Source organism: Massilia rhizosphaerae (assembly GCF_016093545.1).
GTDB lineage: Bacteria > Pseudomonadota > Gammaproteobacteria > Burkholderiales > Burkholderiaceae_D > Telluria > Telluria rhizosphaerae.
Genome location: NZ_JADKYX010000003.1, coordinates 57079 through 282516 on the forward strand (window position 1 = coordinate 57079; position 225438 = coordinate 282516).

At 66.0% G+C, this 225438-nt stretch carries 211 protein-coding genes and 1 other RNA gene (1 of these 212 only partly in view); 138 read left to right on the plus strand and 74 right to left on the minus strand.

Translation table 11 applies throughout. The annotated features are described in order from the left end of the window. The 6 genes from ISF28_RS05900 to ISF28_RS05925 all read left to right on the plus strand — a co-directional run. Positions 1-387 carry the 3' portion of a GTPase gene (locus ISF28_RS05900; protein ID WP_370663394.1) on the plus strand. Its footprint begins 18 nt before the window's first position, so only the last 387 of its 405 coding nucleotides appear in the window; its start codon lies off the left edge, out of view; its stop codon occupies positions 385-387. Positions 388-560: 173 nt separating this feature from the next. Then, entirely contained in the window at positions 561-818 is a 258-nt protein-coding gene (locus tag ISF28_RS05905) for a BTH_I0359 family protein (protein WP_036235350.1), read from the plus strand. Between the two features lie 137 nt (positions 819-955). Next, the gene (locus tag ISF28_RS05910) at positions 956-1723 is read left to right on the plus strand and encodes a class II glutamine amidotransferase (RefSeq protein ID WP_198116237.1); all 768 of its coding nucleotides are present in this window, start codon (positions 956-958) and stop codon (positions 1721-1723) included. A gap of 89 nt (positions 1724-1812) precedes the next feature. Then, entirely contained in the window at positions 1813-3093 is a 1281-nt protein-coding gene (locus ISF28_RS05915; protein WP_198116238.1) for an EAL and HDOD domain-containing protein, read from the plus strand. Between the two features lie 160 nt (positions 3094-3253). Beyond that, the gene (locus ISF28_RS05920) at positions 3254-4192 is read left to right on the plus strand and encodes an ABC transporter ATP-binding protein (RefSeq protein WP_229518908.1); all 939 of its coding nucleotides are present in this window, start codon (positions 3254-3256) and stop codon (positions 4190-4192) included. A gap of 4 nt (positions 4193-4196) precedes the next feature. Further along, on the plus strand, positions 4197-5477 hold the full coding sequence (locus ISF28_RS05925) for an ABC transporter permease (RefSeq protein ID WP_198116240.1): 1281 nt from the start codon (positions 4197-4199) through the stop codon (positions 5475-5477). Between the two features lie 107 nt (positions 5478-5584). On the opposite strand, the gene metH is transcribed toward ISF28_RS05925, so the two are convergent. Further along, entirely contained in the window at positions 5585-9361 is a 3777-nt protein-coding gene (gene metH / locus ISF28_RS05930; protein WP_198116241.1) for a methionine synthase, read from the minus strand. 327 nt (positions 9362-9688) lie between these two features. Between metH and ISF28_RS05935 the strand changes: the two genes are divergently transcribed. The 4 genes from ISF28_RS05935 (at position 9689) to ISF28_RS05950 (ending at position 11643) form a co-directional block, all read left to right on the plus strand. Then, positions 9689-9922, plus strand: coding sequence for a BrnA antitoxin family protein (locus tag ISF28_RS05935; protein ID WP_198116242.1), 234 nt, complete (start codon positions 9689-9691; stop codon positions 9920-9922). Positions 9923-10240: 318 nt separating this feature from the next. Continuing rightward, positions 10241-10735, plus strand: a complete 495-nt coding sequence (locus tag ISF28_RS05940; RefSeq protein WP_198116243.1) for an Hcp family type VI secretion system effector — start codon at positions 10241-10243, stop codon at positions 10733-10735. Positions 10736-10777: 42 nt separating this feature from the next. Then, positions 10778-11248 carry a BPSL0067 family protein gene (locus tag ISF28_RS05945; protein ID WP_198116244.1) on the plus strand — a complete coding sequence of 157 codons (471 nt, stop codon included), beginning with the start codon at positions 10778-10780 and terminating at the stop codon, positions 11246-11248. Beyond that, on the plus strand, positions 11245-11643 hold the full coding sequence (locus tag ISF28_RS05950) for an STY0301 family protein (protein ID WP_198116245.1): 399 nt from the start codon (positions 11245-11247) through the stop codon (positions 11641-11643). The genes ISF28_RS05945 and ISF28_RS05950 overlap by 4 nt, the downstream gene beginning before the upstream one ends. A 125-nt stretch (positions 11644-11768) precedes the next feature. Here ISF28_RS05950 and fmt read toward each other — a convergent pair whose 3' ends face one another. Both fmt and def read right to left on the minus strand, forming a co-directional pair. Further along, entirely contained in the window at positions 11769-12731 is a 963-nt protein-coding gene (fmt, locus tag ISF28_RS05955) for a methionyl-tRNA formyltransferase (RefSeq protein WP_198116246.1), read from the minus strand. Between the two features lie 2 nt (positions 12732-12733). Continuing rightward, entirely contained in the window at positions 12734-13261 is a 528-nt protein-coding gene (gene def, locus ISF28_RS05960; protein ID WP_198116247.1) for a peptide deformylase, read from the minus strand. Between the two features lie 252 nt (positions 13262-13513). Between def and ISF28_RS05965 the strand changes: the two genes are divergently transcribed. From ISF28_RS05965 to ISF28_RS05980, 4 genes are all read left to right on the plus strand, one after another. Continuing rightward, positions 13514-14632 carry a LysM peptidoglycan-binding domain-containing protein gene (locus tag ISF28_RS05965; protein ID WP_198116248.1) on the plus strand — a complete coding sequence of 373 codons (1119 nt, stop codon included), beginning with the start codon at positions 13514-13516 and terminating at the stop codon, positions 14630-14632. Positions 14633-14639: 7 nt separating this feature from the next. After that, positions 14640-15821, plus strand: a complete 1182-nt coding sequence (gene dprA, locus ISF28_RS05970; RefSeq protein WP_198116249.1) for a DNA-processing protein DprA — start codon at positions 14640-14642, stop codon at positions 15819-15821. 122 nt (positions 15822-15943) lie between these two features. Continuing rightward, positions 15944-16408: a Smg family protein gene (locus ISF28_RS05975; RefSeq protein WP_198116250.1), complete on the plus strand. Its 465-nt coding sequence runs from the start codon at positions 15944-15946 to the stop codon at positions 16406-16408. A 245-nt stretch (positions 16409-16653) separates the two neighbouring features. Further along, a complete protein-coding gene (locus ISF28_RS05980; protein WP_198116251.1) occupies positions 16654-19314 on the plus strand; it encodes a DNA topoisomerase III in 2661 nt (886 codons plus the stop codon). A gap of 121 nt (positions 19315-19435) precedes the next feature. On the opposite strand, the gene ISF28_RS05985 is transcribed toward ISF28_RS05980, so the two are convergent. The 3 genes from ISF28_RS05985 to ISF28_RS05995 are packed head-to-tail and all read right to left on the minus strand — an operon-like array spanning position 19436 to position 24173. Further along, positions 19436-19648, minus strand: coding sequence for an addiction module protein (locus tag ISF28_RS05985; RefSeq protein WP_198116252.1), 213 nt, complete (start codon positions 19646-19648; stop codon positions 19436-19438). A gap of 46 nt (positions 19649-19694) precedes the next feature. Continuing rightward, positions 19695-23276, minus strand: a complete 3582-nt coding sequence (locus tag ISF28_RS05990) for an ABC transporter permease/M1 family aminopeptidase (RefSeq protein ID WP_198116253.1) — start codon at positions 23274-23276, stop codon at positions 19695-19697. 3 nt (positions 23277-23279) lie between these two features. Beyond that, positions 23280-24173: an ABC transporter ATP-binding protein gene (locus tag ISF28_RS05995; RefSeq protein WP_198116254.1), complete on the minus strand. Its 894-nt coding sequence runs from the start codon at positions 24171-24173 to the stop codon at positions 23280-23282. Positions 24174-24391: 218 nt separating this feature from the next. Here ISF28_RS05995 and ISF28_RS06000 point away from each other — a divergent pair, with 218 nt between their 5' ends. Both ISF28_RS06000 and coq7 read left to right on the plus strand, forming a co-directional pair. Next, positions 24392-24844 carry a hypothetical protein gene (locus tag ISF28_RS06000; protein WP_198116255.1) on the plus strand — a complete coding sequence of 151 codons (453 nt, stop codon included), beginning with the start codon at positions 24392-24394 and terminating at the stop codon, positions 24842-24844. A 38-nt stretch (positions 24845-24882) separates the two neighbouring features. After that, on the plus strand, positions 24883-25530 hold the full coding sequence (coq7, locus tag ISF28_RS06005; RefSeq protein WP_198116256.1) for a 2-polyprenyl-3-methyl-6-methoxy-1,4-benzoquinone monooxygenase: 648 nt from the start codon (positions 24883-24885) through the stop codon (positions 25528-25530). 73 nt (positions 25531-25603) lie between these two features. Here the strand turns inward: coq7 and ISF28_RS06010 are convergent, their stop codons facing one another. The 4 genes from ISF28_RS06010 to ISF28_RS06025 all read right to left on the minus strand — a co-directional run bounded on the left by ISF28_RS06010 (position 25604) and on the right by ISF28_RS06025 (position 29449). Continuing rightward, the gene (locus tag ISF28_RS06010) at positions 25604-26026 is read right to left on the minus strand and encodes an OsmC family protein (protein ID WP_198116257.1); all 423 of its coding nucleotides are present in this window, start codon (positions 26024-26026) and stop codon (positions 25604-25606) included. A gap of 83 nt (positions 26027-26109) precedes the next feature. Then, positions 26110-27291: an ABC transporter permease gene (locus tag ISF28_RS06015; RefSeq protein WP_198116258.1), complete on the minus strand. Its 1182-nt coding sequence runs from the start codon at positions 27289-27291 to the stop codon at positions 26110-26112. Further along, on the minus strand, positions 27288-28022 hold the full coding sequence (locus ISF28_RS06020; RefSeq protein WP_198116259.1) for an ABC transporter ATP-binding protein: 735 nt from the start codon (positions 28020-28022) through the stop codon (positions 27288-27290). Before ISF28_RS06020 ends, ISF28_RS06015 begins: the two co-directional genes overlap by 4 nt. A gap of 14 nt (positions 28023-28036) precedes the next feature. After that, positions 28037-29449 (minus strand): alpha/beta hydrolase, encoded by a 1413-nt coding sequence (locus ISF28_RS06025; RefSeq protein WP_229518909.1) that lies wholly within the window; start codon positions 29447-29449, stop codon positions 28037-28039. A 296-nt stretch (positions 29450-29745) separates the two neighbouring features. Between ISF28_RS06025 and rplM the strand changes: the two genes are divergently transcribed. Together rplM and rpsI are read left to right on the plus strand one after the other, a co-directional pair. Beyond that, positions 29746-30174, plus strand: a complete 429-nt coding sequence (rplM, locus tag ISF28_RS06030) for a 50S ribosomal protein L13 (RefSeq protein WP_036235400.1) — start codon at positions 29746-29748, stop codon at positions 30172-30174. 13 nt (positions 30175-30187) lie between these two features. Beyond that, complete coding sequence (rpsI, locus tag ISF28_RS06035; protein WP_028102305.1) at positions 30188-30580, plus strand: 30S ribosomal protein S9; 393 nt, start codon at positions 30188-30190, stop codon at positions 30578-30580. Here the strand turns inward: rpsI and ISF28_RS06040 are convergent. Then, positions 30577-30882 (minus strand): hypothetical protein, encoded by a 306-nt coding sequence (locus ISF28_RS06040; RefSeq protein WP_198116261.1) that lies wholly within the window; start codon positions 30880-30882, stop codon positions 30577-30579. The two genes, rpsI and ISF28_RS06040, sit on opposite strands and share 4 nt — an antisense overlap. A gap of 378 nt (positions 30883-31260) precedes the next feature. On the opposite strand from ISF28_RS06040, the gene ISF28_RS06045 reads away from it, so the two are divergent. The 17 genes from ISF28_RS06045 (at position 31261) to ISF28_RS06125 (ending at position 53734) form a co-directional block, all read left to right on the plus strand. Further along, positions 31261-32112, plus strand: a complete 852-nt coding sequence (locus ISF28_RS06045; RefSeq protein WP_198116262.1) for a hypothetical protein — start codon at positions 31261-31263, stop codon at positions 32110-32112. Continuing rightward, positions 32109-34151 carry an MFS transporter gene (locus ISF28_RS06050; protein WP_198116263.1) on the plus strand — a complete coding sequence of 681 codons (2043 nt, stop codon included), beginning with the start codon at positions 32109-32111 and terminating at the stop codon, positions 34149-34151. The genes ISF28_RS06045 and ISF28_RS06050 overlap by 4 nt, the downstream gene beginning before the upstream one ends. Before the next feature lie 19 nt (positions 34152-34170). Continuing rightward, the gene (locus ISF28_RS06055) at positions 34171-35208 is read left to right on the plus strand and encodes an ABC transporter substrate-binding protein (RefSeq protein WP_198116264.1); all 1038 of its coding nucleotides are present in this window, start codon (positions 34171-34173) and stop codon (positions 35206-35208) included. Positions 35209-35241: 33 nt separating this feature from the next. Then, positions 35242-36264, plus strand: a complete 1023-nt coding sequence (locus ISF28_RS06060; protein ID WP_198116265.1) for a hypothetical protein — start codon at positions 35242-35244, stop codon at positions 36262-36264. Positions 36265-36323: 59 nt separating this feature from the next. Next, a complete protein-coding gene (locus tag ISF28_RS06065) occupies positions 36324-37739 on the plus strand; it encodes a radical SAM/SPASM domain-containing protein (RefSeq protein WP_198116266.1) in 1416 nt (471 codons plus the stop codon). 80 nt (positions 37740-37819) lie between these two features. Continuing rightward, on the plus strand, positions 37820-37978 hold the full coding sequence (locus ISF28_RS06070; protein WP_198116267.1) for a hypothetical protein: 159 nt from the start codon (positions 37820-37822) through the stop codon (positions 37976-37978). Between the two features lie 52 nt (positions 37979-38030). Further along, positions 38031-38186 (plus strand): hypothetical protein, encoded by a 156-nt coding sequence (locus tag ISF28_RS06075; protein WP_198116268.1) that lies wholly within the window; start codon positions 38031-38033, stop codon positions 38184-38186. 127 nt (positions 38187-38313) lie between these two features. Next, positions 38314-39888 carry a TolC family protein gene (locus ISF28_RS06080; protein ID WP_198116269.1) on the plus strand — a complete coding sequence of 525 codons (1575 nt, stop codon included), beginning with the start codon at positions 38314-38316 and terminating at the stop codon, positions 39886-39888. A 13-nt stretch (positions 39889-39901) separates the two neighbouring features. Beyond that, positions 39902-41170 (plus strand): NHLP bacteriocin system secretion protein, encoded by a 1269-nt coding sequence (locus ISF28_RS06085; protein WP_198116270.1) that lies wholly within the window; start codon positions 39902-39904, stop codon positions 41168-41170. 2 nt (positions 41171-41172) lie between these two features. Further along, complete coding sequence (locus ISF28_RS06090) at positions 41173-43386, plus strand: NHLP family bacteriocin export ABC transporter peptidase/permease/ATPase subunit (protein WP_198116271.1); 2214 nt, start codon at positions 41173-41175, stop codon at positions 43384-43386. Continuing rightward, a complete protein-coding gene (locus ISF28_RS06095; RefSeq protein WP_198116272.1) occupies positions 43379-46294 on the plus strand; it encodes an NHLP bacteriocin export ABC transporter permease/ATPase subunit in 2916 nt (971 codons plus the stop codon). The genes ISF28_RS06090 and ISF28_RS06095 overlap by 8 nt, the downstream gene beginning before the upstream one ends. 11 nt (positions 46295-46305) lie before the next feature. After that, the gene (locus ISF28_RS06100; RefSeq protein ID WP_198116273.1) at positions 46306-47613 is read left to right on the plus strand and encodes an ABC transporter substrate-binding protein; all 1308 of its coding nucleotides are present in this window, start codon (positions 46306-46308) and stop codon (positions 47611-47613) included. A gap of 193 nt (positions 47614-47806) precedes the next feature. After that, positions 47807-48844, plus strand: coding sequence for an N-acetyl-gamma-glutamyl-phosphate reductase (gene argC, locus ISF28_RS06105; protein WP_198116274.1), 1038 nt, complete (start codon positions 47807-47809; stop codon positions 48842-48844). A 129-nt stretch (positions 48845-48973) separates the two neighbouring features. Then, on the plus strand, positions 48974-49390 hold the full coding sequence (locus ISF28_RS06110; RefSeq protein WP_198116275.1) for a bactofilin family protein: 417 nt from the start codon (positions 48974-48976) through the stop codon (positions 49388-49390). Positions 49391-49444: 54 nt separating this feature from the next. Continuing rightward, a complete protein-coding gene (gene erpA / locus ISF28_RS06115) occupies positions 49445-49816 on the plus strand; it encodes an iron-sulfur cluster insertion protein ErpA (protein ID WP_198116276.1) in 372 nt (123 codons plus the stop codon). A 227-nt stretch (positions 49817-50043) separates the two neighbouring features. Continuing rightward, positions 50044-51486 carry a family 8 glycosyl hydrolase gene (locus ISF28_RS06120; RefSeq protein WP_198116277.1) on the plus strand — a complete coding sequence of 481 codons (1443 nt, stop codon included), beginning with the start codon at positions 50044-50046 and terminating at the stop codon, positions 51484-51486. 13 nt (positions 51487-51499) lie between these two features. Next, positions 51500-53734, plus strand: a complete 2235-nt coding sequence (locus ISF28_RS06125) for a beta-glucosidase (protein WP_198116278.1) — start codon at positions 51500-51502, stop codon at positions 53732-53734. A gap of 24 nt (positions 53735-53758) precedes the next feature. Here the strand turns inward: ISF28_RS06125 and ISF28_RS06130 are convergent, their stop codons facing one another. From ISF28_RS06130 to ISF28_RS06145, 4 genes are all read right to left on the minus strand, one after another. After that, positions 53759-54661, minus strand: a complete 903-nt coding sequence (locus ISF28_RS06130; RefSeq protein ID WP_198116279.1) for a DUF2145 domain-containing protein — start codon at positions 54659-54661, stop codon at positions 53759-53761. After that, positions 54661-55128: a hypothetical protein gene (locus ISF28_RS06135; protein WP_198116280.1), complete on the minus strand. Its 468-nt coding sequence runs from the start codon at positions 55126-55128 to the stop codon at positions 54661-54663. Before ISF28_RS06135 ends, ISF28_RS06130 begins: the two co-directional genes overlap by 1 nt. Positions 55129-55218: 90 nt before the next feature. Then, positions 55219-56319, minus strand: a complete 1101-nt coding sequence (locus ISF28_RS06140) for an anhydro-N-acetylmuramic acid kinase (protein ID WP_198116281.1) — start codon at positions 56317-56319, stop codon at positions 55219-55221. 76 nt (positions 56320-56395) lie between these two features. Further along, positions 56396-57754 carry a M23 family metallopeptidase gene (locus tag ISF28_RS06145; protein ID WP_198116282.1) on the minus strand — a complete coding sequence of 453 codons (1359 nt, stop codon included), beginning with the start codon at positions 57752-57754 and terminating at the stop codon, positions 56396-56398. 169 nt (positions 57755-57923) lie between these two features. Between ISF28_RS06145 and tyrS the strand changes: the two genes are divergently transcribed. From tyrS to ruvB, 10 genes are all read left to right on the plus strand, one after another. Beyond that, positions 57924-59198: a tyrosine--tRNA ligase gene (tyrS, locus tag ISF28_RS06150; RefSeq protein WP_198116283.1), complete on the plus strand. Its 1275-nt coding sequence runs from the start codon at positions 57924-57926 to the stop codon at positions 59196-59198. Then, positions 59195-59653: a D-aminoacyl-tRNA deacylase gene (dtd, locus tag ISF28_RS06155; RefSeq protein ID WP_198116284.1), complete on the plus strand. Its 459-nt coding sequence runs from the start codon at positions 59195-59197 to the stop codon at positions 59651-59653. Before tyrS ends, dtd begins: the two co-directional genes overlap by 4 nt. Positions 59654-59711: 58 nt before the next feature. Then, entirely contained in the window at positions 59712-60386 is a 675-nt protein-coding gene (locus ISF28_RS06160; RefSeq protein WP_198116285.1) for a YbhB/YbcL family Raf kinase inhibitor-like protein, read from the plus strand. Positions 60387-60391: 5 nt separating this feature from the next. Further along, positions 60392-61066: a histidine phosphatase family protein gene (locus ISF28_RS06165; protein WP_198116286.1), complete on the plus strand. Its 675-nt coding sequence runs from the start codon at positions 60392-60394 to the stop codon at positions 61064-61066. A gap of 131 nt (positions 61067-61197) precedes the next feature. Further along, the gene (gene dusB, locus ISF28_RS06170; protein ID WP_198116287.1) at positions 61198-62220 is read left to right on the plus strand and encodes a tRNA dihydrouridine synthase DusB; all 1023 of its coding nucleotides are present in this window, start codon (positions 61198-61200) and stop codon (positions 62218-62220) included. Positions 62221-62295: 75 nt separating this feature from the next. Then, positions 62296-62529 (plus strand): helix-turn-helix domain-containing protein, encoded by a 234-nt coding sequence (locus ISF28_RS06175; RefSeq protein ID WP_036235444.1) that lies wholly within the window; start codon positions 62296-62298, stop codon positions 62527-62529. Between the two features lie 95 nt (positions 62530-62624). Continuing rightward, on the plus strand, positions 62625-64211 hold the full coding sequence (gene purH / locus ISF28_RS06180) for a bifunctional phosphoribosylaminoimidazolecarboxamide formyltransferase/IMP cyclohydrolase (protein WP_198116288.1): 1587 nt from the start codon (positions 62625-62627) through the stop codon (positions 64209-64211). Positions 64212-64384: 173 nt separating this feature from the next. Beyond that, positions 64385-64930, plus strand: a complete 546-nt coding sequence (ruvC, locus tag ISF28_RS06185; protein WP_198116289.1) for a crossover junction endodeoxyribonuclease RuvC — start codon at positions 64385-64387, stop codon at positions 64928-64930. Positions 64931-64946: 16 nt separating this feature from the next. Beyond that, the gene (gene ruvA, locus ISF28_RS06190; RefSeq protein WP_198116290.1) at positions 64947-65525 is read left to right on the plus strand and encodes a Holliday junction branch migration protein RuvA; all 579 of its coding nucleotides are present in this window, start codon (positions 64947-64949) and stop codon (positions 65523-65525) included. Positions 65526-65626: 101 nt separating this feature from the next. Continuing rightward, on the plus strand, positions 65627-66694 hold the full coding sequence (gene ruvB, locus ISF28_RS06195) for a Holliday junction branch migration DNA helicase RuvB (protein WP_198116291.1): 1068 nt from the start codon (positions 65627-65629) through the stop codon (positions 66692-66694). A 37-nt stretch (positions 66695-66731) separates the two neighbouring features. Here the strand turns inward: ruvB and ISF28_RS06200 are convergent, their stop codons facing one another. The 5 genes from ISF28_RS06200 to ISF28_RS06220 all read right to left on the minus strand — a co-directional run bounded on the left by ISF28_RS06200 (position 66732) and on the right by ISF28_RS06220 (position 73002). Further along, on the minus strand, positions 66732-67139 hold the full coding sequence (locus ISF28_RS06200; RefSeq protein ID WP_198116292.1) for a hypothetical protein: 408 nt from the start codon (positions 67137-67139) through the stop codon (positions 66732-66734). A gap of 140 nt (positions 67140-67279) precedes the next feature. After that, positions 67280-67735: a DUF2147 domain-containing protein gene (locus tag ISF28_RS06205; protein WP_198116293.1), complete on the minus strand. Its 456-nt coding sequence runs from the start codon at positions 67733-67735 to the stop codon at positions 67280-67282. 91 nt (positions 67736-67826) lie between these two features. After that, complete coding sequence (locus ISF28_RS06210) at positions 67827-68363, minus strand: DinB family protein (protein ID WP_229518910.1); 537 nt, start codon at positions 68361-68363, stop codon at positions 67827-67829. 74 nt (positions 68364-68437) lie between these two features. Next, on the minus strand, positions 68438-71236 hold the full coding sequence (locus ISF28_RS06215) for a valine--tRNA ligase (protein ID WP_198116294.1): 2799 nt from the start codon (positions 71234-71236) through the stop codon (positions 68438-68440). A 191-nt stretch (positions 71237-71427) separates the two neighbouring features. Then, a complete protein-coding gene (locus ISF28_RS06220) occupies positions 71428-73002 on the minus strand; it encodes a S8 family serine peptidase (protein WP_229518911.1) in 1575 nt (524 codons plus the stop codon). Between the two features lie 309 nt (positions 73003-73311). On the opposite strand from ISF28_RS06220, the gene ISF28_RS06225 reads away from it, so the two are divergent. The 4 genes from ISF28_RS06225 to ISF28_RS06240 all read left to right on the plus strand — a co-directional run bounded on the left by ISF28_RS06225 (position 73312) and on the right by ISF28_RS06240 (position 78116). Further along, entirely contained in the window at positions 73312-73950 is a 639-nt protein-coding gene (locus tag ISF28_RS06225; protein WP_198116295.1) for an ANTAR domain-containing response regulator, read from the plus strand. Positions 73951-74013: 63 nt separating this feature from the next. Further along, on the plus strand, positions 74014-75120 hold the full coding sequence (locus ISF28_RS06230) for an S-(hydroxymethyl)glutathione dehydrogenase/class III alcohol dehydrogenase (protein ID WP_198116296.1): 1107 nt from the start codon (positions 74014-74016) through the stop codon (positions 75118-75120). Positions 75121-75335: 215 nt separating this feature from the next. After that, positions 75336-75830, plus strand: coding sequence for an outer membrane beta-barrel protein (locus ISF28_RS06235; protein WP_198116297.1), 495 nt, complete (start codon positions 75336-75338; stop codon positions 75828-75830). A gap of 195 nt (positions 75831-76025) precedes the next feature. Continuing rightward, positions 76026-78116: a M13 family metallopeptidase gene (locus ISF28_RS06240; protein ID WP_198116298.1), complete on the plus strand. Its 2091-nt coding sequence runs from the start codon at positions 76026-76028 to the stop codon at positions 78114-78116. A gap of 50 nt (positions 78117-78166) precedes the next feature. Here the strand turns inward: ISF28_RS06240 and ISF28_RS06245 are convergent, their stop codons facing one another. Both ISF28_RS06245 and ISF28_RS06250 read right to left on the minus strand, forming a co-directional pair. After that, positions 78167-78679, minus strand: coding sequence for a hemerythrin domain-containing protein (locus tag ISF28_RS06245; RefSeq protein ID WP_198116299.1), 513 nt, complete (start codon positions 78677-78679; stop codon positions 78167-78169). 167 nt (positions 78680-78846) lie between these two features. Next, a complete protein-coding gene (locus tag ISF28_RS06250; protein WP_198116300.1) occupies positions 78847-79389 on the minus strand; it encodes an SRPBCC family protein in 543 nt (180 codons plus the stop codon). A gap of 232 nt (positions 79390-79621) precedes the next feature. On the opposite strand from ISF28_RS06250, the gene ISF28_RS06255 reads away from it, so the two are divergent. Beyond that, positions 79622-81940, plus strand: a complete 2319-nt coding sequence (locus ISF28_RS06255) for a UvrD-helicase domain-containing protein (protein ID WP_198116301.1) — start codon at positions 79622-79624, stop codon at positions 81938-81940. A 118-nt stretch (positions 81941-82058) separates the two neighbouring features. On the opposite strand, the gene ISF28_RS06260 is transcribed toward ISF28_RS06255, so the two are convergent. The 3 genes from ISF28_RS06260 to ISF28_RS06270 all read right to left on the minus strand — a co-directional run bounded on the left by ISF28_RS06260 (position 82059) and on the right by ISF28_RS06270 (position 84287). Further along, on the minus strand, positions 82059-82826 hold the full coding sequence (locus ISF28_RS06260) for a BPSS1780 family membrane protein (protein WP_198116302.1): 768 nt from the start codon (positions 82824-82826) through the stop codon (positions 82059-82061). Beyond that, positions 82823-83782, minus strand: coding sequence for a homoserine kinase (locus ISF28_RS06265; protein ID WP_198116303.1), 960 nt, complete (start codon positions 83780-83782; stop codon positions 82823-82825). The genes ISF28_RS06260 and ISF28_RS06265 overlap by 4 nt, the downstream gene beginning before the upstream one ends. 61 nt (positions 83783-83843) lie before the next feature. Continuing rightward, positions 83844-84287, minus strand: coding sequence for a DUF2782 domain-containing protein (locus ISF28_RS06270; protein ID WP_198116304.1), 444 nt, complete (start codon positions 84285-84287; stop codon positions 83844-83846). Positions 84288-84461: 174 nt separating this feature from the next. Between ISF28_RS06270 and polA the strand changes: the two genes are divergently transcribed. Continuing rightward, entirely contained in the window at positions 84462-87221 is a 2760-nt protein-coding gene (gene polA / locus ISF28_RS06275) for a DNA polymerase I (protein ID WP_198116305.1), read from the plus strand. Positions 87222-87235: 14 nt separating this feature from the next. Here polA and ISF28_RS06280 read toward each other — a convergent pair whose 3' ends face one another. From ISF28_RS06280 to ISF28_RS06290, 3 genes are read right to left on the minus strand one after another with little or no spacing between them, the layout of a single operon-like run. Beyond that, complete coding sequence (locus ISF28_RS06280) at positions 87236-88021, minus strand: alpha/beta fold hydrolase (protein ID WP_198116306.1); 786 nt, start codon at positions 88019-88021, stop codon at positions 87236-87238. Beyond that, positions 88018-88647 (minus strand): TetR/AcrR family transcriptional regulator, encoded by a 630-nt coding sequence (locus tag ISF28_RS30870; protein WP_198116307.1) that lies wholly within the window; start codon positions 88645-88647, stop codon positions 88018-88020. Before ISF28_RS30870 ends, ISF28_RS06280 begins: the two co-directional genes overlap by 4 nt. A 46-nt stretch (positions 88648-88693) precedes the next feature. Next, positions 88694-89422 carry a PEP-CTERM sorting domain-containing protein gene (locus ISF28_RS06290; RefSeq protein ID WP_198116308.1) on the minus strand — a complete coding sequence of 243 codons (729 nt, stop codon included), beginning with the start codon at positions 89420-89422 and terminating at the stop codon, positions 88694-88696. Between the two features lie 229 nt (positions 89423-89651). On the opposite strand from ISF28_RS06290, the gene ISF28_RS06295 reads away from it, so the two are divergent. After that, a complete protein-coding gene (locus tag ISF28_RS06295) occupies positions 89652-90854 on the plus strand; it encodes a DUF4382 domain-containing protein (protein WP_198116309.1) in 1203 nt (400 codons plus the stop codon). On the opposite strand, the gene ISF28_RS06300 is transcribed toward ISF28_RS06295, so the two are convergent. Next, complete coding sequence (locus tag ISF28_RS06300; protein WP_198116310.1) at positions 90838-91590, minus strand: PEP-CTERM sorting domain-containing protein; 753 nt, start codon at positions 91588-91590, stop codon at positions 90838-90840. The genes ISF28_RS06295 and ISF28_RS06300 overlap by 17 nt on opposite strands. 161 nt (positions 91591-91751) lie before the next feature. Here ISF28_RS06300 and ISF28_RS06305 point away from each other — a divergent pair, with 161 nt between their 5' ends. Together ISF28_RS06305 and ISF28_RS06310 are read left to right on the plus strand one after the other, a co-directional pair. Then, entirely contained in the window at positions 91752-92558 is an 807-nt protein-coding gene (locus tag ISF28_RS06305) for a dienelactone hydrolase family protein (RefSeq protein ID WP_198116311.1), read from the plus strand. A 159-nt stretch (positions 92559-92717) separates the two neighbouring features. After that, complete coding sequence (locus ISF28_RS06310) at positions 92718-93419, plus strand: ZIP family metal transporter (RefSeq protein WP_198116580.1); 702 nt, start codon at positions 92718-92720, stop codon at positions 93417-93419. 5 nt (positions 93420-93424) lie between these two features. Here the strand turns inward: ISF28_RS06310 and ISF28_RS06315 are convergent, their stop codons facing one another. From ISF28_RS06315 to ISF28_RS06325, 3 genes are read right to left on the minus strand one after another with little or no spacing between them, the layout of a single operon-like run. Further along, the gene (locus ISF28_RS06315; RefSeq protein ID WP_198116312.1) at positions 93425-94288 is read right to left on the minus strand and encodes a sulfurtransferase; all 864 of its coding nucleotides are present in this window, start codon (positions 94286-94288) and stop codon (positions 93425-93427) included. 16 nt (positions 94289-94304) lie between these two features. Then, positions 94305-95216 carry a DMT family transporter gene (locus tag ISF28_RS06320; RefSeq protein WP_198116313.1) on the minus strand — a complete coding sequence of 304 codons (912 nt, stop codon included), beginning with the start codon at positions 95214-95216 and terminating at the stop codon, positions 94305-94307. Between the two features lie 13 nt (positions 95217-95229). Beyond that, the gene (locus tag ISF28_RS06325; protein ID WP_198116314.1) at positions 95230-96345 is read right to left on the minus strand and encodes an aromatic ring-hydroxylating oxygenase subunit alpha; all 1116 of its coding nucleotides are present in this window, start codon (positions 96343-96345) and stop codon (positions 95230-95232) included. A 480-nt stretch (positions 96346-96825) separates the two neighbouring features. On the opposite strand from ISF28_RS06325, the gene ISF28_RS06330 reads away from it, so the two are divergent. From ISF28_RS06330 to ISF28_RS06345, 4 genes are all read left to right on the plus strand, one after another. Continuing rightward, entirely contained in the window at positions 96826-97098 is a 273-nt protein-coding gene (locus ISF28_RS06330) for an exodeoxyribonuclease VII small subunit (protein WP_198116581.1), read from the plus strand. Further along, positions 97095-97991: a polyprenyl synthetase family protein gene (locus ISF28_RS06335; RefSeq protein ID WP_198116315.1), complete on the plus strand. Its 897-nt coding sequence runs from the start codon at positions 97095-97097 to the stop codon at positions 97989-97991. Before ISF28_RS06330 ends, ISF28_RS06335 begins: the two co-directional genes overlap by 4 nt. After that, a complete protein-coding gene (dxs, locus tag ISF28_RS06340) occupies positions 97992-99860 on the plus strand; it encodes a 1-deoxy-D-xylulose-5-phosphate synthase (protein ID WP_198116316.1) in 1869 nt (622 codons plus the stop codon). It begins immediately after the preceding gene. A gap of 105 nt (positions 99861-99965) precedes the next feature. Then, on the plus strand, positions 99966-101882 hold the full coding sequence (locus ISF28_RS06345; protein WP_198116317.1) for a PAS domain-containing hybrid sensor histidine kinase/response regulator: 1917 nt from the start codon (positions 99966-99968) through the stop codon (positions 101880-101882). Positions 101883-101891: 9 nt separating this feature from the next. Here the strand turns inward: ISF28_RS06345 and ISF28_RS06350 are convergent, their stop codons facing one another. Both ISF28_RS06350 and ISF28_RS06355 read right to left on the minus strand, forming a co-directional pair. Further along, positions 101892-102908 (minus strand): rhomboid family intramembrane serine protease, encoded by a 1017-nt coding sequence (locus tag ISF28_RS06350; protein WP_198116318.1) that lies wholly within the window; start codon positions 102906-102908, stop codon positions 101892-101894. A gap of 10 nt (positions 102909-102918) precedes the next feature. Then, complete coding sequence (locus ISF28_RS06355; protein WP_198116319.1) at positions 102919-103473, minus strand: cob(I)yrinic acid a,c-diamide adenosyltransferase; 555 nt, start codon at positions 103471-103473, stop codon at positions 102919-102921. Between the two features lie 74 nt (positions 103474-103547). On the opposite strand from ISF28_RS06355, the gene ISF28_RS06360 reads away from it, so the two are divergent. The 6 genes from ISF28_RS06360 to ISF28_RS06385 all read left to right on the plus strand — a co-directional run bounded on the left by ISF28_RS06360 (position 103548) and on the right by ISF28_RS06385 (position 110539). Continuing rightward, on the plus strand, positions 103548-105029 hold the full coding sequence (locus ISF28_RS06360; protein WP_198116320.1) for an FAD-linked oxidase C-terminal domain-containing protein: 1482 nt from the start codon (positions 103548-103550) through the stop codon (positions 105027-105029). Positions 105030-105031: 2 nt separating this feature from the next. Beyond that, positions 105032-106093, plus strand: coding sequence for a glycolate oxidase subunit GlcE (gene glcE / locus ISF28_RS06365; RefSeq protein ID WP_198116321.1), 1062 nt, complete (start codon positions 105032-105034; stop codon positions 106091-106093). A 5-nt stretch (positions 106094-106098) separates the two neighbouring features. Further along, the gene (gene glcF, locus ISF28_RS06370) at positions 106099-107334 is read left to right on the plus strand and encodes a glycolate oxidase subunit GlcF (RefSeq protein ID WP_198116322.1); all 1236 of its coding nucleotides are present in this window, start codon (positions 106099-106101) and stop codon (positions 107332-107334) included. Positions 107335-107374: 40 nt separating this feature from the next. Then, the gene (locus ISF28_RS06375) at positions 107375-107689 is read left to right on the plus strand and encodes a hypothetical protein (RefSeq protein WP_370663395.1); all 315 of its coding nucleotides are present in this window, start codon (positions 107375-107377) and stop codon (positions 107687-107689) included. A 230-nt stretch (positions 107690-107919) separates the two neighbouring features. Beyond that, positions 107920-109440 (plus strand): family 43 glycosylhydrolase, encoded by a 1521-nt coding sequence (locus ISF28_RS06380; protein WP_198116324.1) that lies wholly within the window; start codon positions 107920-107922, stop codon positions 109438-109440. A gap of 94 nt (positions 109441-109534) precedes the next feature. Continuing rightward, the gene (locus ISF28_RS06385) at positions 109535-110539 is read left to right on the plus strand and encodes an alpha/beta hydrolase family protein (RefSeq protein ID WP_198116325.1); all 1005 of its coding nucleotides are present in this window, start codon (positions 109535-109537) and stop codon (positions 110537-110539) included. A 12-nt stretch (positions 110540-110551) separates the two neighbouring features. Here ISF28_RS06385 and ISF28_RS06390 read toward each other — a convergent pair whose 3' ends face one another. The 5 genes from ISF28_RS06390 to ISF28_RS06410 form a co-directional block, all read right to left on the minus strand. Continuing rightward, positions 110552-111034 (minus strand): glutathione peroxidase, encoded by a 483-nt coding sequence (locus ISF28_RS06390; protein ID WP_198116326.1) that lies wholly within the window; start codon positions 111032-111034, stop codon positions 110552-110554. 202 nt (positions 111035-111236) lie between these two features. Continuing rightward, positions 111237-113888: a TonB-dependent receptor gene (locus ISF28_RS06395; protein ID WP_198116327.1), complete on the minus strand. Its 2652-nt coding sequence runs from the start codon at positions 113886-113888 to the stop codon at positions 111237-111239. 349 nt (positions 113889-114237) lie between these two features. Continuing rightward, on the minus strand, positions 114238-117126 hold the full coding sequence (locus ISF28_RS06400; protein WP_198116328.1) for a TonB-dependent receptor: 2889 nt from the start codon (positions 117124-117126) through the stop codon (positions 114238-114240). A gap of 249 nt (positions 117127-117375) precedes the next feature. Further along, on the minus strand, positions 117376-118512 hold the full coding sequence (locus ISF28_RS06405) for a PilT/PilU family type 4a pilus ATPase (RefSeq protein ID WP_198116329.1): 1137 nt from the start codon (positions 118510-118512) through the stop codon (positions 117376-117378). 20 nt (positions 118513-118532) lie between these two features. After that, entirely contained in the window at positions 118533-119576 is a 1044-nt protein-coding gene (locus ISF28_RS06410; RefSeq protein WP_198116330.1) for a type IV pilus twitching motility protein PilT, read from the minus strand. Positions 119577-119638: 62 nt separating this feature from the next. Here ISF28_RS06410 and ISF28_RS06415 point away from each other — a divergent pair, with 62 nt between their 5' ends. Together ISF28_RS06415 and proC are read left to right on the plus strand one after the other, a co-directional pair. After that, positions 119639-120340 carry a YggS family pyridoxal phosphate-dependent enzyme gene (locus ISF28_RS06415; protein WP_198116331.1) on the plus strand — a complete coding sequence of 234 codons (702 nt, stop codon included), beginning with the start codon at positions 119639-119641 and terminating at the stop codon, positions 120338-120340. A gap of 15 nt (positions 120341-120355) precedes the next feature. After that, complete coding sequence (proC, locus tag ISF28_RS06420; protein WP_198116332.1) at positions 120356-121174, plus strand: pyrroline-5-carboxylate reductase; 819 nt, start codon at positions 120356-120358, stop codon at positions 121172-121174. Between the two features lie 18 nt (positions 121175-121192). On the opposite strand, the gene ISF28_RS06425 is transcribed toward proC, so the two are convergent. Beyond that, positions 121193-122926 (minus strand): serine hydrolase, encoded by a 1734-nt coding sequence (locus ISF28_RS06425; RefSeq protein ID WP_198116333.1) that lies wholly within the window; start codon positions 122924-122926, stop codon positions 121193-121195. A 242-nt stretch (positions 122927-123168) separates the two neighbouring features. Continuing rightward, positions 123169-124182, minus strand: coding sequence for a family 43 glycosylhydrolase (locus ISF28_RS06430; RefSeq protein WP_198116334.1), 1014 nt, complete (start codon positions 124180-124182; stop codon positions 123169-123171). A 191-nt stretch (positions 124183-124373) separates the two neighbouring features. Here ISF28_RS06430 and ISF28_RS06435 point away from each other — a divergent pair, with 191 nt between their 5' ends. Genes ISF28_RS06435 through ISF28_RS06445 form a run of 3 tightly spaced genes read left to right on the plus strand, consistent with a single transcriptional unit; the run spans position 124374 to position 126395 of the window. After that, the gene (locus ISF28_RS06435; RefSeq protein ID WP_198116335.1) at positions 124374-124772 is read left to right on the plus strand and encodes a VOC family protein; all 399 of its coding nucleotides are present in this window, start codon (positions 124374-124376) and stop codon (positions 124770-124772) included. A gap of 45 nt (positions 124773-124817) precedes the next feature. Continuing rightward, positions 124818-125045 carry a hypothetical protein gene (locus ISF28_RS06440; RefSeq protein ID WP_198116336.1) on the plus strand — a complete coding sequence of 76 codons (228 nt, stop codon included), beginning with the start codon at positions 124818-124820 and terminating at the stop codon, positions 125043-125045. Further along, a complete protein-coding gene (locus ISF28_RS06445; protein WP_198116337.1) occupies positions 125046-126395 on the plus strand; it encodes an MBL fold metallo-hydrolase in 1350 nt (449 codons plus the stop codon). Positions 126396-126407: 12 nt separating this feature from the next. Here ISF28_RS06445 and ISF28_RS06450 read toward each other — a convergent pair whose 3' ends face one another. Then, positions 126408-127307: an NmrA family NAD(P)-binding protein gene (locus ISF28_RS06450; protein ID WP_198116338.1), complete on the minus strand. Its 900-nt coding sequence runs from the start codon at positions 127305-127307 to the stop codon at positions 126408-126410. Positions 127308-127369: 62 nt separating this feature from the next. On the opposite strand from ISF28_RS06450, the gene ISF28_RS06455 reads away from it, so the two are divergent. Continuing rightward, positions 127370-128308 carry a LysR family transcriptional regulator gene (locus ISF28_RS06455; protein WP_229518912.1) on the plus strand — a complete coding sequence of 313 codons (939 nt, stop codon included), beginning with the start codon at positions 127370-127372 and terminating at the stop codon, positions 128306-128308. A 19-nt stretch (positions 128309-128327) separates the two neighbouring features. Here ISF28_RS06455 and ISF28_RS06460 read toward each other — a convergent pair whose 3' ends face one another. Genes ISF28_RS06460 through ISF28_RS06470 form a run of 3 tightly spaced genes read right to left on the minus strand, consistent with a single transcriptional unit; the run spans position 128328 to position 129323 of the window. Next, positions 128328-128621 (minus strand): YqjK family protein, encoded by a 294-nt coding sequence (locus ISF28_RS06460; RefSeq protein WP_198116339.1) that lies wholly within the window; start codon positions 128619-128621, stop codon positions 128328-128330. Continuing rightward, complete coding sequence (locus tag ISF28_RS06465; protein WP_198116340.1) at positions 128614-129006, minus strand: phage holin family protein; 393 nt, start codon at positions 129004-129006, stop codon at positions 128614-128616. Before ISF28_RS06465 ends, ISF28_RS06460 begins: the two co-directional genes overlap by 8 nt. Continuing rightward, positions 129003-129323 (minus strand): ElaB/YgaM/YqjD family protein, encoded by a 321-nt coding sequence (locus ISF28_RS06470; RefSeq protein WP_036230048.1) that lies wholly within the window; start codon positions 129321-129323, stop codon positions 129003-129005. The genes ISF28_RS06465 and ISF28_RS06470 overlap by 4 nt, the downstream gene beginning before the upstream one ends. Positions 129324-129793: 470 nt before the next feature. Between ISF28_RS06470 and ISF28_RS06475 the strand changes: the two genes are divergently transcribed. Next, a complete protein-coding gene (locus ISF28_RS06475; protein ID WP_370663396.1) occupies positions 129794-130675 on the plus strand; it encodes an RNA-guided endonuclease InsQ/TnpB family protein in 882 nt (293 codons plus the stop codon). Here the strand turns inward: ISF28_RS06475 and ubiA are convergent. After that, on the minus strand, positions 130608-131462 hold the full coding sequence (gene ubiA, locus ISF28_RS06480) for a 4-hydroxybenzoate octaprenyltransferase (RefSeq protein ID WP_198116341.1): 855 nt from the start codon (positions 131460-131462) through the stop codon (positions 130608-130610). The genes ISF28_RS06475 and ubiA overlap by 68 nt on opposite strands. Positions 131463-131627: 165 nt before the next feature. Between ubiA and ISF28_RS06485 the strand changes: the two genes are divergently transcribed. Further along, complete coding sequence (locus ISF28_RS06485; RefSeq protein WP_198116342.1) at positions 131628-132161, plus strand: hypothetical protein; 534 nt, start codon at positions 131628-131630, stop codon at positions 132159-132161. Here the strand turns inward: ISF28_RS06485 and ISF28_RS06490 are convergent. After that, positions 132139-133083 carry a hydrogen peroxide-inducible genes activator gene (locus ISF28_RS06490; RefSeq protein WP_198116343.1) on the minus strand — a complete coding sequence of 315 codons (945 nt, stop codon included), beginning with the start codon at positions 133081-133083 and terminating at the stop codon, positions 132139-132141. The two genes, ISF28_RS06485 and ISF28_RS06490, sit on opposite strands and share 23 nt — an antisense overlap. A gap of 137 nt (positions 133084-133220) precedes the next feature. Between ISF28_RS06490 and ISF28_RS06495 the strand changes: the two genes are divergently transcribed. Both ISF28_RS06495 and rfaE2 read left to right on the plus strand, forming a co-directional pair. Beyond that, positions 133221-134411, plus strand: a complete 1191-nt coding sequence (locus ISF28_RS06495) for a PilT/PilU family type 4a pilus ATPase (RefSeq protein WP_198116344.1) — start codon at positions 133221-133223, stop codon at positions 134409-134411. Between the two features lie 20 nt (positions 134412-134431). After that, positions 134432-134911, plus strand: a complete 480-nt coding sequence (gene rfaE2, locus ISF28_RS06500) for a D-glycero-beta-D-manno-heptose 1-phosphate adenylyltransferase (RefSeq protein ID WP_198116345.1) — start codon at positions 134432-134434, stop codon at positions 134909-134911. A gap of 10 nt (positions 134912-134921) precedes the next feature. On the opposite strand, the gene trmL is transcribed toward rfaE2, so the two are convergent. Both trmL and ISF28_RS06510 read right to left on the minus strand, forming a co-directional pair. Then, positions 134922-135392 (minus strand): tRNA (uridine(34)/cytosine(34)/5-carboxymethylaminomethyluridine(34)-2'-O)-methyltransferase TrmL, encoded by a 471-nt coding sequence (gene trmL / locus ISF28_RS06505; RefSeq protein WP_198116346.1) that lies wholly within the window; start codon positions 135390-135392, stop codon positions 134922-134924. Between the two features lie 14 nt (positions 135393-135406). Continuing rightward, entirely contained in the window at positions 135407-136099 is a 693-nt protein-coding gene (locus ISF28_RS06510; protein ID WP_370663403.1) for a ComF family protein, read from the minus strand. Positions 136100-136235: 136 nt separating this feature from the next. Here ISF28_RS06510 and ISF28_RS06515 point away from each other — a divergent pair, with 136 nt between their 5' ends. The 7 genes from ISF28_RS06515 to ISF28_RS06540 all read left to right on the plus strand — a co-directional run bounded on the left by ISF28_RS06515 (position 136236) and on the right by ISF28_RS06540 (position 142335). Continuing rightward, positions 136236-137120, plus strand: coding sequence for a methyltransferase domain-containing protein (locus ISF28_RS06515; protein ID WP_198116348.1), 885 nt, complete (start codon positions 136236-136238; stop codon positions 137118-137120). A 464-nt stretch (positions 137121-137584) separates the two neighbouring features. Next, positions 137585-138781: a cytochrome c oxidase subunit II gene (gene coxB, locus ISF28_RS06520; protein ID WP_198116349.1), complete on the plus strand. Its 1197-nt coding sequence runs from the start codon at positions 137585-137587 to the stop codon at positions 138779-138781. Between the two features lie 74 nt (positions 138782-138855). Then, a complete protein-coding gene (ctaD, locus tag ISF28_RS06525; protein WP_198116350.1) occupies positions 138856-140451 on the plus strand; it encodes a cytochrome c oxidase subunit I in 1596 nt (531 codons plus the stop codon). Between the two features lie 7 nt (positions 140452-140458). Next, the gene (locus ISF28_RS30375; protein WP_229518913.1) at positions 140459-140581 is read left to right on the plus strand and encodes a cytochrome oxidase small assembly protein; all 123 of its coding nucleotides are present in this window, start codon (positions 140459-140461) and stop codon (positions 140579-140581) included. Between the two features lie 7 nt (positions 140582-140588). Further along, positions 140589-141164: a cytochrome c oxidase assembly protein gene (locus ISF28_RS06530; protein ID WP_198116351.1), complete on the plus strand. Its 576-nt coding sequence runs from the start codon at positions 140589-140591 to the stop codon at positions 141162-141164. A gap of 1 nt (position 141165) precedes the next feature. Further along, positions 141166-141387, plus strand: a complete 222-nt coding sequence (locus ISF28_RS06535) for a DUF2970 domain-containing protein (protein WP_198116352.1) — start codon at positions 141166-141168, stop codon at positions 141385-141387. 90 nt (positions 141388-141477) lie between these two features. Next, complete coding sequence (locus ISF28_RS06540) at positions 141478-142335, plus strand: cytochrome c oxidase subunit 3 (RefSeq protein WP_198116353.1); 858 nt, start codon at positions 141478-141480, stop codon at positions 142333-142335. Between the two features lie 39 nt (positions 142336-142374). Here ISF28_RS06540 and ISF28_RS06545 read toward each other — a convergent pair whose 3' ends face one another. Then, complete coding sequence (locus tag ISF28_RS06545; protein WP_198116354.1) at positions 142375-142578, minus strand: twin transmembrane helix small protein; 204 nt, start codon at positions 142576-142578, stop codon at positions 142375-142377. A 42-nt stretch (positions 142579-142620) separates the two neighbouring features. Between ISF28_RS06545 and ISF28_RS06550 the strand changes: the two genes are divergently transcribed. The 8 genes from ISF28_RS06550 to ISF28_RS06585 all read left to right on the plus strand — a co-directional run bounded on the left by ISF28_RS06550 (position 142621) and on the right by ISF28_RS06585 (position 151090). Next, positions 142621-143358 carry an SURF1 family protein gene (locus ISF28_RS06550; RefSeq protein WP_198116355.1) on the plus strand — a complete coding sequence of 246 codons (738 nt, stop codon included), beginning with the start codon at positions 142621-142623 and terminating at the stop codon, positions 143356-143358. Then, positions 143336-143971 (plus strand): SCO family protein, encoded by a 636-nt coding sequence (locus ISF28_RS06555; RefSeq protein ID WP_370663397.1) that lies wholly within the window; start codon positions 143336-143338, stop codon positions 143969-143971. Before ISF28_RS06550 ends, ISF28_RS06555 begins: the two co-directional genes overlap by 23 nt. A gap of 11 nt (positions 143972-143982) precedes the next feature. Then, positions 143983-145143, plus strand: coding sequence for a COX15/CtaA family protein (locus ISF28_RS06560; protein WP_198116356.1), 1161 nt, complete (start codon positions 143983-143985; stop codon positions 145141-145143). Next, complete coding sequence (gene cyoE / locus ISF28_RS06565) at positions 145140-146045, plus strand: heme o synthase (RefSeq protein WP_198116357.1); 906 nt, start codon at positions 145140-145142, stop codon at positions 146043-146045. Before ISF28_RS06560 ends, cyoE begins: the two co-directional genes overlap by 4 nt. A 2-nt stretch (positions 146046-146047) precedes the next feature. Further along, positions 146048-146650, plus strand: coding sequence for an SCO family protein (locus ISF28_RS06570; RefSeq protein WP_198116584.1), 603 nt, complete (start codon positions 146048-146050; stop codon positions 146648-146650). Next, on the plus strand, positions 146650-147720 hold the full coding sequence (locus ISF28_RS06575) for an AI-2E family transporter (protein WP_198116358.1): 1071 nt from the start codon (positions 146650-146652) through the stop codon (positions 147718-147720). Before ISF28_RS06570 ends, ISF28_RS06575 begins: the two co-directional genes overlap by 1 nt. Positions 147721-147938: 218 nt before the next feature. Continuing rightward, a complete protein-coding gene (locus ISF28_RS06580; RefSeq protein ID WP_198116359.1) occupies positions 147939-150443 on the plus strand; it encodes a cellulose binding domain-containing protein in 2505 nt (834 codons plus the stop codon). 29 nt (positions 150444-150472) lie between these two features. Beyond that, positions 150473-151090, plus strand: a complete 618-nt coding sequence (locus tag ISF28_RS06585; protein WP_198116360.1) for a PEP-CTERM sorting domain-containing protein — start codon at positions 150473-150475, stop codon at positions 151088-151090. A gap of 121 nt (positions 151091-151211) precedes the next feature. On the opposite strand, the gene ISF28_RS06590 is transcribed toward ISF28_RS06585, so the two are convergent. Together ISF28_RS06590 and pdxR are read right to left on the minus strand one after the other, a co-directional pair. Further along, positions 151212-152372: an acyltransferase family protein gene (locus ISF28_RS06590; RefSeq protein WP_198116361.1), complete on the minus strand. Its 1161-nt coding sequence runs from the start codon at positions 152370-152372 to the stop codon at positions 151212-151214. Positions 152373-152417: 45 nt separating this feature from the next. Continuing rightward, the gene (gene pdxR, locus ISF28_RS06595; RefSeq protein ID WP_198116362.1) at positions 152418-153839 is read right to left on the minus strand and encodes a MocR-like pyridoxine biosynthesis transcription factor PdxR; all 1422 of its coding nucleotides are present in this window, start codon (positions 153837-153839) and stop codon (positions 152418-152420) included. 100 nt (positions 153840-153939) lie between these two features. Here pdxR and ISF28_RS06600 point away from each other — a divergent pair, with 100 nt between their 5' ends. The 3 genes from ISF28_RS06600 to ISF28_RS06610 are packed head-to-tail and all read left to right on the plus strand — an operon-like array spanning position 153940 to position 157582. Next, a complete protein-coding gene (locus ISF28_RS06600; protein WP_198116363.1) occupies positions 153940-154968 on the plus strand; it encodes a TlpA family protein disulfide reductase in 1029 nt (342 codons plus the stop codon). Positions 154969-154973: 5 nt separating this feature from the next. After that, positions 154974-156647: a protein-disulfide reductase DsbD gene (gene dsbD, locus ISF28_RS06605; RefSeq protein WP_198116364.1), complete on the plus strand. Its 1674-nt coding sequence runs from the start codon at positions 154974-154976 to the stop codon at positions 156645-156647. Next, a complete protein-coding gene (locus ISF28_RS06610) occupies positions 156644-157582 on the plus strand; it encodes a DMT family transporter (RefSeq protein WP_198116365.1) in 939 nt (312 codons plus the stop codon). The genes dsbD and ISF28_RS06610 overlap by 4 nt, the downstream gene beginning before the upstream one ends. Here the strand turns inward: ISF28_RS06610 and ISF28_RS06615 are convergent. Beyond that, positions 157515-158132 (minus strand): glutathione S-transferase family protein, encoded by a 618-nt coding sequence (locus ISF28_RS06615; RefSeq protein WP_198116366.1) that lies wholly within the window; start codon positions 158130-158132, stop codon positions 157515-157517. The two genes, ISF28_RS06610 and ISF28_RS06615, sit on opposite strands and share 68 nt — an antisense overlap. An 83-nt stretch (positions 158133-158215) precedes the next feature. Between ISF28_RS06615 and ISF28_RS06620 the strand changes: the two genes are divergently transcribed. Continuing rightward, entirely contained in the window at positions 158216-159040 is an 825-nt protein-coding gene (locus ISF28_RS06620) for an AraC family transcriptional regulator (RefSeq protein WP_198116367.1), read from the plus strand. A gap of 23 nt (positions 159041-159063) precedes the next feature. Continuing rightward, positions 159064-159921 (plus strand): CPBP family intramembrane glutamic endopeptidase, encoded by an 858-nt coding sequence (locus ISF28_RS06625; RefSeq protein ID WP_198116368.1) that lies wholly within the window; start codon positions 159064-159066, stop codon positions 159919-159921. Between the two features lie 28 nt (positions 159922-159949). Here ISF28_RS06625 and ISF28_RS06630 read toward each other — a convergent pair whose 3' ends face one another. From ISF28_RS06630 to ISF28_RS06640, 3 genes are all read right to left on the minus strand, one after another. Further along, a complete protein-coding gene (locus ISF28_RS06630; protein ID WP_198116369.1) occupies positions 159950-162307 on the minus strand; it encodes an NHL domain-containing protein in 2358 nt (785 codons plus the stop codon). Between the two features lie 121 nt (positions 162308-162428). Then, positions 162429-163775: a hemolysin family protein gene (locus ISF28_RS06635; protein WP_198116370.1), complete on the minus strand. Its 1347-nt coding sequence runs from the start codon at positions 163773-163775 to the stop codon at positions 162429-162431. Between the two features lie 46 nt (positions 163776-163821). Next, the gene (locus tag ISF28_RS06640) at positions 163822-164733 is read right to left on the minus strand and encodes a LysR family transcriptional regulator (protein ID WP_198116371.1); all 912 of its coding nucleotides are present in this window, start codon (positions 164731-164733) and stop codon (positions 163822-163824) included. Positions 164734-164855: 122 nt separating this feature from the next. On the opposite strand from ISF28_RS06640, the gene ISF28_RS06645 reads away from it, so the two are divergent. From ISF28_RS06645 to ISF28_RS06675, 7 genes are all read left to right on the plus strand, one after another. Beyond that, positions 164856-165926, plus strand: coding sequence for a DUF475 domain-containing protein (locus ISF28_RS06645; protein ID WP_198116372.1), 1071 nt, complete (start codon positions 164856-164858; stop codon positions 165924-165926). Between the two features lie 35 nt (positions 165927-165961). After that, positions 165962-166537, plus strand: a complete 576-nt coding sequence (locus tag ISF28_RS06650) for a TerD family protein (RefSeq protein WP_198116373.1) — start codon at positions 165962-165964, stop codon at positions 166535-166537. Between the two features lie 32 nt (positions 166538-166569). Next, positions 166570-167265 carry a TIGR00266 family protein gene (locus ISF28_RS06655; protein ID WP_198116374.1) on the plus strand — a complete coding sequence of 232 codons (696 nt, stop codon included), beginning with the start codon at positions 166570-166572 and terminating at the stop codon, positions 167263-167265. A 22-nt stretch (positions 167266-167287) separates the two neighbouring features. Further along, positions 167288-167869: a TerD family protein gene (locus tag ISF28_RS06660; RefSeq protein ID WP_198116375.1), complete on the plus strand. Its 582-nt coding sequence runs from the start codon at positions 167288-167290 to the stop codon at positions 167867-167869. A 168-nt stretch (positions 167870-168037) separates the two neighbouring features. Then, on the plus strand, positions 168038-168430 hold the full coding sequence (locus tag ISF28_RS06665) for a GntR family transcriptional regulator (protein WP_198116376.1): 393 nt from the start codon (positions 168038-168040) through the stop codon (positions 168428-168430). Beyond that, entirely contained in the window at positions 168427-169299 is an 873-nt protein-coding gene (locus ISF28_RS06670; protein WP_198116377.1) for an ABC transporter ATP-binding protein, read from the plus strand. Before ISF28_RS06665 ends, ISF28_RS06670 begins: the two co-directional genes overlap by 4 nt. Next, entirely contained in the window at positions 169296-170723 is a 1428-nt protein-coding gene (locus tag ISF28_RS06675; protein WP_198116378.1) for a hypothetical protein, read from the plus strand. The genes ISF28_RS06670 and ISF28_RS06675 overlap by 4 nt, the downstream gene beginning before the upstream one ends. Here ISF28_RS06675 and ggt read toward each other — a convergent pair whose 3' ends face one another. From ggt to ISF28_RS06690, 3 genes are all read right to left on the minus strand, one after another. Next, positions 170724-172478 carry a gamma-glutamyltransferase gene (ggt, locus tag ISF28_RS06680; RefSeq protein WP_198116379.1) on the minus strand — a complete coding sequence of 585 codons (1755 nt, stop codon included), beginning with the start codon at positions 172476-172478 and terminating at the stop codon, positions 170724-170726. Between the two features lie 34 nt (positions 172479-172512). Further along, complete coding sequence (locus tag ISF28_RS06685) at positions 172513-172908, minus strand: hypothetical protein (RefSeq protein ID WP_198116380.1); 396 nt, start codon at positions 172906-172908, stop codon at positions 172513-172515. A gap of 69 nt (positions 172909-172977) precedes the next feature. Then, positions 172978-173574, minus strand: a complete 597-nt coding sequence (locus ISF28_RS06690) for a glutathione S-transferase (protein WP_198116381.1) — start codon at positions 173572-173574, stop codon at positions 172978-172980. A gap of 137 nt (positions 173575-173711) precedes the next feature. Between ISF28_RS06690 and ISF28_RS06695 the strand changes: the two genes are divergently transcribed. From ISF28_RS06695 to ISF28_RS06700, 3 genes are read left to right on the plus strand one after another with little or no spacing between them, the layout of a single operon-like run. Further along, positions 173712-174923: an acyltransferase family protein gene (locus ISF28_RS06695; RefSeq protein ID WP_198116382.1), complete on the plus strand. Its 1212-nt coding sequence runs from the start codon at positions 173712-173714 to the stop codon at positions 174921-174923. Between the two features lie 44 nt (positions 174924-174967). Beyond that, entirely contained in the window at positions 174968-175084 is a 117-nt protein-coding gene (locus ISF28_RS31370; RefSeq protein ID WP_441295205.1) for a hypothetical protein, read from the plus strand. A 50-nt stretch (positions 175085-175134) separates the two neighbouring features. After that, entirely contained in the window at positions 175135-175638 is a 504-nt protein-coding gene (locus ISF28_RS06700) for a nucleotidyltransferase family protein (RefSeq protein WP_229518914.1), read from the plus strand. A 280-nt stretch (positions 175639-175918) separates the two neighbouring features. On the opposite strand, the gene rpoH is transcribed toward ISF28_RS06700, so the two are convergent. The 5 genes from rpoH to ftsY form a co-directional block, all read right to left on the minus strand. Beyond that, positions 175919-176809: an RNA polymerase sigma factor RpoH gene (rpoH, locus tag ISF28_RS06705; RefSeq protein WP_198116384.1), complete on the minus strand. Its 891-nt coding sequence runs from the start codon at positions 176807-176809 to the stop codon at positions 175919-175921. 444 nt (positions 176810-177253) lie between these two features. Then, positions 177254-177898 carry a hypothetical protein gene (locus ISF28_RS06710; protein WP_198116385.1) on the minus strand — a complete coding sequence of 215 codons (645 nt, stop codon included), beginning with the start codon at positions 177896-177898 and terminating at the stop codon, positions 177254-177256. A gap of 191 nt (positions 177899-178089) precedes the next feature. Next, positions 178090-179010, minus strand: coding sequence for a permease-like cell division protein FtsX (gene ftsX / locus ISF28_RS06715; RefSeq protein ID WP_198116386.1), 921 nt, complete (start codon positions 179008-179010; stop codon positions 178090-178092). Next, a complete protein-coding gene (locus ISF28_RS06720) occupies positions 179007-179672 on the minus strand; it encodes a cell division ATP-binding protein FtsE (RefSeq protein WP_198116387.1) in 666 nt (221 codons plus the stop codon). The genes ftsX and ISF28_RS06720 overlap by 4 nt, the downstream gene beginning before the upstream one ends. 7 nt (positions 179673-179679) lie before the next feature. Beyond that, the gene (gene ftsY, locus ISF28_RS06725; protein WP_198116388.1) at positions 179680-180852 is read right to left on the minus strand and encodes a signal recognition particle-docking protein FtsY; all 1173 of its coding nucleotides are present in this window, start codon (positions 180850-180852) and stop codon (positions 179680-179682) included. Positions 180853-181108: 256 nt separating this feature from the next. Between ftsY and ISF28_RS06730 the strand changes: the two genes are divergently transcribed. Then, positions 181109-181315: a hypothetical protein gene (locus ISF28_RS06730; RefSeq protein ID WP_198116389.1), complete on the plus strand. Its 207-nt coding sequence runs from the start codon at positions 181109-181111 to the stop codon at positions 181313-181315. Positions 181316-181381: 66 nt separating this feature from the next. After that, entirely contained in the window at positions 181382-182083 is a 702-nt protein-coding gene (locus ISF28_RS06735) for a YjjG family noncanonical pyrimidine nucleotidase (RefSeq protein WP_198116390.1), read from the plus strand. 3 nt (positions 182084-182086) lie between these two features. Here ISF28_RS06735 and ISF28_RS06740 read toward each other — a convergent pair whose 3' ends face one another. Beyond that, positions 182087-183796 carry a thiamine pyrophosphate-binding protein gene (locus ISF28_RS06740; protein WP_198116391.1) on the minus strand — a complete coding sequence of 570 codons (1710 nt, stop codon included), beginning with the start codon at positions 183794-183796 and terminating at the stop codon, positions 182087-182089. 124 nt (positions 183797-183920) lie between these two features. On the opposite strand from ISF28_RS06740, the gene rnpB reads away from it, so the two are divergent. The 3 genes from rnpB to ISF28_RS06755 all read left to right on the plus strand — a co-directional run bounded on the left by rnpB (position 183921) and on the right by ISF28_RS06755 (position 186366). After that, positions 183921-184260, plus strand: an RNA gene (rnpB, locus tag ISF28_RS06745) — RNase P RNA component class A. Positions 184261-184288: 28 nt separating this feature from the next. After that, the gene (gene glpK, locus ISF28_RS06750; RefSeq protein ID WP_198116392.1) at positions 184289-185782 is read left to right on the plus strand and encodes a glycerol kinase GlpK; all 1494 of its coding nucleotides are present in this window, start codon (positions 184289-184291) and stop codon (positions 185780-185782) included. Positions 185783-185862: 80 nt separating this feature from the next. After that, complete coding sequence (locus ISF28_RS06755; RefSeq protein ID WP_198116393.1) at positions 185863-186366, plus strand: hypothetical protein; 504 nt, start codon at positions 185863-185865, stop codon at positions 186364-186366. A 6-nt stretch (positions 186367-186372) separates the two neighbouring features. On the opposite strand, the gene ISF28_RS06760 is transcribed toward ISF28_RS06755, so the two are convergent. Beyond that, complete coding sequence (locus tag ISF28_RS06760; protein WP_198116394.1) at positions 186373-186705, minus strand: hypothetical protein; 333 nt, start codon at positions 186703-186705, stop codon at positions 186373-186375. A gap of 48 nt (positions 186706-186753) precedes the next feature. Between ISF28_RS06760 and ISF28_RS06765 the strand changes: the two genes are divergently transcribed. Next, entirely contained in the window at positions 186754-187245 is a 492-nt protein-coding gene (locus ISF28_RS06765) for a hypothetical protein (protein ID WP_198116395.1), read from the plus strand. A 122-nt stretch (positions 187246-187367) separates the two neighbouring features. Next, on the plus strand, positions 187368-189065 hold the full coding sequence (locus tag ISF28_RS06770) for a methyl-accepting chemotaxis protein (protein WP_198116396.1): 1698 nt from the start codon (positions 187368-187370) through the stop codon (positions 189063-189065). A gap of 114 nt (positions 189066-189179) precedes the next feature. Here ISF28_RS06770 and ISF28_RS06775 read toward each other — a convergent pair whose 3' ends face one another. The 4 genes from ISF28_RS06775 to ISF28_RS06790 all read right to left on the minus strand — a co-directional run bounded on the left by ISF28_RS06775 (position 189180) and on the right by ISF28_RS06790 (position 192347). After that, a complete protein-coding gene (locus tag ISF28_RS06775; RefSeq protein ID WP_198116397.1) occupies positions 189180-189911 on the minus strand; it encodes a DUF1700 domain-containing protein in 732 nt (243 codons plus the stop codon). After that, positions 189908-190222 carry a PadR family transcriptional regulator gene (locus ISF28_RS06780; RefSeq protein ID WP_198116398.1) on the minus strand — a complete coding sequence of 105 codons (315 nt, stop codon included), beginning with the start codon at positions 190220-190222 and terminating at the stop codon, positions 189908-189910. The genes ISF28_RS06775 and ISF28_RS06780 overlap by 4 nt, the downstream gene beginning before the upstream one ends. A 271-nt stretch (positions 190223-190493) precedes the next feature. Then, positions 190494-190835 (minus strand): rhodanese-like domain-containing protein, encoded by a 342-nt coding sequence (locus tag ISF28_RS06785; protein WP_198116399.1) that lies wholly within the window; start codon positions 190833-190835, stop codon positions 190494-190496. 87 nt (positions 190836-190922) lie between these two features. Then, positions 190923-192347: an alpha/beta hydrolase family protein gene (locus tag ISF28_RS06790; RefSeq protein ID WP_198116400.1), complete on the minus strand. Its 1425-nt coding sequence runs from the start codon at positions 192345-192347 to the stop codon at positions 190923-190925. 179 nt (positions 192348-192526) lie between these two features. On the opposite strand from ISF28_RS06790, the gene ISF28_RS06795 reads away from it, so the two are divergent. Then, entirely contained in the window at positions 192527-192841 is a 315-nt protein-coding gene (locus ISF28_RS06795; RefSeq protein ID WP_198116401.1) for an autorepressor SdpR family transcription factor, read from the plus strand. Beyond that, positions 192838-193251, plus strand: a complete 414-nt coding sequence (locus ISF28_RS06800; protein WP_198116402.1) for a hypothetical protein — start codon at positions 192838-192840, stop codon at positions 193249-193251. Before ISF28_RS06795 ends, ISF28_RS06800 begins: the two co-directional genes overlap by 4 nt. Positions 193252-193311: 60 nt before the next feature. Here the strand turns inward: ISF28_RS06800 and ISF28_RS06805 are convergent, their stop codons facing one another. Further along, complete coding sequence (locus ISF28_RS06805; protein ID WP_198116403.1) at positions 193312-194262, minus strand: AAA family ATPase; 951 nt, start codon at positions 194260-194262, stop codon at positions 193312-193314. A gap of 475 nt (positions 194263-194737) precedes the next feature. Here ISF28_RS06805 and mraZ point away from each other — a divergent pair, with 475 nt between their 5' ends. From mraZ to lpxC, 18 genes are all read left to right on the plus strand, one after another. After that, complete coding sequence (gene mraZ / locus ISF28_RS06810) at positions 194738-195166, plus strand: division/cell wall cluster transcriptional repressor MraZ (RefSeq protein WP_198116404.1); 429 nt, start codon at positions 194738-194740, stop codon at positions 195164-195166. Positions 195167-195178: 12 nt separating this feature from the next. Further along, positions 195179-196138: a 16S rRNA (cytosine(1402)-N(4))-methyltransferase RsmH gene (gene rsmH, locus ISF28_RS06815; protein WP_198116405.1), complete on the plus strand. Its 960-nt coding sequence runs from the start codon at positions 195179-195181 to the stop codon at positions 196136-196138. Then, positions 196135-196407 (plus strand): cell division protein FtsL, encoded by a 273-nt coding sequence (ftsL, locus tag ISF28_RS06820; protein ID WP_198116406.1) that lies wholly within the window; start codon positions 196135-196137, stop codon positions 196405-196407. Before rsmH ends, ftsL begins: the two co-directional genes overlap by 4 nt. Continuing rightward, a complete protein-coding gene (locus ISF28_RS06825) occupies positions 196404-198173 on the plus strand; it encodes a peptidoglycan D,D-transpeptidase FtsI family protein (RefSeq protein WP_198116407.1) in 1770 nt (589 codons plus the stop codon). Before ftsL ends, ISF28_RS06825 begins: the two co-directional genes overlap by 4 nt. Beyond that, on the plus strand, positions 198173-199705 hold the full coding sequence (locus tag ISF28_RS06830; protein WP_198116408.1) for a UDP-N-acetylmuramoyl-L-alanyl-D-glutamate--2,6-diaminopimelate ligase: 1533 nt from the start codon (positions 198173-198175) through the stop codon (positions 199703-199705). Before ISF28_RS06825 ends, ISF28_RS06830 begins: the two co-directional genes overlap by 1 nt. Positions 199706-199707: 2 nt before the next feature. Next, the gene (locus tag ISF28_RS06835; RefSeq protein WP_198116585.1) at positions 199708-201096 is read left to right on the plus strand and encodes a UDP-N-acetylmuramoyl-tripeptide--D-alanyl-D-alanine ligase; all 1389 of its coding nucleotides are present in this window, start codon (positions 199708-199710) and stop codon (positions 201094-201096) included. Between the two features lie 4 nt (positions 201097-201100). Beyond that, positions 201101-202270: a phospho-N-acetylmuramoyl-pentapeptide-transferase gene (mraY, locus tag ISF28_RS06840; RefSeq protein WP_198116409.1), complete on the plus strand. Its 1170-nt coding sequence runs from the start codon at positions 201101-201103 to the stop codon at positions 202268-202270. A 10-nt stretch (positions 202271-202280) separates the two neighbouring features. Further along, a complete protein-coding gene (gene murD / locus ISF28_RS06845) occupies positions 202281-203777 on the plus strand; it encodes a UDP-N-acetylmuramoyl-L-alanine--D-glutamate ligase (protein ID WP_198116410.1) in 1497 nt (498 codons plus the stop codon). Further along, positions 203777-205003 (plus strand): putative lipid II flippase FtsW, encoded by a 1227-nt coding sequence (gene ftsW, locus ISF28_RS06850; protein ID WP_198116411.1) that lies wholly within the window; start codon positions 203777-203779, stop codon positions 205001-205003. Before murD ends, ftsW begins: the two co-directional genes overlap by 1 nt. Continuing rightward, a complete protein-coding gene (gene murG / locus ISF28_RS06855) occupies positions 205000-206094 on the plus strand; it encodes an undecaprenyldiphospho-muramoylpentapeptide beta-N-acetylglucosaminyltransferase (protein WP_229518916.1) in 1095 nt (364 codons plus the stop codon). The genes ftsW and murG overlap by 4 nt, the downstream gene beginning before the upstream one ends. Continuing rightward, complete coding sequence (murC, locus tag ISF28_RS06860) at positions 206091-207488, plus strand: UDP-N-acetylmuramate--L-alanine ligase (RefSeq protein ID WP_198116412.1); 1398 nt, start codon at positions 206091-206093, stop codon at positions 207486-207488. Before murG ends, murC begins: the two co-directional genes overlap by 4 nt. Before the next feature lie 11 nt (positions 207489-207499). Beyond that, a complete protein-coding gene (locus ISF28_RS06865) occupies positions 207500-208468 on the plus strand; it encodes a D-alanine--D-alanine ligase (RefSeq protein WP_198116413.1) in 969 nt (322 codons plus the stop codon). 37 nt (positions 208469-208505) lie between these two features. Then, positions 208506-209333 carry a cell division protein FtsQ/DivIB gene (locus tag ISF28_RS06870; RefSeq protein ID WP_198116414.1) on the plus strand — a complete coding sequence of 276 codons (828 nt, stop codon included), beginning with the start codon at positions 208506-208508 and terminating at the stop codon, positions 209331-209333. Between the two features lie 21 nt (positions 209334-209354). Further along, the gene (ftsA, locus tag ISF28_RS06875) at positions 209355-210587 is read left to right on the plus strand and encodes a cell division protein FtsA (RefSeq protein WP_052233471.1); all 1233 of its coding nucleotides are present in this window, start codon (positions 209355-209357) and stop codon (positions 210585-210587) included. A gap of 206 nt (positions 210588-210793) precedes the next feature. Then, on the plus strand, positions 210794-211996 hold the full coding sequence (gene ftsZ, locus ISF28_RS06880) for a cell division protein FtsZ (RefSeq protein ID WP_198116415.1): 1203 nt from the start codon (positions 210794-210796) through the stop codon (positions 211994-211996). Between the two features lie 351 nt (positions 211997-212347). Next, positions 212348-212851 carry a peroxiredoxin gene (locus ISF28_RS06885; RefSeq protein WP_198116416.1) on the plus strand — a complete coding sequence of 168 codons (504 nt, stop codon included), beginning with the start codon at positions 212348-212350 and terminating at the stop codon, positions 212849-212851. A 45-nt stretch (positions 212852-212896) separates the two neighbouring features. Continuing rightward, positions 212897-213739, plus strand: coding sequence for a DMT family transporter (locus tag ISF28_RS06890; protein WP_198116587.1), 843 nt, complete (start codon positions 212897-212899; stop codon positions 213737-213739). 72 nt (positions 213740-213811) lie between these two features. Further along, entirely contained in the window at positions 213812-214747 is a 936-nt protein-coding gene (gene lpxC, locus ISF28_RS06895) for a UDP-3-O-acyl-N-acetylglucosamine deacetylase (protein ID WP_198116417.1), read from the plus strand. Between the two features lie 87 nt (positions 214748-214834). Here lpxC and ISF28_RS06900 read toward each other — a convergent pair whose 3' ends face one another. Beyond that, positions 214835-215332: a DciA family protein gene (locus ISF28_RS06900; protein ID WP_198116418.1), complete on the minus strand. Its 498-nt coding sequence runs from the start codon at positions 215330-215332 to the stop codon at positions 214835-214837. Positions 215333-215575: 243 nt separating this feature from the next. Between ISF28_RS06900 and secA the strand changes: the two genes are divergently transcribed. After that, positions 215576-218359, plus strand: a complete 2784-nt coding sequence (secA, locus tag ISF28_RS06905; protein WP_198116419.1) for a preprotein translocase subunit SecA — start codon at positions 215576-215578, stop codon at positions 218357-218359. Positions 218360-218730: 371 nt separating this feature from the next. Beyond that, positions 218731-219504, plus strand: coding sequence for a COG4705 family protein (locus ISF28_RS06910; protein ID WP_198116420.1), 774 nt, complete (start codon positions 218731-218733; stop codon positions 219502-219504). 10 nt (positions 219505-219514) lie between these two features. Here the strand turns inward: ISF28_RS06910 and ISF28_RS06915 are convergent, their stop codons facing one another. Together ISF28_RS06915 and ISF28_RS06920 are read right to left on the minus strand one after the other, a co-directional pair. After that, a complete protein-coding gene (locus ISF28_RS06915; protein WP_198116421.1) occupies positions 219515-220525 on the minus strand; it encodes a MerR family transcriptional regulator in 1011 nt (336 codons plus the stop codon). A 40-nt stretch (positions 220526-220565) separates the two neighbouring features. Further along, positions 220566-221642 carry an AI-2E family transporter gene (locus ISF28_RS06920; RefSeq protein ID WP_198116422.1) on the minus strand — a complete coding sequence of 359 codons (1077 nt, stop codon included), beginning with the start codon at positions 221640-221642 and terminating at the stop codon, positions 220566-220568. A gap of 180 nt (positions 221643-221822) precedes the next feature. Here ISF28_RS06920 and argJ point away from each other — a divergent pair, with 180 nt between their 5' ends. The 5 genes from argJ to ISF28_RS06945 all read left to right on the plus strand — a co-directional run bounded on the left by argJ (position 221823) and on the right by ISF28_RS06945 (position 225365). Continuing rightward, the gene (gene argJ, locus ISF28_RS06925) at positions 221823-223061 is read left to right on the plus strand and encodes a bifunctional glutamate N-acetyltransferase/amino-acid acetyltransferase ArgJ (protein ID WP_198116423.1); all 1239 of its coding nucleotides are present in this window, start codon (positions 221823-221825) and stop codon (positions 223059-223061) included. A 6-nt stretch (positions 223062-223067) separates the two neighbouring features. Continuing rightward, positions 223068-223979, plus strand: coding sequence for an ATP-binding protein (locus tag ISF28_RS06930; RefSeq protein ID WP_198116424.1), 912 nt, complete (start codon positions 223068-223070; stop codon positions 223977-223979). After that, positions 223972-224385 carry an NUDIX domain-containing protein gene (locus tag ISF28_RS06935; protein WP_198116425.1) on the plus strand — a complete coding sequence of 138 codons (414 nt, stop codon included), beginning with the start codon at positions 223972-223974 and terminating at the stop codon, positions 224383-224385. The genes ISF28_RS06930 and ISF28_RS06935 overlap by 8 nt, the downstream gene beginning before the upstream one ends. Positions 224386-224562: 177 nt before the next feature. Further along, positions 224563-224775: a hypothetical protein gene (locus ISF28_RS06940; RefSeq protein ID WP_198116426.1), complete on the plus strand. Its 213-nt coding sequence runs from the start codon at positions 224563-224565 to the stop codon at positions 224773-224775. Positions 224776-224786: 11 nt separating this feature from the next. Beyond that, on the plus strand, positions 224787-225365 hold the full coding sequence (locus tag ISF28_RS06945; RefSeq protein WP_198116427.1) for a hypothetical protein: 579 nt from the start codon (positions 224787-224789) through the stop codon (positions 225363-225365). Positions 225366-225438 lie beyond the last annotated feature (73 nt).

The window sequence follows — 225438 nt, forward strand, 5'->3', positions numbered from 1 at the left end:
GGCGCGGCGGGTGCGGGCGACGCCCGCACCGCGCTGACCCTCGTCACCGGCCCCAGCGCCGGGTTGCGTGAAGCGGCGATCGCCGCCCACCTTTCCGATTCGCATGAAACCGGCGCGCAGGCCATCATCCTCGAAGGCCTCGCGTCCGGACTTTCCCCGCTCGCCGACTTGCCACCCGACCAGACCGTTGCGCGAATCGCGCCCGGATGCCTGTGCTGCACCGGAAATCTGGTTTTGCGTGTAACATTGAATCGCCTGCTGCGCCAGCGACCCCGCCGGATCTTCGTCGGCGTCGCCGACAGCGGGCATCTTGATCAGTTGCGATCGTGGTTGCAGTCCGAGCCATACGATCAGCTGTTACGGCTGACTTCCGACCTGAAGGCCTGAATCTTCCGCAGCGTGTTGATGTAAATCGTAACAAGTTGTAGAGGTTCTTGAATTCGGTTCCAGTGGCCCCACCTCTTCATTGAAGGGGAAAGAACGTGGAAAGGCTGTGCACAATGCGCCGTCCGCCGCCGGGCGGCAGCCTTGCACCCATCTGATCGAGTGAAGGAGTCATCATGAACATGATCTATAACAGCGAGCAGTACAGCGTTGTCGAATTTGGCGTCGATCACAACCTCGAAGCCCTGCGCTTCGGCGGCTACGAGATCGTCGACAAATCCGGCCGGCGCGAGGCTTTCATCGGCGGCAAACTGGCGCAAGCGTTCCGGCGTGACGTCAACAACCTGATCGCGAGCGAACCGACCATGGAGGAAATCGACGATTTCCTGGGCTCCTACGATACCCTCATGAGCCAACCGGTCGTCCTGCACTGATCTTTCCCCGGCCGGACAGCCTGTCCGGCCAGCGCGCCTGCGTGACGCGGCCCCGTTCCGGGCTGGCGACGCAGGGCCCCCATCCTTCCCGCATTTCCAGGCACATCTCATGGTAAGGTTCATGGTAAGCTTGACCCATGTGTCAGCTTCTTGCCATGAATTGCAATGTCCCCACCGACATTGTCTTCAGTTTCACGGGCTTCGCTCACCGCGGCGGACGCACCGACACGCACCATGACGGCTGGGGCATCGCCTTCTTCGAGGGCGCCGGCGTGCGCCATTTCGTCGATCACCAGGCCGCCGTCGCGTCGCCGATCGCCGAGCTGATCAAGCATTACCCGATCAAGTCGCTGAACGTCATCGCCCACATCCGCAAGGCCACGCAGGGCCGGGTGGCGCTGGAAAACTGTCATCCGTTCGTGCGCGAGATGTGGGGCCGCTACTGGGTCTTCGCCCACAACGGCGACCTCAAGGCGTTCGACCCCGTCCTCGACGGGCCTTACCGTCCGGTCGGCAGCACCGACAGCGAACGCGCGTTCTGCTTCCTGCTGCAGCAATTGCGCGACCGTTTCGGCGACCACCCTCCCGCCATGCCCGTGCTGCGCGCCGCGATCGCCGACCTCGTCGCCGTCATCGCCCGCCACGGCACGTTCAACATGATGCTGTCGGACGGCACGGCGCTGTTCGCGCATTGCTCGACGAAGCTGTGCTACGTCGTGCGCCAGTATCCGTTCGCCGCCGCCTGCCTCGCCGACGAAGACCTGTCCGTCGACTTTTCCCAGGTGACGACGCCCAACGACCGCGTCGCCATCATCGTGACGACCCCGCTGACGACCAACGAGACGTGGACGGATTTTGCGCCGGGCGAACTGAAAGTCTTCGTGGACGGCCTGCCGCAGCCGTGAGAAGTTTTTACAAGAAATCATTTTCAAATAGTCACCAAGCGGCCGAATGCGTTAAAGTAAGCACGTTCCATTGCTAGACAGAGTCCGTGATGACCGATACCGCCGCGAGCCTGGACCACGCGAACTACCCCTTGCGCGTGCGTGACTTCTATTTGGGGCGCCAGCCGGTGCTCGACCGCAACCAGGCCTTGTACGGCTACGAGCTCCTGTTCCGCAGCGCGCGCCAGGGCGAGGCCGACGAGACCGGCCTGTCCGCGACGGCCGCCGTGATCGCCCATGCGGCCCAGCTGGGGCTCGCGCGCGCGATCGGCGACGCCGCCTGCTTCCTGAACGTGGACGCCGAAGTCCTCGCCAGCGACATCTTCGCTTTCCTGCCGCGCGACCGCACGGTGCTCGAGATCGTGTCGTCCGTCGTGCCCGACGACGCCCTGCTGGCGCGCATGCGCGAACTCGCGGGCCACGGTTTTCGCTTCGCGCTGGACGGCATCGAGGGCGACAGCCTGCGCCTGCAGCGCCTGCTGCCGCTGGCCGGCTTCGTCAAGCTGGACCTGCGCAGCGTGCCCCCGACGCAGCTGCCGAACCTCGTGCGCCGGCTGCACGGCATGGAAAAGACCGTGGTCGCGGAAAAGGTCGAGACGGAGGGCGCCTACCAGGCCGCCATGGACCTCGGCTTCGATTACTTCCAGGGCTATTATTTCGCGCGCCCGTCCGTGCTGGGCGGCCGCAAGCTGTCGCCGTCGCAGCTGGCCGTGGTCGACCTGATGAACCTCGTGATGTCGGACGCGGACAATACCGACATCGAACGCACCGTCAAGCGCGACGTGACGCTCGCGCTGAACCTGCTGCGCCTCGTGAACACGCCGGCCGTGGGCGCGGCCCAGCGCATCGATTCCGTCAGCCAGGCACTGCTCGTGCTGGGCCGGCGCCAGCTGCAGCGCTGGCTGCAGATCATGCTGTACGCCGAACCGGCGACGCGCGGCCACAACCAGACGCCCTTGCTGATGCTGGCCACGACGCGCGGCCGCCTGATGGAATTGCTGGCCCAGCGCCTGCGCCCCGGCCAGCGCGCGGTGGCGGACGTCGCCTTCACGGTCGGCATCATGTCGCTGATGGATGCCCTGTTCGGCATTCCGATGGCCGACATCGTCGAGCAGGTCCCCGTCAGCGACGACGTGCGCCAGGCCCTCATCGGCCGCGCCGGCTTCTTCGGCGAGCTGCTCAAGCTGTCCGAGAGCATCGAGCAGGCCGACGAGGGCACGGAACTCGTGCTGCCCACGCTGAAGGAATTGCAGATCTCGGGCGACGACATGATCGAGCTGGAGATGTCGGCATTCCAATGGAGCGATTCCGTCGTCCGCTACGCCATCTGAAGGGGGCTCGCCTGACCAGCTGCGCGTTGCAGCTGCGGTCTGCGATGCTCGCCGTACGCGAGTACGGCTGCGCTTCTCGACCGCATCTGCCGCCGCTCGCTATGGTCATGCGATGCCCCCGATACGTTCCGTGTCTTCTATTTTTTTAAAGAGGGGACTCATGTCGGTGTTGTTGCGTGTTGAAGGACTGATCAAATCGTACGGCACCCGCCGCGCCGTGGATGGCGTGTCGTTCCAGGTGCTGGCCGGCCAGACCGTCGGCCTGCTCGGGCCGAACGGGGCGGGCAAGTCGACCATCGTTTCCATGGTGTGCGGGCTGCTCCGGCCCGACGCCGGCCAGGTGCTGCTGGACGGCCAGTCCGTCACGACGGGCGCGGCAAGCGTCAAGCGCCGCATCGGCCTCGTGCCGCAGGACCTCGCGCTGTACGAGGATCTGTCGGCGCACGAGAACCTGCGCCTGTTCGGCGCCCTGTACGGCCTCAAGGGCCAGGCGCTGAACGAGCGCATCGCACGCGTGCTGGGCCTCGTGAACCTCGTCGACCGCGCACGCGACAAGCCGGCCACGTTCTCCGGCGGGATGAAGCGCCGGCTGAACATCGCGGCCGCGCTGCTGCACGATCCGGACCTGCTGATCCTCGACGAGCCCACGGTCGGCGTCGACCCGCAGAGCCGCAACGCCATCTTCGACACGCTCGAAGCGCTGCAGGCGCAGGGCCGCGCGCTGATCTACACGAGCCATTACATGGAAGAGGTGGAGCGCCTGGCCGACCATATCGTCATCATCGACCACGGCAAGGTACTGGCCGACGACAGCCCGGCCGCGCTGCACCGCAAGCTCGCCGCGAAGGCCTTGCTGCGCGTGGAACTGGCGGAACCGGCGGGCCCCGTCCTGCTCGACGCGCTGCGGTCGCAGGCCGGCGTGACGGCCCTCGCGAGCGCGGGCGCGGCCCTCGACATCGGCCTGACGGACAACGCCGACGCCGTGCCGCTGCTCGGCTGGCTGCAAGGACAGGGCCAGCGCCCGGTGCACTTCGCGACCGCGCGCGCCAGCCTCGAAGACATCTTCCTCGACCTGACCGGCCGCACGCTGCGCGACTGAGCCGATGAACACGACCGCCTTTTTCGCCCTGGTCCGCAAGGACCTCATCCTCTACATCTCCGACAGGCGCGCGCTGCTGATGCACCTCGTGCTGCCCATCGTGATCGCCGCGTTCTTCGGTTCCGTGTTCGGCGGCGGCAGCGCAAAGGGCGGCGGCATCGACGTGGCCCTCGTCCAGCAGGACACGAGCGACGCCGGCAACCGCATCGCGGCGGGCCTTGCGGCCGACCCGAACCTGCACGTGACGCCGATGGACCTGGCGCACGCCAGGGACGCCGTGCGCAAGGGCAGCCAGGCCGTCGCCATCGTGCTGCCGGCCGGCTTTGCCGAGGCGGCCGGCACCGCCATGTTCTCGAACCAGGACAAGCCGGCCATCGGCCTGCTGTACGACCCGTCGCAACCGGCCGTGCTGGCGATGGTGAAAGGCATGCTGACGCAGCAGGTGATGCAGGTCGTGAGCAGCGAGATGTTCGGCGGGCCGATGGGCAGGAAGCTCACCGACCGCAGCCTGCAGCGGCTCGACGCGGAGCACGTCGACGATCCGGCGCTGCGCGACATGCTCGTCGCGGTGCGCAAGTACGAAGCGCAGCCGCGCAAGGAGAACACGGGCGGCGATGCACCGCATGGCCTGGCGATGCCGTTCACGACGCACGACGAGGGCCTCGCGAGCGGCCCCGTCGCCCAGGGCTACAACCCGTACGCGCACTCGTTCGCGGGCATGGGCGTGCAGTTCATCCTGTTCATGGGCGTGAACATGGGGATCGGCATGCTGCTGACGCGCCGCAGCGGCGTGTGGGACCGCCTGCTCGCCGCGCCCGTCACGCTGACCCAGGTGGTGCTGGCGCGCGGCGTCTCGGCGGCCATCATCGCCTTCTGCCTCTTGTGCGCCATCTTCGTCGTGGCGGCGCTGGGGTTCCACGTGCAGGTGAGCAGCGTGCCGGGCTTCATCCTCATGGCGGCCGGCTTCGGCGCGCTCACGGCCGCCTTCGGCCTGCTCATCGCGGCGTTCGGCAAGACGCCGGAAGCGGCGCGCGGCATCGCGATGTTCGCGACCTTGATCCTCGTGATGCTGGGCGGAGCCTGGGTGCCGTCGTTCATGTTCCCCGCCTGGGTGCAGCAGGTGACGCTCGTCGTGCCCACGCGCTGGGCCATCGCGGGCCTGGATGACGTGACGTGGCGCGGCCTGGGGCTGCCGGCGGCGCTGCCCGCCGTGGCCGTGCTGCTCGGGTTTGCGCTGCTCTTCACCGTCGCCGCCGTGTGGCGGTTCCGGCGTGAGCAGGCTTGATGCGTGGTGGGCGCGGGGCGCCCACCCTACGTCTCTTCACCGCCGCCGTGTGGCGGTTCCGCAGAGAGCAACCGTAGGATGGGCGGCCCTCCGCCCACCATGCATCTTTAGAGGTTGGGCGCGAGATACCGTTCCAGCTCGTCCCTGGCCATGCCGCGGCGCTTGGCCATGTCGTCGAGCTGGTCCTGGCCGATCTTGCCGACCACGAAGTACTTCGATTCCGGGTGCGAGAAGTAGAAGCCCGACACGGCGGCGCCCGGATACATCGCGAACGACTCCGTCAATTCCATCCCGATCTCGTCGGCCTGCAGCGTCTTGAACAGCTCGGCCTTGACGGTGTGCTCCGGGCACGCCGGATAGCCCGGGGCCGGACGGATGCCGACGTATTCTTCCTTGATCAGCGCCTCGTTCGACAAGGACTCTCCCGCCGCATAGCCCCACAGGTCCGTGCGCACGCGCTCGTGCATGTACTCGGCGAAGGCTTCGGCCAGGCGGTCGGCCAGGGCCTTCACCATGATCGACGAGTAGTCGTCGCCCGCGGCCTCGAAGCGCTTCTCGATCTTCTCGGCGCCGATGCCGGCCGTGACGGCGAACATGCCGATGTAGTCGGCCACGCCGGACGATTTCGGCGCGATGAAGTCTGCCAGGCATTGGTTCGGACGCTGCACGCCGTCGACGACGGGTTTCACCCCTTGCTGGCGCAGGCCGTAATACGTGAAGGCGACTTCGCTGCGCGTGTCGTCCGTGTAGATCTCGATGTCGTCGTCGTTCACGCTGTTCGCCGGGAGCAGGGCGATGGCGCCGTTCGCCGTCAGCCAGCGGCCGTCGATGATCTTCTTGAGCAGCGCCTGGCCTTCCTCGAAGACCTTGGTCGCCGCTTCGCCGACCACCTCGTCCGTCAGGATCGCCGGATACGGCCCGGCCAGGTCCCACGTCTGGAAGAACGGACCCCAGTCGATGTAGCGGGCGAGGGTCGCCAGGTCGACGTTCTTGAAGACGCGGCGGCCGACGAATTTCGGCTTCACGGGCGCGAACGCCAGCTGCGCCTTGTTGGCGCGCGCCTGCTCCAGGCTCACCATCGGCAGCGCCTTCTTGTTCGCGTGCTGTTCGCGGATGCGCACGTAGTCGTCGGCGATCTCGGCGACGTAGTCGTCGCGGGTCTCCGCCGTCACGAGCGACTGGCCCACCGACACGGACCGCGACGCGTCCGGCACGTACACGACCGGGCCTTCGTAATGCGGCGCGATCTTGACGGCCGTGTGCGCGCGGCTCGTCGTCGCGCCGCCGATCAACAGCGGGATGCGGCGGTCGCGGAACCACGGATCGCGCTGCATCTCGCGCGCGACGTGGGCCATCTCTTCGAGCGACGGCGTGATCAGGCCGGACAGGCCGATGATGTCCGCATTTTCTTCCTTGGCCTTCGCGAGGATCTCGGACGCGGGCACCATCACCCCCATGTTGACGATCTCGAAGTTATTGCATTGCAGGACCACGGACACGATGTTCTTGCCGATGTCGTGCACGTCGCCCTTGACGGTGGCGATCACCATCTTGCCCTTCGGTTTCGCGACGATGCCCGTGCGTGCTTCCTCGGCCGCCTTCTCTTCCTCGATGAACGGGATCAGGTGGGCCACGGCCTGCTTCATCACGCGCGCCGATTTCACCACCTGGGGCAGGAACATCTTGCCCTGGCCGAACAGGTCGCCGACGACGTTCATGCCGTCCATCAGCGGGCCTTCGATTACCTGGATCGGGCGGCCGCCCTCATTGGCAATTTGCTGGCGCGCTTCCTCGGTGTCCTCGACGATCCACTGCGTGATGCCGTGCACCAGCGCGTGCGCGAGACGCTTGCCGACGGGCGCGTTGCGCCATTCCAGGTTCTGTTCCTGCCTGGCGCCACCGGATTTTAAAGTGCCGGCGAATTCGATCATGCGCTCCGTCGCGTCCTCGCGGCGGTTCAGCACGACGTCTTCCACGCGCTCGCGCAATTCGGGGGAGAGGTCGTCGTACACGCCCACCATGCCCGCGTTGACGATACCCATCGTCATGCCGGCCTTGATCGCGTGGTACAGGAACACGGTGTGGATCGCCTCGCGGGCCGGGTCGTTGCCGCGGAACGAGAACGACACGTTCGACACGCCGCCCGACACCTTCGCGTACGGCAGGTGCTCGCGGATCCAGCGCGTGGCGTTGATGAAGTCGACGGCGTAGTTGTTGTGCTCTTCGATGCCCGTCGCGATGGCGAAGATGTTCGGGTCGAAGATGATGTCTTCCGGCGGGAAGCCGACCTTCTGCACGAGCGTGTCGTAGGCGCGCTTGCAGATCTCGATCTTGCGCTCGAACGTGTCGGCCTGGCCCTTCTCGTCGAAGGCCATCACGATCACGGCCGCGCCGTAGCGGCGGCACAAGGCGGCCTGGCGCAGGAATTCCTCCTCGCCTTCCTTCATGGAGATCGAGTTGACGATGGCCTTGCCCTGCACGCATTTCAGGCCCGCCTCGATCACGCTCCACTTCGACGAGTCGATCATGATCGGCACGCGCGAGATGTCCGGCTCCGACGCGATCAGGTTCAGGAAGCGCGTCATCGCGGCCTGCGAATCGAGCATCGCCTCGTCCATGTTGATGTCGATGACCTGGGCGCCGTTCTCGACCTGCTGGCGCGCGACGGACAGCGCCTCGTCGAACTGTTCGTTCAGGATCATGCGCGCGAACGCCTTCGAACCCGTGACGTTGGTGCGCTCGCCCACGTTGACGAACAGCGACGTGTCGTCGACGACGAACGGCTCCAGGCCGGACAGGCGCAGCGCGACGGGAATCTCGGGGACGACGCGCGGCGGGCAATCGGCCAGCAGTTCGCCGATGGCCTGGATGTGTTCCGGCGTCGTGCCGCAGCAGCCGCCGGCGACGTTGACGAAGCCGGCGTCCGCGAATTCGCGCAGCAGCGCGGACGTGTCCGACGGCAGTTCGTCGAAACCGGTATCGCTCATCGGATTGGGCAGGCCCGCGTTCGGGTAGATGCAGACGAAAGTGTCGGCGATTTGCGACAGCTCTTCGGCGTACGGGCGCATCAGGGCTGCGCCCAGCGCGCAGTTCAGGCCGATCGTCAGCGGCTTCGCGTGGCGCACGGAATTCCAGAACGCGGACACCGTCTGGCCCGACAGGATGCGGCCGGACGCGTCGGTGACGGTGCCGGAGATCATCAGCGGCAGGCGCGGCGTCCCGGGATGCTCGGTGAAATACTGGTCGATGGCGAACAGCGCGGCCTTGCAGTTCAAGGTGTCGAAGATGGTCTCGACGAGCAGCAGGTCGACGCCGCCCTCGACGAGCGCATCGACTTGTTCGTAATACGCCGTCACGAGCTGGTCGAACGTGACGTTGCGGGCTGCCGGGTCGTTCACGTCCGGAGAAATCGACGCGGTCTTCGGCGTCGGGCCGAGCGCGCCGGCGGCGTAGCGGGGCTTGTCCGGCGTCGAATACTTCACGCATGCGGCGCTCGCGAGCTTCGCGGCCTGCACGTTCATCTCGCGCACGAGGTGCGCCATGTGATAGTCGTCCTGGGCGACGCTGGTGGCGCCGAACGTGTTCGTCTCGATGATGTCGGCGCCGGCGGCCAGGTAGCGCTCGTGGATTTCCTGGATGATCTGCGGCTGCGTCAGATTCAGCAATTCATTATTGCCCTTGACGAACAGTTCACGCGCGGCGCTGGCGGCCGGCGCCGCGAAATCGGCAAAACGGCCGTCCGGGCCGCCCCGGTAGGCCTGCTCGTCCAGTTTGTATTGCTGGATGATCGTCCCCATCGCGCCGTCCAGGATCATGATGCGGCGCGCGAGCGTTTCGCGCAGCTGGGCTTCGACGGGGGAGGGGGCGTGGACGGCGGTGATCATCGTTGGCTTTCCTGAGGTCTGCTGGAGGTCAATGTGAGGCGGGTCTGTGATTATACCGTTACTGGCCGAGTTTGTTCCCGGCGCGGCCGGAGGGCCACGGTTCAGTCAAAAAAGGTCGTCCATGTAAAGACGTTTGTAACGCACTGTATCAAACGTAGGATTGTTACATTGGGATACAAATTGCAGCCTATTAGCAATTTCCCGGATACATACAGGGGTGACAATTAACTTCGTGGAACCGCCGCTGGCGCGGTTTCATGATTGAAATGAGTCCAATCAACGGAATGCGCGGACCGTCGCTCCGCCGCCAAAATGGGAAGAATCGCAATGAATAAAGAATACGTACCCGAGTGGGACCAGCCGGCAGCTCGCACCGAAGAGGGTGTTCCGGCCAAGACTCACGCGGTCGCCGGCGTGAAACAGATCGTCACGATCCGCCTGGACGTGGACATGCTGGAATGGTTCAAGTCGGCCGGTCCGGGCTACCAGACCCGCATCAACCAGGTGCTGCGTGAATACATGGAAGCGAATCGCGTGCGTGCTCAAGGCGAGCAGCACTGATTCCTTCTCGTGATCGATGGTCGGGGCACGGCGCCCCGCGGGCCTTGGGCCTGATGCCGGAACGGTATGCCATCGCGGGCAACGATCCCCGCCACCCAACTCGATAAGCGAAACGGAAAACAGAAGGGCATCACCCGGCGCGAACCGGCTGATGCCCTTCTTTATGACCCAAAATTCAGCAGGACACTGCAGACCAGCAATGAGGCAAGCGCCGGCGACGTGCCTCCTTGACCCACAGCCCGCCACGCGTTGACCACCGCTAAGTTGTCGTAAACCCAATTCTGCGAAGATGCCTCCTCACCCACAATAGAGGCTAACATGGCAATGGACGCATACCTACAGATTGGAGACATTAAGGGCGATTCGACCGACGACAAACACAAGTCCTGGATCGAAGTCTCTAACGTCGACTGGAACGTAACCCAGCCGCGCGCATCGACTGTTTCGACGGCTGGGGGCCACACGAGTGCCAGGGCGGACCTGTCCGAGATCGGCTTCACGAAACTGGCCGACATCGCGTCCCCGCTCTTGTTCCAGCACTGCGCGATGGGCAAGACCATTCCCAAGGCTGTCTTCGAGTTTTACCGCGCCGATGGTGACGGCAAGCCGATCTGCTACTTCAAGCTGGAACTGGAGAACGTGATGATCTCGACGTTCCACCCCAACAGCGGCAACGGCGGCATCATCAGGGAATCGGTTCATCTGGCATACGCCAAAATCAAGGCCACGTACACCCAGCAGAAGATCGCCGGCGGCGCAGGCGGTAGCACTTCTGGCGGCTGGGATGCCGCCGCGAATAAGGTCTACGCCTGACAGGAGGTTGCCATGCCTCACCCAGTTGTCTACCCTGGAGACTTGGATGAACTGATCAAGAGGTGGGAAGCGCAAAGATCCAAGGACTGGTACGAGCACAATCCGCTGACGTTTATAGCAAATGGGCAATGCGCTCGGCTTCCACAAGAGCTGACAAGCGTCGGTAACACCAAGAGGTGGCGACCGGGCGCGCGCGTTGTCGATGTGGCGAAGACTCTCAGGCCCGGCACGGTGATCGCCAACTTCAAGCTGATCGACGGCGAGCTAAAGTACCCCAACGAGCATCACTACCACGCCGCGATTTTCGTGAGGGGCGAAGGTTACAGTGTCGCCACCGGGATGCCGAGCCAGATCATCGTTTTCGACCAGTGGGTCGGCGCAACGCCAACTCTATCGCACACACCAGGCACACGCCTCATCCGCACCTGGACCGAGGAAACTATGAGAGCGCGGCACCAGCGGTTTTATCCCTGTGACAACGCCAACGAATTTTATGTCGTCGAGGTGCCATGAAGAGCCTCTTGTTTATCGCCCTTGCCCTGCCCTGCGCGACCGTCGACGCTCAGGTCTACAAGTGCCCCCAGTTCCACCCCGACAAGGACCATTCAGATGCTCCATTAACGGGCGCCAGAATCATGTGGGGCGAGAAGCACGGCAATGGGTGGCTGGCGGGTGTTGACAGCACGCGCGTCAAGGGCGGTCTCGACAGTCATTATGACTTTGGGGACCGCGGCTGGCTCGTCTGCGTGTATGACTTCAGGAAACGCTCTGAACGCAAAAGGCCGGAGGATGCCGAGTGGTGGATACAGCTAGACCCGAAGCTGAGCCAGTGTAACCTGCAGGTCAGGGATGCGAAGCCGGGCAACACGGGCAAGAGCACGGCGTCAGTAACAGCTCTCTGCAAATGACGCCGCGCACCGACCTCATCGCCGCCAGTCAGGTTGACACCGTCGTTATCCTGCTTCCGGCCATCACCTGGCTGGAAGTGTTCGCGAGTTGCTTCACGCAACTAGTGCGAACACAGCCTTCTTTATTACTGCGTCGCTTTTTGGGCGAACGCGAGCCCGTCGAACGAAAAGCCTTTCAAGAACTCGCCCGCCGCCAGGCGCTTGCCGCCCGGTTTTTGCAATTCCGTCAAGCGCAGCGCGCCCGTGCCGCAGGCCACGATGATGCCCTCGGCATCGGCCTGCAGCACCTGGCCCGGCTGGCCCTTGCCGTCGACCAGCTGTGCGTTCCAGATCTTGACCGTCGTCGCGCCCGCCTGGCCATGTGCGCCCGGGAACGGGTTGAAGGCGCGCACCTTGCGCGCCAGCTCCACGGCCGGCAGCGACCAGTCCAGCTTCGCTTCTTCCTTGCCGATCTTGGCGGCATACGTGACGCCGTCTTCCGGCTGCGGCACGGCTTCCAGCCGTCCTGCCTCCATCGCGCGCAGCGCGGCGACGATCATGCGGCCGCCGAGGACCGCCAGCTTGTCGTGCAGGCTGCCGGTCGTGTCCGTGTCGGCGATGGCGATGCGTTCGATGAGCAGCATGGGGCCCGTGTCCAGGCCTTCTTCCATTTCCATGATGGTGACGCCCGTCTCCGCATCGCCCGCTTCGATCGCGCGGTGGACGGGGGCGGCGCCGCGCCAGCGGGGCAGGATGGAGCCGTGGATATTGATGCAGGGCCTGACGTCCAAGGTGGAGCGGGGCAGGATCAGGCCGTACGCGGCCACGACCATCACGTCGTAGTCCGTCGCGAGCAGGCGCTCGTGCGCGGCTTTCGCTTCGCTCGCACGCTGCGGATCCTTCGCATCCATGCGCAGCGACAGCGGCTGCAGCACGTCGATCCCGTGCGCGACGGCGACCTGTTTCACGGCGGACGCCTGCAACTGCATGCCGCGGCCGGCCGGGCGGTCCGGCTGGGTCAGCACCAGCGGCACCGTAAAGCCCGCGTCCAGCAGGGCGCGCAGCGCGACGGCGGCGAATTCCGGGGTGCCCGCGAAAACGATCTTCATACTCATGCGCGGCGGGCGGACGAACGCTGCATGTCGCGCTCTTCCTTCTGCAGCTTCGTCTTGATGCGGTTGCGTTTCAGCGGCGACAAATATTCCACGAAGACCTTGCCCAACAAATGGTCCAGTTCGTGCTGGATGCACACGGCCAGCAGGCCGTCGGCGTCGAGCTCGAACGGCTTGTTGAACTGGTCGACGGCGCGCACCTTGACGCGCGCCGGACGCTCGACGCCGTCGTAGATGCCCGGCACCGACAGGCAGCCTTCGTCATAGACCTGTTTTTCCGGGCTGGCCCAGACGATTTCCGGATTGACGAAGACCAGCAGGTTGTCCTTGGTCTCGGTCACGTCGATGACGACGATGCGCTCGTGCACGTCGACCTGCGTGGCGGCCAGGCCCACGCCCGGCGCCTCGTACATGGTTTCGGCCATGTCCGCCACCAGTTTGTGGAGGCGCTCGCCGAATTCGGTGACCGGCTTGGCGACCTTGTGCAGGCGCGGGTCGGGGTAGCGGAGGATGTTCAGTAAGGCCATGGCTGTGTGTTCTAAGTCAGTCAATAATCGGTATATTGGGTTGCGCGGGCATAAACGCAACACGCCGCCCCCGCTGCCGGGTGCGGTTTGTCTTGCTAGTTCAGGGATTTCTCGGCAGAATTTGATTCAGTAAGGCAACTATCGCGACCCTTCATGATCCGCTGCGCGGTCGAAGAGTCGTCTGGTTCCTGCGTTGTTGCCGGCCGAGGTGGCGTCGCACCCGTGTCGATACGGCACTTTACGGACTCTCCAATGAAAAATTTTAGCACAGGCGCTGCCCGGTCGCTCGCGATCCGCGCCGCCGCCGCCGCCACGTTTGCCGTCGTCGCGGCCACTCCCGCCCGGGCCGCCGCCCCCTGCACGTTCCGCCCGAACGCGCCCGACCAGCACGTCGTCGTCAAGGGCGATACCTTGTGGGACATTTCCGGCGCCTTCCTCGAGCATCCGTGGTGCTGGCCCCAGGTCTGGGGCATGAACCGCGACGAGATCCACAATCCGCACTGGATCTATCCGGGGCAGACCATCTATTTCGACCGGGTTCACGGCCGCCTCACCTTGGACAAGCCGGGCGCTGCCGCCGCGGACGCCGGCGCGCCGCCCCTCGTGCGCCTGTCCCCGCAACTGCGGACGGAAAACCTGGACGAGAACAATGCCGTGCCCGCGATTCCCCCCGGCGCGATCGAACCGTTCCTGACCCAGCCGCTCGTCGTCGAACAGCAGACGCTGGCCAATGCGGCCCGCATCGTCGCGGCGCCGGAAGACCGGCTGTACTTGGGCGAAGGCGACCGCATCTACGTGCGCGGCCAGCTCGACGGGGCGGCCAGCTTCCAGGTCTTCCGTCCGGGCAAGGAACTGGTCGATCCGGACACCAACAAGGTCGTGGCGCACGAGGCGTCGTATATCGGCACGGCACGTCTCGTGAAGGCAGCGGGGCCGGGTTCGGACGTCCACACCTTCGTCGTCACCCGTTCCGTGAAGGAAATGGGCGTCGGCGACCGCCTGCTGCCGATGCCGCCCACGCCGCTGCGCAACTACGTCCCGCACGCGCCCGCGCGGCCGGTGACGGCGCGCGTGATGGCGCTGCCCTCGGAATCGAACTATGCGTCGCAGAACCAGGTCGTGACTGTCAACCGGGGCACGCTTGACGGACTCGATGTCGGCGCCGTGCTGCAGCTTTATCATCTGGGGCAGACCGTGACGGACCCGGAAAGCAAAGGTTTCCTCGGGTTCGGCAAGGCCAAACTGAGGCTCCCGGACGAGCAATACGGCGAACTGTTCATCTTCCGGGTTTTCGGCCACGTCGCGTACGGCCTGGTCATGCACGTGACGGCGCCGGTGCAGATCGGCGACGTCGCAAAATCACCGGAGTAGATCCACCGTGCAGGACACGGACCCCATCCCAGCGCCTGCACCTCCCTCCCTCGCCCCGGCGCGGCTGGCTGCGTGGCTGCGCCTGGAGCGCAGCGCCGGCATCGGCCCGCGCACGGCGGCCACCTTGCTGGACGCCTTCGGCAGCCTTGATGCCGTGTTCGCCGCCGACTTTCCCGCATTGGCCGCCCACGTGAGCCCGGCGCAGGCGCACGCCCTGCTGCAGCCGCCGTCCGAGGCCACGCTGCGCCTGCTGGACGCCACGCTGGCCTGGCTCGACGCGCCCGGCCGCCACGTCCTCGCGCTGGGCGAACCCGGTTATCCCGACCTGCTGTCCCGCATCCCCGACCCGCCGTTGCTCCTCTATATTAGAGGGCAGGCCCGGTTGCTGGACGGCCCGGCGCTCGCCATCGTCGGCAGCCGCAATGCCAGCGCGCAGGGCAGGGCGAACGCGGAGGCGTTCGCGGAGGCGTTGTCGGGTGCCGGCCTGTGCATCGTGTCCGGCCTGGCGCTGGGCATCGACGCCGCCGCGCACGAGGGTGCGCTGCGCCGCTGCGGCGGAACCGTCGCCGTCGTCGGCACGGGCCCCGACCAGGCTTACCCGCCCCGCAACCGCGCCCTGTGCGAGCGCATCGCGGCGGACGGCTGCATCGTCAGCGAATACCCCGTCGGCACGCCCCCGCTGCCGGGCAATTTCCCCAAACGAAACCGGATCATCAGCGGCCTCGCGGCCGGCGTGCTCGTCGTCGAGGCGGCGGCGCAGTCCGGCTCGCTGATCACGGCACGGCAGGCGGCCGAGCAGGGGCGCGACGTGTTCGCGATTCCGGGCTCGATCCACGCGACCCTGGCCAAGGGCTGCCACGCGCTGATCCGCGAGGGCGCCAAGCTCGTCGACACGGCCCAGCACGTGCTGGAAGCCCTCGCCCAGTCGCCGTTGCTGGCGCTGCAGGCGGCCCGCTTACCCGCCCCAGATATTTCGTTAACGGATATCAAGATCGATAACGGCCCCGGCAGCGATGCCGACGCCGCGTTGCTGGACGGCCTCGGCCACGACCCCGTCGAGCCGGACGTATTGCTGGCCCGGCTCGGCTGGAGCCCGGGAGAACTCAGCGCCCGTCTGCTCGTGCTGGAGCTGGCGGGGCGTGTCGAGCGGCTGCCCGGCGGCCTCGTGCAGCGCATAGTTATGCGATAATGAGCGGAAATAAAGTTGGCGAACCCGATAAGGCCGATAAACAACGATGATGTTTCCGGGCGGTAGTGGAGCACGTGACGCACTTGTGCCGCGAGGCGCTTCGCTGCTACAGTAGCGTCACCATGTTCGACATCCTAGTCTATCTCTACGAGACGTATTACCGTCCCGATGCCTGCCCCGAGCCGGCCGCCCTGGCACGCAAGCTGTCCGCCGTCGGTTTCGACGATGTCGAAATTTCCGAAGCGCTGGACTGGCTGAACGGCCTGACGGAAATGGCCGGGACCACCAACCCCGCCCTCGAATCGAGCGGCACGCGCTTCTACATCGCCCAGGAAGTCGATACGCTCGGCACCGCCGCCGTCGGCTTCATCCAGTTCCTCGAACTGGCCGGCCTGTTGACCGCGTCGCAGCGCGAGATCGTCATCGAACGCGCGCTGGCGCTGGACGAGTCGCCCGTCACCCTGGGCAAGCTCAAGATCATCGTCCTGATGCTGCTGTGGAGCCAGGGCAAGGAACCGGACGCGCTGATGTTCGACGATCTGTTCGGGGCGGACGAGGAAGATGCCGCGCCGCGCCTGCTGCATTGAGTACAATGCCGTCATGAAGATGAAAACGGGGCCGCGGCCCCGTTTTTTCTTGCGGTAGAGCAAGATCAAGCGTATTTTTCGTAGCACGATGGCCGGGTTGGCGCAAAGCGCACGCAGGCACAGGCTACTTGCGGATTGCGCGGCAACCCGCTTATCATTGGCCGCTATCTGCCAATTGTTACCAATAAGCTAAGAACAAGACAATAAGCGTCCGGCTTATCGAGCCGTCCGCGTCTAGGAACCATATGACCAAAGCCCTCATCATCGCCGAAAAGCCCTCCGTGGCGAACGACATCGCCAAGGCGCTCGGCGGCTTTACCAAGCACGATGAGTATTTCGAATCCGACGACTACGTCCTGTCGTCCGCCGTCGGCCACCTGCTCGAGATCGCGGTGCCCGAGGAATACGACGTCAAGCGCGGCAAATGGAGTTTTACGCACCTGCCGATGATTCCGCCTTACTTCGCGCTGAATCCGATCGCGAAGACCGAGTCGCGCCTCAAAGTGCTGAACAAGCTGATCAAGCGCAAGGATGTCGACACCCTGATCAACGCATGCGACGCGGGCCGCGAAGGTGAACTGATCTTCCGCCTGATCGCCCAGAACGCCAAGGCCAAGCAGACCGTCAAGCGCCTGTGGCTGCAATCGATGACGCCGAACGCCATCCGCGACGGCTTCGCCCACCTGCGCACCGACCAGGAGATGCTGCCGCTGGCCGACGCCGCGCGCTGCCGTTCCGAAGCGGACTGGCTGATCGGCATCAACGGCACCCGCGCGATGACCGCCTTCAACTCGAAGGAAGGCGGCTTCTACCTGACGACCGTCGGCCGCGTGCAGACGCCGACCCTGTCGATCGTCGTCGAGCGCGAAGAGAAGATCAAGAAATTCGTGCCGCGCGATTACTGGGAAGTGCGCGCGGAATTCCGCTGCGCCGCCGGCGTGTACGAAGGCCGCTGGCTCGACACGGGTTTCAAGAAGGACGAGAACGACCCCGAGAAGCGCGCCGAGCGCCTGTGGGCCAAGGCGGCCGCCGACGCCATCGTCGCCGCTTGCGCGGGTAAGCTGGGCAAGGTCACCGAGGAATCGAAACCGACGACGTCGATGGCGCCCGCGCTGTTCGACCTCACGTCGCTGCAGCGCGAGGCCAATGGCCGCTTCGGCTTCTCGGCCAAGAATACGCTGGGCCTGGCCCAGGCGTTGTACGAAAAACACAAGGTGCTGACCTATCCCCGTACGGATTCGCGCGCGCTGCCGGAAGACTACCTGAGCACGGTCAAGTCCACGCTGGAAGTGTTGAAGGGCAATTCGAACTATCTGCCGTTCGCCAAGCAGATCCTGGACAAGGGCTGGGTCAAGCCGAACAAGCGCATCTTCGACAACAGCAAGATCTCGGACCACTTCGCCATCATCCCGACCGGCGTCGTGCCGAAGAACCTGTCCGAGCCGGAACAGAAGCTGTACGACCTCGTCACGCGCCGCTTCATGGCCGTGTTCTTCCCGGCCGCGGAATTCCTCGTGACGACGCGCTTCACGGAAGTGGAAGGCCACCAGTTCAAGACCGAGGGCAAGGTGATGACCAACCCCGGCTGGCTGGCCGTGTACGGCAAGGACACGACGGGCGACGACAAGGACGGCGCCAGCCTCGTGCCGGTGGCGAAGGGCGAGCAGGTGCACACGGACAAGGTCACGGCCAACGGCCTCGTCACCAAGCCGCCCGCGCGCTACAACGAAGCGACCCTGCTGTCGGCGATGGAAGGCGCCGGCAAGCTGGTCGATTCCGACGAGTTGCGCGACGCCATGGCCGGCAAGGGCCTCGGCACGCCGGCCACGCGCGCCGCCATCATCGAAGGCTTGCTGACGGAAAAATATCTGCTGCGCGAAGGGCGGGAGATGATCCCGACCGCCAAGGCGTTCCAGCTAATGACGCTGCTGCGCGGCCTGGGCGTCAACGAATTGACGGCGCCGGAACTGACGGGCGAATGGGAATACAAGCTGTCGCAGATGGAAAAGGGGCAGATGTCGCGTGAAGAGTTCATGCGCGAAATCGCCGAGATGACCCAGATCATCGTCAAGCGCGCCAAGGAATACAACAACGACACGATCCCGGGCGAGTACGCCACCTTGAAGACGCCATGCCCGAACTGCGGCGGCGTCGTCAAGGAAAACTACCGCCGCTTCGCCTGCACGAAGTGCGAATTCTCGATGAGCAAGGTGCCGGGCGGGCGCCAGTTCGAGATCGAGGAAGTCGAGGAGTTGCTGGAGAAACGCACGATCGGTCCGCTGCAGGGCTTCCGCTCGAAGATGGGCCGGCCGTTCGCCGCGATCCTGCGCATCGTGCGCGACGAGGACATCCACAACTACAAGCTGGAATTCGACTTCGGCCAGGACCAGGACGAGGGCGAGGATGGCGAGGGCGTCGACTTCACGGGCCAGACGCCGCTCGGCCCTTGCCCGAAATGCAACGGCAAGGTCTACGAGATGGGCCTGGCCTATGTCTGCGAACACACGGTGGCCAAGCCCAAGACCTGCGATTTCCGCAGCAGCCGCATCATCCTGCAGCAGGAGATCCTGCCCGAGCAGATGGCCAAGCTGCTGAACGAGGGCAAGACGGACCTGCTGCCGGGCTTTGTCTCGCAGCGCACCCGCCGCCCGTTCAAGGCCTTCCTCGTGCGCGGCAAGGACGGCAAGATCAGCTTCGAGTTCGAGGAGCGCAAGGCCAAGCCGGGCGCCAAGGCCAAGGAGCCGGCCGAGGAAGGGGACAGCGGCGCGGAAGCCGCCGCCGCCAAGCCGGCCGCGCGCAAGGCCGCGGCGAAACCTGCGGCCAAGGCAGCCGCCAAGACCGTCGCCGCCAAGAAGGCGCCGGCCAAGCGCGCCACGGCGAGCAAGAAGGCGATCGCCGGCGAATGAGCCGCATTGCGTCGTCCCCGCCGCCGCGGGGATGACGCGCCTCAAGCGCGTACCGTTATCGGAGCATAAAAAAAACCGCGACCCTTCCGGCATCGCGGTTTTTTTTACATTCACTGGCGAACTATTCGCGCCAGTCCTCCTGCAGTGCCCGGATGGCCGCTTCGCCATTGCGGATCGCCTTCACGCGGCGCACGATTTCGTTGCGCCAGGCCTCGTCGGCATCCTGGTCGCCGTCGTCGCTGTCCACCATCAGCAAACGCAACAGCTCATGCCTGTCATCGGGGGACAATTGCTGGATCTGGGCAGCCAATTCGGCGACCGTGGCGTTGGACATGTAGTCTCTCCTAGCAGAGTATTGTGACCAGATCATAACGTGAAGTTCAGTGCATGTCGACAGGCTGCATATTGTCTGTTGGCTTCTTGTCGATCAGCTTGTTGTCGGGGTCGATGCCGGCCCGCGCCGGACGGCCGTCGACCACCAGCACGACGCGCTGGTCGGCCTGGGTCACGAGCCGGCGTTCGCGTGCGAGCGGGTTGCCGTCCTGGTCATCCACGCCGAATTCGATGTAGTCGCGCAGGGGCACGGCCAGTTCCTCGCCGTGGTCGCCGGCGCGCACCTTGCCGGCCGTGGCGCGGATCTCGACCTCGTACTTGCCGTCCGGCCGGCGGTGCGCCGTCGCGCTGTCGGCGTGGTTTTCGTACAGGACGATGGACTCGAACAGGTCGTCGATCAGGTAGGCCTTGTCCGGCGGCGTGACGGCGCGCAGGCGCTCGACCAGGGTCGACACGGTCGGATACGGCGGCCCCTTGAACGCATATTCCAGCAGCAGGCCGTGCAGCACGCCGTCGACCGCGTCCTCGCCCACCAGGTCCTGCAGCAGGTACATCGCGAGGCTGCCCTTGTGGTAGTGGATGTAGCTCTGGTTTTCGTTCTGCGCGAGCGGCAGCTCCTTCTTGTTCTCGCGCGCGCGGCCCATCAGGTATTCCTCGAGGTCGTAGCGCAGGAAGCGCCGCATCTTGCCTGGCCCCAGCGTGGTCTTCATCGCCATCAGCGCCGTGTATTCCGCGAGGCTTTCCGACAGCACGGTCGCGCCGCGCATGTCGGCGCCGACGAGCTGGTGCGCCCACCACTGGTGGCCCACCTCGTGCGCGCTGACGTAGTACGGGTAATCGATGTCCTTGCGCGAGTCGGGATCGACCTTGGCGATGAAGCCGGCGCTTTCCGAGAACGGGATCGTGCCCGGCGCCGCCTGCGCGTACGCCGCGTAGCGGGGAAACTCCGCGATGCGCAGCTCGCGGTTCTGGTAGGGGCTGAAATGCTTCGAGCCGTATTTGAGCGCCGCCTTGGCGCCGCGGATCATGCGGTCGACGTTGAAGGCGTGACCGGGCTGGTAATAGACGTCGATCGTCACGTCCTGCCAGCGGTCGTGGCGCACTTCGTAGCGGGCCGACTGGAACGTGTAGAAATCCAGCATGGGTTTGTCGGCCTTGTAATGGAACCAGCGCCGGCCGCCGCTCATCCACTCCTGTTGCAGCGTGCCCGGCGCGACGACCGTCTGGTCCGGGCTCGTGCTGACGACGGCGTCGAAGCGGATCCAGTCGGCGTCGTTGGCGAGGTAGCTGTTGGCGCGCGCCTTCTCGTCGTCGCGCGCGGCCATGGGTTCGCGGGGCGCGAGGCCGTGGCGCTTGCGGTCGCGGTCGTCCTCCAGCTCGAACGTGCGCTGGTAGCCGACGTGCGGCAGCATCTCGTTGGTGAAGAAGGTGCCGTTGCCGACGACGGCCGTGTCGCGGCCCAGGCCCAGGACGCCGCCGGGGGCGTCCAGCAGGTCGAATTCCAGCGCCACGCGCGCACCCGGTTGCAGGGGCGACGCCAGCAGGTAGCGATAAAAGCCGTGCTGCGGATCGGCGCGCAGCAGCCGCGCCGGCTGGGAGAAGCGGGGACGGAGTTCCGGGCCGGGTTTCTGGAACAGGATGACGTCGCGGATCGGGGCGCCCGTGCGGTTTTCCAGCTGGTAGAAGCCGTGCACCTTCAGCGTGCGGGAGCCGGGGTAGATGTCCACCTGCAGGCCGACGTCCGCGATGCGCGGCTGCGGCAGTGGCGCGTAGCGCTTGTAGCGCAGCTCGTAGTCGGCGCGGACCTGCTCCTTGTGCCATGCGGTCTGGTAGGCGCCCAGGTGCACGAGGTTGTACCACAGCAGGGCGCCGCTGGCGGCGAAGATCAGGATGCCGGCCGCGAAACCGCCCAGCACTCCGGGCGTCAGGCGCCGGCGCGCCAGCTGCAGGCGTTCGGCGAAGGTATCGCTCACGCCGCGCGGCCACAGCACGAGCGCGGCGGTGAACAGGACGATGGCCGCGCCGCCCCAGTAGACTTGCAGCGCGCGCTGCAGCGGCAGGTAGTGGCCGAAGCCGTTCATGGCCGAATAGGTCACGTCCGGCAGCGCGCCGTACACGAGCATCGGGTGATCCAGGCCGAAGCCGCCGAGGAACAGCGTGGCCACGTAATAGACCACCAGCGCGAAATAGGCGAGGTATTTGTGGTTCAGGATGGCCTGGGCGGCGATCGCCAGCACGGCCAGCAGCACGTAGCGGGGCAGCAGGATGCCGAACAGCGTGAAGAGGTACAGGCCCGGCTCCAGCGTCACGTAGCCGTGCGCCAGCTGGATGCCCATGCCGCACACCATCGCGGCCACCAGCAGCAGGATCTGCAGGCCGACGAGGGCGATGGTCTTGGCCGCCAGCGGCAGCCAGCTGGGCACGGGCAGCGCGTCCAGCATCTGGGCCATGCGCGCCTCGCGCTCGCGCCACACCATCTCGCCCGCATAGAACGTCGTGACGACCAGCAGGAACAGCGCGAACACGTCGCGGATCAGCTCCAGCACCATGTACGTGACGGGGTAGGTTTTCGTGCCGTACATCGAGCCCATGTCGAGCGAGCTGACGATGAGGGTCAGCATGCCGGCCAGGACGATCACGGCGAAATAGACGTTCTTGACGGATTCCCGGAACGCGAGCCAGCTCGATTTCGCCAGCAGCACGGCGAGGCTGCGCGCGGCGAAGTCGGGCGTCTCGTGCAGGTCGGCGGCGGCCGGTGCCGCTTGCGGCGCGGCCTGGGCATCGGGCCGCGCCTGGCCGCGCCGGCTCGCGGGCGCGGACACGAAGCTGAAGCGCCAGTAGCCGAGCAGCAGGACGACGAGCGAGAACGCCGACCAGATCGCGCGGTTGACCAGGTAGACGCCGGCGAACGGGACCTGCAGCGTGTTGCGCTCCGTGAGGCTCCAGTATTCGGTGAGGCGGATCAGCGCCGTCGTGCCGAACGGGTCGATCAGCGCCGCCAGCGTCTTGTAGTCGAGGTCGCGCGCCAGCGACGGGGCGACGATGTAACCGATCAGCATGACGACGCTGGCCACGTACACGGGCAGCATGCGCCGGGTGAGCGCCGCGAGCACGAAGAAGATGGCGCCGAAGATGAACAGGTTCGGCAGCAGCGTGAGGAAGTAGGGGCGCAGGTAGCCCGTCACCGAATACGGGCCGAGGCGCCCCGCGTCGATGCCGGGCAGCGCGGCGCCCAGCAGGGTGCCGAACAGCAGCGACGAGAACACGACGGCCAGCGTGGCCAGCGCGCCGAGGAAGCGGCCGAACACGTAGGCGTATTTCGGGATCGGGGCGCTGAAGAAGAAGTGGTGCATCTCGTATTCGAAGTCCTGCTGCACCGAGCGTCCCGTCATCGCGGCGACGACGATCACGCCGAGGGAACCGAGGAAGGCCACGCTCAGCGCGATCTGGCGCGGCGCGTTGATCAGCACGCGGCCGCCGAACGACACGAAGGCTTCCTTGAACACGCCGCCCGCGGCCGCCATCCACAGCAGGGCCAGCGCGAAGAAGGCGAAGAAATACACCCACGTCGACAGCAGCTTGAGGCGCTGCCGGGCCTCGAAACCGGCGATGGCGAGGAGCGCGCCCATGAATCAGCAGTTCCCGGCCAGGTCGTTGTGGCGGCCGGCGATGGTGGCGAAGTAGACGTCTTCCAGGGTCGGATGGATCGGCTCGAAGTCGTCGCCGGGATAGCGGTCGGCGGCCACGTGGATCAGGGTGCGGCCGGACAGCAGGCGCGTGGAGATGACGGTGTGGCGCTTCTGGAAGGCGGGCAGGTCCGCCTTGTTCACGACGCGCGCCCAGATCTTGCCCTCGATGCCTTCGATGAGGCGGGCCGGCTCGCCGCACAGCAGCACGTGGCCCTTGTTGATGATCGCCATGTTGGCGCACAGGTCGGCCACGTCGGACACGATGTGCGTGGACAGGATCACGGTCTTGTCCTCGCCGATGTCGGACAGCAGGTTGTGGAAGCGCACGCGTTCCTGCGGGTCGAGGCCGGCCGTCGGTTCGTCGACGATGATCAGTTGCGGATCGCCGAGCAGCGCCTGGGCGATGCCGAAGCGCTGGCGCATGCCGCCGGAAAAGGTGCCCAGTTTCTCGTTGCGCACCTCGAACAGATTGGTCTGCTGCAGCAGGGCGTCGACGACTTCGCGCCGGCGGTGGCGCTGCGACAGGCCTTTCAATTGCGCGAAATGGTCGAGCAGTTCGTAGGCGGTCACTTTCGGGTAGACGCCGAAGTCCTGCGGCAGATAGCCCAGCAGGCGGCGCACTTCGTCCTGTTCGTCGAGCACGTCGATGTCGTCCAGGAAGACGGAACCGCTGTCGCACTCCTGCAAGGTGGCGAGGATCCGCATCAGGGTCGACTTGCCGGCGCCGTTCGGGCCCAGCAGGCCGAACATTCCCGGCGGGATGCTCAGCGTGACCCCGTCCAGCGCGACCACGCCATTGGCATAGGTCTTGGACAAGTTGCGGATCTGTAATTCCATGGGCACTCCCGTTGCGTGTGACAATGCACGTATTTCATGACTGTTGCATTGTATTAAAAACGAGACGAAGCGGCAGCAGCCGTGCGACACACCGCGTTTTCACAAGTCCAGAGTGCAGAAAAGCGGGAGCAGGATGCAGGCCAGCATACGGTACGGCATGCTTTCTGTCCAGTTTGGCAACATTGCCGATGCTGTCGAGACGGGCGCATAATGGCCGCATGGATACGCTCATCAAGGACAAGATCCTGGCCGTCACGCGCCAGGGCCGCACCCGGGCCGAATCGACGGACTGGTTCCGCGTCACCGTCGGCCTGGTCTACCTGGCCGGGTTGATGACGAAGGAAGCCATCGATTTCAAGACGGTGGACCGCGACTTCAACCGCTTCATCTACCACACGATCGGCGCCGGCCACACGATCACGAGCATCCTGCAATTCATGAGCGGCCGGCGGGTCCTGCCGGTGGTGCAGTCCGAGCGCTTCATCGCGGCTTTTACCGGCGCCTGCCCCGACGTGCCGGCCGATTCGATCCCGTTCCTGCTGGAGCTGAACCTGGGCGTCGCGAAGAACATCTCGAAGCTGGAAGTGGAGGGGCCGCTGCACGACTGGCTGGAGGCGCGCAAACGCGCCCAGAAAACGCGCGAGGAAGGGCCGGCGGACGAAGGCATATAATTCGGCTTATCGAACAACATGCTGAAAAGGCCTTTTTCATGAGTACCGCATCCCGCATCCTCCATCCCCTCGACCACTTCATCGTCGGCGTCGACAAGGCGTTGCGCGTCGTGGGGGGCGTGGCGAAGGCCGGGCGGCCGAATCCGGGCATCTCGGCCCCCGACTGCGAACTGAACGCCCAGGAACAGCGCCATAGCGCCGGCCTGATGCGCGTGAACCACGTGGGCGAAGTGTGCGCCCAGGCCCTGTACGATTCCCAGGGCCGGCGCGCGTCGACGCAAGCCATGCGCGCCCAGTTCGAACAATCCGGCCGCGAGGAAGAAGATCACCTGGCCTGGACGGCCGAGCGCCTGGCCGAGCTGGGCTCGCAGCCGAGCCTATTGAATCCGCTGTGGTATGTGGGCGCCTATGCGCTGGGGACGGTCGCGTCGCGCCTGGGCGACGCCGTCAGCCTCGGCTTCGTCGTGGAGACGGAGCGCCAAGTGGAAGCGCACCTGAACAGCCACCTCGACCGCTTGCCGCCGCAGGACGCGAAATCGCGCGCGATCGTCACCCGGATGCGCGACGACGAGATCGAACACGGCGCCAAGGCCGAGGCGATGGGCGCCGCCGAGATGCCGTTGCCCGTGAAGGCGGCGATGCGCGCCATGGCCAAGGTGATGACCACGGCGGCGTATTACATTTGATCGTAACGCCGCGGGCACGGCGGCGCGGCCGTAGGGTGGGCGGCCCTCCGCCCACCATGCGTCGCCACGAAAATCAGCCCTCGACGATCTCGAACGAATGCGTGATCTCGGCCGTCTTGGCCAGCATGATCGACGCCGAGCAGTACTTGTCGTGCGACAGGTTCACCGCGCGCTCGACGGTGGCCGGCTTGAGGTTGCGGCCCGTGACGGTGAAGTGGAAGTGGATCTTGGTGAACACCTTCGGATCCGTCTCGGCGCGCTCGGCCTTCAGCGTGACCTCGCAGCCGCGCACGTCCTCGCGGCTGCGCTTGAGGATCAGCACGATGTCGAACGCGGTGCAGCCGCCGGCACCCAGCAGCACCATTTCCATCGGGCGCGGCGCCAGGTTGTGGCCGCCGCCTTCGGGCGCGCCATCCATGTTGACCAGGTGGCCGGAGCCGGTCTCGGCCCGGAAACTCATCCCGGACGGTCCGTTCCAGCTGACTTTGACTTCCATCGATTTCTCCGCGTTGGTTGGTAGTGAAGACATCCATTCTAAGCCAGCGGGGCGCGCCGCGCTGACGCGGGTTCATTCCCCATTCAGACGGCCAGCACGTAGCGCTCGCTCTTCATGCGCCACGCGGCGAACGCGACGGCCGCCCAGGCTGCGGCGGCGGAGCACAGGAACGTCAGCACGAACGGCAGGAAGCCGATGTCGCCGCCCCTCGCAGTTTCGCGCAGCAGGGTCTGGTTCGACAGCATGGGCACGAGGTACATCCACGACGCCGTCTTCAGCTGCAGCATCGACACGGCGAGCCCCGGCAGCATCGGCACCAGCATCACGATCGACAGCACGCTCTGCGCTTCCTTGAACGAGCGCGCGTTCATCGCCACCGCGATCTGCATGCCGGCCGCGCACAGCGACAGCGGCACGGACGCCAGGCAGACGAGCAGCAGCCGGCCCCAGCCCACGCGCCACGTCATGCCGATTTCTTCCAGCGGCATCCACGACAGGATCGCGTGCGCCAGCATCAGCTCCAGCGTGATGCCGACGATGGCGAGCGCCGCCGCCGCGAGCCATTTGCCGGTGACGAGTTCCCACGTGCGTATGGGTTGCGCCATCAGCACTTCGAGCGAACGGCGTTCGCGCTCGCCCGCCGTCGAATCGACCGCCGCCGACAGGCCGCAGATGAACGCGGGGAAGAACAGGAAGCCGAGGATGCCGCCGATGATGCCGGCCGAGCGCGCGGCCGTCGTGCCCGTGTCGTAGCGCTGCACCTGCACGGGCGACAGCGTCGCCGGCGACACGCCGTGCGCCAGCAGGCGCGCGCTGGCGACGTTGGCGCCGTACGCGTTCAGCACGTCCTCGACGTCGCGCCGGCCGTCCTGCTCCGTCGACGAGTCGTACCACAGCTCGATGCGGGCCGGCCGCATCGCTTCGTAGTCGCGCGCGTACTTGGGGGGCAGGCGCAGCACGGCGGCGGCTTTCCTTGCGCGCAGCAGCTCGCCGATCGCGGCTTCGTCCAGCGGCGGCGTGGCGTGGATGGTGACGTTCTTCTGCTTCAGCTGGGCCATCAAGGTGGGCGCCTGCGCGCCGCCGATCACGGCCAGCACGATGCCTTCGCGCTCGGGCTTCGTCGCGCGGTCGATCCACTGGTGCAGCAGCACGCCCAGCAGCACCGGGTACATCAGGGTGAACAGGGCCAGCAGGCCGAGCGAGCGCTTGTCGCGCAGCGATTCGCGCAACTCTTTCTTGAACACGACGAGGAACTTGGCGCTCATGCGACGATCCCTTCGTCCGTGCCGACGAGGCGCACGAAGGCGTCCTCCAGGTTGGCGATGCCCGTGCGCCGGCACAGGTCGGCCGGCGTGCCCTGCGCCACCGTGTGGCCCTGGGCGATGACGATGACGTCGTCGCACAAGTGGCTCACCTCCTGCATCACGTGGGTGGCCATCACGACGCAGCAGCCTTGCTCCCGCAGCGCGGACAGCGCGTGGCGCACGGCGCGGGTGCTCATCACGTCCAGACCGCGCGTGGGTTCGTCCAGTAACAGGTGGCGCGGACGGTGCAGCAGCGCGCGCGCGAGCGCCACCTTGATGCGCTGGCCCTGCGAAAAGCCCTTGCTGCGGCGTTCCAGGATGTCGTCCATCGCGAGCATCTCCGACACCTCGTCGATGCGCGCGCGCAGCAGCCGTTTCTCCATGCCGTTCAGCTCCCCGAAATACGTGAGATATTCGCGCGTCGACAGGCGCTCGTACAGCCCGAACTGATCGGTCAGGAAGCCGATGTTGGCGCGCACGGCGAGCGGATCGCGTTCCGGGTCGACGCCGTCCACCAGGATGGTGCCGTGGTCGCGTTTCAGCATGGCGACGAGGGTGCGCAGCAGCGTGGTCTTGCCGGCGCCGTTGGGTCCCAGCAGCGCGGTGATCTGGCCGTCGCGCGCCGTGAAGCTGACGCCTCCCAGCGCCTTGACGGTGCCGAACTGTTTGCGGACTTCGTGTGCTTCGATCATATGCGGACCTGGGTTCAGGGTTGCGGCCCGGCGGCGCCGAGCTGGAAGGTCGGGGCCGGGATCTCGTTCAGGCAGGCGCCGTCGATTTTTGTTTCCGGCCGGTCGAGGAAGGCGCGCAGCAGGCGCGGCGCGCAGCCCAGTTGCGAGACGCCGTGGCCGACGTTGGGGGCCGTCAGCAGCTGGACATGGTCCATGAAGCGGGCGGCGTCGCGGGCGCGGTGCGGCGGCGTGACGGGGTCGAGCGCGCCGGACAGCAGCAGCACGGGCGCGGCGATGCGCGTGGGCGCGGCGTACGGCACGGCCGGCACGTTCATCGTGCGGCACAGCCCGCGCAGGCGCTCGCCCAGGGTGCGCGTGAGCGGGCTGGCGTCGGCGGCCGCCAGCGCGGGCGTAAAACGCGGCATGTCCTCGGCGCAGACGACGGCCAGGTGCAGCAAGGTGGCGGGCGAACCCTCGGCGGCGAAGTCCGCGGCCAGGTTGCGGCGCGCGACGAACGGTTGCCAGTGGCCCGCGCTGGCGCTGTGCACGAGGAAGGGCAGGCGGCGTGCGTCGGCGGGCGAATACAGCATGTTGCGCACGGTGTCGAGCAGGCGCGCGCTCGTCATCGTGACGTCTTCCTCGCGCGCGGTGCGCGGATCCGCCAGGTGCAGCGTCAGCGGGCCGGCATCGAGTTTCGCGACGAGGGCGTCGAACTCCGCGCGCAGGTGCGGATAGGCGCGGGCGCAGGCGGCGTCCCTGGCGCATTGCGCGAACAATTGGTCGAGCGCGGCCTGGGCGTCGCGGCCGCCGGCCGGGATCACCTGGTCGGGCGCGGCCACGGCGTCGAGCGTCAGCGTGCGCACGCCGGCGGGGTACGCGCGCGCATAGGCCTGCGCGAGGCGGGTGCCGTACGATCCGCCCCACAGATTGATCTTCCCGTAGTCCAGCGCGCGGCGCACCGACTCGATGTCGCGCGCGGCGGCGGCCGTCGTGTAGGCGGCGAACGGTGCCTTGCTGGCCGCGATGCAGCGGCGCATGGCGGCGTCGACGTCCGCGTCGCTGAGCTGCGCATCCTCGTCGGCGTCGGACGGGCAGTCGAGCTTGCCGGACAACCCGGTGCCGCGCTGGTCGATGAACACGATGTCGCGCGTGGCGCGCACGCGCCGGAACGCGGTGGACAGCAGGGGCAGCACATCGCTGCCGGCCTCGCCGGGACCGCCGGCCAGCACGAACAGCGGATCCGGCCGCGCCCCCTGGCGCAGGGCGGGGGCGATCGTCACGTGCAGGTTGAGGGTGGCGGGCTTGCCGGGTTCGAGCGCGACGGGCAGGGTCAGGCAGCGCAGGGCTTCCTCGACGCCGGGCAGGTGGCAGCTGCGCGTGGCCGCCGGCGCCGCGGCGGCCGGCACGCCGGCCGCCAGCAGTGCGCCCAGGAGCAGGATGGATTTCAACGAGCGGTCTCCTCTTCGATGCGGATCATAGTAATTTGTCATCGATTCCACGGTCAATCAAAAGTTGCAGAATGGAACGACTCTGCGTGGGAGTCTAGGCCGGGTGATTCTCATGGGAATTGAGTTGCCTCCACCCCAGTGCGCTGGGGCAGGCGGCTTGACTGTCGGGTATGGAATCGGATATAGTCGTGGGCTTTCCATTTGCTCGGGAAAAGACAATAAGGCAGAGTCCGCGAAGTCGTACCGCCCGCGGAACCACCATTCGAGCATTAATTCCCTATACATAGGAAGTCAACATGAAAACTTTTTCCGCTAAGGGCCATGAAGTCCAGCGCGATTGGTACGTGATTGACGCGACGGACAAAGTCCTCGGACGTGTTGCCAGCGAAGTGGCACTCCGACTGCGCGGCAAACACAAGCCGGAATTCACTCCGCACGTCGATACCGGCGACTTCATCGTCGTCGTCAACGCAGGCAAGCTGCGCGTGACCGGCACGAAGGCCAACGACAAGAAGTACTACCGTCACTCGGGCTACCCGGGCGGTATCTACGAAACCAACTTCCTGAAAATGCAACAGCGTTTCCCGGGCCGCGCCCTGGAAAAAGCCGTCAAAGGCATGCTGCCGAAGGGCCCGCTGGGCTACGCAATGATCAAGAAGCTGAAAGTGTATGCGGAAGCCACGCACCCGCACGCTGCCCAGCAACCCAAAGCACTCGAAATCTAAGTAAGGAACTGACATGATCGGTAACTACAACTACGGCACCGGCCGTCGCAAGAGTGCAGTGGCCCGTGTGTTCATCAAGGCTGGCACCGGCCAGATCATCGTGAACGGCAAACCGGCCGCCGAATACTTCTCGCGCGAAACCGGCCTGATGGTCATCCGTCAACCGCTGGAACTGACCGGCAACGTCGAGCGTTTCGACATCAAGGTCAACGTGCATGGCGGCGGCGAGTCCGGCCAGGCAGGTGCAGTGCGTCACGGCATCACCCGCGCACTGATCGACTACGACGCAGGCCTGAAGGGCGACCTGGCACGTGCCGGTTTCGTCACCCGCGACGCCCGTGAAGTCGAGCGTAAGAAAGTTGGTCTGCGCAAAGCACGTCGCGCAAAGCAATTCTCGAAGCGTTAATTCATCGCTGCAGCGGCGCCATCCGGCGCTGCGCGCAAAAGACCGCCAGCCGCAAGGCCTGGCGGTTTTTTTTCGCCATGCGCATCGATCGATGCGTGATAAAAGGAGAGAATTGCGGTCGATCCGAATCTCGCTCTCCTTTTCATTTCAGTTGGCCGCGCAATGCGGCATCCCGGGCAGGCAGCGGCCGCCGCTCCCGAATAATCCCCCGTTTTTGCCAGTGCAGTATTTGAATCGATGCGGGCGGCATTTCGTATTCGGCCTGTATTTTCATTCGCAGCGCATTGAATGAATGTTCTCATTCAATATTTTCTGCAGGGTGCATATTCAACAGTGTTTTCGTCATGCAATATAAATATTTTACATTCGTTTCGGGTATTTTTTATACGACATGGATAAAAGTCTTCTTGTCTATATAAATAAACATCTTGAAAATCAATGACTTATTTAACTGTGACATGCACTGTTAAGCAAATTATTTGTTCTTAGTCAATAGCTTTATTACAAAATTTTACTGTTGACGTCATCTTGTCATCTGCATATTCTTTTTCGCAACAAAGCAGTTCATGCAGTTCCGGCTGAAAATCGTACCGAGCATCGCAAGGTGATTTTTCGATTGTGACCGAGTGAATGCGCGGGCCTAAGGTAAAGCAGTTCCACGTTCGTGACTGGTGAAGCTTATGGCCGTTGATAATAATTCCGAGAACAAGAACGGTATTGCCAGGATGCCTTCCGGCGTCCTGTGGCTACGAATCGGCGGACTGCTGGTATTGGTGATCGCCGCGGTTCTCGTCCTGATTTCCTTCCTCAATTATTCGAATTACCGGAAAACCTATATCGAGTCGAATCTAACTCGTTACCTGGTGCTGGCCAAGGACGTGCGCCAGGGGATCGTGTCCGATCTGAACATCGGTCTGCATCCGTCCGAAGACCTATACCTGATGCCGGCGCTGACCGAAATGGCGCGCCGTTACGACGGCATCCGCTACATCGGGGTCGTCGACGAGAGCGGCCGGCCGATCAGTCAGGGCGATTTCCCGGCCCTGCCGGCGCAAGCGTGGAAAGACAAGATCGCGGCCACGGCGACCGACACCTACTGGCGGTCGAGCGACGCCCAGGCATACCAGATCGGGCTGACGTTCACGAACAATTTCGATCTCAAGGCGGGCGCCGTCGTGATCGGCTACGACCGCCAGCGCATCGAGCGCGCCGTCGACGACATGATGCGCAAAATGTGCGTGGATGCCGTCAAGGTCCTGATCCTGTTGACGGCGCTGGCGCTGGCGGGCGTGTACTTCCTGACCCGCAGGTTTTCGGCCGAGCTGGTCCAGGTCGGCGCGACGCTCGACGCCATGTTCGACGCCGCCGAACCGCCGTTCGTCGCCGACCACATGCTCGGCGAGGACGTGGCCGGGAACATCAACGAATTCTCCGCGATGACCCACCGGGTCGTGCGCGAGATCGCGCGGTTGGAGCAGGAATTGCTGCCGCCGGGCGGTCCGGGCGCCGCTGCGGCGGAGGGCCGCGCATGAAGAAGCTGCAATTGCGCCTGGTGGTCCTGGTCACCACGATGCTCGCGCTGTCGGCGCTGCTGCTGTCTTGGTTCGCGCTGCGCCATTTCCGGGAAGAGTTGCCACCGCAGATGGCACTCACGGTGACCGCCGTCAGCCACTCGGCCGCCGGCGTTCTGGAAAAAGCCTACGAGTACGGCGTGCCGCTCGACAAGATGGTCGGCACTGTGGAATTCCTGGATGCGGTCCGCAAGGACAATCCCGACATCGCCTACATCCTCGTCAGCGACGCGCGCGACCGCATCCTGTTCCAGAGCGGTTACGCCGACCTGGCCGACCGTCCCGACCTCGAACTCGACCGCCGCACCAGCAGCGACGTCACGACCGCGGCCTTCGGCAATTATTACGACACGAGCGTGCCGCTGGTCTTCAAGCACCAGTGGGTCGGCACGCTGCATCTGGGCCAGGCGTCGGCGCTGGCCCGTCACAAGATGCAGGACGTGGCGTGGGACGTCGTCACGGTCCTCGTCGTGGCCAGCCTGATCGCGATCGAATTGCTGCGCTTCGTGCTGACCTTCGTCATCGCGACCCCGGCCGCCGTCACCCGCGATTTCCTGGCCCGCGTGCGGCAGGGCGATTTCAGCGCCTACCTGCCGGACGACCGCCTGGGCGGCATCGGCCAACTGAGCGCGCGCCTGAACGCCATCGTGGCCCGCATCAACGAACGCTATCGCGCGCTGCAGGCCCATGCCATCGATGCGGCCAGCGGCCCGGGCGAGCGGATCGCCACGCGCCTGGCGGGCTACCGCTTCCATGCGGCGGGCGAGCGCACCACGTTGTACGCGGCCGCGGTCGACCATATCCGCTGGCCGTTCTTCCTGCTGATCTTTGCCGATTCGTTGTCGCTGTCCTTCTTTCCGGTCTTCGTCGGCCATTTCTACTCGCCCAGTTTCGGCATGGCGAAGAGCGTCGTCGTGGGCTTGCCGATTTCGATCTTCATGTTCACGTGGGCGTTGTCGATGCCCTGGGCCGGCAGCCTGAGCGACCGTGTCGGCCACCGCAAGGCGTTCATCGTCGGCGCGGCGATCACCACGGCCGGCCTGGTGCTGACCGCCAATGCCCATTCGCTCTGGGACCTGCTGGCCTGGCGCTCGGTGACGGCGCTCGGCTACGGCCTCGTGTTCATCACCTCGCAGAGCTACGTCACCAACAACACGCCGGCGCACCAGCGCACCCGCGGCATGGCCGTGTTCCTGTCGAGCTTCTTTGCCGGTTCGCTGGCCGGCTCGGCCATCGGCGGCATTCTTGCCGACCGGCTGGGCCACCAGGCGACGATCCTGTTCTCCGGTGCCCTCAGCGCCGCGGCCGCGCTGTTCGTGCTGCGCTTCCTGCGCGCGAATCCGCACCAGGGCCCCGTCAAGAAAAAGCTGACGCTCCGCGATTTCAAGCTGCTGTTGCAGAACAAGAAGTTCGTCGCGATCACCTTCCTGGCCGCGATACCCGCCAAGATCGCGCTGACCGGCTTCCTGTACTACTCGGTGCCGCTGTACCTGAAACTGCTCGGCAATAACCAGTCGACCACCGGACGCATCATGATGGCGTATGGACTCGCGATCATCGCCCTGTCGCCGTTCGTGGCGAAGCTGGCCGACCGGGTCGGCAAGCTCGGCTGGTTCATCAGCGTGGGCGGCTATTCGTCGGCGCTCGCCATGTTCATCGTCTATTACTTCGAGTCGACCGCGGGACTGCTGGTCAGCGTCACCCTGCTCGGCGTCGCCCATGCGATCGGCGTGTCGCCCCAGATGCCGCTGATCAGCGACCTGTGCAAGGACGTGGTGCGGGAAGTGGGCGCGGGCACCGTCACCGGCATCTTCCGGCTCATCGAACGGCTCGGCAACGTGCTGGGACCGCTCATCTCCGGCCTCCTGATTTCGCAGTTCGGCTTCAACGGCGCCTTCCTGGGGATCGGGCTGCTCTGCCTGACCTGCGTCACGTGCTTCAGCGCGATGTTTTATTGGTTCGGCCGCAGCGGCGCACGGTCCGCTTCCACCGGTCGGTAACGCAAGAAAGGAAATGATGATGCTGCTTCGTAGCTTTCTCCTGGCGATGTGCTTCCTGTCCGCCGTGCTTCCGACCGCGCAGGCCGCGCAGTCGACGGCCAGGCACGCCAAACCGTTCAAGGTCATGATGATCCTGTATCGCGGCGCGACCGATGCCGAGAAGGGCTTCATGGATTACTTCAAGCGCCGCAACATCCCGGTCGACTACGTCATTCGCGATGCCCAGGCCGACGGCAGCAAGGTCGCCGATTTCGTGCGCGAGGCGCGCGAGCTCAAGCCCGATCTCATCTACACCTTCGGCACCACGGTCACCGCCGAAGTCGTCGGGCTGGAAGGGCATGTCGACCCGGCGCGCAACATCACCGACATCCCGGTCGTATTCGATATCGTCGCCGATCCGGTGGGCGCCGGCCTGGTCAGCAATCTGAAGTCGTCGGGCCGCAACCTGACGGGCGCCTCGCACCTGGTGCCGCTGCCGGCGCAGATGAATGCGCTCGAAAGCATGCGCAAGGTCCAGAGCCTGGGCGTGATCTACACGCAGGAAAAGCAGTCCACGCTGGCGGTCCAGGAATTGCAGGCGATGGCGCCCAAGTACGGCATGTCGATCAAGCTGTCGCCGGTCGTGCTGGATATCCGCAGCAAGCCGACGCCGGAAGGCATCGTCGCCGCCATGGATGCCCTGATCGCGAAGAAGCCGGAATTCATCTACATCCCGTCCGATTCGTTCCTGATCAAGAACGCCAACATCGTCGTGCGCGCCGCGCAGGCGGCCCGCATCCCCGTGTTCGCCGCGACGGAAGCGCCGATCCGCAACGACGGCGCGCTGCTGGGCGTCGTCAGCACCTATTTCAATGTCGGCGAACTGGCCGCCTACAAGGCCGAGCAGATCCTCGTCAAGAAGACGCCGCCTTCGCAATTGCCGGTCGAATCGCTGAACCGCTTCACCTACCTGGTGAACATGGGGTCGGCCAAGAAGCTGGGGGTGTATCCGCCGCTGTCGGTGGTCAAGCTGGCGGAATTGATTGCGCCGCTCGATACGACGGATGCGCGCGAATAAGCGGTAGTTTCATTAAAAAGACGAGAGGACGACATGGCAAATCCGAAGACGTTCGACTTGATCGCCGAGCAGTTGCAAGGCGTACGACAGGCGCCCGATCCGTTCCAGCGACAGCATATATTCCATTCGATCCTGGCGTATTGCGGCCAGCAGGAGAACGCGGCGGGACGGATGGACATGATGTACCGGTTCAGCGAATGCCAACGGGCGCTGGGCAATATGCTGCGCGGGAACCTGATGCTTGCCAACGACTTGATCGGTGCGATCGACAGGACGCCGCTGGCGTTGTCGTCGACGGCGGCGCGGTCGGCCATGGACGCCATCCATGCCGCGATGGTCGCGTACAAGCATTACGCCTTGCGCGATTACGCCGCGGCGCACGCCTTGCTCGACCGTGGCCGGGCGGCGTTCGGCGCATTGTTCGAGGACGGGTTCCCGCGCGCGGCACTGGCGCTGATCGACCTGGAGCTGAACGCCATCCGCGTCGATGTCGCCGCCGGGCAGACGGCGCGCGCCGTGGCGCGGGCCGTCGAGACCCTGCAACTGCTGTACCGCGGGCATGGGCGTCTCGCGCGCTTCGACATCGATTGGTCGGCCACGCTGTCGCAAGCGGAATCCGCGTCCATCAGTCATTTCTTTACCGATGCGCTGTTGTCCAAGTTGATCGGCACCGACGAGCGCGAGCACATTCAGGCGTTGTTCGCCGGCCTGTGCGCCGACACTGCGGACTGGGAGCGGAGCGACCTGCGCGCGGCCTTCGGCCATTACGAACGACTGTTGAATGGGCGTTCGTCCGATGCGCTGGACCGTGAATTCGTCGTAGGCGGCGCGCTGGCCGGATTGCCGTCGTCGCTCCAGTACCTGATCGTCTTCGCGATGCTGGCCGGCGCCCCGCATGCGGCCAGTCCGGCGGCCATGGCGGACATCCGGCGGTATTTCGACGACCGCCCGGAAATCGGCAAGTTGCGCCTGTGCGCATGGTACGACGAACGCACGCTCTCCGCTGGACAGGGCGGGACGGACCACGCGGCGCCGGGCATCCCCGCACTGGCGTGAGCGCGGCGCAAAAAAATATCCGGGCCGGCAGGCAAGCGGTCATTTTCCGAGAAAGAGCCATGAATAATAGATACAAGCTGTCTTCGTACGTGGTGGTGACGGACCTGATCGACGCGAATACGTCGTCCGACCCGTGGCGCATCGTCTACGCGACCCGGACCGGCAGGACGATGAAGCTGAAGGACCGGATTTATCGCCATCTCGTCGCCGGCGACTTCGCCCGGATCAGCGAATCGACGCTGATCGAATTGATGAGCCTCGAAGTGATCGTCCGCGCGGACGAGGACGAGTTCGAGGAAGTCCTGCGCCAGAACATCGCCGCGCTCGAGAATTCGAAGACGCTCGACGTGACGATCCAGCCGACCGCCAATTGCCAGCTCGGGTGCACGTATTGCGGCCAGGTGCACCAGAAGAAGAACGTCGATACCGAGACGAGCGTGAAGATCACCGATCGCATCTGCGGCAATCTGGTGCGCGGACAGTACGAGGCATTGTCCGTCGAGTGGTTCGGCGGCGAACCCCTGATGGCCTTCAGCGAGATCCTCAGGATGAGCGATCGCCTGATCGGCTTCTGCGCCGACAAAGGCATCCGCTACGACGCCCGGATGATCACCAATGGCCTGAGTTTCAAGCCGGCCGTGTTCCAGCAGCTGCTGGAAAAACAGGTCACGCATTTCCAGATCACGCTGGACGGGCTGGGGAAAACCCATGACCTCATGCGCATCACGAAAGAGGGCGCCAAGACGTTCGACATCATCCTCAAGAACATCGTCGACGTCACCAGCCTGCCCGAATACATGGAGCGGCGCTGCAGCATCCTCGTCCGGATCAACGTCAACGAGCGCAGCGTCAAGACGCTGTTCAAGCTGATCGACCTGCTGGCCTCGCACGGCCTGCAGCACAAGCGCGTGCGGATCGACTTCGCGCCCATCGTCGACTGGGGTGGCAATAACGCGCAGAAGGACAGCCTGACGGCGGACGGCTTCGGCGTGGCCGAGATCGACTGGATGATGTACGCGATCAAGAAGGGCTTCACGTTCGGCCGCGTCGTCCCGAACAAGAAGATCGGGCCGTGCATGGTCGTCAAGCCGGATTCCGAAGTCTACGACGCGGGCGGGAACATCTATCCCTGCTACGAATATCCGTACACGCCGAAGTACGAAACGCCGGAATACCGGATCGGGCACGTGGACAGCATCGATACCGTGCGCAACGCGGATGCCGTCACGAAGAACTGGTTCACCGATATCAAGGGCGACATCTCGCCGTGCAAGCGCTGCAACCTGTTCCCGGTCTGCGGCGGCGGCTGTCCGAAGCAGTGGTACAACGGCGACGTCGCCTGCCCTTCGTACAAGTACAACATCGAGGACAAGCTGGTGCTCGATTACCTGATCAACAAAAAGGGATTCGTCGAGCGCTACCGGGACAATCCGGCCCAGGATCCGGCCCAGGATCCGGCGCGCACCGCGGCGTAGTCCGACATCGTTTTGCAGGAGACCGGGCACGCCCGACGTCATAAAACTATGGGCGTTTATCCATATTAATCGGAGCAATCATGACCAATCCCAATCTGAGCGATGTCCTGAGCAATACCGAGCAACAGGATCAGGCCAACGAAGTGTCGAAAGACGATGAAATCAGCACCGACGAGCTGGACGACCTGGCCGGCGGCGTGATGGCCGACTGCAAGGCGATGGCCTGCGGCGTCTTCTGACGACGTCCCGCGCCGCCGATTGGCACGCAACTTTTAGCAAGGGAAAGCACATATGAGCAATAGCAATTTGACCGACGAACTGGCCAAGGTCCAGCAGGACCAGGCCACCGAAGCGACCCAGGACGAGGAAATCGATACGGAGGCCCTGGACGACGTGGCCGGCGGCCTGATGGACAAGTGCAGTGCGATGGCCTGCGGCGTGTTCTGACGGCGAGCCTTGCGACGACTGCGTGGGCGGAAACGGCCACGCAGTCCGGCCGGCAGGCATGCCGGCCATCGCCCGGCTTAGGCGGCCGGTCGCGATACCGGGACCACCACGATGACAGGCAGGAAGCATGGGAATTCGCAGCATTGCACGGGCACTGGGTGTGGTCGGCGCGGGGCTGGTCATGTGCCTGCAGGCGCAGGCGCAGACGGCCGGTGCGGCGCGCCTGTCGCTGGCGGAGGCGTTGCGCCTGGCGCTCAACCGTAATCCGGACATCCGCGCCAGCGCCGAACAGATCGGCGTCGCACGGGGACAATACCTGCAGCAGCGCGGCCAGTTCGACACCCTGCTTGCCTCCGGCGTCAACTATGACCGCTCGATCACGCCGTATGTCGACACCAGCCTGCCAGTGAGCGCGTTCGGACAAACCCATCTGACATCCACCGGATACCGGGCCGGCGTCAGCCAGCTGCTGCGCAACGGCATGAGCGTGTCCGGCGCCCTGGATGCGGCATCGGTCGACGGCACCGCTGCCGGCGCGGCGCCGGGACCGCGCCAGAACGCGGTCAAGCTCGATCTGACCTTGACGGTGCCGCTGCTGAACGGACGGGGCAGCGAAGTGACCACGGCGGCGGAAGAGGCCGCACGGCTGACGGTCCTCGCCACCGGATACGCCCTGCGCGACCGCGCCGCGCTGACCCTGTACGACACGATGCTCGCCTACTGGGATTACCTGGAAAAGGTGGAGCTCGAACGGGTCGCGCTCAGTACCGCCGAGCGCAGCGCGGCACTGCGCGAATCGACCCGGCGCCTGGTCGAGGCATCGGAAAAGCCGCGGGCCGACCTCGTGCTGCTGGACGCGGACTATGCCGACAAGCAGGCGTCGCTCGAGGCGGCGCGACTGGCGCGCGCCGACGCGAAGACCGACCTCGGGCGCCTGCTGGGACTGGACGTGCGGGCGATCGACGCGCTCGGGGAGCCGGCCGACGTCTTTCCCAAGCCGCTCGACGCGCCGCTGGCCGACGTGGCGACGTTGTCCGCCCAGGCCATCGAGCGGCGTCCCGACATGCGCGCGCTCGCGCTGCAGCTGGATGCCGAGCAGCGCCAGGTGCGCGCGGCCGGCAATGCGCGCCTGCCCGTGCTGAACCTCGACATGGGGGTGCAGTACCTGAAAGTGTCCCAGGGCGGCACGCGCTACGGCTTCATCGACGCGCCCGGCCGCATCCAGTCCGCGCCGACCGTGTACGCGCGGCTGAATTTCCAGTTCCCGGTCCAGAACCATGCCGCCGACGGCCTCCTGCTCGAGCGTTCCTCGCTCCTGACGCAACTGGAGATCCGGCGGCGCGACCAGGCGATCGGCGTCGCGAGCGGGGTCGGGCGCGCGCTGCGCGCGCTGGCGTCCAACGCGCAGCAGCTGCGCAGCGCGCGCGACAGCCTGGTGTTGTACGAGACCGCCGTCAAGCAGGAGATCGTCAAGCAGCGCAACGGCATCTCGACCCTGATCGACGTGATCAATACCGAGGCCAGGTTCGTCAGCGCCCGGATCAACCTGTTGCAGGTGCAGCTGGCGTATGCGAAGGCGCTGGCGCGGCTGCGTTACGAAACCGGCACCCTGGTGCCGGCGCCGGCCGGCGACGACAGCCTGGGCAACCTGACGCTCGACGTCGCCGCGCTGACCGGTCCGGGCCCGTTGCTCGCGCATTAACCATCGACCCATCATGGAAAAACAAGGATTGTTCAGGCAGGTCGCGGTCAACCGGCTGTCCTCGCCCGAGGAGCTCGACAACCTGCTGCAGGTGACGTCGCCGCGCGGCTGGATCGCCCTGGCCGGCATCGGCCTGCTGGTCGTCACCGCCGTCGTGTGGTCGATCGGCGGGCGCATTCCGACCAAGCTGGTGGCCCAGCAGTGCATCCTGGTCAAGAACGGCGGCGTCAAGCTGTTGACGAGTGCCGCCAGCGGCAGGCTGTCCGACCTGGCCGTGGAGGCCGGCGACCGCGTCACGCGCGGACAGATCATCGGCCGGCTCGAGCAGTACGACCAGCTGGAGAAGGTCAGCGCCGCCGAGGCGCGCATGGAAGAAGCGCGGCACCGCTACGACCAGGCCGTCGCCCTCGCGACCCAGGCCGAGGCGCTGCGCGCGGCCACCATGACCCAGCAGGCGCAGAACCTGGTCCACCAGATCGCGGCGGCGCGGGAGCGCAGCCGGCTGCTCAAGGAACGCATCGAGACCCAGTCCTCGCTGTACGACCAGGGCCTGATCACCAAGCAGACCCTGATCTCGTCGCAGCTCGAGCTGGCCGCGGTCCGGCTCGAGATCGAAACGACGCAGGGCCAGGCCAAGCAGCTCGACGTCACGCGCCTCGAAGCGAAGAAGCAGAGCGAAACCGAGTTGACCCAGTTGAAGAACCAGCTCGACGAGGCGGGACGCAACGTCGCCGAGCTGCTGCGCGACACCAAGAGCTTCGCCGCCATCGTCAGCCCCTACACCGGCAAGGTGGTGGAGGTGAAGGCGGCGGAGGGCCAGCTGGTCGACCGCGGCACGCACTTGATCAGCGTCGAGCCGACCGGCGTCGACGTCAACGAACTCGAAGCCTACGTCTACCTGCCCGCGTCCGAAGGCAAGAAGGTGGCGGGCGGCATGCGCGTGGAAGTCAGCCCGAGCACGGCCAAGCGCGAGGAATTCGGCTTCATGCCGGCCTTCGTCGCGTCGGTGGCCGACTATCCGTCCACCGACCAGGGCTTGATGCGGGTGTTCGGCAACGACAAGCTCGTACAGCAGCTGTCCGGCACCCTGGCGCCGATCCAGATCGTGGCCGCGCTCAAGTCCTCGGCCACCAATCCGAGCCGCTACGAGTGGTCGACGCGCGACGGCCCGCCGTTCACGCTGCAAAGCGGCACGTCGTGCTCGGCCAGCATCACCTTGTCGGAGCAGCGGCCGATCGAGCTGGTGATCCCGGTGCTGCGCAAATTCGTCGGCATGGATTGAGCATGGCGGCGTTCCGACCCATCGCTTCCGCCGCGGCCTGGCTGCGCAAGGCGCGCGGGGGCGCCGGCACGGTCCGGCGCGCCGGCTCCCCCGCGATCCTGCAGATGGAGGCCGTCGAATGCGGCGCGGCCTCGCTGGCGATGATCCTCGCGTACTACGGCAAGTTCCTGCCGCTCGAGCAGCTGCGCGTGGACTGCGGCGTGTCGCGCGACGGCAGCAAGGCCAGCAACATCGTCAAGGCCGCGCGCAAGCACGGCCTCGTCGCGCGCGGCCTGCGCAAGGAACCGGCCGACCTGCGCACGATGCGCCTGCCCATGATCGTCTTCTGGAACTTCAACCACTTCGTCGTCGTGGACGGCTTCGACGGCGACGTCGTGCTGCTGAACGACCCGGCGATGGGCCGGCGCCGCATCGACCCGGACGAATTCGATCAGTCGTTCACGGGGATCGTGCTGGCGTTCGAGCCGGGCCCCGATTTCGTCCCGTCCGGGCAGCCGCGCAGCCTGGCCGACGCGCTGCGCCGCCGGCTGGCGGGCAGCGGCACGGCGCTGCTGTTCCTCGTGCTGGCGGGGCTGGCCCTCGTGCTGCCGGGGATGGTGATCCCGGTGTTCACGTCGGTGTTCATCGACCGCGTGCTGGTCGGCGGGCTGACCGGCTGGGAAGGGCCGCTCGTGGGCGGCATGCTGGCCACCGCGCTGCTGGTCGCCGGTCTCACGTGGCTGCAGAAACACTACCTGCTCAAGCTCGAGACGCGGATCTCGCTGTCGACGTCGGCGCGCTTCTTCTGGCACGTGCTGCGCCTGCCGGTGGCGTTTTACCAGCAGCGCTCGGCGGGCGACATCGGCGCGCGCGTGGGCATCGCCGACCGGGTCGCGAACATCCTGTCGGAGGACGTGGTGGCCGGCGTCCTCGGGGTCGTCACGGCCGCGTTCTTCGCCGCGATCATGATGTTCTACGACGTCGCGATGAGCCTCCTGACGATAGGCATCGCCGGCATCAACGTGCTGGTGCTGCGCTGGGTGTCGGAGAAGCGCATCGAGTTGAACCAGAAAATGGCGATCGACCGCGGCAAGGTGATCGGCACGTCGATGAACGGCCTGATGCTGATCGAGACCCTGAAGGCGTCCGGCGCCGAGTCCGACTTCTTCAGCCGTTGGGCCGGCTACCAGGCGCGCCTGACCAATTCCACGCAGGAGGTGAGCCGCACCTCGATCGCGCTCGACCTGCTGCCCAAGTTCCTGACTGCGACCAACGCCGCGCTGGTGCTGGGCATCGGCGGCGCGCGCGTGATGGCGGGCGACATGACCATCGGCATACTGGTCGCGTTCCAGGCGCTCGTCGCCAGCTTCGTCACGCCGGTCAACGCCCTGGTCGCGCTGGGTGGCAAGATCCAGGGGTTCCAGGGCGACATGGACCGGCTCGACGACGTGATGAGCCAGCCGAGCGAGGACATCGCCAAGAGCGAACGCGCCGGCGAGACGCTGCAGGCGGCCAAGCTGGAAGGGCACCTGGAACTGCGCAACGTCACCTTCGGCTACAGCCGGCTCGAGGCGCCGCTGCTGGAAGACTTCAGCATGACGCTCAAGCCCGGCCAGCGCATCGCACTGGTCGGCGGGTCCGGGTGCGGCAAGTCGACCATCTCGAAGCTGGTGGTGGGCCTGTACGAGCCGTGGGAAGGCGACATCCTGTTCGACGGCAAGCCCCGCGACGCCTGGCCGCGGCGCCAGCTGCTCAATTCGATGGCGGCGGTCGACCAGGACATCGCGCTGTTCTCGGGCACGATCCGCGACAACCTCTCGATGTGGGACGACACGGTGTCCCAGACCGTGATGGTGAGCGCGGCCAAGGACGCCTGCGTGCACGACGTGATCTCGGCGCGGCCCGGCGGCTACGACAGCCCGGTCGCGGAAGGCGGCGCCAACTTCAGCGGCGGCCAGCGCCAGCGCCTGGAGATCGCGCGTGCGCTGACGTCCAATCCGCGCCTGCTGGTGCTCGACGAAGCCACCAGCGCGCTCGATCCGCTGACCGAGAAGACCGTCGACGCCAACCTGCGCCGGCGCGGCTGCAGCTGCCTGGTCGTGGCGCACCGCCTGAGCGCGGTGCGCGACTGCGACGAGATCATCGTGCTGGACAAGGGCAAGGTGGTCGAGCGCGGGACGCACCAGGACCTGCTCGAATTGAACGGCAAGTATGCGAGGTTGATTGCGAATGAGTGAGAGCGAAAGCGCCGCCCTGCACGAACGGTTGCCGCGGCTGGGCGCGCCCGGCGCGCGCGGCGCCGTCCACCTGGTGCGGTCGAACGAGGCCGCGTGGTTCGTCGAGCGCGGCGGCGTCGACGTGTTCCTCGTCGCGGCCGACGGCGCCGCGCCGGCCGGCGCGCGGCGCTACCTGTTCTCGGTGGCGGCGGGCCAGATCCTGGCCTTCCCGGCGATCGACGCCGCCGGTCCCGAAGTGCTGGCCGTCGTGCCGGCGCCGGACACGCACTACCACGTGATGCCGCGCGCGGCGCTGCTGGAGGCGCTCGCCGCCACGCCGTTCGGGGTGACCGTGACGGCCTTGCTCGACCAGCTGGTCGCCAATATCGGCGCCGGCCTGCAGCGGCGCGTGCCGCCGGACAGCCTGACCCTGCGCGCCGGCGACCGCCACGCGGCGTCCGCGGGCGGGCTGACGCTGGCGCCGGAAACGCACGGGATCTGGGTCGAGCTGGAACGGGGCGAGGGCATGCTCGCCGAGTATTGCGCGCTGGCGCCCGGCCTGCCGCTGCCGGTGCCGCCGGGCACCCACGTGACCTTGGCCGCCGACGGCGCGCTGGCCAGCTGCGCCAGCGCCACGCTGGCCGCGCGCGCCGGCGTGGCGGCCTTGCTGGACGGCGCCGAGCGCCTGTTCCTCGTCCTGTTCGAGGCCGCGATCCGGCAGAAGCGCCGCGAGGAAGCGGAGGAGCTGAACCGGCTGCAGGCCAGGAGCGCGACCGGCAGCCGCCTGATGGCCGATGCGCTGGCCGGCCTGGCCGCGCTGTTCGGCGCCGCGTCGGATAACATCGGCGGCGCCGGCGGCGACCGCGTGCTGGCGGCCTGCCGCATCATCGGCGCGGTGCAGGACATCGCGTTCAAGGCGCCGCCGCCGCCGGCCGATCCGGGCGCGCGGCGCAACCTGGTCAAGGAGATCGCGCAGACGTCGAGCGTACGCACCCGCAACGTGGTGTTGAAGGGCGCGTGGTGGACGCACGACAACGGCCCGCTGCTCGCGCAAGTGGCGGCCAGCCGCGAGCCGCTCGCGCTGCTGCCGTCGCGCGCCGGCGGCTACGAGGCGGTCGATCCGGCCGACGGCACGCGCTGCAAGGTCGACCGCGAATTCGCCGACACGCTGGGTCCCTTCGCGGTGATGTTCTATTCCGGCCTGCCGGCGCGGCGGCTCGGCCTGGGCGACATCCTCCGCTTCCTGGCGCGGGGACGCGAACGGGATCTCGCCACGGTGGCGGGGATCGCCCTGGCCAGCGCGCTGCTCGGGATGGCGATCCCGCTGGCCAGCGGCCACCTGTTCGACAGCGTGTTCCCGGCCGCCGACCACGTCCAGATGATCCAGCTGGTCGTCATCCTGTTCATCGCCAGCCTGGTGACCTTGCTGTTCGAGGCCACGCGGGCGCTGGCGATGCTGCGCATCGAAGGCAAGGCCAGCACCGACCTGCAGGCGGCGATCTGGGACCGGGTGCTGGGCTTGCCGGTGCCGTTCTTCCGCAGCTACTCGGCGGGCGACCTGGCGACGCGGATCAACGGCGTCAACGAGATCCGGCAGATCCTGTCGGGGACCATGATCACCACCCTGGTCAGCAGCCTGTTCTCGTTGCTGAACGTGTTCCTGCTGTTTTACTACAGCGTGCGCCTCGCCTTCGTCGCGCTGGCGCTGGTCGCGGCGGCCGTCGCGTTCAACGTGGCGATCGGCCGCGCGCGCAGCCGGCTGGCCGGCGCCGGCGGGGAGCAGGCGGGCAGGGTGGCCGGCCTGGTGCTCGAATACCTGAGCGGCATCGCCAAGCTGCACATCACGGGCTCGGAGTCGCGCGCGTTCGCCAACTGGGCCGCCGCGTTCGCCGTCCAGAAACGCTGCGCGGTGCGCATCGGCGGATTGAACATCGCCGGCGGCGTGTTCTCCGCCGCGTTCCCGGTGACGGCCAGCGCCGCCATCTTCGCCTGCCTCGCGGCCACCCTCGGCGCCGGCGCCGGGAGCCGGCTGTCGACCGGCGACTTCATCGCCTTCAACGCCGCCTGGACCATTTTCCTCGGCGCCGCGCTGGCGCTGGCGCAGACGGGGATCGACCTGCAGACGATCCGCGCCACCTACGAGCGCACCAAGCCGTTCCTCGAGACCGTGCCGGAAGTCGACCCGGCCAAGCCGCACCCGGGCCAGCTTGCCGGCGCCATCGAATTGAGCAACGTCCGCTTCGCCTACGCGCCGGACGCGCCGCCCGTCCTCGACGATGTCTCGCTCGCCATCAAGCCCGGGGAATTCGTCGCGCTGGTCGGGTCGTCCGGCTCGGGCAAGTCGACCTTGCTGCGCCTGATGCTCGGCTTCGAGCGGCCGACGAGCGGCGGCGTGTACTACGACGGCCACAACCTGGACGAGGTCGACGTCGGCGCCGTGCGGCGCCAGCTCGGCGTGGTCCTGCAAAGCGGGCGCCTGATGAGCGGCGACATCTACAGCAACATCGTCGGCTCGACGGGCCTGACCCTGGACGACGCGTGGGAAGCGGCCGCCGCGTGCGGACTCGATCAAGACATCAAGGCCATGCCGATGGGGATGCATTCGCTGGTGAGCGACGGCGGCGGCACGCTGTCGGGCGGGCAGCGCCAGCGGCTCCTGATCGCGCGGGCGATCGTCAACAAGCCGCGCATCGTCTTCTTCGACGAGGCCACCAGCGCGCTGGACAACCAGAGCCAGGCCATCGTCAGCGCCAGCATGGACAAGCTGCGCGCGACGCGGGTCGTGATCGCGCACCGGCTCAGCACGATCATCAACGCCGACCGCATCTTCGTGCTGGACAAGGGCCGCATCGTGCAGGCGGGCGCCTACGCCGAACTGCTGGCACGGGACGGCCTGTTCGCGGAGCTGGCGAAACGCCAGATGGTATGAGGACAAACACGATGAAAGCCTGGATACTGATCTTCGCGGCCCTGCTGACGCTGGCCTCCTGCGACAGCGACACGCCGGCCCGGCAGCGCGCGCACCACCTGGCGGACAGCACGGGCCCCGTGACCGTCGCCGTGGCCTGGCCGCTCAAGCTGGGCAAGGCGTCGCTCGCGCAAGGCGTCGATCTGGCCGTGGAAGAGATCAACCACGAAGGCGGCGTGTTGAACGGGCGGCCGCTCAAGATCCTGTACAAGGACGATGCCTCGTCGCTGAGCAAGGGCCGCCTCGTGGCGCAGGAAATCGCCGACGATCTCGACGTGGCGGCCGTGATCGGCCACCTGAACACCTACATCACCGTGCCGGCGTCGCAGATCTACGAACGGGCGGGCCTCGTCATGATCACGCCGGGCGCGAGCGGCCAGAAGCTCACGGAGCGGGGGGCGAAGCTGGTCTTCCGCAGCCTGCCGGGCAATCGCGACCAGGGCCGCCAGATCGGCGACTACGCTGCCGCCCAGGGCTATAAAAGCGTGGCGATCTACTACATCAAGAACGATTACGGGATCGACCTGGCGAACTATTTCGAACAGCGCGCCCACGAGCTGGGCATCACGATCGCGGACCGCCGTTCCTACAACATGGGGGGCGACAACCATGCGGCCCTGCTGGCGGAATGGGCGGCATTCCTGAAGACGGATGCCGTGTTCCTGTGCGGCTCGCTGCCGGAAAGCGCCGAGATCCTGCGCGACGCGCGCGCGGCCGGCCTCAAGGTGCCCGTGTTCGGCGCCGCCGGCCTCGATTCGCCGGACTTGATCCGCCTGGGCGGCGACAGCGTCGAAGGCACGGTCGTCTTTGCGCTGTTCAATGCCGGCGACCCGCGGCCGGAAGCACGCGCGTTCAGCGCGCGGTTCCGCCAGCGATTCGGCACGGAGCCGGACAGCACGGCCGCCCAGGGCTATGACGCGGTGCGGCTGCTGGCGCACGCGATGAAGCAGGCCGGCAGCATCGTGCCCGCGAAAGTGGCCGCGGCGCTGCGCGGCACGCGCGATTACCGCGGCGTCACCGGCGTCAGCACCTTCAGCGCAACGGGCGACCCCGTGTCGAAACCGCTGGCCAAGGTCATCGTCAAGGGCGGCCGCTTCGTCTACTTCGAAAACAGCCCGCCAGCCGCCGGCACCGGTAGCCAATCCGGGTCGGCAAATTCGGGGTCAGAGCACATTTTCTCGAAAATTCGGGGTCAGAGCGTCATTTTTCCTGGTCGCGAAACCGCGTTTCGTCCGTCCGCCCGCGTGCGGGATAGCGGGTCGTTCTCTGCGGTGCGGTGATACGTTCGCTCCCTCGGTGCAATTTCCATGAAATGTGCTCTGACCCCGAATTTCCAGAAAATTGTGCTCTGACCCCGAATTGCTGGTGAGGCGCGCTCTGCGGTCGTCATGCGGCTATGCAGCACGCCTCTTGGCAGCCTGCTAAAATTGTGGGCTCGTACAAAACGCATTCATTTACTGAGGGGAAACAGACATGATCAAAGTTGGCATCGTTGGCGGCACCGGCTACACGGGCGTGGAATTGCTGCGTCTGCTCGCTGCCCACCCCGAGGCGCAACTGACCGCCATCACGTCGCGCAAGGAAGACGGCCTGCCCGTCGCCGACATGTTTCCCTCGCTGCGCGGCCACGTCGACATCGCGTTCTCGAGCCCGGACAAGGCCGACCTGAAGCAGTGCGACGTCGTGTTCTTCGCGACCCCGCACGGCGTCGCCATGGCCCAGGCGCCCGAGCTGATCGCCGCCGGCGTCAAGGTGATCGACCTGGCCGCCGACTTCCGCCTGAAGGACCAGGCCACGTTCGAGAAGTGGTACAAGATCCCGCACAGCGCCCCGGAGCTGCTGGAAGAGGCCGTGTACGGCCTGCCGGAACTGAACCGTGACGACATCAAGAAGGCGCGCCTGATCGCCAACCCGGGCTGCTATCCGACCACGATGCAGCTGGGGTTCTATCCGCTGCTGAAGGCGGGCATCGTCGACGCCGGCAACCTGATCGCCGACAGCAAGTCGGGCGTGTCGGGCGCCGGCCGCAAGGCCGAGATCGGCACGCTGTTCTCGGAAGCCAGCGACAATTTCAAGGCCTACGGCGTGCACGGCCACCGTCACACGCCGGAGACGTCGGCCCAGCTGCAGCGCTACACGGACCAGAAAGTCGGCCTGATCTTCACGCCGCACCTCGTGCCGATGATCCGCGGCATGCATTCGACCCTGTACGCGCGCCTCACCCAGGACATCACGAACGAGGCCCTGCAAGCGCTGTTCGAAGAGCAGTACAAGGACGCGGACTTCGTCGACGTCATGCCGTTCGGCTCGCACCCGGAAACCCGGTCCACGCGCGGCTCGAACATGCTGCGCATCGCGCTGCACCGTCCGGACAACGGCAACACGGTCGTCGTCCTCGTCGTGCAGGACAACCTGGTCAAGGGCGCGTCCGGCCAGGCCGTGCAGTGCATGAACCTCATGTTCGGCTTGCCGGAAAGCACCGGCCTGAAGCAGATCGCGTTGCTGCCGTAAGGATCGTCCGGCCCCCGGACCGCTCACCCCCTTGACCACAAGATACAGATCAAGGCGATAAGCGTTGGCAACGGTACATTGACTGTTGGACAGGGTGACGTTTGGTCACGCAACGCACGGGGGACAATCATGTTCGGTCGTAACGCAAAAAGCGAAATCGATAGCCTGATCGGTATATCCGCACGCATCGAAGGGGATCTGGTGTTCACCGGCGGTCTGCGCATCGACGGTGAGGTGCACGGCAACGTCGTTGCCGCGGACGGCAACGACAGCGTGTTGATCGTTTCCGAGCACGCGCGCATCGAAGGCGAGGTGCGCTGCGCCAACCTGGTCGTCAACGGCTATATCGCGGGGATGGTATATTCGTCCGAACTCCTTGAATTGCAGCCGAAAGGCCGCATACATGGGGATGTCCATTACCGCCTGCTGGAAATGCACGGCGGCGCCCTCGTCACCGGCAAGCTGACGCATCAGCCCGACGTTGCCGTGAGCGCCCCGGAACCCGTTTTCCACCTCGGCGTGGCGGCCGAAGGGGCTTCAGCATGACTGGCGCCAACGGTCTATAATGGACGAAATCCGAATCCAATCAGGAGTTTATCCATGAATGCAGTCGCCGACGTGCAAAACGCACAAGACACGATCCCCGCGCCCATCAACTTCACCGACAGCGCTGCCCAGAAGGTTGCCCAACTGATCGAGGAAGAAGGCAATCCCGACCTGAAACTGCGCGTGTTCGTGCAGGGCGGCGGTTGCTCGGGTTTCCAGTACGGCTTCACCTTCGACGAGATCGTGAACGATGACGACACGACGATGGAAAAGAACGGCGTCACCCTGCTGATCGACTCGATGAGCTACCAGTACCTGGTCGGCGCCGAGATCGACTACAAGGACGACCTCGAAGGCGCCCAGTTCGTCATCAAGAACCCGAACGCACAGTCGACCTGCGGCTGCGGTTCGTCGTTCTCCGCATAAGCGTCAGCGCCCTTTGGCGCCCTTGGCGCCTCGACACCGAAAACCGCCCCGGCATGCCCGGGGCGTTTTTTTTGCGTCGGCAAAAGTGTTGGATGCTGCCGTAATGACAATCTAAACAATGGCTTATAGGCAATCGGCCGTAGTACACTGACCGCGCCGACGGCCGTCCGCCCAGCGCGGACGTGGCGGCAAGGAGACACACAAACCGATAAGACGAGAGAAAAACAATGTCGAGGGCACCCATCCTGCTCGGCGGTGTTACCGCTATCATCCTCGCCTGGGCCGGTGCCGCCCAGGCGCAGACGTCGCCCGCCGCGTCCGCCACGGCGCGCGTCGACGATGGTGCCGGCGCCTACCGCACGCAGCACTACCGCAACTTGTTCGCCGAACGCCTGGGCCTGAGCCCGCAAGAGACCCATGCGCGGATCGAGCATGCGTTCCAGCAACTCTTTCACGGCGACGGCCAGGAACAGCGCGTCTACTTCGAAACGGGGGCCAACGAGAACGGCCCGCTCGCCTACGTCACGGACTGGGCCAACAACGACGTCCGCACGGAGGGCATGAGCTACGCCATGATGATTGCCGTGCAGCTCGGCAAGAAGCGCGAATTCGACGCGCTGTGGAACTGGTCGAAAACGTATATGTTGACGACCGATCCCGCCAACCCGTCGCGCGGCTATTTTGCGTGGTCGATGAACACGGACGGCACGCCGCGCGCCACCGGCGCCGCCCCGGACGGCGAGGAATACTATGCGATGGCCCTGTACTTCGCCGCGCGCCGCTGGGGCAACGGCAAGGGCATCTACGACTACCAGCGCGAAGGGGACACCATCCTGCGCGGCATGCGCCACCATCCGGTCGTGACGGGCCTGCCGCCGTTCCGCATCCATCCGAACGACCCGCCATTCGTCGAGCCGGACACGCCCTGGCCCAGCCCCAACAGCCGACGAGAGCAGGCGGCGGCCGACAAGGCCGGCAAGCCGTGGCCGCCGCACCGTCCGCGCCGCGAACCCCGCGCCGTGACCGTCGGCCCCATGGTCGACGAGGCGCATGCGATGGTCCGCTTCGTGCCCGAGACGTTCATTCCCGGCACCGATCCGTCTTATCACCTGCCCGCGTTCTACGAGCTGTGGGCGCGCTGGGGCCCGCGCGAGGACCGCGCGTTCTGGGCCCGCGCCGCCGGCGCCAGCCGCGACTTCTTCGTGCAGACGGCCGACCCCGCGACGGGCCTCGGCCCCGACCGCGCCGGCTTCGACGGCACGCCGTTGAAGAACTGGGACGGCAGCCCCGGCACGTTCGGCTACGATAGCTGGCGTACGATCAGCAACTGGTCGGTCGACCGCAGCTGGTGGAACAAGGACCCGCGCCAGCAGGCGCTGTCCGACCGCGTCCAGCATTTCCTGGCGTCGCAGGGCGTGGACCGCTTCGCCGACCGCTACACCTTGGACGGCAAGCCGCTGTCGGATCGCCACTCGACCGGCATGCTGGCCGCGGCCGCCGTCGGCAGCCTGGCGGCCACGCCGGGACAGGTGGCCGACGACTTCCTGCGCGCGCTGTGGAATACGCCCGTGCCGAGCGGCGAGCAGCGCTACTTCGACGGTATGCTGTATTTGATGAGCATGATGCACCTGGGCGGCGAATTCCGCGTGATCGATACAAACCACAAATAACAAGGAGATAAGCATGATGAAGCAAACGACCGTGGCGGTTCTTCTCGCCTGCGCTGCAATGGGTGCGCAGGCGGCCCAGGAGCGAGCCTGGCTGGACAAATCGAAATCCGCCGACGAGCGCGCGCGCGCGGCCGTCGCCGCCATGACGCTCGACGAAAAGCTGCTGCTGATCGTCAGCTACACCGACAAGAAAGACGTGGCGAAGCAGCCGGACGACATCGTGCCGCCGGCGATCAAGGCCGACGTCGCGGCGCACCACATCGAGGGCTCGGCCGGCTACGTGCCCGGCATCCCGCGCCTCGGCATCCCGCCGCAATGGCAGACCGACGCGTCGATCGGCGTGCGCGTGAGCGGCATGGAACGCACGGCGCTGCCGTCGTCGCTGGCGACGGCGGCCAGCTTCGACCCGGCCGTGTCGCAGGCGGGCGGACGCATGATCGCCGACGAGGCGCGCGCGTCCGGCTTCAACACCTTCCTGGCCGGCGGCGCGAACCTGGCGCGCGAGCCGCGCAACGGCCGCAACTTCGAATACGTGGGCGAGGATCCGCTGCTGGCCGGCCGCATGGCCGCGGGCCTCGTGAACGGCATCCAGTCGCGCCACATGGTGTCGACGATGAAGCACTTCGCCATCAACGACCAGGAAAGCCAGCGCACGACGATCGACGTCACGATCGCGCCCGAGGCCATGCGCCAGTCGGACCTGCTCGCGTTCGAGATCCTCGACGAGCTGGCGAAGCCGGGCTCCGTCATGTGCTCGTACAACCTCGTGAACGGCCGCTGGGCGTGCGAGAACGAATACCTGCTGAACAAGACGCTGAAGCAGGACTGGAAATTCAAGGGTTACGTGATGGCCGACTGGGGCGCCGTCCACTCGACGGCGGACGCGGCGAACTTCGGCCTCGACCAGTTCACGGGCTACCCGTGCTGCAACCACCACGGCCCGTTCTACTCGGCAAAAAATTTTAAAGCGGCGATGGCCAAGGGCGAAGTCTCGATGCAGCGGCTGGACGACATGGCGCAGCGCATCCTGTGGCCGCTGTTCCGGACCGGCGCGTTCGACGACCCGCCCAAGACCGGCAAGATCGATTTCGCCGCGCACGCCGCCGTGTCGCAGCGCGCGGCCGAGGAATCGCTCGTGCTGCTCAAGAACGACAACAACCTGCTGCCGCTCGCGCAGGTGAAATCCGTCGCCGTCATCGGCGGCCATGCGGACAAGGGCGTGCTCGCCGGCGGCGGTTCGTCCGGCGTCACGCCCGTCGGCGGCAATCCCGTGCCGAACGTGGAACCGAAGACCTGGCCGGGCCCCGTCGTCTACATGCCGTCGTCGCCGCTGGCCGCGCTCAAGGCCGAGCTGCCGGCAGCGAAGATCGGTTACGCGAGCGGCGCCGACATCGATGCGGCCGTCGCGCTGGCGAAGCGGTCCGACGTCGCCGTCGTGTTCGTGACGCAGTGGTTGGGCGAGGGCTTCGACGGCAAGCTGGAACTGGACGGCAACCAGGACGCGCTCGTCGCCGCCGTCGCGCGCGCGAACCCGAAGACGGTCGTCGTCGTGGAATCGGGCGGCGCAGTATTGATGCCGTGGCTCCCCCAGGTGCCGGCCGTGCTGGAAGCGTTCTATCCCGGCATCCGCGGGGGCCAGGCCATCGCGCGCATCCTGACGGGCAAGGTCAATCCGTCGGGGCACCTGCCGATCAGCTTTCCCGCATCGAACGCGCAGCTGGCGCACGCGGAGATTCCGGGCTTCGGCCGCCCGGACGGCATCCCCGTCCACATCACGTACGACGAAGGCGCCGCGATCGGCTACAAGTGGTACGACGCGAAAGGGTATAAACCGTTGTTCGCGTTCGGCCACGGCCTGAGCTACACGAATTTCGCGGTCGCCGAACCGAAGGCGCACGTGGCGAACGGCGTGCTCACGGTCGGCGCCGCGCTGCGCAACACGGGCCGTCTGGCCGGCAAGGGCGTCGTGCAGGTGTACGTCGCGCCGGCGGACGCGAAGGCGTCAGGGTGGGAGGCGCCGAAACGCCTCGTCGCGTTCCAGAAGCTCGAGCTGCAGCCGGGCGCCGCGAACGCGTTCACGCAGGCCGTCGATCCGCGCCTGCTGGCCACGTACGAAGTCGCGGACAACAGCTGGCACGTACGCGCGGGCACGTATCGCGTGCTGTTCGGGCAGGCGGCGGACGACCTGCCGGTGGCCGTCGACGTGACGCTGCCGGACATGGTCTGGAGCGCCGTCCACAAGGAGTGACGGCCTGGCTGGACCTGGCTGGAATCAGGGCGCGAGGGCGATCACTTCGTCGCCCGGCAGCGGGTCGCACCGGGCGCCGAGCGGCTCCCAGCCGCGGTGCACGACGATGCGGCGCTCGTCGTGGCACAGCTCCACGCGGCGCGTCCGCGGCGCTTCCTTCCTGACGAATGCCTCGATCGTCGTCGGCACGCTGATGTGCAGCGCGAGCGCGTAGACGTCGTCGAGCGGGTGGTCGCCCACGTGCACGAGGGGCACGAACTGGCCGGCGAACATCGTCCAGTGCGACGGGATCCGGACGGGCGTGGCCGCATAGCCTTGCGCGCGCAGCCACGCCTGCGCGCGGGCGCGCGGGGCATTCGAGCCGGCGAGGTGTCCCCACGCGAACGCGAGCAGCTCAGCCACCCACTGGTTGCAGTTCTGGTAGCGCGTGCCGAAGGCGTAGGCGTTCGCGCTGTAGCGCTCGCCCAGCAGCGCCAGGGCCAGGGGTTTGTCCAGGGCCGTCCGTTCGAGCTGCGCGCTGTCCTGCCCGGGCGGGAACAGCAGCGCGACGTGGCCGTGGGCCGGGTTGTCGGCGCCGAGCACGAAGCCGGACATGCCCTGGTCGAACAGGCGCGGACGCGATTCGTCGCACGCGTAGTACAGCTGGCGCACGGCCCACGGGCCGCCGGGGCCGTCCTTCAGGGCGATGCCGGCGTGCGAATACAGGAGGCCGAACCGGGACAGGTCCAGGCCCGCGCGCGCCACGAGGGCGACATTGCTGCCCGAACGCGCCAGTTCGTCCTTGACGGCGGCCGCGAAGCGCAGCACGCGGTCCTGGGCCGCGGCCGTGACCTTGTCGGCGCGGTCGCAGAACGTCGGTATGCCGGCCCACGCGCCCGCGCTCGCAAAGAACAGCAGCGCGGCCGCGACGAGCCCGCGGCACGTCATCAGATCGTGACCTTGCGCGAAGCCAGTTCGCGATACCAGTCGTCCTGCAGCGCGAGGAAGAAGGGCTTTTGCGTGTCGCCGTACGCGAATTCGTAGCCGTACACGCGCTCGCTCACCTGCACGATGTCGCCTTTGCCGACGCGGCGGTCGGCCAGCGCGCGGTCGGGCACGTCGACCCAGAATTCGGTGGCGGCGTCGCCGGCGGCGGCGCGCAGCGTGACGCGCGTGGTGCCCGCCTTGGCCGGGGCCTGGGCGACGTCGATCACGCGGTACGGACCCGCGGCCACGTGTTTCTTGTCGCCGTTCGAGCTGTTGCTGGACCCGCCGAGCGAATCGGAGATGCTGCCCGACGAGGCCGAGCCCGCGCTCGAGGCGGACGAGGCGAGGCTGTCGGCGTGGGCGGGGACGGACATGGCGGCCGCGGCGAGGGCCAGGGCGAGCGCGCGGGTGAGGGTGGTGAAGGTCATGAGGGTCTTTCTTAAGCGAATTGGGTAGTCACCATGGTACAAGTGCGGCGTCCCGCTGAGAAGACGGCCGTGGTTTTGCCGCAAACCGGGTCACGCCGGATACAGCGCGCCCAGGATGCGCGGCCCCGCGGCGCCCGTCACGGCCGGCAAGTTGCCCGGCTGGCGGCGCAGGAAGCGGTAGCCCAGCCAGGCGAAGGCGAGGGCTTCCACGCGGTTCGGCGCGACGCCCAGCGTCTCCGTCGACGTGACCGGGATGTTACCGCCGAGCGCGGCCGCGATGTCGCGCAGCAGCACGGCATTGTACGCGCCGCCGCCGCACACGTAGACGGCCTGCGCCGGCCGCGCGGCCGTCTCGGCCTGGATGGCGCGCGCGATCGAGACAGCCGTCAGCCGCGTCAGGGTCGCTTGCACGTCGGCCGGATCGAGACCGGGGCGCCGGGCCAGATGCGCATCGAGCCAGCCGGCGTGGAACAGGTCGCGGCCCGTGCTCTTGGGCGGCGGCTGGCGGAAGTACGGCTCGTCCAGCAGGAGGTCGAGCAGGGGCGCGTCGACCGTGCCGGTGGCGGCCCAGGCGCCGTCCTGGTCGTACGGGAGGCCGCGGTGGCGCGCGATCCACAAATCCATCAGCACGTTGCCGGGGCCGGTGTCGTAGCCGTGCACGCGGCCGTCGCCGTGCAGCACGCTGATGTTGCCGATGCCGCCGATGTTGACGACGACGCGCACCTGGCCGCGTTTGCCGAAGCGCGCTTCGTGAAAGGCGGGCACGAGCGGCGCGCCCTGGCCGCCGGCGGCCACGTCGCGGCTGCGGAAGTCGGCGATGACGTCGATGCCGGTAAGCTCGGCCAGCAGCGCGGGATTATTGGTCTGGCGCGTAAAACCCAGTTCGGGGCGGTGGCGGATCGTCTGGCCGTGCACGGCGACGGCGCGCACCGGGCCGGGGGCGGCCGCGGCCAGCGTGCGGGCGCACTCGGCGTAGCAGTGGGCGAGCGCATTGGCGGCGAGCGCTTCGCGTTCCAGTTCGTTTGCGCTGGCGGCCTGCAAGGCCATCAGCTCGGCGCGCAGGTCGGCCGGGAACGGCGTGAAGGCGGCGTCCAGGGTGCGCATGCCGCGACCCGAAAAGTCGGCCAGCACGCCGTCGACGCCGTCCAGGCTCGTGCCGGACATCAGGCCGATATAAAGAGTGGATGCCATGGTCGTTTCCAGTCCTGAAAAGCAAAACGCCTTGCAGGCATGCCGTGCAAGGCGTTCGTAAAACGAAACGGATCGATCAGCGTGCGGCCATCGCGTTACCGGCCGGCGACAGCAGGGAGAAGCGGTGCGACATCTCGGCGGCGGCCATCCGGAAGCGGGTCAATTCGCCCGGCGACAGCGGCTGTTGCTGCAGGTTCTTGAGTGCCATCGGGTCGGTGGCGTGGCCGCCGATGCGGAATTCGTAGTGCAGGTGCGGGCCCGTCGCCCAGCCCGTCGCACCCACGTAGCCGATCACGTCGCCCTGCGCCACTTTCTGGCCGCGGTGCAGGCCGCTGGCGAAGCGGCTCATGTGGCCGTAGGCGGTGCTGTAGTTGGACCAGTGCTTGAGCACGACGATGTTGCCGTAGCCGTTCTGGGTGCCGACGAACTGGACGACGCCGTCGCCGGCCGCCTTGATCGGGGTGCCCAGCGGCGCCGCGAAGTCGACGCCTTCGTGCTTCTTCCACACGCCGAACACGGGGTGCAGACGCATCGAGAAGCCCGACGAGATGCGGTTGAACGCCACCGGCGACTTGAGGAATGCCCGCTTCAGCGACTTGCCGTCCAGGCTGTAGTAACCGCCCTGGTGGGTGACGGGGTCTTCGTACCAGACGGACTGGTAGGCGACGCCGCGGTTGACGAATTCGCCGGCCAGGATGCGGCCCGTGCGCACCATCTCGCCATCCAGCCAGTACGTTTCGTAGACCACGTTGAAACGGTCGCCGCGCTTCAGGTCGGAGCGGAAGTCGATGTTCGTCGAGAACATCTCGACGATCTGGTTGACGATGGAATCGGGGATCTGGCTGCCGTCGCTGGCATCGTCGGTGGCGGCGTACAGCGAGCTCGTGATGTTACGCGAACGCATCTCGACACGGCGCTCGAGCTGGGCCGGTGCCGCGTCGGAGACGAACTTGTCGCCCTTGCGCGTCACGGTGACCGTCTTGTACTGGTCCTTGTCGGCGATCGTCGCGTGCAGGCTCAGCAGCAGGCCGTTCTCGTCCGTTTCGGCCTGGATGCGCTTGCCGGTCTTGAGCGAGAGGATGGAGCGGGCGACCTTGTCGGAGCGGACGAAGGCCTGGGCTTGCTGGTCTTCGATGCCGAGACGGGTGAACACGGAGCCCAGCGAGTCGCCGCGGCGGATGCGTTCTTCGTGGATGAATTGCTGCTGGTCTTGCTGGAGGGCCGCGATCTGATCTGCCAGGTTCGGCAGTTGCAGGTCTTGCGCGACCGATTTGACCGGCAGATCGGATGCGTCCGGCGCGATCGGTGCGACTGCGGTGGCGCCGAAGGCGCACAGTGCCAGGGCTGCAGCACCCCCGGCGACGATGCGGGTTTTGCGGCTCGTTTCAGCCAGGCCAAACCAGCGCTTGCCGGTGATTTTCTGTATTGGGTTCATGCAATCAGTTAAAATTTACCGCTTGAACAGCCCAAGACCACGTGATTTTTTGTCGTTATTAGTTCTTGTTGTCGTTGAAACTTTTCGTGCGGCAAGATTGACGGGATCGCGAATTATATCAAAATACCGGGTCTTACAACCGCTTTAGTCCTTTTCCTACAAGATTTTTATGACTTCTCCAGAAATTTCTGGTAATGCAAAAACAGCAACGCCAGCAGCCGGCCCGGCACTCCTGCCCCTGAGCGATGCCGTCCAGGAAGCCCTCGCCATCACGAAACGCGGCGTGGACGAGCTGCTGATCGAAAGCGAGTTTGCCCAGAAACTGGCCCGCTCGGAACAGAGCGGCGTACCGCTGCGCATCAAGCTGGGCCTGGATCCGACCGCGCCCGACCTGCACCTCGGCCACACTGTCGTGCTGAACAAGCTGCGCCAACTGCAGGACCTGGGCCACCAGGTGATCTTCCTGATCGGCGATTTCACGTCGATGATCGGCGACCCGTCGGGCCGCAACGCCACCCGTCCGCCGCTGACCCGCGAGCAGGTCGAGGCCAATGCCGCCACGTATTTCAAGCAGGCGTCGCTCGTGCTCGACCCGGCGCGCACGGAAATCCGCTACAACTCCGAATGGTGCGACGCTTTGGGCGCGCGCGGCATGATCCAGCTCGCATCGCGTTACACCGTCGCTCGCATGATGGAGCGCGACGACTTTACCAAGCGCTACAAGAGTGGGACTCCGATCTCGGTTCATGAGTTCCTCTATCCGTTGATGCAGGGCTACGATTCCGTCGCTTTGAAAGCGGACCTTGAGCTAGGTGGAACGGACCAGAAATTTAATCTGCTGGTGGGTCGCGAGTTGCAGAAAGACTACGGCCAGGAGCCGCAGTGCATCCTCACGATGCCGCTGCTGGAAGGCCTGGACGGCGTCGAAAAGATGTCCAAGTCCAAGAACAACTACATCGGCATCACGGAACCGGCCAACACGATGTTCGGCAAGTTGATGAGCATCTCGGACGTCATGATGTGGAAGTACTACGAGCTGCTGTCGTTCCGCTCGCTCCAGGACCTGGCCGCGCTGAAGGCGGAAGTCGAAGGCGGCCGCAACCCGCGCGACGCCAAGGTCGCGCTGGCCCAGGAAATCGTGGCCCGCTTCCACTCGCAGCAGGCGGCCGAGGATGCGCTGGCCGACTTCGTCAACCGCTCCAAGGGCGGCATCCCGGACGACGTGCCGGAAGTGGCCGTGTCCGGCGCGCCGCTGGGCCTGCCGCAACTGCTGCGCCAGACCGGCTTGTGCGCGTCCAGCTCGGAAGCCATGCGCATGATCGACCAGGGCGGCGTGCGCATCGACGGCACCGTCGTCGCCGACAAGGCGCTGCAAGTGCAGGCCGGCACCTTCGTGCTGCAGGTGGGCAAGCGCAAGTTCGCCCGCGTGACCTTGAGCGCATGATCGGCCTGCTGCAACGGGTCAGCGAGGCCAGCGTCACCGTCGACGGCGAGATCACGGGGGCCATCGGGCGCGGCCTGATGGTGCTCGTGTGCGCGGAAAAGGGTGATACCGAGCGCGAGGCCGACGCGCTGCTCGCGAAGCTGCTGGCCTACCGCGTGTTTTCCGACGACGCCGGCAAGATGAACCGCAGCGTGACGGACGTGGCGGGCGGCCTGTTGCTCGTGCCGCAGTTCACGCTGGCGGCCGACACCCGCTCCGGCACCCGGCCTTCGTTCTCGCCGGCGGCCGCGCCGGACGACGGGCGCCGGCTGTTCGACCATGTCGTGCGCCAGGCGCGCGAGCGTCACGGTATCGTCGAAACGGGGCGTTTCGGCGCCGACATGAAGGTGGCGCTGATCAATGACGGACCGGTGACGTTCTGGCTACGTATTGATCCACCCCGTGTCGCGACGTGAAAATGGAAACCGCGGGCCGCAGCGGCGGTCAGACGGCGAGATGGCAGGGAGACATAACATGAAGATCTGGAGCGATTCCTTTACCGAGGGCGACATGATCCCGCCCCGATGCGCGTTTGCCGAGATGGACCCCGGCTCGCACATCAAGCTGTCGAACAACCGCAGCCCCCACATTGCCTGGGACGACGTGCCGGCCGGCACGCAGTCGCTGGTGCTGCTCGTGCACGACCTCGACGTGCCGACGGACGGCAGCGACGTGAACCAGGAAGGCCGGACCGTTTCCGACACGCTGCCGCGTACGGATTTCTATCACTGGTCGCTGGTCGACATTCCCGTCTGCCTGAAATCGTTCGCCGAGGGCATGTTCTCGGACATGGTCACGCCGGGCGGCAAGAGCGGGCCGCTCGTGCCGTTTACGATCAAGAACGGCACGGAACACCAGCTGCGCCACGGCATCAACGATTACACGGGCTGGTTCGCGAACGATCCCGACATGGCGGGCGAATACTACGGCTACGATGGCCCGTGCCCGCCGTGGAACGACGAGCGCGTCCATACCTACGTCTTTACGCTGTATGCGCTCGACATCCCGCGCCTGCCGCTGGAGGGCCGCTTCACCGGCAAGGAGGCGCGCCTGGCCATCACGGGGCACATCCTGGACGAGGCGAAAATCTTCGGCGTGTATTCGCTCAATCCCGACGTGGCGGGCAATCTGATCGGCCAGCCTTCCTGACCCGCATGACGATAACGACCGCATCCGCACGACCCACCGACATCCTCCTGATCCGCCATGGCGAAACGGCCTGGAACGCCGAACGCCGCCTGCAGGGTCATCTCGACATTCCGCTCAACGACGAGGGCGAGCGCCAGGCCGCGCTGCTGGCGGGCGCGCTGGCGACGGAATCCATCGACGTGCTCGTCGCCAGCGACTTGCGGCGCGCGCGCCAGACGGCCCAGGCCGTGGCCGACCTGCGCGGCCTGGCGCTGGACATCGAACCGGCGCTGCGCGAGCGCGGCTACGGCGGTTTCGAAGGTTTGCTGTACAGCGAAATCGAGCAGCGCTTCCCGCGCGAATTCGCCGCCTGGCAGGCGCGCGACGTCGACGCGCAACTGCCGCCGGGCCGCAACGTGGGGGAGAGCTTCCGCACCTTCTTCGACCGCGCCACGGGCGCCATCCTGGCGCTGGCGGCGGCGCATGCGGGCAAGACCGTCGCGCTCGTCGCGCATGGCGGCGTGCTGGAATGCGCCTACCGGCTGGCGCGCGGGCTGCCGCTGGAAACGCCGCGCGATTTCAAGGTCTTTAACGCCAGCATCAACCGCTTCCGCTTCGATCCGGCCGCCGGCGGCCTCGTCTTGCACAGCTGGGGCGAGGTGGATCACCTGCGTCCGGCCGTGCTGGACGAGCTGCCTTGACCGCATGCTGGTGGGAATGGCAAGTGTTTTTCTGGTGCGTGCGCAACAACTTGGCAAAAAAATGTGCTGATAAATTGAGCAGCGCTTCGGGTAAAATAGCGAGTTCCCGTCGCTTCCCGTGATTTTCTGCCGTGCAAATTGGTCCCTATACGCTGCGTAACAATGTCTTCGTCGCCCCGATGGCCGGGGTGACCGACCGTCCGTTCCGCCAACTGTGCAAGAAGCTGGGCGCGGGCTATGCGGTGTCCGAGATGGCGGCGTCGAACCCGCGCCTGTGGGCCAGCGAAAAATCGTCGCGCCGCACGGACCACGAAGGCGAGATGGAGCCGAAAGCCGTGCAGATCGCCGGCGCCGACCCGCACGACCTGGCCGAATGCGCGAAGTTCAACGTCGAGCGCGGCGCCCAGATCATCGACATCAACATGGGGTGCCCCGTCAAGAAGGTGTGCAACAACTGGTGCGGCTCCGCGCTGCTGCAGCACGAAGACCTCGTGCAGCGCATCCTGGAGGCCGTCGTGAACGCCGTCGACGTGCCCGTCACCCTGAAATTCCGCACCGGCTGGGATCGCCAGAACAAGAACGCGCTGACCATCGCCCGGATGGCCGAGGCCGCCGGCATCGCCATGCTGACCCTGCACGGCCGCACCCGCGCCGACGGCTACAAGGGGGACGCCGAGTACGACACCATCGCCGCCGTCAAGGCCGCGGTGAAGATTCCCGTCGTGGCCAACGGCGACATCACGACGCCGGACAAGGCGAAGTTCGTGCTCGACCATACGGGCGCGGATGCCGTCATGATCGGCCGCGCCGCCCAGGGTCGTCCCTGGATCTGTCGCGAAATCGATTACTTCCTGCGCACGGGCGCCTACCTGCCGCCGCCGCTCGTGGACGAGGTGCGCGCACTGATGAACGAACACCTGCCCGCCCACTACGCCTTCTACGGCGAATACCTGGGCGTGCGCACGGCGCGCAAGCATATCGGCTGGTATGTCGAGGACTTGCCCGGCGGCGAAGAATTCCGCCAGCGCATGAACCGTCTGGAATCGACGGCCGAACAATTGGCGGCTGTCGATGCGTTTTTTAAATCGCAACACCGGTACGGCGAGCGGTTACAATACCGGCCCGCACATGCAGATACTGCGATTGCCGCCTAAAAAATAGTCAAAATAACAAGAGCGTCGGAGACAAACGCTGCCACAAGCAGCATTCAACCAGGATGAAGCAGCAACATGAGTAAAGAAAGTATCCAGGAAGTCGTTCAGAAAAGCCTCGAAGACTATTTCAACGACCTGGGCGAGCAGAAACCGACGAATATCTACGACATGATGCTCCTGACCGTCGAAAAGCCGATCCTGCAGGTGGTGATGACGCGGGCGGAAGGCAATCAGTCGCATGCGGCCCAGATGCTGGGCATTAATCGCAATACATTGCGCAAGAAGTTGCAGGAGCACGGGCTGCTGTAAGCCGCCGGCGGAGGGGCCGGGGCGTGCAGGCGTGCGTCGGCCCTTTGTCCGGCGTGCGCGAGCCCGTCCAGATTTTTTTTCAACAGGCCACTCCCATGATCAAACAAGCACTCATCTCCGTTTCCGACAAGACCGGCGTCCTCGATTTCGCCCGTGCGCTGTCCGCCCTCGGCGTGAACATCCTGTCCACCGGCGGCACCGCCAAACTGCTGCAAGACAACGGCGTGCCGGTGACCGAAGTCGCCGACTACACCGGCTTCCCGGAAATGCTCGATGGCCGCGTCAAGACGCTGCATCCCAAGGTCCACGGCGGCATCCTGGCCCGCCGCGACTTCCCGGAGCACGTTGCCAAGCTGGAAGAGCACGGCATCCCGGAGATCGACATGGTGGTGGTCAACCTGTATCCGTTCCAGGCGACCGTGGCCAAAGAGCAATGCTCGCTGGAAGACGCGATCGAGAACATCGATATCGGCGGCCCGACCATGCTGCGCTCGGCCGCCAAGAACCATCGCGACGTCGTCGTCATCGTCGACCCGGCCGACTACGGTCCGGTGCTGGCCGAGATGAAGGGCACGGGTGAGACGGCCGGCAGCGTCGGCTATGAAACCAAGTTCCGCCTGGCCAAGAAAGTCTTCGCCCACACGGCGCAATACGACGCGGCCATCACGAACTACCTGACGAGCCTGGGCCCGGACAAGGACCACGCGAACCGCGCCGCCTACCCGCAGACGCTGAACCTGCACTTCGAAAAAGTCCAGGACATGCGCTACGGCGAAAACCCGCACCAGACGGCCGCGTTCTACCGCGACCTCGTGCCGGCCGCCGGCAGCCTGGCCAACTACCGCCAGCTGCAGGGCAAGGAACTGTCGTACAACAACATCGCCGACGCGGACGCCGCGTGGGAATGCGTCAAGTCGATGGGCGGCTTCAGCCTGCCGGCCGGCTGCGTGATCATCAAGCACGCCAACCCGTGCGGCGTGGCCATCGGCGCCGACGCCCTGGACGCTTACCAGCGCGCCCTCAAGACGGACCCGACGTCGGCCTTCGGCGGCATCATCGCCTTCAACGTCCCGGTCGATGGCCCGGCGGCGGAAGCCATCTCCAAGCTGTTCGTGGAAGTCCTGATCGCCCCGGCGTTCACCGCGGAAGCGCTGCAGATCATGTCCGCCAAGCAGAACGTGCGCGTGCTGGAAATCGCCCTCGGCGACGGCATGAACGTCTACGACGTGAAGCGCGTGGGCGGCGGCCTGCTGGTGCAGTCGCCGGACGCCAAGAACGTGGGCATTGGCGACCTGCGTGTCGTCACCAAGAAGCAGCCGACCCCGCAGCAGCTGCAGGACCTGATGTTCGCCTGGCGCGTCGCCAAGTTCGTCAAGTCGAACGCGATCGTGTTCTGCGCCGACGGCATGACCCTCGGCGTAGGCGCCGGCCAGATGAGCCGCATCGATTCCGCGCGCATCGCGTCGATCAAGGCGCAGAACGCCGGCCTGTCGCTGGTGGGCTCGGCCGTGGCGTCGGATGCGTTCTTCCCGTTCCGCGACGGTCTCGACGTCGTCGTCGACGCGGGCGCGACGTGCGTCATCCACCCGGGCGGTTCGATGCGCGACCAGGAAGTGATCGACGCGGCGGATGAGCGTGGTGTGGTCATGCTCTATACTGGGACGCGTCACTTCCGTCATTGATTTGCGATTGGTGGGCGCGGGGCGCCCACCCTACGGCCAGCGACAGTTCGTAGGGTGGGCACCCCGTGCCCACCGTATGCATGCCGACCACCGGCGTGGCGGTTTTGGCATTGACCTGTGTTTTTGCACAGTATTTTTCCCACGAAACACCCTCGCCGGTATAACATTCGATAATGATTATTCTCGGCATCGACCCCGGCCTGCGCACGACAGGGTTCGGCGTCATCGAAAAACAAGGCAACCGGCTGCGCTACATCGCGTCCGGCACCATCAAGACGGGCAGCGAAGGTGCGTTGCCGCCGCGCCTGAAAGTGATCCTGGCCGGCGTGAGCGAAATTATCGCCACCTACCAGCCGGCCTGCGCGGCCATCGAAAAAGTCTTCGTCAACGTCAATCCGCAATCCACGCTGCTGCTGGGCCAGGCGCGCGGCGCCGCGATTACGGCCCTCGTCGGCGCCGACCTCGAGGTGGCGGAGTACACGCCCACGCAAGTGAAACAGGCCGTCGTCGGCACCGGCAAGGCCGTCAAGGCGCAGGTCCAGGACATGGTCGCGCGCCTCCTCAAGCTGCCGGGCCTGCCGGGCACGGACGCGGCCGATGCGCTCGGCATTGCCATCTGCCACGCCAACAGCCATGATGCGCTGGCATTGATGGGCGGGCTCGCACCTGGCAATCCGAAGAAGCCGACGCTGCACATGAAGCGCGGCCGCCTCGTCTAATTACTGAAAGGTCACCATGATCGGTCGTCTCTCCGGAGTCCTGCTGGAAAAGAACCCGCCGCAAGTGCTCGTCGATTGCCAAGGTGTCGGCTATGAGGTCGACGTGCCGATGAGCACGTTCTACAACCTGCCGCACACGGGCGAGCGCGTCACCCTGTTCACGCACTACGTCGTGCGCGAGGATGCGCACCTGCTGTTCGGCTTCGGGTCGGCCAACGAGCGGGCCGTGTTCCGCCAGCTGATCAAGATCACCGGCGTCGGCGCGCGCACGGCGCTGGCGATCCTGTCCGGCATGACGGTGGCCGATCTCGCCCAGGCCGTGACCTTGCAGGAAAGCGGCCGCCTGATCAAGGTGCCGGGCATCGGCAAGAAGACGGCCGAGCGCCTGCTGCTGGAACTGAAGGGCAAACTGGGGGCCGACATCGGCGCCGTGGCCGGCGCCCCGCGCGACGATGCGCAGGCAGACGTGCTCAATGCGCTGCTGGCTTTGGGGTATTCTGACAAGGAAGCCCTCGTCGCGATCAAGAATATGCCGGCCGGGACCAATGTGTCCGACGGCATCAAGTTCGCGTTGAAGGCGCTCTCGAAGGCATGATTTTCGTGGCTGGACGCAGTGGTGGGCACGGGGTGCCCACCCTACGCAATAATCGGCCGTAGGGTGGGCACCCCGTGCCCACCGATTCATCAGTTAACGTTATGAGCATCCAGACCGACAATTTCACCGAACAGCGCATTATCGACGCCGCGCCGGCCTCGCCCAACGAGGAGGCGATCGAGCGCGCGCTGCGTCCCAAGCATCTGGACGAATACGTCGGCCAGGAAAAGATCCGCGACCAGCTCGAAATCTTCATTCACGCGGCCAGAAAGCGCCGCGAAGCGCTCGACCATACGCTGCTGTTCGGCCCGCCGGGCCTGGGCAAGACGACGCTCGCGCACATCATCGCGCGCGAGATGGGCGTCAACCTGCGCCAGACGTCCGGCCCCGTGCTGGAGCGCCCCGGCGACCTGGCCGCGCTGCTGACGAACCTGGAAGCGAACGACGTCCTGTTCATCGACGAGATCCACCGTCTGTCGCCGGTGGTCGAGGAGATCCTGTACCCGGCGCTGGAAGACTACCAGATCGACATCATGATCGGCGAAGGCCCGGCCGCGCGGTCCGTGAAGCTCGACCTGCAGCCGTTCACGCTCGTCGGCGCCACCACGCGCGCGGGCATGCTGACGAATCCGCTGCGCGACCGCTTCGGCATCGTCGCCCGGCTGGAGTTCTACAACGTCGAGGAACTGACGAAGATCGTCGCGCGCAGCGCCGCGCTGCTGGAAGCGCCGATCGACGAGGCGGGCGCGCGCGAAGTCGCCCGGCGCGCGCGCGGCACGCCCCGCATCGCCAACCGCCTGCTGCGCCGCGTGCGCGATTACGCGGAAGTGAAGGGCAACGGCGAGATCACTCAGGACATGGCGGACCGGGCGCTGCGCATGCTGGACGTGGACACGGTCGGCTTCGACGTGATGGACAGGAAGCTCCTGGAAGCGGTGCTGTTCAAGTTCGCCGGCGGGCCGGTCGGCATCGGCAACCTGGCCGCCGCCATCGGCGAAGCGGCGGACACCATCGAGGACGTGCTGGAACCGTTCCTGATCCAGCAGGGCTATCTGCAGCGCACGCCGCGCGGCCGCATCGCGACGCCGCAGGCCTACAGGCATTTCGGCATCGCCGCGCCGCGCATCAGCCCGACCGGCGATCTGTGGGACAACCTGCCCCCGGCATGACGTTTGTCGTGAAAAAAACGACGGCGTAATGCGCCGTTCAGGACAGCGCCGGCTCGGAGCGGTCGCGCTTGCGCATGGGGCGCTGGCGGCGGTCGGGGATGGCGGGGAAGACGAAGCCGATGAACATCAGCACGGAGGCCGCGAGCAGCAGGCCGCCGCACCACAACATCTCTTCCTGGTGACGCGTCCACAGGATGGCGAGGCTGAGCGCCATCGGCAGCATCAGCAGGAGGCCGCCCAGCGCGCGCAATGGGATCGACCGGCGCATGCGGGATGCCAGCAGGGCGATGTACAGGAAGCTTCCCGAGATCAAGCCGATGCCGAACAGGCCGCCCAGTACGGGCCAGCCGGGCAGGCCCCGGGTGCTGATGTCGGACAGGACCAGCGCAGGCACCATCGGGATGGCGATGGCGATCAGGAAAGACAGGAACCGCAGGAAAATCATGCGCATACCTCCAAGCGGTTCTGGATTGCGGATCGATAAGTCATGCAGCGCCATGTCCGGTGAATGAACTATTCACCAGATTAGCATAGCGCCACCGGATCTGGCGCGCACAATACGCAAACGTTGTCTTTACAATTGTCCTATTCCTGGCGTAGCCAGACTTGCGAGCGGCCGAACATCGGCACGCCGACATAGCCCCGTACTTCGATCTTCCGGCCGCCTTCGTGGACGCTCAGTTTGCTCTTGTAAACCTTGCCGTTCTTGGGGTCGAGGATCTCGCCGCCCGTGTACTCGTCGCCGTCCTTCCTGAGCCCGGAGAGGATCGTCATGCCGATGATCGGCTGGTCCTTGCGCGCATCCCGGCACGAGGTGCATTTCGGATTCTGGTCCTGGTCGGGAGTGCGGAACAGTTTTTCGATCTTGCCCTGCAGTTCGCCCTGGTTCTCCGTGATGCGGATCAAGGCGGTCGGCTTGCCGGAAGCGTCGTCGATGGTCTTCCACAAGCCGACCGGCGAGGCGTCCTGGGCCCAGGCAAGCGGGGTGGCGAGGGCGGTGGCGAAGGCCGCGAGGGCGGCGGCGCGGATCAGGGGGCGCATAGTGTCTCCTTATTGGATTATCGGTGTCGTGTTCTCCCAGTGTAGCAAACTGCACGGTCGTGCGGTAAACGTCGGCATCCCTGTGGCCGCGTCACGCCACGTCCGGCAGCAACAGCAGGATATCCGTCGGCCCGACGTCGACGCCCAGTTGCGAGAACAAGGTCGTGGCCTGGCCCCGGTGGTGCGTCTGGTGGTTGAACACGTGCAGCAGGACGTCGCCCAGCAGTTTCGTGCTGGCGACGCCCTTGATCGACGTCCAGCTGAACGGCTCTTCCAGCTGCGCCGGCCGGACTTCGGCGGCGAAGGCGATGATGGCCGCGTCCAGCTTCGCGCGCATCGCCTGCAGCTCGTCCAGGGTGGCGCACAGGTACTGGTCCAGCGACGTCGGCCGCGGCAAGTCGTCCAGGCAGCGCAGCGACGTGAAGCCGGGCCGGTTGGCACCGATGCGCTTGAACCAGATGAGGTCCGCGATCACGATGTGGACGAGCGTCCCGAACACGGAACCGAAGAACGCGCCGCGGTCTTCGTGCAGCCGGTCCGCCGGCAAGGTGGCGGCCGCGTCGTACAACTTGCGGTTCATCCATTGGTTGTAGGCGGCCAGATGGGCAAAGTGGGAAGTCATGGTCATTCGGGCTCCGATAAAAAAACGCGCCGGTGTGAACCGGCGCGTCGTTCAGGGTGCGCAGGGCAGTGCGCGCGGCATCAGGCCGGCGGCAGCTTGGCGAACTGCTCGTTCAGCTTGGACAGGGTGGCGCTGAAGTTTTCCAGGCGCTCGCGTTCCTGGGCGACGACGGCCGCCGGTGCGCGGGCGACGAAGCTTTCGCTGGACAGCTTGGCCGTAGCCTTGCCGATCTCGCCTTCGATGCGCGCGATCTCCTTTTTCAGGCGTTCGCGTTCGGCGGCGACGTCGATCTCCACCTTCAGCATCAGCTTCGTCGTGCCGACGATGGCGACGGCGGCCGGCGAATCCGGCAGCGCGTCGACGATCTGCACTTCCGACAGCTTGGCCAGCAGCGCGACGTACGGTGCGAAGCCGGCGGCGGCAGCGCGGTCTGCGTCGTTCGCCGGCTCGACGATCAGCGGCACGCGCACGGACGGCGCCAGCTTCATTTCGCCGCGCAGGTTGCGGGTGGCGTCGGTGACCTTCTTGAACTGCTCCATCCAGGCTTCCGCGTCCGGGTCGATCAGCGACTCGTCGGCGATCGGGTAGGGCTGCAGCATGATCGTGTCGCCCGTTTTACCCGCCAGCGGCGCGACGGCCTGCCACAACGCTTCCGTGACGAACGGGATGATCGGATGCGCGAGACGCAGCACGACTTCCAGCACGCGCAGCAGCGTGTGGCGGGTGGCGCGTTGCTGCGCTTCCGTGCCTTGCTGGACCTGCACCTTGGCCAGCTCCAGGTACCAGTCGCAGTACTCGTCCCACACGAAGCTGTAGATGCTGTTCGCGATGTTGTCGAAGCGGTAGTCTTCGAAGCCCTTCGCCACGTCCAGTTCGACGCGGTTCAGGCGCGAGATGATCCAGCGGTCGGCTGGCGAGTAATCGGCGGCGCCCGGCTTGCCGCAGTCCTTGCCTTCCGTGTTCATCAGCACGAAGCGGGTGGCGTTCCACAGCTTGTTGCAGAAGTTGCGGTAGCCTTCGCAGCGGCCCAGGTCGAAGTTGATGTTGCGGCCCAGCGAGGCGTAGCTCGCCATCGTGAAGCGCACGGCGTCCGTGCCGAACGCCGGGATCCCGTCCGGGAATTCCTTGCGCGTCGCTTTCTCGATCTTCGGCGCGCTGCGCGGGTCCATCAGGCCCGTGGTGCGCTTGGCGACGAGCGCGTCGATGCTGATGCCGTCGATCAGGTCGATCGGGTCGAGCGTGTTGCCCTTCGACTTGGACATCTTCTGGCCCGTCGAATCGCGCACGAGGCCGTGCACGTACACGGTCTTGAACGGGACCTTGCCGGTGAAGTGCGCCGTCATCATGACCATGCGCGCGACCCAGAAGAAGATGATGTCGAAGCCGGTGACGAGCACGGAAGAGGGCAGGAACAGGTCCATGTCCTTCGTCTGTTCCGGCCAGCCGACCGTCGAGAACGGGACGAGCGCGGACGAGAACCACGTGTCGAGCACGTCGTCGTCGCGTTTCAGTTCGCCGTTGACGCCGGCCGCCTTGGCCTTCTGCTGCGCGTCTTCCTCGTTGCGGGCGACGACGACTTCGCCGTTCGGACCGTACCAGGCCGGGATGCGGTGGCCCCACCACAGCTGACGCGAGATGCACCAGTCCTGGATGTTGTTCAGCCACTGGTTGTACGTGGTCGTCCAGTTCTCCGGGACGAACTTGATCTCGCCGCTCGCGACTTTGTCGAGCGCCACTTCGGTGATCGATTTGCCCGGATTGTGCGTGCCTTCCGGCGCCGGCTTGCTCATCGCGACGAACCACTGGTCGGTCAGCATCGGCTCGATGATGACGCCCGTGCGGTCGCCGCGCGGCACCATCAGCTTGTGCGGTTTCACCTGTTCCAGCAGGCCTTGCGCTTCCAGGTCGGCGACGATCTTCTTGCGCGCGACGAAGCGATCGAGGCCGCGGTAGGCTTCCGGCGCGTCGTCGACGATTTTCGCCTCTAACGTCATGATGCTCGGCATGGCGAGGTTGTGGCGCTGGCCGACGGCGTAGTCGTTGAAATCGTGCGCCGGCGTGATCTTCACGCAGCCGGTGCCGAACGCTTTGTCGACGTAGGTGTCGGCGATGACGGGGATCTCGCGGCCGACCAGGGGCAGCGTGAGCATCTTGCCGTGCAGGTGCGCATAGCGTTCGTCGGTCGGGTCGACGGCGACGGCGACGTCGCCCAGCATCGTTTCCGGACGCGTCGTCGCGACCGTCAGGTGGCCGCTGCCGTCCGCCAGCGGATAGCGGATGTACCACATCGAACCGTCTTCTTCCTGCGAATCGACTTCGAGGTCGGAGACGGCCGTGCCCAGCACCGGGTCCCAGTTGACGAGGCGCTTGCCGCGATAGATCAGGCCTTGTTCGAACAGGCGCACGAAGACTTCGGTGACGGTTTTCGAGCGCGGCTCGTCCATCGTGAAGTATTCGCGCGCCCAGTCGGCGGAGGCGCCCAGGCGCCGCATCTGGCCCGTGATCGTGCTGCCCGATTTTTCCTTCCACTCCCACACCTTCTCGACGAAGGCTGCGCGGCCCAGGTCGTGGCGCGAGACTTTTTGCGCGTCGAGCTGGCGCTCCACGACGATCTGCGTGGCGATGCCGGCGTGGTCGGTGCCCGGGATCCACGCCGTGTTAAAGCCACGCATGCGGTAGTAGCGGGTCAGGCCATCCATGACGGTCTGGTTGAAGGCGTGCCCCATGTGCAGGGTGCCCGTCACGTTCGGCGGCGGCAGCTGGATGCTGAACGACGGCTTCCCGTCGTCCATGGAGGCGGCGAAGTAACCGCGCTGTTCCCATTCCGTGCGCCAGAATTGTTCGATGTCGGCTGGCTCGAAAGACTTGGCTAATTCCATGATGTGGCTGTGATGGCGTGATTTGCGAAAACGATCATTATAGATGACGGCGTGTAGGGTGGACGGGTTTCCCGTCCACGCGTTCATGCGCCGGTTGAACGCGTGGACGGCGAGCCGTCCACCCTACCCGTGACGCGGCCGTTAACGAAAAAGGGCGCGGCAGCGCCCTTTGCCGTACGAGCGGCCGTGGATTACTTGCCGCAGCCCAGCGCCCTGATGCGATCGTATGCCGCCTTGGCCTGCACGAGACCGTAGCCGTACCTGGTGTCGCGGCCGGCCGCGCCCAGGTCGAGCGCGCTGTTGTCCAGCGACGTGCGGATCTGGGCGCCCGTGCAGCTCGGGAAGTAGCTCCACACCAGCGCGGCGACGGCCGACACGTGCGGCGTCGCCATCGACGTGCCGTCGAAGTAGGCGTAGTTCGACGCCTTCACGGTCACCGTCGCGCTCTGCCCCAGCTGGGTCTTCATCGCGGCGCCGTCCGTGTCGGATGCGGTCAGCGACGGGATCGTCGTCACGGTCGTGCCCAGCGTGCCGCTGAAGCTGCCGGCCACGTTGTTGTAGACGATGGCGCCTACGCCGCCGCTGTTCTGGCAGTTGGTGACCTTGGTCGCGAAGTCGATCGTGCCGCGCTGGATCAGGCAGATCTTGCCGGAGACGGTCGTGTCGACCGTGTCGCCGATGCCGAAGTCGGCCAGCGGCGCGGTCGCGGTCTTGACGGGCGAGCCGTCCATCGCCGACGACGCATAGTTGGTCGAGCCGACCGTCAGCGCCGTGTCGACGCCGGTGCCCATCGGGACGGTGGACAGCACGGACACGCCCGGTCCCGCGATCTCGACGTCCTTGTTGTATTGCGAGAACGAGGCGACGACCTTGTTCTCGTCCACGGCCGCCACCGACATCACGCTGCCGTAGCCGGCCGGGTACGACGTCTTCGAATTGCCGTCGTTGCCGGCCGCGGCGATCGACAGCACGCCCTTGGTCTGCAGGCTGTCGAAGGCGCGCTGCTCGGTGATGCTGCGCGCGCCGCCGCCCAGCGACATCGTGATGACGTTGGCCCCCGCCGCGCCGCACTTGTTGGCCGCGTTGGCCAAGGTCGACGAGTAGGTCCACGCGCCGTCCTGGCCGAACACTTTCACGATGTGCAGCTTGAGCTGCTTGTTCGGATTCACGCCGACGACGCCGAGGCCGTTGTCGACGGCCGCGATGGTGCCGAACACGTGGGTGCCGTGGTGGGTCTCGTCCGTGTACCACCAGCCGGTGCCGGAATCGTATTCGCCGGTGACGTTGGCGCCGTTGTCCTTCAGGTCTTCATGGCTGAAGTCGACGCCCGAGTCGATGATGCAGATCTTGCGGTTGCTCGCATTCGCATCCGATAACTGGTCGGCCTGCACGAGCTTGATCCCGTACGGGACCAGCTGTCCGGTCGTGTACGGCACGCCGGTGGAGGGCGTCGTCAGCGCGAACGGCTTGCGGATGACGTCTTCCTCGACGTACTCGACGTTCGGATTGTGCTGCAGGCCGGCCAGCGCGGCCGTCGGCACTTCGATCGCCATCGCGTTCATGTTGAAGATGTCCAGCTTGACCGCCCCCCTGGCGGCCGCGACGGCGGACTTGACGTTGGCGGCCGTTCCCGGCTTGAATGCGACGATCACGCGGGTGGTGCCGGGCGCGGCCGACGCACTGCCCGCAAACGCGACGGCAAGGGCCGCCACGCACAGGCCGAGGGCCGGGATCATCGTCGATGCGCGAGTGTGTTTCTGATTCATCGGTGTCTTCTCCGTTTAGGGTATCGTTTCGCAGCTGGCCTTGTGGGCCGCATGCTTGTGGTAAATGCTCCTCGAACAACCGAACCATCTCGCTGCCCAGATCGGGCAGCGCGGTTCAGTTTATTTTGGGAACTTATACATATGCAATTGCATTTCAATCGTGCGCGCCCCGTGTTGCGCTCGCATCGCAATGGCGTTGCGCCATCACGGAAATTGTGAATTTATTTGACGAGGCTGCTTGTCAGTGTGATATATTTTTGGCGCGCCGCAGCGGGCGCGTTCCCCCTCATCGCAGCGAGAACCATCACAATGAGCGCGCACCTTCCGCCCCGCCGCCTGATCCTGCTCGTCGACGACGATCCTCTCCTGCTCGACTACCTGGCGACCGTGCTGGGCCATGCCGGCTACGACACCCTGGCCGCCGCGTCGGCTGCGGAAGCCTTGCAGCGCGTGGCCGAACGCGAAGCCGACATCGCGCTGGCGCTGCTCGACGTCAGCATGCCCGGCATGTCCGGCCTCGACCTGGCGCGCCGCCTCAAGGACCATACATCGGTCGCCTTCATGTTCCTGTCGTCCGTCGACGATGCCGAAACGGCCCGCCAGGCGGCCAGCCACGGCGCCGTCGGCTTCGTCGTCAAGCCGGTCGATGCGACGCGGCTGCTGCCGGCCTTCGAGTCCGCGCTCGCGCGCGCGGACGAGATCCGCCAGCTGCGCCGCACGGAAGCGAACCTGAACGCCGCGCTGGCGGCGGGCAGGGAGACGAGCCTGGCCGTGGGCCTCCTGATGACGCGCTTCCAGACCGACCGCAACACGGCGTTCGAGGTGCTGCGCGACCACGCCCGGTCGAGCCGGCGCAAGGTCAACGAAGTCGCCGACCAGCTTGTCGCTGCCGAGGAATTGCTCAACAGCCTGCATGGGGCGTTCGCGGCGCGCTTGAAAGGGAAGTAGGCTGCCGCCCGCGGCTTGGTATCATGCCGAACTTTCTTTCATCATTTTCCGGGGACAGACACCATGAAAACCAAGGCTGCGATCGCTTGGCAGGCAGGGAAACCGCTGACGATCGAAGAGGTCGAGCTCGAGGGCCCGAAGGCCGGCGAAGTGCTGGTCGAAGTCAAGGCGACGGGCATCTGCCATACGGACTGGTACACGTTGTCCGGCGCCGACCCGGAAGGCATCTTTCCGGCCATCCTGGGCCATGAGGGCGCGGGCGTCGTCGTCGACGTCGGCCCCGGCGTGACCAGCCTGCGCAAGGATGACCACGTCATCCCGCTGTACACGCCGGAATGCCGCCAGTGCAAGTTCTGCCTGTCGCAGAAGACCAATCTGTGCCAGGCCATCCGCGCCACGCAGGGCCGCGGCCTGATGCCGGATGCGACGTCGCGCTTCTCGCTGGACGGCAAGCCCATCTATCACTACATGGGGACGTCGACCTTTTCGAACTACATCGTGGTGCCGGAAATCGCGCTGGCGAAAGTCCGTTCGGACGCGCCATTCGACAAGATCTGCTACATCGGCTGCGGCGTGACGACCGGCATCGGCGCCGTCATCTTCACGGCGAAGGTGGAGGCGGGCGCGAACGTCGTCGTGTTCGGCCTGGGCGGCATCGGCCTGAACGTGATCCAGGCGGCGAAGATGGTCGGCGCCGACAAGATCATCGGCGTGGACATCAACCCGGGCCGCGAGGACATGGCGCGCAAGTTCGGCATGACCCACTTCGTCAATCCGAAAGAGGTCGAGAACGTCGTCGACACCATCGTCCAGCTGACGGACGGCGGCGCGGATTACTCGTTCGAATGCATCGGCAATGTGCAGACGATGCGCCAGGCGCTGGAGTGCTGCCACAAGGGCTGGGGCCAGTCCATCATCATCGGTGTGGCGGAAGCGGGCAAGGAGATTGCGACGCGTCCGTTCCAGCTGGTCACGGGCCGCGTGTGGAAGGGTTCCGCGTTCGGCGGCGCGCGCGGCCGCACGGACGTGCCGAAGATCGTCGACTGGTACATGGAAAACAAGATCAACATCGACGACCTGATCACGCATCACCTGACGCTCGAGCAGATCAACGACGGCTTCGACCTCATGAAGAAGGGCGAGTCGATCCGCTCCGTCGTCGTGTACTGAGTCCGCCGTTTCCGCGGCGCCGTGCGGCGCCGTGCGGCGCCGCTTGTCGCTCATCCCGCTATCGTCTTCCGAATCGCAATACGCAGAAGTCTAGAACAAACTTCCTAGATAAAATTTTCTAGGAAGTTCATATTGCGTCACGAAAGGCACAGTCGGCGCCGAAGGCATAAGTTGTTTCTTGTATAATTTCTAGCCCTCAAAGATCGGAAATTTTTATGTTCAAGAAACTCGCAATCGCCGCCACCCTGGCACTGGCGGCATCCTTGTCGTTCGCGGCCGCACCGACCGGCTATTACGGCGGCCTGGACGTCGGCTCCGCCAAGATCGACAACTTCAAGGACAGCAAAGCCGGCGCCGGCGGCTTCCTGGGCTACGGCTTCAACCGTTTCGTCGCGATCGAGCTGGGCTATCGCCAACTCGGCAGCTGGAACATCGGCGGCGCCGACGTGACCGCCACGCAAGCGCACGTTTCCGTCGTCGGCTTCTTTCCGCTGGCCCCGCAATTCGATATCTACGGCCGCCTCGGCTATAACTCGCTGCGCGCCAAAGCGTCGTATGGCGGTTTCTCGTACGGCGACGATACCAATGGCGGCCTGTATGGCGTCGGCCTGAACTACGACTTCACCCCGACCGTTTCCGGTCGTGCCGAAGTGCAGAAGCCGTCCAGCGATTCGACCTATTACGGCGTCGGTATCGTCGTTAAATTCTGATCGGTGCGCCGGCGTGCCCGGCAGCGATCATGGCGGCATATGTTCCGGAAACGGAATATATGCCGTTTTTATTGATGGAATGCCGAAGCCTATTCGGCTGCGGACGCTGCGATAGCAGGTGTCTATTGCTGCGCCAATTCGTGTGTGGCACGATGCCGAATCGACCTTTGACATTCTATCAATCCGGAACCCCGCATGCGCCCAGTCCGCCTAGCAATTCTCCTGGCTTTTGCCGGCACCACGTTCCTGGCCAAGGCCCAGGAGCATCCCGCCGCGGCCGCGCCGGCCGCCGACCGTCCCGCCACGTCCTTCCCGTACACGCCCGGCCTGGACGTGAATTCGATGGACCGTACTGCCGACCCGTGCGTCGACTTTTACCGGTATGCCTGCGGCGGCTGGATCAAGAACAACCCGATCCCGGCCGACCAGGCGCGCTGGTCGGTGTACGGCAAGCTGGCGCTGGACAACCGCCGCTACCTGTGGGGCATCCTCGACGACCTGGCCAAGCGCCAGGACGGCCGCAACGCGAACCAGCAAAAGATCGGCGACTACTTCGGGGCCTGCATGGACGAGAAAGCGATCGAAGCGCGCGGCGCCGCGCCGTTGACGCCATACTTCGACGAGATCGCGACCTTGCACTCGATGCGCGACCTGCCGCGCGTGCTCGCGCGCCTGCAACTGGCGCTGGCCGACCGGGGCCTGTTCTTCGGCTTTTCGTCGAGCCAGGACTTCGCCGATTCCTCGCGCGTGATCGCGTTCGCCGTCGCCGGCGGCCTGGGCCTGCCGGACCGCGATTCGTACCTGAAGACGGACGCCAAGTCGAAGGCCATCCGCGCCAAGTACGTCACCCACATCGCGAACACGTTCAAGCTGCTGGGCGACGCGCCCGCGCAAGCACAGCGCAACGCCGAGCGCGTGATGCAGATGGAAACGACGCTCGCCAAGGCATCGCTGTCGACCGTCGACAAGCGCGATCCGTACAAGCTGTTTCATAAAGTCGACGCGCAAGGCCTGCAGGCGCTGACGCCGGGCTTCGACTGGCACGCCTACCTGGACGCGCTGGGCGAGGGCGGCTTGACGACGTTCAACGTGACGGAGCCCGCGTTCTTCAAGGCGCTCGGCAAGATGTGGAAGACGAGCGGCGTCGACGCCACGCGCACCTATTTGCGCTGGCAGGTGGCGCGCAATCTGTCGCCGATGCTGGCGTCGAATTTCGACAACGAACACTTCGATTTCTTCAGCAAGACGTTGCGCGGCGTGCAGCAGCAGCAACCGCGCTGGAAGCGTTGCGTGGCGCTCGTCGACCACCAACTGGGCGAGGCGCTGGGCCAGGAATTCGTCAGCCGCGCATTCTCGCCCGCGCTGAAGGAGAAAGCGTTGCACATGACGCGCCAGATCGAAGACGCGATGAAGAAGGACATCGACGAACTCGACTGGATGAGCGCGGAAACGAAGCAGCAGGCGCAAAAGAAGCTGGCCGCCATCGTCAACAAGATCGGCTACCCGGACAAGTGGCGCGACTACAGCGCCTACGTCGTCAAGCCGGGCGACTTCGCCGGCAACGTCGAGCGCGGCAACGAATTCGAGGCGCGCCGCCAGCTCGCCAAGATCGGCAAGCCGCTGGACCGCACGGAATGGGGCATGACGCCGCCGACGGTGAACGCCTATTTCGACCCGCAGATGAACGACATCAACTTCCCGGCCGGCGTGCTGCAGCCGCCGCTGTTCGACCCGAAGATGGACGACGCGCCCAACTACGGCAACACGGGCGGCACCATCGGCCACGAACTCACGCATGCCTTCGACGACGAGGGCCGGCAGTTCGACGCCAACGGCAACCTCAAGGACTGGTGGACGAAGAAGGACGCCAAGGCGTTCGAGGAACGGGCCCAGTGCATCGTCGACCAGTACGCGCAATACACGGTCGTCGACGACATCAAGATCAACAGCAAGCTGACCTTGGGCGAAGACGTCGCCGACCTGGGCGGCCTGATTCTCGGCTGGATGGCGTGGCAGACGGAGATGGCCAGCATGCCGGAGAAAGCCCAGCCGCAGCCATTGCGCGACGGCTTGACGCCGGAACAGCGCTTCTTTGTCGGTTACGCGCAATGGGCCTGCGAAAACGATCGCCCGGAAAACCTGCGCGTGAACGCGATGACGGACCCGCACTCGCCGGGCCGCTACCGCGTCAACGGGCTGATGGTGAACATGCCGCAATTCCAGCAGGCGTTCCAGTGCAAGGCGGGGCAGCCGATGGTGAAGGAGAAGCGCTGCCGCGTGTGGTGATGACACAGCGCCGCTCCCCCGGGTGGCGCGGTCGTCTGGGCCGGCCGCGTTCAGTGCCGTGCCGCCCGGTCGCTGAGCTGCGCCTGCATGTGCACGAGATTCGCCTCGAAGGCCTGCATCTCCAGGCCGAGCGCCGTCAGGTCGAGTGCCGCCTGCTTGAGTTCCGGGAACAGCTGCGTTTCTTCCTGGCGGATGTGGCTCAGGACGGCGTCTATCAATTCGCGCACCAAGGGCTCGGCGCGGGCCTCGTCCATCGATATGCCTTGCAGCGTGGCCAGCAGGTCGTCGACGGCGAGGTGGTCTTCCTCGTAGCGGGCGATCAGGTTCGGGTCGACCCGGCGCACGCCCGGATAAAACACGCCTTCCTCGAGGCGCGAATGCATGTGGATGGCCTGGATCAGCTGGGTTGCCGCCTGCTTCTTGACGTCGGCGCTTTGGGTGTTCTTGTATTTGTCGGCGAGCTTGCGGACCAGGTCGTGGTCGCGCAGCAGGGCCTGGACTGGATTGTCGACCGGGAACGCGTCATGCGCTCCCGGTCTCACGGGGTCGGCTGTGGTTGCCATGGGAGTCCTCCTCAACGGTTGTCCGGCATATTCCGATATGCCGTCAGGATTTCATCCTACACCCCGTCATCCGTGCGGCATGTTCGCCAACGCACCCAAGGCCAACGGTAACGTCCGCTTCAAAAAAAACGCCGCCTCCGTGGGCGGCGTTCGTGCGGCGGATGGCGTCAATGCTGGGAGATGCTGCCGCGCCATGCGCCCGTTTCCTTGCCGCGTTTCTCGAGCATGTCCTTGAACTTCTGCAGGTTGCCGCGGGCTTCCAGGCGCACGGCGCCGAGGGCGTCGCCGATCTTCTCGGCCGGGCCTTCCGGCTGGTAATCCATCTGCAGCGTGACGCGGGTGACGTCGTCGGACAGCTTGTGGAACGTCACCACGCCGCCGTTCGGGACACCGCTCGTGCTGCGCCACGCGATGCGCTTGTCCGGCACCTGTTCCGTGATCTCGGCATCCCATTCCTTTTCCTCGCCGGCCACGTTGGCCTTCCAGTGCAGGCGCTTGTCGTCCAGCTGGCGGACTTCATGCACGCTGCCCATGAATTGCGGGAAATCCTCGAACTGGGTCCACTGGTTGTAGGCGGACCGCACGGGGACGTTGACCTCGATGGTTTCGACGATCGACGAGTCCATGCCCGATTTATTGCCTTTGAGTTTTTTCGACAGCATCATGCCGCCGACGGCCAGCGCGGCGACCGTCACTACACGGTTCAGCATTTTTCCCTCCTTATCCCAGAGCGTTCGGTTGCGATACACAAAAAACCAATCTGTCGCTAAAACTACGTGAAAAGCGTTCATCATGGCGCCCGCGAGCCGTGCGGAAACATTGAAAGTTCCGTAATTTATCTTGCGCAGGGTCGTCCCGCGACTGTTGTGATACTGTATATATATTCAGTAAAAATGCCGCCGCGGCGATGCCGAGGGCGGGTCGCGACGTTATAATGCCCGAATGAATCTCCTCGACAATCTGAACCCCGAACAACTGGCTGCCGTCACGCTGCCGTCCCAGAGCGCCCTCATTCTCGCGGGCGCCGGGTCCGGCAAGACGCGGGTGCTGACGACCCGTATCGCCTGGCTGATCCAGACCGGGCAGGTGTCGCCGGCCGGCATCATGGCCGTGACTTTCACCAACAAGGCCGCCAAGGAGATGCTCACGCGCCTGTCGGCGATGCTGCCGGTGAACACGCGCGGCATGTGGATCGGCACGTTCCACGGCCTGTGCAACCGCCTGCTGCGCACGCATCACCGCGACGCGGCGCTGCCGCAGACGTTCCAGATCCTCGATTCGCAGGACCAGCTGTCGATGATCAAGCGCATGCTCAAGGCCCTGAACGTCGACGACGAGAAGTACCCGGCGAAGGACTTGATGTACTTCATCAACAACGCCAAGGAGCGGGGCCAGCGCGCGCACGAGGTCGAAGCGTACGACCACGTCCAGCGGCGCATGGCCGAGCTGTACGATTTCTATGACCAGCAATGCCAGCGCGAAGGCGTCGTCGACTTCGCCGAGCTGCTGCTGCGCTCGTACGAACTGCTGCAGCGCAACCACCCGCTGCGCCAGCATTACCAGATGCGCTTCCGTCACATCCTCGTCGACGAGTTCCAGGACACCAACGACCTGCAATACAACCTGCTGAAACTGCTGGCCGGCCACGGCGAGCCGCGCGGCGGCGCCATCTTCGCCGTCGGCGACGACGACCAGAGCATCTACGCGTTCCGCGGCGCCAACGTGGGCAATATGCAGGCGTTCGAGCGCGACTTCGAAGTCAAGAATCTCATCAAGCTGGAGCAGAACTACCGCTCGCACGGCAACATCCTCGACAGCGCCAACCACCTCATCTCGAACAACGCCAAGCGCCTCGGCAAGAACCTGCGCACGGATGCGGGGCAGGGCGAGCCGGTGCGCATCTACGAGGCGTCGTCCGACCTCGAAGAGGCGCAGTGGATCATCGACGAAGCCAAGAGCCTGATGGCGGAGGGCGTGAGCAAGAGCGAGATCGCCGTGCTGTACCGGTCCAACGCGCAGAGCCGCGTGATCGAGCACGCGCTGTTCGCGGCCGGCCTGCCGTACACGGTGTACGGCGGCCTGCGCTACTTCCAGCGCGCCGAGGTCAAGCACGCCATCGCCTACCTGCAGCTGATGGACAACCCGCACAACGATTCCGCGTTCCTGCGCGTCGTGAATTTCCCCACGCGCGGCATCGGTGCCCGCTCGATCGAGCAGTTGCAGATGGCGGCGGAATCCTATCGCGTGTCGCTGTACGCCGCGGTGCCCTACATGACGGGCAAGGCCGGCACGGCGCTCGGCAACTTCGTCAAGCTGATCGAGAGCGCGCGTTTCGAGACGCAGCAGTTGCCGCTGCCGGAAATGGTGCGCGTCGTGCTCGAGCGCAGCACCCTGCTGGCGCACTATGGCAACGAGAAAGAGGGCCAGGAGCGCATCGAGAACTTGCAGCAGATGGTCGGCGCCGCCACCCAGTTCGTGCAGGAAGAAGGCTTCGGCACGCACGCACCGGCGCACCTCGGCCCGCAGGCGCAGGCCGCGAGCGGCACGGCGATCGTCGACGGCGACGGTGTCGACGTGCTCGACGCGGACGCGCCGCTGTCGGCCGTGATGTCGCCGTTGTCGGCCTTCCTCGCGCACGCGTCGCTGGAGGCGGGCGACGCCCAGGCGCAGGCCGGGCAGGAAGCGCTGCAGCTCATGACCGTGCACTCGGCCAAGGGCCTGGAGTTCGACGCCGTGTTCATCACGGGCCTGGAAGAAGGGTTATTCCCGCACGAGAGCAGCGCCCGCGAGATGGATGGCGTCGACGAGGAGCGCCGCCTGATGTACGTGGCGATCACGCGCGCGCGCCAGCGCTTGTACATGAGCTTCACGCAGCAGCGCATGCTGCACGGCCAGACCCGCTTCAACATGAAGTCGCGCTTCTTCGACGAGCTGCCGGAACACGCGCTGAAATGGCTGACGCCGCGCGTGCAGACGAACTGGTTCGCCGGCCGCAAGTCGACGACGGCGTGGGACGACGCCGTTTTCCGCGAAGGCGGCAGCGACAACCAGATCGCCAAGCAGATCGCGCAGAAGTCGAGCAGCGGCAACGGCACCGGGTGGCGCATCGGCGAGTCGGTGAGTCACGCGCGCTTCGGCGAGGGCGTGATCGTCAACATCGAGGGCGGCGCGGGCAGCGCGCGCGCCCAGATCAATTTTGGCGCGGCGGGGATGAAGGTGCTCGACCTGTCGGTGGCAAAGTTGGAGCGGGTGGGACGATGACCGGTCGTAGGGTGGGCGGGGGGGGGTGATGCCGGGGGCATTGCCCCCGCCCACGCGAACGCCAAACATGACGCATACGTCACGCGTGGGCACGGGGTGCCCACCCTACCGCCGAACATCACGCCGGCTGCGGCGCCTCGTCGACCGGCTTGCCGAAGATGGTGCGGTAGCCCGCATACATCGCACACTGCAGCAGCAGCACGAACAGGAAGATCAGCCACATGAGCACGACCCGCCCCAGCGTGGCGTCGCCGAACAGCAGGGTGGCCACGATGCACACGCCGAAGAAGATGGCGAACCAGGCCGCCAGCAGCACGAGGAACGGGCGCGCCGTGCGGACGACGGCGAAGAAGCTGTAGAACGTGGCCTTGCCCGGCCCCATGTGCTTCCAGTAGGTGAGCGGCGCGGCGAAGCACAGCGTCACCAGCACGGCCACGTCCAGCAGGAACACCCCGAACAAGGCCAGCATGTGCGACGTCTGGATGTCAGGCGGCGTCGACGTGTCGGGCCGGGGCATCATCTGCACCAGCACCTCGGGCGGGATCGCCAGGCGCGTGACGACCATCATCAGCAGCGACACGCCCAGGTAGACGAGTCCCAGCTTGCACAGCGCGGCCAGCGCCGGCCGGCGGAAGCCCGTCAGCAGCACGGCCGGGGTGACCCGGTCGCCGTTCTCGATCATCAGGCAGGCCTGCATGAAGGCCATCGAGAACGACGGAATCAGCACGACCGCAAGTACCGAACCCAAAATCGGCACGGCCGACAGGCCGATGCTGAACAGGATGTTGGCGAACAGGAGCGTCGTCAGGGCGGCGGGCTGTTTGCGGAACAGGCCGATGCCTTGCTTCAGCCACTCCCATCCGGTACGTGCGGGTAAATCGTTCATGCTGTGAGGTCGGGGGCGCCGTGTGCGATGCGTTCGCGCAGGACTCGTTCGAAGTGGGTGGGATCGTGCGGGGTCAGCATCTCGGCCTCGCGCGGACGGTAGAAATCATACAGGCGCGACAGCCAGAAGCGCAGCGCCGCGGCGCGCAGCATCGGCAACCATGCGGCCCGGTCGGCGGCCGTGAACGGTCGAACCGCGTGATAGGCGCGCGTCAGCGCCAGGACGCGCGCGTCGTCGAGGCGGCCGCTGTCCAGGTCGATGCACCAGTCGTTGACGGTGACGGCCAGGTCGAACAGCCACGTGTCGCAGCCCGCGAAATAAAAATCGAAGCAGCCGGACAGGCGTTCGCCGACGAACATCACGTTGTTGCGGAACAGGTCGGCGTGGACGGGGCCGCGTTCCAGTTGCGCATACGTGCTGCCTGCCGCGAAGTCGCGCTGGAATGCCAGTTCCGATTGCAGCAGCGCGGCCGTCCCGGCATCGAGCCAGGGCAGCACCTTCGGCACCGTCTCGACCCACCAGTCCAGCCCGCGCAGATTCGGCTGGGACAGGGGAAAGTCGCGGCCGGCCAGGTGCATCTTCGCCAGCATCGTGCCCACTTCGGCGCAATGCACGGGTTGCGGGTCCATTTGCGAGCTGCCGTCGAGCTTGCTGACGATGGCGGCCGGCTTGCCGTGCAGCGCCACCACCAGCTCGCCCGCGTCGTTCGGCACGGGCGCGGGTACGGGAATGCCGCGCTCGGCCAGATGGCGCATCAGCTTCACGTAGAAGGGCAATTGCTCGAAGTCGAGGTTTTCGAAGATGGTGAGGACGTATTCGCCGCGTTCCGTCGTCAGGAAGAAATTACTGTTTTCGATGCCGCTCGGGATACCCTTGAGCGCGACGGCTTTACCAAGAGGAAACTGCTTGATCCACTGGGAGAGGTCATCCAGCGTGACCGGGGTGAAGACTGCCATTGTGTAAGAAAGAAAAGTCGCTGTAGCGGCCACGCTCGGCGGCCGGTCCTGTTGACGGCTGTTACTTCTTCTCGGGCGCGGCGGTAGCCGGCATGGGAGGAGGAGGCGGCGCGTCGGCCGTCGTCGGGGCGTTGGTACCGGATTCGCTCGTGGCTTTCCGCTTGCCCGACAGGTCGAACTCACCCACCTTCCACTGCGGCGCGCGGATCGAATTCGTCTGCGCGTTGCCGGGCTGGGTGTTCGGTTTCATGTAGTAATGGCTGCCACCGGGCGTGGTGACTTCGACTTCGGTGACCTGGCCGCCACTCCGCGTTTCCTTGATCTGGGTGCCGCGCTTGGGCGGAATATTGGTCGCCGGAATGTCGCTGCCCGGTTCGATACGCTCGAGCTTGGGCGGCGCCGGGCTGGGCGTCGGCTGCGTGGCCGATTGCTGGGCCGCGGCCAATCCGGCATGAAAAGCCAGGAACAGCGCGAGGGGGGCGAGGCGGGAAGAGGTACGCGGCATGATGATCACCTTTGTCGTTTAGTCCATTGTAACAAACAGCGCCACTTCCCTGTGAAAAGTGTGGTTGGATCCCCATATTCCGGACATCGCCCGCTCATCTTTTTTCCACTCCCGATTCTGCGATAATGGCGCACGTTTCGCCGTGCCGCCGCGGCCCACTTTCGATTCTGCCCTATGGACAATACCCTGCTTCTCGTCGACGGTTCCAGCTATCTCTATCGCGCCTTCCACGCGCTGCCCGACCTGCGCAGCCCGGACGGCTACCCGACCGGCGCGATGCACGGCATGGTCAACATGCTGCGCCGCCTGCGCGCGGACTTCCCGGCCGCCTACATCGCCTGCGTGTTCGACGCCAAGGGCAAGACGTTCCGCGACGACCTGTACCCGGAATACAAGGCGACGCGCGCGTCGATGCCGGAAGACCTGGCCAAGCAGATCGAGCCGATCCACGAAGTCGTGCGCCACATGGGATGGCCGATCCTGATGGTGGAGGGCGTCGAAGCGGACGACGTCATCGGCACCCTGGCCGCGCAGGCGACGGCGCGCGGCCTCTCTACCGTCGTCTCGACGGGCGACAAGGACCTCGCCCAGCTCGTGAACGACAAGGTCATGCTGATCAACACGATGAGCAACGAGAAGCTCGACGAAGCGGGCGTGCTGGCCAAGTTCGGCGTGCCGCCGAACCGCATCATCGACTACCTGACCCTGATCGGCGACACCGTCGACAACGTCCCCGGCGTCACCAAGTGCGGCCCGAAGACGGCCGTCAAATGGCTCACCCTGCACGGGTCGCTGGACGGCGTGATCGAAAACGCCCACGCCATCACGGGCGCCGTCGGCGAGAACCTGCGCGCCGCGCTGGAGTGGCTGCCGAAGGGCCGTGAACTGATCACGGTGAAGACGGACTGCGACCTGGTGGGCCACGTCGTGTCGATCGAGGAAACCCTCATCGGCCGCCCGGAAGACAAGGAGGCGCTGCGCGACTTCTTCCAGCGCTACGGCTTCAAGACCATGCTGCGCGAGATCGGACCGGGCAACGCGGCCAAGTACGGCACGCCCGGCGCGCCGGCTCCCGCGCTCAACTCGCCGGAAGGCGCGGCCGGCACGCAGCCCGGCATGCCGATCATCAAAGGCGAGTACGAGACCGTCACGACGATGGAAGACTTCGAGCGCTGGCTGGCCCTGATCGACAAGGCCGCGCTGACGTCGGTCGACACGGAGACGACGTCGCTCGATCCGATGACGGCCGAGATGGTCGGCATCTCGCTGTCGGTGGAGGAAGGCAAGGGCGCGTACATTCCGCTGGCGCACCGCTACGCCGGCGTGCCCGCGCAGCTGAACCGCGAGGAAGTCCTCGCGCGCATGAAGCCGTGGCTGGAAAACCCGGACAAGCCCAAGCTGGGACAGAACCTCAAGTACGACAGCCACATCTTCGAAAACCACGGCGTGAAACTGCGCGGCATCGTGCACGACACCTTGCTGCAGTCGTACGTGTTCGAATCGCACAAGCCGCACGACATGGACACGATGGCGCTGCGCCACCTGGGCTATACGACGATCCCGTACGTCGACGTGTGCGGCAAGGGCGCGAACCAGATCTGCTTCGACCAGGTCGAGCTGGAGCGAGCGACCGAGTACGCGGCCGAGGATTCCGACATCACCCTGCGCCTGCACCACGCCATGGTCAAGCACGTCGAAAGCGACGAGGGCCTGAACTTCATCTACCGCAAGATCGAGCTGCCCACGTCCGTCGTGCTGCAGAAGATCGAGCGCAACGGCGTGCTGATCGACGCCGATAAACTGGCCGCGCAGTCGAACGAACTGGCCGCGCGCATCATGGAACTGGAGCAGCAGGCGTACGAGCTGGCCGGCGGCCCGTTCAACCTCGGGTCGCCCAAGCAGATCGGCGAGATCTTCTTCGGCAAGCTGCAGCTCCCCGTCATCAAGAAGACGGCGACCGGCGCGCCGTCGACGGACGAGGAAGTCCTGCAAAAGCTGGCCGAGGACTACCCGCTGCCGAAGATCCTGCTGGAGCACCGCGGGCTGTCGAAACTGAAGTCGACATACACCGACAAGCTGCCGAAGATGGTCAATGCGCGCACGGGCCGCGTGCACACGAATTACGCGCAGGCCGTGGCGATCACGGGCCGCCTCGCGTCCAACGATCCGAACCTGCAGAACATCCCCGTGCGCACCGCCGAGGGCCGCCGCATCCGCGAAGCATTCGTGGCGCCGCAAGGCAGCGTGATCGTGTCGGCCGACTATTCGCAGATCGAGCTGCGCATCATGGCCCACATCTCGGAAGACGAGGCGATGCTGCGCGCGTTCGCGGCCGGCGAGGACATCCACCGCGCCACCGCCGCCGAGATCTTCGGCGTGCAACCCGAGGAGGTGCAGAGCGAGCAGCGGCGCTACGCGAAGGTCATCAACTTCGGTCTGATCTACGGGATGAGCGCGTTCGGCCTCGCGCAGAACCTGGGCATCGAGCGGGGCGCGGCCAGCAACTACATCGAGCGCTACTTCCAGCGCTTCGCGGGCGTCAAGCGCTACATGGACGAGACCCGGCTGCTCGCCAAGGAGCGCGGCTATGTCGAGACGGTGTTCGGCCGGCGCCTGTGGCTCCCGGAGATCAATTCGCCGAACGGCCCGCGCCGCGCCGGCGCCGAACGCGCCGCGATCAACGCGCCGATGCAGGGCACGGCGGCGGACCTGATCAAGCTGGCGATGATCGCCGTGCAGGACTGGATCGAGAAGGACGCCCTGCGCACCCGCATGGTCATGCAGGTGCACGACGAACTGGTGCTGGAAGTGCCGCAGGACGAGCTCGAACTCGTCAAGCGGAAGCTGCCGGAACTGATGGGCGGCGTGGCCACGCTCAAGGTGCCGCTCGTGGCCGAAACCGGTGTGGGCGCGAACTGGGAAGAGGCCCATTAAGTAGGGCGCACACCCTACTCGAGGAATTCGTCGGCCAGCCGCGCCACGGCCGTCGTGCCCAGGATGTCGTAATGCGTCTTCCCGGGCACGATGGCCAGGCGCGCGGCGGCGCGCAGCGAGCCGTCCAGGCCCGCGTCGCGCTGCCCGCCGCCGAGGGCCTGGTAGCACTCGGTGATGTGGTCCAGCGTGACCGCGTCGGCATCCGCGAACACCAGCATCGTCCGCGCCCCGATCGCGCCGGCCTGCGGCGTCCAGTCGTAATCGCGGCTTTGCAGCTCGCCCATCTTGCGCAGCGACGTCTCCCAGTTCACTTCCGGGTACAGCGCGGCCAGCGGCGACCTGGCCAGCTGCGCGCCGATTTGCGCTGCGTTCACGTCCATGTGGTCGAAGGCCGTGCGCACTTCCGGATAGAAGCCGGCGCGCTTGAACGGCGCGCTGACGACGATCAGCCGGTCGACGACGTCCGGATGGCGGATCGCCGTCTGCAGCGCGACGCCGCCGCCGAACGAATAGCCCAGCAGGTCGGCCTTGCCCAGGTCGAGTGCGCGGATCACGGCCGCCACGTCGTCCGCCAGCGTTTCGAAGCGCAGCGGGCGGTCCACGTCCGGCGTGTGGCCGTGGCCCTGCAGGTGGATGGCGATCACGCGGCGGCCGGCGGCCAGCGCGGCGATGTTCGGGCCGAACGCTTCGCTCGCCATGATCCCTCCATGCAGCAGCACGAGCGGCTTGCCGGCGCCTTGTTCTTCCACGTGGATCTGCATGCCATTGACGGTGACGCGTTGCTGTTTGCTGGTGTTCATGACGGCTCCTTGGGTGAGTGAGGTGAGGGGAAATTTCCGAACAGGTGGACGAGGTAGCGGTGCAAGTGGCGCAGGCTCTCCACGGCCACCTGCGGATCCTGCTGCGATTTCGCGAGCACGAAGCTACCCTGGATGACGGCCTGGATGTGCAAAGCCAGGCTTTCCGGCGACCAGTCGGCGTCGGGCACCAGCGCGGCGCGGGCGGCGCGGATGTCCGGCACGAGGGTCGCGGCATGGTCGCGGATGTGCGTGCCGCCGGCCGCCGCCAGGCCGGGGTGGGTGGCGAACGTCTCCTGCGACACCATGCCGAGCAGGCAGGTGAAGTCGGCCAGCTCGCCCGCGATCATCCGCGCGCGGAATTCCACGTAGCCGAGCAGGCGCGCGAGCGGCGTCGGCGCGGTGTGGTAGGGCGCGTTGGCGAACAGTGCGTCGGCCCGGTCGGCGAAGCGTTGCGCGGCGGCGTGGGCCAGGTCTTCCTTCGTCTTGAAGTGGTGGAAAAAGCTGCCCTTGGTGACGCCGGCCGCCGCGCACACGTCGTCCACGCGGGTGGCTTCGTAGCCGCGCGTGCGGATCAGGGTGACGGCTGCGTCGAGCAGCTTGTTGCGTGAATCGCTGTGCGGTGCCATGTGTTTCTCCATACCGACTGGTTGGTATGGAGAATACACGGCCATATTATGTTGTCAAACATATCTTGCGGCGCCGCCGCGCCCAACCGGCGACGAGCGCGAGGCCGCCGGCCAGCATGGCGGCGGGCGCGGGTTCCGGCACCGGCGGCGCATAGACATTGGCCGTCGTGCCGGCGAGGAAGGTGACGGTGCCCTGGGCCACGTCGGCGCCGGATATCGTGCTCACCGACAGCGTGGCATGGCGGGTGCCGGTGTCGATGGACACCATGTCCTCGGAGCCGGGCGTGCCGAATATCGCGCTGAACAGGTCCCCGCTCGCGCCGGCGACTTCGTCCGGGCCGGCTGAAGCCGACAGCGACGCATCGATGCCAAAGATGACTTCCGTGTGCGGCGACAGCGTGAAGAACAGCGTGTGCGCGGACTGGGCGCTGACGGTGCCGATGAGCGTGTCGAGACTGAGGCTGGTCGAATCGTACTGCACGTTGAAGTGCCCGAAGCCGTCCGCCGTGTCGTAGTTGGCCGTGCCGAACGTGTTGAGGCCCGCATAGCCGGTGATGGTGTCCTGGTTGTACAGCGTGCCGAAGGCGTAGGCGTAATAGCTGGTCAGGTTGAGCGACGGCGCGATGCCGTCGTCGGGCGCCAGGTCCACGAGCCGGTAATGGAAATCGGCGAGCGCGGCGTTGGCCGTGGCCTCGGCTCGCGCCGGTCCGGATGCCATGCCGCACATGGCAAGGACGACGAGCAGGACCGCCGTGATGGATGAGTTGACACGCATTGGTTTCTCCCGCGCGGCGTTATGCCGCATGGGTTACTGTAAATGCCCGCATTCTCAGCCGTTTTGATCGTGCTCTACCCATCCGGCATGACGATTCCTTTGTGCAACAACAAAGTGCTAAAGGTGTAAGCAAAGGTTTCAATGTGCGTTGGCTAACATAAAAGTTTCCAGCCGGAACGTATATTGACATCACCGCCCCACATCGGCGTCATTTCAAAAAGGTACGATCATGAACAAGACCCTCCATCAAATCGGGCTGCTCGCCGGCAGCGCCATCACCGCCGTGTCCCTCGTCGCCTGTGGCGGCGGCGGGGGCGGAAGCGGCACCGGGACGACGCCGACGACCACGGCCGGCACCCTGAGCGTCGCGCTGACCGACGCCCCGGCCTGCGGTTTCGACGCCGTCAACGTCACCGTCAACAAGGTCCGCGTCAACGCCAGCGCCAGCGCGAGCGACACGGACGCGGGCTGGACCGACATCACGCTGAATCCGGCCAGGAAGATCAATCTGCTGAACCTGACCAATGGCGTGCTCGACAGCCTGGGCCAGACGGCGCTGCCCGCCGGCCATTACTCGCAACTGCGCCTCGTGCTGGATGCGAACGCCAACACCGTCGTGCCGACGGGCGGCACCGAACAGCCGCTGACGACGCCGAGCGCCATCCAGAGCGGCATCAAGCTGAACAATGAATTCGACGTCGCGGCGGGCCAGCAGGTCGACCTCGTGCTCGACTTCAACGCCTGCAAGTCGGTCGTCACGCAAGGCAATGGCCGTTACCTGCTGAAACCCGTCGTGAAAGTGGTGCCGACGGCGGCCGTCGGGATTTCCGGCGTCGTCGCGACGACGCTGCTGGGCAGCCATGTGACCGTGTCGGCGCAGCAGAACGGCGTCGTGATCGGCTCGACCGTACCGAATGCGACGACGGGCGAATTCTTCTTGTCGCACCTTGCTACGGGTAACTACGACGTCGTGATCACGGCCGACGGCCATGCGGCCGGCGTGGTCGGCGCCGTGCCGGTGGCGGCCAGCGGCAGCACCGTGCTGAGCACGGCCACTGCGCCGCTCGACCTGCCCGTCAGCACGATGGGCTCGATCGCGGGCACCGTGACCTTGCCGGCGAACGCCACCGAGGCGGCCTATGTGTCGGCGAAACAGACGTTCGCGGCGGGTCCGACCGTGACCGTCAAGTATGCGGGTGCCGATATCTCGACCGGCGCCTACACGATCGCGAATCTGCCGATCGCGGCGCCCCAGTACGCGGCCTACAGCGCGACCTTGCCCTTGACCTTCGCGGCGGCCACGACCGTCCTGCCGGGCGCCGGCAAGTACCGCGTCGAGGCGGCCGGCACGGGCTACACGACCAAGGCCATCGACCTGGTCGACATCTCGACGGGCAATGCGACCAAGGTCGACTTCACGCTGACGCCGTAAGCGTCCGCGCCCGCCGCCGCCGGCGCGCCGCCCCGGCGACCAGCACCAGGCCGCCGCCGAGCATGGCGACGGCCGGCGGCTCCGGCACCGGCGGCGTGAAGGATTCGGACGAGGCGCTCGTCCGGATGCTCAGCGTGCCGGTGGTTGCCGCGTCGCCCGCGTTCGCGACGGCGGACAGCACGCCGGATTCGTCGCCCAGGTACGTGTAATCGACTGCGTCGAAGCGCGTGCCGTGGCTGATGAAGGGCGTCGTGATTTCCCCGTGCAGGCCGGCCTCGGCATACGTGAACCCGTGCACAGGCTGGGCGCTCACGGCGGCGTCGGCGGAAAAGATGACGCGCGTGTGCGGCGACAAATCGAACTGCAAGTCGAGCCGGGTCCCGGAACGGGCCGAATACGCCTCCGCGTCGGCCGCCGAGCTCGAACTGTAGTCGGGCGCCAGTGTCGCGCTGCCGCTGCCGTAGGCGTTCTCGACGTGAATCTTTCCGAAGGTATTGGTCGACGCCTGCGTCGTGGGATAGGAAAACGATCCCAGGTACAGGTCTGTTTCTCCATAAATATCGGTCAGCGTGAGCGTCAGGGACGGCGTCACGCCGTCGGCCGGGGCGAGGTCGACCAGTTCATATCCAAAGTTCTCGATGCCGGCGCTGCTGTGCGCCTGTGCCCGCGCCGCGCCCGCCGCCAGCAGCAGAAGGGCTGCGCACGCGCCGGTCCGGATCGATCGTGCGGTTGCCATGTGAATCTCCTTGACGATGCGCCTACTCTGCGCGCCTTCTTGCGAGGTCGGTTTGTGCGCGGTCAAAAAGGCGGGAAGACGTTTGTGCTTGGTAACGGCAAGCGTGTCGCGGACGGCGCTGCTAAGATAGCAGGCCTGTCATCAGCGAACGAAAGAGGGACATGAACGACAACGCAAGCGGTTTTGCGGCGGCTGCCCAGCCCATCGCGGCCCAGTCCGTCATCCGCACGGATACCGCGGGCCTGGCCGACGGCCTGGTCAAGCTGACGGTCGGCGGCCAGGAAGTGCCGGTCTATTACGCCCGCCCGGCCGGGCAGGACAAGCGCCCCGTGATGATCGTCGTGTCCGAGATCTTCGGCCTGCACGAGCACATCGCCGATGTGGCGCGCCGCTTCGCGAAACAGGGTTATCTGGCGCTGGCGCCCGATTTCTTCGTGCGCCAGGGCGACCCGTCGATCCTGCCCGACATGGCGACGATCATGGCGCAGATCATCCGCAAGGTGCCGGACGCGCAGGTGATGGGCGACATCGACGCCTGCATGGCCTGGGCCGCCGACAACGGCGGCGACGTCGACCGGCTCGGCGTCAACGGCTTTTGCTGGGGCGGGCGCATGACGTGGCTGTACGCGGCGCACAACCCGCGCGTGAAAGCGGCCGTGGCGTGGTACGGCAAGCTGGTGGCCGATCCGAATCCGCCCCGCCAGCCGCGCCATCCCATCGACGTCGCGCCGACGCTCACCGTGCCCGTGCTCGGCCTGTACGGCGCGAAGGACGCCGGCATTCCGCTGGCGACGGTCGAACGGATGACGGCCGCGCTGGGCACGGGCCCGAGCGATTCCGCGATCGTCGTCTACCCGGACGCCGGCCACGCCTTCCACGCCGACTACCGCCCGAGCTACAACGCAAAGGATGCCCGCGACGGCTTCGCCCGCGCGCTGGCCTGGTTCCGCGAACACGGCGCCGGCTGACGCCGCCGCGCCGGGAGGTTACAATCTCCGGTTTGCGTCCGGCGGCGTGCGCATGCACGCGCTCCAAGAACAACAAGAGGCTTTTAAATCGACCCGATTCTCATTTCCATCCTGCTGGCCACCGGCCTGGCGGGCGTGGTCAGCATCACGGCCGCCGCGGTGTTTTCCTTTGCGCTGCTGGCGAAAGTCGTCGAGCGCATGGTCAGCCTGTCGGTCGGCATCATGCTGTCGACGTCGCTGCTGCACGCGCTGCCGGAAGCCTTCGAGTCGAAGGCCGACACGCATGCGCTGTTCGCCACCCTGCTGGGCGGCCTGCTCGCGTTCTTCCTGCTGGAGAAGGCGGCCCTGCTGCGCCATTCGCACCACCACGAGGGCGACGGGCACCATCACGCGCACGGCCACGACGCCATGCAGGCGGGCCGCGCCGGCTGGATGATCCTGATCGGCGACGGCATGCACAACTTCACGGACGGCATCCTGATCGCGGCGGCCTTTCTCGCCAATCCGCAACTGGGGATCGTCACGGGTGTGGCCATCATCGCCCACGAGATTCCGCAGGAGATCGGCGACTTCATCGTGCTGCTGAACGCCGGTTTCTCGCGCGTGCGTGCCTACGTGTTCAATCTGTTGTGCAGCCTCCTGGCCGTGCTGGGCGGGGTGCTTGGGTATGCGACCTTGGACCGCGCCAGCAACCTGATTCCCTACGTGCTGGTGTTCGCGTCGTCCGGCTTCATCTACATCGCGGTGAGCGACCTGATGCCGCAGATGCAGCGCCGCGCCACCGTGCGCGAATCCATCCCGCAGGTGCTCTTGATCGGGCTCGGCGTCGTCATCGTGCTGTTGCTGACGCACGGCCACTGACCGCGTTATGTGGCGCCAGTCGCCACCGCGCGTTTCGGGTCGGAGGTCCACTCGCTCCACGATCCCGGATACAGCGCCGCCCCCGGCATCCCCGCCACTTCCAGCGCCAGCAGGTTGTGGCACGCGGTCACGCCGGAACCGCATTGCATGATGGCGTCCTTCGGATCGCCCACCGCCACGCCCAGTTCCGCCTTGAGTTGATCCGGCGCCTTGAAGCGGCCGTCGGCCTGCAGATTGTCCTTGAAGAAGCGGTTCTTCGCGCCCGGGATGTGGCCGCCGACGGGGTCGATGGTCTCGTTCTCGCCGCGGAAGCGGTCCGGCGCGCGCGCGTCGACGACGGTCTTGCCGCCGTGTTCCACGTTGTGCAGCACCGCGGCCACGTCCACCGTCGTCACGAGGGCGGGGCGCGCGGCGATGTGGCCGCGCGCGCGCGGGGCCGGCACGTCGGTGGCGACGGGCTGCCCGGCCGCCTGCCACGCGGGCAGGCCGCCATCCAGCACGGCGACCGCATCATGGCCGACCCAACGCAGCATCCACCACAGGCGCGCGCAATACATGCCGCCGTGCGCGTCGTAGGCGACGACCTGGGTGTCGTCGTTCACGCCCCAGCCGCGCAGCAGCTCGATGAACGCGTCCTTGTCGGGCAGCGGATGGCGGCCGCGGAAGTTCCCGGCCGCGTCGCGCTTGGCGCCCGACAGTTCCGTCTCCATGTCGGCGAACACGGCGCCCGGGATGTGGCCGGCGGCATAGGCTTCACGGCCGGCGGCGAGGTTCATGAGGTCGTGGCGGCAGTCGACGACGACCCAGGTCGGGTCGTTGACGTGCGCTGCCAGTGCGGCGGATTCGATCAGGGTCGTGTACGTGGACATCTGCGGGGGCTCCTCGTTATTCGCTGGCGATGGGGTCGGTTTCCTTGACGACGGCGCCGCGCGCCGTGCGCGTCGTATTGTAGAACGTCGCGGCGATTCCCGAGGCGAGGATCACGCCCATGCCCAGCCACACGTGCCAGTCGAACGTGTCTTTCCACAGGATCATCCCCCACAGGCTGGAAAAGATGATGCCCGTGTACTGCAGGTTGGCGACGACGAGCACCTTGCCGATGCGGTAGGCGCGCGTCATCGCGATCTGGGCGAACAGGCCGAAGGCGGCGATCCCCAGCAGCAGGGCCTGGCCGTGCCACGATTGCGAGCGGAAGGTGTTCATGCCGTTGCCCAGCAGCGAGCCGACGAGGCCGGCGATGCCCATCGTGACGGAAAAATAGAACACGACGCGGTATTCCGGTTCGCCCATCTGGCCCAGGCGGCGCACCTGCAGATAGGCCATCGCGGCGATCACGGACGAGGCGATGGCGACGACGCCGCCCACCCACTCATGGGTTTCGACGGCCGGCCGCAGCACGAGCGTCACGCCGACGAAGCTCATCGTGATGGCGAGGGCCAGCGGCCACTCGGGCAAGCCCTTGCCGCGCCACCAGCCGATGAAGAACATGTACGTGGCGAGCCAGATCGGCGCCATGTAGTTGAGGGTGACGGCCGTCGCCAGCGGCAGCTTCGCGATCGCGTAGAACCACAGCCACAGCGACAGGACGCCGACGACGCTGCGCCAGAGGTGTTCTTTCGGGAAGGACGTCTTGAACGATCCGCCCTGGAGGCGGATCATCGGCAGCAGCATCAGGCTGCCGATGAAACCCCGGTACATCACGATTTCCGAGGTCGAGTAGAGCGAGGAAGCCAGCTTCACGCACGCGCCCATGGCGGCGAACAGGAAGCTGGCGCACAACATCCAGAGTGGCGCCATCAGAGAACAACCATCACATCCCCGGAGGAATATTGTCGAGCTTGCTGCGATACCACTCGTGGAAATGCTGCATGCCGTCTTCCATCGGCGACTGGTACGGACCCGCCTCGGTGACGCCGCGCTCCATCAGCGCCTTGCGGCCGGCGTCCATGCGCAGGCCGATCTCGTCGTCCTCGACGCACGTTTCCATGTAGGCGGCGCGCTCCGCTTCGACGAATTCGCGCTCGAACAGGACGATTTCTTCCGGATAGTAGAACTCGACCACGTTGCGCGTCTTCTGCGGACCCATGGGCCACAGCGTGGACACGACGAGCACGTTCGGATACCACTCGACCATGATGTTCGGATACAGCGTGAGCCAGATCGCGCCGTATTTCGGTACCTGGCCGTTGTTGAACTTCAGGACCTGTTCCTGCCATTTCCGGTACGCGGGCGAGCCGGACTTCTGCAGGCCGCGGTGCACGCCCACGGTCTGGACGCTGTAGTCCGGCCCGAATTCCCAGCGCAGGTCGTCGCAGCTGACGAAGTTGCCCAGGCCCGGGTGGAACGGCTCGACGTGGTAATCCTCCAGGTAGACTTCGATGAAGGTCTTCCAGTTGTAGTCGCAGTCGTGCACCTCGACGTGGTCGAACATATAGCCCGAGAAATCCAGGTCTTTGGTCACGGACAGCTTGGCGAGCTTGTCCATCACGTCGTAGCCGTTCTGCTCGAACAGCAGGCCGTTCCAGTTCTGCAGCGGCGTCCTGGACAGGTTCAGGCAAGGCGTGTCCGCGAAATGCGGCGCGCCGATCAGTTCGCCCTTGAGGTCGTAGGTCCAGCGGTGCAGGGGGCAGACGATGTTCTTGGCATTGCCGCGCCCATTGAACATCAGCGCCTGGCGGTGGCGGCAGACGTTCGACAGCAGTTCGATGCCTTGCGCATTGCGCACCAGCATGCGGCCCTCGTTCTCCGATTTCAGGGTCGCGAAATCGCCCGCCTCGGGCACCATCAACTCATGCCCGACGTAGCGGGGGCCCTTGAGAAACAATTGCTGCAATTCGCGCTGCAGCAGCGCGTTGTCGAAGTAAACATTTACCGGAAGCTGGGCGAGCGAACGCGCCAGCTTGGCGTGGGTAGCCAGATCGGACATCCCAACCCCCCTTTTACACAATATTCAGCCAAAGAAGAGAAAGAATCCGAGAACAGTATTTTGTTTGGAGCGTCGACCAACCTGCTGCGCGTTGCATTGTCGGTTTGCGATGCTCACCGTACTGATGTACGGTTGCGCTTCTCAACCAACACTGCGGCCGCTCGCGACGGTTGTTCTCGCTCCATAAAGAGCGGAATACGGTATTTCGGAGACAGAACCGGAGATTATAGCCTGTAACGAGCTCTACAGTCCCGGACCTGCTCGCGGTTGTGGTACATGAATGTTCAAAAATTGCCTAAACGGCATCGTTTTCATGAATCCCGAGGCGCTTTGCGATAAAATGTATCCTTGCTTGCAAGCTGGCGGCGACGAGCGCACCCTTCGTGTCGAAGCAGGATTGTTTAGAATAAGCGATTAGACTGGCGCGCCGTGCACAGGTTGCGCGTGGTGCTGCCCGGCCCCGAATCGATCAAACTCATTATGCCAAATAAAACAAACGCGGAGAGCGCCGCAGCGGCGGCGCCCGCGCAGCCGCCGGAATCCTTCGAGCAGGCGATGGCCGAACTGGCCCAACTCGTGACGCAAATGGAAAGTGGGCAATTGCCCCTGGAAGCTTCGGTTGCCGCGTATGCACGTGGTTCCGAGCTCGTACGCTATTGTGCTGCCCAGCTGGAAAAGGTCGAATCCCATGTGAAGGTCCTGGAAGGCGAGATGCTGAAGCCGTTCAGCGCCGACGGCGAGGACGACGTATGAGCGCGCCCCAGGCGTTCCCGGCCTGGATGAAGGCCGTGCAGGCGGACGCCGAGTCCGCCCTCGACCGCTTCCTGCCGCCGGCAAGCCAGGTGCCGGCCAAGCTGCACGAAGCAATGCGCTACACGGTGCTCGGCGGCGGCAAGCGCGTGCGCCCGCTGCTCGTGCACGCGAGCGGCGCCCTGTTCGGCGCGGAATCCGACGCGCTGGCGCGCAGCGCCTGCGCCGTCGAAATGATCCACGCCTATTCGCTCGTGCACGACGACATGCCGTGCATGGACGACGACGCCCTGCGCCGCGGCAAGCCGACCGTGCACGTGGCGTATGACGAAGCGACGGCGCTGCTCGTCGGCGACGCGCTGCAGGCCCAGGCCTTCGAGGTGCTGGCCGCAACGACCACCGTGCCGCCCATCCGCCTCGTGCACATGGTGCGGCTGCTGGCCGAGGCGGCCGGTTCGGCCGGCATGTGCGGCGGCCAGGCGATCGACCTGGACAGCGTCGGCATCAGCCTCACGCTCGAGCAACTGGAGCGCATGCACCAGCTCAAGACCGGCGCCATGCTGCGCGTGTCCGTGCTGCTGGGCGCCCTGGCCGGGCGCGACCTCGCGTCGCACGAGCTGGAAGCGCTGGGCGCGTACGCGCGCGCGATCGGCCTCGCGTTCCAGGTCGTGGACGACGTCCTCGATGCGACCGAGGACTCGGCCACGCTGGGCAAGACGGCCGGCAAGGACGCGGCCGACAACAAGCCGACCTATGTGTCGATTCTGGGGCTGGAGCCGTCCAGGGCGCTGGCCGAACAACTGCGGCGGCAGGCGCACGACGCGCTGGCGCCGTTCGGAGAACAAGCACTGCGGCTGCGCGAGATCGCGGACCTGATCGTGCAGCGGAAGGCATAAATGAAACTGCTAGATACCATCAACGACCCGGCCGACCTGCGCAAGCTCCCGCGCACCCAGCTCACGCCGCTGGCCCACGAGCTGCGCCAGTTCCTGCTCGATTCCGTGTCCAAGACGGGCGGCCACCTGTCGTCCAACCTCGGCACCGTCGAGCTGACGATCGCGCTGCACTACGTGTTCAACACGCCGGAAGACCGCATCGTGTGGGACGTGGGCCACCAGACGTATTCGCACAAGATCCTCACGGGCCGGCGCGCGCGCATGCCCACCTTGCGCCAGCTGAACGGCCTGTCCGGCTTCCCCAAGCGCGACGAGAGCGAATACGACACGTTCGGCACGGCGCACTCGTCGACGTCGATCTCGGCCGCCCTCGGCATGGCGCAGGCCGCGAAGATCAAGGGCGAAAAGCGCAAGGCCATCGCCGTCATCGGCGACGGCTCCATGACCGCGGGCATGGCGTTCGAGGCGCTGAACAATGCGGGCGTCGAGGACGACGTCGACCTGCTCGTCGTCCTGAACGACAACGACATGTCGATCTCGCCGCCGGTCGGCGCGTTGAACCGCTACCTGGCGCGCCTGATGTCGGGCCAGTTCTACGCGGCCGCCAAGAACGTCGGCAAGACCATGCTGCCCGGACCCATGCTGGAACTGGCGAAGAAGCTGGAAGAGCATGCGAAGGGCATGGTGGTCCCGGCCACGATGTTCGAGGAATTCGGCTTCAACTACATCGGCCCCATCGACGGCCACGACCTCGATTCGCTGATCCCGACGCTGGAAAACATCAAGCGCCTGAAGGGTCCGCAATTCCTGCACGTCGTGACGAAGAAGGGGCAGGGCTACAAGCTGGCCGAGGCCGAACCGGTCCTGTACCACGGCACCGGCAAGTTCAACCCGAGCGAAGGCTACAAGCCGGCCAAGGCGTCGAAGATCACGTACACCGAGGTGTTCGGCGACTGGCTGTGCGACATGGCGTCGGTGGATAAACGCCTGGTCGGCATCACGCCGGCGATGCGCGAAGGCTCGGGCATGGTGCGCTTCAACCAGGAATACCCGGACCGTTACTTCGACGTCGGCATCGCCGAGCAGCATTCCGTGACGTTCGCGGGCGGCTTGGCAACGGAAGGCATGAAACCCGTCGTCGCCATCTACTCGACGTTCCTGCAGCGCGGCTACGACCAACTGATCCACGACGTGGCGCTGCAGAACCTGGACGTGACGTTCGCGCTGGACCGCGCGGGCCTCGTCGGCGCCGACGGCGCCACGCACGCCGGCAACTACGACATCGCCTACCTGCGCTGCATCCCGAACATGGTCGTGATGGCGCCGTCGGACGAGAACGAGTGCCGCAAGATGCTGACGACCGCGTACCGCTACCCGGGCCCGGCCGCCGTGCGCTATCCGCGCGGCGCCGGCGTCGGCGCGGCCATCGACCCGGCGCTCGACGTCCTCGAGATCGGCAAGGGCATCGTCCGCCGCGAAGGCACGGGCGTCGCGATCCTCGCCTTCGGCTCGATGGTGGCGCCGAGCCTTGCCGCCGCCGAGGGCCTGAACGCGACCGTCGCCGACATGCGCTTCGTGAAGCCGCTGGACGTCGACCTGGTCCGGCAGCTGGCGCAGGACCACGACTACCTGGTGACCGTGGAAGAGGGCTGCACGATGGGCGGCGCCGGTTCCGCCGTCGCCGAGGCGCTGGCGGCCGAAGGGATCGTCAAGCCCCTGTTGATCCTGGGCCTGCCGGACCGCTTCATCGACCATGGCGATCCGGCGCTGCTGCTGGCGTCGGTCGGCCTGGATGCGCACGGCATCGGCAAGTCCATCCGCGAACGCTTCGGCGTCGGCGAACCGCGGCTGGTGGTCAACAATAACTGACCTTGGGCGCAGCCGATTCGGGCGCTTCATGCGCTTCGAATCGGCCGCCGCGTTTATGGGCGGCATCCTATAATGTCGTTTCGTCCATTACAGGAAGCACGACCCATGCTTTCTCCCGCCCTGTTCGAAGCCGTATTCAACAGTTCCCCGATCGGGCACTACCTGCTGTCGCCCACGCCGGAGGCGATCATCCTCGCCGTCAACGATACCTTCCTCGCGGCCTCCGGCCGCAAGCGCGAGGAACTGGTCGGCCGCAGCCTGTTCGAGGCCTTCCCGCGCAACCCCGACGATCCGGCCGACACCGGCGAAACGGACTTGCGGCGCTCCCTCGCCCGCGTCGTCGAAACGGGCCTGCCGGACCGGCTGCCGGCCCAGCGCTATCCGATCCCCGTGACCCTGCCGAACGGCGAGCCCGGTTTCGAGGAGCGGTTCTGGAGCGCCGTCAGCACGCCGATCTTCGCCGCGGACGGCAGTCTCCTGTGCATCTCGCACACGACCAACGACGTGACGGAGCAGGTGCGCTCGGAGGCGGCGCTGCGCGACAGCGAGGTGCGCTACCGGGCGCTGACGAATGCGACGGCGGACGTCGTGTACCGCATGAGCCCCGACTGGAGCCAGTTGCGCCAGCTCGATGGCCGCGGCTACCTCAAGGACACGTCCGACGCGAGCCGCTACTGGATCGACGACTACATCCCGGCGCAAGACCAGGAACGGATCCACCAGGCGATCGCCGCGGCGATCCGCGCCAAGGCCGTGTTCGAGCTCGAACACCGCGTGCGCCGCCTCGACGGCAGCGTGGGCTGGACGTATTCGCGGGCCGTGCCGATGCTCGACGCGCGCGGCGAGATCCACGAGTGGATCGGCGCCGCCAGCGACATCACGGAGCGCAAGCTGGCCGAGGAAAAGCTGCGGGAGTCGGACCGCCGCAAGGACGAATTCCTCGCGATGCTGGCGCACGAGCTGAGGAATCCGCTGGCGCCGATCGGCGCGGCGGCCGCGCTGCTGCAGCGCGCGCGGCTGGACGAGGGCCTCGTGCGCAAGACGAGCCAGATCATCGGGCGCCAGGTGGCCCACATGACGGAACTGATCGACGACCTGCTGGACGTTTCGCGCGTGACCCGCGGCCAGGTCGAACTGGACGAGGCGGCGCTGGACATGCGCGAGATCGTGACGGACGCGGTGGAACAGGTCATGCCGCTCGTCCGCGCGCGCGGCCAGCAGCTGGACGTGGACGTGCCGGCGCACGACATGCCGGTGATGGGCGACAAGAAGCGCCTCGTGCAGGTGCTCGCGAACCTCCTCAACAACGCTGCCAAATACACGCAGGAGGGTGGCCGGCTGCACCTGCGCGCCCGCCTGCGCGACGGCGCGGTGACCGTCGACGTGGTCGACAACGGCATCGGCATGGCGCCGGAGCTGGCGGCGCGGGCGTTCGACCTGTTCGCGCAGGCCGAGCGCACGTCCGACCGCGCGTCCGGCGGACTTGGACTGGGACTGGCGCTCGTCAAGAGCCTCGTCGAGCTGCACGGCGGCACCGTGACGTGCGCCAGCGACGGACCGGGCCGGGGCAGCCGCTTCACGGTGACCCTGCCGCGCCGCGCGGCGCCGGCCGCTCCGGCGGCCCCGCGGCACGACACGCGGGCGGCGGCGTCGGACGGCGGCGTCTCCATCATGGTCGTGGACGACAACGTCGACGCGGCCTCGACCCTCGCCATGTTGCTGGAAGCGTCGGGGCACCGCGTGATGGTCGAGCACGAGCCGCTGCACGCGCTCGAGCGCGCCCGCAAGGAGCAGCCCCGGGTCTGCCTGCTCGATATCGGCCTGCCCGGCATGGACGGCTACGAGCTGGCGCGGCATCTGCGCGCGCAGCCGGAAACGTCGCGCGCGCTGCTCGTCGCCATCACCGGCTATGGCCAGGACAGCGACCGACTGCTCGCCACCGAGGCCGGATTCGACCGGCACCTCGTCAAGCCGATCGATCTCGATACCCTGCAGGCCGCGCTGGCCGGCCTGCCCGGATGACGCCGTCGATCACGCGTTCCTGCGCTCCGCCGGCACGTGCAGCGAGCGCGCCAGCAAATGACCGGCCAGCCACCCGCCGGCCAGGCCGCCGATGTGCGCCGCGTTGTCCGTGTGGGGATATAAAAAGCCCGCCGCCAGGTTGAACACCAAAAACGGCAGCAGCGAGCCGCGCAGGTCCTGCACGACGGTGGGTGGCACGCCGCTGTTCTCGCGCTGCATGAAGGCGAACAGCCCGCCCACGATGCCGAAGATCGCGCCGGACGCGCCCACGCTGTTCACGTGCGCGTTCCACATCACGCTGGCGACGCTGCCGCACACGCCGGCGATCATGTACAGCGCGGTGAAGCGCAGGCTGCCGAACAGGCGCTCCACCAACTGGCCCACCTGCCACAGGGCGAGCATGTTGAACGCGAGGTGCAGGATGCTCCCGTGCAGGAACAGCGACGTGACGAGGCGCCACCACTGGCCGTGCAAGGTCAGGCGGCCCACGTTCGAGCCCCATTCGACCAGTTGCACCGAGCGCAGCATCGCGTCGTAGTGCGAATTCCAGCCCCAGCCCAGCATCGATCCCATCGCCCCGCCGGGCAGGCTGCGGCGCACGAGCCACATGAGGAAGTAGATGCCGATGTTGAGCGCCAGCAGGGTCCACAGCACGGGCGTGGACGGGCTCCAGTAATCGATGCGGTCGTGGAATTCGTTGCGCTCCGCATGGGCGATCACGAAGGCTTCCGTGCGGCGCGCCGGCAGCAGGGCGGCGATCTGCTGCGCCGTCGCCGCGTCCGGCGCGGCAAAGCCGACCTGCAGGTTTTCGCGCACGCCCAGCACGTGGAAGGTCACGTTCGCGCCGTCCGTGTGGACGTTGACGATGTCGACCATGCGCAGCCGGTGCTCCGCGCGCGCGGCCAGGCGGAACGTACGGTGGATCTTGCCGCGCACGAGCACGAAGTCCGGTTCGACGACGACCCGGCCGTTGCTTTGGAAGTGGAATGAATTCGCGTGGAAGCGGACGTCGAAGGTTGCCGTCATCCGCGCTCCGTCAGGTGCGCTTGCGTTCGTGCTGCCACAGCACGTCCGTGCCGCCCGCGTGGCGGTTCAGCACGCGCGCCAGCACGAACATCAGGTCCGACAGGCGATTGACGTACTGGCGCGGTTCCGCATTGATCGTTTCCGTCTTCGACAGCGCGACGATGGCGCGCTCGGCGCGGCGGCACACGGTGCGGCACACGTGCGCGAGCGACGCGGCGCGCGAGCCGGCCGGCAGGATGAATTCCTTCAGCACCGGCAGGTCCGCATTGTATTTCTCGAGGAGGGCGTCGAGGCGCGCCACCTGCTCGGTCTTGATCAGCTGGTAGCCGGGGATGCACAGCTCGCCGCCCAGGTCGAACAGGTCGTGCTGCACGGTGACGAGTTCCTCGCGCAGGTCGGCCGGCAGGTCTTCGCACAGCAGCAGGCCGACGAAGGAATTCAGTTCGTCGACGTCGCCCAGCGCCGCGATGCGCGCGCTGTCTTTACCGGTGCGGCTGCCGTCGCCCAGGCCGGTGCTGCCGTCGTCGCCCGTGCGGGTCGCGATCTTCGAAAGTCGATTGCCCATGCTGATATCCTGCCCATGAAAAAAGATAGGCGGAGCATACGCCAAATCCCGGGGATTGTGCTTACAATCGCCTTATGATGCCCCCGATTGCAGTCGACCCCGAGCGTAGGCGGCAAGTCGCCGCCGCCCTGCGCGCCGTGCTCCCCGAGCGCGCCGTCCTCGCCGATCCCGAAGACACCCGTCCCTACGAATGCGACGGCCTGGCCGCCTACCGCCAGCTGCCGCTGGTGGTGACCTTGCCCGACGACGAGGCGCAGGTGCTCGCCATCCTCGAGGTGTGCCGCAAACTGAACGTGCCCATCGTGCCGCGCGGCGCGGGCACGGGCCTGTCCGGCGGCGCGCAGCCGCTGGCGGACGGCGTCGTGATCTCGACCGCGCGTTTGAACCGCATCCTGCGCGTGGACGAATACGCGCGCACGGCCGTCGTGCAGCCGGGCGTGCGCAACCTCGCCATCTCGGAAGCGGCCGCGCCGTTCGACCTGTACTACGCGCCGGACCCGTCGTCGCAGATCGCCTGTACGATCGGCGGCAACGTGGCCGAGAACTCGGGCGGCGTGCATTGCCTGAAGTACGGCCTCACCGTGCACAATGTGCTGCGCGTGCGCGTCTGCACGATCGAAGGCGACGTCATCGAGCTCGGCGGCAACGCGCTGGACGCGCCCGGCCTCGACCTGCTGGCCGTGTTCATCGGCTCGGAAGGCATGCTGGGCATCGTGACGGAAGTGACCGTCAAACTCGTGCCCAAGCCCGCGCAGGCCCAGGTGATCATGGCGTCGTTCGACGACGTGGCGACGGGCGGCAATGCCGTCGCGAGCGTGATCGCGGCCGGCATCATCCCGGCCGGCCTGGAGATGATGGACCGCACGTCGTCGCGCATGGTCGAACCGTTCGTGAAAGCCGGCTACGACCTCGACGCCGCCGCCATTTTGCTGTGCGAGGCGGACGGCACGGCGCTCGAAGTGGCGGAGGAAATCGCGCGCATGACGGAGGTGCTGCGCGATGCGGGCGCCAGCGCGATCGCGGTGTCGCAAAGCGAGGCCGAGCGCCTGCGCTTCTGGTCCGGCCGCAAGAACGCGTTCCCGGCCGCGGGCCGCATCTCGCCCGACTACTACTGCATGGACGGGACCATCCCGCGCAAGCAGCTCGCCCACGTGCTGGCGCGCATCGAGGAGATGGAGACGACGTTCGGCCTGCGCTGCGCGAACGTGTTTCACGCGGGCGACGGCAATATGCACCCGCTGATCCTGTTCGACGCCAACCGGCCGGGCGAGCTGGATCGCGCGGAAGCGTTCGGCGCCGCCATCCTCGCGCTGTGCGTGGAAGTGGGCGGCACCATCACGGGCGAACACGGCGTGGGCGTGGAAAAGATCGATTCGATGTGCGTGCAGTTCGGTGCGCGCGAACTCGACGCCTTCTTCGCCGTCAAGCGCGCGTTCGACCCAAGCATGCTCCTGAATCCCAACAAGGCCATTCCCACCTTGAACCGCTGCGCGGAACTGGGCCGCATGCGCGTGTCCGGCGGCGCGCTGCCGTTTGCCCATCTGCCGCGATTTTGATCATGCAGGATATCGTCGAACACTTCCGGGACCACGTGCGCGCCGCCGCCCGCGACCAACGCGCCTTGCGCATCCGCGGCGGCGGCACCAAGGATTGGTATGGGCAGCGGCTCGAGGGCGACGTCCTCGACACGCGCGGCCATGCCGGGGTTGTCGACTACGAGCCGACGGAACTCGTGATCACGGCGCGCTGCGGCACGCCGCTCGCCGACGTGGAAGCGCTGCTCGCGCGGCAGGGACAGATGCTGGCGTTCGAACCGCCGCATTTCGGCGCCGGCGCGACGCTGGGCGGCGCCATCGCGGCCGGCCTGTCCGGCCCCCGCCGCGCGGCCAGCGGCGCCGCGCGCGACTTCGTCCTCGGCTGCACTCGGCTGGACGGCAAGGGCGACGTGTTGCGCTTCGGCGGCCAGGTGATGAAGAACGTGGCCGGCTACGACGTGTCGCGCCTGCTGGCCGGATCGCTCGGCACGCTGGGCCTGCTGCTGGACGTCTCCGTGAAAGTGCTGCCGCGCGCGCCGCGCGAGGCGACGCTCGTGTTCGACGGCGTGGCCGAGGTGGACGCCATCCGCCGCCTGAACGAATGGGGCGGCCGGCCGTTGCCCGTGTCCGCGAGCTGCTGGCACGACGGCGTGCTGGCGCTGCGGCTGTCCGGCGCCAATGCGGCCGTCGACGCGGCCATCCGCGCGCTGGGCGGCGCCGTGATGCCGGGCTGCGCGCGCTTCTGGGCCGGCCTGCGCGAGCAGCGGCATGGTTTTTTTGACGGTGACATGCCGTTGTGGCGCCTGTCCGTGCCGTCGACCGTCGGCGCCATCGTGCTCGGGAGCCCGCAACTGATCGAGTGGGGCGGCGCGCAGCGCTGGCTGCGCGCGCCGGGCGATGCCGCGACGGCGCAGCGCATCCGCGCGACCGTCGCCGCCACAGGTGGCCACGCGACGCTGTTCCGTGGCGGCGACAAGGGCGTCGGCGTGTTCCAGCCGCTGGCGCCCGCCGTCGCGCGCATCCACGCGCGCCTGAAGGCCGGGTTCGATCCGGCCGGCATCTTCAACCCCGGCCGGATGTATTAAGAACCATGCAAACGAATCTCGCCGATTTCATCAAGGGCACGCGCGAGGGCGACGAGGCCGAGACGATCCTGCGCGCCTGCGTGCACTGCGGCTTCTGCACCGCCACGTGTCCGACGTATCAGCTGCTGGGCGACGAGCTGGATGGCCCGCGCGGCCGCATCTACCTGATCAAGCAGGTGCTGGAAGGGGAGACGCCGACGCGCAAGACGCAGCTGCACCTGGACCGCTGCCTCACGTGCCGCAACTGCGAAACCACGTGCCCGTCCGGCGTGAAGTACGGGCGTCTCGTCGACATCGGGCGCAAGGTGGTCGAAGCGCGCGTGCCCCGTCCGTTCGCCGACAGGGTCAAGCGCACGACCCTGAAGGCGTTCCTGCCGCGCGCCGGCCTGTTCAAGCCCGCGTTCGAGCTCGGGCAGATGGTACGGCCGCTGCTCCCGCCCGCGTTGCGGGACAAGCTGCAACCCGTGCCCGCGCCCGGCCGCCGGCCCACGCGCGAGCACGCGCGCAAGATGCTCGTGCTTGGCGGCTGCGTGCAGCCGGCGATGGCGCCGAACATCAATGCGGCGACGGCGCGCGTGCTCGACGCGCTGGGCATCCAGCTCGTGTCCGCGCCGCGTGCCGGCTGCTGCGGCGCCGTGCGCTTCCACATGAACGACCAGGACGGCGGCCTGGCCGACATGCGCCGCAACGTCGACGCGTGGTGGCCGTACGTCGAGAGCGGCGAGGTCGAGGCCATCGTGATGACGGCGTCCGGCTGCGGCGTGACGGTCAAGGATTATGGCCACCTGCTCGCGCACGACGATGCGTATGCGGACAAGGCCGCGCGCATCGCGGCGCTGACGAAGGACTTGTCGGAAGTGATGTGCGACGTCGAAGACGAGATCGCGCGGCTGCTGGCGGGCCGCATCCGCGAGCGTGTCGCGTTCCACCCGCCATGCACCCTGCAGCACGGCCAGCAGATCCGCGGCAAGGTCGAGGGCGTGCTGCGCGCGGCGGGCGTCGACGTCGTGCTTTGCGCGGAGAGCCATTTGTGCTGCGGTTCGGCCGGCACCTATTCGGTGCTGCATCCGCACATCGCGCACGCGCTGCGCGACCGCAAGCTGGCCAACCTCGAGGCGACGGGCGCGCAAGAATACGTCTCGGCCAACGTCGGCTGCATCGCGCATCTGCAGTCGGGAACGGCGACGCCCGTGACGCACTGGATCGAGCTCGTCGACCGCGCGCTGGCGGGCGTGCCGTGATAGCATCGGCGCCCCGTTTCAAGATTCGATGGAGTTGCCCGTGAGTTTCGTGTTTCGGCTGATATCCCAGGACGAGGATGCGGCGCCGTCCGTCGCCTTCCAGGACAGCATCAGTCCGGGCTATGTACCGCTGTGGGAAGAGGTCGGCGTGTACGATGCCTTGTACAACAGCGACGGCCGCGAGGCGCGCGACATTTCGCGTGCGGTCGCGTATGGCGTGGACCGCATCGCCGACGACGAATCGCTGGGCCGCCTGCTGCCGTCGTCGTGCCGGCAGGAGGAAGCGTTGCGCTTCCTGGAAAACGTCCACCGCGGCTGCACGATCCACGCGTCGGCGCGCGTCGAGACGCGCTGACCCACGCCGACCCGCGCTCGATATCGAATCGGATATGGCGCACGACATAAATACGATTAGTGCGTCCCGTTGCCGCTGAGTAGACTGCAAGTGCAGTCAATACCCGCCGCCAGTGCGGGAATCGCCAACGACAACGGAGATTACATGAAGAACGCCACATTGGCCGGCGCGCGCGCTCCGATTGCCCTGGCAATCGCGCAATGGTTCATCACCTTTTCAGTGGAGACTCCATGAAACGTCTATTTTCATGCCTCGTCATGCTGGCCGGCCTGGCCGGCGCGGCGCTGTCGGCGCAGGCCGCCATCACCGTCAACACGAGCGTGCAGTACAAGATCAAGAACGTCAACAGTGGGCTGGTGCTGGGGATCGACGGCGCCAGCCAGGCCGCGGGCGCTAAAGTGATCCAGTGGACCGACAACGGCACGGCCGACCACCTGTGGCACTTCATGCCGATGGGGAATGGGCAGTACAACATCGAGAACATGCTGACGCACCAGGTGCTGGGCGTGGCCAGCGCCTCCACCGCCGACGGCGCGCAGATCGTGCAATGGGCCGACAACGGCACGTCCGATCACCTGTGGACCGTCACGCAGGCCGCGGACGGGAACTTCCTGATCCAGAACGTCAACAGCGGCAAGTACCTGGAAGTGTACATGGCGAGCACGTCGACCGCGGCCACCATCGACCAGTGGGGGCTGACCAACTGCGCGTGCCAGGAATGGCAGCTGGTGAACACCAAGGTGAGCCCGTATCCGGCACCACGCGCCGTCGCCGGCAACGGCATCTACGTGCACGATCCGTTCATGCTGCGCGACGGCAGCGGCAAGTACTGGCTGTACGGTTCGCACCAGACGGTGGCCACGTCGACCGACGGCACCAACTTCACGATGTACACCAACTGCACCAGCGCGCAGATGGGCGGCTATGCGCCGAACTGCCCGTCGATCGGCCCGGACTTCAGTTCCTGGAGCGGCCTGCAGACGCCGAAGGGCTGGAACAACGGCGCCAACACGGACGTGTGGGCGCCCAGCATGCTGGTCTCGAACGGCACGTATTACCAGTACTATTCGATTCCCTACCTGCCCAGCAGCGGGGCGGAAGCGGTGATCGGCGTGGCGACCAGCTCGTCGCCGGCCGGTCCGTGGACCGACAAGGGTTTCGTCACCAAGTCGTGGACCAGCACGACCACGCAGCCGGCGTCCGGCTTCTGGGCCACCACCGACAACGCCATCGACCCCGCGCCGTTCAAGGACGCCAGCGGCAACTGGTGGATGGCCTGGGGTTCGTGGAGCGACGGCACGCACCTGATGCAGCTGGACCCGAGCACCGGCCTGCAATCGAAGACGAATACCACCGTGGTCACGCTGGCCCGGCGCGGCAATCCGTCGGCGGGCGAGGAAGGACCGTTCATCTACTACTACAACGGCTACTACTATTACTTCGCGCCGATTAACCTCTGCTGCAACGGCACGACCAGCACCTATCGCACCATCGTGGGCCGCTCCACCAGCGTGACCGGGCCTTACGTGGACCGCGGCGGCGTCGCGCTGACGGCCGGCGGCGGCACCATCCTGCTCAGCACCCACGGCAATATCATCGGCCCGGGCGGCGGCAGCGTGTTCACCGACGCCGGCAACAACAACGCGCCGACCTATGTGTACCACTACTACGACGGCAACAACGGCGGCCGCGCCACGCTGGGCATCAACACGCTCGGCTTCACCGCGGACGGCTGGCCCTACGTCAAGTAAAGCTTGAAGGCAGGCACTTCGCGTTGCACGAGATAGTCTGCCGTGCGCCGGTTCGTGCGATGATCGCGGCTTCGATCCACTTTGAAGGCCGCGCATGAACCGACGCATCCAGCAATTCCTCGCATTCGCTTGCGGCATCCTGCTCGCCATCCCGGCGATCCGCGCCGCGCCCGCCGAGCGGCAGGAAGCGCTGGCACTCGGCAAGGCGGCCGCCGTGCGCTTCACGCTGCCGCGCGCCGGCGCGCCGGATGTCCGCTACGTCATCTCCAAGCCTGCGCACAAGGCGCCGCTCGTGCTGTTCGTGCAGGGATCGGGCTGCATCCCGCCCTTCGTCGGCCTGGGCACGCCGCACCGTTACTCGACCGTCTTCGGCTTCGTGCCGCTGGCGCAGCAGGGCGCCTACGCCGTGATGGTGGTCGACAAGCCGTTCCAGCCGGATGCGCCCCCGCAGGGACAGCCGGGCGTGGCGACGGCATGCCCGGCCGCGTTCAACGCTTATTTTTCCTACGACAGCTGGCTGGCCGCATTGCGCGACGCACTGCGCCATGCGCTCGCATTGCCCTGGGTCGACGACAGCCGCGTGCTGGTGTTCGGCGTGTCGGAAGGCGCGGCGATGGCGGCCGGCCTCGCGCGCACGGTGCCGGCCGTGACACACGTGGCGCTGGTCGGCGGCACCGGCACGAGCCAGCTGTTCGACTTCGCAGCCAATGCCTACCGCGCCGGGAACAGCGACGACGACACGCTGGCGCGCCTCGCGGACGTCGACGCGACCGTCGACGCCATCAACGCCGATCCGCGCAGCACCGGCAAATTCGCGTGGGGCCACACCTACCTGCGCTGGAGCACCTTCTTCGCGCAGGCACCCGGCGAGAACCTCGTCCAGTCGAAGGCGCGCGTCTACCTGGCCAGCGGCATGCGGGACGACAGCGTGCCGATCCTGTCGACCGAGGTCGCGTACGCGCGCCTGCGCGCGCTCGGGCGCGACGTCACGTTCCGGCGCGTGCGGCGCGCGGGCCACGCGCTGGTGCCGGAAGGCGGCACGATGGCGGACGTGCAGAAGGACTACGACGCCATCATGGCGTGGTTCGACCGGCGCTGAGCGGCTGCCGGCTTACTGCTGCAACGCCTTCTCGATATCGCCCGCGATGTCTTCCGGTTTGGTCTGCGGCGCATAGCGGTGCAGGACCGTGCCGTCGCGGTCGACGAGGAATTTGGTGAAGTTCCACTTGATGCCTTCCGTGCCCAGCACGCCCGGCGCCGCTTTTTTCAGGTGCTGGAACAGCGGATGGGCGGCATCGCCGTTGACGTCGACCTTGGCGAACATCGGGAACGAGACGCCGTAGTTCTTTTCGCAGAACGCGCCGATCTCCGCCTCGCTGCCCGGTTCCTGGCCGCCGAACTGGTTGCAGGGGAAGCCCAGCACTTCCAGGCCGCGCGCGTGCAGCTCGCGGTACAGCGATTCGAGGCCCTGGTATTGCGGCGTGAAGCCGCATTTGCTGGCGGTATTGGCGATGAGGAGGACCTTGCCGCGGTACCGGGCCAGGTCGACCGGCTTGCCGTCGAGGGAAGTGGCCTGGAAGTCGAACACGTTCATGAGAGGCTCCTGTCAGCTGCGTGAATCCGGAGGCGACAGTGTAAGGCAAAGGCGCGCGGCATGCAGCCGTTGCGGGCCGCCGGACGGTGGATGAAAAAACGCCCTGCGCGGGGCAGGGCGTCGAAAGGTTCGCGCCGACTGGCGGCGGCGCGAACCGGGAGACGCCCGGGGCGGCCGCCCCGGGGCATCGATGGAGAGACGGTCAGTACTTCCAGTTCAGCGACAGGCCGACGGTGCGGTCGTAGCGGCGGGTGTCGCGCGGGTACAGGTTCTGGTCGTTCCAGTAGTCCACGTACTTGTAGTTCAGCAGGTTCGTGCCGGTCAGGGTGACCGACAGGTCCGGCGTGATCTTGTAGCTGAGCGAACCGTCCAGCGTCGACATCGGCGCGGCGATCAGGTTCATCGCCGGCGACGTGCCCGCGTTGCCCGGACGGTCGCCGTACGTCTGCACGAACTTCGAACGCCAGTTGTACGCGAGGCGGGCCGACACACCATACTTTTCGTACAGGGCGACGAGGTTGTAGGCGTTCTTCGACAGGCCCGGGAACGTCAGGGTCGGAACCGAGGAGCCGCCCGATTCCGTGATGCCGCCTTCCATGTAGGTGTAGTTGGCTTCCATGCCGAAGCCGCCCAGCCAGCCCGGCAGCTTGTCGAAGAACTGGCGGTACGAGAATTCCAGACCCTGCAGGTGGCCCTTGTCCGTGTTGAACGGACGGGTGGTGTCGTAGTTCACGCCCTGGTAGGTCTCCGGCACGGCCTTGTACAGGATGTAGCCGTCGAAGTTGTGGCGGAACGCGGCGACGCTGACCATGCCGGTCGGTGCGAAATACCATTCCAGCGAGGTGTCGAAGTTCACACCCTTGATCGGCTTCAGGTTCGGGTTGCCGCCGGATGCCGTCGCCTGGACCGTCGTGCCGTTCGAGTTCACGTACGCGGTGCCCGGGTTCAGCTGGGCGAAGTCCGGACGGGCCAGCGTCTTGCCGTAGGCGAAGCGGGCCAGCAGGTCGCGGCGCAGGTGCGCGGTGAAGTTGGCGCTCGGCAGCACGTCGGTATGGCTGGTGCTGACCGGCGTGTCGACGTAGTTGCCGTTCACGACGTTCTTGCCGGTCAGGTCGGAGTCGGTCTTGGTCACGCGCACGCCCACCACGCCGTCCACCGGCACCTTGGCGAGGTCGAAGCCGACGCGCGATTTCAGGTAGACCGCGTAGTTCTTCTCGGTCTCCTTGAAGAACGATCCCGGATCCAGTGCCTTGGCGGCCGAGTTGCCGGTGACGGCCTGGCGCACGGTGCCCGTGCTGTCGAGCATGAAGCTGGCGCACGGCGTGTACCAGTTCTGCGTGCCGTAGTTGACCGACGTCGACGGCACCGTGCAGGCCATCGCCGGCAGGGTCGAGGCCTTCACGTTGGCCGGGGCGGGCACGCTGCCTTCGAACGACTTGATCGATTCGGCCGAACGGTTGGACGCGCGCACGCCGGCCGTGAAGTCCTTGAAGAAGCCGTCGCTGTCCGGGGTGTAGGTCGCGTCGGCGCGGAAGTCGGTCGAGCTGCCCTTGTCGTTGCCGTAGCGGTCGAACAGCTGGAACAACGTCGCGTTGTTCGCGCTGCCCATGTCGATGCCGCCGTAGCGCATGAACGACGAGCCGTCGACGTTGGTCTTCACGAAGACGTCGGGCACGTTCATCAAGGTGTCGAGGATCGGGTTGCGCCAGTCGTAGTGCGACGTGGTCTGCGCGATCTCGGCGTTGGCGCGCAGGTTTTCGTTCACGCGCCACTTGCCGCCGACGGCGTATTGCGACGTCCGGTTCTCGGAGGCGCGCGCCTGCGTCGACAGGATGGTGTTGGCGTTCTTCGACGTCAGCGTGTCGAGCTGGTTGGTGCCGGGGATCTTGGTGCCCTTGATGCCGGCGCCGTCCGCCCACCACGGCAGGCCGACGAAGAAGTCGGTCTCGTCGCGGTTCTGGTAGTGCGAGGCCAGGCCTTCCGCATACAGTTCGACGTCGCGGTTCGGACGGTACTGGAAGGCGAAGTTGGCGCCGGTGCGCTTGCGCTGGCCGTAGATGGCTTCGATGCCGACCAGGTCCGGGCCGGTCAGGTTGGGTAGCAGCCAGTCCTTCTGGATCGGGAAGGTGTTGAAGTCGCGCTCTTCCCAGAAGTGGTCCTTGACGAACGACACGCCGACCAGCGCGCCGAATTCGCCGGCGGCCGTCTTCCAGCGGTTCGAGTACATCGCGCTGCCTTCCGGATCGGTCTTGCCGGCCTTGTCCTTGTTGCGCATGCCGACGTTGACGGACGCCGTCTGGCCCTTGAAGTCGAACGGACGGTTGGTGCGCACGTCGACCACGCCGGCGATGCCGCCTTCGATCTGGTCGGCGGCCTGCGATTTGTAGACGTCCACGCGCTGCAGCATGGTCGACGGGATGTCGGCCAGCTGGATGTAGCGGCCCGTGGTCGTGAACATTTCGCGGCCGTTGAGCATCGTGGCGATGCCCGGCAGGCCGCGGATCAGCACGGAGTTCGCTTCGCCGGCGTCGCGGCGCACCTGGATGCCGGACACGCGGGCGATCGTCTCGGCCACGTTCGTGTCCGGGAATTTGCCGATGTCGTCGGCGACGATCGAGTCGACGATGTTGTCGGCATCCTCCTTGATCTTCTGGGCGCTCTGGGCGGCGCGGCGCAAGCCGGTCACGACGACGACGCTGTCCGGCTTGGCGGCGTCACCGGCTGGTGCGGCGTCCTGCGCGAAGGCCGGGACGGCGGCCAGCAGGCCGGCGCCGGTCAGGGCGAGGACGCTCAATTTCAGTTGGAGAGGGGGGATGGCCGTGTTCCGGCGGCCTTTGGGGGTACGAGTAGACATATTGTCTCCTGAGAAAGTTATTGTTATGCCGAGCACTGAAACCCATCTTATGGACGAGTAGCCTAAACAATCCAATGACTTTTTCCCGGACTTTGATATCGATTTTCGTATGAAAAGCGCTAACATTCGTGGCGCTCATAGGGCTAATGCAATCGATTCCGTATTGAGGTAGCGCAAATTCTAGATTTTGAGCGTGGTTGCCGGACAACGGTGGGGGCGGGCGAATCGATCCGCAGGTGTCGCGCGTTGGCCGGCACTCGGCATCCACGAGTGAAATGAAAAAGGGCGCTGCCGGTGTGAACCGGGCAACGCCCTGTGTGGCTAACGGGGGCTTCTTGACCGCCGGGGATTACATCTTCCAGCGCAAGGCAGCCGAGACCGAACGTCCGATCTGGAGCGTACCGAAATTGCTCACCTGCGCATTACCCGCATCGCCGAAGTGGTAGTACTGCTGCTGCATTTCGTTGGTCAAGTTGACGCCGCTGATATCGACCGACATGTTGTCGTTGATTTTGTAGGAGACTTGCATGTCCACGCTCTTTTCCGGATGTCGCCAGATACCGATCGGATTTGCAAACAAGGCGGCTTCGTTGGCGGCCAGGAAGCCGGAGCGCCAGACATAGGACAGGCGCGCGCTGACCGGGCCCTTTTCGTAAGCCAGGGTGGCGTTGTAGGAGTGGTTGGACACGCCGAAGAACGGTGTCTCGAGCTGGGAGACGATGACGCCGGCATCATTGGCGTCGGGCACGTTCTGCGACGAGGTGAGCTGCGTATAGCTGCCCTGGACGCCCAGACCGTTCAGCGCGCTCGGCAGCCACTTCGGGAAGTAGATAAAGCCGAGCTCGGCGCCACTGATCGTGCCGTTGGAGGCGTTGACCGGCGAGTTGATGACGTAGTCATAGCCGTTCGTATGGTCGCCGCCCGAGGTCGAGTTGCGGAACGGGTCGTTCGCCGGATCGACGTGAACCCTGTGACGCAAGCCCACGACCAGGCCGTCGATCTTGCGCTTGAACAGCGTGCCGTAGAGTGCGCTGTCCTTCTGGAAATACCACTCGGCCGTCAGGTCGAGGTTCTTGGAGCGCGTCGGTTTCAGGTCCGGGTTGCCGCCGCTGCCCGAGCCATAACCCACCTTCGACACGTCGTCACCGAGTTGCAGGACAGGATTCAGGTCACCGAAGTTCGGGCGGCGCAGGGTTTCACCATAGTTGGCGCGCAGCACGACGTCCCGGGATGGGTCGTAAATCAGGGTCATGCTGGGCAGGACCTTGTGGGTCGACTTGCTGGCAGTGGTCGGCGTGACCGCCTTGGTGGTGGCATCGACCTTATAGAAGGTCATGCCGGTATTGACCTTGACGTAGCGCACACCGAAATTGCCGCGCAGGCGATGGCCGAACAGTTCGTTCTGGGTATTCCCCATCAGGAAAAGGTTGGTCGTCTTTTCATCGACCTCGAACGTCTTCTGCAGGCTCAGTTTGTCCGTCGTCAGGAAGTTCGGATCGGCCGCGTTATAGAGCGAACGCCAGTCGTCGATGTGGTCGCGGATGTAGTAGGCATTGGGCTCCACCCATGAGCGCGGAACGTCCGAGATGTCCGTGCCGAAGTTCGAGTTGTTGGAGGCATACCCCGAACCCAGCGAGGCAAGGTTGCGGCCCAAGTAGGCCGATTGCGTCCGGTTGGCCTCCGACGCCTTGCGGTCGTCGAAGCGCACGCCGAACTGGAGCGTCTGCAGCGCACCCCAGTCGGCATCGTAGACGCCCGACAGATTGGCCGTCGCGGCGCTGCCCTTGTTGCGGTTGGCGTTATCGTAGAACTGCGCAACGTTCCACTTGGACGGGTCGGTCAGGTCGGCATCGTTGTTGAAATGGAACGACGTGTTGTTGCTGCCGTCATTGAAGTTGACGTTGATGGACGGTGCAACGCGATCGATCCGGGTGGCCGTGAATTCCGAGTGATAGGTGCTGGTCTGGTACGACAGGTCACCGTCCAGCTTCAGATTGTCGCCCACGAACCACTTGCCGTTCAGGGCATAAACGTAGGAATCGGTTGCCGACGTGGTGTAGTCGCCGCTGTTGAAGCCATAGACGCTACCGACCGTACGGCTCTTGATGACGTTCGTTCCCGGGTACGTGGTAATCGATCCCGCAGGGTCGTTGCCGAGCGCCCCCCACCAGTCGACGAAGCTGAACAGCAAGCGGTTGAAGGACTTGTCGCGATAGCCGTTGTACATCGATTCGAAGGTGTAGACCGAATCGCTGTTCGGTTTCCACTGCAAGGCGATATTGGCGGCAGGACGCTTGCGCTCGCCGTGAACGTCGCTCTGGAAAACGGCGTCACGCGACAGGTAATACGGATAGGCCTTGCCGTCGAAATTCAGCGTCGAACCCGCTGCCATCGGCAGGCCGGTATGGGTACCAGGCGTCCAGATATTGTTGTCGAAGATGCGCTGCAAGGGCGTGTAGCCTTGGGGATCTTCGGCGGCATTGGGGCTGACGAACGGCACCATGGCACCCGGCGTCACGCTTTCATTGCGGTAGCTCGTCTTGGTGTCCGCCAGATTGACCAGGGCGCCGAATTCGCCGGCGCCGGTTTTCCAGCGGTTGCTCAACATGGCGCTGAGCTGCGGGTTCGCCTTTTTCGCGGGATCGAGATAGGTTTCACGCGCCGACAGCGAAACTTGCTTGCCCTTGAAATCGAACGGCCGCAGCGACTTGACGTCGACCTGGCCTGCGATTCCGGTTTCCAGCTGGCTGGCGTCGCGCGTCTTGTAGACGTCGATCTGGCGCACCAGGGTCGAGGGAATGTCCTGAAGCGCGACCTGCGTGCCGGACGCGGTAAAAATATTGCGGCCGTTCCAGGTCGTTTCGACGTCGGGCAGACCGCGGATGGACAAGGTGCCGACTTCGCCGCCGGCGCGGTTGGTGACCTGGATACCCGTGACGCGCTGCAGCGCTTCGACGACGTTGTTGTCGGGCAGCTTGCCGATGTCTTCGGCAACGACCGATTCCACGACCTGGTCGTTGGTGCGCTTGATCGCCAGGCTCTTGATCAGCGATGCCCTGACGCCTGTGACGACGACAACGTTATCGCTCTTGGCGGCGTCACCGGATGCCGCGGCGTCCTGCGCCAGGGCCGGGACGGCGGCCAACAGGCCGGCGCCGATCAGGGCGAGGACGCTCAATTTCAGTTGAAGCGGGGGCTGGGCCGTGTTCCGGCGGCCATTGGGGGCATGAATCGACATGTGGTCTCCTGAGAAAGTTATTGTTATGCCTGGCACTGGTTACCATCTTATGGACGAGTAGCCAGAACAATCCAATGATTTTTTCCCGGAGTGCGATATCGATTTTGACATTGACAGCGCTAACATCGTTCGCGCTCAGAGATTTATGCAATCGATATCGTGTTGAGATTGCGCAAACTTTGGATTTTGAACGTGGTTGCGTGACAACGACGGGGAGGTTGTTGTTGTTCGGCTGCCACGCATTGGAGATCAAACGAGACCGAGCGATTCCGTGCCCGCCGAGAAATCGCGGTTCTTCGCGTGCTTGCTGTTGAGCTTGATGTTGAGACGCAGGTCGTTCACGGAGTCCGCGTTGCGCAGCGCGTCCTCGTAGGTGATCTTGTCGGCCTCGTACAGGTCGAACAGGGCCTGGTCGAAGGTCTGCATGCCCAGCTCGCGCGACTTCTTCATGATCTCCTTGATCTCGTGGACTTCGCCCTTGAAGATCAGGTCCGAGATCAGCGGCGAATTCAGCATGATCTCCATCGCCACCACGCGGCCCTTCGCTTCCTTCTTCGGAATCAGGCGTTGTGAGATCAGGCCCTTCAGGTTCAGCGACAAGTCCATCAGGAGCTGCTGGCGGCGCTCTTCCGGGAAGAAGTTGATGATGCGGTCCAGCGCCTGGTTCGAGCTGTTGGCGTGCAGGGTGGCCAGGCACAGGTGGCCCGTCTCGGCGAACGCGATCGCGTGTTCCATCGTGTCGCGGTCGCGGATCTCGCCGATCTGGATCACGTCCGGCGCCTGGCGCAGGGAGTTCTTCAGCGCGGCCTCGAAGCTGTCCGTGTCGACGCCGACCTCGCGCTGCGTGATCACGCAGTTCTTGTGCGGGTGGACGAATTCGACCGGGTCTTCGATCGTGATGATGTGGCCGTGGCTGTTCTCGTTGCGGTAGCCGACCATCGTCGCGAGCGTCGTCGATTTGCCGGAGCCCGTGGCGCCGACCATGATCACGAGGCCGCGCTTGGTCATGATCACATCCTTCAGCACTTCCGGCAGGTCGAGGTCCTCGAACTTCGGGATCGTCGTCGTGATCACGCGCAGCACCATGCCCACGGCGCCCATCTGCATGAAGGCGGAGACGCGGAAGCGTCCCAGGTCGCCCGGGCTGATGGCGAAGTTGGCTTCCTTCGTCAGCTCGAAGCCGGCCGCCTGCTTGTCGTTCATGATGGCGCGCGCGAGGTCGGACGTGTGCGAGGCCGTCAGGGCCTGGCTCGAGACGGGCGTCATGCGCCCGTCGATCTTCATCGCGGGCGGGAAGCCGGACGTGATGAACAGGTCGGAACCGCCCTTGCTGACCATCAGGCGCAGCAGGTCGAACATGAATTTGGAGGCCTGGTCGCGTTCCATCGTCGTGGTCTTTTCGAGGATTAGCCGGGGAAGTTTTCCGGGATCTTGGCGGCGGCGCGCGCGGCTGCGGGCGAGATCACGTTGCGGCGCACGAGGTCCGTCAGGTTCTGGTCCAGCGTCTGCATGCCGACGTTGGAACCGGTCTGGATCGACGAATACATCTGCGCGATCTTCGCTTCGCGGATCAGGTTGCGGATCGCCGGCGTGCCGATCATGATCTCGTGCGCGGCCACGCGGCCGGAACCGTCCTTGGTCTTCAACAGCGTCTGCGAGATCACGGCCTGCAGCGATTCCGACAGCATCGCGCGCACCATCTCCTTTTCCTCGGCGGGGAACACGTCGACGATACGGTCGATCGTCTTCGCGGCCGACGACGTGTGCAGCGTGCCGAACACGAGGTGGCCCGTCTCGGCGGCGGACAGCGCCAGGCGGATCGTCTCCAGGTCGCGCAGCTCGCCGACGAGGATCGCGTCCGGGTCTTCGCGCAGCGCCGAGCGCAGCGCGTTGTTGAAGGACAGCGTGTGCGGGCCCACTTCGCGCTGGTTGATCAGGCACTTCTTCGATTCGTGCACGAACTCGATCGGGTCCTCGATGGTGAGGATGTGGCCGTATTCGTTTTCGTTCAGGTGGTTGATCATCGCGGCGAGCGTCGTCGACTTGCCGGAGCCGGTCGGACCCGTCACCAGCACGAGGCCGCGCGGCTTCATCGCCAGTTCGGTGAAGATCTTCGGCGCGTTCAGCTCTTCCAGCGAGAGGATCTTCGACGGGATCGTCCGCATCACGGCGGCGGCGCCGCGTTCCTGGTTGTAGGCGTTGACGCGGAAGCGCGCGAGGCCGGGGATCGCGAACGAGAAGTCGCACTCCAGCATCTCTTCGTACTGCTTGCGCTGGCCGTCGTTCATGATGTCATAGATCATGCCGTGCACGTCCTTGTGCTCCAGCGGCGGCAGGTTGATGCGGCGCACGTCGCCGTGCACGCGGATCATCGGCGGCAGGCCGGCCGACAGGTGCAGGTCCGAGGCTTTGTTCTTTACGGAGAAGGCCAAGAGTTCCGAAATGTCCATTTATAATCCTTGGGCTTTGCAGCACGTGTCTAACCGAAAAATATTTCCTGTAGAAAACCATTATGTCCACAATCGCAGCCAACTTGCAAGCTGTCGAAGCGACAATCCAGGCCGCCTGCGAGGCCGCGCAACGCCCCCGTTCCACGGTCCAGTTGCTGGCGGTTTCAAAGACGTTTCCCGCGGACGCCGTGCTGGAAGCGATCGATGCGGGCCAGCGCGCGTTCGGCGAAAACTATGTGCAGGAAGGCGTCGACAAGATCGCCGCTGTGGCAAAAGCGCGACCGCACGCGGTGTTGGAGTGGCATTTCATAGGACCAATCCAGAGCAACAAGACGCGCCCCATCGCGTCCAGCTTCCAGTGGGTGCACACGGTCGATCGCCTGAAGATCGCGCAGCGCCTGTCCGAGCAGCGCCCGCCAGAACTGGGCCCGCTCGACATCTGCCTGCAAGTGAACATCAGCGGCGAAGCCACCAAAAGTGGCGTGAAGCCGGAGGAGCTGGAGGGCCTGGCCAGGGCCGTCGTCCAGCTGCCGAACCTGCGCCTGCGCGGGCTGATGGCGATCCCGGAGCCGCAGGCCGATCCGGCCCTGCAGCGCGCCCCGTTCGCGCGCCTGCGCGCGCTCGCGCAGGACCTCGGCCGCGCCGGCATCCAGCTCGACACGCTGTCGATGGGCATGTCGGGCGACCTGGAATCGGCCGTGCTCGAAGGCGCGACCATCGTACGCATCGGCAGCGCGATCTTCGGCGCGCGCCACTACGAATAACCATCAAGGATACGCATGAAGATCAGTTTCATCGGCGGCGGCAACATGGCCACCGCCCTCATCGCCGGCCTGGCCGGCAAGGTCGCGCAAGCCGCGGACATCCACGTCGTCGATCCGAACGCGGAAGCGCTCGAGCGCCTGCGCACGCAGTACGGCGTGACGACGTCGCCCGACATCGGCGCGGCCGTCGCCGCCAGCGACGTCATCGTGCTCGCCGTGAAGCCGCAGCAGATGCGCGACGTCGCGGTCCACCTGCAATCGCAGTTGGCGAACCAGCCGCTGCTGTTGTCGATCGCGGCCGGCATCCGCGGCGCCGACCTGTCGCGCTGGCTCGGCGGCTACGGCGCCATCGTGCGCACGATGCCGAACACGCCGGCATTGATTGGCCAGGGCATCACGGGGATGGTGGCGATGGCCGGCGTCGGCGCTGCGCAAAAGGACGCCGCCGACAGCATCATGCGCGCAGTCGGCCAGACCGTGTGGCTCGACGAAGAGAGCCTGATCGATCCGGTGACGGCGGTGTCGGGCAGCGGTCCGGCCTATGTGTTCTACTTCCTCGAGGCGATGGAACAGGCGGCCGTCGAACTGGGCCTGTCCGCGGAGCAGGGCAAGGCGCTCGCGCTGGCCACGTTCACGGGCGCGGCCCAGCTGGCGGCGGAGTCCAGCGAACCGGTCGACGTGCTGCGCCAGCGCGTGACGTCGAAGGGCGGCACGACGCACGCGGCCATCACCAGCATGGAGGCCGCCGGCGTCAAGCAGGCGATCGTCGCGGCGATGAAGGCGGCCGCCGCGCGCGGGCGCGAGCTGGGCGACGAAATGGGGCGCGACGCCTGAGGGCCGGCGCGCCTTGCGTCACGGTCGGCCTGAACCTGCCGCGGTCACCGGCTTTGCCGCCAGGTCGACCCGGGTGAACTTCAGGTTGCGCGCTCTTGCGGTGCCCAGCGTGAAACCGGTGCAGCCATCCTGCGCATTGCACTGGTATTGGATGGTGCCGAAGCCGGTCTCATAGGGGCCCGCGCCGTTAAAGCCGAGTACGACCGTGCCGCCCGGGTAGGTCAGCACGACGTCGCCGTCCTTGCCGTCGACCGTGTACAGCACGTGCAACTCGTCGCTATAGAATTCGCCTTCGAGACGCTTCAACTCGTCCCCGCGCGGTATCGGACGCGGGCCACGCTTCGCCGGCAAGTCGCGCCCGCCCCGGTGCAGGACGCCGCCCGCGACCACGCCGTCCTTGCCGGGTGCGTCGAAAGTGAACTGCGCGTCGGTCGCCCTGGCGAAGAAATCCCGTTTGCCGTAGGCGAATGCCCGGATCCTGGGCTGCCCAACGCCCATCGCCATCAACCGGCCGTCCTCCTTGGTGAAGACGATGCCCGCTTGCGGGGACAGGGCGTAATAGCCGACCAGCGCGTCCAGCTGCGCCGGATCGAGAGCGATTTCCTTGAACACCTTGGCGGGCACCGCGGGCGCGGCCGGTTCCGCGCCGGGTACGTTGTCGAGATACATGTCGGCGATGCGCCTGACGGCCTCGTAGATGTTCACGTCGGACGCGTTGGCGAGCACCACGACCGACAAATGCTGGTCCGGGAAGCGCGACAGCAAGGCGCCGTAGCCGCTGATCATGCCGCTATGCTCGACCAGCCGCAAGCCACGGTAAGTGTAGACGAACAGGCCCGATGCGTAGTCGTTCGGTTTGCCGTCATTGAACACGCCGGTTGCCTGCATCTGCCTGACCACGTCCATGCCGCCGACGCGCCCATCGTAGAAATTGCGGTCCCATAGGGCCAGGTCGCCCGCCGTCGTCAACACGCCGCCGTCGCCGACCGTGGAAATGTCGACGGACACGTATCGATAGCCGCCGCCGTCGGCGGGTTGGTACGATGACGCGCGTCCGGACACCAGATTGCCGTAGCCATGCTGGAACAGCGTGTGCTTCATGCCGAGCGGTTCGAAGATGCGTTCGCGCGCAAACTCGGGCAGCGGTTTGCCGGACACGCGTTTCACGATCTGCGCGAGCAGCATGTAACCGGTGTTGCAGTAGTCCCATTCCTGGCCGGGGTCGAAGTTGAGCGCGCGTTGGCGCTTGACGAGGGCCAGGGCCATGTCCTCGGTGATGACGTCGTCGATACGCAAGCCGGCCATCTCTACCATCGACAGGTAGTCGCGCAGACCGCTGGTGTGGTGCAGCAGATGGCGGATGGTGATGGTCTTGCCGAAGTCGGGCACTTCCGGCAGGTATTTGTGGATGTCGTCGTCGAGCGACAGCTTGCCGGCCTGCGCCAGCAGGTGAATGGCAAACGCGGTGAACTGCTTGGACATCGAGCCGATGAAGAATTCGGTGGCGGGCGACATGGGCATGCGGCGCTCGATGTCGGCCATGCCATAACTTTTCGTGAACAGGACCTTGCCGTCGCGGATCACCTCGACCACGGCGCCCGGCGTGTCCGGGCGGTTCCAGTTGGCGAACAGCGCATCGATCTGCCGTTCCGGCGACGGGGATGGGTGCGAGGTGACCGCCGTGGCCGCAGCGGCCGTTTCCGCCTGCGGCAAGATGGCCAGCGCGGCCGCGAATAACACGATTCGATGCATGGGGTCTCCCGTACGTAATTCAGCGATTCGTCATGGGACTTCGCGTCGGCTCACCCGACAGTTGTCAGTATGGCAGATATTGAACCCGTTGCTTCCATTTTGTGGAAATTATTTTTCCATCAAAAGGAAGCTATATGTTCCATGCATCGGTATGTGCGTGCGGCCGACAGCATCATGCGCGCCGTCGGCCAGACCGCTTGCGGCAGGCAGCCGCGGATCGCGCTGGCCGCGACGCCCGAGCGTCAGGGCGACGGCGGCGCCAGCCGGAACGCGACATCCTTGTCGCGATCGGCGCCGAGCCAGCCGTCCTTGAACACCAGCTCCGCCACCTGGATGACCGTGCGCTGGTTCCAACGTGGGTCCGTGGCCGCTTCGGGCTCGTTTCCCTGGTGGACGAAATAGTAGATGAATGCGCGGTCGCCATCGACGACGACGTCCGCGTGCTGTCCCTTGGCGCGGTCGGTCGCATGGTGGCCCGGTTCGCCCAGGATGTAGCCTGGCTGCTCCGTCCAGTGGGTCGCATCGTCGGACCGCAGCACCATCAGGCCCTTCCACACGTCGACGACCATCCAGTAATACCCCTTGAAGCGGAACACCTTCGGTCCCTCGCCATGGGTGGGATTGACCGGTTCGTCGCTCGTCTTCTTCCACGTGCGCAGGTCCCGGCTGTCGGCGGCGAGGATGCGGCTGCCGGCGCGCTCGTCCTTGTACCACATGCGGTAGCCCGGTCCGATCTTGATGACGGTCGGGTCGATCATGCGGCCGGTGTCCAGCTTGACGGTGCTCTCGCACTCCCATTTGGACAGGTCGGTGCTGGTCAGGTGCACGATGCGGCCGTCCGCCCCGGGGCCGCCCCACCGGTGGAAGATGCCCGGCACGACCGTCAGCCACATGTGGTACGTGCCGTTTTCGTACAGGATCTCGGGCGCCCAGGACGTCACGTCCGTGCACGCCTTGGGAAAATCGGCCGTGCCCTGGTAGCGCCAATGCACGCCGTCCGGGGACGCGGCGATCCCGATGGCCGTGCCGTGAACCCATGCGACGTCTTTCGGATCGGGCAGCTTCAGGGTTGCCCGGCGATTCGTATAAAACATCTTCCACAGTTTGGCGGCGCGGTCGTACACGATGGATACGTCCGCCGCGCCGTCGAACACCGGGTCGCGGTACAGTGGTTTGGGCGCCGTGTCGGCGGCATATGCCCAGCTCGACAGGGCCAGCGGCACCGCAATGGCCAGGGTAGTGAGGATGGATTTCATAGGGTCTCCAGTGGGTTTCGCACGTCGGCGCAATGATTTGTTCCGAGATCATAGCAAGTTTGAGATATCGATAACAAAAATGGCTGGCCTACCGCAAATTTTTTTTCGCGCGCGTGTCGAATCCGCGCGCCGTCGATCGTCGTCAGAATGCAGGACCCGTCATCCCAACCAACATTCGACACGAGGACATCATGAACAAGCAGATCATCTTCAACCTGCCGGTCAAGGACCTGGACAAATCGAAAGCCTTCTTCGCCGCGCTCGGCTTCGGCTTCAACCCGGCGTTCAGCAACGAGAGTTCGGCGTTCATGGACGTCGTCGACGGCACGCTCCACGTCATGCTGATGACGGAAGCCTTTTTCAACTCGTTCACGAACAAGCCCGTCGTGCACGCCAAGGAGGCCAACGAAGTCATCATCTGCCTGAGCTGCGAGAGCCGGGACGAAGTGGACAGCCTGATCGCCAAGGCCACCGCGGCCGGCGCCCGCATCCCGCATCCGCCGGAAGACCACGACATCATGTACGACCAGGGGTTCGAGGATCTCGACGGCCACCTGTGGAACCTTGTCTGGATGGCGCCCCAGGCCTGATGCGGCCGGAATGGTAGGATAGCGGTCCGCAACAAGGAGGACGCCATGACCGTATTCGCCATGCCCGTATTCGACGCCACCGTCATCTACGACGGCAAGGAGCTGTTCAAGGGCCAGGGGGCCGCGCGCGGCTGGGCCGAGAAGCTGGCCAAGGAAATCGAGACCGACGTCACGGTCGAGAAGATCGGCACCGGCTGGGCGCTGTGCGCCCGGCTGGACGGCGCCGATTGCCGCTGGGGCATCCTGGGCCAGCGGCTCAAGCGGCTGGACTGAATGGCCGCGCTGACGGTCTCGCGCATCCTGCACGCGGGCTATGTGTTCGAGTGCGACGGTACGCGCATCGCCTTCGATACCATCTTCGAAAACCCGTTCAGCCGCAACTGCCACGCCTTCCCTGACGTGCGGTTCGACGCGGCGCGGATCCGGCAGCAGCGCTTCGACGCGGTGTTCATCTCGCACTTCCACGACGACCACTGCTCGCTCGAGAGCCTGGACCTGCTGGACCGCGCCACGCCGCTGTACCTCTACTGCCTGTTTGACGAGCTGTTCGACATGGTGCGCCAGCTCGGCTTCACGCGCGTGCACGCGCTGCGCCTGGACGAGCCGGTGGACGTCGGCCCGTTCCACGTCGTGCCGCGCGAAGCGATGGATGCGGACGTCGATTCGATGTTCCAGATCCGCGCCGCCGGGCTGAACGTGCTGAACGTGGTCGATTCCTGGATCGACGACGCAGCGCTCGCGCGGCTGGTCGCGCAGAAGCCGTGGGACCTGGTTTTGTGGCCGTTCCAGACCATGCGCGAAATCGAAGTGCTGGCCCCGTCGCGCGCCGCGCCCGCGCCGCCCGCGTTGCCGGAAGACTGGTTGACCCAGCTGCGCGCGCTGGCGCCGCGCCACGTCGTGCCGAGCTCCTGCCAGTTCGCGCTCGAGCCGTGGTCGTGGTACAACCGCGCGTTCTTCCCGATTTCGTATGCGCGGTTCGCGCAGGAAGTCGAGGCGGCGCTGCCGCAGGCGCGGGTGATGCGCATGGATCCGTCGGTGTCGATGCGGCTCGATGCCGACGGGCTGCATCCGGCGCCGCCGCTCGACTGGGTGATCCCCGTCGGCCCGCAGGACGTCGACTACGGCTATGCCGGCAATGCCGATGCGCCGCCCACGAGCGAGATCGCGCGCCATTTTCCGGCGCTGACGGACGCCCAATGGACGCGCGTGCTGGACTACTGCCGCACCGGCCTGGCGGACGTCTACGCGGACCTCGATGCGGCCGGCGACTATTTCGACGAGCCCCGCGTGTGGCAATTGTCGCTCTACGATCACGCGGGCGCGGTCACGTGCTTCCGCTACCGGCTGGAACCGGGCGGCGCGGCACGCGTCGGCGACGACGGCGGCCCGCTGGGCTGGACCACCGACATCCCCGCCATCAAGCTGTACGCGGCGTTGGCGCTGGGCGAGTCGCTGACGTCGATGTACATGCGGATCAACGATGCCGTGTTCGACGCCGCCACGGAACGCGAGCTGGCGGAGGCCGACGTGGTGGACGACCCACTGATCCGCTGCCTGTTCAGCGAAGGCTTCGGCGCCTACCAGCGGGCGCAGTTGCGGCGCCTGCAGGGCCTTGCGGACTGAACGACGTTCAGTTCAGGACGTGCGCCGCGCGAGGCCGGCGATGACGTGCTCCAGCGGCGTCGTGCCGGCCCGTTCGACCGCGCAGGGATCGCTCTTCATGTCGATGTGCGGGCCGTTGAGGCCGCGCGTCATTTCCGTGAAACCGGCCAGCGCGGCCGGCGAGAAACCGGCATCCGCCAGCGCGTCCGGCCACGCCGCTTCCGGCACGACGGCCACGTCGACGGGGCGTCCGACCGTGGCCGCGACGATGGCCGCGACGTCGTTCGGGGTGTAACCCCTGGGGCCGGAAAGCGTGACGATGCGGTTCCCTGTCCATGCGTCCTGCAGCAACGCGGCCGCGGCGCTGCCGACGTCCGCCGTCGCCACCATCGGGATGGGACGCCGCGCCGGCGCCAGGAACGACGGCAAGGTGCCGCTCTGCACGGCGTGGCCGACCAGCGGCGTCCAGTTCTCCATGAAATAGGCCGCGCGCAGGAAGGTGGCGGGAATGCCCGTGTCTTCCAGGCGCTGCTCGAACGTCCGGTTCATCCCGATCCATCCCGTCCCGCTCGTGCGATCGGCGCCCACCGAGGACAGCGCGACGAGCTTGGGCACCTGAGCCGCGACCGCCGCGCGCGCCGTCGTGGATGCAATCAAGCCGGCGTGCTCGAACAGGTCGTCGCGCCCGTAGTGCTGCGGACAGACGACGTAGGCGCCGCGGGCGCGGCCGAGCGCGCTGGTCATCGCGTCCGGATCGGTGAGGTCGGCGACGGCGACGTCGGCGCCGCGTGCGGCCCACGGGCGGCCCTGGGTCGGGTCGCGCACGACGACGCGCACGGGGCGGCCGGCGCGCAACAATGTATCGGCCGCGGCGGCGCCGGTGCGGCCGGTCACGCCGAACACGACGTAGGGGAGAGGCGAGGAAGCAGTCATGGCAAAATCTCCTGTCAAGTTGAAGGAGAAGCGTGCATCATTGGCGGACATGCATCAATGACATGAAAGTCATAGCCAACATGCGTCAAGTGGATTTGTCTGCCGTCGACCTCAATCTGTTGAAACTGTTCGAGGCACTCGTGCGCGAGCGCAGCGTCACCCAGGCGGGCCTGCGCCTGGGCTTGAGCCAGCCGGCCGCCAGCCGCGCGCTGGGACGGCTGCGCAACATGCTGGGCGACCGCCTCGTCGTGCGCGGCAAGCTCGGGCTGGAGTTGACGCCGCGCGGCGAAGCGCTGGTGGGGCCGGTGGCACGGCTGCTGGACGATGCCCGCGGCCTCGTGGCGCCGGCCATCTTCGATCCGGCCTCGGCGACGGGGCGCATCACGATCGCCGCGCATGACCACCTGAGCCTCGTGGTCCTGGCCGGCCTGGTCGCCCGCCTCGAGCGACAGGCGCCGGCGCTCAGCCTCCACATCGCGCAACCCGCCGGGGACAACGTGCGGCTCGTCGAGCAGGGGCTGGTGGATCTCGCGTTGGGCATCTTCGCGGACCTGCCGGGCAGCCTCTATCGGCGCGGCCTGTACACCGATCGCTACGTGTGCATCGCGCGGGCCGGCCATCCCTGCGTGGCGGCGGGCCTCGGCCTGGAACGGTATGTGAGCCTGCGCCACGTCGCCGTGACGATTTCCGGCCTGGGGGAGAGTGCGGTCGACACCGCGTTGTCGGCACTGGGGCTCACCCGCCGCGTCGCGCTGCGCGTGCCCCACTTCATTGCCGGCGCGATGCTGGTGGCCGACAGCGACATGATGCTCACCTTGCCGAGCCACCTGGCGCGCCGGCTGGCGGACAAGCTGCCGATCGTGCTTTTGGACTTGCCGCTGCAGGTCGCGCCGTTGGCGCCGGCCATGATCTGGCACGAGCGCTTCCAGGGCGACCCTGCCCATGCGTGGGTCAGGCAACAGTTGGTGGACGTCGTCGCGGCGTTCGAACCGGCCGGGTGAAGCCGGCCGGCGCTCCGCTTCAGCGCCGCAGCTGCGCCACGACGCCGAGCGCGCCGCGCGCCATCTTCCACACGGACAGCGCTGACGTGGCCAGGCCGGCCAGGCGCTTGCGGCGCATGAGGACGAGCCCCAGCGCGGCGCCGGCCGCGCCCAGCACGACCTTGCGGTTGGCGGCGACGACGCCGGCCAGCGGCAGCCCGGCCAGGGCCCTGGATGGCCGCAGCGCGTCCAGCTCGTAGGCCAGGCCCACGCGCTGCTCGGCGCATTGCTCGATCAGCGCGGCGCGGCGCGCGGCGAAGTTGGACTTATTCATCGGCCGCTCCCGTGCGATGCGCCGCCGCGTGACGCAGATAGTCGATGTCGTTGCGCAGCTCGGCCAGCGTGGACGACAGCAGCGGCGCCTCCGCGTTCATGCTGGCGCGTACCTTCATGAGGATGATGGCGGCCGCCGCGCCGAACAGGACGGCCATGCCGCCGACGGCCTGCAGGCGGTAGGTGTCCCAGAAGAGGGCGATGACGAACAGCGCGGCCAGCAGCAGGGCGCCGGCCGCCAGGAACACGGCCAGCAGGGTCCACGCGAGGTGGCCCAGCAGGCGGCGTGCGTCTTCCTGGAATTCGACGGCGGCCAGTTCCAGGCGCGTGCCGGCCATGGCGACGAGCGTCGCCGCGATGCGTCCCGCCGTCGCGAGGAACGTCATTTACGGGCGATCAGCATGCCGATCACGACGCCGACGGCGGTGCCGAGGCCGACGGCCTTCCATGGGTTTTCCTTCACGTATTCGTCGGTGGCCTTGGCGGCGACCTTGGCTTTTTCGACGGCGGCTTCTTCCAGGCGGACGATGTCTTCCTTGGCCTTGACCAGGGTGCGCTCGAACTTCACCTTGGCGGCCTTGAACTCTTCGCCGGTCAGGTGGCCGCTGTGGCGCAGCCAGGCTTCCGCGTCCTGGATGACGGTCTTCAGGTCGGACAGCAACTGGTCGCGGGCACCGGTCTGGGTCGGGATTTTTTCCATCATGGGTTGAACCTCTCGTTATCTGATGTTTCGATTATGTTACGAACAATACTATCTGGCAGCGCGTAAAACCCCTTCCTTCAGGGCGGGGATATAAGCGCGGGGAGGCAACGCGTCCCTTGCTTTTCTTGCCACCGCTGATAAACTGTTCATCCATACAGTATCCGGTTGCGCAAGACGATGGGCAAGTCAACGGAACGGAAGGCGGTGCGCGTGCTTCGGCTAAGGCTGAAGGACAAGCACGCGCGCATTCTGTGCGAAAAAGCCTACTGGGTCAATCAAGTCTGGAACTATTCAAACGAGCTTTCGTACAAGGTCTGGGAGCGCGAGAGAAAATTCCTGTCCGGGTATGACTTCGCCAAGTACACGAAGGGCGCCAGCAAAGCCGGCATTCCGCTCCACTCCCAGACCATCCGGGCAATCTCCGAAGAATACGCCATCCGGCGCAAGCAGGCTGGCAAGGTAAAGCTGCGGTGGAGGAAGTCTACCGGCGCACGGCGATTGCTCGGCTGGATCCCGTTCAAGGCCTCGGCGCTCAGTACCGTAATGGCCGGCTATGGATGTCGGGCATCGATACGCCGCTTGGACTCTGGGACAGCCATGGACTCGGCGGCTACGAGCTTGGGGCTGGCAACCTTGCCGAGGATTCCCGCGGCCGCTGGTACATCAATATCTGCGCCACGCCCAAGGTCAAGCCGATGCAGCAACTGCAACTGTTCAATGACACGGTTGGCGTCGACCTGGGTCTGAAGGATTTCGCTGCCACCAGCGATGGCGCCGTGATCGAGACGCAGCAGGTGTATCGCGCGCTGGAAGAGAAGCTTGGCATTGCCCAGCGTGCAAACAAGAAAGCCCGGGTGAAGGCGATCCATGCGAAGATCGCCAATCGCCGCAAGGATTTTCACCACAAACTCAGCCGCAAGCTGGTTCACAGCTACGCGGCGATTTTCATTGGCAATGTGAACGCATCAGCCCTCGCTAAGACACGGATGGCAAAATCCGTGCTGGACGCCGGCTGGTCGCAGTTCCGAACCCAGGTGCGGTACAAGAGCGATGACGCTGGCAACTGGTTCGATGAGGTCAATGAAGCGTTTTCAACCGTGACCTGTTCTGCATGCGGTGCACGCAGCGGCCCTGGCGGGCTGAAAGAGTTGCGAATAAGGGAATGGACCTGTCCGGATTGCGGCGCGAAACACCATCGCGATGTCAACTCCGGCAAGAACATCGCCGCGGCGGGACGTCGTCGCCTGGAAGCAGGAATCCTCGTCCTTTGGGGCGGGGAGGACGTCAACCTAATGCATAGTCTAGCGCGACGCCAGCAAACACGGCCGCACCCAACCAGTTGTTATGGTTGAAGGCGGCAAAGCATTTCATGCGGTCGCGGCCGCGGATCAGCGTGTAGTGCCAGGCCGCCATCCCGGCCGCCACCGCGATGCCGGCCACGAACCACCCGCGTAGGCCCAGCATCCAGCCGCAGGCGAGGTCGATGCCGAGCGCCGCCGCGTAGCACACCATGATGGCGAATACGTCGTAGCGGCCGAACGTGATGGCCGACGTGCGGATGCCGATCCTGAGGTCGTCGTCGCGGTCGACCATCGCGTATTCCGTGTCGTACGCCACCGACCAGAACACGTTCGCGGCCAGCAGCCACCATGCGACGGCCGGCACGCGGTCCTGCACGGCGGCGAACGCCATCGGGATGCCGAAGCCGAACGCGATGCCGAGGTAGGCCTGCGGGATCGCGAAGAAGCGCTTGAAATACGGGTAGCTGCCGGCCACGATCACGGCCACGACGGACAGCTCCTTCGTCAGCGTGTTGAGCGGCAGGATCAGGAGGAACGAGACGAGCGCCAGCACGGCCGCCACCATCAGCGCTTCCCAGCCCTTGATGCGCCCGCTCGTGAGCGGACGGTCGACCGTGCGCTTGACGTGGCGGTCGAAGTCGCGGTCGGCGTAGTCGTTGATCGCGCAGCCGGCGGACCGCATCAGCGCCGTGCCGACGACGAAGATGGCGAGGACCCGCGGGTCCGGATGGCCGCCAGAGGCCATCCATAACGCCCACAGCGTGGGCCACAGCAGCAGCAGGATGCCGATCGGCTTGTGGGCCCGGACCAGGCGGAAATAGAGCGCCAGCTTGTTCATTGTGCGTGGTGATTGAATATCTGCAAGGTCAGGATTGTAGCCTGTCGGGGCGCGCCCGGCGGTACGGCGCCGATCGCGGGAACCGATCGCGCCTGCGTCGACGATGCACAAGGCATGGGAGGCGGGCGCGATTTACGCTGCCGCTTTCGACTAAGGAGATCTCGTATGCAGTTCGCAACCATGGTGGTGCTGGCCGGAATCGGACTCGGTTGTTGTACGTGCGCGCACGCCGGCGGGCAGGAGGAGCAGGAAGGGTGGACGGAAGCGCAGTCGCTGCGCGAACTTCCCGCCGGCATCCAGGCCCTGCTGGGCGTGGGACTCGGCGCGGACGGCATCGCGGACCGGGGCGAGGATTTCAACGAAGGCGAGTTGGGCGCCGACAACATGCCGATGCGCCGCTTCGCGCTCGGCGTCGTGAACGGCGACACCGCCCTCGTCGCCGTGGAACAGGGCGGACGTACCTATGCCGTGCGCGCCGTCGAATTCAGGCAGGCCGGCGCGACGTGGGACGCGGTCCGCTGCGCGCCGATGAGCGAATTGCCGCGCCGCGGCGTGGAACTGGCCGACGTCTTCGACGGGCGCCATGGCGGGCATCCCGGGCCGTGCCGGGACTTCGGCATGCGGCTGGCTGCGCCGATCGGCGCGGCGCCGGCCGGCCCGGCCGTCCAGGCGCGCGTCAGGCCTCGGCCTGGAGCGTGACCATGTCGACGCCGGGCAGTCCGCAATCGGCCACGGCCTTGACGACGGCATCGATGGCGGCCCGGCGCGTAAAACTCTTGCGCCACACGATCACGATGCGGCGCGACGGCGCCGGATCCTTGAACGGGACGAAGGTCAGCATGCCGTTCGGATCCTTCATGTCCGGCACCGACGCGCGCGGCAGCACGGTCAGACCGATGCCGCTCGCGACCATGTGGCGGATCGTTTCCAGCGACGACCCTTCGAACGTGCGCTGCATGCCATTGCCCGGCGAGGACGAGAAGCGCGCCATCTCCGGGCAGACTTCCAGCACCTGGTCGCGGAAGCAGTGCCCCGTGCCCAGCAGCAGCATCGTCTCGCTCTTGAGGTCTTCCGCCGCGATGTCCGTGCGGGTGGTCCACGGGTGGTGCTTCGGCATGGCGACGACGAACGGTTCGTCGTACAGCGGCTGCACGGCCATGCCGTGTTCCGGCAGCGGCAGGGCCATGATGGCGGCGTCCAGCTCGCCCTGGCGCAGCATGTCGAGCAGCTTGACCGTGAAGTTTTCCTGCAACACCAGCGGCATCTGCGGCACGTGCTCGATCAGGTTTTTCACGAGCGGCGGCAACAGGTACGGGCCGACCGTGTAGATCACGCCCAGGCGCAGCGGGCCCGCCAGCGGGTCCTTGTTCTGCTTGGCCAGTTCCTTGATGGCGGCCGTCTGCTCGAGCACGCGCTCGGCCTGCGCGACGATCTGCGCCCCCAGCGGCGTGACGGACACTTCCGAGCCGCCCCGTTCGAACAGCGTCACGCCGAGTTCGTCTTCGAGCTTCTTGATGGCGACGGACAGCGTGGGCTGGGCGACGAAACAGGCTTCGGCCGCATGCCCGAAGTGGCGGGCGCGCGCGACGGCGACGATGTATTTCAGTTCGGTCAGTGTCATGGGATCTTTCTTGCCTGCCGTGTTCTGGGAGACACGTTTGCCTAGGTTTTAAGCAGTCTGGCACTATTTTACCGGTAAAGCCATGGATATAATGGCCGGGCTGGCGATGTTGCCGAGCGTTAATAAAGAGGCATCCCATGTCTTCGACCTTCGGCCCGGCGGAAGCCCAGGCCTATATGCACAAGCTGCTCACGGTGATGAATCACCAGGGCGGCTCCGACTTGTTCATCTCGGCCGATTTCCCGCCGAGCATGAAGCATCAGGGCGCCATGAAGCCCCTGAGCAACCAGCGCCTGACGGGCGAGGTCACGCGCGCACTGGCCCTGTCCCTGATGAATGAGCGGCAACGCGCCGAGTTCGAGGCGGAGATGGAGTGCAATTTCGCCATCTCCCTGCCCGGCGTGTGTCGTTTTCGCGTCAACGTGTTCGTGCAGCAGCAGAGCGTGGGCATGGTCGTGCGTACGATTGCGTCGGAAATCCCGAACTTCGAAAAACTCGACTTGCCCGAGGTGTTGAAGGACGTCGTGATGACGAAGCGGGGCCTCGTGCTCGTCGTCGGCGGCACGGGGTCCGGCAAGTCGACGACGCTGGCGGCGATGATCGATTACCGCAACAGCAACTCGGCCGGCCACATCATCACGGTCGAGGACCCCGTCGAATACGTCCACAAGAACAAGAGCTGCCTCATCACGCACCGCGAGGTCGGCGTCGACACGCTGTCCTGGCACAACGCGCTGAAGAATACGCTGCGCCAGGCGCCGGACGTGATCCTCATCGGCGAGATCCGCGACACGGAAACGATGGAACACGCGATCGCGTTCGCCGAGACGGGCCACCTATGCCTGGGGACGCTGCACGCGAACAATGCGAACCAGACGATGGACCGCATCATCAACTTCTTCCCGGAAGAGCGGCGCAACCAGTTGCTGATGGACCTGTCGTCGAACCTGCGCGCCATCGTGTCGCAGCGCCTCGTCCGCACCGAAGACGGCAAGGGCCGCAAGGCCGCCATCGAGATCCTGCTGAACACGCCGACCATTGGCGAGATGATCCTGAAAGGCAATTTTCAGAGCATCAAGGAGATCATGCAGAAGTCGCGCGAACTGGGCATGTGCACGTTCGACCAGGCGTTGTTCGAGCTCTACAACAAGGGCTATATCAGCTACGACGAAGCGATCCGCAACGCCGATTCCGCGAACGGCCTGCGCCTGCAGATCAAGCTGTCGGGCGAGCGGAAGGCGCCGGGGGAGGGCGGCGCCGCGGCGAAACCGGCCGAGCTGTCGATGCTGATCGAGGAGCCGGAAGAGGAACCGCCGGCCGCGGGTTAGCGCGGGTTAGAATGCACGCCATGCCACACTTCGAACAAAAACTCTGCACCCGCGCCACCCTGCCGCAACGCATCGCCGACCTGCCGCAACCCGTCGTGTTGACGAACGGCGTGTTCGACATCCTGCACCGCGGCCACGTCACTTACCTGGCCCAGGCCCGCGAACTGGGCGCGTCGCTCGTCGTCGCCGTCAACACGGACGCCTCCGTGAAACGCCTGGGCAAAGGCGACGACCGCCCCCTGAATACGCTGGCCGACCGCATGGCCGTGCTGGCCGCGCTGGAATCCGTCAGCCTCGTCGTGGAATTCGACGAGGACACGGCGCTGGAAGTGGTGCAGGAAGCCCGCCCCGGCATCTACGCGAAGGGCGGCGACTACGTCATGAGCGAGATCCCGGAAGGGAAGGCCGTGATCGCCTACGGCGGCAAGGCCGTCGCCATCGATTTCGCGCACGACCGCTCGACGACGAAGCTCGTCGCGAAGATCCGCCAGTTCGGCTGACCCTTCACAGTCACACCCCGCCCGCGAACCCGTTCTGGCGCCACGCCTCGTAGACGACGACGGCCACCGTGTTCGACAGGTTCAGGCTGCGGTTGTCGGGCATCATCGGCAGGCGGATGCGCTGGGCCGGCGGGAACGATTCGCGCAAGGCCGGGTCGAGGCCGCGCGATTCGGCGCCGAACACGAACACGTCGCCGGGACGGAATGCGGCGCTCGCAAACGGCGACGAGCCGTGCGTCGTCATGGCGAACATCCGGGCCGGATCGGGCCTGGCGTCGGCCAGGAAAGCGTCCCAGTTCTTGTGCACCTTCATCGTGGCGTAATCGTGGTAGTCGAGGCCGGCGCGGCGCATCTTGGCGTCGTCCAGCGGAAAGCCGAGCGGCTCGATCAGGTGCAGCTGCGCCCCCGTGTTCGCGCACAGGCGGATGACGTTGCCCGTGTTGGGCGGGATCTCGGGTTCGACCAGTACGACGTGAAACAAATGACTCTCCTAGATTAATGGGGCGGCGTGCGCGCGAACACGAAATTGGTCACGCGCGCCGCGCCGAAGCGCTTGAACGTGGCGGCCAGCTCGCCCAGGGTGTGGCCGCTCGTCATGACGTCGTCGACGAGGCCCACATGGCGTCCCTCGACGAGGTCCGGGTCCGCCACCGCGAACGCGCCGCGCACGTTGTCCGCGCGCACGCTGGGGGCCACGCCGGACTGGGCTCTCGTGTCGAGCGTGCGCAGCGCCAGCGCCGGATGACATGCTACCCCGAGTGCCGCCGCCAGTGGCCGCGCGATTTCCAGCGCCTGGTTGAAGCCGCGCTCGACGAGCCGGTTGGGCCCCAGCGGCACGGGGCACAGCAGGTCGGGCAGCGGCAGGGCGGCCGTGGCCAGCGCGGCGTCGCGGATCCGGCGCGCGAACCAGGGCGCGAGCGCGAGGCGGGCGCCGAATTTTAATTGAAGAACGAGCTGGTCGAGCGGAATCGCGTAGTCGACGGCGGCGACGGTGGCGTCGAAGGCGGGTGGGAACGCCAGGCACGCGCCGCAGGCCGGGGCCGCGACGCTCTCGGCCGACAGAGGGAGAGGATTGGCGCAGCGCCCGCAACGCGCCTGCCGCGGTCGCGCATAGGCCTCCCGGCACGCCGCGCACACGACGTCGTCGCACCCGCCCCCGCACAGGGCGCAGATGGACGGCATCAGCACGCGCAACAATGCTCGTGGCCAATGTCGCAGAGATGGATAAGGCGACGTCATCGTGATTTCTACCCATCATGTACACTCCCGCCATTATCCCATTCACCCGCAGTCGACCATGGTTTCGCCCCAAGCTCCCTCCAAGATGAGTGCCCCGATCGATCCGATCCGCGTGCGCCAGCTGTTTTCCGACCCCGGCCGGGTCGCCCCGTCCGATTTCCTGCGGCGCGAAATCGCCAGCCGCATGTTCGACCGCCTGACACTCGTCAAGACGGCGCCGCGCCAGGTGCTGGATGCCGGCTGCGGCACGGGCGCCGACGTCGCCGAGCTGCAGAAGCGCTATCCGGCCGCGCAAGTGCTGGGCCTGGATGCCGTCCCGGCCATGCTCGCCGCGGCCGGGGCCGCCACGCAGGCGCCCCGTTCCCTGCTCAGTCGTTTGCTCCCGGCCAAAGCCGGCATCGATCTCGTTTGCGCGGACTTCGGTAACCTGCCGTTCGGGCCGAACTCGCTCGACCTGGTCTGGTCGAACCTGGCATTGCACTGGCATCCCCAGCCCGACCACGTGTTCGCCGAGTGGCGCCGCGTGTTGCGCGTGGATGGCTTGCTGATGTTCTCGACCTTCGGGCCGGACACGTTCCGCGAACTGCGTGCCGCGTTCGCGGCAATGGACGAGACCCCGCACACGCTGCCTTTCGTCGACATGCACGATTTCGGCGACCAGCTCGTGGAAGCGGGGTTCACGACGCCCGTCATGGACATGGAACAGATCACGGTCACGTACGACAGCGCGGACAAATTGCTGGCCGACGTGCGCGCCTTCGGCGGCAACCCGCTGGTCACGCGCCGCCGCGGCCTCGTCGGCCGGGCGGCGTGGCAGCGCATGCGCGACGCGCTGGAGGCGGGACGCCGGGCGGACGGCAAGCTGGGATTGACGTTCGAGATCATTTACGGCCACGCATTCCGGCCCGCGCCGAAAACGACGGCCGCAGGCGAGGCAATCATCCGGTTCCAGCCGCCGAAGCCCCGTTGAACGCCGTCGTACCGGGCCGCCGCGTTCCGTATGCAGCAGGTCGTCGATCGCGGTAATTTTCCTTGAATAAAAATTACCGATTTCAGTATAATCAAGTCACTTTTCTCGACTGGATCAAAAAAAGCGCTAAAAAATTTCTCATGAAGGCGTAGAGTCGAAGGGTATTCCGACAGACGAGGTTTGTCGGCGTACCTGGAGGTTGGAGCATCACCCGGGGAGGTCGGGCAGCGTACCTGGCGTCCCCCGCAAGCAAAGATTGAAGTCATCGTCCATCCAGGGTGCCAGACGGTACCCGGCCGGGCGGTGTCGAGTCCCGAAGCGTCCGCCGACGCGACGGGAAGTGGTTGCGTTTAGTTTAAAAAGGATTTCGGAACGGAAGTTGTCTTCCGTGGCCTCCTCCATGGTCACCCAGGAGGGTCGCTTCCGTTCAAGAAATTTCTCTTCTAAAGGTGGTTGGGGACAACATGACATATGCAAATCGATTCAAAGCGTCGATGCTCGGTCTCGCGGTAGCGGCGGCCAGCATCCCGGTAATGGCGGAGCCCGGCCCCGTCGTGACGGGCCGTCCGGAGGCGCTTCAGCTGAACCTGCAACAGCCCGTCACGGGCATCGCGGCCTATATCTACAGCCTGCACAACTGGATGATGCTGGTCTGCCTGATCATCTTCATCGCCGTGTTCGGCGTCATGTTTTACTCGGTGTTCAAGCACCGCAAGTCCCTCGGCCACAAACCGGCCACCTTCCACGAATCCACGACGGTCGAAATCGCCTGGACCATCGTACCGTTCCTGATCGTCATCGGCATGGCCCTGCCGGCCACGCACGCCGTCGTGCAGATGAAGGACACGTCGAACCCCGACCTCACCATCAAGGTCACCGGCATGCAGTGGAAATGGGGCTACGACTACCTGAAGGGCGAGGGGGAGGGCATCTCGTTCCTGTCGAACCTCGCCACGCCGCGCACGGAGGTGGGCGAACCGGGTGTCGCGCCGACCGAGAAGCGCTCCGAGAACTACCTGCTCGAAGTCGACAATCCCGTCGTCGTGCCGGTCAATAAAAAGATCCGTCTCGTGCTGACCGCCAACGACGTGATCCACTCGTGGACCATCCCCGCCTTCGCCGTCAAGCAGGACGCCATCCCCGGCTTCGTGCGCGACACGTGGTTCAAGGCCGAGCAGATCGGCACCTACCGCGGCAGCTGCGTCGAACTGTGCGGCAAGGAACACGCGTTCATGCCGATCGTCGTGAAGGTCGTGTCGAACGAGGACTACACCGCCTGGGTCAACGGCGAGAAGAAACGCATGGCCGCGCTGGCCGACGACCCGAACAAGGTCTGGACCCTCGACGAGCTCAAGTCGAAGGGCGAAAAAGTCTTCGCGTCCAACTGCGTGGCGTGCCACCAGGCCAACGGCCAGGGCGTGCCCGGTGCCTTCGCTCCGCTGGTCGGTTCGCCGGTCGTGCTGGGGCCGAAGGCCGAACAGATCGCCGTGCTGCTGAACGGCAAGCACAGCGGCAAGTATCCGTCGGCGATGCCGTCGTGGAAGCAATTGTCGGATACCGAGATCGCTTCCGTCATCACCTTTACCCGCAACAACTGGACCAACAAGGCGGAGGAGAACATCGTCCAGCCGTCCGAGGTCCTGGCTGCGCGCGGCAAATAAGGCAGACAAGGCTCAACAAGCGTTTGGATTCAAGGGACACGGCCCTTGTTGTCCCGCACGACTAGGATACTGACATGACTTCCAGCACGATCGATCACACTCACGACCACGGCCACGACCATTCGCACGACCACCCGGTCGGCCTGCGCCGCTGGCTTTTCGCCACCAACCACAAGGACATCGGTACGCTGTACCTGTGGTTCGCGTTCACCATGCTGCTCTCGGGCGGCGTGCTGGCGCTGATGATCCGCACCGAGCTGTTCCAGCCCGGCCTGCAGTTCTTCCGCCCCGAATTCTTCAACCAGCTAACCACCATGCACGGCATCGTGATGGTGTTCGGCGCGATCATGCCCGCGTTCGTCGGCTTCGCCAACTGGATGATCCCGCTGCAGATCGGCGCATCCGACATGGCGTTCGCGCGCATGAACAACTTCTCGTTCTGGCTGCTGCCGCCGGCCGCCCTCCTGCTCGCCACGTCGTTCTTCGTGCCGGGCGGCGCCACCGCGGCCGGCTGGACCCTGTACGCGCCGCTGTCGACGCAGATGGGCCCGGGCATGGACATGGCGATCTTCGCCCTGCACATCATGGGCGCGTCGTCGATCATGGGCTCGATCAACATCATCGTCACCATCCTGAACATGCGCGCGCCGGGCCTCACGCTCATGAAGATGCCGATGTTCTGCTGGACCTGGCTGATCACGGCCTACCTGCTGATCGCCGTGATGCCCGTGCTGGCCGGCGCCATCACGATGACCCTGACCGACCGCCACTTCGGCACGTCGTTCTTCAACGCCGCCGGCGGCGGCGACCCGGTCATGTACCAGCACATCTTCTGGTTCTTCGGCCACCCCGAGGTCTACATCATGATCCTGCCGGCGTTCGGCATCGTCTCGCAGATCATCCCGGCCTTCGCCCGCAAGCCCCTGTTCGGCTACGCGTCGATGGTGTACGCGACGGCGTCGATCGCGATCCTGTCGTTCATCGTCTGGGCCCACCACATGTTCACCACCGGCATGCCGGTGACGAGCCAGCTGTTCTTCATGTACGCCACCATGCTGATCGCGGTGCCGACCGGCGTGAAGGTGTTCAACTGGGTCGCCACGATGTGGCGCGGTTCGATGACGTTCGAGACCCCGATGCTGTTCGCCGTCGGCTTCATCTTCGTGTTCACGATGGGCGGCTTCACGGGCCTGATCCTGGCCGTCACGCCGATCGACATCCAGATGCAGGACACGTACTACGTCGTCGCCCACTTCCACTACGTGCTGGTGGCCGGCTCGCTGTTCGCCCTGTTCGCCGGCTTCTACTACTGGAGCCCGAAATGGACCGGCCACATGTACCCTGAACTGCGCGGCAAGATCCACTTCTGGAACTCGCTGGTCTGGTTCAACGTCACGTTCTTCCCGATGCACTTCCTGGGCCTGGCCGGCATGCCGCGCCGCTATGCCGACTACAACGTGCAGTTCACCGACTTCAACCAGGTCGTGTCGATCGGCGCGTTCCTGTTCGGCCTGACCCAGGTGTACTTCCTGCTCTTCGTCGTGGTGCCGACCATCCGCGGCGGCAAGAAGGCCGAAGCGAAGCCGTGGGAAGGCGCGGAAGGCCTCGAGTGGACCGTGCCGAGCCCGGCGCCGTTCCACACCTTCGAGACCCCGCCGGTCGTGAAGTGAGACGGCGATGAACCCCACCGATCGTTCGCAGCAGATGAGGAAGGCCAACCTGCGCACGGCCCTGTGGCTGGCCGGGCTGGCGCTGTTCTTCTTCGTGGCGCTGTTCGTCAAACACCTGTGGCTGAATTGAGCGCGCCATGTCGACGGAAACGAATGCGGGCCGCCACGAGGAAAGCGGCCGCCTGCAGCTGAACAAGACGACGCTCACCAAGCTGCTGGTGGTGGCGGCCCTCATGTTCGGCTTCGGCTATGCCATGGTGCCGATCTACCGCCAGGTGTGCGAAGTCCTGGGCCTCAACGTGCTCACGCAAAAGGACGGCACCGTGGTGGCGCCGGCCAACACCCAGGTGGACAAGACGCGCACGATCACCATCGTCCTGGACGGCAACGCCCAGGGACCGTGGCGCTTCCGCCCGGTCCAGCGCAGCATCGACGTGCATCCGGGCGAGATGGCGACCGTCCTGTACGAAGTCGTGAACACGCAGGCGCGCACCGTGACGGCGCAAGCCATCCCGAGTTACGCGCCGCAGTCGGCCGCGCCGTTCTTCAAGAAGGTCGAATGCTTCTGTTTCAAGCAGCAGGTGTTGAAACCGAACGAGGCGCGCCAGATGCCGGTCGTGTTCTTCATCGATCCGAAATTGCCGCGCGAAGTGAAGGACATCACGCTGTCGTACACGTTCTTCGAAGTCGGCACCGTGACGGCACAGAAATGACATGACAAACGACGACGATCCGCAACACCGTCCGCCCGCGAGTTTCGGCACCACGATGAAGGCCGTGTTCTGGTCCTTCTTCGGCGTGCGCAAGCGCCGCGACTACGAGCACGACGCGGCCAACCTGAACCCCATCCACGTGATCCTGGGCGGGCTGATCGGGGTGGCGGTGTTCATCGGGATCCTGATCCTGGTGGTGCGGATGGTCGTGGCCAAGGGCTGAAAGCTGGAAGCCAAACATTTATAAGCAACACGAAAGCAGGGAAGCGCAGCAACCCGGAATTCGAAACAATGCTTGATTGAGGAGATATACATGAGTTCGCCCCATACCGCGCCTTACTATTTCGTCCCCGGCCCCTCCAGGTGGCCGCTGGCCGCCGGCCTCTCGATGCTGTGCACGATGGCCGGCGCCTCCGGCTGGGTCAATGGCGCCGCCTGGGGACCGGGCGTGTGCGTGGCCGGCATCGTCTCGATGCTGATCGTGCTGTACAACTGGTTCGGCGACGCCATCGGCGAGTCGGAATCGGGCAAGTACAACGAGCGCATCGACCTGTCCTACCGCTGGTCGATGAGCTGGTTCATCTTTTCCGAGGTGATGTTCTTCGGCGCCTTCTTCGGCGCGCTGTTCTATGCGCGCACGATCTCGATGCCGTGGTTGTCCGACCTGGACCACAAGATCATCTGGCCGGATTATTCGGGCCACTGGGGCAACGTCGGCCCGGCCGGCACCGTCGAGCAGTTCTCCACGATGGGTCCGTTCCCGATCCCGACCATCAACACGGCACTGCTGTTGAGCTCGGGCGTGACCCTGACCATCGCCCACCACGCGCTGCGCGCCGGCCACCGCGCCCGCACGGCGCTGTTCCTGTTCGTGACGATCCTGCTGGGCGCCACCTTCATGGGCTTCCAGGCGTACGAATACCACCACGCGTACACCGAACTGAACCTGAAGCTGAGCTCGGGCATCTACGGCTCGACGTTCTTCATGCTCACGGGCTTCCACGGCTTCCACGTGACGATGGGCGCGATCATGCTGTCCGTCGTGCTGTACCGCGTGTTGCGCGGCCACTTCACGCCGGAACACCATTTCGCCTTCGAAGGTGCCGCGTGGTACTGGCACTTCGTCGACGTCGTGTGGCTGGGCCTGTACGTGGTCGTGTACTGGTTGTAAACATGACCGCCGGCCCCGGTACCGCCGGGGCCGGCGTGTTCAAAAGTGCAGTCCCTTCGGCTGGATCCACCCCATCTTGTACGAAAACAGCACGAACAGGAACAAGGTGATCGACAGCCCGACCCGCATCGCCAGCGCCTGCACGGTGCGGTTGCTGCGGCCCTTGTCGCGCATCAGGAAGAAGAGGGCGGACGCGAGGCTGCCGATGATGAGCACGAAGGCGATGGCGACGACGATTTTCATGGGCGGCCGGTAGTGTGGTTGTCAGGGATGTACGACTATTGTATGCGACTGCGCTTCCGTTTTAGAACCATTCCTTTCCTGGCGACGGTCGTGCTCGTGGCGCTCGGGATCGCGCTGGGGAACTGGCAGGTGCGCCGCGCCGCGGAAAAGACGGAGCTGCAGGCCCGGCTCGCCCAGCGTTCGGCCCTGCCGCCGCTCGTGCTGGACGGGAAGCCCGTCGATCCCGCCGCCGTCGAATATCGCCACGTCATTGTGACCGGGGAATTCGTCCCCAACTGGCCGCTATTCCTCGACAACCGGCCGCTCGAGGGCCGCACCGGATTCGTTTTGCTGATGCCGTTTACAATAGCGGGTACCGGCCAGGTGGTCCTCGTCGAGCGCGGCTGGGTCCCGCGCGATCCGGCCGTGCACGATCGCGTGCCGCACGTGGCCGCGCCGCCGGGCCGCACGACCGTCGAAGGCGTGGCCGTGCTGCATCCGGCGCGCGTGATGGAACTCGGCAAGGCGCCGCCGCCGACGCCCGGCGCCATCGTCCAGAACGTCGATCCGGCCGGCTTCGCCCGGGCCAGCGGCCTGGCCGTGCTGCCCGTGGTGGTCGAGCAGACGAGCGCCGACGCCCCGACGGCCGCGGCCGTGGAACCCGTCCGCAACTGGCCCGGCCCCGCCGTCGACGTCGACCGCCACAAGGGCTATGCCTTCCAGTGGTATGCATTGGCGACGATGGCCTTCCTATTTTTTGTGATCACAGGATTTCGCAGTGGAACCAAACAAGCTGGCTGACGCAGCCGCAATCCCCGACGGAGCCGCCCAGCGCAAGCGCGGCCGCTGGACGCTGTGGCTGGTCGTGGCCGTGTGCGCGGCGCCGGTCATCGCGTCGTACGTCACCTTCTACGTCATCAAGCCCGAAAAGCGCAACAACTACGGCACGCTGATCGACCAGCGCGCCCACCCGGTCCCGGCCATGGCCACGACGACGCTGGACGGCCGCCCGCAGGCGCTGGAGCAGTTCAAGGGCAAGTGGGTGATGTTGATGACGGGGCCGGGGGCCTGTCCCGACACGTGCCGCAAGCAATTGTTCGCCATGCGCCAGCTGCGCCTGATGCAGGGCAAGGAGGCGGACCGCATCGAGCGCGTCTGGCTCATCACGGACAAGGAGCCGCTCGACACCCTGGTCATCCGCGAATACGACGGCACCCACATGCTGCGCGCCGACGCCGCGACGGTGGCGGCCTGGCTGCCCGCCGACGCCGGCACGACGCCGGACGACCATATCTACATGATCGATCCGCTGGGCCACCTGATGATGCGCTTCCCCAAGGACCCGCAGCTGCAGCAAGTGCGTAAGGTCTACAAGGACATCTACAAGCTGTTGAAGGCGTCGTCGATCGGCTGAGGGCGGGGATCATGGAAGTTTCGAACGTCATCCTGCTGGCCCTGACCGGCATCCTGGCGGCCAGCGTGCCGCTCGCGCTCGTGTGGACGGCGACCGGCACCAACAAATACCGCAAGCTGGCGTGGGTGATCGCCTTCTTCACGTTCGACCTGATCGTGTTCGGCGGCTTCACCCGCCTGACGGATTCCGGTCTCGGCTGCCCCGACTGGCCCGGCTGCTACGGCCAGGCCAACCCGTTCCTCGCGCACGAGCACATCGCCGCGGCCGAGGCGCTGATGCCCACCGGTCCCGTGACGACAATGAAAGCGTGGATCGAGATGATCCACCGCTTCCTCGCGATGGGCATCGGCGTCATGATCATCGGCCTGATGACCGCGTCGTGGCTGGAATGGCGCCGCGCGCGGGCACACGGCGGCAAACCGGCGCACAGTCCTGTGCTGCCGACCGTCATGTTCCTGTGGGTGTGCGTGCAGGGCGCGTTCGGCGCCTGGACCGTCACCATGAAGCTGCAGCCGGTCATCGTCACCCTGCACCTGCTGTTCGGCCTGACCCTGCTGGCGCTGGCCGTCTGGCTGGGCGGCCGCGAAGACAACCTGGCCGCGCCGCCATCCCCGGCCGCGCCGGCGCCCGTGCTGCGCAGGCTGCGCAGGCTGGCATGGCTGTCGGGCGCCGTGCTGCTGCTGCAACTGGCGCTGGGCGGGTGGGTGAGTACCAATTACGCGACACTGGCCTGCAGCGATTTCCCGCTCTGTCATGGACAAATTGTCCCAGAGATGGATTGGCAACACGGCTTCACCTTGTGGCGTGCGCTGGGCAAGACGGCCGCCGGGCATTATCTGCCGTTCCCGGCGCTGACGGCCATCCACTGGGCGCACCGCAACTTCGCGCTCGTCGTCGTCCTCGTGCTGGGCTGCACGGCCTGGCGCGCGTGGCGCCTGCCGGGCTTGCACGGCACGGCGCGCAACCTCGCGCTGGTGCTTGCCGCACAGGCAACGACGGGCATCGCGACGGTATTTTTGAACTTTCCGTTGCCGATCGCCGTGCTGCACAACGCGGGGGCGGCGGGACTCGTCCTTTTGGTGACCATGTTAAACTACAAGGTACAGTATCAATTCGAGCTGGCGCTGCGCAGTCCACGACGTGAGGCGGCAACGTCCGCGAGCCACCCATGATTACGCAAACCGCCATTCACAAACCGCCCAGCCGGGTCGCACAGTACTGGTCGCTGACCAAGCCGCGCGTCACGCAACTGGCCGTCTTCTGCGCCGTGATCGGCATGTTCCTCGCCACCGACGGCTTTCCCGGCTGGCACGTGCTCGTCTGGGGCACGATCGGCATCTGGCTGCTGGCCGGCGCCGCGTTCGCCGTCAACTGCCTGATCGAGGCCGAAGTCGACGCCCGCATGGCCCGCACGGCGCGCCGCGCCACGGCGATGGGCGAGCTGTCGCCCACGCAGGTCCTGATCTTCTCCGCCATCATCGGCGGCGCCGGCATGGGCATCCTGTACACGATGATCAATCCGCTGACGATGTGGCTGACGTTCGTCACCTTCGTCGGCTATGCCCTCATCTACACGGTCCTCCTGAAGCCGAACACGCCGCAGAACATCGTCATCGGCGGCCTCTCCGGCGCGATGCCGCCGGCCCTGGGGTGGGCCGCCGTCGCGGGCGAGGTGCCGATGCAGGCATGGCTGCTCGTGCTGATCATCTTCGTCTGGACCCCGCCGCATTTCTGGGCGTTGGCCATGTACCGCCGCGACGACTACGTCCGCTCCGGCCTGCCGATGCTGCCCGTCACGCACGGCATGAAGTACACGGGCCAGCAGGTCTGGCTGTATTCCGTCGCGCTCGCGGCATGCACCCTGTTCCCGTTCGCCGTCGGCATGAGCGGCGTCGTGTACCTGGCGGCGGCCGTCGTGCTGAACGGCGTGTTCCTGCGCTACGGCTGGCTGATCCACAAGCACTACAGCGACCAGGTCGCGCGCAAGGCCTTCGCCTGGTCCATCGTCTACCTGTCGCTGCTGTTCGCGGCCCTGCTCGTCGACCACTACGTGAAACAATACCTGCCCGTCTGATGATGAAAAAACTGCTGCCCGTCCTCGTCGCCGCCTGCGCGCTGACCGTCTCCCTCGCCGCCTGCGACAAGCTGCCGGGCAAGCCGAAGGTCTCGTTCCAGAACACGGACGTCACCGGCCTCGATTACGCGAAGGGTTTCGCGTTGACGGACCACACGGGCAAGCCGCGCACCCTGGCCGACTTCAAGGGCAAGGTCGTCGTCGTCTTCTTCGGCTACACGCAATGCCCGGACGTGTGCCCGACGACGATGGCGGAGATGGCGTCCGTGATGCAGAAACTGGGTCCGCTGGCCGACCAGGTGCAGGTCCTGTTCATCACCCTCGACCCCGAGCGCGACACCCAGCAGCTGCTGGCCAGTTACGTCCCGGCCTTCGACAAGCGCTTCATCGGCCTGCGCGGCACGCCTGAACAGACGGCGAAGACGGCCAAGGAATTCAAGGTGTTCTACGCCAAGGTGCCGGGCACGGACCCGGGCAGTTACACGATCGACCACACGGCCGGCAGCTACGTCTTCGACCGCGACGGCCGCCTGCGCCTGTTCATCCGCCACGGCCAGGGACCCGATCCCATCGTGCACGATCTCCGCCAGCTGTTATCCTCCTGATGGACAAGCGGCCGGGCCGAAACTATACCCGCGCCGGCGCGGTCGTCCTGCTGACCCTCGGCTGCCTCTACGTCCTGCAACCCTTCCTGGCCGCGATCCTGTTCGCGGCCGCCGTCGTCATCTCGTCCTGGCCCCTGTACCAGAAACTGCTGCTGCGCCTGCGCGGCCGGCGCACGCCCGCCGCGCTCACGATGACGCTGAGCCTGACGCTGCTCGTGATCATCCCGCTGGCGCTCGTCGCGTACAACCTCGCGGACAACGTGGCGTCGTCGTTCGACCAGATCCGCGCCGCGCTGGACCAGGGCGAGCTGCTGCCGCCCGCGTGGGTGCGCGACATCCCGCTCGTCGGCGACCAGCTGGACAACTACCTGCGCCAGCTGGTCGCGAGCCGCGAGCGCATGATGGAACTGGCGCAGCGCATGGTCGAACCGGCGCGGCACGCGCTGCTGTCCGGCGGCATGATGCTGGGGGCGGGCGTCGCGCAGATGAGTCTCGCCGCCTTCGTCAGCTTCTTTTTCTACCGTGACGGCGAGGCGCTGCTGGCCGTCATCCAGGCCGCCATGCGCCGCGTCATGGACGAGGAGGCGGCGTCCGTCACGGAGATCGTCAGCCAGACCGTGCGCGGCGTGATGTATGGTCTGCTCGGCACCGCGCTGGCGCAGGCGCTCGTCGCCGCGCTGGGCTTCGCCATCGCGGGCGTGCCCGCGGTGCCGCTCTTGTCCGTGCTCGTGTTCGTGTCTTCCCTGATCCCGGTCGGGCCCCCGATCGTGTGGGGCGGGGCCGCGATCTGGCTGTTCGCGCAGGGCGCGACGGGATGGGGCATCTTCATGCTCGTGTGGGGCTTCTTCCTGATCAGCGGCGTCGACAACGTCGTGCGCCCGATGCTGATCAGCCGCGGCTCCAGCCTGCCGTTCCTGCTCACGCTGCTGGGCGTGCTGGGCGGCGTGATCGCGTTCGGCTTCGTCGGCATGTTCATCGGTCCCACCCTGCTCGCGGTGGGCTATTCGCTGATGAGCGGGTGGACCCATACGAAGGATCCGATCGTCAGGCAGAACGGCGACGGCGCCTGACCCAAAGCCGAACACGGCGGCCGCAAAGCGGATAGCTTTGGATAGATTTCCTTATGGAAATGATCTGACATATTTCATTAATCACACTAATGATTAATGGACTATTAACGCGTGCATCGTACTTACATAATCGTTTCCACTCATAAAGTGACTCAGCTCCCTCGTGGTCGACGAGAGGAACAGGCTGGGATCTTCTCGAACTAAAAACGGAGACAACGATGCATTTGAAAAAGGCGCTGGCCCTGACGCTGGGTCTGCTGTTCTCGCTGGGCGCGAACGCCGAAACATATCATTGGGATAACGTCGCAATGGGCGGCGCTGGTTATGTCATCGGTGTCGTCCCGAGCAAGCTCGAGCGCGGCGTGGTCTATGCCCGCACCGACGTCGGCGGTTCCTACCGCTGGGATGCCCAGAACAGCCGCTGGATCCCGCTGACGGACTGGATCAGCGAGAGCGATACCGGCCTGATGGGCGTGGAGTCGATCGCGGTCGACCCGCGCAACCCGGGTACCGTCTACATGCTTGCAGGTACCAGCTACTTCAGCAACGGCAAGACCGTGATCATGCGCTCGACCGACTATGGCCAGCATTTCGACCTGGTCGACGTGACGTCCCAGTTCAAGGCCCACGGCAATGGCATGGGCCGCGAGAACGGCGAAAAACTGCAGGTCGACCCGGGCTCGAGCAACGTCCTGTTCGTCGGTACGCGCGACAACGGCCTGTTCAAGAGCGTCGATTCGGGCCAGACCTGGACCCACGTGTCCGGGCTGGACGTGGGCTCGACGGCCAACGGCAACGGCATCAGCTTCGTGCTCCTCGATCCGACCAGTGTCAGCGGCGGCACGGCCAAGCGCATCTTCGTCGGCGTGTCGCGTTACGGTTCGGTCGGACCGAACCTGTACATGAGCAAGGACGGCGGCGTCACCTTCGCCCCGGTCGCGGGTGCGCCGACGGACCTGATGCCGCAACGCGCGGCAATGACGCCCAAGGGCCGCCTGTACCTGACCTACGCCAACGGCGCCGGACCGCACGGCCTGAACGACAGCGAACCGATGACCAAGGGCCGGGTCTTGGAATACAACATCATCGGCGGCGCCTGGACCAACATCACGCCGCTCGGCATGGATAACGCGTGGGGCGGCATCAGCGTCGACCCGAAAAATCCGAAACACCTGATCACGACGACCAACAACACGTACCGGTTGCAGCAGCAGCAACTGGGCACCTACGGCGACCACATTTTCACTTCCTACGACGCGGGCCGCTCCTGGGTCGACCTGATGCAACGCGGCTTCGAGATCGACCCGAACGGCATCGACTGGGTCAAGTACTCGTCGATCCACTGGGCCGGCGACGTCGAGTTCGACCCCTTCGATTCGAAGACCGCATGGGTGATCTCGGGTAACGGCGTGTTCAAGACGAGCGACATCGATGCGACCCTGAGCACCTGGAAGTTCGACGTGCACGGCATCGAAGAGAGCGTCCCGACCGCCGTCGAGAGCATTCCGGGCGGCCCGCTGGTGTCGACCATCGGCGACTATGACGGCTTCGTCCACACCGATCCGGCCCAGTACGGCATCCGCAATTCCCCGGGCGCTGGCTCGAACACCGGCCTCGCAGTGGCGGCGCAGGCAACGCATGTGATTGCGCGGGCCGCTTGGGACAAGATCTATGTCTCGACCGATACGGGCGCGAGCTGGCAAGCGGCGCCGTCCATGAACGGCAATTTCGGCAGGCTGGCCCTGTCGGCCGACGGCTCCGTGCTGCTGCACAGCCCGGCAGGCTCGACCACGACGTACCGTTCGACCGACTTCGGCACCAACTGGACGCCGGTGGCCGGCCTGTCCGTGAAGGACGCCTACCCGGTCGCCGACAAGGTCAACCCGGCCAAGTTCTACGTCTACGACCGGGCGAGCGGCCAAATGCTGGTCAGCACCGATGGCGGCGAGTCGTTCACCGCGAAAGCCAGCCTGCCGGTGGGCGGCAACAGCCTCGTGCGCGCCACGCCCGGCATCGAGGGCGACGTGTGGGCCTGCCTCGATTCCCGAGGACTCTCCCATTCGACCGACTCGGGCGCCACCTTCACCAACGTGGACGGGATCAGCTCCTGCGGCGCCGTAGGCCTTGGCAAGGAAGCGCCCGGCGCCACCTATCCGACCCTCTACATGTGGGGCACGGTGGGCGCGTCGCGTGGCCTGTTGCGTTCGATCGACAAGGGCGCGCACTGGGATCGCGTCAACGACGACGCCCACCAGTATGGCGGCGCGATTCAAGGCTGGGTCAACGGCGACATGAATACCTACGGCACGGTCTACATGAGCACCAACAGCCGCGGCATCGCCTACGGCAAGATCGATGAGAACGGCGAAGTGCAAGTGGTTCCGCAAGTTCCGGTCAAGCCGGCGCCCACCGCCGTGTGCACGTATCAACTCAGCAGCACCTGGTGGGGCGGTGGCATCGCCACCGTCTCGATCACCAACGAGGGCAACGACACCCTGCACGGCTGGCAGGTGTCCTGGACCTACAGCGACGGATCGTATGTGTCGGGCAGCGCCTGGAACGGCGTCGTGACGGGCAGCGCGCCGACGTTCACCGGTTCGGACGGCGGTGGCTGGAACAAGGACATCGCTCCGGGCGGGACCGCCTCGTTCGGCTTCGTCGTCGCAGGCCAGGACGCGCTGAACGCGAACGTCCCGACCGTGACCGGCGACATCTGCAAATAACGAACCCCGACACAGCAAAGGACCGCATCATGAAAAAGACTCTGTTCGCACTGATCGCCAGCGCCAGCCTGATGCTGGCCGGCGCCGCCAACGCCGGTGTCATCGGCTTCGAGGACGTGGCTACCGACGGCGACTTCGCCAGCCTGAGCGATATCAATCCGTACGCCGGCCTGACCTTCAGCGACGACTGGTATGCCGGCGACAACACCATCGACGGTTACGGCAACGGCGCCCACGGCGGCACGCACTTCGCCGTGAACGGCTTCGGCAGCGACGGCGCCACCATCAGCAGCGCGACGCCGTTCGATTTCGGCGGCGCGTGGTTCGCGGCGCCGGTCGGCGCCGCCGACAAGGCGTCGTCGATCACCATCTCCGCCTTTGACGCCGGCAACAACCTGATCGGCACGACGGGCCCGGTCGCGATCGGTGACGCCTACGTGTGGGCGGCCGCGGCATTCAACAACGTGTCGTCGCTGACCATCACGCGCGACACCGGCTGGTATGTCATGGACGACTTCACCACCGTCGCTTCCGCTCCGCCCAGCGGCACGGTGCCCGAACCGGCGAACCCGCTGCTGCTGGGCGCCGGTGCGTTCGCCCTGGTCCTGGGCCGGGTGCGCCGCAAGGCGTCTGCCTCGGCGGCGTGACGCCGGACCGCCCGCCGCGAGCGGGTCGCGGGCTGGCCCGCGTTGCTCGCGGTGGGCTATTCGCTGATGAACGGGTGGACTCACACGCGGGACCCGATCGTCAGGCAGGACGGCGACGGGTCTAACCCATCGGAACCGCGTCCGCCGGCGCGGGCCGCGCGTCCGATGTCGCGGCGGATCGTGCGGCCCATGCCGCCGTCCAGCGCGCCCGCAACCGCATGAACGGCGTCTCCACGCAGCGGTACAGCACCCAGCCGCCGCCGATGCCCGCGGCCATGACGGCGGCCACGGTCGCCGGCGCGTTGGCGTCGACGTGCAGCCGGTCCAGCTGCGGGCGCAGCGCCATGAAGATCGGCTTGTGGGCGAGGTAGACGGCGTACGACCACAGCGCGAGCTGCGACGCGCCGGGAATGCGCACGCGGTTCAACACGCAATGCGGCGCGAGGGCCGCGCACGTCAGCAGGCCGAAACCGAGCGCCAGCAGCGAGTAGCCGAACGTGGACGTGACGAGCGTCGCCGGCCAGTCGAGGTGGATGCACGCGAGGATGCCGATGCTCAGCGCAAACCCGGCCGCGCACAGCGCGTTCGCGTGGCGCAGCAGGCGCGCGAACGCGCCGGGATGAACATTGCGCAGCAGGGCGATGGCGACGCCGGGCAGCAGTTCGTCGGCGCGGCAGAAGCTCGAATAATAGACCTCGGCCATGAACGCATCGTGTCCATGCAGCGCGAACGCCGCGGCGCGCGTGGCCATGCCCGCCCCGATGGCGCCGGCCAGCAGGCCCCACGTCAGCCGGACGGGGAAGCCGATGCGGGCCAGCGCCACGACGACGAGGGGCAGCAGCAGGTAGAACTGCTCCTCGATGCACAGCGACCACGAATGCGAGAACGTCTGGCCGTAGGCGAGCCCGAAATTCTGGGTGAACGTGAGGAAGCGCCACGCCGCCGGCATGCTCGCGCCGCCGAGCGGCGGGCCGGGGAACAGCAGGTAGACGGCCAGCACGACGTAGTAATTGGGCAGCGTGCGCAGCAGGCGGCGCATGAAGAAGACCTTCAGCGACAAGGCTTCGCCGCGCGCGGCCGGCGCCAGCAACTGGTTGCCGATCAGGTAGCCGCTCAGCACGAAGAACAGGTCGACGCCGGCCCAGCCGACCTTGCCGAGGATGCCGAATGTGGCGTGGCCGCTCACGAAACCCGAGTAGTGCGTCATGAGGACGAGGACGATAGCGGCGGCGCGCAGCAGGTCGAGGCCGCACAGGCGCGGCGTGGAGACGGGTTCGGTCATGCGATGTCCGGCAGATTGAAATAGGAGCGGTGGCGGCCCGTCATTCTAGCCGTCCGCCGCGGCCGGTGGAACCGGCACGGCATCGCGCAGCAGTCCGGCGAGCAGCGCGCATGCGGCCTGCGCCTGCGCGGGCGCCACGTTCGTCACGCCCAGCAGCAGGCCGCCGGGGCCAGACGATCCCGGCGCGCGCCACCACGACAGCGGCGACGGCGCCAGGCCGGCCCCGCGCGCCCGTGCGGCCAGCGCGGCATCGTCCACGCCGTCCGCCAGCGGCAGCAGCACGGACAGGCCGGCTTCCGCGTGGGGCAGGCCCAGGCCGCGCAGGGCGGCGTCCAGCGCGGCGCGGCGTTCCGCATACACGCGCTTCATGTGGCGCAGGTGGCGCAGGTAGTGGCCGTCGCGCAGGAATTCCTCGATGGCGAACTGGATCGCGGGCGCCGGCGCCGCCGCGCCGACGTCGGCCACCTCCGCGACGGCGGGCGCCAGCGCGGGCGGGACGACGAGGAAGGCGACGCGCAGGGCCGGGCTGATCGTCTTGCTGAAGGTCCCGATGTGCAGCACGCGCCCGGCGCGGTCGCGCGCGGCCAATGCCGGCGTCGCGCGGCCCTGCAGCTGCAGCTCGCCCAGGTAGTCGTCCTCGACGATCCAGGCGCCGCGCGCGGCGGCCCAGTCGAGCAGGGCGTGCCGGCGCGCCAGCGATAACGTCATGCCGAGCGGCGCCTGCTGCCCCGGCGTGACGACGGCGAGCAGCGCATCGGGCGCGCGCGCCACGCCGGCCGCCACGTCCAGGCCTTCCGCGTCGATCGGCACCGGCGCCGGCGTCACGCCGTAGTGCAGCAGCACGTCGCGCGCCGACGCGTAGCCGGGATCCTCGACCCACGCCGTGCGCCCATCCAGCCGCAAGGCGCGCAGCGCGAGGCCGAGGGCCGCCGCGTAGCCGTTGGCGACGAACACCTGGGACGGGTGGCAGGCGATGCCGCGCGCGATGCCGAGGTAGGCGGCGATGGCCCCGCGCAGCACGGGTTCGCCGCGCGGATCCGGATAGGCCAGCGGCTGCGCGGCCGCCGCGCGCGCCGCCCGGCCCATGATGCGCGACCACGTCTTGAACGGGAACACGTCCTGGCCCGGCACGCCGACCTGGAACGGGACCGGCGCCACGCGCCGCGCCGGTGCCGTGGCCGGGCGTTCGGCGGCGGGTGCCGTGCGCGCGGGCAGGGCCTGGCGGGCCACGCGCGTGCCGGCCGCGCCGGCCGTGACGATGAGCTGCTGGTCGCGCAGGCTGTCGTAGGCGGCGCGCACGGTGCCGCGCGCCACGCCCAGCTGCGCGGCGAGGTCGTGCCAGGACGGCAGCCGGGCGCCGGGCGCGAGCCGGCCGTCGTGGATGGCGGCGCCGATCGCGGCGGCGATCTGGCCGGCGACCGGCGTGCGGGCGCTGCGGTCGATGCGGATGGAAAGGTCGTGGTCCATGCGTGAATGGTACAGGGATTCATGCAATTCTTGCGTCTTTTGCCTGATCCAAGCGGTGGCTACGATGAAAGCATCATCGACCAGTCACACGAAGGATCCCATGACCCTCCCACGCATCATCGCCGTCGCCGTCGCCGTCGTCGCGTTCTCAAGCAGCGTGGCCAGCGCGGCCGACGACGGCGCCGCGCGCGCCGCCCGCGCCGGCCAACCGCTGATCGGCCAACCCGCGCCCGCCGCCGTCCTGCGCACCCTCGACGGCGGCACCATCGACCTCGCGGCCAAGTACGGCCGCAAGCCCGTCTACCTCAAGTTCTGGGCCACGTGGTGCGTGCCGTGCCGCGAACAGATGCCCGGTTTCGAACGCATCTACCAGCAATACGGCAAGCGCATCGACGTCGTCGCCGTCAACGTGGGCTTCAGCGACACGGAAGCCGACGTGCGCGCCTACCGCACCCGCCACGGCCTCACGATGCCGATCGCGCTCGACGACGGCAGCCTCGGACGCCGCCTGAACCTGCGCGTGACGCCGCAGCACGTGCTGATCGGCGCGGACGGCCGCATCGCCTACGTCGGCCACCTGGACGACGCGGCCCTGCACGCGGCGCTGGACCGCATCGCCGCCGCGCGGCCGGCTGGCGCGCAACCGGTCGCGCTGGCGCCGCAGGCCGCCGCGCCGCGCGTGTTCCGCGTCGGCGACAAGGTCGACGGCGTCGACCTGGCGACCCTGGACGGCACGACGGCCGCCATCGGCACGGCCGGCAGGCCGCGCGCGCTGGTGTTCTTCTCGCCGTGGTGCGAGACCTATCTGCGTGCCAGCCGCCCGGCCACCGCGCAGGCGTGCCGCCGCGTGCGCGGGGACGCCACGCGTCTCGCGAAAAACGGCAACGTGGACTGGCTCGCCGTCGCCGCGCCGCTGTGGACGTCGCCCGCCGAACTGGCCGGCTACGGCAAGACGCATCCGGGCACGCCGCCGCTGGCGCTCGACCGCGACGGCGCGGCGTTCGCCGCCTTCGGCATCCATGCGATCCCCAGTGTCGTGCTGTTCGACGCCCGGGGCCGCGTGGCGCGCGTGCTGGGGCCGCAGGACCGGGGCCTGGACCAGGCGCTGCGCGCCATCGCCACGCGGTGACCGCCATGCTGCGCTTCTTGTCCTGGTTCGTGCGCGCCGCGTTGCTGGCCGCGCTGGCGGTGCCCGCCTTCGCCGCACCCGACGTCCTCGATCCGGAGGACGCCTTCCGCATCACGGCCGCGCTGGCCGACGACCACACGGTGGCCATCACGGCCCGCATCGCGCCCGGCTATGCCTTGTACCGCGAACGCTTCGGCTTTGCCGCCACCGGCGCGACGCTGGGCGCGCCGCAGTTCCCGCCGGGATTGCGCAAACACGATCCCACGCAGGGGCGCGACGTCGAGGTGTACCACGACCGCGTGACCGTCCGCGTGCCGGTGCGGGCGAACGGGCCGTTCACGCTCGCGGTCCGCTCGCAGGGCTGCGCCGACGCCGGCCTGTGCTACCTGCCGCAGGATACGACGTTCGCCTTGGGCGCCGCCGCGGCACCCGCGCCGCAGCCGGCCGCGCAGGACCGCATCGGCCGCGCGCTGGATGGCGCCCGCCTGGTCGTGATCGTCCCGCTGTTCCTCGCGCTCGGCCTGGGACTCGCGTTCACGCCGTGCATGCTGCCGATGGTGCCGATCCTGTCCGCGCTCGTCGTCGGCGACGGCAGCGGCGGACAGCGCAAGCGTGGCCTCGCGCTGTCCGCCTCGTACGCGCTCGGCATGGCCCTGACCTACACGGCGCTGGGCGTGGCGGCCGGGCTGGCCGGCGAGTCCATCGCCGGCGCGCTGCAGACGCCGTGGGTGCTGGTCACGTTCGGCGCCGTGCTGGCGCTGCTCGCGCTGTCGATGTTCGGGCTGTACGACCTGCAGCTGCCGGCCGCGCTGCAGGGGCGCCTGGGCGAGGCCGCCAACCGCCGCCCGGCCGGCAGGCTGGCGGGCACGTTCGCGGCCGGCGCCGTGTCCGCGCTGATCCTCGGGCCGTGCGTCGCGCCGCCGCTGGCCGGGGTGCTCGTGTGGATCGGCCGCACGCGCGACGCGCTGCTCGGCGGCGTGGCCCTGTTCGCGCTGGCGGCGGGCATGAGCGTGCCGCTGCTCGTCTTCGGCACGTCGGCCGGCCGCCTGCTGCCGCGGGCCGGCGCGTGGATGGTGGCCGTGAAGATCCTGTTCGGCGTCGTGCTGCTCGCCACCGGCTGGTGGATCGTCGCGCCGCTGCTGCCGGCGCGCGTCGCCGCGGCCGGCTGGACGCTGCTCGCCATCGGGTATGCGCTGTACCTGCTGCGCGGCGGCCGCTGGGCGCGCCATGCGGCGCTGGCCCTCGCGCTGGCGGCGGCGTGGCCGTTGACGTCGGCGTTCAAGGCGCCGGCTGCGGACGGCCCGCGCTTCGCCCCCGTCGCCACGACGGCCGCGCTGGACGCCGCGCTGGCGGGCGGGCAGCCGGTGCTGCTCGATTTTTATGCCGACTGGTGCGTCGCCTGCCGCGAGATGGAAGCGCGTACGTTCAGCGTGCCGGCCGTGCAGGCGAGGCTCGCGGGCGTCCGGCTGCTGCGCGCCGACGTCACGGCCGCCGGCCCGGCCGAGCGCGCGCTGCTCAAGCGCTTCGGCCTGTTCGGCCCTCCGGCCGTGCTGCTGTTCGACGGCCGCGGACGCGAGCTCGCGGATGCGCGCGTCATCGGCTTCCAGGACGCGCCGGCCTTCCTGCACACGCTGGACCGGTTGGCCGCAAATCACCCATCCACGAGGACCACACCATGAAGAAAACCGACCTGGCCTGCCTGACTGCGCTGGCCGCGCTGTGGGGCGCATCGTATCCGTTCATGCGCGTGTGCGCCGGCGAATTCGGCGCCATGACGCTGGCCGGCGCCCGCGCCGCGATCGCCGCCGTGCTGTTGATGCCGCTGCTGGCGACGGCGCGCGATGGCGGCCTGCGCGCGCTGCGCCGGCACTGGAAGCCGGTGCTGCTCGTGGGCGTGACGAATTCCGCGCTGCCGTTCGTGCTGTTCGCGCTGGCGGCCCTTGGCATCAACGCGAGCCTGTCCGCCATCTTCAACGCGGCCACGCCGCTGTACGCCGCCGTCATCGGCCGCGTGTGGCTGGGCGAAGCGATAGTCCGCGTGCGCGCCGCCGGGCTCGCGCTGGGGTTCTGCGGCGTGCTGTGGCTCGTGGCGGAAGGCGCCAGTTTCAAGCCGGGCGCCAGCGCCGTCGCGACGGGATGGGCCGTGCTGGCATGCGTGGCGGCGACGATGCTGTACGCGTTTTCCGCCCACTTCAGCAAGCGCTATCTGGCCGCCGTGCCGCCGCTGGCCGTCGCCGCCGGCAGCCAGTTGTCCGCCGCGCTCGTGCTGGCGCCGGCCGCGCTGGCCCTGCATCCGCACGCGCTGCCGTCGGCCCGGGCCTGGGCCGCGCTGCTGTGCCTGGGCGTGGGCTGCACGGCGCTCGCCTACGTGTTGTTCTTCCGCCTGATCGCCCGCGTGGGCGCGGCGAAGACGATGGCCGTGCCGTTCCTCGTGCCCGCGTTCGGCGTGCTGTGGGGCGTGCTGTTCCTCGGCGAGACTTTCACGGCCGCGATGGCGGCCGGCAGCGCCCTGATCGTGCTGGGGACGGCGCTGGCGACCGGCCTCGTCAACCCTGCGCGGCGGCCAGCGCCGCATCCGCTTGCGCGGCCCGGCGCGCGGCCGGACGCGCACTGACGCGCTCGATGTAGGCCATCACTTCGGGCAGTTCCGGCACCAGCTTGAACATCGTGGCCCAGCCGAGAGCCGTGCCCCACAGGACGTCGGCGGCGGAAAAGCGCTCGCCCAGCAGCCACGGGCCGGCGCGTAGTTGCGCCGTCAGCGTGGCGAGCATCGTGTCGTAGTCGCCGTACGGGCACATCATCGGCGGCGTGGGCTCGCGCTTCATGGCCAGGTCGGTGATCGCCGGCTCGAACGACGAGCCGTAGAACGTCAGCCAGCGCAGATAGGGGCCGCGCAGCGGGTCGTGCGGCGCCGGCGCCAGGCCCGCCTCGGGGAACAGGTCGGCCAGGTAGATGAAGACGGCCGGCTGCTCCGTGACGAGGGCGTCGCCGTGGCGGACGGCGGGCACCTTGCCCATCGGGTTGACGGCCAGGTAATCGGGCGCGCGCTGCTCGTTCTTCTTGAGGTTGAGCACGTGCAGGTCGTAGGGCACGCCGAGTTCTTCGAGCAGGATGCGGGCCGCGCCGGAGCGGGAGTTCGGCGCGTGGAACAGGGTCAGGTTCATGGGATCCTCGTGATGACGATGAACCGACAGCTTAGGCGGCGTGGTGGGCGCGGTCTTGTAAAAACGCGCGCTACAATGGTCGGATGAACAACCCTCCCACCGTCACGGCCCGCGCCAAGGGCGTCGTCGCGCCGGCCCTCGCCGGCAAGATGTTCCGCCTCGGGCGCTATCTGCCGCAGTCCGACCTGGCGCCTTTCCTCGACCATTACTGGATCGTCGAATGGGACTTGCAGGGACGCCCGCCGTACACGCAGCGCACCTTGCCTTACCCGTGCGTGCATGTCGTGTTCGACCGCGCCCGCACGGGCATCTGGGGCTTGACGACGGGCTCGTTCGATTACGAACTGAAGGATGCCGGCAAGGTGTGCGGCGTGCGCTTCCGGCCCGGCGCGTTCCGCGCCTTCCTCGGCCGGCCGCTGCACACGATCACGGACCAGGTGCTGCCCGTGTCCGCGGTCTTCCCGTGGGACGAGGCGGCGGCGCAGGACGCCGTGCTGGACACGCTTGATGACGCCGCGATGATCGAGGCGGCCGCCGCGCTGCTGCGCCCCCATCTGCCCGCGCCCGATCCGCAGGTCGACAGGATCGCGGCCATCCTGCAGGCGGTGGAGTCGACGCCCGGCCTGACGCAGGTGGAGGCGCTGGCCGACCAGGCACGCATCAGCGTGCGCAGCCTGCAACTGCTGTTCAGCGAGTACGTGGGCGTGAGCCCGAAATGGGTGATCCGGCGCTTCCGCCTGCACGAGGCGGCGGACCGGCTGGCGACGGGCGCCGACGTCGACCTGGCCGCGCTGGCGCAGGGGCTCGGCTATTTCGACCAGGCCCATTTCACGTCGGACTTCCGCCGCCTGGTGGGCAAGTCGCCGGGGCGGTATCGCGAGGAAGCCAGGCAGGCAGCGGGGACTTGAATCGTCGGAGACATGAGAAGGACATGACCCGCTGGCTCCGCAAGCACCCGATCACGGGCTTTCTTCTGCTCACCTTTGTCGCCTCTTACCTGATCGGCACACCGCTCTTGATGGCTTACTTGGCGTGGGCCCCCGCGCAACCACCCATCCTGCGAACCTACCTCTCACGCGTATTCGTCGTCTACGGCCCGGGATGCGCATCGCTCCTCATGACGTTCGCGTGTCATGGACGCGGAGGCGTCGTGCTGTTGCTGAAGCGCCTGATCCCTCGCGTCTCCGACCTGCCTTGGGCACTGCTGATCCTTGCGGCTGGATTCGGGAGCGCTGCCTTGGCACTGAAAAGTTCTGGGGCGTTCACCGCTCAGTTCGCCGAGGCAATCGGTGCCGCCGGCGGTTTATTGGCCGGGCATTTTGCCCTGCAAATCCTGGTCATCGCCGTAGGTGAGGAACTCGGGTGGCGGGGATGGCTTTTACCGCGATTGCTCGAACGGGTATCTCGCCTGCGAGCCACCCTGATCGTTGCCGCTGCATGGGGGTTTTGGCATGGCCCGCTTCTATTCTCCGGCATGAGCGCCGCCGCGCTCTTCTTGGGCTCGACGCTTGGTTTGTCGTTTCTGTTTACCTGGATCTGGTCGCACAGGGGCGAGCGCCTCTTTCTCGTCGTGGTGACGCATGCAACGGTGAACACCCCCCTGTTTTTCTGGGAGCAGTTGGCCACGCAACAGGGCTGGGACCCGGGCGTGGCGTCTTCCGCGTGGCGCGTGCTGGAATGGATGTATGTCCTGGCAGGATGTGGACTCGTGGCATTCACCAGGCTTTGGTGGCTCCAGCGAGTCCCTCCGGACATGAGCGCGCCGTGCGACGGTTCGATGACGAATTGAAGGACGTGACCGAGTGTGCGGCCGCCGTCTACTGCACGATGCGCAGCACGGCATTCTCGCTTATGACATACACGACACCGTCCGCGCCGACCGTCATCGCATCGACCGGCCCCAGGCTGCCCGGCGCGCCCAGCCGCACCCCGTACCGGCCCGGCGTACCGGCGACGATCGTGTCGGTGCCGGCCGGCGTGATCTTGTGCACCGAATACCAGTTCGGCGTTTCGTGCCAGGCCACGTACAGGTTGCCGGTCCGATCCAGCGCGCTCGCGACGACGCGCGCGCCGGCCGTGGCGGACAGCTGGCGCACGACGGTCGACGTGCCGTCGGCCTGCACCTTCGTCACCTCGCCGAGGTACGAGACGTACCAGTTGCTGCCGTCGGCGGCGGCGAGGCCCGGCAAGCGCTGACCGGCCGGCAGCGTCGTGACGGCGCCGGCCGGGGTGATCTTGCGGACGTAACCGGTGGAGCCCGACCCGACGCCGCCCGGCACGGCATCCAGCAGAAGCAGGTTGCCGAGCGCATCGCCGACGAGGGCCGAGATCGAATAGAAGCTTGCCTGCGCCCCCGTGCCGTCGCCGATCGGGGCCTGGCTGCCGCCGCCCGCCAGGAACGTCAGGCTGCCGTCCGCGTTGACGCGGCTGACGACGCGCTGCGACACGACCGCCGCGCTGCCGCCGAACGCCAGGCCGCCGAGGTACAGCCGCGCGTCGGCGAGGCCCGTCGTCTGCGGCGCCAGGGTGCTGACGTTGCCTGCCGCCGTGACCTGGCGGATGCGGTCGTTCTCGCGCACGTAGAAGTTGCCCTGTGCGTCGGCCGCCAGGTCGTACGTCGACACCGCCGCAAACGGGTGCGTGGCCGCGCGCGGATCGTAGGTGCTGACGACGAACCGGGCGGCGGCGCCGGCGCCGTCCGCGTTGTCGACGGAAGGCGCGCGGCCGGCGACCGTGCTCACGGTGCCGTCGGGCGCGATGCGGCGGATCGTCACGTTGTCGGTGTCCGCGACGTAGAGATTGCCGGCCGCATCGAGCGCCAGGTTGCTCATCCTGCCGTTCGGGCTCGCCAGCGGATCCTTGCTCGTGTCCTTGCAGAAGGTGGCCGCCGTGCCGGCGCCGTCGTTGCTGCCGCGGCGGTCCGGCTGGCCGGCGAGGGTGGTCACCTGGCCGTCGGGCGCGACCTTGAGGATCCGGCATCCGGCCTGCGTGTAGGTGACGTAGAGGTTGCCGGCCTGGTCGACCGCGATGCCGTCGTTGCCGGCATAGGACGCGGCGATGGTGGCGTCGCCCTTGAGCGCACGGCTCGTCACGGCGCCGGCGGGCGTGACCACGCGCACGCGCGAGTCGTCGAGCACCTGCAGGTTGCCGTTGGCGTCGAGCGCCAGCGCGGCGATGCCGGCGAAGCTGGCGCCGCTGCCGGCGCCGTCCTTGGGATTGCCCGCCGCATCCGTGCCGGCGCCGCCGGCGACGGTCGTGACGGCGCCCTGCGGCGAGATCTTGCGCAGGAAGCTGGACTCGCCCACGTAGACGTTGCCGTCGGCGTCGGCGGCGAGTGCCTTGATTTGCGTGAACCGCGCCGCGCCGCCCGCGGCGTCGACTTCCCCGATCTCCGTGGCGGAGCCGGCGAACAGGCTGCGCTGGCCGCCGGGCGCCGTCCGGTAGACCGCCGACCCGTCCGACTCGTACAGGTTGCCGCCCTTGTCGAAGGCGACGGCGACGGTACTCGTCAGCGGGGCCGCCGTGACGGTGCCGATGTCGCCGGTGGCCACGTCCACGGTCCGCAACGCGAGGTTGCCGGACACCGCGGGCCGGTAACCGTCCCACGCCAGCGTGCCCGTATTGTCGGCAACGTACAGTTGCCCGGCCGGACTCATGGCGATGCGCAGCGGGTACGCGAGGCGCCCGCCGGCGCCGTCCACATTGCCCGGACCGCCGAGCGTGCCGGCCAGCACGGACAGTCCCTGCGCCGGCGGCAGCGCCGCGGTCACGCTCACGGTCGCCTTGTTGCTCGTCACGGTGCCGCCGGCGTTCTTGACGACGACGGCGAACGCGGCGCCGTCATCGCTCGCCTGGGCGGCGGCCAGCGTGTACGTGTCCGCCGTCGCCCCGGCGATATCCTTGCCGTCGCGCTGCCACTGGTAAGACAGGCTGTCGCCGCTGGCCTTCACGGTGAAGGTGGCGGACTGGCCGGCGGTCACGGTCTGCGCGACCGGCTGCGCCGTGATCGTGGGCGCCTGGGCCACGGGCACGGTCGGGGACGACCCGCCTCCGGCCGCCGTGCCGCTGCCGCCGCCGCCGCCGCCGCAGGCGGACAGCAGCAGCGCGGCAACCACGGCCGCGGTCTCGCGGGTACGGGGATAGGCCCTGCCGTTCTTTCCGGTGATCTTGTCCAAAACTTCTCCTTCGCGCGGCGTCTGCCAATGGGTGAGTGATCGATTGGCAAGCAGAATAGCAAAAAGGAGGGTGTGGAAAGTTCACAATTTTCCACACGACCGGCCGCCGGGCCGATCGACGTCAGTCGAGTTCGTCCTCGTCCGCCCCGCGCTCCAGCTGCGGAATGACTTTCACGAGCAGGATGCGCGGCCCGTTGGTCTTCTTGACGACGACGTCGAATTTCGGGAATTCGATGCGCTGGCCCTGCTTGGGGATGTCCCCCAGCTTGGCCATCAGGAGGCCGCCGACGGATTCCACTTCGTCCAGGCCCATCTCTTCGTTGTTGATGTCGATGCCGAGCACGCGCTCGAGCGAGACGATCGGCAGGCTCGCCTTGCCGATATAGGTGCCGTCGCCCTGCGGCAGCCAGTCGTTTTCGTTGAGGCGGAATTCGTCGCGGATCTCGCCGACGATGGCGCCCAGCAGGTTGTCCAGCGTGATGAAGCCGACCGGGCGCTTGCCCTTTTCGCCGATCAGCGCGAAGTGCGGGGCGCCGCCGCGAAAGCGCCGGAACAATTCGATCGCGGGCGTGCGCGCCGAGATCAGGTCGACGGGGCGCAGGTATTCCGTCAGGTCGTCGATCTCCTTGCCCGACTGCTCGGCGAAGAACAAGTCCTTCAGGTGGATCACGCCCAGCACCTCCTCGCCGTCCTCGTCGAAATACGGGTAGCGCGAGAAGCGGTTGCGGCGCATCGTGTCGAGGTTCTGTTCCAGCGTGCGGTTCGCGTACAACGCGCTTACCTCGTTAATCGGCCGCATCAGGTCGGCCACCGTGTGCTGGGAAAACTCCAGCGACTGCGCGAGGATGTGGCGCTCGTCGTGCGTGAAGCGCTCGCCCGGCGTGCCCGTGCTGGTGCGCAGGATCAGCTTCAATTCGTCGTTCGAATAATGCGTCTCGTGGCCGCCCACGCCGGACAGGCCCGCGACGCGCAGCACCAGGTTGGCGCTTTCGTTGAGCAGCCAGATGGCCGGGTACATGGTCCAGTAAAAGCCGTACAGCGGCACGGCGCTCCACAAGCCCACCGCTTCCGGCACGCGGATCGCCAGCGATTTCGGCGCCAGCTCGCCCACGACGATGTGCAGGAACGAGATCACGCTGAACGCGACGACGAACGACACGCCGTGGATGATCTGCGGGTTGGTGATGCCGACCAGCGCGAACACGGGTTCCATCAGCTTCGCGAACGCCGGTTCGCCCACCCAGCCGAGGCCCAGCGACGCGAGCGTGATGCCCAGCTGGCAGGCGGAGAGATAGGCGTCCAGCTGGCCGTGGACCTTGAACAGGATGCGTCCGCGCAGGCCGCCCGTCTTGGCGATGGCGCGCACGCGCGTCTTGCGCAGGGTGACGATGCCGAATTCGGCCGCCACGAAGAAGCCGTTCAGCGCCACCAGCAGCAGCGCGAGAACGACGAGTAATACGTTTTGCATAAAAAGTCAGTGTGTTCAAAAGGCCAAGCCTGGACCATTGTAACGGTCAGCCCGCCACCGCGGTCTTTTGCGACGCCGCGAGGATGGCCTCGACCGCGGGATGCATGATCTTGCGGTCGCTCGAGATCATGTAGAACTGTTCGCGCACGCTGGGCACCAGCCCGACGCGCACGGCGCCGAACTGCTCGGCCACGTCGTCCGCCAGCGCGGCGGGCGCGAAGAACAGGCCCAGGCCGCGCCGGCCGAACGTGTTGAGGAGGGCGTTGTCCTCGAACTCGCCCACCACGTCCGGCCGCACGTTGTGCTGCACGAACCATTCGTCGATCTTGCTGCGCAGGGCATTATTACGTGCCGGCAGCAGGAACGGCGCGCCGTTCAAATTCTTCGGGAAACCGTCACCCGCGCCGCCGTACTGCTCCGCCAGCGCGGCCGTGCCCACGACCACCATCTCGCTGTCGAACAGCTGGTGGCTGAACACCTTCAACGTGGCGCCGGCGCGCACCTCGCGGTCCGTCAGCACGACGTCCAGCTTGTGCAGCGCGAGGTCGGCCAGCAGCGCCTCGAACTGGTCTTCGTAGCAGACGATGCGCACCGGCCGGTCCATGCGCGTCACCGCTTCCAGCATGCGGTAGGCGGACAGCTTCGGCAGCGAGTCCGAGATGCCCACGGTGAGACGGGTGCGGCCGCTGTCGAATTCGTTCAGCGCTTCCTGCATCTGCTCGCCCAGCAGGAAGATCTGGTCGGCATAGCCCAGCGCCAGCCGGCCCGCTTCCGTCAGCACGAGACGCCGGCCCTGCTGTGCGAACAGCGTCTTGCCCAGCGATTGTTCCAGCAGGGTGAGTTGCGAGCTGACCGTCTGCACGGCGAGTCCCAGCCGCTCGGCGGCACGCGTGATGCCCCCTTCGTTGGCCACGACCCAGAAGTAATACAGGTGGCGGAAATTGATGTCGGTTTTCATTATCACGTGAATAACGCAGATTTTTACGAAGTAATTCTCAAATTATCTTCGCTTTTTCGATTGGATCATCCCCTCTACACTGCGTCTTGTCAACAACATACATCCCGAGAGGGGAGAAGAGAATGAAGCATTTCAGGATGTCTTTTATCGTCACGGCCGTGTGCCTGCTGGGCTCGGCGTGGTGGGGCTACTCGCATGCCGGCCTGGCCGGCGCGCTGACGGCCATGGGTATTGCCGCGATCCTCGCGGTGATGGAAGTGTCGCTGTCGTTCGACAACGCGGTGGTCAACGCCTCCGTGCTGAAGACCTGGGATCCGTTCTGGAAAAAGCTGTTCCTGGGCGTGGGCATCATCATCGCCGTGTTCGGCATGCGGCTGCTGTTTCCGCTCGTGATCGTCGCGGTGGCGGCCAATCTTGGGCTGATGGACGTGTGGCACATGGCGTTGCAGGACCCCAAGCAGTACTCGATGCACCTGACGAACCACCACGCGGAAGTGGCGGCGTTCGGCGGCATGTTCCTGCTGCTGGTCTTCCTGAACTTCCTGTTCGATGAAGAGAAGGAGCACCACTGGCTCGGCCACTTCGAAGAGAAGCTCGGATCGCTCGGCAAGGTGTCGTCGATCTCGGTGATGATCGCGATCGGCGCGCTGATGGCCAGCCTGTCGCTGGTGGCGGAAGGGCAGAAGATGGTCGTGCTGATGTCGGGCCTGTGGGGCATCCTGATCTACGTCGGCGTGGACGTGCTGTCGAACATGCTGGAGAAGTCGGAAGAGGGCGGCGGCGACGTCGGCGAGATGGTCAAGCGCGGCGGTATCGGCGGCTTCTTGTACCTGGAAGTGTTGGATGCGTCGTTCAGTTTCGACGGCGTGATCGGCGCCTTCGCGATCACCAACGACGTCGTGATCATCATGCTGGGCCTGGCCATCGGCGCGATGTTCGTGCGTTCGCTGACGGTGTACCTGGTGGAAAAGGGCACGCTCGACCAGTTCGTGTACCTGGAACACGGCGCGCACTACGCGATCGGCATCCTGGCGTTGATCATGCTGGCCAGTATGAAGTTCCACGTGCCGGAGCTCGTGACGGGTCTCGCGGGTGTCGCCTTCATCGGCGCCTCGGTGTGGTCGTCGATCCGGTATCGCAGGAAGCAGGAAGCGTTGGGTGTGAGCGGCAAAGCGCTGGCTCACGTCGAATGATCGAAGCAGTACTTTTAACCTGAAGGAGAACCATCATGGCAATCAGCTTGCAAAAAGGCGGTAACGTCAACCTGTCGAAAGAAGCACCGGGCCTGTCCAGCCTGAAACTGGGCCTCGGCTGGGACGTGCGCGCCACCGATGGCGCGGCGTTCGACCTGGACGGCGTCGCGTTCCTGCTGAACCAGTCGGGCAAGGTCCGCTCGGACGCCGACTTCATTTTCTACAACAACGCCAAGTCGGCCGACGGTTCGGTGGTGCACTCGGGCGACAACCGCACCGGCGCCGGCGAAGGCGACGACGAGAGCATCAGCATCGATCTCACCAAGGTGCCGGCCGACATCGACCGCGTGGTGCTGGCCGTGACGATCCACGAGGGCGACACGCGCCGCCAGAACTTCGGCCAGGTGAGCCGCGCGTTCATCCGCTGCGTGAACGGCGCGAACGACGGCGAGATCGCCCGCTACGATTTGTCCGAAGACGGTTCGACCGAATCGGCCATGATCTTCGGCGAGGTGTATCGTAACGGCGCCGACTGGAAATTCCGCGCGGTGGGCCAGGGCTTCAACGGCGGCCTCGGCCCCCTCGCCAAGAACTACGGCGTAAGCGTTTGAACTAACAATGCCGGCCTGAAAGGAAGTCAACAATGCCAGTGTTTACCGTGACCGGGGACGTCGATCCCTTCCTGCACGTGTCGCTCAAGCGGGGCGAGACCATCTATTGCGAGTCGGATGCGATGGTCATGATGGAATCGACGCTCGACCTCAAGGGCAAGATGAAGGGGGGCCTGGGCAGCGCGCTGATGCGTACCTTCGCCAACGGCGAGTCGTTCTTCCAGCAGCACATCGAAGCGACCCGCGGCGACGGCGACTGCCTGCTGTCGCCCACGCTGCCGGGCGCCATGCAGGTGGTCGACTGCGGCCCGAACCAGTACATCATCAGCGACGGCGCGTTCGTCGCGGCCGGTTCCGGCGTCGACCTGCGCGTGCGCACCCAGAGCCTGGGCAACGCGCTGTTCGCCCAGAGCGGCGGCTTTTTCGTGACCGAGACCTCGGGCAGCGGACAGGTCGTCGTGTCGGGCTTCGGCTCGATGAGCATGCTGGACGTGGAACCGGGCAAGGACGCGATCATCGACAACTCGCACGTCGTCGCCTGGGACAGCACCCTGCACTACGAGATCTCGATCACGACCGGCACCAGCGGCGGCTTCCTGGGTAACCTGATCAACAGCCAGACCAGCGGCGAGGGCATCGTCCTGCGCTTCTCCGGTCGCGGCAAGATTTACGTCTGTTCCCGCAACCGCGCCGCGTTCAAGGCCTGGATGCAGGCGCCCGGGCGCTGACGTTTTACAAGGAGTCTGAAAAATGGCAGTCAATTTGCAGAAGGGCCAGAAGATCTCGCTGGAGAAGGAAGCCGGCGGCGCGCTGTCGCGCGTGACGATGGGCCTCGGCTGGGACGTGGCGAAGTCGGGCGGTTTCTTCGGCTTCGGCGCGAAGAGCCAGCCGATCGACCTGGATGCGTCCGTCGTGATGTTCGACGAGGCGAACCGCCCGGTCGACGTGGTCTGGTTCCGTCAACTGAAAAGCCGCGACGGCAGCATCACGCACACGGGCGACAACCGCACGGGTGCCGGCGACGGCGACGACGAACAGATCATCGTCGACCTGCGCACGGTCCCGGCGGACGTGAAGTCGCTCGTCTTTACCGTCAACAGCTTCACGGGCCAGAATTTCTCGACGGTGCAGAACGCGTTCTGCCGGATCTTCGATACGAACAGCGGCAAGGAAATCGCGCGCTACGACTTGTCCGTGCAGGGCTCGCACACGGCCCAGATCATGGCCAAGCTGTACCGCCATAACGGCGAGTGGAAGATGCATGCGATCGGCGAGAACGCCGCCGGCCGCACGTTCGACGATCTGATGCCGCTGATCGTGCCGCACCTGTAATTCGTTTTTTGTCGTCCCCGCGGACCCGTCTCCGTCCGCGGACCCAACGTGGGCGGCTTGGCGCCCACGCCCTTTGACGGCCTCTCGCGAGGCCGTCTTTTTTGCAAAACCACTTGACCCCGCCGGCGTTTCGCCATACTGTATTACTTAATTAATACAGTAGACACCATGCCCACCCACACCGCCAATCTGTTTTCGATCGCGACCGGATCGCCGGAACCGATCTACCGCCAGCTCGTCGAGCAGGTGCGCCGCCTCGCGGCCGGCGGCCAGCTCCAGCCCGGCGACGGGATGCCGTCCGTGCGCGAGATCGCCCAGGCGCTGGCGCTGAATCCGATGACCGTCTCGAAGGCGTACGGCCTGCTGGAGATGGAAGGCGTGCTCGCGCGCCGGCGCGGGCTCGGCATGGTGGTGGCCGACTCGGCACCGGCCCGGCCGGCCGACCGCGCCGATCTGCTCCGTCCCACGCTCGAGCGCGCGGCCCTGGAGGCGCGCCAGCTCGAGCTCGATACCGACACCGTCCTGTCCCTGTTCGCAACCATCCTGAAGGAAAACCAATGAGTGCCCCCATCGTTCGCATGTCTTCTGTCACCAAGTATTTCGGCAGCCAGCGGGTGCTCGAGGGGCTCGACTGGCGGATCGTGCCGGGCCAGGTGATCGGCCTGTTGGGCCGCAACGGCGCCGGCAAGTCCACGCTGCTCGAGTGCATGCTCGGGCTGCGCGAGGCCGACGCCGGCAGCGTCGCGCTGTTCGGCGAGGACGTGGCCGCGCTGTCGGATGAAGCGCGCGGCCGCATCGGCTATGTTCCGCAGCGGACGGACCTGTTCGACTGGCTCACGCCCGTGCAAATGTTCGACTACTTCCGCGCGATGTACCCGCGCTGGAACCAGGCCAAGGTCGAGGGCCTGCTGTCGCGCTGGGACTTCGGCCCGCTGCTGCGCAACAAGCCGATCAAGCGGCTGTCCGGCGGCGAGCAGCAGAGATTGGCCATCATCCGCGCGCTGGCGCACGAGCCGGAACTGCTGATCCTCGACGAACCCGTGTCCGCGCTCGACCCCGTCGGCCGGCGCGAATTCCTGCGCGAGCTGGTGGACCAGGTGATCGATCGCGGGACGACGGTCGTGTTCTCGACGCACATCCTGTCCGACCTGGAGCGCGTCGCGTTCGACCTCGCGTTCCTCAAGTGCGGCCGCATCGCCCTGCAGGGCCAGACGGACGCGCTGCTGGAGGGCGCGCGCCGCGTCGTCGTGCCGATGAACGTGCTGCCGGGCGCGCCGCTGGCGGGGGAAGTGCGGCGCCGCCAGGAGGGCGCGGTGACCAGCGTGATCGTGCAGGCGCCGGGCGACGACGTCGCGCGTCTCGCGCGCGAGCCCGGCGTGCGCGTGGAGGCGATGACGCTGGAAGACCTGTTCATCGAGGTGACGCAATGAACGCCGCCCTGCAAGACTATCGCCTCATCTGGCGCGCGGCGATCCTGCACCGCGATCAAGCGGCGATGCGCACGCTGTACCTGGTGGCCGGCGCCGTGGTCGCCTGCGGCGTCATCGTGGCCGTCCTGGGCGACCTGCCCGTACTGCAAGCGCTGCGGCTCATGACGGCCGTCGCCTTCATGGCGGCGGCGTTCATCTGGACGTTCATGTTCGTGCCCGGCGCCGTCCGCCTGAATTCGCCCATCAACGCCTGGCTGATGCCGCGCCAGCGCCGCCGCGTGCTGCAGATGACGGCAGCGTACTGGCTCGTCGCCACGCTCGGCATCGCGTTTGGCCTGGGCAATTGGTCCGCGCTGCCGTTCGTCGAGTTCGGCATGGTGGCAGCGACGCTGGTGAGGGCGGGGAACAGATATGTCCCGTTCCTGCTCATGGTGGTCGGCAACTCGCCTTGGCTGACGCGTACCGTGCTGCCGCCGGCGTGGATCGAATGGATGACGGGCAGCGCCGCCGTCTGGACCACGAGCATCCTGATGCTGCCCGCCGCGGCGTGGGGCCTGCGCTGGCTGTATCCGGCCGGCGGCGATGCCCACCTGGCGCGGCGCCCGGGCCAGATCAAGCGCATTGACCACTTCGCTTTCTCCAGCGAGGACAGGCCGCCCGCACCCGAAGGCGTGATCTGGAAAGGCAGCCTGTCGCTCTACCGCGCCGCGCTGCGCCGCGACCTGCGCCGCGCCGATCCGGGGGCCATGCTGATGCACGCGCTGGGACCGATGGCGCACTGGACCGCCTTTGCGGGCGGCATCGCCATCATCCTGGTCTGCGGCGTCGTCATGCAAATTGTGTTGGGCCGGCCGCATGGCGCCGCCGTGCCAGCGCTTGCCGACCGGGTGCCGATCTTCGGCCCGGCCTTGATGGCACTGGCCATCGCATTCAGCACGGCCCAGTACGGCCAGCAACTGCGCCGCACGCGGGGCGAGCAGGCATTGCTGCGCTTGACGCCGTTGGCCGGCGATGCCGCGCTGCTGAACCGGCGCCTCGCCGCACGCCTGGTGGTCCAGGCCCTGTGCTTCTGGGGGCTGCTGACCGTGGCCGCTGTGGGCGTGACACTGCCTTTCGCCGCCGGCCCGGAGGCGCTGCTGCGCCAGCTGGCCCTGTGCTGCGTGGCCGGCCAGGTGGCGATGATGGGGCTGCTGGGCGATTATGCGGGCGATCGCGGCGGCTGGAACTGGATGCTGGGATTGCGCGCCGCCGCCTACGTCCTCGTGCAGGCGCTCGTCGCCATGGGCCTGGGCCAATTCACCGGCACGACGGCGTGGCCGTGGCTGGTCGAAATCCCGCTGATCGTGTGCGCCGTGCAGTTGCGGCTCGCTTGGCGCCGCATGCTGGCCGCGCCGCCGGCCTTCCCGGCGGGGCGCATGGATTGATCAGTGGCCGCGCTTTTGCACGAGCGCCGTGCCGATGCCGTGGCGGTGGCCTTCGCTGACGGCCGTCACGGTGCCGTCCGGGTTGAACACGATGGCGTTGGCGGCGCCGATCTCCTCGGGGTTCGCTTCCCACTTGTGGCCGAATTTTTCCAGCGCCTTTGCTTCAGGCGTGCCGGGGAAGCCCGGTTCAACCGACGTCTCGGCGGTGTTCCGTTGCGACAGGCGCGGCGCGTCGATCGCCTGGTCCATCGGCATGCCGAGATCGACGTAGTTGACGATCGTCTGCAGCACCGTCGTGATGATCGTGGCGCCGCCCGGACTGCCGATCGTGAAGGCGGGCTTGCCGTCCTTGAACGCGATCGTCGGCGCCATGCTGCTGCGCGGACGCTTGCCCGCTTCGGGGATGTTCGGTGCCGGACCGGTGAAGTCGAAGTCCGTCAATTCGTTGTTGAGCAAGAAGCCGTAGCCCGGCACGACGATGCCGCTGCCGCCCCATGATTCGATCGTGAACGTGTAGGCGACGACGTTGCCCCATTTGTCGGACACCGTCAGGTGCGTCGTGTGCGTGCCCTCGCGCATGATCATGTCCTGCTGCGGGCGCAGCGGGAAGCTCTTGTCGTTCTCGTACAGGAAGGCGTCGCCGGCCGGGACGACGCCGGCCGCGCGGTCGGGATGGATCAGCGAGCGGCGCTGCGCCGCGAACTGCTTCGACAGCATGCCGTCGATGGGCGCGTCGACGTATTCCGGATCGGCCACGTAGGCGTTGCGGTCGGCGAAGGCGAGGCGGCTCGCTTCCAGGTACAGGTGTTCCACGTTCGCGCGCGGCATGGATTTCAGGTCGAACCCTTCCAGGATGTTGAGCGCCTCGGCCACCGTCACGCCGCCGCTGCTGGGCGGCGGCATGCCGTAGATGTCGTAGCCGCGGTAGGTCGAGCGGATCGGCTGGCGGATGCGCGCCTCGTAGTTCGCGAGGTCCGCGAGCGTCATCGTGCCGGGCCGGACCTGGACGCCCGCGGTGACGGGCGGGCGGTTGACGGCGGCGACGACGGCCTGCGCCAGCTGGCCTTCGTAGAACACCTTGTAGCCTTTCGCCGCCAGCTCGCGGTAGGCCTTGGCGAGGTCCGGGTTCTTGACGATCGTCCCGGTCGGCAGGGCCTTGCCGTTGCGGAGATACAGCCGGCTCGTCGTGTCGAACATGCCGAATTTCTTCTCGTTCCCGACGATCAGCTTGTGCATCGTCGCGCTGACGGGGAAGCCTGTCGTCGCGACCTGGATCGCGGGCGCCAGCACCTGCTTGAGCGACATCGTGCCGTAGCGCTCCAGCGCCTCGTGCCAGCCGCGCACGGTGCCCGGCACGCCGACCGACGCGCCGCTGGCGACGGCCGTGTCGAAGTCGATCGGCTTACCGTTGTCCAGGAAGACGGACGGGGTGAACGACGCGGGCGCCGTCTCGCGGTGGTCGATCGTGATCATGCGCTTGTCCTTGGCGAGGTAGATCACCATGAAGCCGCCGCCGCCGATGCCACAGCTGAACGGATCGGTGACGCCCAGCGTGGCCGCCGCCGCGACGGCCGCGTCGATGGCGTTGCCGCCCCGGTTGAGGATCGCGAGCGCGGACGCCGACGCCTTTGCGCTGATCGTGGCGACGGCGCCGCCGGTGCCGGTGGCGACCGGGGGCTGCGCGAGCGCGAGCGGCGGCGCGAGGACGATGGAGAGGATCAACCCGCAGGTGAGGGCTTTGACGGAAGTGGTCATGGCAGGCGCAGGGAGTGGAGGTTCGGGACGGCGCTCATCGGGTAATGACCTTGAGCGTGACGGGAATGACGTCGCCCGGCCGCAGTGTTCCGGCCGCGCGCGCGGGCGGGATCGTGGCCGTGTCGAGGACGACGCGGGCGCCGTGCAGCGACGCCGGCGTGGCCGCCGGCCGGTCGGGGCCGAGCGTGAATTCTTCGACGCCGTCCGGGCCGTCGACGAGGAAGCGGAAGATCAGCCGCCCGGCCCAGACGCACTGCGTGTTCGCGGGGCAGCGGCTGTCGCTGAAACTGTCGTACTTGAGCACGACGCCGCGCGCCAGCGTCACGCTCTGTGCGGGCCGGAGCGGATACACGCCGTCGTGCAGCGGCGCGGCGGCGCAGCCGGCCAGGATAGTCGTCAGCAGCATGGCGAGCGCGCGCGGCAGCCTCATGGAGCGTCCTCGATTGGCGTTTGGCCCATCATAGCAAAATCGCCGGTCGAGCCCGATGCGCCGCGCCGTTCAGGCCAGCGGATAGCGGCGGAACACGGGCAGCGCTTCCGCGCGCGCGGTCCAGGCGGCCAGGCGCGGGAAGTCGGCGGACGACACGAGCTGCGGCACCATCAATTGGACGAACGACCACGTGACGGCGGCCGTGACGGCGGCCTGGTCGAGGGCGGCGACGTCGAAGTCGTCCGACTCGGCGTCGAGCAGCTTCAGTGCCGCGTGCAATTGGCCTTGCACGCGGTCGAGCCAGGGCTGGTGCTGCTTCTCTTGCGGGCGCAGCGTGTGTTCGTAGACGATCTGCGCCGTCTTTTCGCACGCGGCCAGCGCCGGGCCGATGGCGCGCAGCGCCTGCGCGCGCGCGGCCGGGGCGGCCGGCAGCAGGGACCGGCCCGCCAGCGCGTCGCCGTACTCGAGCATCAGCGTGGAATCCATCAGGAAGGAACCGTCGTCCAGCACGAGCGTCGGCGCCTTGACGGTCGGGTTGATGGCGGCGAATTCGTCGAAGTTGCGGAACACCGACAGCGCCTTGTGTTCGAACGGAATGTCCTGCAGGTCGAACGAGATGGCGACGCGGCGGACGAAGGGCGAATCGAGCATGCCGATGAGTTGCATGGAATCTATCTCCAGGTAGGGTGCGAGGGTCTTTCATTCTATTGCCTTTGGGCTAATGCTGCTGGTCATGCAATTTGACTTGACGGCGGCGCTGTCGGCGGCGCATATTTGAAATCGATTTCATAAAGGGGAATTCGATGGGCGAGCCGGTACGTTTCGATTCGGGTGCGGGGGCGGACATGCCGCGGCAGGCTGCACAGGCGCGGCCGGACATGGCGGCCGGCGCCCGGCCGCCGCGCGTGATCGCCATCGACCTGCTGCGCGGCCTCGCCGTGATGGGCATGATCATGGTCGCCTACGCGGGCGGCTGGGACCACCGCTTCACGTTCCTGACGCATGCCGACTGGCGCGGCTTCGCCATCGCCGACATGATCTTTCCGGCCTTCCTGTTCTGCGCGGGCGCCGCGCTGCCGTACGCGCTGGGGCGCCGGGCGGGCGAGGGCAGGACGGCCCTCGTCGGCCACGTGCTGCGCCGCGCGGCCGCGCTCATCCTGCTGGGCGTGTTCCTGAACCTGCTGCCGGGCTTCGACTTCGCGCACGTGCGCCTGCCGGGCATCCTGCAGCGCATCGGTCTGTGCTACGCCATCGTGGGCACCGGCTGCGCGCTGGCGCTGCGCCGCGGCGGTTTGTCCGTGTCCGCCCTGGTGACGGCCAGCGCCGTGCTGCTGGCGGGCTATGCCTGCCTGCTGCTCGCGTGGGAGGCGCCGGGTTGCGGCCGCGCCTGCTTCGACTCCGCCAACGCGCTGCCGGCCGTCGTCGACCGCGCCGTGTTCGGCGTGCCGCACCTGTGGCCGTGGGGACGGACGGGCGACATCGTCACCTACGATCCGGAAGGGCTCGTCGCCACGCTGGGCGCCCTCGTCAACGTGCTGCTGGGGGTGACGGCGTCCGTCCTGCTCATGCGGTCGCACAAGCGTGCCACGCTGACGGCCCTCGCCGTCGCCGGCGTGCTCTGCCTGCTGGCCGGTCTCCTGCTCGATCCGCTCATCCCGGTCGTCAAGAAGCTGTGGACGCCCAGCTTTGCCCTGCTGTCGGGCGGCTTCACGCTGCTGGCCCTGCTCGTCCTGATGCGCCTCGCGCCGCCCGGCCGGGAGGCGCCCGCGTGGACCCGGCCGGTGCTGGCGTTCGGCACCAATGCGACGCTGGCCTTCGTCGGCATCACGCTGATCGATACGGCGATGCAGCTGCCGCTGGGCGCGCGCAGCGGGCACGACCTGCTGGCGGGATGGCTGGCGCGCGCGATCCCGGAGCCGCGCGTCGCCTCGGCCGCGTATTCGGCCCTGCTGCTGTGTGTGCTCGGGGCGGGGCTGTGGCAGTTGTACAAGCGGCGCATCGTCATCCGGATCTGACAAAACGGCGTATGCTGGCGGTCACTTCAACCGGAGCCAGGCAAATGACGCGTTTGACCGCAGCGGATTTCGACCCCGAGGTATTAAAGCTGTTCGACGGCTATGTGCATGGACGCGTGTCGCGCCGGACGATGGCCTTCTTCAAGGCGAAGCTGGCGTAGTGGAACGGCTGGCCGAACTGCGGGCGCTGATCGCGTCCGACGCGCGGCGGATGCGCGTGCTCCACATCGTGCGCGACCTCGGCCTGCCCGATTGCTGGGTCGCGGCCGGGTTCGTGCGCAACCGCGTGTGGGATCATCTGCACGGGCGCGCGGCGTCGCCCTTGTCGCACGATATCGACGTGATCTGGTTCGACCCGCAGACGTGCGATGCGGGGCGCGACGCCGCGCTGGAGGCGGCGTTGCGGGACCGGGACGGCACGCTCGCGTGGTCCGTCAAGAACCAGGCGCGCATGCATGTGCGCAATGGGGACAGCCCGTACCGCTGCGCCATCGACGCGATGCGGTACTGGCCGGAGACCGCGACGGCCGTCGGCGTCCGTCTAGATCCGCGGGGCGAGATCGAGGTCGCGGCGCCGCTCGGGCTGGACGACCTGTTCGGGCTGATCGTCCGGCCCACCGTGCGGTTCGTCGCGGAGAAACATGACGTTTATCTTGACCGCGTCCGCTCCAAGAACTGGCCCCACGACTGGCCCGGCCTGCGCTTTTCCCGCTAACCGAAAATTCGGGTCAGAAATTCGGGGTCAGAGCACTTTTGCTCGTAAATTCGGGGTCAGAGCACTTTTTGGAGCAATGTCTGGACCGCATTTTATCGGCAGAGGTCCCCATGCCCGTAGTGGTGCCGACCGGGATTGCGTCGGAAACGTGCGCTTGCTGAATCCCAAGATCAATTGATCGAACATTCGCTCTGACCCCGAATTTATGCTCTGACCCCGAATTTGGATGGAAAAACAAAAGGCACCCGAAGGTGCCTTTGTCGTTGGCCGGCAGGATGGCTTATACGTAAGCCGCCAGCGCGGTTTTCATCTTTTTCAGCGCGGCCGATTCGATCTGGCGGATGCGCTCGGCGGACACGCCGAATTCCTCGGCCAGCGTGTGCAGCGTGGCGCCGGAACCGTCGTCGTTGGCCAGCCAGCGCGCTTCCACGATGCGGCGCGAACGCGGATCCAGTTTCGACAGGGCCGTTTCCAGGCCTTCCGATTGCAGGCGCACCTTTTCTTCGCCTTCCAGGACCTTGGTCGGTTCCTGCTGGTCCGACGACAGGTAGGCGATCGGCGAGAATTTGTCGTCCTCGTCGTCGGTCGGCGCTTCCAGTGCGATGTCGCGGCCGGACAGGCGCGTTTCCATCTCGATCACTTCTTCGCGCTTGACGTCGAGCATCTTTGCCAGATCGTCGACTTGCTGCGGCGACATGGCGTCCAGGCCCTGCTTGTTGCTGCGCAGGTTGAAGAACAGCTTGCGCTGCGCCTTGGTCGTCGCAACCTTGACCAGACGCCAGTTCTTCAGGATGTATTCGTGCATCTCGGCCTTGATCCAGTGCATGGCATAGGACACGAGGCGTACACCCTGGTTCGGGTCGAAACGCTTGACTGCCTTCATCAGGCCGATATTGCCTTCCTGGATCAGGTCGGCGTGCGGCAGGCCGTAGCCCAGATAGCCGCGCGCGATCGACACGACCAGGCGCAGGTGCGACAGCACCAGTTTCTGTGCCGCGTCCAGGTCATTCTTTTCCTGCAGCCGCGTTGCCAGCGAAACCTCTTCCTCGTGGCTCAGCATCGGCAGACGGTTGACTGCCGAGATATAGGCGTCGATATTGCCGAGATTGCCATTGAAGCCCAGCCCCAGAGCACGACTGCCGGCCGGGACCAATGCGGATTGTGCGGACATAGTCACTCCCTCTGTTTAAGCTGCTGCATCGTCTCGCCATCTCCAGGGCCCCGAAGGCGCCACCGGCTGGCTTGCGTCGGGATGCTGACGGTGCTATCAAAACCATTTCCCGCGATAGTCTGACGTAATATTAGCACTCTCTCGAGGTGAGTGCTAGGCGCCACCATATTCCTGATGGCGTGTTTAAGTTTCAGTAAAGTATTGCTATCAGGAATCAAAAAACCGGTTCGATTCAACTGTAGAGCAGGTACGAGCAATTTGGTTGATAGGGATCAAATATGGCGCTCGTATCGTTTGAAATTTGTAGAAGACAGATTAGGCGACCCGTGATGCACCTTCTGTTGGATGCCGCACGTTGCCTTGTAGGCGCATGCCTCGCCTGCGCTGCTGGATTAGACTGGCCAGCAGCGGACGGGTTCACGGGACGGCAGCCTATTGCGCGCTTTAAATCGGCTGAACGGCGGCCCAAGTGGCGGGAAGACGGTCGAAACTGTCAAGCCATGGAGGAAGCTTTGGGTCAAGCCAGCCGATCACCTCGACACCTTTATCGTGCAGGTCGATCAGGGACGGGCTCAGCCAAAGTAGTTGTTCATGGTGGAAAACACGGTTTCTCAACTCGCGGATCTGGTTGAGTGCGGATGAAATAGTGTGGCGCTGGCGCTTGGGTTTTGGACAGCGCGGAAAAACCAGGCGCAGGTCTTTCCATAGGATAGCCTGGAACTGGACGTTGAATAGAGAACTCCAGAAACCAAAGGGCAGCTCGGCAATGATTTTGTCCGGCGTGAGCGCTTCGGATCGGCGCTGCAATTTTGCTTTCGCATTGCTCACCTCGCGCACTTGCCAAGCGAATGACGGGTCGTCGATCCAGACCTCCCGCCAGTCCGCGCGTTTGTACAGGGCTGCCAGACGCTGGTGGGCACCATTTTTTAAGGCGATCTCAAGCACGTTCAGCACGGGCATCGTCGCTTCTGCCAGGAGCATATTGTTCACATATGCTCTCGCTGCCCTGATGTCGTCACCGTTACACGAGGCACGATAACGTCCCAGCCGTGCCACAGAGAAGTGTTTTTCGAGGTCGCTCCAGTCCATGGGGCATCATCTTTGATGATCGGTGCGTACGATGATATACTGCGGATGCAGCCCTAGGTTTTGTCCTCTCCCGGCCTCCATACCGGTGATGACGCTAGGTCAGTTTTTGGTCCCGTTCTGCGGGACCACCCCGGATTCGACACAAACCCGCCCCCGTGGCGGGTTTGTTTTTTGCAGACGACCTGACGCAATCAGTTCAAGCGCGCCAGATGCCTCTGCACCGACAACATGGCGCCGACGAGCCCCAGCCCCGCGCTGATCGCCAGCAGTGCCGCCATGTCCAGCGGCGGCAGCGGGTTCAGCTGGAAGTCCGATGCGTACAGGCGGGCGAACTCGGCGATGGCCGTGTTCAGCGGACGCAGCGCCAGCGCCACCGCGCCCAGCGCCACGCCGCCCGCACACAGGCCCAGCAGGGCGCCCGTGTAGTAGAACGGGCGGTGGATGAAGTTGTCGGTCGCGCCCAGCAGTTTCGACACGGCGATTTCTTCGCGCTGCGTCAGCACCTGCAGGCGGATCGTGTTGAACACGACGGCGATGACGACGACGCCCAGCGTGACCGCGAGCAGCAGCAGCGCCAGGCGCAGCACGCCCAGCAGGGCGGCCAGGCGCTTGACCCAGGCCGAGTCGACCTGCACGGCATCGACGCCCGGCAGGGCGCGCATCTGCTCGGCGAGGCCGTCCACGCGCGCGGCGTCGGCACGGCTGGTAAAACCTTCGAGCTTCATCACATAACTGTCCGGCAGCGGATTGTCGCCCAGCGTGTCGATCACGTCGGTCAGGCCGCTCTTTTCCTTGAGGCTGGACAATGCCTGCTCGCGCGGCACGAAGGTGATTTTCGCGTGGGTGCCGCGCAGGATCTGGCGCAGCTGCGGCGCCAGCGCCTGGGCCTGGTCGCGCGGGGTGTCGGCCTTGACGAACAGGCTGAGTTCCGGATCGACGGACAATTCTTGCGACAGGGGCCGGACGTTGTCGAGCAGGGTCACGCCGGCGAAGGGCAGGGCGAGCGCGACGGCGATGACGAGCACGTTGAACAGGAAGCTGCCCGGCGCCTTGCGCACGTGCGACAGCGCGGCGCCGAGGGCGAAGCGGTGCTGGCGGAACCAGACGTTCATGCGGCACCTCCGGTCACCTGGCCATGTTCGATGCGGATCACGCGCGCGGCGCGGTCCAGGATTTGGTCGTCATGGCTGGAGATGACGCAGGTCACGCCGACGGCGTGAAACGCATGCAGCGCGTCGATGACCCGGTCGGCCGCGGCGCGGTCCAGGTTCGCGGTCGGCTCGTCGGCCAGGATGATCTGCGGGCGGTTGACGATGGCGCGCGCGATCGCCACGCGCTGCTGTTCGCCGCCCGACAGTTCCATCGGCAGCGCCAGCGCGCGGTCGAGCAGGTCGACCTTGTCCAGCGCCGCGCGGGCGCGCTGCTCGGCCTGGGCGCGGGTCGCGCCGGTGACGATCAGCGGCAGCATCACGTTGGCCAGCAGGTGGCGGTCGTTCAGCAGGCGCTGGTTCTGGAAGATCAGGCCGAGGTTGCGGCGCAGGAACGGAATGCCGGCCCGGCGGATGCGGCCGACGTCCTGCCCGTTCACGATCACGCGGCCGGACGTGGGGCGCTCGATGGCGGCCACCATCTTCATGAGGGTGGACTTGCCGGCGCCGGACGGGCCGGCCAGGTACACCAGCTCGCCCTTGGCGATGTTCAGCGACACGCCGGACAGCGCGAGCGTGGCGGCGGAATCCGAGTACTTCTTGGAGACGGACTGGAATTCGATCATCGTGCGTTTATCCCAGCAGCGCCTCGGCGAATTCTTCGGCGCGGAAGGGTTGCAGGTCCTCCAGCTTCTCGCCCACGCCGATGAAGTACACCGGCACCGGACGGGTGCGTGCGATGGCGGCCAGGATGCCGCCCTTGGCCGTGCCGTCCAGCTTCGTGATCACGAGGCCGGTCAGCTGCAGCGCGTCGTCGAACGCCTTCACTTGCGCGAGCGCGTTCTGGCCCGTGTTGCCGTCGATGACGAGCAGGATCTCGTGCGGCGCATCGATCATGCCCTTGCCGATCACGCGCTTGATCTTCTTGAGTTCTTCCATCAGGTGCAGCTGGGTGGGCAGGCGGCCGGCCGTGTCCACCATGACGACGTCCACGCCGCGCGCCTTGCCCGACTGGACGGCGTCGAACGCGACGGCCGCCGGGTCGCCCGAAGCTTGCGAGATCACGGTGACGTTGTTTCTCTGGCCCCAGACCATCAGCTGTTCACGCGCGGCGGCGCGGAACGTGTCGCCGGCGGCCAGCAGCACGGATTGGTCGTGGCGCTGCATGTGCTTGGCCAGCTTGCCGATGGTGGTCGTCTTGCCGGCGCCGTTGACGCCCGCGATCATCATCACGAGCGGCTCGTGGCGGCCCAGTTCGAGCGGCTTTTCCAGCGGACGCAGCAGGTCGACCAGCAGGTCTTTCAACGCCACCTTGACGGCGGCGGCGTCCAGCAGTTTTTCCTCTTTGACCTTGCGCCGGAGGTTGTCCAGCAGGAATTGCGTCGCGTCCATCCCGGCGTCCGACATCAGCAGGGCGGATTCGAGTTCCTCGTACAGGTCTTCGTCGATGCGCGCGCCGACGAACAGCAGCGACAGATTGCTCGACGTCTTGGCGAGGCCGGCCTTCAGGCGCGACATCCAGGAGCGCTTGGCTTCCGCTTCGCTGACGGGGCGTTCGGCCGTCTCGGGGAACAGCTGGCCTTCGTAGCCGGTCGGAGCCTGCGCCGGGGTCGGGGCCGGGGTCAAGGCTTCCGCTGCGGGCGCGGCCGGCGCTTCCTCGGTTGCGCCGAACAGGCGGCGCAGGAAACCCGGCTGCTCGGCCGACGGCTCGGCCTGCGCGTCGGCGGTCGAGGCGGCAGCCACTGCGGGTTCGACCGCAGCCGGTGTCTCGGCTTCAGGTTTTTTCTTTTTGAAGAAACTAAACATTGTGTATTCGGGAGGGCGGCGGTGTGCCGGATAGGGTCGCGCGTATTCTACCAGAGCGGGCCCGGTTCTCCTTGCTGGGTAACCGGAAAGCAATCCCAGCCGGCGGCCGCAAGTTTCGTTTGACGTGCGTCAGCTCGGCCATACTGTGGCTAGAATACAGCTCAACATTGTCATTCCGATCATTGTGCTGGAATTCAGCGCGTAAGCGGTGTAGATTGTGGACACCTACAAAACCATGCGTCACACAGAGACGATCGTGAACGTTTCCAGGTTTCTCAAGAGGCTCATCGTCGGCGATCACGTGGTCGGCAGTTCGGCGGCGCCGTTGCGCAACGTCGTCGTCTGGCTCTTCATCGCCCTCGTCGCCCTGTTCCTGACCCATCCTTCCAGCCCGGTCAGCGCCTTCGACGCGCCCGTGCCGTGGCCGGCCGAGCTGGGGATCGACGGCAACCTCGTCATGTAATTCGCCACGCCGGTGGCGCCGCTGGTATCCTGTCGTTTCCCAGGGACATCTTTGCATAGCGGCGCCATGAAACACCGACTTTTTCTGTTCGACCTCGACGACACCCTGCTCGACTTCAAGGCTTCCGAACAATTGTCGTTCGACTGCACGATGCGTGTGCTGGGCCTGGCCACGCAGCCCGACGGGCTGTTCGAGCGCTACCAGGCCATCAATATCGCACTCTGGAAACGCTTCGAGACGGGCGGCGTGTCCAAGGACGTGTTGAAAGTGGAACGCTTCCGCCAGACCTTCGACGCCAGCGGGCTCGACCTCGACCCGGAAGCGGCCAGCCGCCTGTACCTCGATTCGCTGTCGGACACCGTCGTCCTCATCGACGGCGCGCGCGAACTGTGCGCGACATTGGCCGCCATCGGCGAAGTGGGCATCATCACGAACGGCGTCGAGCAGATCCAGCACCGCCGCATCGTGAGCGCGGGCCTGCGCGACCACGTGTCGTTCGTGGCCACGTCCGAGGCGTGCGGCCACGCCAAGCCGGACCGCCGCTTCTTCGAATTCACCGTCAAGATGGCGCGCGCCTTTTCCCATGCGGAGACGGTCATCGTCGGCGACCGCCTCGACGCCGACATCCTCGGCGCCAACCGCTTCGGCATCGAAAGCTGCTGGTTCAACCCGGCCGGCCTGGCCAACCACACGGAGGCGCTGCCCACGTTCGAGGTGGCGCGCCTGCACGACGTCGTCCCCGCGCTGCGCGGCCTGGCCGTGGCTTGAGACTCAGCCGGCCTTCGCGGCCTTCACGGCCTGCGCGTTGCGGCGAATGGTGTCCAGCGTGGCGCCCGGCGTGATCAGGTTGCCGTCGTAGCGCAGCTCGATCAGCGCCGGCAGCTTGCGCGTGCGCGTGAACTCGACGGCGCGCGCGAGGGCCGGGCCGAATTCGGCCGTCGTCCCGACCGCCTCGCCGTGGCCGCCGTACGCTTGCGCCAGCGCCGCGAAATCCGGATTGTGCAGCTGGGTGCCGGACACGCGGCCCGGATACTCGCGTTCCTGGTGCATGCGGATCGTGCCGAACATGCCGTTGTTGAAGACGAGGAAGATGACGCCGGCGCCGTATTGCACGGCCGTCGCCAGTTCCTGGCCCGTCATCATGAACTCGCCGTCGCCGGCAAACGTCACGACGGTGCGCTCCGGCTGCACGATCTTGGCCGCGACGCCGGACGGCACGGCGTAACCCATCGCGCCGCTGGTCGGCGCCAGCTGCGTGCGCATGGCGCCGTAATGCCAGAAGCGGTGCGCCCACGTCGCGTAGTTGCCGGCGCCGTTCGTGATGATCGTGTCGCGGGGCAGGGCCGCCTGCAGCTCCTGCACCATCTGCCACAGGTCGAGAGGCGCGGTGCCGTCCTTGAAGATGGCGGGGCGTTCCTGCCAGGCGCGCAGCTCGGCCTTCGCTTCCTCGACCGTGTGACGCCAGGCCGACGCGTCGACCGGTTCCATCGCTGCCAGCATGCCTGCCGCCTGCGGGGCGCCGCTGGCAATCATCAACTCGGCCTGGTAGACGCTGCCCAGTTCTTCCGGATCCGGATGGATGTGCACGAGGCGCTGGCGCGGCACGGGAGATTCCAGCAGCGAGTAGCCGCTCGTCGTCATCTCGCCCAGGCGCGGTCCGAACGCGATCAAGACGTCGGCTTCCTTCACGCGCGCGGCCAGCTTCGGATTGATGCCGATGCCGACGTCCCCCACATAGTGCGGATGGTCGTTGTCCAGCAGGTCCTGGAAGCGGAATGCGCAGGCGACGGGCAGCGCGTTCGCTTCGGCGAATCGTTGCACGTCGGCGCAGGCATCGTCCGTCCACGTGCCGCCGCCCAGCAGCAGCAGCGGTTTTTTCGCCTGCGCCAGCATGGCGCGCAACTGGCCGATCTGCGCGGCGGACGGCGCGGCCTGCGTCGGCTGGTAGCGGCGCGTGTCCGCCACTTCCGCGCGCGCCACGAGCATGTCTTCCGGCAGCGCGAGGACGACGGGGCCCGGACGGCCGCTCGTCGCCACCTGGAACGCGCGCGCCATGTATTCGGGGATGCGCTCGGCACGGTCGATCTGCGCGACCCATTTCGCCATCTGGCCGTACATGCGGCGGTAGTCGATTTCCTGGAACGCTTCGCGGTCCATGAAGTCGGTGCCGACCTGGCCGATGAACAGGATCATCGGCGTGGAATCCTGGTACGCCGTGTGCACGCCGATCGAGGCGTTCGTCGCACCGGGCCCGCGTGTGACGAAGCAGATGCCGGGCTTGCCCGTCAGCTTGCCGTAGGCCTCGGCCATGAACGCGGCGCCGCCTTCCTGGCGGTTGATGACGAAGCGGATGTTCGAGTCGTGCAGCGCGTCCAGCACGTCGAGATAGCTTTCGCCGGGCACGCCGAAGGCGGTGTCCACGCCGTGGACCTGGAGCGCATCGACCAGGATCTGGCCGCCGCTGCGGGAGGGGTGCGTCATGGTGAGGTCATCCTTATCAAGATGGAATCCGGGCATTCTATGCAAGTCGCCCGGCACTGGCTTTTGAAATAGCGACACGGCCTTTCACAAAAGGCAGCGGCGCATCCTATATAATGCTTCCCGTGAAGCAGGCCAGGCAGCCGCTGGTCCACGCCGCAAGGTCGTGGGCGGGAGGAAGGTCCGGACTCCACAGAGCGGGGTGACGGTTAACGGCCGTCCGTCGAAAGCCCGGCGCAAGCCGGGTATAAGGCGAGGAATAGGGCCACAGAGACGAGCGTATTAAGTTACGGTGAAACGCGGTAACCTCCACCTGGAGCAATTCCAAATAGGCACGCGTTGAGGTTGCTCGCGGAGCGTGCGGGTAGGAAGCTTGAGCGCCGGAGTAATTCGGCGCCTAGAGGAATGGCTGTCATAGCGTCCGCAAGGGCGTTACACAGAATCCGGCCTATCGGCCTGCTTTACACATTATTCGAGTCCCCGGGGAGAACGACGATGCACTACATCCTCGCCCTCGACCAGGGCACCACCAGTTCGCGCGCCATCCTGTTCGACCGCGAGGGCCAGGTCGTGCGCATCGCCCAGCAGGAATATCCCCAGCATTTTCCGCAACCCGGGTGGGTCGAGCACGACCCGCTCGACATCTGGAACAGCCAGCTCGCCTGCGCCCGCCGGGTGCTCGCGGACGGGGCCATCGACCCGGCCCACGTCGCCGCGATCGGCATCACCAACCAGCGCGAAACGACGGTCGTGTGGGACCGCCGTACGGGCGAACCGCTGTGCCACGCCATCGTCTGGCAGGACCGGCGCACGGCCGAACTCTGCGACGATTTGCGCGCGGCCGGCAAGGCGCCTCTCATCCAGCGCAAGACGGGCCTCGAACTGGACGCCTATTTTTCCGCGACCAAGCTGCAATGGCTGCTGACCAACGTGCCGGGCGCGCGCGCACGCGCGGAGCGGGGCGAACTCGCGTTCGGCACCGTCGACAGCTGGCTCGTGTACAAGCTGACGGGGCGCCACGTGACGGACCCGGGCAACGCGGCGCGCACGATGCTCTTCAATATCAACAGCCTGCGCTGGGACCCGGAACTGCTGTCTCTGTTCGGCGTGCCGGCCTCGATGCTGCCGGAAGTCGTGCCCAGTTCCGGCATCGTCGCGCAATCCGATCCGGCCTGGTTCGGGCGCGCCATCCCCATCGCGGGCATCGCGGGCGACCAGCAGGCGGCCACGTTCGGCCAGGCCTGCCACCAGCGCGGCATGGTCAAGAATACGTACGGCACCGGCTGTTTCATGCTGATGCATGCGGGCAGCACGCCGCCGCAATCGCACAACCGCCTGCTGTCCACCGTCGGCTGGACGGTCGGCAGCCATACGGACTACCTGCTCGAAGGCAGCGTGTTCATGGGCGGCGCCACCGTGCAGTGGCTGCGCGACGGCCTGGGCATCATCAAGCAGTCGGCCGACGTCGAGGCGCTCGCTTTGTCGGTACCGGACAGCGGCGGCGTGATGCTCGTGCCGGCCTTCGTCGGCCTGGGCGCGCCGCACTGGGACGCGTATGCGCGCGGCACCATCGTCGGCATGACGCGCGGGACGACGGCCGCCCACATCGCGCGCGCCGCCGTCGAAGCCATCGCCTACCAGAGCGCGGAACTGCTGGCCGCCATGCAAAAGGATGCCGACTGCGTCGTGCACGAGGTGCGCGCGGACGGCGGCGCCGCGCGCAACGACCTCCTGATGCAATTCCAGGCCGACCTGCTGGGCGTGCCCGTCGTGCGCCCGCAGGTGACGGAAACGACGGCCCTCGGCGCCGCCTGCCTGGCCGGGCTGGCCGTCGGCTTCTGGTCCTCGCGCGAGGAAGTCGCGGCCCGGTGGAAGAGCGAGCGCAGGTTCGAACCGCAGCTGCCGGCCGCGCGCCGCGACGAGATGATGGCACGTTGGTCGCGCGCGGTCGCGCATGCGCGCGCGTGGGCGGCGCCGGACCGCGACTGACCGCCACCCGTGCGGCCGCGCTTGCGCGGATGGGGCACAATCGGCCGGACATCGACCGATTCCTCGTGACCGGAGGCGCCTTGAAAATCCTGAAGGGTTTCTTTTCGACCGCGCACGCGCTGCTGGGAATCCTGTTCGTGCTCGTCTCCGTGCTGATCACCGTGCTGGCCGTGCAGACGGGGTGGAAGGCCGTCGGTGCCGACGCCGAGGAGAGCGCCGAAATGGCCATCGAGGCGATCGGCCTGCTCGCCATCGCCGTCGTCTCGCTGCAGATCGCCCAGACCATCACCGAGGAAGAAGTGGTGCGCGACGCGCACATCAGCGCGCCCACGCGCGTGCGCCGCTATCTGTCGCGCTTCATGGTCGTCGTCGTGGTCGCGCTGTCGATCGAGGGCCTGGTCGGCACGTTCAAGGCCTTGCACGAGGAACCGGAACTGCTGCCGCACGCCGCGTCCGTGCTGATCGCGGCCGGCGTGCTGATGGCCGGCTGGGGCGCGTTCATCCGCCTGAACAAGGCGGCCGAGGAGCTCGAGCCGGAAGCGATGAAGGCGGCCAAGAGCGAGGATGCGAAGGTGGAAGAATAGGATGCCTCATCGTTCGCGCAGGAGGACGAGATTTTCCGTCATCCTGGCATGCAAGGTCTCCCGCCAGCCGGCGTCCAGCCAATGCGCGGCCCGGGGGAACGCGGCTTCGATGCGTCCCAGCAGCGCATCGAGATACGCCGCGCAGGTGTCGCGGTCACGGAATCCGAAGCGCACGGCGTCCCCGAGGATGGCATCGCGCGCGATATCGAAGCGCCCCCTGGATAGTTGCAGGACCAGGCGGCGCGGCGTCTCGGCCGGATTGGGCACGACGTCGAATGCGGGCGCGAGACGCCAACCCCCGTCTTTTTGGGCCAGTGTGAAATTGTGAGAGCTTTTCATTCACATCGCTCGATATACTGCCGGGTAAGTTTCCTTGTGCTTTTAACCATGAAGGGTATCGGCGCGATGCCTGTCATTTCAGATTCCGGTCGCATGGCCCCGGTTCATCGAGAGTTTATGTTTACTGGGCAAATCAACCTTCCCGAAAATGCCGATTTCGACTGCCTGCTGAACCAGGTATTGGCCTGGTGGCCCGAAGAACTGGCGGGCGACGCCGGCGCCGACGCCGGCGCCCGGCAATCGTCGGTCATCCATTTTTATGAAACCAGCATTGCGCCGCAGGCGATCAAATCCGCCAGCATGCTGTTGCTGCAGCTCGACTGGGTCCTGTTCGGCATCGTCGTCGATTTGTCGCGCACGGTATCCCGGGTGCGCATCAAGGACATCCGGCCGCAACTCATCAAGGATAAATTCCACGCCTTGCTGACGCATATCGCATTGCCCCAGCTGCTCGGCGAAAAGCAGTGGGACGGCTCGTTCGAGCGCGACGAACTCGTGAATTATCTGCGGGCCGAGGACCTGGCGGCCGCCGCCCAATAGACATTCCACATTGTCCATGGACCGGCATCAAACAATGCTTTGATGCAATCCCGTAAGCTGTTGGATGCTTACCCGGTTGCGCAATATTTTCGTCAATCTCGGTCTCGGACAATGGAAGCGGAATGAATATCAAACACTGGAAAATCGGTACTCGGTTGGGCGGCGCATTTGCATTGTTGCTTGTCCTGTTGGCGGCGTGCATCTGGTTCGGGATTGCCAGCCTGCGGCGATTGAACGAGGGGACGACACTTATCGTCGACGAGGATTATCCCAAGACCGTATTGGCATACGAAAGCCTCGACGTCGTGAACCGCAATGCCCGCGCCCTGCGCAATATGCTGTTGCTGGATAAACCGGAAGACGTGGCGCGGGAACGGCAGACCGTGCTCCGGAACAGGCAGGAAATCTCCGCCCATCTCGACAAGCTGGCGGCAATGATCCAGTCCGACGAAGGCAAGGCCCGGCTGAAAGCGGTGGTGGACGCCAGGGAAGTGTATCGCGCGTCGCAGCAAGGTTTTCTCGAATTGGTGGACGCCGGCAAAAAACAGGAAGCCTCGGCCCTGCTGCTGTCCCGGATCCGCGAGAATCAGCGCATCTATTTCGACGCCGTACGTGAATTGATCAAGCTTCAGGACGCCCGTGTGTTCGACAGCGGCCGTCGTGCGGAGAACACGTATCGCTCGACCGTCAACTGGCTGATGGGATTGGCGGCACTGGCGCTCGTGTTCGGCGCGGCCGTGGCCGTCTGGATCACGCGGTCGATCACGGGGCCGCTGCGGCAGGCGGTGGACGTGGCGCGCACCGTGGCCACCGGCGACCTGAGCGCCACGATCGAGGTGCATTCGGCGGACGAGACCGGCCAGCTGCTGCAAGCGCTGCACGACATGAACGAGGCACTGGTCGGGATCGTCGGCGAAGTGCGCAGCGGCACCGACACCATCGCGTCCGCGTCGCAGCAGATCGCGACCGGCAACGCCGACCTGTCCTCGCGTACCGAGCAGCAGGCGTCCTCGCTGGAGGAAACCGCCTCGTCGATGGAGGAATTGACGTCGACCGTGAAACAGAACGCGGACAATGCGCGCCAGGCGAACCAGTTCGCCGTGTCCGCATCGGAAGTGGCGGAGAAGGGCGGCGCGGTGATGTCGGAAGTCGTTGACACGATGGGCGCGATCAACGAATCGGCACGCAAGATCGTCGACATCATCGCCGTCATCGACGGGATCGCATTCCAGACGAATATCCTGGCGCTCAACGCGGCGGTCGAAGCGGCGCGCGCGGGCGAGCAGGGGCGGGGCTTTGCCGTCGTCGCGTCCGAAGTGCGCAGCCTGGCCCAGCGCAGCGCCGCGGCCGCGAAGGAGATCAAGGTATTGATCGACAATTCCGTGGAAAAGGCGGACGCGGGCAGCCGGCTCGTGGATCAGGCCGGCACGACGATGCGCGCCGTCGTCGAGAGCATCAAGCGGGTGACGGACATCATGGGCGAGATCAGCGCGGCCAGCCAGGAGCAGACCGAGGGCATCGGGCAGGTGCAGCTGGCGATTTCGCAAATGGACCAGGTCACGCAGCAGAACGCCGCGCTGGTGGAAGAAGCGGCCGCCGCGTCCGAATCGCTGCGGGAGCAGGCGGCCAAGCTGTCGCAGACGGTGGCCGTGTTCCGGCTCGATGGTGCGCGGGACCGGAGCGCGCCGGCGGCGGTGCCGAAGTCGAATGTCGCGCCGTTGAAGAAGAAACCATCAACGGCGGCACCGGCGCCGGCCGAGCCGTTGCGCGTCAAGCGGCTGGCCAATGCCGGCAGGGGGGATGATTGGGAAGAGTTCTGACGCAATATCGTAATGATCATCGAGGCGGACTGTGAGAACCGCAGTCCGCCTCGGCTCATTTTTCCCAAGTGTCAGGCCATCGCCGGGAATAGCCGTTTTACTTTCGGTTTCAGCTCACGCATCTGCCTTGCGGGTGCTGCGCAAGATATTCGCGTTGACATTGAGATAGCGCTTGGTTGTCGAGCCGATGAGACTCGCCAGCTTTTGGCAGAGCTTGAACAGTGCGATGCCGGCCGCGATGTAGAGAACACCGATCAGTGACCGGGTGGGCTTGCCGGACAACGTTTGTGCTCTTGCGTTGACATCGTCGCTCGCCAAGGGCTTATCGACGTAGGCGATCGCATACGGTGAAATTTGAAACGTCACGCTGTCTCGCGCCAGCCGTGATCGATTGCCATGGTCGACGAAGGCCAATGCCACACGTCTGCCATCGTGCTTGAAACCGACCTGGTCAATACCGGCCAGGCCGGTCGCGGTAAGCGTGACGCCGCCGGCCAGGCTACAGGCGCTGGCCACATACAGCGACAGCAGCAACAGCGGCGCGACGAGCATAAAAGGCATAAAAACAAGATTGAAACCGGCTACCCACACCAGGGCGAGCGCCATGCGTCCAAAATTGGCCAGGCTGTGCTTGTTTTGAAACGCTTCGACATGGACCAGCGCCTTGAACTCGAGCGCGATCTTGCGCGGGTCTCCCAGTGCGCGGGCGACTTCGTCGGCGCTGCGTCCGCTATGCATCGCATCGGCAAAGTGCTGTTCATAGTCGCGCAGGATGTCGTCGATCTGGTCGCCGGGCAAGCCGGACAAGGATCGCTTCAACGATGCGAGGTAGGTTTGTTGACTCATGCTGCGACTCCCAGGATTTTGTTGACCTCGTTGGCGAATGTCTGCCAGTCTCGTCGCATCTGCGCCAACTGCGCGCGCCCCGACGGTTCCAATTTGTAGTACTTGCGCGGTGGTCCCGATTCGGACTCCACCAGATACGTGCTCACCCATTTTTCGTTCTGCAGGCGCCGCATCAGCGGATAGATCGTGCCTTCGCTCATGTCGAGGCCGTCGGCCAGTTGTGCGACGATCTCGTACGCATAACTGTCCCTGCCGGCCAGGATCGCCAGCACGCACATATCGAGCGTGCCCTTCTTCAATTGTGTTTTCATTCATTGCGTCCTTTGACGACACTGGCCACGTGACTCGCCAGTTGACGCCAGCATATAACAAGCTACCTTGTTACGCAAGGTAGCTTGCTTAGCTCTCTTGGCTTTTGGTCAAGCGCCGAAGCCGAGGTGTTCGATCACTTTTGAGGAGGACATGCCAATTTCTTCTCGCGATTCAAGCGAGCGGCTGCACGCGTCGATTTCAGCCGGACGGCCCACGGTCCTGGAATAACCATGGGCGGCCTTCAACGACGTAGCGGTTTATGGGCTGACGCTATTCACCACTTTCAGTGGGCATGTTTTTGCTAACCCATCCACTGATACCGGCAGACATGACAATCGCATTGGAATAACCCAATTTCTTGGCTCGGCGCGCAGCATTGGGAGCCTTTCGGCACAGTGGGTTAGAACAGTAAAAGACGATCCTCGATTCCTTGTTGGCCGGCAGGTCGTTGGCATCATAGGACGTTGGGTCCAGGTTGATCGCCCCTGGAACACGGGCCTTCAACCAGCTGTGGCGCGAATTGACGTCGATAACGGTAACGCTTTTTTTGCGAATCAAATCGTGAAGCGCAGTGGGGGAAATATTGCCGAGTCCCATGATTAGCGCAAACATATTTTCATTTTCCTGTGTAAGTTTATTGTTTCCGGGCGGGTTGATGATACTAATCCGCTCAACAATCTGGTCCGAATGCGGCTGACCTCATGTCCCGTGCGCTGCCACCCAATCGCCAATGATCTTGAGTGCGGCCGGTGCAAACGTTTCTTCGACGTCGATACCGTCATACGGCGTGGGCAGTTTCACGGTCTGAAACGCGTGGTTGAGATTGGGAAGTTCAATGATCGTCGCGTCTGGATTGTGTTTCAATGCCGTTCGGATCAGGCTGAGGTTTTCTGTTGATGGCATCCACAGATCTAGGCTGCCGTTGAGCGCCAGCACGGGTATGTGGAGCTTGCTGAGCGCCGCCGCCGGCTCGTAGCTGAGCGCTTGCCGTCCCCACGGGCTGGTCAACTGGCGGGTGAGCACGTCGACACTGGCCGGGCTGATGATCTTGCTGGCGAGGGCAGCGTCGATACGGGTCTTCACCAGCGAGTGCACCTCTGCATCACTTTTTGCCGTCTCGACGTCGGCGTATAGCTGGTTGAGGAACGCGGTCTTCTTCTGGATCTCGTCGTCACGCATCCCCGATGCTTTCAAGATCTTTGCGTCCCGCAAACTCAGGAGGCGGTCGAAGCGCATGCCGGGCCCTGCCAGCAGCACGACAAAGCGCACTGTGGGCATGCGCACAGCGACCGCCGGGGCCAAAGCACCGCCCTCCGAATGGCCCACCAGGCCGATGTGGTCCGGCGCAATCTCGGGCTGCGCCTTCAGGAATTGCAGGGCGGCGCCGACATCGGCGGCCAGGTCGGTGGGCGTGGCGGCAGCGTAGTCGCCCGTCGATTTGCCGACGCCCCGTTTGTCATAACGCAAGACGGCGATTCCGCGACGATTGAGCGCGTCGGCCAGAACCACGAACATCTTGTGACCCACGTAGGCTGCGTCGCGAGTTACGGGGCCGGTACCGCTGACCAGCACGACCGCAGGGAACGGGTCGGGCCCATCGGGCAGGCTGAGCGTGCCGGAGAGTGTGACCCCCGCTGCGGCATTGCTGAAGCTGACTTCCCGTTGCCGGTAGGGATGCGGATTCGCCGCGATCGCCTCTTCCTGTGGCCGCTTCATCACCTGCGTCGATACCGCACCGCTCATCCGTGACAGTACGAGCGGCAGGGGCACTCCCAGCTGCAAGGCCTTGCCTTGCGTCCAGCCGCCAACCCAGGCCTGCTGGTCGGCGCGCCAGGTTCCGGCATAGCTCGCGCCAATCGTGGGGACCGTAAAACTGAAATGATCGGCGTCGACGGCCACCTTGTCCGTCGGCAGCTTGAAGGTTCCCTGGTCGGGGCTATCCAGTGTAGCGCTGTAGTGACCGGCAGCGTCTTTCCGTACGTGGACGACAATGTGGTAACCGACCAGGAGCCCGTTCCAGTTGCCTTCTGCTTCTTCGGCAGACGCGTTGCCGGTCGTCAGCCCGAGGGCCAAGGCCAACAGGCACATGGCGGCTTGTGGACGGTACAGCCAAACGTTATGCATAGGTATTTCCTTTCATAGGATCGCCATGGGCGTTGTTTTAAAGAACCGCAGACGGGACGGTTCAACAGGGGAACGGCGCGTCCTTTTTATTATTAGCTAAACGTCTAAATCAAACAAGCCTCTTTCTTGTCAAGGAGAAAATTCTTGACATTTATTCGATATTTAGCTAAAAATCGATCATGACCTCGATCTTCAAGGCACTTGCCGATCCCACTCGCCGTCAGGTGCTGCAAATGTTGCGTGCCGGGCCAATGACCGCCGGCGCCTTGGCCGATGCCTTCGACGTGTCCAAACCGACGATGTCGGCGCACTTCGCCGTGTTGGTGGCAGCGGACCTGATCGAGGCAGAGAAGAGCGGGCGCACGATCATGTACCGGCTGAAGATGTCGGTGCTTGAGGAGGCGCTCATGGGTTTCGCACAGGCGTTCGGGTTGCAGGTTACGTCCGAAACGCCGACCACAGCCGCCCCCGGGCAAACAAAGGAGCAATCATGATCCTGCACCACCAGCTTCGCCGCGCATTGCTGATCGCTGCGATCTTCCCGGCGACATCCATGGTGCTCAATGCGTTGCACCAGCGTCATGTTGTCAGCGGCGAGACGGCCGTGCGGCTGATGGGTATGATGATAGGCTTGGTGGTGCTTTTTTGCGCGAATGCGATCCCCAAAACGTTGGTGCCGCTGGCGCGTCTATCCTGCGATCCGGCACGCGAGCAAACCCTTCGTCGCCTCTGCGGCTGGGCGGGTGTGCTGGGCGGCCTGGGTTGTACGCTCGCGTACGCACTCGCGCCGATCGCGGTCGCCGGCACGCTGGCACATTGCTTTATGACGTCGGCTGCCGTCATCGTGGCAGGCGTCATGATGCGCTGCGCCTGGGTGCGCAGCGCAAAACGGCGCGCGACTTAGAGTCTTCCCGCTCGCGATCAGACGAGGGCCTTCGGGCAGCTCACCCAAGACATGATCCGGTTAAAACCCGATCCGCCCCTTGCCCGGCGTCGTCTTGATCCGGATATCGCCGGCCACGACGTGCGCGCGCCCGTCCGCGACGGCATAGCCGAGCCCGTCCAGCAAGGTCTTGCGCAGGTCGCGCGGCGACACGTTCGCCAGTTTGTCGAGCACCACGTCGCCCAGCAGCGGATCGAATGCGGCCAGGTTCAGCTCGCGCAGCAGCCCGGCATACATGCGCTGGGCGATGCCGGCCGCCTGTTCCGGCGTCGGCGCCGGCACTTCGTAGGCGGCCATCCGGTTCAGCAGCGGATGCGGAATGCCTTCGGTGGAGTTCGCGGTCAGCACCCAGAAGATCTGCGACGCGTCGATGTCGACGTCGATGAATTCGTCGCGGAAGGCGGTGGCCGTTTCCGGTTCCAGTAATTGATACAGCGCCGCGAGCGGGTCCGACTGCGACGAGCCCGTCGCCTTTTCCACTTCGTCCAGCACGATCACCGGGTTCGCGAACTGGCCGCGCACGAGGCGTTCGGCCACCTTGCCGCACTTGGCGCCGCGCCAGCTGGCCGAGCTGCCCGTGATGACGAAGCCGGCCGACAGGGCGTTCATGCTGATCAGTTCGCAGTCCGTCTGCATGACCTTCGCGAGGCGCTTGGCGAAATGGGTCTTGCCCACGCCCGGGCCGCCCAGCAGCAGGATCGGCATGACGTTAAATCCTTTATCGCCGGCATGGGCCAAACGCAGATAGCGGGCCAGGTCGTCCAGTACTTCGTCGAAATTCGGACATTCCTCGAACAGCGGGTCGAGGGCGTCGGTGGATGAGGGTGTGGTGACGAAGCGTTCGGCGCCGGTCTCGAGCATGCGTTCATAGAAGGCTTCGAGCTCGGGCGAACGTCCGCGGCTGCGGTCGAGCGCGCCTTGTACTTCGTTGAGATCGTAGACGGCGCGGCTGCGGGCCAATGTGATGCTCATGGCGTTCTCCTGCACGGTAGTACGGACTCACTTACGACTGCGAGGCTCCCCGAAAACCGCCAAGTGAGCCGAAACGGCCGGGTGATCGCCTCGTCTTCATTCTAACTCGCACAGGATCGAATCGCGGTCCCTGTCGTGCTGCGTTTGTTGCTATATGGCAACCTACCGGCAGTCAATCCTTGTCCCTTATCAAAGGTAAAACACATGTGTGCAGATGAGGTAGCACATGCATTCTTTTACCTAAGTGCCTAATTTTGCTCAACATTTTTACTTGAGGTTCCGTCAAGTAAGTTCGCTAAGTCATTGGTTTCATTAGCAATTTTCGCGTTTTCGAAACGTGAATTCGCTTGACCACAGACAACGCTTCCTCTAAAGTGGGAAACGGTGGCAAAAAGTGTAGTTTTGTGGGGGATCGGTGGGTCTCCCGGCGCCTAAAAAATATTCAGACTGATAACTCTCCAAAACTAGGTACAACGTGTTCCAGGGCGCGTCAGCGATCAATCTCGATGCAAAAGGACGGATGTCAATACCGGCCAAGCATCGCGACGCCTTGATGCAGCAATGTGAAGGCCGTATGACGCTCACGAAACACCCGCATGGTTGCCTGTTGTTCTTCCCGCGCCCGGTGTGGGAAGAGCATCGCGAACAGATCGCCGCCTGGCCGATGTCGGCGCGGGCGTGGCAACGCATTTTCCTGGGGAACGCCTGCGATGTCGAGATGGACGGCGCGGGTCGGGTGCTCATTTCGCCCGAGCTGCGCAACGCAGTCGGTTTGGAGAAGGAAGTGATGATGCTCGGGATGGGGACGCATTTCGAGATCTGGGACGCGGCCAAGCTGGCAGAAGACGAGGCCCAAGCCGTAGCGGGCGGTATGCCCGATGTCCTTTCCAATTTCTCCTTCTAAGTAAGGCGCCGCATGAACGTGACTCAGCCGGTGCCCGGTTTGCAGCATCGTACGGTGCTGTTGGATGAAGCGGTCGATGCCCTTGCCCTCGAAGGCGGGCGCGCTGCAGGCATTTATATAGATGGCACGTTCGGCCGCGGCGGTCATAGCCGGCTGATCCTGTCGAAGCTGGCGCCTGAAGGGCGCCTGATCGCATTCGACAAGGATCCTCAGGCGATCGCGACGGCCGAACAAATGAACGATCCGCGCTTTTCGATCGTGCACGACAGCTTCGCGACGATGGTCGACGCGTTGGCATCACGGGGCGTGCGCCAGGTCGACGGCATTTTGCTGGACCTGGGCATTTCCTCGCCCCAGGTGGACGACGCGAGCCGGGGCTTCAGCTTCCGCAACGACGGTCCCCTGGACATGCGGATGGATACGACACGGGGCATCTCCGCCGCCGCATGGCTGGCCGAGGTGCCGGAGAAACAACTGGAAAAGGTGATTCGCGATTATGGGGAAGAACGGTTTGCTTTTCAGATTGCAAAGGCGATTGTTGCTCGCCGGGCAGTCGAATCAATTTCAAGCACACGACAGCTTGCCGCAATCGTGGCAAACGCGGTCAAAACCCGGGAGAAAGGCAAGGATCCGGCAACCCGCACCTTTCAGGCTATCCGGATTTTCATCAATCAAGAGCTTGAGGACCTTGAAGCAGGTTTGAACGCCGCGTTCGACCTGTTGGCGCCCGGCGCTCGCCTGTCCGTGATCAGCTTCCATTCGCTGGAAGACCGCATGGTCAAGCAGTTCCTGGCGTCCAAGGCCAACGCCCCGCAACCGGACCGCCGGTTGCCGATCCGTGCTGTCGATCTGCCCCAGCCCTTGATGAAGTTGATCAGCAAGACGAAGCCCTCCGACCTCGAGGTCGAGGCCAATCCGCGCGCCCGTTCCGCGGTGCTGCGCGTGGCCGAGCGTCTGGGAGGCCGCGCATGAGCGCCAAGCTCAACGTCGTCCTGACCGCGCTGCTGGTCGGCTGCGCGCTGTCGGTCGTGAACGCGCGCTACCAGCGCAACCACCTGATCGATAACCTCGAAAAGCTGGCGACCCAGCAGCGCCAGCTCGAGGTCGACTGGGCCCAGCTCCAGCTCGACCAGTCCACTCTCGGCAAGAACGAGCGCATCGAACAGATCGCGCGCGCGGAGCTGAACATGGCGCCCCTGTCCCCGGCGCGTACCCAATATTTGACGGAAGGCGGCAAATGAAGGCCGGCACCAACGGTTCCCGCGTCGCCGCCGCCAAGGGTGTGGCGTTTTCCAAGAGTCCCGTGCTGGCCGTGCGCCTGCCGGACTGGCGTTCGCGCGTCGTCCTGTTCGTAATGTTCGCCGCGTTCCTCGCGCTGGCCGGCCGCGCGCTGTGGCTGCAAGGCGTCTCCAACCAGTTCCTGCAGAAGCAGGGCGCGAGCCGCTACGAGCGCACGCTCGAACTGCCGGCCACGCGCGGCAAGATCTTCGACCGCAACGGCATCGTGCTCGCGTCGTCGCTGCCCGTGAAGGCCGTGTGGGCGATCCCCGAGGACGTCAAGGGCGCGCCGCCGGAGAAGCTGCGCGAACTGGCGGGGCTGCTCGACATGCCGGAGGCCGACCTCCTCAAGAAGCTCGATTCCGACCGCACCTTCGTCTACCTCAAACGCCAGGTCGAGATGGACGTCATCGCCAAGATCGAGAAGCTCGGCATCGACGGCATCGACACCCGCAAGGAATACAAGCGCTATTACCCGCAGAACGAGGTGATGGCGCACATCGTCGGCTTCACGAACGTCGAGGACGTGGGCCAGGAAGGCATCGAGCTCGCGCAGCAGAAGAACCTCGTCGGCCAGACCGGCAGCCGGCGCGTGATCAAGGACCGCCTGGGCCGCATCGTCGAGGACGTGGGCCTGTCGCGCGAGCCGCATGACGGCAAGGACCTCATCCTGTCGGTCGATTCCAAGCTGCAGTACATCGCCTACAACAGCATCAAGGACGCGGTCGAGAAGTTCCACGCCAAGGCCGGCGCCGCCGTCGTGCTGGACGTGCACACGGGCGAGGTGCTGGCCCTGACCAACTGGCCGACGTACAACCCGAACGACCGCGCGCACCTGACGGGCGAGCAGCTGCGCAACCGCGTCATCACCGACACGTTCGAGCCGGGTTCCACGCTGAAGCCGTTCACCGTCTCGCTGGCGCTGGACAAGGGCCTGATCAAGCCGACCACCCTGTTCGATACCGGCAATGGCCGCTATGTCATCGGCGACCGCACCGTCCGCGACACGCACCCGCACGGCGTCATCGACGTCACCACGATCATCCAGAAGTCGTCCAACATCGGCACCAGCAAGATTTCGCAGCTGCTGACGGCCCAGCAGATGTGGGAGATGTTCACCAAGGTCGGCTTCGGCCAGGCGCCGCGCTTCGGCTTCCCGGGCGCCGCCGCCGGCCGCGTGCGTCCGTACAAATCGTGGCGTCCGATCGCGCAGGCCAATATGTCGTTCGGCCAGGGCATCTCGATGTCGCTGCTGCAGCTGGCGCGCGCCTGGCTGATCTTCGCGCGCGACGGCGACCTCATTCCGCTGTCGTTCCAGAAGGTGACGGAAAAGCCGGTCGGCCAGCAGATCATCTCGCCCAAGACGGCGGCCCAGATACGCACGATGGTGGAGTCGGTGGTCAGCCCGGAAGGCACGGCGCCGCTGGCCCAGGTGGCCGGCTACCGCATCGGCGGCAAGACCGGCACCGCGCAGAAAGTCATCAACGGCCGCTATTCGCAGACGCACTACGTCGGCAACTTCGTCGGCATCGCGCCGATGTCGAACCCGCGCTTCGTCATCGCCGTGATGATCGATGACCCGTCGGGACCGTACCACACCGGGGGCATGGTGGCGGCGCCGACCTTCGCGACATTGGCGGCGAATGCGCTGCGGGCGGCGAACGTGCCGCCCGATTCCACGGTCACCGACATCATCATTCCGGAACATCCTCTCGAGGAGAGCAATTGATGACCGAGACGACGAACATCGTCACTTGGATCCGGGCCGCCGCACCAGGCGGCCGTCTCGTTTCCGACTCGCGCCGCGTGCGCCGCGGCGACGTGTTCTTCGCCTATCCGGGCGAAGCTGCCGATGGCCGCCGCTTCATCCGCTCCGCCATCGAGAACGGTGCCGCTGCCGTCGTGTACGACGATCGCGAATTCGATTGGGACGACACGTTGGACGTGCCCCACTTGGGCACGCCGGACCTGAAACAGAACGCCGGCCCGATCGCGCATGCGTACTACGGCGCGCCGGATGCGGCCATGTTCACCGTCGGCGTCACGGGCACGAACGGCAAGACGTCGTGCGCGCTGTGGACGGCGCAGGCGCTGGCCGCGCTGGGCGCGACGAGCGCGGTCATCGGCACCCTGGGCGTGGGCCTCGTGCGCGGCCGCGCCGAACCGGAATTCGACGCGACCGGCTACACGACGCCGGACGCCGTGCTGCTGGCGACGGAACTGGCGCGGCTGCGCGACGCGGGCGCGACGGCGCTCGCGATCGAAGTGTCGTCGATCGGCCTCGTGGAACACCGCACGGCCGGCATGCACTTCGACGTGGCCGTGTTCACGAACCTCACGCGCGACCACCTCGACTACCACGGCGACATGGGCGCCTACGAGGCCGCCAAGCGCCGGCTGTTCGACTGGCCAGGCCTGAAGACGGCCATCGTCAACCTGGACGACGATGCCGGCGTGCGCATCGCGCAGCACCTGCGCGCCACCCGGCCGGAAGTCGCGGTGATCGGCTACACGCTGCGTCCCGTGCACGAACAACCCGTTCTGGACGGTGTGGCCGTGCTGCGCGCGTCGAATCTGCGCAGCCGCCCGAACGGCAGCGAATTCCACGTCGAATCGCCGTACGGCAGTGCCGTCGCGCGCACGCACATGGTCGGCCACTTCAATGCGAGCAATGCGCTGGCCGTGCTGGGCGCGCTGCTGGCGAAAGGCGTGCCGCTGCGCGCCGCGCTCGACGCCATCGAGACGCTCGTGCCGGCCCCGGGCCGCATGCAGCAGATCGGCGGCCAGGATGTGCCGATGGTCGTGATCGACTACGCGCACACGCCGGACGCGCTGGAAAAGACGCTCGAAGCGCTGCGCCAGGTCGCGCAGGAACGCGGCGGTGCGTTGTGGTGCGTGTTCGGCTGCGGCGGCGACCGCGATCCGGGCAAGCGCCCGCAGATGGGACGTATCGCCCAGATGGCCGAGCACGTGCTCGTCACGAGCGACAACCCGCGCAGCGAGGAGCCGCGCGCCATCATCGACCAGATCGTGGCCGGCATGGATCGGCACCACCCGACGTCGACATACCAGGCCATCGAGGACCGCGCCGCCGCGATCCTGTCGGCCGTGAAGCATGCCGCCAAGCCGGACGTGATCCTGCTGGCGGGGAAGGGCCATGAGCCGTACCAGGAAATCAAGGGGCGGAAGATGCCGTTTTCCGACGCCGACCACGCCGCGCTGGCCTTGAGCGCGCGGCTCACGATGATGAGGACTGTTTGATGATTCGTGGTTCGCTGGAACAAATCGTAGCGTCGATCGCCGGCGCGCACGTCACGCGCGACGCCTATTTCCAGGGCGTGTCGACCGACAGCCGGCAAGTGATGCCGGGGTCGCTGTTCGTCGCCCTGCGCGGCGAACGCTTCGATGCCCACGACTTCCTCGGCCAGCTGGTCGACAAACCGCTGGCAGCCGTCGTCGTGGAAAAACTGCCCGATCACTATCCGCTGCCGGCCATCGTCGTGCCGGACACGCTGGCCGCGCTGGGCCGCATCGGCAACTTCTGGCGCCGCCGCTTCGCCATTCCCGTCATCGGCGTCACGGGCAGCAACGGCAAGACGACGGTCAAGGAGATGATCTCGGCCATCCTCGTCGCCGCCTTCGGCGCCGAGGGCCGCCTGGCCACGCAGGGCAACTTGAACAACGAGATCGGCGTGCCGCTGACCGTGACGCGCCTGACGGACACGCACAAGGCCGCCGTCGTCGAACTGGGCATGAACCATCCGGGCGAGATCGCGCGCCTGGCCGCCATCGCCGAGCCTACCGTCGCCCTGGTCAACAACGCGCAGCGCGAACACCAGGAATTCATGCACACCGTGGAAGCGGTGGCGCGCGAAAACGGCGCCGTGCTGCAGGCGCTGCCGGCGGACGGCACGGCCGTGTTCCCGGGCGACGACGAGTACACCGCGCTGTGGCGCGAACTGGCGGACGGGCATCGCGTCCTGACGTTCGGCTTGAGCGACGATTGCGACGTGCGCGCGACGTACGCAACGACCGGCTTCGGCAGCGAACTCGCGGTGGCCGCCGGTGTCGAACGCTTCACGGTGCGACTGGCCGCGGCCGGCGTCCACAACGTCCGCAACGCGCTGGCCGCCATCGCCTGCGCGCTCGCGGCCGGCGTCCCCGCCGACGCCATCGTGCGCGGCCTGGAAGCCTTCGCGCCCGTCAGCGGCCGCCTGCAGCGCAAGCAGGCCGCGTGCGGCGCCACCGTCATCGACGACAGCTACAACGCCAACCCCGACTCCGTGCGCGCCGCCATCGACGTGCTCGCGCAGTACCCGTCGCCGTGCATCCTCGTGCTGGGCGATATGGGCGAGGTGGGCACGCAAGGACCTGAGTTTCACCAGGAAATCGGTGCGTATGCCGCAAGTCGCGGCATCGACACCGTGCTAGGGACCGGCGAATTGGCACGCTTCACGGTTGAAGCCCTCCAATCCGCCGGAGCTCGAGCGCAACACTACGAGCAGTTCGACGAATTATTGGCAGCACTGGATCAACGACTGGGCAGCAAATCTGACGCAACTGTGTTGGTGAAGGGCTCGCGCTTCATGAAGATGGAACGCGTGGTCCAACACCTGACCGCATCAACCAACACCGGCAAGGAAGCCCACTAGACTTATGCTGCTTTGGCTCGCACATTACTTTCAGGACTACATCGGTCCGCTGCGCGTTTTTAACTACATCACGTTCCGCGCCGTGTTCGCGACCATCACCGCGATCAGCATCGGCATGCTGTGCGGCCCGGCCGTGATCCGCAAGCTCACCGAGTTGAAGGTCGGCCAGGCCGTGCGCACGTACGGTCCGCAGACCCACCTGACCAAGCACGGCACCCCGACCATGGGCGGCGTGCTCGTGCTGATCGCCATCGGCGTGTCGACCTTGCTGTGGTGCGATCTGTCGAACCGCCTGATCTGGCCCGTGCTCGTCGTGACGCTCGGCTTCGGCGCCGTCGGCTGGGTCGACGACTACCGCAAGGTCGTCTACAAGGACCCCGAGGGCATGCGCTCGGGCGAAAAATACTTCTGGATGTCGCTGATCGGCATCACGTCGTCGCTGTACCTCGCGTTCTCGGTGTCGGCCGCGACGCCGTGGGAAGTGTGGCAGCTGTTCTTCGCGTGGGTGCAGTCCGGCTTCTCGATGGACCTGCCGCCGAAGGCCGACCTGATCGTCCCGTTCTTCAAGACCATCAGTTATCCGCTGGGCGTGTGGGGCTTCATCGCGCTCACGTATTGCGTGATCGTGGGCGCGTCCAACGCCGTCAACTTCACCGATGGCCTCGACGGCCTCGCCATCATGCCGACCGTGATGGTGGGCGGTGCGCTGGGCCTGTTCGCCTACCTCACCGGCAATGCGACGTATTCGAAATACCTGTTCATCCCGCACATCCCGGGCGCCGGCGAACTGCTGATCTTCTGCGGCGCGATGGCGGGCGCGGGCCTGGCCTTCCTCTGGTATAACGCGCACCCCGCGCAGATGTTCATGGGCGACGTGGGCGCGCTGGCGCTGGGCGGCGCGCTCGGCACCATCGCCGTCATCGTGCGCCAGGAGATCGTCCTGTTCATCATGGGCGGCGTGTTCGTGGCCGAAACGCTGTCGGTGATCATCCAGGTCGGCTGGTTCAAGTACACGAAGAAGCGATATGGGCAGGGACGCCGCGTGTTCCTCATGGCGCCGCTGCACCACCATTTCGAACAGAAGGGCTGGAAAGAGACCAAGGTCGTCGTGCGGTTCTGGATCGTGACGATGATTCTGGTCCTGGTCGGGGTCTCCACCCTCAAACTGCGTTGACGGGCGAACGATGAACTACGACGGCAAAACCGCACTGGTACTGGGACTCGGCGAATCGGGCCTGGCGATGGCGCTGTGGCTCGCACGGTGCGGCGCCCGCGTGCGCGTGGCCGATACGCGTCCCGAGCCGGCGCGCCTGCCCGCATTGCGCGCGGCGGTGCCGGAGGCGGACTTCGTCGCCGGCCCGTTTGCCGCGAGCCTGCTGGACGGCGTGGACTTCGTCGCCGTCAGCCCGGGCCTCGCGCCGGACCGCGAACTGGCCGAGATCGCGCCGGCGGCGAGCGCGCGCCACGTGCCGCTGTGGGGCGAGATCGAGCTGTTCGCGCAGGCGCTCGCGGCACTGAAGGCGGAACGCGGCTACGCGCCCAAGGTGATCGCCATCACGGGCACGAACGGCAAGACGACGGTCACCAGCCTCACGGGCCTGCTGTGCCGCCGCGCGGGCCTGACGACGAAGGTCGCCGGCAATATCAGCCCGGCCGCGCTGGACGTGCTGCGCGAGGTCATCGACGCTGACGAGCTGCCGCAGGCCTGGGTGCTGGAACTCTCCAGCTTCCAGCTGCACACGACCTACAGCCTGAATCCGGATGCCGCGACGGTGCTGAACGTCACCCAGGACCACCTCGACTGGCACGGCAGCATGGCCGCCTATGCCGCCGACAAGGCCCGCATCTTCGGCGGCGACACGGTGCGGGTGCTGAACCGCGACGACGCCGTCGTGATGGGCATGACGGCGCCGGGCGCCGCCGTCACGACGTTCGGCACGGGCGAGCCCGATGCGCCGGGCAGCTTCGGCCTCGTGAACGAACGGGGCGTGCTGTGGCTGGCGAATGCGCATCCGGCCGAGGAACCCGAGAAGAAGAAAAAGAAGAACGAACCCGAGGCGCCGGCCGAAGTCACGATCAACCGCCTGATGCCGGCCGACGCGCTGCGCATCCGCGGCCTGCACAATGCATCGAACGCGCTGGCCGCGCTGGCGCTGTGCCGGTCCGTGGGCCTGCCGCTCGCGCCGCTGCTGCACGGCCTGCGCGAATACCAGGGCGAGCCGCACCGCGTGGAACTCATCACGAGCATCGACAACGTCGAGTACTACGACGACTCCAAGGGCACCAACGTCGGCGCCACCGTCGCCGCGCTGGAAGGTCTCGGCAAAACGTTCGGCGAGACGGACCGCCAGATCCTGCTCATCGCCGGCGGCGACGGCAAGGGCCAGGATTTCAGCCCGCTCGCGGGCCCGTGCTCGCGCTATGTGCGGGCCGTGCTCCTGATCGGCCGCGACGGTCCCGCCATCGGCGCCGCGCTGTCACCGTCCGGCGTACCGTGCTTCGAGATGCCCGGCCTGCCGGAAGCCGTGCGCCGCGCGAGCGGCCTCGCCAAATCGGGCGACGTCGTGCTGCTGTCGCCCGCCTGCGCCAGCCTGGACATGTTCACGAACTACGCGCACCGCGCCCAGGTCTTCATCGACGCCGTGCGCGACATCGCGCTCGAGAAGGGACAGGAGATCTGATGCCGTTCCAGATTCCCTTCAAGTTCGGCGGCAGCGCGAGCGATGCGGTCAACAGCGCCATCGCGGCGCGCGCACGGCCGTCGCGCATGATGGAGTACGACCAGCCGCTCGTGTGGGTTGTGTTGCTGATGATGCTGTTCGGGATGGTGATGGTGTACTCGGCGTCGATCGCGCTGCCGGACTCGCCCAAGTTCGCCTACCTGCAGGGCAAGAACAACTACTTCCTCGTGCGCCAGGCGCTGTTCATCGCGATCTCGATGGTCACCGGCCTGTTCGTGTTCCGCATTCCCGTCGCGACGTGGCAGCGGTTCGCCCCGCTGATGTTCGTGGCCACGCTCGTCCTGCTGGGGCTCGTGCTGATCCCCGGCGTCGGCGTGGTCGTCAACGGCGCGCGCCGCTGGCTGTCGCTCAAGGTCTTCAACCTGCAGCCGTCCGAGATCATGAAGGTCGTGTCCGTGCTGTACGCGGCCGACTTCACGGTACGCAAGCAGCAGTTCATGCACAAGCTCACCAAGGGCTTCATGCCGATGGCCGCCGCGATGGCGCTGGTCGGCGCGCTGCTGATGCTGGAGCCCGACCTCGGCGCGTTCGGCGTCGTCGTCTGCATCTCGATGGGCATCCTGTTCCTGGGCGGCTTCAACATGATCTGGTTCGGCGGCATCGGCGCCGTCCTCGTGCTCGTGTTCTCGACCATCATCGCGCTGTCGCCGTTCCGCCGCGCGCGCATGTTCGCGTACATGAACCCGTGGGAAGAGGACAACGCGCTGGACAAGGCTTACCAGCTGACGCACTCGTTGATCGCGTTCGGCCGCGGCGAGATCTTCGGCGTGGGCCTGGGCGGCAGCGTGGAAAAGCTGCACTACCTGCCGGAAGCGCACACGGACTTCATCATGGCCGTCATCGGCGAAGAGCTGGGCCTCGTCGGCGTGCTCGTCGTGATCGGCCTGTTCTACTGGCTCGTCAAGCGCGCCTTCGACATCGGCCGCCAGGCCATCGCGCTGGAACAGCATTTCGCCGGCCTCGCCGCGAAGGGCGTCGGCATCTGGATCGGCGTGCAGGTGTTCATCAATATGGGCGTGAACCTCGGCCTGCTCCCGACCAAGGGCCTGACCTTGCCGCTGATGAGCTACGGCGGTTCGGGCATCCTGTTCAACTGCGTGGGCCTCGCGATCTTGTTGCGCATCGATTACGAGAACCGCGTCCGGATGCGGGGAGGCCGCCAATGACAAAGAGGCTGATGATCATGGCGGCCGGCACCGGCGGCCACATCTTCCCCGGCATCGCCATCGCGCAATCGATGCGCGAGCGCGGCTGGGAAGTGTCGTGGCTGGGCACGATGCACGGCATGGAAAAGGACATCGTGCCGAAGCACGGCATTCCGATGGACTCGATCGACTTCGCCGGCATGCGCGGCAAGGGCATCGCGCACACGGTGTCGGGCGCGTTCAAGCTCGTCGCCAGCTTCGCGTCCTGCCGCAAGTATCTGGCATTGCGCCGCCCCGACGTCGTGCTGGGCATGGGCGGCTACGTGACGGTGCCGGGCGGGATGATGGCGCGGTCGCGCGGCATCCCGCTGGCGCTCGTGAACGCGGATGCGGCCCTGCTCTTGTCGAACAAGACCCTCACGCCGCTCGCGCAGCGCGTGCTGTTCGGCCTGTCGGCCGATTTCGGCAAATTCAATAGCAAATTCGCCGGCAAGGCGATCGTGACGGGCAACCCGGTGCGCAAGGAAATCCTCGAGATGCCGTCGCCGGGCCACCGCTTCGCCGGCCGCACCGGTCCGCTGAACATCCTCGTCGTGGGCGGCAGCCTCGGGGCGAAAGTCTTGAACGACAGCGTGCCGGCCGCGTTGGCGCTGATTCCGGAAGGGCTGCGGCCGACGGTCACGCACCAGTCGGGCAAGAAGAACATCGACGCCCTGCGGGCCGCGTACGCGCAGGCCGGCGTGAAGGCGAACGTCCTCGATTTCATCGACGACATGGCGGCGGAATACGCGAACGCCGACCTCGTGATCTGCCGCGCGGGCGCGATCACGGTGTCGGAACTGACGGCGGCCGGCGTCGCGAGCGTGCTGGTGCCGTTCGTCGCCAGCACGACGAGCCACCAGCGCGACAACGCGATCTGGATGGCGGGACAGAAGGCGGCCGTGCACCTGCCGCAGGGCGAACTGAATCCGCAGCAGCTGGCGAAGCTGCTGCAAACCACCACGCGCGACGACTGCCTGGCGATGGCCGAGGCGGCGCAGGCGGTGGGACGGCGCGACGCCAATGCGGCGATCGCGCGCGTACTTGAAGAACTGGCGAACGGCGGACAATGAAACACAAGATCAAACACATTCACTTCGTCGGCATCGGCGGCAGCGGCATGAGCGGCATCGCGGAAGTGCTGCTGAACCTCGGCTACAAGGTGTCGGGCTCGGACCTCGCGTCGAACGCGGCCAGCCAGCGCCTGCAGCAGCTGGGCGCGGACGTGCGCATCGGCCACGCCGCGGATCACATCCTCGGCGCCGACGCCGTCGTGACCTCGACGGCCGTCAACGAAGCGAATCCGGAAGTCGTCGCCGCGCGCGCGGCCAAGGTGCCCATCGTCCCGCGCGCCATCATGCTGGGCGAATTGATGCGCCTGAAGCGCGGCATCGCCATCGCCGGCACGCACGGCAAGACGACGACCACGAGCCTCGTCGCCTCCGTGCTCGCGCAGGGCGGCCTCGATCCGACGTTCGTGATCGGCGGCCGGTTGAACAGCGCGGGCGCCAACGCGAAGCTGGGCACCGGCGAATACATCGTGGCGGAAGCGGACGAATCGGACGCGTCGTTCCTGAACCTGTCGCCGATGATCGAGGTGATCACGAACATCGACGCCGACCACATGGACACGTACGAGCACGACTTCGAGAAGCTGAAGGGCGCGTTCGTCAACTTTACGCACCGCCTGCCGTTCTACGGCCGCGCCATGATGTGCATCGACGATGCGAACGTGCGCTCCATCCTGCCGCAGGTGACCAAGCCCGTCACGACGTACGGCTTCTCGGAAGACGCCGAAGTGCGCGCCCTGAACGCGCGCGCCGAGGGCGTCCAGATGCATTTCACCGTGTGCCAGAAGGGCTATCCGGACACGGACTTCGTGCTGAACCAGCCGGGCATGCACAACGTGCTGAACGCATGCTCCGCGATCGCCATCGCGCGCGAGATCGGCGTGCCGGACGAAGCGACGGCGCAGGGCCTGCGCGATTTCAACGGCGTGGGCCGGCGCTTCACGCGCTACGGCGAGATTGCTCTGCCGCAGGGCGGCAGCTTCACCCTCGTCGACGACTACGGCCACCACCCGGTGGAAGCCGCCGTGACGCTGGCCGCCGCGCGCGCCGCGTACCCGGGCCGCCGCCTCGTGCTGGCGTTCCAGCCGCACCGCTATTCGCGCACCCGCGACTTGTTCGAGGACTTCGTCAAGGTGCTGGCCGCGCCGGACGTGCTGCTGCTGGCGGAGGTTTACGCGGCGGGAGAAGCGCCGATCGTGGCGGCGGACGGCCGCGCGCTCGCGCGTGCGCTGCGCGCGGGCGGCGGGATCGAACCGATTTTCGTGGAAGCGATCGCCGACATGCCGGCGACGATCCTCAAGGTGGCGCGCGACGGCGACGTCGTGCTCACCATGGGCGCCGGTTCGATCGGCGGCGTCCCCCATCAACTGACTTCGAATCAGAAGGTAGCGCAGTAAAAGGTCCAACTATGAGTATTACTGAAACCGAAGCGAAGGCCATGGGTAAAGTCGGCGTGCTGTTCGGCGGCCGGTCCGCCGAGCGCGAGATTTCGCTGATCTCCGGCAGCGGCGTGCTGCAGGCGTTGAAGTCGAAAGGCATCGACGCCCACGCGTTCGACCCGGCCGAGCGCTCGCTGGCCGAACTGGCCGCGGAAAAATTCGACCGCGTGTTCATCGCGCTGCATGGCCGCTACGGCGAGGACGGCACCCTGCAGGGCGCGCTGGAACTGCTGGGCATCCCGTACACGGGCAGCGGCGTGATGGCGTCGTCCGTCGGCATGGACAAGATCACGACCAAGATCGTGTGGCTGGCCGCCGGCGTGCCGACGCCGAAGTACCTCACCATCGGCGCGGACGACAGTGTCGACGCGGACGCCATCGTAGCAAAGCTCGGCCTGCCGCTGATCGTCAAGCCGCCGCTGGAAGGGTCCACGATCGGCATCACCAAAGTGAGCGATGCGGCGGGTCTGCAGGCGGCCGTCGACCTGGCGCGCCAGTACGACAAGGCGGTGCTGGTCGAGCAGTTCATCCAGGGCCGCGAATTCTCCGTGCCGGTGCTGGGCAGCGGACCCGCCGCGCGCGCGCTGCCGATCGTGGAGATCGTCGCGCCCGAGGGCAATTACGACTACCAGAACAAGTACTTCACGGACGACACCAAGTACCACTGCCCGGCGCCGCTCGATGCCGCGACGACGGCCGCGATCCAGGCCCACGTGGTGAACGCCTACCGCGCGCTCGGCTGCGAAGGCTGGAGCCGCATCGACGTGCTGCTGCGCGGATCGGACAACCAGCCGTTCCTGCTGGAGGTGAACACGTCGCCGGGAATGACGACGCACTCGCTCGTGCCGATGGCGGCGCGCGCCGAGGGCACGAGTTACGAAGACCTGTGCGTGGACATTCTGCGCTCGGCCAGCCTGAAGGCCGGTCGGGCCGCGTAGGCCAGGTCAAGAAGACATAAGGACTAGGGAATCGAAGATGTGGCAAGACGTGCGAGCTCTGAACGCAACCGCCAACGCGATCACCGCGCTGGTGGCGCTCGCCTGCGTGGCGTCGGGATTGTGGTGGCTGTCGCAGCGCCCGATGTTCACCTTGCGCTCGGTGCGGGTCGAGAGCATGTACGGGCTGGACCTGCAGCACGTGAACGAGCTGACGGTGCGTAACGGGGTGCTCGGGAAGATCAGCGGTAACTTCTTCACGGCCGACCTCGAACAGGTGCGCACCACTTTCGAGGCCGTGCCGTGGGTGCGCAAGGCCAGCGTGCGCCGCGAGTGGCCGAACCAGCTGATCGTGCAGGTGGAAGAGCACGAGGCGCTCGGCACCTGGGGCGAGGACGGCAAGCTGTTGTCCGTGAAGGGTGACGTATTCACCGCGAACCTGGCCGAAGCCGAGACCGACGAGGACCACGCGTTGCCCGCGTTCGCCGGTCCGCCAGGCAGCGAGAAGGAAGTGCTGACGCGCTTCACGGAGCTGCGCCGCTGGTTCGCGCCGGTGCGCCTGGTGCCGGAGTCGATCCGCCTGTCGAACCGGTATGCCTGGACCGTGAAGCTGAACAACGGGATGCGCGTGGAACTGGGACGCGAGAAGGACCAGGACACGCTGTACACGCGCGTGCAGCGGCTGGTGAGCATTTACCCCCAGCTGGTGGCTAGATTGCAGGAAGGGCGCATCGATACGATCGACATGCGCTATCCGAACGGTCTGGCGCTGTCCTCGGCCGCCTTGAGCATCCCGGCCGATGCGAGCAAGCCCGTGAAGGCGGCGGTGAAAAAGAAAACCAATACCAAAACAACAAAGCAGATCTAATTTAAGCGGGCGACAGCAAACATGACAAAAGACGCGAAGAACCTGATCGTCGGCCTCGACATCGGCACCTCGAAGGTGGTGGCGGTGGTGGCCGAAGTGATGGCCGATGGGCGCCACGAAGTGATCGGACTCGGCCAGCACGAGTCCAAGGGTCTGAAGAAGGGCGTTGTCGTCAACATCGAAGCGACCGTCGAATCCATCCAGCGCGCGCTCGAGGAAGCCGAGCTGATGGCCGACTGCAAGATCCGCAACGTGTACGCGGGGATCGCCGGCAGCCATATCCGCTCGTTCAACTCGAGCGGCATGGTCGCCATCAAGGACAAGGAAGTGACGGCCACGGACGTGGCGCGCGTGATCGAGACGGCGAAGGCCGTGAACATCCCGACCGACCAGCAGCTGCTGCACACGGTGCCGCAGGAATTCATCGTCGACAACCAGGAAGACGTGCGCGAGCCGATCGGGATGAGCGGCATCCGGCTCGAGGTGCGCGTGCACATTGTTACAGGTGCGGTGTCCGCGGTCCAGAATATTGTAAAGTGCGTGCGCCGCTGCGGGCTCGAGGTGTCGGACCTGATCCTGCAGCCGATGGCGTCGGCCGATTCCGTGCTGACGAACGACGAGAAGGAACTGGGCGTCGTCCTCATCGACATCGGCGGCGGCACCACCGACATCGCGGTCTTTTCCGACGGTGCGATCCGCCACACGGCCGTGATCCCCATCGCCGGCGACCAGATCACGAGCGACATCGCGATGGCCCTGCGCACGCCGACGGGCGAGGCGGAAGAGATCAAGATCCGCTACGGCGTGGCCAAGCAGGTGCTGGCCGATCCGGGCGAGACGCTGGAAGTGCCGGGCCTCGGCGACCGCGGTCCGCGTTCGCTGTCGCGCCAGGCGCTGGCCGCCGTGATCGAGCCGCGCGTGGAAGAACTGTTCGCGATGGTGCACCAGGTCGTGCGCGAGTCCGGCTACGAGGGCGTGCTCTCGTCGGGCATCGTGCTGACGGGCGGCTCGTCGATCATGCCCGGCATGATCGAAATGGCGGAAGACATTTTCTTGAAACCGGCGCGCCTCGGCACGCCGGAATACCGCGGCCAACTGGCGGACGTCGTGCGCAGCCCGCGCTACGCGACGGTCCTCGGTCTGCTGCTGGAAGCGAAAAAGCAGTACCTGCGCGGTCACATCGTCACGCGTCAGGATGGTTCGGTGAAGGCGGTCTGGCAGCGAATGAAAGAATGGTTCCTAGGGAATTTCTAGAGACCGAAACAGGGGCGTCGCGCGCGCAGCACGTAAACGCAACGCGTGACGGACCTTTTCGGGGTTGCGGTAACAGGTGGTAACGGTTTTGCTTGGTAACGGACACGAAACATTTTTAAAATAGTGGCGCGTTTCCAATCTCGAGTCCTGGCGTTTTCCGCGAGGATTCGGGCTTGGAAACGGCTCATCGAGATTAGGAGTTCATCATGGAGTTCGATATGGTCGATAACGCAGCATTGGGCACGGTCATCAAGGTCGTCGGCGTTGGCGGCGCGGGTGGCAATGCGGTCCAGCATATGATCAACAAGGGCGTGGCCGGCGTGGAGTTCATCGCGGCCAATACCGACGCCCAGGCGCTGGCCGCATCCAGCGCCCACAACATCATCCAGATCGGCGAGTCCGGCCTGGGTGCGGGCATGCGTCCGGAAATCGGCCGTCAGCTGGCCGAGCAATCGCGCATGCGCATCGAAGACGCGCTGCGCGGCGCGCACATGGTCTTCATCGCCGCCGGCATGGGCGGCGGCACGGGCACCGGCGCCGCGCCGATCGTCGCGGAAGTCGCCAAGAGCCTGGGCGCGCTGACCGTGGCCGTCGTCTCGAAGCCGTTCTCGTACGAAGGCCAGAAGTGCATGGACGTCGCGGAAAACGGCCTGAACGAACTGACCAAGCACGTCGACTCCTTGATCGTCATCCTGAACGAAAAGCTGGAAGACATCTACGAAGACGAATCGATGCTGGACTGGATGAAGCATGCGGACGACGTGCTGAACAACGCCGTCGCCGGTATCGCCGAGATCATCAACGTGCCGGGCCACATCAACGTCGACTTCAACGACGTGAAGACCATCATGAGCGAGCAGGGCAAGGCCATGATGGGTACCGCGACTGCGTCGGGTGTCGACCGCGCGCGCATCGCCGCCGAGCAGGCCGTCGCTTCGCCGCTGCTGGACGGCATCGACCTGTCGGGTGCGAAGGGCGTGCTGGTGAACGTCACCGCGTCGCGCGGCCTGAAAGGCAAGGAGATCAAGGAAGTCATGGCCGCCGTGCGCGCCTTCGCTGCACCGGACGCCGCGATCGCACAAGGCATCGCCTACGACGACGAGATGGGCGACGAACTGCGCGTGACCGTCGTCGCGACGGGCCTGGGCAAGAACAAGGCCAACATCTCGCTGGTGCAGCCGCAGCAGGTCCTGCGCACGGGCACGTACGGCGCGCCGATGATGTCCGGCACCCCGGGCGTGACGGGCGGCGTGACCATGGGGTCGGCGGGCGGTGCCGGCGCGATGGACGGCATGAAGCAGCCGGCCGTGTGGCGCCGCGAGCAGGCGTCCGAGCAGGTGCGCGCGATGCAGAACAACGGCGTCGAAACCTACGACATCCCGGCGTTCCTGCGCAAGCAGGCCGACTGAGGCTGAAAGACTCCAACGCCGGCTGACCACCGGCGCTCCATGATGCGGGGCCAGGCTGTTCCAAGCAGCCTGGCCTTTCGTTTTTGGGCGGCCGGTAATTCGGGGTCAGAGCATATTTTTCGTCGAAATCGTGCTCTGACCCCGAATTATTTTGATGCGTGAGGACAGTTGATCTTTTGCTGGACTTGGTTCTCGCTGGGAGACGACGTCGACGTGGCTTCGAAACGTGCGCCGCGGCTATTGTTCGGAAAAGTGCTCTGACCCCGAATTTCTCGAAAAAAGTGCTCTGACCCCGAATTTGTTTGGATGGGGCATACTTGCGGGTTCTGAAAACTTGAAAGGAACATCTCCATGACCATCCAGATCGGCGACCGCCTGCCCGAAGGCACCCTGCAGGAATTCATCGACGTCGCAACCGAAGGCTGCGCGCTCGGCCCGAACACGTTCAACGTGTCCGATCTCGTGAAAGGCAAGACCATCGCCATCTTCGGCCTGCCCGGCGCCTTCACCCCGACTTGCTCGGCCCAGCACCTGCCCGGCTACATCAAGCTGGCCGACCAGCTCAAGGCCAAGGGCGTCGACGAAATCTGGTGCATCTCCGTCAACGATGCGTTCGTGATGGGCGCGTGGGGCCGCGACCAGAAGGCCACCGGCATCGTCCGCATGATGGCCGACGGCAGCGCCACGTTCACCAAGGCGCTCGGCCTGGAATTCGACCTCGTCGCCAAGGGCTTCGGCGTGCGTTCCAAGCGCTATTCGATGCTCGTGCAGGACGGCGTCGTCAAGCAGCTGAACGTCGAGGACGGCGGCTTCGACGTGTCGTCGGCCGAGACGATGCTGAAGCAACTGGGCTGACCGGTAGTGAGCCGGCTCGCCGGGAATCTGCGCAGCATCCGCGCGATGCTGGTCTGTGTCGCCATGTTCTCGGTCATGGACACGACGATGAAGCTCTTGTCCGCGCACTTCCCGGCGATGCAGGTGGCGGCGATCCGGGCGCTGTCCGCGCTGCCGCTCGTCGGCGCCTATTTGTTCTGGCGCGGCGGCCAGCGTTCGCTGCTGCGCGTCCGCTGGCCGCTGCACCTGCTGCGCGGCGCCATCGGCATCGCGATGCTGTCGCTGTTCACATACGGCCTCAAGACGCTGTCGCTGGCCGAGGCGTATTCGATCTTCTTCGTCGGTCCGATCCTGATCACGGCGCTGTCCGTGGTCGTGCTGGGCGAGCGCGTGAACGGCGCGCGCTGGATCGCGATCGCGGTCGGCATGGCCGGGGTGCTCGTCATCCTGCGTCCGGCCGGCGCCGGCGTCTTCACGCTGGGCGGACTCGCCGTGCTGGCCGCGGCCGTGTGCTATGCCGTGTCGGCCGTCGCCGGCCGCATGCTGGCGCGCACGGACCGGGGCGAGCACATGATGTTCTGGCTGATGGTCCTGATGGCCGCCGGCGCGACGCCGCTGGCCGCGCCCGCCTGGGTGCCCGTGCAGGCCGGGCATTGGCTGCTGATCCTCCTGCTTGCCGTCAGCGGCTTCTTCGGCCAGCTGGCGCTGACGGAAGCGTTCAGCCACGGCGAGGCGTCCGTCGTGGCGCCGTTCGAGTACACGGCGCTGGCCTGGGGCGTGGCCATCGACTGGCTCATGTGGAAGACCTTGCCCGATACAACCACTTTGCTGGGCGCGGCCATCATCATCGGTAGCGGCCTGTACCTGATCCGCCACGAAACCGTGCACGCGGAAGCCGAGCATCCTTGAAAACGTGGTGTTCCTGCCACCGGGGAAAGACCGTCACCGGCATGCGGGAAAGCCCTACGATATAATCGAACGATGCTCAAACAAAGAACCATCAAACAACTGGTGCGCACGACAGGTGTCGGCCTGCACTCCGGGACCAAGGTCGAGCTGACCCTGCGTCCGGCGGCGGCCGATACGGGCATCGTGTTCCGCCGCGTCGACCTCGACCCCGTGGTCGAGTTTCCGTCGAACGCCGACATCGTGGGCGACACGCGCATGGCGTCGGTGCTCACGCAGGGCGATGCGCGCGTCTCGACCGTCGAGCACCTGATGTCGGCCTGCGCCGGTCTCGGCATCGACAACCTGTACGTCGACGTCACGGCCGAAGAGATCCCGATCATGGATGGTTCCGCGTCGTCGTTCGTGTTCCTGCTGCAGCAGGCGGGCGTGCAGGAGCAGGCCGTGCCCAAGAAATTCATCCGCGTGTTGAAACCCGTGGAAGTGCGCCAGGGCAGCGGCGCGGGCGAGAAATGGGCGCGTTTGAGCCCGTACGACGGTTTCCGTCTCGACTTCTTCATCGAATTCAACCATCCGGCCGTGGACGGCACGACGCAGCGCGCCGTCGTCGACTTCGGCAAGGGCTCGTACGTGCACGACGTCGCGCGTGCCCGCACCTTCGGCTTCATGCAGGACGTGGAAAGCCTGCGCGGCATGGGCCTGGCGCGCGGCGGCTCGCTGGAAAACGCGATCGTGATGGACGAGTACCGCATCCTGAACGCGGACGGCCTGCGCTACGACGACGAGTTCGTGCGCCATAAAATCCTCGACGCGATCGGCGACCTGTACCTCGTCGGCGCACCCCTGCTGGCCAGCTACGAGGCGCACAAGTCGGGCCACGGCCTGAACAACCTGCTGCTGCGCGAACTGCTGGCGCATCCGGATTCCTATGAAATCGTCACGTTCGACGCGCCGGAACGGGCGCCCGTGTCGTATGGCGCGCAGATGGAGCGGGAGTGGGCGCTGACGTGATCTGACGTACCCACCGGGCGCCGGCATGACGCAAACGTTGAACGGTGGGCACCCCGTGCCCACCAAATGCCGGCCTGACCGCTACAGCTACTTGCGCCGCTCGGCCAGCCGCTTGAGCGCCGCCTTCAAAGCCGCATTCTGCGGCGTCTCCGGCAACGTGTCACCGAGCTGCTCGAACGCGTCCACCGCCGTGGGCGGCAACGTGAGCGTCGACGGCTTCGGTTCCTCGCGCACGGGCACGTTGGGCCGCATCTGGATCTTGATGCGCACGTTCTCCACCTGCCATCCCTTTTTCTGCAAACCCGCCTGCAGCTTGGGCAGCTGCTGCTTGAGCTTGGCCGCGACGGCCGAGGAGGGCACGGCGAGGGTCAGGGCCGCGTCCTGGAACGACAGCACGTCGCAGCCGGCATACATCGGCGGCAGGATCGTCTTGACGTCGCGCTGCAGGTTGCCCACGCGCAGCGCGGTCGGCATCAGGGTGGCGAGGCGGTCGTTGGCGCGCAGGAAATCGGTGGCGACGAACGACGTCTTGCGGTCGCGGGTGCCGTAGATGTGGAAGGGACGCTGATTGTTCGGAGACTGCATGCCGCGAACATACCACAGCCGCGCGCATGCCGCGACGATTCCCGCGCGGTGTGTGAAATCGAATGCAGTTTGATAACATTTTTTGCCAGCCGCACTTGTGATCCGCCGGGCGACCCCCAAGTGTGGCCGCATCGCATGATAAAATCGGTGGCTTTTTGCCATTGGCGCTCTCAGGAAGATACCTTTTTGCTATCATCCTGAGCTCCTCGGACTTTTTCGCGGCGTACTTTTGAAGAACACAGCATGTCATTCCTGACCAAGATTTTCGGCAGCCGTAACCAGCGTCTGCTCAAGCAATACCAAAAATCCGTACGCGAGATCAACGCGCTCGAACCGCAGATGGAAGCGCTGTCCGATGCCGATCTCCAGGCAAAGACAACCGAATTCAAACAACGCCTGGCCGGGGGCGCCACCCTGGACGACATCCTCGTGGAAGCCTTCGCCGTCTGCCGCGAGGCCGCCAAGCGCGTCATGAAGATGCGCCACTTCGACGTGCAGCTGATCGGCGGCATGGTCCTCCACTACGGCAAGATCGCCGAGATGGGCACGGGCGAGGGCAAGACGCTGATGGCGACCCTGGCCGTCTACCTGAACGCGCTGTCCGGCAAGGGCGTGCACGTCGTGACGGTCAACGATTACCTGGCCCAGCGCGACGCCGAGCAGATGGGCCGCCTGTACGGCTGGCTGGGCCTCACGACGGGCGTGAACCTGTCGCAGATGGACCACGACAGCAAGCAGAAAGCCTACGCTTCCGACATCACCTACGGCACCAACAACGAATACGGCTTCGACTACCTGCGCGACAACATGGTGTACGACGTGCGCGAGCGCGTCCAGCGGAGCCTGAATTTCGCCGTCGTCGACGAAGTGGACTCGATCCTGATCGACGAAGCGCGCACCCCGCTGATCATCTCCGGCCAGGCCGAGAACCACACGGAGCTGTACCACAAGATCAACGAAGTCCCGCCGCTGCTCACCCTGCAGATCGGCGAGGAGACCCCGGACGGCAAGGGCGAGGTCGAAGTCCCGGGCGACTACACGAAGGACGAGAAGGCGCACACCGTGCTGCTGACCGAGGCCGGCCACGAAAAGGCCGAAGCCATCCTCACGAAGATGGGCCTGCTGCCGGAAGGCGCGTCGCTGTACGACGCCGCCAACATCACGCTGATCCACCACCTGTACGCCGCCCTGCGCGCGCACGTGCTGTACCACAAGGACCAGCACTACGTCGTGCAGAACGACGAGGTCGTGATCGTCGACGAATTCACGGGCCGCCTGATGACGGGCCGCCGCTGGTCCGAGGGCCTGCACCAGGCCGTGGAAGCGAAGGAAGGCGTGCGCATCCAGAACGAGAACCAGACGCTGGCCTCGATCACCTTCCAGAACTACTTCCGCATGTACGCCAAGCTGTCCGGCATGACCGGTACGGCGGACACGGAAGCGTACGAATTCCAGGAAATCTACGGCCTGGAAACCGTCGTCGTCCCGCCGAACAAGCCGTCGCAGCGCAAGGACCGCCAGGACCAGGTCTACAAGACCGCGCAGGAAAAATACCAGGCGATGGTGAACGACATCCGCGACTGCTACGAGCGCGGCCAGCCGGTCCTCGTCGGCACGACGTCAATCGAGAACTCGGAACTGCTGTCCGGCATCCTGAACCAGGCCAAGCTGCCGCACAACGTGCTGAACGCGAAGCAGCACGCGCGCGAGGCGGAGATCATCGCGCAGGCGGGCCGTCCGAAGATGATCACCATCGCCACCAACATGGCGGGCCGCGGCACCGACATCGTCCTGGGCGGCAACGTCGAGAAGCAGATCCAGTTCATCGAGGCCGACGATGCGCTGTCGCCGGCGCAGAAGGAAGAGCAGTCCGCGACGCTGCGTTCGGAATGGCAGTCGCTGCACGACCACGTCGTGGCGCAAGGCGGCTTGCACATCATCGGCACCGAGCGCCACGAGTCGCGCCGCGTCGACAACCAGCTGCGTGGCCGTTCCGGCCGCCAGGGCGACCCGGGTTCGTCGCGCTTCTACCTGTCGCTGGACGACCCCTTGCTGCGCATCTTCGCGGGCGACCGCGTGCGCGCCGTGATGGACCGCCTCAAGATGCCGGAAGGCGAACCGATCGAAGCGGGCATGGTCACGCGTTCGATCGAAGGCGCGCAGCGCAAGGTCGAGGCCCGCAACTTCGACATCCGCAAGCAGCTGCTGGAATACGACGACGTCGCCAACGACCAGCGCAAGGTGATCTACACCCAGCGTAACGAATTGCTGGAAGCGGCCGATATCTCCGAGCTGATCGCCAGCTTGCGCATCGGCGTGTTCACCGACGTCGTGCGCACCTACGTGCCGGCGGAGTCGGTGGAAGAGCAGTGGGACGTCCCGACCCTGGAGCGCGTGCTGGCCGACGAGTGGGCCCTGTCGGTGCCGCTGGCGCAGCTGCTGGAGGAAGAGCCGAACCTGAACGACGACGACATCCTCGAGCGCGTGCTGGCCGCCGCGGAGGCGTCGTACGAGGCGAAGGTCGCGATCGTCGGCAAGGAAGCGTTCGGCGGCTTCGAGCGCAACGTCATGCTGCAGAATATCGACACGCACTGGCGCGAGCACCTGGCCGCGCTGGACCACCTGCGCCAGGGCATCCACCTGCGCGGGTACGCGCAAAAGAACCCGAAACAGGAATACAAGCGCGAAGCGTTCGAGCTGTTCGGCGCCATGCTGGACCAGATCAAGAACGAAGTGATCCGCACCATCATGACCGTCCGCATCCAGACCCGCGAGGAAGTCGAGGCGGCGGAAGCGGCCATGCAGGCGGCCGCCGCGCACCTGGAAAACATCAACTACCAGCACGCCGACTTCGACCCGACCGCGGCGCCGGAAGAACTGATGGCGCCCCTCGCGGCCACGCCGGGCACCATGGCGATGGCGGACGATTCGGCCACGTCCTATCTGGGCGTCAAGGTCGGCCGCAACGACCCGTGTCCGTGCGGCAGCGGCAAGAAGTTCAAGCAATGCCACGGCAAGCTGGCGTAACGCCCTAGCGCCCGACGACAGGCACCCCACGAGGTGCCTTTTTTTCACCCAAAATTCGGGGTCAGAGCACATTTCCGATCAAATCCGGGGTCAGAGCACTTTTCCGATCAATGTCCGGATGGATAACAAGTCAGCAAGGCTTGCGCGCATATCGGGAGCGGAGTCGTGACCGGAGGCGTGGCGCTCGCATCGACGGCCGCACAAACTTACTTCAAGGTCAGTGCTCCAAAAAGTGCTCTGACCCCGAATTTTTGCTCTGACCCCGAATTTGACCCCGAATTTTTGGGCCGCGAATTTTTGATGGCGGTTTGGTAATGCGCGCGCCGGGTCGGGTGCGCTACGATGGGCGTTCGCCCATTCGTTCGCACATCATGGATTTATCGCCTTCCCGCTACGACCTCGCCAAGGTCCCGGCCGTGACCCTCGGCTTCTGGATCATCAAGATCCTCGCGACGACGCTCGGCGAGACCGCCGGCGACGCCGTGACGATGACGATGGAACTCGGCTACCTGGCCGGTACGGCGATCTTCGCGGCGCTGCTGGCCGTGATGCTCACCGCGCAGATCCGCGCGCAGCGCTTCAACCCGCTGCTGTTCTGGACCGTGATCGTCGCCACGACGACGGTCGGCACGACGCTCGCCGACCTGTGCGACCGCTCGCTGGGCATCGGCTACCTCGGCGGCGCGTCGTTGCTGGCCGCGCTGCTGGCGGCGACGCTGTTCGCGTGGCACCGCACGCTCGGGTCGGTGTCGATCAACCGGCTCGATACGCGCGACGCGGAAGTGTTCTATTGGGTGACGATCCTGTTTTCCCAGACCCTCGGCACGGCCCTCGGCGACTGGGTCGCCGATCCGGACACCGGCTGGGGACTGGGCTATGGCGGCGGTGCGGTGCTGTTCGCGGCGGGACTCGCCGTCGTGCTCGCGCTGTACGCGTTCACGCGCACGTCGCGCGCCGCGCTGTTCTGGGCGGCGTTCATCCTCACCCGGCCGCTGGGCGCGACCGTCGGCGACTTCCTCGACAAGCCCGTCGCCGCCGGCGGCCTCGCGTTGAGCCGCTACACGGCGTCCGCCGCGCTCGTCGCCGCCATGCTGCTGCTCGTGCTGCTGTTGCCCCAGCGGGCGGAGCGGATCGTACGCGACTGACGCGCCGGCGTCAGGGCGTCAACGCCTTGCGCAGCCAGGCGATCGTCGCGTCGCCGATGCCGGGTCCCATGCGCAGCAGGGGCTCCGTCGCGGTGGCCTTGCGGAAGGCGTCGACGTCCCGCTGGTCGGTGCCGACCATGTCGTGGAACAGTTCCATCCATTGGCGCCCCAGGTCGCGCGCGCGCGGTCCCGTCGCTTCCGGATCGGCCTGGATCTCGGTCTGTACCTGCGCGATCAGGGGCGTCCACTCCTGGCCGCGCGTGGCGAAGTGACGGCGCATGCGGTCGACGATTTCCGGGCGCATGTATTTCGCCCACGCGTCGAATTTCAGTTCGCCGACGGCGGCCTTCACGTAGTCGAAAATCTGCGTCGGCATACCGACGGCATCTTTCTCGCGCTCGGCCATGGCGTTCATTTTCGCTTGCAGCGCCGGGTCGCCGCCCGTGTCGCGCTCGAACGTCTGCAGCCAGCGCAGGCCGAAAGCCTTGGCGGCATCGGCGTTCGGCGGCACCTGGGAGTCGATCAGGCCGCGTGCCTGCTCGACCATCCCTTGCCACTGGGCCTTCGCGGCATCGTTGCGAACCATCGGCAGGCGGTCCAGTTCCTCTTTGGTGAAATAGCGTTCGTACACGTTCGTCATGTCCATGGTGTTCTCCAGTGTGGTGAGCCACGTGGACAGGTCCGGCGCGCTGCCGAGCACGAGCTCTGCGCGCACGCGCAGCAGTTGGTCGCGCAGGCGCCTGGCCTCGGCCATGCGTGTTTCGAGCGCTTCCAACTGGCGGTCGACGATCGCCAGCGGCGAGCCGGCCGGACTGTCCAGCGTGAGGGCGATGTCGGCCAGGCTCAAACCGAACGCGCGCAGGGCCTGGATGCGGTGCAGGCGTGCCACGTCGTCGCGGTCGTAGAGCCGGTAGCCGGCATCGGAACGCGCGGAAGGGCGGAGCAGGCCGATGCTGTCGTAGTGGTGCAAGGTGCGCACCGTCAGGTTGGCCAGGGCGGCCAGCTCTCCCACTTTCAGCATCGTTCGTCCCCGTTCTTCAGCGTACGGACAGTCTCCGGCCTCACGTGGCGTCAGGGTCAAGGGGTTGCGCTTCGCGGAAGCGCTTTTCCTCGTGCCACAGGGTGACGAACAGGGTCATGACGACGGGACCGACGAACAGGCCGATCAGGCCCAGCGTCTCGACGCCGCCGAGGATGCCCAGCAGGACGGCGATGAACGGCAGTTGCGTCGCGTTGCCGATCATCGCGGGCCGCACGAAGTGGTCGGCCACGAACAGGACGACGATGCCCAGGGCGAGGACCGCGATCGCGGCGATCGTCGCGCCCTGGTAGGCCAGCAGCGCGGCGGCGGAGCAGAACGCGAGCGGGGCGCCGAACGGGATGATGGCGAGGACGCCCGTGACGGCGGCCCACAGCATGGCCGACGGCAAGCCGGCGAACTGGTAGCCGACGCCGAGCAAGACGCCTTCCGCGAGGCCGACGAGCACGAGGCCATTGACGGTGGCGCGCACGGCCACCGGAACTTTCAGCGAGAACAGCGTCCAGCGCGTGACGCCGATCAGGTGCGCGCCGATGGCGTCCGTCTGGCGCTGCAGGGCGGCGCCGTCCTTGTAGAAGAAGAACAGGCAGAGGAAGGCGAACAGGATGTCGACGAGGCGGTGCATGACGCCGCTGCCGACCCGCTTGAGCACCTCGCTGGCCGTCTGCATGCGGCCGACGGAGCCGTCCTGCAGCAGGTGGGCGAGGCCGTGCGGCTGGCCCAGCGTGGCCAGCCACCAGTTGTAGACGGCGTCGCCGGCGAACGGGATGCGGTGCAGCCACTCCGGCGCCGCGAGGCCTTCCGTGTTGGCGCTGGCGACCACCTGCGCCAGTGCCGGCGCCTGGCGCGCGGCCTGAGTGACGCCCAGCGCGAGCGGCGTGATGAACACGATGGCGAGGGCGATGGTGACGAGGGCCGCCGCCAGGATCGTGCGGTCGTTCAACAGCGCGCGCGTCCGCGCATACAGCGGCCACGTGGCGATGCACAGGATCGCCGCCCACAGCAGCGGCAGGATGAAGCGCTGCGTCAGGAACAGGGCGCACAGGACGATCGCCAGCGAAAAACAGGCGCTCAGCACATCGCGTTGGTTGTCGGTCATCGGTCCTCCGGGAGATAGGCCATCTTACCAAAGTGGCATGGCCTATTTACGATGTTGCCGATTATTAATTACCGGACTTAAGCGTGTATTAACAGCGGCGCCGTCCCGTACGCTCGGCGGCGAGGCGTTACAATACCGGACCTTCTTTCCATCCTTTCCATCTTTCCATTAGAGAACGCCATGGCCGTCAATTCCCCCCTGCCCGTCGCCGCCGACCTGAAACCCGTCGCCGGCATCGAACTCGGTTACGCCGAAGCCGGCATCAAGAAGCCGAACCGCAAGGATGTGCTGGTGATGAAGCTCGCCGAAGGTGCGACCGTCGCCGGCGTGTTCACCAAGAACCGCTTCTGCGCGGCGCCGGTCCAGGTGAGCAAGGCGAATCTCGAATCGGTGAAGGCCGGCGGCAAGCCGATCCGCGCGCTGGTGGTCAACACGGGCAATGCGAATGCCGGCACCGGCGAGCCGGGCCTGCAGAATGCGCAGGCGACGTGCGCCGAAGTGGCGCGCCTGCTGGGCCTCGATGCGCAGCAGGTGCTGCCGTTTTCCACGGGCGTGATCCTGGAACCGCTGCCGGTGCAGAAGATCGTCGCGGGCCTGCCGGCCGCCGTCGCGAACCTCAAGACCGACAACTGGTTCAACGCGGCCGAAGCCATCATGACGACGGACACCCAGCCGAAGGCGGCATCCGTCACGACGACGATCGAGGGCCACACCGTCACGCTGACCGGCATCAGCAAGGGTGCCGGCATGATCAAGCCGAACATGGCGACGATGCTGGGCTATCTCGCCTTCGACGCGAAGGTCGCGCAACCGGTGCTGGACGAACTCGTGAAATACGCGGCCGACCGCTCGTTCAACAGCATCACCATCGACGGCGACACGTCGACGAACGATTCCTTCATCCTCGTCGCCACGGGCGCCGGCTCGCTCGTCGTCGATTCGACCGACAGCCCGGCCTACGTCGCGCTGCGCGACGCCGTCACCGGCATCTCGCGCCACCTGGCGCAGCAGATCATCCGCGACGGCGAAGGCGCCACCAAGTTCATCACGATCACGGTGGAGCAGGGCCGCGACATGGACGAGTGCCGCAAGATCGCCTACGCCATCGCCCACTCGCCGCTCGTGAAGACCGCGTTCTTCGCGTCCGACCCGAACCTGGGCCGCATCCTGGCCGCCATCGGCTACGCTGGCGTGGACGATCTCGACACCGCAAAGCTCGACCTGTACCTGGACGACGTCCTCGTCGCCAAGGCCGGCGGCCGCAATCCGGACTACAAGGAAGAAGACGGCCAGCGCGTGATGAAGAAGGCCGAGATCCTCGTGCGCGTCGTGCTCGCGCGCGGGCAGGCGGAGGCCACCGTGTGGACCTGCGACCTGTCGCACGACTACGTCTCGATCAACGCCGACTATCGTTCGTAACGCCTCATGAATCAACTGGAGAACTTCCTGCACCGCGCCGAGGCGCTGCTGGCGCGCGTGGAGGCCTTGCTGCCGCCCGCCGCGCCGCGCGATCCGGACTTCCGGCACGGCTATGCCTACCGCTGGCGCAAGCGTCCGGGCGCGGGCAACGTCAAGTACCTGCAAGCGGTCGCGCACACGGCCAGCATCCGTCTCGACGACCTGCAGCACATCGGCCCGCAGAAGGAACAGATCGAGCAGAACACGCGCCAGTTCGTGACGAAGCGCCCCGCCAACAACGTGCTGCTGACGGGCGCGCGCGGCACCGGTAAATCGTCGCTGATCAAGGCGTGCCTGAACCAGTTCGCCCACCAGGGCCTGCGCCTGATCGAGGTGGACAAGGCCGACCTGGCCGACCTGCCGGACATCGTCGACATTGTCGCGGGCTGGCCGGAGCGCTTCGTGATCTTTTGCGACGACCTCAGTTTCGAAGAGGGCGAGGCCGGCTACAAGGCGCTGAAGGTGGCGCTGGACGGCAGCATCGCGGCGCAGTCGGACAATGTGCTGATCTACGCGACGTCGAACCGGCGCCACCTGATGCCGGAAAAATTCTCGGACAACGACGGCTACAAGCACGTGGCCGACGACGACCTGCACCCGGCCGAGACCGTCGAGGAAAAGATCTCGCTGTCGGAGCGCTTCGGCCTGTGGCTGTCGTTCTATCCGTTCAAGCAGGACGACTACCTGGACATCGTCGGCCACTGGCTGCAAAGCTTCGGCTGTACGCCGGCACAAATCGCGTCCGCGCGCGGCGATGCCCTGCGCTGGGCGCTGGGCCGCGGCTCGCGTTCGGGCCGCGTGGCGTGGCAGTTCGCCAAGGACTACGCGGGCAAGCTGCCGCCGGCACCTGCTCCGGCACAGGAACAGATCGATGTCTGAGGCTTCGAAAAAACCGGTGGACGTTGCCGTGGGTGTGCTGATGCGCCCGAACGGCGACGTGCTGCTCGGCCAGCGGCCCGACGGCAAGCCGTACGCCGGCTATTGGGAATTCCCGGGTGGGAAGGTCGAGCCCGGGGAAGACATCTTCCACGCGCTGCAGCGCGAATTCGTCGAAGAACTGGGCGTGAAGGTGCTCTCGGCCGAACCGTGGTGCTGTGTCGAACACGTGTACGAACATGCGCACGTGCGGCTGTACTTCTACATCAGCCGCGAGTGGGAAGGCGAGCCGCAAAGCCTGGAAGGGCAAGCGTTCGCGTGGCAGGGCGCATATGCCGTCAGTCCGCTGCTGCCGGCGACGATTCCTTTGCTGGCGTGGCTGGACCAGGTGCGGTACGCGGGTAAGTGATCTTCGCAGTTGATCAAGCTGGATGCGTAAGTCCATGTCCGACGGGGTGAGGAATCGTGTAGGCACCTTTGTAAAAGTACAGTTTTAAGTGTACAGTCAAAGCGTATAGTGACCATGGCCGTGTATAATGTTGGATCGTTGCTGTAAACGTATCTGCTGAGTTCTTGAGGAGGCGAGATGAGCACGAAAAAAGCTTTTTCTCGTGGTGATGTGGCGGCTATTACTACGCGAATGTCGCACAAACCTACTTATGGTGTTGCCTCTACTACTTTATCGCATGCGCCGGCCTCTCCGGTGGCTGCAAAAGTCATGCGTGAAGTAGGAGTGTCTCGCGAAAAGATGTCAAAAGCCTACAGTTTTGCAAAAACTGCCATTATTGCAAAAAAGTAACATTCTGAGCAGTGGCATATAATACCATCTACGAGAAATTAACCGCGAATCCGGACGATCTAATAGGCGCGTTCGCTTATATTATTTATAAGCAGCAGAAGGTTGATTTCTATAAGTCGTTTGCAGGACGCACTCCCACGCCTGACGAAGTTAAGAATTTCCACGCAATCGCGTCACTCGATACCTCGATAGCAGCTTATCGCGCGCAAGGTGAGGCTATGGCTCAGGCTTTTCTCAATGCCAGTCTTGACGAATTGGTGGAGCGCACAGAGGCGGATACCCGTCAAGACACCCTCTATAAGCATATCGAAACCGTTAGCTCTGGATTGGCTGCGAAGCTTGGTGTTATCAATGACTCACTACAAGCGAAACGGACCGTTGGGGGCTGGGCTCGCGACGTAGGGGGTAATCTTCTCGTCAATTTAGTCACGATTTTTGTTATTGGCGCCTTTGTGCTCGGCTATAAGTTTATGGGTGAACTCCAGCAAAACGCCGAGCAAAAAGCAGGGCTGAATTCAACCACTGCTGCTCCAGCCAACGTAGGAGGCGCTGCAAAGCCTGCGGAAACTGTACCCCCACCAAAGTCGTAGCAGTGTCTCTTGCCGTAGCGTTGAAATACGTCGCCTGAAACAGTGCTGTAGAAGCGAATCGCGGTAGCTAGCT

What these genes read in the sequence shown, in the direction of transcription:
- ISF28_RS05905 (WP_036235350.1), top strand. Translation starts at nt 561, where the DNA reads ATGAACATGATCTATAACAGCGAGCAGTACAGCGTTGTCGAATTTGGC.
- ISF28_RS05910 (WP_198116237.1), top strand. Translation starts at nt 956, where the DNA reads ATGTGTCAGCTTCTTGCCATGAATTGCAATGTCCCCACCGACATTGTC.
- ISF28_RS05915 (WP_198116238.1), top strand. Translation starts at nt 1,813, where the DNA reads ATGACCGATACCGCCGCGAGCCTGGACCACGCGAACTACCCCTTGCGC.
- ISF28_RS05920 (WP_229518908.1), top strand. Translation starts at nt 3,254, where the DNA reads ATGTCGGTGTTGTTGCGTGTTGAAGGACTGATCAAATCGTACGGCACC.
- ISF28_RS05925 (WP_198116240.1), top strand. Translation starts at nt 4,197, where the DNA reads ATGAACACGACCGCCTTTTTCGCCCTGGTCCGCAAGGACCTCATCCTC.
- metH (WP_198116241.1), bottom strand. Translation starts at nt 9,361, where the DNA reads ATGATCACCGCCGTCCACGCCCCCTCCCCCGTCGAAGCCCAGCTGCGC.
- ISF28_RS05935 (WP_198116242.1), top strand. Translation starts at nt 9,689, where the DNA reads ATGAATAAAGAATACGTACCCGAGTGGGACCAGCCGGCAGCTCGCACC.
- ISF28_RS05940 (WP_198116243.1), top strand. Translation starts at nt 10,241, where the DNA reads ATGGCAATGGACGCATACCTACAGATTGGAGACATTAAGGGCGATTCG.
- ISF28_RS05950 (WP_198116245.1), top strand. Translation starts at nt 11,245, where the DNA reads ATGAAGAGCCTCTTGTTTATCGCCCTTGCCCTGCCCTGCGCGACCGTC.
- fmt (WP_198116246.1), bottom strand. Translation starts at nt 12,731, where the DNA reads ATGAAGATCGTTTTCGCGGGCACCCCGGAATTCGCCGCCGTCGCGCTG.
- def (WP_198116247.1), bottom strand. Translation starts at nt 13,261, where the DNA reads ATGGCCTTACTGAACATCCTCCGCTACCCCGACCCGCGCCTGCACAAG.
- ISF28_RS05965 (WP_198116248.1), top strand. Translation starts at nt 13,514, where the DNA reads ATGAAAAATTTTAGCACAGGCGCTGCCCGGTCGCTCGCGATCCGCGCC.
- ISF28_RS05975 (WP_198116250.1), top strand. Translation starts at nt 15,944, where the DNA reads ATGTTCGACATCCTAGTCTATCTCTACGAGACGTATTACCGTCCCGAT.
- ISF28_RS05980 (WP_198116251.1), top strand. Translation starts at nt 16,654, where the DNA reads ATGACCAAAGCCCTCATCATCGCCGAAAAGCCCTCCGTGGCGAACGAC.
- ISF28_RS05985 (WP_198116252.1), bottom strand. Translation starts at nt 19,648, where the DNA reads ATGTCCAACGCCACGGTCGCCGAATTGGCTGCCCAGATCCAGCAATTG.
- ISF28_RS05990 (WP_198116253.1), bottom strand. Translation starts at nt 23,276, where the DNA reads ATGGGCGCGCTCCTCGCCATCGCCGGTTTCGAGGCCCGGCAGCGCCTC.
- ISF28_RS05995 (WP_198116254.1), bottom strand. Translation starts at nt 24,173, where the DNA reads ATGGAATTACAGATCCGCAACTTGTCCAAGACCTATGCCAATGGCGTG.
- ISF28_RS06000 (WP_198116255.1), top strand. Translation starts at nt 24,392, where the DNA reads ATGGATACGCTCATCAAGGACAAGATCCTGGCCGTCACGCGCCAGGGC.
- coq7 (WP_198116256.1), top strand. Translation starts at nt 24,883, where the DNA reads ATGAGTACCGCATCCCGCATCCTCCATCCCCTCGACCACTTCATCGTC.
- ISF28_RS06010 (WP_198116257.1), bottom strand. Translation starts at nt 26,026, where the DNA reads ATGGAAGTCAAAGTCAGCTGGAACGGACCGTCCGGGATGAGTTTCCGG.
- ISF28_RS06015 (WP_198116258.1), bottom strand. Translation starts at nt 27,291, where the DNA reads ATGAGCGCCAAGTTCCTCGTCGTGTTCAAGAAAGAGTTGCGCGAATCG.
- ISF28_RS06020 (WP_198116259.1), bottom strand. Translation starts at nt 28,022, where the DNA reads ATGATCGAAGCACACGAAGTCCGCAAACAGTTCGGCACCGTCAAGGCG.
- rplM (WP_036235400.1), top strand. Translation starts at nt 29,746, where the DNA reads ATGAAAACTTTTTCCGCTAAGGGCCATGAAGTCCAGCGCGATTGGTAC.
- rpsI (WP_028102305.1), top strand. Translation starts at nt 30,188, where the DNA reads ATGATCGGTAACTACAACTACGGCACCGGCCGTCGCAAGAGTGCAGTG.
- ISF28_RS06040 (WP_198116261.1), bottom strand. Translation starts at nt 30,882, where the DNA reads ATGAGAACATTCATTCAATGCGCTGCGAATGAAAATACAGGCCGAATA.
- ISF28_RS06045 (WP_198116262.1), top strand. Translation starts at nt 31,261, where the DNA reads ATGGCCGTTGATAATAATTCCGAGAACAAGAACGGTATTGCCAGGATG.
- ISF28_RS06050 (WP_198116263.1), top strand. Translation starts at nt 32,109, where the DNA reads ATGAAGAAGCTGCAATTGCGCCTGGTGGTCCTGGTCACCACGATGCTC.
- ISF28_RS06055 (WP_198116264.1), top strand. Translation starts at nt 34,171, where the DNA reads ATGCTGCTTCGTAGCTTTCTCCTGGCGATGTGCTTCCTGTCCGCCGTG.
- ISF28_RS06060 (WP_198116265.1), top strand. Translation starts at nt 35,242, where the DNA reads ATGGCAAATCCGAAGACGTTCGACTTGATCGCCGAGCAGTTGCAAGGC.
- ISF28_RS06065 (WP_198116266.1), top strand. Translation starts at nt 36,324, where the DNA reads ATGAATAATAGATACAAGCTGTCTTCGTACGTGGTGGTGACGGACCTG.
- ISF28_RS06070 (WP_198116267.1), top strand. Translation starts at nt 37,820, where the DNA reads ATGACCAATCCCAATCTGAGCGATGTCCTGAGCAATACCGAGCAACAG.
- ISF28_RS06075 (WP_198116268.1), top strand. Translation starts at nt 38,031, where the DNA reads ATGAGCAATAGCAATTTGACCGACGAACTGGCCAAGGTCCAGCAGGAC.
- ISF28_RS06080 (WP_198116269.1), top strand. Translation starts at nt 38,314, where the DNA reads ATGGGAATTCGCAGCATTGCACGGGCACTGGGTGTGGTCGGCGCGGGG.
- ISF28_RS06085 (WP_198116270.1), top strand. Translation starts at nt 39,902, where the DNA reads ATGGAAAAACAAGGATTGTTCAGGCAGGTCGCGGTCAACCGGCTGTCC.
- ISF28_RS06090 (WP_198116271.1), top strand. Translation starts at nt 41,173, where the DNA reads ATGGCGGCGTTCCGACCCATCGCTTCCGCCGCGGCCTGGCTGCGCAAG.
- ISF28_RS06095 (WP_198116272.1), top strand. Translation starts at nt 43,379, where the DNA reads ATGAGTGAGAGCGAAAGCGCCGCCCTGCACGAACGGTTGCCGCGGCTG.
- ISF28_RS06100 (WP_198116273.1), top strand. Translation starts at nt 46,306, where the DNA reads ATGAAAGCCTGGATACTGATCTTCGCGGCCCTGCTGACGCTGGCCTCC.
- argC (WP_198116274.1), top strand. Translation starts at nt 47,807, where the DNA reads ATGATCAAAGTTGGCATCGTTGGCGGCACCGGCTACACGGGCGTGGAA.
- ISF28_RS06110 (WP_198116275.1), top strand. Translation starts at nt 48,974, where the DNA reads ATGTTCGGTCGTAACGCAAAAAGCGAAATCGATAGCCTGATCGGTATA.
- erpA (WP_198116276.1), top strand. Translation starts at nt 49,445, where the DNA reads ATGAATGCAGTCGCCGACGTGCAAAACGCACAAGACACGATCCCCGCG.
- ISF28_RS06120 (WP_198116277.1), top strand. Translation starts at nt 50,044, where the DNA reads ATGTCGAGGGCACCCATCCTGCTCGGCGGTGTTACCGCTATCATCCTC.
- ISF28_RS06125 (WP_198116278.1), top strand. Translation starts at nt 51,500, where the DNA reads ATGATGAAGCAAACGACCGTGGCGGTTCTTCTCGCCTGCGCTGCAATG.
- ISF28_RS06130 (WP_198116279.1), bottom strand. Translation starts at nt 54,661, where the DNA reads ATGACGTGCCGCGGGCTCGTCGCGGCCGCGCTGCTGTTCTTTGCGAGC.
- ISF28_RS06135 (WP_198116280.1), bottom strand. Translation starts at nt 55,128, where the DNA reads ATGACCTTCACCACCCTCACCCGCGCGCTCGCCCTGGCCCTCGCCGCG.
- ISF28_RS06140 (WP_198116281.1), bottom strand. Translation starts at nt 56,319, where the DNA reads ATGGCATCCACTCTTTATATCGGCCTGATGTCCGGCACGAGCCTGGAC.
- ISF28_RS06145 (WP_198116282.1), bottom strand. Translation starts at nt 57,754, where the DNA reads ATGAACCCAATACAGAAAATCACCGGCAAGCGCTGGTTTGGCCTGGCT.
- tyrS (WP_198116283.1), top strand. Translation starts at nt 57,924, where the DNA reads ATGACTTCTCCAGAAATTTCTGGTAATGCAAAAACAGCAACGCCAGCA.
- dtd (WP_198116284.1), top strand. Translation starts at nt 59,195, where the DNA reads ATGATCGGCCTGCTGCAACGGGTCAGCGAGGCCAGCGTCACCGTCGAC.
- ISF28_RS06160 (WP_198116285.1), top strand. Translation starts at nt 59,712, where the DNA reads ATGAAGATCTGGAGCGATTCCTTTACCGAGGGCGACATGATCCCGCCC.
- ISF28_RS06165 (WP_198116286.1), top strand. Translation starts at nt 60,392, where the DNA reads ATGACGATAACGACCGCATCCGCACGACCCACCGACATCCTCCTGATC.
- ISF28_RS06175 (WP_036235444.1), top strand. Translation starts at nt 62,296, where the DNA reads ATGAGTAAAGAAAGTATCCAGGAAGTCGTTCAGAAAAGCCTCGAAGAC.
- purH (WP_198116288.1), top strand. Translation starts at nt 62,625, where the DNA reads ATGATCAAACAAGCACTCATCTCCGTTTCCGACAAGACCGGCGTCCTC.
- ruvC (WP_198116289.1), top strand. Translation starts at nt 64,385, where the DNA reads ATGATTATTCTCGGCATCGACCCCGGCCTGCGCACGACAGGGTTCGGC.
- ruvA (WP_198116290.1), top strand. Translation starts at nt 64,947, where the DNA reads ATGATCGGTCGTCTCTCCGGAGTCCTGCTGGAAAAGAACCCGCCGCAA.
- ruvB (WP_198116291.1), top strand. Translation starts at nt 65,627, where the DNA reads ATGAGCATCCAGACCGACAATTTCACCGAACAGCGCATTATCGACGCC.
- ISF28_RS06200 (WP_198116292.1), bottom strand. Translation starts at nt 67,139, where the DNA reads ATGATTTTCCTGCGGTTCCTGTCTTTCCTGATCGCCATCGCCATCCCG.
- ISF28_RS06205 (WP_198116293.1), bottom strand. Translation starts at nt 67,735, where the DNA reads ATGCGCCCCCTGATCCGCGCCGCCGCCCTCGCGGCCTTCGCCACCGCC.
- ISF28_RS06210 (WP_229518910.1), bottom strand. Translation starts at nt 68,363, where the DNA reads ATGACCATGACTTCCCACTTTGCCCATCTGGCCGCCTACAACCAATGG.
- ISF28_RS06215 (WP_198116294.1), bottom strand. Translation starts at nt 71,236, where the DNA reads ATGGAATTAGCCAAGTCTTTCGAGCCAGCCGACATCGAACAATTCTGG.
- ISF28_RS06220 (WP_229518911.1), bottom strand. Translation starts at nt 73,002, where the DNA reads ATGAATCAGAAACACACTCGCGCATCGACGATGATCCCGGCCCTCGGC.
- ISF28_RS06225 (WP_198116295.1), top strand. Translation starts at nt 73,312, where the DNA reads ATGAGCGCGCACCTTCCGCCCCGCCGCCTGATCCTGCTCGTCGACGAC.
- ISF28_RS06230 (WP_198116296.1), top strand. Translation starts at nt 74,014, where the DNA reads ATGAAAACCAAGGCTGCGATCGCTTGGCAGGCAGGGAAACCGCTGACG.
- ISF28_RS06235 (WP_198116297.1), top strand. Translation starts at nt 75,336, where the DNA reads ATGTTCAAGAAACTCGCAATCGCCGCCACCCTGGCACTGGCGGCATCC.
- ISF28_RS06240 (WP_198116298.1), top strand. Translation starts at nt 76,026, where the DNA reads ATGCGCCCAGTCCGCCTAGCAATTCTCCTGGCTTTTGCCGGCACCACG.
- ISF28_RS06245 (WP_198116299.1), bottom strand. Translation starts at nt 78,679, where the DNA reads ATGGCAACCACAGCCGACCCCGTGAGACCGGGAGCGCATGACGCGTTC.
- ISF28_RS06250 (WP_198116300.1), bottom strand. Translation starts at nt 79,389, where the DNA reads ATGCTGAACCGTGTAGTGACGGTCGCCGCGCTGGCCGTCGGCGGCATG.
- ISF28_RS06255 (WP_198116301.1), top strand. Translation starts at nt 79,622, where the DNA reads ATGAATCTCCTCGACAATCTGAACCCCGAACAACTGGCTGCCGTCACG.
- ISF28_RS06260 (WP_198116302.1), bottom strand. Translation starts at nt 82,826, where the DNA reads ATGAACGATTTACCCGCACGTACCGGATGGGAGTGGCTGAAGCAAGGC.
- ISF28_RS06265 (WP_198116303.1), bottom strand. Translation starts at nt 83,782, where the DNA reads ATGGCAGTCTTCACCCCGGTCACGCTGGATGACCTCTCCCAGTGGATC.
- ISF28_RS06270 (WP_198116304.1), bottom strand. Translation starts at nt 84,287, where the DNA reads ATGCCGCGTACCTCTTCCCGCCTCGCCCCCCTCGCGCTGTTCCTGGCT.
- polA (WP_198116305.1), top strand. Translation starts at nt 84,462, where the DNA reads ATGGACAATACCCTGCTTCTCGTCGACGGTTCCAGCTATCTCTATCGC.
- ISF28_RS06280 (WP_198116306.1), bottom strand. Translation starts at nt 88,021, where the DNA reads ATGAACACCAGCAAACAGCAACGCGTCACCGTCAATGGCATGCAGATC.
- ISF28_RS30870 (WP_198116307.1), bottom strand. Translation starts at nt 88,647, where the DNA reads ATGGCACCGCACAGCGATTCACGCAACAAGCTGCTCGACGCAGCCGTC.
- ISF28_RS06290 (WP_198116308.1), bottom strand. Translation starts at nt 89,422, where the DNA reads ATGCGTGTCAACTCATCCATCACGGCGGTCCTGCTCGTCGTCCTTGCC.
- ISF28_RS06295 (WP_198116309.1), top strand. Translation starts at nt 89,652, where the DNA reads ATGAACAAGACCCTCCATCAAATCGGGCTGCTCGCCGGCAGCGCCATC.
- ISF28_RS06300 (WP_198116310.1), bottom strand. Translation starts at nt 91,590, where the DNA reads ATGGCAACCGCACGATCGATCCGGACCGGCGCGTGCGCAGCCCTTCTG.
- ISF28_RS06305 (WP_198116311.1), top strand. Translation starts at nt 91,752, where the DNA reads ATGAACGACAACGCAAGCGGTTTTGCGGCGGCTGCCCAGCCCATCGCG.
- ISF28_RS06315 (WP_198116312.1), bottom strand. Translation starts at nt 94,288, where the DNA reads ATGTCCACGTACACGACCCTGATCGAATCCGCCGCACTGGCAGCGCAC.
- ISF28_RS06320 (WP_198116313.1), bottom strand. Translation starts at nt 95,216, where the DNA reads ATGGCGCCACTCTGGATGTTGTGCGCCAGCTTCCTGTTCGCCGCCATG.
- ISF28_RS06325 (WP_198116314.1), bottom strand. Translation starts at nt 96,345, where the DNA reads ATGTCCGATCTGGCTACCCACGCCAAGCTGGCGCGTTCGCTCGCCCAG.
- ISF28_RS06330 (WP_198116581.1), top strand. Translation starts at nt 96,826, where the DNA reads ATGCCAAATAAAACAAACGCGGAGAGCGCCGCAGCGGCGGCGCCCGCG.
- ISF28_RS06335 (WP_198116315.1), top strand. Translation starts at nt 97,095, where the DNA reads ATGAGCGCGCCCCAGGCGTTCCCGGCCTGGATGAAGGCCGTGCAGGCG.
- dxs (WP_198116316.1), top strand. Translation starts at nt 97,992, where the DNA reads ATGAAACTGCTAGATACCATCAACGACCCGGCCGACCTGCGCAAGCTC.
- ISF28_RS06345 (WP_198116317.1), top strand. Translation starts at nt 99,966, where the DNA reads ATGCTTTCTCCCGCCCTGTTCGAAGCCGTATTCAACAGTTCCCCGATC.
- ISF28_RS06350 (WP_198116318.1), bottom strand. Translation starts at nt 102,908, where the DNA reads ATGACGGCAACCTTCGACGTCCGCTTCCACGCGAATTCATTCCACTTC.
- ISF28_RS06355 (WP_198116319.1), bottom strand. Translation starts at nt 103,473, where the DNA reads ATGGGCAATCGACTTTCGAAGATCGCGACCCGCACGGGCGACGACGGC.
- ISF28_RS06360 (WP_198116320.1), top strand. Translation starts at nt 103,548, where the DNA reads ATGATGCCCCCGATTGCAGTCGACCCCGAGCGTAGGCGGCAAGTCGCC.
- glcE (WP_198116321.1), top strand. Translation starts at nt 105,032, where the DNA reads ATGCAGGATATCGTCGAACACTTCCGGGACCACGTGCGCGCCGCCGCC.
- glcF (WP_198116322.1), top strand. Translation starts at nt 106,099, where the DNA reads ATGCAAACGAATCTCGCCGATTTCATCAAGGGCACGCGCGAGGGCGAC.
- ISF28_RS06380 (WP_198116324.1), top strand. Translation starts at nt 107,920, where the DNA reads ATGAAACGTCTATTTTCATGCCTCGTCATGCTGGCCGGCCTGGCCGGC.
- ISF28_RS06385 (WP_198116325.1), top strand. Translation starts at nt 109,535, where the DNA reads ATGAACCGACGCATCCAGCAATTCCTCGCATTCGCTTGCGGCATCCTG.
- ISF28_RS06390 (WP_198116326.1), bottom strand. Translation starts at nt 111,034, where the DNA reads ATGAACGTGTTCGACTTCCAGGCCACTTCCCTCGACGGCAAGCCGGTC.
- ISF28_RS06395 (WP_198116327.1), bottom strand. Translation starts at nt 113,888, where the DNA reads ATGTCTACTCGTACCCCCAAAGGCCGCCGGAACACGGCCATCCCCCCT.
- ISF28_RS06400 (WP_198116328.1), bottom strand. Translation starts at nt 117,126, where the DNA reads ATGTCGATTCATGCCCCCAATGGCCGCCGGAACACGGCCCAGCCCCCG.
- ISF28_RS06405 (WP_198116329.1), bottom strand. Translation starts at nt 118,512, where the DNA reads ATGGAACGCGACCAGGCCTCCAAATTCATGTTCGACCTGCTGCGCCTG.
- ISF28_RS06410 (WP_198116330.1), bottom strand. Translation starts at nt 119,576, where the DNA reads ATGGACATTTCGGAACTCTTGGCCTTCTCCGTAAAGAACAAAGCCTCG.
- ISF28_RS06415 (WP_198116331.1), top strand. Translation starts at nt 119,639, where the DNA reads ATGTCCACAATCGCAGCCAACTTGCAAGCTGTCGAAGCGACAATCCAG.
- proC (WP_198116332.1), top strand. Translation starts at nt 120,356, where the DNA reads ATGAAGATCAGTTTCATCGGCGGCGGCAACATGGCCACCGCCCTCATC.
- ISF28_RS06425 (WP_198116333.1), bottom strand. Translation starts at nt 122,926, where the DNA reads ATGCATCGAATCGTGTTATTCGCGGCCGCGCTGGCCATCTTGCCGCAG.
- ISF28_RS06430 (WP_198116334.1), bottom strand. Translation starts at nt 124,182, where the DNA reads ATGAAATCCATCCTCACTACCCTGGCCATTGCGGTGCCGCTGGCCCTG.
- ISF28_RS06435 (WP_198116335.1), top strand. Translation starts at nt 124,374, where the DNA reads ATGAACAAGCAGATCATCTTCAACCTGCCGGTCAAGGACCTGGACAAA.
- ISF28_RS06440 (WP_198116336.1), top strand. Translation starts at nt 124,818, where the DNA reads ATGACCGTATTCGCCATGCCCGTATTCGACGCCACCGTCATCTACGAC.
- ISF28_RS06445 (WP_198116337.1), top strand. Translation starts at nt 125,046, where the DNA reads ATGGCCGCGCTGACGGTCTCGCGCATCCTGCACGCGGGCTATGTGTTC.
- ISF28_RS06450 (WP_198116338.1), bottom strand. Translation starts at nt 127,307, where the DNA reads ATGACTGCTTCCTCGCCTCTCCCCTACGTCGTGTTCGGCGTGACCGGC.
- ISF28_RS06455 (WP_229518912.1), top strand. Translation starts at nt 127,370, where the DNA reads ATGAAAGTCATAGCCAACATGCGTCAAGTGGATTTGTCTGCCGTCGAC.
- ISF28_RS06460 (WP_198116339.1), bottom strand. Translation starts at nt 128,621, where the DNA reads ATGAATAAGTCCAACTTCGCCGCGCGCCGCGCCGCGCTGATCGAGCAA.
- ISF28_RS06465 (WP_198116340.1), bottom strand. Translation starts at nt 129,006, where the DNA reads ATGACGTTCCTCGCGACGGCGGGACGCATCGCGGCGACGCTCGTCGCC.
- ISF28_RS06470 (WP_036230048.1), bottom strand. Translation starts at nt 129,323, where the DNA reads ATGATGGAAAAAATCCCGACCCAGACCGGTGCCCGCGACCAGTTGCTG.
- ubiA (WP_198116341.1), bottom strand. Translation starts at nt 131,462, where the DNA reads ATGAACAAGCTGGCGCTCTATTTCCGCCTGGTCCGGGCCCACAAGCCG.
- ISF28_RS06485 (WP_198116342.1), top strand. Translation starts at nt 131,628, where the DNA reads ATGCAGTTCGCAACCATGGTGGTGCTGGCCGGAATCGGACTCGGTTGT.
- ISF28_RS06490 (WP_198116343.1), bottom strand. Translation starts at nt 133,083, where the DNA reads ATGACACTGACCGAACTGAAATACATCGTCGCCGTCGCGCGCGCCCGC.
- ISF28_RS06495 (WP_198116344.1), top strand. Translation starts at nt 133,221, where the DNA reads ATGTCTTCGACCTTCGGCCCGGCGGAAGCCCAGGCCTATATGCACAAG.
- rfaE2 (WP_198116345.1), top strand. Translation starts at nt 134,432, where the DNA reads ATGCCACACTTCGAACAAAAACTCTGCACCCGCGCCACCCTGCCGCAA.
- ISF28_RS06515 (WP_198116348.1), top strand. Translation starts at nt 136,236, where the DNA reads ATGAGTGCCCCGATCGATCCGATCCGCGTGCGCCAGCTGTTTTCCGAC.
- coxB (WP_198116349.1), top strand. Translation starts at nt 137,585, where the DNA reads ATGACATATGCAAATCGATTCAAAGCGTCGATGCTCGGTCTCGCGGTA.
- ctaD (WP_198116350.1), top strand. Translation starts at nt 138,856, where the DNA reads ATGACTTCCAGCACGATCGATCACACTCACGACCACGGCCACGACCAT.
- ISF28_RS30375 (WP_229518913.1), top strand. Translation starts at nt 140,459, where the DNA reads ATGAACCCCACCGATCGTTCGCAGCAGATGAGGAAGGCCAACCTGCGC.
- ISF28_RS06530 (WP_198116351.1), top strand. Translation starts at nt 140,589, where the DNA reads ATGTCGACGGAAACGAATGCGGGCCGCCACGAGGAAAGCGGCCGCCTG.
- ISF28_RS06535 (WP_198116352.1), top strand. Translation starts at nt 141,166, where the DNA reads ATGACAAACGACGACGATCCGCAACACCGTCCGCCCGCGAGTTTCGGC.
- ISF28_RS06540 (WP_198116353.1), top strand. Translation starts at nt 141,478, where the DNA reads ATGAGTTCGCCCCATACCGCGCCTTACTATTTCGTCCCCGGCCCCTCC.
- ISF28_RS06545 (WP_198116354.1), bottom strand. Translation starts at nt 142,578, where the DNA reads ATGAAAATCGTCGTCGCCATCGCCTTCGTGCTCATCATCGGCAGCCTC.
- ISF28_RS06550 (WP_198116355.1), top strand. Translation starts at nt 142,621, where the DNA reads ATGCGACTGCGCTTCCGTTTTAGAACCATTCCTTTCCTGGCGACGGTC.
- ISF28_RS06560 (WP_198116356.1), top strand. Translation starts at nt 143,983, where the DNA reads ATGGAAGTTTCGAACGTCATCCTGCTGGCCCTGACCGGCATCCTGGCG.
- cyoE (WP_198116357.1), top strand. Translation starts at nt 145,140, where the DNA reads ATGATTACGCAAACCGCCATTCACAAACCGCCCAGCCGGGTCGCACAG.
- ISF28_RS06570 (WP_198116584.1), top strand. Translation starts at nt 146,048, where the DNA reads ATGAAAAAACTGCTGCCCGTCCTCGTCGCCGCCTGCGCGCTGACCGTC.
- ISF28_RS06575 (WP_198116358.1), top strand. Translation starts at nt 146,650, where the DNA reads ATGGACAAGCGGCCGGGCCGAAACTATACCCGCGCCGGCGCGGTCGTC.
- ISF28_RS06580 (WP_198116359.1), top strand. Translation starts at nt 147,939, where the DNA reads ATGCATTTGAAAAAGGCGCTGGCCCTGACGCTGGGTCTGCTGTTCTCG.
- ISF28_RS06585 (WP_198116360.1), top strand. Translation starts at nt 150,473, where the DNA reads ATGAAAAAGACTCTGTTCGCACTGATCGCCAGCGCCAGCCTGATGCTG.
- ISF28_RS06590 (WP_198116361.1), bottom strand. Translation starts at nt 152,372, where the DNA reads ATGACCGAACCCGTCTCCACGCCGCGCCTGTGCGGCCTCGACCTGCTG.
- pdxR (WP_198116362.1), bottom strand. Translation starts at nt 153,839, where the DNA reads ATGGACCACGACCTTTCCATCCGCATCGACCGCAGCGCCCGCACGCCG.
- ISF28_RS06600 (WP_198116363.1), top strand. Translation starts at nt 153,940, where the DNA reads ATGACCCTCCCACGCATCATCGCCGTCGCCGTCGCCGTCGTCGCGTTC.
- dsbD (WP_198116364.1), top strand. Translation starts at nt 154,974, where the DNA reads ATGCTGCGCTTCTTGTCCTGGTTCGTGCGCGCCGCGTTGCTGGCCGCG.
- ISF28_RS06610 (WP_198116365.1), top strand. Translation starts at nt 156,644, where the DNA reads ATGAAGAAAACCGACCTGGCCTGCCTGACTGCGCTGGCCGCGCTGTGG.
- ISF28_RS06615 (WP_198116366.1), bottom strand. Translation starts at nt 158,132, where the DNA reads ATGAACCTGACCCTGTTCCACGCGCCGAACTCCCGCTCCGGCGCGGCC.
- ISF28_RS06620 (WP_198116367.1), top strand. Translation starts at nt 158,216, where the DNA reads ATGAACAACCCTCCCACCGTCACGGCCCGCGCCAAGGGCGTCGTCGCG.
- ISF28_RS06625 (WP_198116368.1), top strand. Translation starts at nt 159,064, where the DNA reads ATGACCCGCTGGCTCCGCAAGCACCCGATCACGGGCTTTCTTCTGCTC.
- ISF28_RS06635 (WP_198116370.1), bottom strand. Translation starts at nt 163,775, where the DNA reads ATGCAAAACGTATTACTCGTCGTTCTCGCGCTGCTGCTGGTGGCGCTG.
- ISF28_RS06640 (WP_198116371.1), bottom strand. Translation starts at nt 164,733, where the DNA reads ATGAAAACCGACATCAATTTCCGCCACCTGTATTACTTCTGGGTCGTG.
- ISF28_RS06645 (WP_198116372.1), top strand. Translation starts at nt 164,856, where the DNA reads ATGAAGCATTTCAGGATGTCTTTTATCGTCACGGCCGTGTGCCTGCTG.
- ISF28_RS06650 (WP_198116373.1), top strand. Translation starts at nt 165,962, where the DNA reads ATGGCAATCAGCTTGCAAAAAGGCGGTAACGTCAACCTGTCGAAAGAA.
- ISF28_RS06655 (WP_198116374.1), top strand. Translation starts at nt 166,570, where the DNA reads ATGCCAGTGTTTACCGTGACCGGGGACGTCGATCCCTTCCTGCACGTG.
- ISF28_RS06660 (WP_198116375.1), top strand. Translation starts at nt 167,288, where the DNA reads ATGGCAGTCAATTTGCAGAAGGGCCAGAAGATCTCGCTGGAGAAGGAA.
- ISF28_RS06665 (WP_198116376.1), top strand. Translation starts at nt 168,038, where the DNA reads ATGCCCACCCACACCGCCAATCTGTTTTCGATCGCGACCGGATCGCCG.
- ISF28_RS06670 (WP_198116377.1), top strand. Translation starts at nt 168,427, where the DNA reads ATGAGTGCCCCCATCGTTCGCATGTCTTCTGTCACCAAGTATTTCGGC.
- ISF28_RS06675 (WP_198116378.1), top strand. Translation starts at nt 169,296, where the DNA reads ATGAACGCCGCCCTGCAAGACTATCGCCTCATCTGGCGCGCGGCGATC.
- ggt (WP_198116379.1), bottom strand. Translation starts at nt 172,478, where the DNA reads ATGACCACTTCCGTCAAAGCCCTCACCTGCGGGTTGATCCTCTCCATC.
- ISF28_RS06685 (WP_198116380.1), bottom strand. Translation starts at nt 172,908, where the DNA reads ATGAGGCTGCCGCGCGCGCTCGCCATGCTGCTGACGACTATCCTGGCC.
- ISF28_RS06690 (WP_198116381.1), bottom strand. Translation starts at nt 173,574, where the DNA reads ATGCAACTCATCGGCATGCTCGATTCGCCCTTCGTCCGCCGCGTCGCC.
- ISF28_RS06695 (WP_198116382.1), top strand. Translation starts at nt 173,712, where the DNA reads ATGGGCGAGCCGGTACGTTTCGATTCGGGTGCGGGGGCGGACATGCCG.
- ISF28_RS31370 (WP_441295205.1), top strand. Translation starts at nt 174,968, where the DNA reads ATGACGCGTTTGACCGCAGCGGATTTCGACCCCGAGGTATTAAAGCTG.
- ISF28_RS06700 (WP_229518914.1), top strand. Translation starts at nt 175,135, where the DNA reads ATGCGCGTGCTCCACATCGTGCGCGACCTCGGCCTGCCCGATTGCTGG.
- rpoH (WP_198116384.1), bottom strand. Translation starts at nt 176,809, where the DNA reads ATGTCCGCACAATCCGCATTGGTCCCGGCCGGCAGTCGTGCTCTGGGG.
- ISF28_RS06710 (WP_198116385.1), bottom strand. Translation starts at nt 177,898, where the DNA reads ATGGACTGGAGCGACCTCGAAAAACACTTCTCTGTGGCACGGCTGGGA.
- ftsX (WP_198116386.1), bottom strand. Translation starts at nt 179,010, where the DNA reads ATGAACGTCTGGTTCCGCCAGCACCGCTTCGCCCTCGGCGCCGCGCTG.
- ISF28_RS06720 (WP_198116387.1), bottom strand. Translation starts at nt 179,672, where the DNA reads ATGATCGAATTCCAGTCCGTCTCCAAGAAGTACTCGGATTCCGCCGCC.
- ftsY (WP_198116388.1), bottom strand. Translation starts at nt 180,852, where the DNA reads ATGTTTAGTTTCTTCAAAAAGAAAAAACCTGAAGCCGAGACACCGGCT.
- ISF28_RS06735 (WP_198116390.1), top strand. Translation starts at nt 181,382, where the DNA reads ATGAAACACCGACTTTTTCTGTTCGACCTCGACGACACCCTGCTCGAC.
- ISF28_RS06740 (WP_198116391.1), bottom strand. Translation starts at nt 183,796, where the DNA reads ATGACGCACCCCTCCCGCAGCGGCGGCCAGATCCTGGTCGATGCGCTC.
- glpK (WP_198116392.1), top strand. Translation starts at nt 184,289, where the DNA reads ATGCACTACATCCTCGCCCTCGACCAGGGCACCACCAGTTCGCGCGCC.
- ISF28_RS06760 (WP_198116394.1), bottom strand. Translation starts at nt 186,705, where the DNA reads ATGAAAAGCTCTCACAATTTCACACTGGCCCAAAAAGACGGGGGTTGG.
- ISF28_RS06765 (WP_198116395.1), top strand. Translation starts at nt 186,754, where the DNA reads ATGAAGGGTATCGGCGCGATGCCTGTCATTTCAGATTCCGGTCGCATG.
- ISF28_RS06770 (WP_198116396.1), top strand. Translation starts at nt 187,368, where the DNA reads ATGAATATCAAACACTGGAAAATCGGTACTCGGTTGGGCGGCGCATTT.
- ISF28_RS06775 (WP_198116397.1), bottom strand. Translation starts at nt 189,911, where the DNA reads ATGAGTCAACAAACCTACCTCGCATCGTTGAAGCGATCCTTGTCCGGC.
- ISF28_RS06780 (WP_198116398.1), bottom strand. Translation starts at nt 190,222, where the DNA reads ATGAAAACACAATTGAAGAAGGGCACGCTCGATATGTGCGTGCTGGCG.
- ISF28_RS06785 (WP_198116399.1), bottom strand. Translation starts at nt 190,835, where the DNA reads ATGTTTGCGCTAATCATGGGACTCGGCAATATTTCCCCCACTGCGCTT.
- ISF28_RS06790 (WP_198116400.1), bottom strand. Translation starts at nt 192,347, where the DNA reads ATGCATAACGTTTGGCTGTACCGTCCACAAGCCGCCATGTGCCTGTTG.
- ISF28_RS06795 (WP_198116401.1), top strand. Translation starts at nt 192,527, where the DNA reads ATGACCTCGATCTTCAAGGCACTTGCCGATCCCACTCGCCGTCAGGTG.
- ISF28_RS06800 (WP_198116402.1), top strand. Translation starts at nt 192,838, where the DNA reads ATGATCCTGCACCACCAGCTTCGCCGCGCATTGCTGATCGCTGCGATC.
- ISF28_RS06805 (WP_198116403.1), bottom strand. Translation starts at nt 194,262, where the DNA reads ATGAGCATCACATTGGCCCGCAGCCGCGCCGTCTACGATCTCAACGAA.
- rsmH (WP_198116405.1), top strand. Translation starts at nt 195,179, where the DNA reads ATGAACGTGACTCAGCCGGTGCCCGGTTTGCAGCATCGTACGGTGCTG.
- ftsL (WP_198116406.1), top strand. Translation starts at nt 196,135, where the DNA reads ATGAGCGCCAAGCTCAACGTCGTCCTGACCGCGCTGCTGGTCGGCTGC.
- ISF28_RS06825 (WP_198116407.1), top strand. Translation starts at nt 196,404, where the DNA reads ATGAAGGCCGGCACCAACGGTTCCCGCGTCGCCGCCGCCAAGGGTGTG.
- ISF28_RS06830 (WP_198116408.1), top strand. Translation starts at nt 198,173, where the DNA reads ATGACCGAGACGACGAACATCGTCACTTGGATCCGGGCCGCCGCACCA.
- mraY (WP_198116409.1), top strand. Translation starts at nt 201,101, where the DNA reads ATGCTGCTTTGGCTCGCACATTACTTTCAGGACTACATCGGTCCGCTG.
- murD (WP_198116410.1), top strand. Translation starts at nt 202,281, where the DNA reads ATGAACTACGACGGCAAAACCGCACTGGTACTGGGACTCGGCGAATCG.
- ftsW (WP_198116411.1), top strand. Translation starts at nt 203,777, where the DNA reads ATGCCGTTCCAGATTCCCTTCAAGTTCGGCGGCAGCGCGAGCGATGCG.
- murG (WP_229518916.1), top strand. Translation starts at nt 205,000, where the DNA reads ATGACAAAGAGGCTGATGATCATGGCGGCCGGCACCGGCGGCCACATC.
- murC (WP_198116412.1), top strand. Translation starts at nt 206,091, where the DNA reads ATGAAACACAAGATCAAACACATTCACTTCGTCGGCATCGGCGGCAGC.
- ISF28_RS06865 (WP_198116413.1), top strand. Translation starts at nt 207,500, where the DNA reads ATGAGTATTACTGAAACCGAAGCGAAGGCCATGGGTAAAGTCGGCGTG.
- ISF28_RS06870 (WP_198116414.1), top strand. Translation starts at nt 208,506, where the DNA reads ATGTGGCAAGACGTGCGAGCTCTGAACGCAACCGCCAACGCGATCACC.
- ftsA (WP_052233471.1), top strand. Translation starts at nt 209,355, where the DNA reads ATGACAAAAGACGCGAAGAACCTGATCGTCGGCCTCGACATCGGCACC.
- ftsZ (WP_198116415.1), top strand. Translation starts at nt 210,794, where the DNA reads ATGGAGTTCGATATGGTCGATAACGCAGCATTGGGCACGGTCATCAAG.
- ISF28_RS06885 (WP_198116416.1), top strand. Translation starts at nt 212,348, where the DNA reads ATGACCATCCAGATCGGCGACCGCCTGCCCGAAGGCACCCTGCAGGAA.
- ISF28_RS06890 (WP_198116587.1), top strand. Translation starts at nt 212,897, where the DNA reads ATGCTGGTCTGTGTCGCCATGTTCTCGGTCATGGACACGACGATGAAG.
- lpxC (WP_198116417.1), top strand. Translation starts at nt 213,812, where the DNA reads ATGCTCAAACAAAGAACCATCAAACAACTGGTGCGCACGACAGGTGTC.
- ISF28_RS06900 (WP_198116418.1), bottom strand. Translation starts at nt 215,332, where the DNA reads ATGCAGTCTCCGAACAATCAGCGTCCCTTCCACATCTACGGCACCCGC.
- secA (WP_198116419.1), top strand. Translation starts at nt 215,576, where the DNA reads ATGTCATTCCTGACCAAGATTTTCGGCAGCCGTAACCAGCGTCTGCTC.
- ISF28_RS06910 (WP_198116420.1), top strand. Translation starts at nt 218,731, where the DNA reads ATGGATTTATCGCCTTCCCGCTACGACCTCGCCAAGGTCCCGGCCGTG.
- ISF28_RS06915 (WP_198116421.1), bottom strand. Translation starts at nt 220,525, where the DNA reads ATGCTGAAAGTGGGAGAGCTGGCCGCCCTGGCCAACCTGACGGTGCGC.
- ISF28_RS06920 (WP_198116422.1), bottom strand. Translation starts at nt 221,642, where the DNA reads ATGACCGACAACCAACGCGATGTGCTGAGCGCCTGTTTTTCGCTGGCG.
- argJ (WP_198116423.1), top strand. Translation starts at nt 221,823, where the DNA reads ATGGCCGTCAATTCCCCCCTGCCCGTCGCCGCCGACCTGAAACCCGTC.
- ISF28_RS06930 (WP_198116424.1), top strand. Translation starts at nt 223,068, where the DNA reads ATGAATCAACTGGAGAACTTCCTGCACCGCGCCGAGGCGCTGCTGGCG.
- ISF28_RS06935 (WP_198116425.1), top strand. Translation starts at nt 223,972, where the DNA reads ATGTCTGAGGCTTCGAAAAAACCGGTGGACGTTGCCGTGGGTGTGCTG.
- ISF28_RS06940 (WP_198116426.1), top strand. Translation starts at nt 224,563, where the DNA reads ATGAGCACGAAAAAAGCTTTTTCTCGTGGTGATGTGGCGGCTATTACT.